This window comes from Ruegeria sp. HKCCA4633, from assembly GCF_013034605.1.
Classification (GTDB): Bacteria; Pseudomonadota; Alphaproteobacteria; order Rhodobacterales; family Rhodobacteraceae; genus Ruegeria.
Genome location: NZ_WQGJ01000002.1, coordinates 230,687 through 461,372, shown reverse-complemented (window position 1 = coordinate 461,372; position 230,686 = coordinate 230,687). Strand labels below are relative to the sequence as shown.

197 protein-coding genes, 1 tRNA gene, 9 pseudogenes and 1 riboswitch (2 of these 208 cut by a window edge) are annotated in these 230,686 nt (G+C 54.8%); of the genes and pseudogenes, 93 read left to right on the top strand and 114 right to left on the bottom strand.

Annotated features, from left to right (window positions below; genetic code table 11):
• Positions 1-525: the 5' end (the start) of an ABC transporter ATP-binding protein gene (locus GOV85_RS08680; RefSeq protein ID WP_171176998.1), read on the bottom strand. 534 nt of this gene lie to the left of the window's left edge; the window shows 525 of its 1,059 coding nt (coding positions 1-525); its start codon is at positions 523-525; its stop codon lies off the left edge, out of view.
• On the bottom strand, positions 522-1,328 hold the full coding sequence (locus tag GOV85_RS08675; protein WP_171177301.1) for an IclR family transcriptional regulator: 807 nt from the start codon (positions 1,326-1,328) through the stop codon (positions 522-524). Before GOV85_RS08675 ends, GOV85_RS08680 begins: the two co-directional genes overlap by 4 nt.
• A gap of 140 nt (positions 1,329-1,468) precedes the next feature.
• Here GOV85_RS08675 and GOV85_RS08670 point away from each other — a divergent pair, with 140 nt between their 5' ends.
• The 10 genes from GOV85_RS08670 to GOV85_RS08625 all read left to right on the top strand — a co-directional run bounded on the left by GOV85_RS08670 (position 1,469) and on the right by GOV85_RS08625 (position 12,725).
• Positions 1,469-2,728 (top strand): ABC transporter substrate-binding protein, encoded by a 1,260-nt coding sequence (locus GOV85_RS08670; protein WP_171176996.1) that lies wholly within the window; start codon positions 1,469-1,471, stop codon positions 2,726-2,728.
• Between the two features lie 93 nt (positions 2,729-2,821).
• Positions 2,822-3,748, top strand: a complete 927-nt coding sequence (locus GOV85_RS08665) for a carbohydrate ABC transporter permease (RefSeq protein ID WP_171176994.1) — start codon at positions 2,822-2,824, stop codon at positions 3,746-3,748.
• 1 nt (position 3,749) lies between these two features.
• Positions 3,750-4,598: a carbohydrate ABC transporter permease gene (locus GOV85_RS08660; protein ID WP_171176992.1), complete on the top strand. Its 849-nt coding sequence runs from the start codon at positions 3,750-3,752 to the stop codon at positions 4,596-4,598.
• Between the two features lie 22 nt (positions 4,599-4,620).
• On the top strand, positions 4,621-5,961 hold the full coding sequence (locus tag GOV85_RS08655; RefSeq protein WP_171176990.1) for an alpha-glucosidase/alpha-galactosidase: 1,341 nt from the start codon (positions 4,621-4,623) through the stop codon (positions 5,959-5,961).
• A 26-nt stretch (positions 5,962-5,987) separates the two neighbouring features.
• Entirely contained in the window at positions 5,988-7,697 is a 1,710-nt protein-coding gene (locus GOV85_RS08650) for an IlvD/Edd family dehydratase (RefSeq protein WP_171176988.1), read from the top strand.
• Positions 7,697-8,461, top strand: coding sequence for an SDR family NAD(P)-dependent oxidoreductase (locus GOV85_RS08645; protein ID WP_171176986.1), 765 nt, complete (start codon positions 7,697-7,699; stop codon positions 8,459-8,461). The genes GOV85_RS08650 and GOV85_RS08645 overlap by 1 nt, the downstream gene beginning before the upstream one ends.
• A gap of 4 nt (positions 8,462-8,465) precedes the next feature.
• Entirely contained in the window at positions 8,466-9,353 is an 888-nt protein-coding gene (locus tag GOV85_RS08640; protein WP_171176984.1) for a 2-dehydro-3-deoxygalactonokinase, read from the top strand.
• Entirely contained in the window at positions 9,350-9,955 is a 606-nt protein-coding gene (locus tag GOV85_RS08635; RefSeq protein WP_171176982.1) for a 2-dehydro-3-deoxy-6-phosphogalactonate aldolase, read from the top strand. The genes GOV85_RS08640 and GOV85_RS08635 overlap by 4 nt, the downstream gene beginning before the upstream one ends.
• Positions 9,952-10,812: an SMP-30/gluconolactonase/LRE family protein gene (locus GOV85_RS08630; RefSeq protein ID WP_171176980.1), complete on the top strand. Its 861-nt coding sequence runs from the start codon at positions 9,952-9,954 to the stop codon at positions 10,810-10,812. Before GOV85_RS08635 ends, GOV85_RS08630 begins: the two co-directional genes overlap by 4 nt.
• Positions 10,809-12,725: a beta-galactosidase gene (locus GOV85_RS08625; protein ID WP_171176978.1), complete on the top strand. Its 1,917-nt coding sequence runs from the start codon at positions 10,809-10,811 to the stop codon at positions 12,723-12,725. The genes GOV85_RS08630 and GOV85_RS08625 overlap by 4 nt, the downstream gene beginning before the upstream one ends.
• Before the next feature lie 40 nt (positions 12,726-12,765).
• Here the strand turns inward: GOV85_RS08625 and GOV85_RS08620 are convergent, their stop codons facing one another.
• The 14 genes from GOV85_RS08620 to GOV85_RS08555 form a co-directional block, all read right to left on the bottom strand.
• A complete protein-coding gene (locus GOV85_RS08620; RefSeq protein WP_171176976.1) occupies positions 12,766-14,034 on the bottom strand; it encodes an ABC transporter permease in 1,269 nt (422 codons plus the stop codon).
• Positions 14,031-14,951: an ABC transporter permease gene (locus tag GOV85_RS08615; protein ID WP_171176974.1), complete on the bottom strand. Its 921-nt coding sequence runs from the start codon at positions 14,949-14,951 to the stop codon at positions 14,031-14,033. Before GOV85_RS08615 ends, GOV85_RS08620 begins: the two co-directional genes overlap by 4 nt.
• A 12-nt stretch (positions 14,952-14,963) precedes the next feature.
• Complete coding sequence (locus GOV85_RS08610; RefSeq protein WP_171176972.1) at positions 14,964-16,076, bottom strand: ABC transporter ATP-binding protein; 1,113 nt, start codon at positions 16,074-16,076, stop codon at positions 14,964-14,966.
• Positions 16,077-16,192: 116 nt separating this feature from the next.
• Entirely contained in the window at positions 16,193-17,317 is a 1,125-nt protein-coding gene (locus GOV85_RS08605) for an extracellular solute-binding protein (RefSeq protein ID WP_171176969.1), read from the bottom strand.
• Positions 17,318-17,442: 125 nt separating this feature from the next.
• Positions 17,443-19,428 (bottom strand): beta-galactosidase, encoded by a 1,986-nt coding sequence (locus GOV85_RS08600; protein ID WP_171176967.1) that lies wholly within the window; start codon positions 19,426-19,428, stop codon positions 17,443-17,445.
• Positions 19,425-21,071 (bottom strand): amino acid ABC transporter permease, encoded by a 1,647-nt coding sequence (locus GOV85_RS08595; RefSeq protein WP_171176965.1) that lies wholly within the window; start codon positions 21,069-21,071, stop codon positions 19,425-19,427. The genes GOV85_RS08600 and GOV85_RS08595 overlap by 4 nt, the downstream gene beginning before the upstream one ends.
• A gap of 64 nt (positions 21,072-21,135) precedes the next feature.
• On the bottom strand, positions 21,136-21,885 hold the full coding sequence (locus GOV85_RS08590; protein WP_171176963.1) for a basic amino acid ABC transporter substrate-binding protein: 750 nt from the start codon (positions 21,883-21,885) through the stop codon (positions 21,136-21,138).
• Positions 21,886-21,912: 27 nt separating this feature from the next.
• Entirely contained in the window at positions 21,913-22,953 is a 1,041-nt protein-coding gene (locus GOV85_RS08585; protein ID WP_171176961.1) for a LacI family DNA-binding transcriptional regulator, read from the bottom strand.
• Complete coding sequence (locus GOV85_RS08580; RefSeq protein WP_171176959.1) at positions 22,953-23,702, bottom strand: sugar phosphate isomerase/epimerase; 750 nt, start codon at positions 23,700-23,702, stop codon at positions 22,953-22,955. The genes GOV85_RS08585 and GOV85_RS08580 overlap by 1 nt, the downstream gene beginning before the upstream one ends.
• 80 nt (positions 23,703-23,782) lie before the next feature.
• Positions 23,783-24,865, bottom strand: coding sequence for an ABC transporter ATP-binding protein (locus GOV85_RS08575; protein WP_171176957.1), 1,083 nt, complete (start codon positions 24,863-24,865; stop codon positions 23,783-23,785).
• Between the two features lie 3 nt (positions 24,866-24,868).
• Positions 24,869-26,524, bottom strand: coding sequence for an alpha-glucosidase (locus tag GOV85_RS08570; protein ID WP_171176955.1), 1,656 nt, complete (start codon positions 26,522-26,524; stop codon positions 24,869-24,871).
• Positions 26,525-26,533: 9 nt separating this feature from the next.
• A complete protein-coding gene (locus tag GOV85_RS08565) occupies positions 26,534-27,682 on the bottom strand; it encodes a carbohydrate ABC transporter permease (RefSeq protein ID WP_171176953.1) in 1,149 nt (382 codons plus the stop codon).
• A 3-nt stretch (positions 27,683-27,685) separates the two neighbouring features.
• The gene (locus GOV85_RS08560; protein ID WP_171176951.1) at positions 27,686-28,693 is read right to left on the bottom strand and encodes a carbohydrate ABC transporter permease; all 1,008 of its coding nucleotides are present in this window, start codon (positions 28,691-28,693) and stop codon (positions 27,686-27,688) included.
• Between the two features lie 55 nt (positions 28,694-28,748).
• Complete coding sequence (locus GOV85_RS08555; RefSeq protein ID WP_171176949.1) at positions 28,749-30,107, bottom strand: ABC transporter substrate-binding protein; 1,359 nt, start codon at positions 30,105-30,107, stop codon at positions 28,749-28,751.
• Between the two features lie 218 nt (positions 30,108-30,325).
• On the opposite strand from GOV85_RS08555, the gene GOV85_RS08550 reads away from it, so the two are divergent.
• The 9 genes and pseudogenes from GOV85_RS08550 (at position 30,326) to GOV85_RS08515 (ending at position 38,979) form a co-directional block, all read left to right on the top strand.
• Positions 30,326-31,357, top strand: coding sequence for a LacI family DNA-binding transcriptional regulator (locus GOV85_RS08550; RefSeq protein ID WP_171176947.1), 1,032 nt, complete (start codon positions 30,326-30,328; stop codon positions 31,355-31,357).
• 6 nt (positions 31,358-31,363) lie between these two features.
• Positions 31,364-32,665: pseudogene (locus GOV85_RS21590) on the top strand (GH1 family beta-glucosidase); the annotation flags it as partial.
• A gap of 45 nt (positions 32,666-32,710) precedes the next feature.
• Positions 32,711-33,691 (top strand): ROK family protein, encoded by a 981-nt coding sequence (locus GOV85_RS21585; protein WP_348540082.1) that lies wholly within the window; start codon positions 32,711-32,713, stop codon positions 33,689-33,691.
• 39 nt (positions 33,692-33,730) lie between these two features.
• A complete protein-coding gene (locus GOV85_RS08540; protein WP_171176943.1) occupies positions 33,731-34,657 on the top strand; it encodes a carbohydrate kinase in 927 nt (308 codons plus the stop codon).
• Positions 34,658-34,672: 15 nt separating this feature from the next.
• Positions 34,673-35,338 carry a D-lyxose/D-mannose family sugar isomerase gene (locus tag GOV85_RS08535; RefSeq protein WP_171176941.1) on the top strand — a complete coding sequence of 222 codons (666 nt, stop codon included), beginning with the start codon at positions 34,673-34,675 and terminating at the stop codon, positions 35,336-35,338.
• A gap of 99 nt (positions 35,339-35,437) precedes the next feature.
• Positions 35,438-35,636, top strand: a riboswitch (cobalamin riboswitch).
• A 238-nt stretch (positions 35,637-35,874) separates the two neighbouring features.
• Positions 35,875-36,231: a DUF1636 domain-containing protein gene (locus GOV85_RS08530; RefSeq protein ID WP_171176939.1), complete on the top strand. Its 357-nt coding sequence runs from the start codon at positions 35,875-35,877 to the stop codon at positions 36,229-36,231.
• On the top strand, positions 36,228-37,004 hold the full coding sequence (locus tag GOV85_RS08525) for an ABC transporter ATP-binding protein (protein WP_171176937.1): 777 nt from the start codon (positions 36,228-36,230) through the stop codon (positions 37,002-37,004). Before GOV85_RS08530 ends, GOV85_RS08525 begins: the two co-directional genes overlap by 4 nt.
• A 12-nt stretch (positions 37,005-37,016) precedes the next feature.
• Positions 37,017-37,967, top strand: coding sequence for an ABC transporter substrate-binding protein (locus GOV85_RS08520; RefSeq protein WP_245223154.1), 951 nt, complete (start codon positions 37,017-37,019; stop codon positions 37,965-37,967).
• Between the two features lies 1 nt (position 37,968).
• Positions 37,969-38,979 carry an iron ABC transporter permease gene (locus GOV85_RS08515; protein ID WP_171176935.1) on the top strand — a complete coding sequence of 337 codons (1,011 nt, stop codon included), beginning with the start codon at positions 37,969-37,971 and terminating at the stop codon, positions 38,977-38,979.
• A 2-nt stretch (positions 38,980-38,981) separates the two neighbouring features.
• Here GOV85_RS08515 and GOV85_RS08510 read toward each other — a convergent pair whose 3' ends face one another.
• Positions 38,982-39,872, bottom strand: a complete 891-nt coding sequence (locus tag GOV85_RS08510) for a LysR family transcriptional regulator (protein WP_171176933.1) — start codon at positions 39,870-39,872, stop codon at positions 38,982-38,984.
• A gap of 115 nt (positions 39,873-39,987) precedes the next feature.
• On the opposite strand from GOV85_RS08510, the gene GOV85_RS08505 reads away from it, so the two are divergent.
• Complete coding sequence (locus tag GOV85_RS08505; protein WP_171176931.1) at positions 39,988-41,538, top strand: proton-conducting transporter membrane subunit; 1,551 nt, start codon at positions 39,988-39,990, stop codon at positions 41,536-41,538.
• Between the two features lie 14 nt (positions 41,539-41,552).
• Positions 41,553-43,964: a YbcC family protein gene (locus GOV85_RS08500; protein WP_171176929.1), complete on the top strand. Its 2,412-nt coding sequence runs from the start codon at positions 41,553-41,555 to the stop codon at positions 43,962-43,964.
• Positions 43,965-44,221: 257 nt separating this feature from the next.
• Here GOV85_RS08500 and GOV85_RS21580 read toward each other — a convergent pair whose 3' ends face one another.
• The 13 genes from GOV85_RS21580 to hutI all read right to left on the bottom strand — a co-directional run bounded on the left by GOV85_RS21580 (position 44,222) and on the right by hutI (position 56,102).
• A complete protein-coding gene (locus GOV85_RS21580) occupies positions 44,222-44,437 on the bottom strand; it encodes a hypothetical protein (protein ID WP_371809162.1) in 216 nt (71 codons plus the stop codon).
• Positions 44,438-44,439: 2 nt separating this feature from the next.
• Positions 44,440-44,718, bottom strand: coding sequence for an inositol monophosphatase family protein (locus GOV85_RS21575; protein WP_254442976.1), 279 nt, complete (start codon positions 44,716-44,718; stop codon positions 44,440-44,442).
• 394 nt (positions 44,719-45,112) lie between these two features.
• Positions 45,113-45,868 carry a methyltransferase domain-containing protein gene (locus GOV85_RS08490; RefSeq protein WP_171176927.1) on the bottom strand — a complete coding sequence of 252 codons (756 nt, stop codon included), beginning with the start codon at positions 45,866-45,868 and terminating at the stop codon, positions 45,113-45,115.
• Positions 45,865-46,485: a pimeloyl-ACP methyl esterase BioG family protein gene (locus GOV85_RS08485; protein ID WP_171176925.1), complete on the bottom strand. Its 621-nt coding sequence runs from the start codon at positions 46,483-46,485 to the stop codon at positions 45,865-45,867. Before GOV85_RS08485 ends, GOV85_RS08490 begins: the two co-directional genes overlap by 4 nt.
• A complete protein-coding gene (gene bioA, locus GOV85_RS08480) occupies positions 46,482-47,768 on the bottom strand; it encodes an adenosylmethionine--8-amino-7-oxononanoate transaminase (RefSeq protein ID WP_171176923.1) in 1,287 nt (428 codons plus the stop codon). The genes GOV85_RS08485 and bioA overlap by 4 nt, the downstream gene beginning before the upstream one ends.
• Entirely contained in the window at positions 47,765-48,385 is a 621-nt protein-coding gene (bioD, locus tag GOV85_RS08475) for a dethiobiotin synthase (protein WP_171176921.1), read from the bottom strand. The genes bioA and bioD overlap by 4 nt, the downstream gene beginning before the upstream one ends.
• A complete protein-coding gene (locus GOV85_RS08470; RefSeq protein WP_171176919.1) occupies positions 48,382-49,515 on the bottom strand; it encodes an 8-amino-7-oxononanoate synthase in 1,134 nt (377 codons plus the stop codon). The genes bioD and GOV85_RS08470 overlap by 4 nt, the downstream gene beginning before the upstream one ends.
• A complete protein-coding gene (gene bioB / locus GOV85_RS08465; RefSeq protein ID WP_171176917.1) occupies positions 49,512-50,492 on the bottom strand; it encodes a biotin synthase BioB in 981 nt (326 codons plus the stop codon). The genes GOV85_RS08470 and bioB overlap by 4 nt, the downstream gene beginning before the upstream one ends.
• A gap of 5 nt (positions 50,493-50,497) precedes the next feature.
• Positions 50,498-50,653: a hypothetical protein gene (locus tag GOV85_RS08460; RefSeq protein ID WP_171176914.1), complete on the bottom strand. Its 156-nt coding sequence runs from the start codon at positions 50,651-50,653 to the stop codon at positions 50,498-50,500.
• Positions 50,654-50,843: 190 nt separating this feature from the next.
• Positions 50,844-52,526: a urocanate hydratase gene (gene hutU / locus GOV85_RS08455; protein WP_171176912.1), complete on the bottom strand. Its 1,683-nt coding sequence runs from the start codon at positions 52,524-52,526 to the stop codon at positions 50,844-50,846.
• Complete coding sequence (gene hutG / locus GOV85_RS08450) at positions 52,523-53,317, bottom strand: N-formylglutamate deformylase (RefSeq protein WP_171176910.1); 795 nt, start codon at positions 53,315-53,317, stop codon at positions 52,523-52,525. Before hutG ends, hutU begins: the two co-directional genes overlap by 4 nt.
• The gene (gene hutH, locus GOV85_RS08445; RefSeq protein ID WP_171176908.1) at positions 53,314-54,852 is read right to left on the bottom strand and encodes a histidine ammonia-lyase; all 1,539 of its coding nucleotides are present in this window, start codon (positions 54,850-54,852) and stop codon (positions 53,314-53,316) included. The genes hutG and hutH overlap by 4 nt, the downstream gene beginning before the upstream one ends.
• On the bottom strand, positions 54,849-56,102 hold the full coding sequence (hutI, locus tag GOV85_RS08440; RefSeq protein WP_371810794.1) for an imidazolonepropionase: 1,254 nt from the start codon (positions 56,100-56,102) through the stop codon (positions 54,849-54,851). Before hutI ends, hutH begins: the two co-directional genes overlap by 4 nt.
• Before the next feature lie 39 nt (positions 56,103-56,141).
• On the opposite strand from hutI, the gene GOV85_RS08435 reads away from it, so the two are divergent.
• Positions 56,142-57,506, top strand: a complete 1,365-nt coding sequence (locus GOV85_RS08435; RefSeq protein WP_171177295.1) for a formimidoylglutamate deiminase — start codon at positions 56,142-56,144, stop codon at positions 57,504-57,506.
• A 70-nt stretch (positions 57,507-57,576) separates the two neighbouring features.
• Positions 57,577-58,287: a GntR family transcriptional regulator gene (locus GOV85_RS08430; protein ID WP_171176906.1), complete on the top strand. Its 711-nt coding sequence runs from the start codon at positions 57,577-57,579 to the stop codon at positions 58,285-58,287.
• On the opposite strand, the gene phnY is transcribed toward GOV85_RS08430, so the two are convergent.
• Positions 58,281-59,729: a phosphonoacetaldehyde dehydrogenase gene (gene phnY, locus GOV85_RS08425; protein ID WP_171176903.1), complete on the bottom strand. Its 1,449-nt coding sequence runs from the start codon at positions 59,727-59,729 to the stop codon at positions 58,281-58,283. The two genes, GOV85_RS08430 and phnY, sit on opposite strands and share 7 nt — an antisense overlap.
• 125 nt (positions 59,730-59,854) lie before the next feature.
• Entirely contained in the window at positions 59,855-60,829 is a 975-nt protein-coding gene (locus tag GOV85_RS08420; protein ID WP_171176901.1) for a LysR family transcriptional regulator, read from the bottom strand.
• A gap of 361 nt (positions 60,830-61,190) precedes the next feature.
• Between GOV85_RS08420 and GOV85_RS08415 the strand changes: the two genes are divergently transcribed.
• The 3 genes from GOV85_RS08415 (at position 61,191) to GOV85_RS08405 (ending at position 67,582) form a co-directional block, all read left to right on the top strand.
• The gene (locus GOV85_RS08415; protein WP_171176899.1) at positions 61,191-64,391 is read left to right on the top strand and encodes an S-layer family protein; all 3,201 of its coding nucleotides are present in this window, start codon (positions 61,191-61,193) and stop codon (positions 64,389-64,391) included.
• Between the two features lie 63 nt (positions 64,392-64,454).
• The gene (locus GOV85_RS08410) at positions 64,455-66,215 is read left to right on the top strand and encodes a type I secretion system permease/ATPase (RefSeq protein ID WP_171176897.1); all 1,761 of its coding nucleotides are present in this window, start codon (positions 64,455-64,457) and stop codon (positions 66,213-66,215) included.
• A complete protein-coding gene (locus GOV85_RS08405; RefSeq protein WP_171176895.1) occupies positions 66,212-67,582 on the top strand; it encodes an HlyD family type I secretion periplasmic adaptor subunit in 1,371 nt (456 codons plus the stop codon). The genes GOV85_RS08410 and GOV85_RS08405 overlap by 4 nt, the downstream gene beginning before the upstream one ends.
• 92 nt (positions 67,583-67,674) lie before the next feature.
• Here GOV85_RS08405 and GOV85_RS08400 read toward each other — a convergent pair whose 3' ends face one another.
• Positions 67,675-68,307: a TetR/AcrR family transcriptional regulator gene (locus GOV85_RS08400; protein WP_171176892.1), complete on the bottom strand. Its 633-nt coding sequence runs from the start codon at positions 68,305-68,307 to the stop codon at positions 67,675-67,677.
• Positions 68,308-68,454: 147 nt separating this feature from the next.
• Between GOV85_RS08400 and GOV85_RS08395 the strand changes: the two genes are divergently transcribed.
• The 5 genes from GOV85_RS08395 (at position 68,455) to mtnA (ending at position 73,451) form a co-directional block, all read left to right on the top strand.
• Positions 68,455-69,384 (top strand): AEC family transporter, encoded by a 930-nt coding sequence (locus GOV85_RS08395; RefSeq protein ID WP_171176890.1) that lies wholly within the window; start codon positions 68,455-68,457, stop codon positions 69,382-69,384.
• Between the two features lie 103 nt (positions 69,385-69,487).
• The gene (fghA, locus tag GOV85_RS08390; RefSeq protein ID WP_171176888.1) at positions 69,488-70,321 is read left to right on the top strand and encodes an S-formylglutathione hydrolase; all 834 of its coding nucleotides are present in this window, start codon (positions 69,488-69,490) and stop codon (positions 70,319-70,321) included.
• Between the two features lie 3 nt (positions 70,322-70,324).
• Positions 70,325-71,782, top strand: a complete 1,458-nt coding sequence (gene sthA, locus GOV85_RS08385; protein ID WP_171176886.1) for a Si-specific NAD(P)(+) transhydrogenase — start codon at positions 70,325-70,327, stop codon at positions 71,780-71,782.
• Positions 71,779-72,234: a YaiI/YqxD family protein gene (locus GOV85_RS08380; protein ID WP_171176884.1), complete on the top strand. Its 456-nt coding sequence runs from the start codon at positions 71,779-71,781 to the stop codon at positions 72,232-72,234. Before sthA ends, GOV85_RS08380 begins: the two co-directional genes overlap by 4 nt.
• A gap of 122 nt (positions 72,235-72,356) precedes the next feature.
• On the top strand, positions 72,357-73,451 hold the full coding sequence (gene mtnA / locus GOV85_RS08375; protein ID WP_171176881.1) for an S-methyl-5-thioribose-1-phosphate isomerase: 1,095 nt from the start codon (positions 72,357-72,359) through the stop codon (positions 73,449-73,451).
• Positions 73,452-73,529: 78 nt separating this feature from the next.
• Here mtnA and GOV85_RS08370 read toward each other — a convergent pair whose 3' ends face one another.
• Positions 73,530-74,765: an MFS transporter gene (locus GOV85_RS08370; protein ID WP_171176880.1), complete on the bottom strand. Its 1,236-nt coding sequence runs from the start codon at positions 74,763-74,765 to the stop codon at positions 73,530-73,532.
• Between the two features lie 149 nt (positions 74,766-74,914).
• Between GOV85_RS08370 and zapE the strand changes: the two genes are divergently transcribed.
• Entirely contained in the window at positions 74,915-75,973 is a 1,059-nt protein-coding gene (gene zapE / locus GOV85_RS08365; protein WP_171176877.1) for a cell division protein ZapE, read from the top strand.
• Positions 75,974-76,032: 59 nt separating this feature from the next.
• Here the strand turns inward: zapE and GOV85_RS08360 are convergent, their stop codons facing one another.
• The 4 genes from GOV85_RS08360 to GOV85_RS08345 are packed head-to-tail and all read right to left on the bottom strand — an operon-like array spanning position 76,033 to position 82,278.
• Positions 76,033-77,307 carry a folylpolyglutamate synthase/dihydrofolate synthase family protein gene (locus tag GOV85_RS08360; RefSeq protein WP_171176875.1) on the bottom strand — a complete coding sequence of 425 codons (1,275 nt, stop codon included), beginning with the start codon at positions 77,305-77,307 and terminating at the stop codon, positions 76,033-76,035.
• Positions 77,304-78,233, bottom strand: coding sequence for an acetyl-CoA carboxylase, carboxyltransferase subunit beta (accD, locus tag GOV85_RS08355; RefSeq protein WP_171176873.1), 930 nt, complete (start codon positions 78,231-78,233; stop codon positions 77,304-77,306). The genes GOV85_RS08360 and accD overlap by 4 nt, the downstream gene beginning before the upstream one ends.
• A 60-nt stretch (positions 78,234-78,293) precedes the next feature.
• Positions 78,294-79,178 carry a CPBP family intramembrane glutamic endopeptidase gene (locus GOV85_RS08350; RefSeq protein ID WP_171176871.1) on the bottom strand — a complete coding sequence of 295 codons (885 nt, stop codon included), beginning with the start codon at positions 79,176-79,178 and terminating at the stop codon, positions 78,294-78,296.
• Positions 79,171-82,278 (bottom strand): ABC transporter transmembrane domain-containing protein, encoded by a 3,108-nt coding sequence (locus GOV85_RS08345; protein ID WP_171176869.1) that lies wholly within the window; start codon positions 82,276-82,278, stop codon positions 79,171-79,173. Before GOV85_RS08345 ends, GOV85_RS08350 begins: the two co-directional genes overlap by 8 nt.
• 247 nt (positions 82,279-82,525) lie before the next feature.
• Between GOV85_RS08345 and GOV85_RS08340 the strand changes: the two genes are divergently transcribed.
• The 3 genes from GOV85_RS08340 (at position 82,526) to GOV85_RS08330 (ending at position 85,262) form a co-directional block, all read left to right on the top strand.
• Positions 82,526-83,287, top strand: coding sequence for a DUF6478 family protein (locus tag GOV85_RS08340; protein ID WP_171176867.1), 762 nt, complete (start codon positions 82,526-82,528; stop codon positions 83,285-83,287).
• 11 nt (positions 83,288-83,298) lie between these two features.
• Positions 83,299-83,658, top strand: coding sequence for a hypothetical protein (locus GOV85_RS08335; protein WP_171176864.1), 360 nt, complete (start codon positions 83,299-83,301; stop codon positions 83,656-83,658).
• A gap of 77 nt (positions 83,659-83,735) precedes the next feature.
• Entirely contained in the window at positions 83,736-85,262 is a 1,527-nt protein-coding gene (locus GOV85_RS08330; protein ID WP_171176862.1) for an MFS transporter, read from the top strand.
• A 111-nt stretch (positions 85,263-85,373) separates the two neighbouring features.
• On the opposite strand, the gene GOV85_RS08325 is transcribed toward GOV85_RS08330, so the two are convergent.
• From GOV85_RS08325 to GOV85_RS08300, 6 genes are all read right to left on the bottom strand, one after another.
• Complete coding sequence (locus GOV85_RS08325; RefSeq protein WP_171176860.1) at positions 85,374-86,714, bottom strand: S41 family peptidase; 1,341 nt, start codon at positions 86,712-86,714, stop codon at positions 85,374-85,376.
• A 6-nt stretch (positions 86,715-86,720) separates the two neighbouring features.
• The gene (locus tag GOV85_RS08320; RefSeq protein WP_171176859.1) at positions 86,721-87,851 is read right to left on the bottom strand and encodes a murein hydrolase activator EnvC; all 1,131 of its coding nucleotides are present in this window, start codon (positions 87,849-87,851) and stop codon (positions 86,721-86,723) included.
• A complete protein-coding gene (gene gpmI / locus GOV85_RS08315) occupies positions 87,848-89,365 on the bottom strand; it encodes a 2,3-bisphosphoglycerate-independent phosphoglycerate mutase (protein ID WP_171176857.1) in 1,518 nt (505 codons plus the stop codon). The genes GOV85_RS08320 and gpmI overlap by 4 nt, the downstream gene beginning before the upstream one ends.
• Positions 89,366-89,467: 102 nt before the next feature.
• Positions 89,468-91,138 carry a sulfatase-like hydrolase/transferase gene (locus GOV85_RS08310; RefSeq protein WP_171176855.1) on the bottom strand — a complete coding sequence of 557 codons (1,671 nt, stop codon included), beginning with the start codon at positions 91,136-91,138 and terminating at the stop codon, positions 89,468-89,470.
• Positions 91,139-91,208: 70 nt separating this feature from the next.
• Positions 91,209-91,445, bottom strand: a complete 237-nt coding sequence (nqrM, locus tag GOV85_RS08305) for a (Na+)-NQR maturation NqrM (RefSeq protein ID WP_171094920.1) — start codon at positions 91,443-91,445, stop codon at positions 91,209-91,211.
• Between the two features lie 14 nt (positions 91,446-91,459).
• A complete protein-coding gene (locus GOV85_RS08300; protein WP_245223155.1) occupies positions 91,460-92,485 on the bottom strand; it encodes an FAD:protein FMN transferase in 1,026 nt (341 codons plus the stop codon).
• Positions 92,486-92,861: 376 nt separating this feature from the next.
• On the opposite strand from GOV85_RS08300, the gene GOV85_RS08295 reads away from it, so the two are divergent.
• The gene (locus GOV85_RS08295) at positions 92,862-93,386 is read left to right on the top strand and encodes a CBS domain-containing protein (protein ID WP_171176851.1); all 525 of its coding nucleotides are present in this window, start codon (positions 92,862-92,864) and stop codon (positions 93,384-93,386) included.
• A 2-nt stretch (positions 93,387-93,388) separates the two neighbouring features.
• On the opposite strand, the gene GOV85_RS08290 is transcribed toward GOV85_RS08295, so the two are convergent.
• Positions 93,389-94,153: a metallophosphoesterase family protein gene (locus GOV85_RS08290; RefSeq protein ID WP_171176848.1), complete on the bottom strand. Its 765-nt coding sequence runs from the start codon at positions 94,151-94,153 to the stop codon at positions 93,389-93,391.
• Between the two features lie 184 nt (positions 94,154-94,337).
• Here GOV85_RS08290 and GOV85_RS08285 point away from each other — a divergent pair, with 184 nt between their 5' ends.
• Positions 94,338-95,351, top strand: coding sequence for an NAD-dependent epimerase/dehydratase family protein (locus GOV85_RS08285; protein ID WP_171176846.1), 1,014 nt, complete (start codon positions 94,338-94,340; stop codon positions 95,349-95,351).
• Positions 95,352-95,407: 56 nt separating this feature from the next.
• On the opposite strand, the gene nqrF is transcribed toward GOV85_RS08285, so the two are convergent.
• From nqrF to GOV85_RS08255, 6 genes are read right to left on the bottom strand one after another with little or no spacing between them, the layout of a single operon-like run.
• Positions 95,408-96,631, bottom strand: coding sequence for an NADH:ubiquinone reductase (Na(+)-transporting) subunit F (gene nqrF, locus GOV85_RS08280; RefSeq protein ID WP_171176844.1), 1,224 nt, complete (start codon positions 96,629-96,631; stop codon positions 95,408-95,410).
• Between the two features lie 10 nt (positions 96,632-96,641).
• A complete protein-coding gene (gene nqrE, locus GOV85_RS08275) occupies positions 96,642-97,250 on the bottom strand; it encodes an NADH:ubiquinone reductase (Na(+)-transporting) subunit E (RefSeq protein WP_050603817.1) in 609 nt (202 codons plus the stop codon).
• Complete coding sequence (locus GOV85_RS08270) at positions 97,250-97,903, bottom strand: NADH:ubiquinone reductase (Na(+)-transporting) subunit D (protein WP_152460184.1); 654 nt, start codon at positions 97,901-97,903, stop codon at positions 97,250-97,252. The genes nqrE and GOV85_RS08270 overlap by 1 nt, the downstream gene beginning before the upstream one ends.
• On the bottom strand, positions 97,903-98,730 hold the full coding sequence (locus GOV85_RS08265) for a Na(+)-translocating NADH-quinone reductase subunit C (RefSeq protein WP_171176842.1): 828 nt from the start codon (positions 98,728-98,730) through the stop codon (positions 97,903-97,905). The genes GOV85_RS08270 and GOV85_RS08265 overlap by 1 nt, the downstream gene beginning before the upstream one ends.
• Complete coding sequence (locus tag GOV85_RS08260; RefSeq protein ID WP_171176840.1) at positions 98,723-99,931, bottom strand: NADH:ubiquinone reductase (Na(+)-transporting) subunit B; 1,209 nt, start codon at positions 99,929-99,931, stop codon at positions 98,723-98,725. The genes GOV85_RS08265 and GOV85_RS08260 overlap by 8 nt, the downstream gene beginning before the upstream one ends.
• Positions 99,932-99,936: 5 nt before the next feature.
• Positions 99,937-101,280, bottom strand: coding sequence for a Na(+)-translocating NADH-quinone reductase subunit A (locus tag GOV85_RS08255; RefSeq protein WP_171176838.1), 1,344 nt, complete (start codon positions 101,278-101,280; stop codon positions 99,937-99,939).
• A gap of 298 nt (positions 101,281-101,578) precedes the next feature.
• On the opposite strand from GOV85_RS08255, the gene GOV85_RS08250 reads away from it, so the two are divergent.
• Entirely contained in the window at positions 101,579-102,694 is a 1,116-nt protein-coding gene (locus GOV85_RS08250; RefSeq protein ID WP_171176836.1) for a class I SAM-dependent RNA methyltransferase, read from the top strand.
• Between the two features lie 108 nt (positions 102,695-102,802).
• Positions 102,803-102,879, top strand: a tRNA-Pro gene (locus GOV85_RS08245).
• Between the two features lie 746 nt (positions 102,880-103,625).
• Here the strand turns inward: GOV85_RS08245 and GOV85_RS08240 are convergent.
• From GOV85_RS08240 to GOV85_RS08225, 4 genes are all read right to left on the bottom strand, one after another.
• A complete protein-coding gene (locus GOV85_RS08240) occupies positions 103,626-104,516 on the bottom strand; it encodes an ABC transporter substrate-binding protein (RefSeq protein WP_171727791.1) in 891 nt (296 codons plus the stop codon).
• Positions 104,513-104,704, bottom strand: a complete 192-nt coding sequence (locus GOV85_RS08235) for a hypothetical protein (protein WP_171176832.1) — start codon at positions 104,702-104,704, stop codon at positions 104,513-104,515. Before GOV85_RS08235 ends, GOV85_RS08240 begins: the two co-directional genes overlap by 4 nt.
• 55 nt (positions 104,705-104,759) lie before the next feature.
• Positions 104,760-106,448 carry a sulfatase-like hydrolase/transferase gene (locus tag GOV85_RS08230; RefSeq protein ID WP_171176830.1) on the bottom strand — a complete coding sequence of 563 codons (1,689 nt, stop codon included), beginning with the start codon at positions 106,446-106,448 and terminating at the stop codon, positions 104,760-104,762.
• 98 nt (positions 106,449-106,546) lie between these two features.
• The gene (locus GOV85_RS08225; protein ID WP_171176828.1) at positions 106,547-106,798 is read right to left on the bottom strand and encodes a hypothetical protein; all 252 of its coding nucleotides are present in this window, start codon (positions 106,796-106,798) and stop codon (positions 106,547-106,549) included.
• 138 nt (positions 106,799-106,936) lie between these two features.
• On the opposite strand from GOV85_RS08225, the gene GOV85_RS08220 reads away from it, so the two are divergent.
• Positions 106,937-108,295 (top strand): tetratricopeptide repeat protein, encoded by a 1,359-nt coding sequence (locus tag GOV85_RS08220; protein WP_171238757.1) that lies wholly within the window; start codon positions 106,937-106,939, stop codon positions 108,293-108,295.
• Between the two features lie 45 nt (positions 108,296-108,340).
• Here GOV85_RS08220 and GOV85_RS08215 read toward each other — a convergent pair.
• A pseudogene (locus GOV85_RS08215) lies at positions 108,341-109,138 on the bottom strand (formylglycine-generating enzyme family protein).
• Positions 109,139-109,776: 638 nt separating this feature from the next.
• On the opposite strand from GOV85_RS08215, the gene GOV85_RS08210 reads away from it, so the two are divergent.
• On the top strand, positions 109,777-111,450 hold the full coding sequence (locus GOV85_RS08210; RefSeq protein ID WP_171176824.1) for an alkaline phosphatase family protein: 1,674 nt from the start codon (positions 109,777-109,779) through the stop codon (positions 111,448-111,450).
• Positions 111,451-111,695: 245 nt separating this feature from the next.
• Here the strand turns inward: GOV85_RS08210 and GOV85_RS08205 are convergent, their stop codons facing one another.
• Genes GOV85_RS08205 through GOV85_RS08185 form a run of 5 tightly spaced genes read right to left on the bottom strand, consistent with a single transcriptional unit; the run spans position 111,696 to position 116,501 of the window.
• Positions 111,696-112,454 carry an SDR family NAD(P)-dependent oxidoreductase gene (locus GOV85_RS08205; RefSeq protein ID WP_170463241.1) on the bottom strand — a complete coding sequence of 253 codons (759 nt, stop codon included), beginning with the start codon at positions 112,452-112,454 and terminating at the stop codon, positions 111,696-111,698.
• 18 nt (positions 112,455-112,472) lie between these two features.
• On the bottom strand, positions 112,473-113,294 hold the full coding sequence (locus GOV85_RS08200; RefSeq protein ID WP_171176822.1) for an ABC transporter permease: 822 nt from the start codon (positions 113,292-113,294) through the stop codon (positions 112,473-112,475).
• A gap of 7 nt (positions 113,295-113,301) precedes the next feature.
• Positions 113,302-114,153 carry an ABC transporter permease gene (locus GOV85_RS08195; protein WP_171176820.1) on the bottom strand — a complete coding sequence of 284 codons (852 nt, stop codon included), beginning with the start codon at positions 114,151-114,153 and terminating at the stop codon, positions 113,302-113,304.
• Between the two features lie 37 nt (positions 114,154-114,190).
• On the bottom strand, positions 114,191-115,354 hold the full coding sequence (locus tag GOV85_RS08190) for a PotD/PotF family extracellular solute-binding protein (protein ID WP_171176818.1): 1,164 nt from the start codon (positions 115,352-115,354) through the stop codon (positions 114,191-114,193).
• A 34-nt stretch (positions 115,355-115,388) separates the two neighbouring features.
• Positions 115,389-116,501 (bottom strand): ABC transporter ATP-binding protein, encoded by a 1,113-nt coding sequence (locus GOV85_RS08185; protein ID WP_171176816.1) that lies wholly within the window; start codon positions 116,499-116,501, stop codon positions 115,389-115,391.
• A gap of 141 nt (positions 116,502-116,642) precedes the next feature.
• Here GOV85_RS08185 and GOV85_RS08180 point away from each other — a divergent pair, with 141 nt between their 5' ends.
• Positions 116,643-117,410 (top strand): helix-turn-helix transcriptional regulator, encoded by a 768-nt coding sequence (locus GOV85_RS08180; protein WP_371810850.1) that lies wholly within the window; start codon positions 116,643-116,645, stop codon positions 117,408-117,410.
• A gap of 236 nt (positions 117,411-117,646) precedes the next feature.
• Complete coding sequence (locus tag GOV85_RS08175) at positions 117,647-117,850, top strand: hypothetical protein (protein WP_170666102.1); 204 nt, start codon at positions 117,647-117,649, stop codon at positions 117,848-117,850.
• A gap of 353 nt (positions 117,851-118,203) precedes the next feature.
• Here GOV85_RS08175 and GOV85_RS08170 read toward each other — a convergent pair whose 3' ends face one another.
• The gene (locus tag GOV85_RS08170; protein WP_171176814.1) at positions 118,204-119,499 is read right to left on the bottom strand and encodes a glycosyltransferase; all 1,296 of its coding nucleotides are present in this window, start codon (positions 119,497-119,499) and stop codon (positions 118,204-118,206) included.
• A gap of 7 nt (positions 119,500-119,506) precedes the next feature.
• Positions 119,507-120,610, bottom strand: coding sequence for a GntR family transcriptional regulator (locus tag GOV85_RS08165; protein ID WP_170463245.1), 1,104 nt, complete (start codon positions 120,608-120,610; stop codon positions 119,507-119,509).
• Between GOV85_RS08165 and GOV85_RS08160 the strand changes: the two genes are divergently transcribed.
• From GOV85_RS08160 to rfbA, 18 genes are all read left to right on the top strand, one after another.
• Positions 120,609-121,679, top strand: coding sequence for a spermidine/putrescine ABC transporter substrate-binding protein (locus GOV85_RS08160; RefSeq protein WP_170463246.1), 1,071 nt, complete (start codon positions 120,609-120,611; stop codon positions 121,677-121,679). The genes GOV85_RS08165 and GOV85_RS08160 overlap by 2 nt on opposite strands.
• A gap of 78 nt (positions 121,680-121,757) precedes the next feature.
• Positions 121,758-122,612 (top strand): ABC transporter permease, encoded by an 855-nt coding sequence (locus GOV85_RS08155; protein ID WP_170463247.1) that lies wholly within the window; start codon positions 121,758-121,760, stop codon positions 122,610-122,612.
• Positions 122,612-123,394 carry an ABC transporter permease gene (locus GOV85_RS08150; protein ID WP_170666106.1) on the top strand — a complete coding sequence of 261 codons (783 nt, stop codon included), beginning with the start codon at positions 122,612-122,614 and terminating at the stop codon, positions 123,392-123,394. The genes GOV85_RS08155 and GOV85_RS08150 overlap by 1 nt, the downstream gene beginning before the upstream one ends.
• Positions 123,391-124,452, top strand: coding sequence for an ABC transporter ATP-binding protein (locus GOV85_RS08145; protein ID WP_170463249.1), 1,062 nt, complete (start codon positions 123,391-123,393; stop codon positions 124,450-124,452). Before GOV85_RS08150 ends, GOV85_RS08145 begins: the two co-directional genes overlap by 4 nt.
• 24 nt (positions 124,453-124,476) lie before the next feature.
• On the top strand, positions 124,477-125,763 hold the full coding sequence (locus GOV85_RS08140; protein WP_170463250.1) for a glycosyltransferase: 1,287 nt from the start codon (positions 124,477-124,479) through the stop codon (positions 125,761-125,763).
• Positions 125,760-126,125, top strand: coding sequence for a cupin domain-containing protein (locus GOV85_RS08135; RefSeq protein ID WP_170463251.1), 366 nt, complete (start codon positions 125,760-125,762; stop codon positions 126,123-126,125). Before GOV85_RS08140 ends, GOV85_RS08135 begins: the two co-directional genes overlap by 4 nt.
• Entirely contained in the window at positions 126,122-126,466 is a 345-nt protein-coding gene (locus GOV85_RS08130) for a cupin domain-containing protein (protein WP_170463252.1), read from the top strand. The genes GOV85_RS08135 and GOV85_RS08130 overlap by 4 nt, the downstream gene beginning before the upstream one ends.
• A 34-nt stretch (positions 126,467-126,500) precedes the next feature.
• Complete coding sequence (locus tag GOV85_RS08125; protein WP_171176812.1) at positions 126,501-128,018, top strand: aldehyde dehydrogenase; 1,518 nt, start codon at positions 126,501-126,503, stop codon at positions 128,016-128,018.
• A gap of 1,297 nt (positions 128,019-129,315) precedes the next feature.
• Positions 129,316-130,968 (top strand): hypothetical protein, encoded by a 1,653-nt coding sequence (locus tag GOV85_RS08120; protein ID WP_171176810.1) that lies wholly within the window; start codon positions 129,316-129,318, stop codon positions 130,966-130,968.
• Positions 130,969-130,985: 17 nt separating this feature from the next.
• Positions 130,986-131,216: a hypothetical protein gene (locus GOV85_RS08115; RefSeq protein WP_171176808.1), complete on the top strand. Its 231-nt coding sequence runs from the start codon at positions 130,986-130,988 to the stop codon at positions 131,214-131,216.
• A gap of 13 nt (positions 131,217-131,229) precedes the next feature.
• Positions 131,230-132,312 carry a class I SAM-dependent methyltransferase gene (locus GOV85_RS08110; RefSeq protein ID WP_171176806.1) on the top strand — a complete coding sequence of 361 codons (1,083 nt, stop codon included), beginning with the start codon at positions 131,230-131,232 and terminating at the stop codon, positions 132,310-132,312.
• Positions 132,309-133,424, top strand: coding sequence for a hypothetical protein (locus tag GOV85_RS08105; protein WP_171176804.1), 1,116 nt, complete (start codon positions 132,309-132,311; stop codon positions 133,422-133,424). The genes GOV85_RS08110 and GOV85_RS08105 overlap by 4 nt, the downstream gene beginning before the upstream one ends.
• On the top strand, positions 133,425-134,279 hold the full coding sequence (locus GOV85_RS08100) for a hypothetical protein (protein WP_171176802.1): 855 nt from the start codon (positions 133,425-133,427) through the stop codon (positions 134,277-134,279).
• A gap of 406 nt (positions 134,280-134,685) precedes the next feature.
• Positions 134,686-135,144, top strand: a complete 459-nt coding sequence (locus GOV85_RS08095) for a methyltransferase domain-containing protein (protein ID WP_171176800.1) — start codon at positions 134,686-134,688, stop codon at positions 135,142-135,144.
• A 1,519-nt stretch (positions 135,145-136,663) separates the two neighbouring features.
• Positions 136,664-137,233 (top strand): dTDP-4-dehydrorhamnose 3,5-epimerase, encoded by a 570-nt coding sequence (gene rfbC / locus GOV85_RS08090; protein ID WP_171176798.1) that lies wholly within the window; start codon positions 136,664-136,666, stop codon positions 137,231-137,233.
• On the top strand, positions 137,230-138,270 hold the full coding sequence (gene rfbB, locus GOV85_RS08085; protein ID WP_171176796.1) for a dTDP-glucose 4,6-dehydratase: 1,041 nt from the start codon (positions 137,230-137,232) through the stop codon (positions 138,268-138,270). Before rfbC ends, rfbB begins: the two co-directional genes overlap by 4 nt.
• On the top strand, positions 138,267-139,130 hold the full coding sequence (gene rfbD, locus GOV85_RS08080) for a dTDP-4-dehydrorhamnose reductase (RefSeq protein WP_254442974.1): 864 nt from the start codon (positions 138,267-138,269) through the stop codon (positions 139,128-139,130). Before rfbB ends, rfbD begins: the two co-directional genes overlap by 4 nt.
• An 18-nt stretch (positions 139,131-139,148) precedes the next feature.
• Positions 139,149-140,015: a glucose-1-phosphate thymidylyltransferase RfbA gene (gene rfbA, locus GOV85_RS08075; RefSeq protein WP_171176794.1), complete on the top strand. Its 867-nt coding sequence runs from the start codon at positions 139,149-139,151 to the stop codon at positions 140,013-140,015.
• Between the two features lie 33 nt (positions 140,016-140,048).
• Here the strand turns inward: rfbA and GOV85_RS08070 are convergent, their stop codons facing one another.
• Positions 140,049-140,912: a glycosyltransferase family 2 protein gene (locus GOV85_RS08070; protein WP_171176792.1), complete on the bottom strand. Its 864-nt coding sequence runs from the start codon at positions 140,910-140,912 to the stop codon at positions 140,049-140,051.
• Between the two features lie 374 nt (positions 140,913-141,286).
• Here GOV85_RS08070 and GOV85_RS08065 point away from each other — a divergent pair.
• Positions 141,287-142,043: pseudogene (locus tag GOV85_RS08065) on the top strand (IS5 family transposase).
• A gap of 20 nt (positions 142,044-142,063) precedes the next feature.
• On the opposite strand, the gene GOV85_RS08060 reads toward GOV85_RS08065, so the two are convergent.
• From GOV85_RS08060 to GOV85_RS08015, 10 genes and pseudogenes are all read right to left on the bottom strand, one after another.
• A complete protein-coding gene (locus GOV85_RS08060; protein ID WP_171176790.1) occupies positions 142,064-143,308 on the bottom strand; it encodes a glycosyltransferase in 1,245 nt (414 codons plus the stop codon).
• Positions 143,309-143,381: 73 nt separating this feature from the next.
• Positions 143,382-144,920, bottom strand: a complete 1,539-nt coding sequence (locus GOV85_RS08055) for a glycosyltransferase (protein ID WP_171176788.1) — start codon at positions 144,918-144,920, stop codon at positions 143,382-143,384.
• 576 nt (positions 144,921-145,496) lie between these two features.
• Positions 145,497-145,823, bottom strand: coding sequence for a hypothetical protein (locus GOV85_RS08050; RefSeq protein ID WP_171176786.1), 327 nt, complete (start codon positions 145,821-145,823; stop codon positions 145,497-145,499).
• Between the two features lie 205 nt (positions 145,824-146,028).
• A pseudogene (locus GOV85_RS08045) lies at positions 146,029-146,609 on the bottom strand (IS5 family transposase); the annotation flags it as partial.
• A 218-nt stretch (positions 146,610-146,827) separates the two neighbouring features.
• Positions 146,828-147,868, bottom strand: coding sequence for an IS110 family transposase (locus GOV85_RS08040; RefSeq protein WP_171176784.1), 1,041 nt, complete (start codon positions 147,866-147,868; stop codon positions 146,828-146,830).
• An 86-nt stretch (positions 147,869-147,954) separates the two neighbouring features.
• Positions 147,955-148,131: pseudogene (locus GOV85_RS08035) on the bottom strand (transposase); the annotation flags it as partial.
• A 591-nt stretch (positions 148,132-148,722) separates the two neighbouring features.
• Positions 148,723-149,619, bottom strand: a complete 897-nt coding sequence (locus GOV85_RS08030) for an NAD-dependent epimerase/dehydratase family protein (protein WP_171176782.1) — start codon at positions 149,617-149,619, stop codon at positions 148,723-148,725.
• A complete protein-coding gene (gene gmd, locus GOV85_RS08025) occupies positions 149,619-150,656 on the bottom strand; it encodes a GDP-mannose 4,6-dehydratase (RefSeq protein ID WP_171176780.1) in 1,038 nt (345 codons plus the stop codon). The genes GOV85_RS08030 and gmd overlap by 1 nt, the downstream gene beginning before the upstream one ends.
• Positions 150,657-150,785: 129 nt before the next feature.
• Positions 150,786-152,219: a mannose-1-phosphate guanylyltransferase/mannose-6-phosphate isomerase gene (locus GOV85_RS08020; protein WP_171176778.1), complete on the bottom strand. Its 1,434-nt coding sequence runs from the start codon at positions 152,217-152,219 to the stop codon at positions 150,786-150,788.
• Between the two features lie 35 nt (positions 152,220-152,254).
• Positions 152,255-152,767: a hypothetical protein gene (locus GOV85_RS08015; protein ID WP_171176776.1), complete on the bottom strand. Its 513-nt coding sequence runs from the start codon at positions 152,765-152,767 to the stop codon at positions 152,255-152,257.
• 233 nt (positions 152,768-153,000) lie between these two features.
• Here GOV85_RS08015 and GOV85_RS08010 point away from each other — a divergent pair.
• From GOV85_RS08010 to GOV85_RS07990, 4 genes and pseudogenes are all read left to right on the top strand, one after another.
• Positions 153,001-153,728: pseudogene (locus tag GOV85_RS08010) on the top strand (IS5 family transposase).
• 139 nt (positions 153,729-153,867) lie between these two features.
• A pseudogene (locus tag GOV85_RS21570) lies at positions 153,868-154,633 on the top strand (integrase core domain-containing protein); the annotation flags it as partial.
• Between the two features lie 155 nt (positions 154,634-154,788).
• On the top strand, positions 154,789-156,069 hold the full coding sequence (locus GOV85_RS07995) for a glycoside hydrolase family 99-like domain-containing protein (protein ID WP_171176770.1): 1,281 nt from the start codon (positions 154,789-154,791) through the stop codon (positions 156,067-156,069).
• Between the two features lie 288 nt (positions 156,070-156,357).
• Positions 156,358-156,654: a hypothetical protein gene (locus tag GOV85_RS07990; RefSeq protein WP_171176768.1), complete on the top strand. Its 297-nt coding sequence runs from the start codon at positions 156,358-156,360 to the stop codon at positions 156,652-156,654.
• Positions 156,655-156,820: 166 nt separating this feature from the next.
• Here GOV85_RS07990 and GOV85_RS07985 read toward each other — a convergent pair whose 3' ends face one another.
• The 7 genes from GOV85_RS07985 to GOV85_RS07955 all read right to left on the bottom strand — a co-directional run bounded on the left by GOV85_RS07985 (position 156,821) and on the right by GOV85_RS07955 (position 168,611).
• Positions 156,821-156,997: a hypothetical protein gene (locus tag GOV85_RS07985; RefSeq protein ID WP_171176766.1), complete on the bottom strand. Its 177-nt coding sequence runs from the start codon at positions 156,995-156,997 to the stop codon at positions 156,821-156,823.
• A gap of 72 nt (positions 156,998-157,069) precedes the next feature.
• Entirely contained in the window at positions 157,070-160,072 is a 3,003-nt protein-coding gene (locus tag GOV85_RS07980) for a glycoside hydrolase family 99-like domain-containing protein (RefSeq protein WP_171176764.1), read from the bottom strand.
• A 782-nt stretch (positions 160,073-160,854) separates the two neighbouring features.
• Positions 160,855-161,556: a response regulator transcription factor gene (locus GOV85_RS07975; RefSeq protein WP_171176762.1), complete on the bottom strand. Its 702-nt coding sequence runs from the start codon at positions 161,554-161,556 to the stop codon at positions 160,855-160,857.
• A complete protein-coding gene (locus GOV85_RS07970; protein ID WP_371813583.1) occupies positions 161,556-163,421 on the bottom strand; it encodes a PAS-domain containing protein in 1,866 nt (621 codons plus the stop codon). Before GOV85_RS07970 ends, GOV85_RS07975 begins: the two co-directional genes overlap by 1 nt.
• A gap of 109 nt (positions 163,422-163,530) precedes the next feature.
• Complete coding sequence (locus GOV85_RS07965) at positions 163,531-165,153, bottom strand: bifunctional aspartate transaminase/aspartate 4-decarboxylase (protein ID WP_171176758.1); 1,623 nt, start codon at positions 165,151-165,153, stop codon at positions 163,531-163,533.
• Positions 165,154-165,171: 18 nt separating this feature from the next.
• Positions 165,172-166,857: an aspartate-alanine antiporter gene (gene aspT / locus GOV85_RS07960; RefSeq protein WP_171176756.1), complete on the bottom strand. Its 1,686-nt coding sequence runs from the start codon at positions 166,855-166,857 to the stop codon at positions 165,172-165,174.
• 221 nt (positions 166,858-167,078) lie between these two features.
• Complete coding sequence (locus GOV85_RS07955) at positions 167,079-168,611, bottom strand: alkaline phosphatase family protein (protein WP_171176754.1); 1,533 nt, start codon at positions 168,609-168,611, stop codon at positions 167,079-167,081.
• A gap of 227 nt (positions 168,612-168,838) precedes the next feature.
• Between GOV85_RS07955 and GOV85_RS07950 the strand changes: the two genes are divergently transcribed.
• The 4 genes from GOV85_RS07950 to GOV85_RS07935 are packed head-to-tail and all read left to right on the top strand — an operon-like array spanning position 168,839 to position 172,755.
• Complete coding sequence (locus GOV85_RS07950) at positions 168,839-169,963, top strand: MlaE family lipid ABC transporter permease subunit (RefSeq protein ID WP_171176752.1); 1,125 nt, start codon at positions 168,839-168,841, stop codon at positions 169,961-169,963.
• A gap of 1 nt (position 169,964) precedes the next feature.
• A complete protein-coding gene (locus tag GOV85_RS07945) occupies positions 169,965-170,780 on the top strand; it encodes an ABC transporter ATP-binding protein (RefSeq protein WP_171176750.1) in 816 nt (271 codons plus the stop codon).
• A gap of 5 nt (positions 170,781-170,785) precedes the next feature.
• Positions 170,786-172,102 carry an MlaD family protein gene (locus tag GOV85_RS07940; RefSeq protein WP_171176748.1) on the top strand — a complete coding sequence of 439 codons (1,317 nt, stop codon included), beginning with the start codon at positions 170,786-170,788 and terminating at the stop codon, positions 172,100-172,102.
• On the top strand, positions 172,099-172,755 hold the full coding sequence (locus GOV85_RS07935) for an ABC-type transport auxiliary lipoprotein family protein (protein ID WP_171176746.1): 657 nt from the start codon (positions 172,099-172,101) through the stop codon (positions 172,753-172,755). The genes GOV85_RS07940 and GOV85_RS07935 overlap by 4 nt, the downstream gene beginning before the upstream one ends.
• 92 nt (positions 172,756-172,847) lie before the next feature.
• On the opposite strand, the gene GOV85_RS07930 is transcribed toward GOV85_RS07935, so the two are convergent.
• From GOV85_RS07930 to GOV85_RS07905, 6 genes are read right to left on the bottom strand one after another with little or no spacing between them, the layout of a single operon-like run.
• Positions 172,848-174,371, bottom strand: a complete 1,524-nt coding sequence (locus tag GOV85_RS07930) for a DHA2 family efflux MFS transporter permease subunit (protein ID WP_171176744.1) — start codon at positions 174,369-174,371, stop codon at positions 172,848-172,850.
• On the bottom strand, positions 174,368-175,351 hold the full coding sequence (locus tag GOV85_RS07925; protein ID WP_171176742.1) for an HlyD family secretion protein: 984 nt from the start codon (positions 175,349-175,351) through the stop codon (positions 174,368-174,370). Before GOV85_RS07925 ends, GOV85_RS07930 begins: the two co-directional genes overlap by 4 nt.
• A 28-nt stretch (positions 175,352-175,379) precedes the next feature.
• The gene (locus GOV85_RS07920; protein WP_171176740.1) at positions 175,380-175,706 is read right to left on the bottom strand and encodes a cytochrome o ubiquinol/quinol oxidase subunit IV; all 327 of its coding nucleotides are present in this window, start codon (positions 175,704-175,706) and stop codon (positions 175,380-175,382) included.
• On the bottom strand, positions 175,699-176,331 hold the full coding sequence (locus tag GOV85_RS07915; protein ID WP_171176738.1) for a cytochrome c oxidase subunit 3: 633 nt from the start codon (positions 176,329-176,331) through the stop codon (positions 175,699-175,701). The genes GOV85_RS07920 and GOV85_RS07915 overlap by 8 nt, the downstream gene beginning before the upstream one ends.
• On the bottom strand, positions 176,328-178,418 hold the full coding sequence (locus tag GOV85_RS07910) for a cbb3-type cytochrome c oxidase subunit I (protein ID WP_171176736.1): 2,091 nt from the start codon (positions 178,416-178,418) through the stop codon (positions 176,328-176,330). Before GOV85_RS07910 ends, GOV85_RS07915 begins: the two co-directional genes overlap by 4 nt.
• Entirely contained in the window at positions 178,415-179,374 is a 960-nt protein-coding gene (locus GOV85_RS07905; protein ID WP_171176734.1) for a cytochrome ubiquinol oxidase subunit II, read from the bottom strand. Before GOV85_RS07905 ends, GOV85_RS07910 begins: the two co-directional genes overlap by 4 nt.
• A gap of 207 nt (positions 179,375-179,581) precedes the next feature.
• On the opposite strand from GOV85_RS07905, the gene GOV85_RS07900 reads away from it, so the two are divergent.
• From GOV85_RS07900 to GOV85_RS07880, 5 genes are all read left to right on the top strand, one after another.
• Entirely contained in the window at positions 179,582-180,784 is a 1,203-nt protein-coding gene (locus GOV85_RS07900) for a lytic murein transglycosylase (protein WP_254442973.1), read from the top strand.
• A 682-nt stretch (positions 180,785-181,466) separates the two neighbouring features.
• On the top strand, positions 181,467-182,360 hold the full coding sequence (gene galU, locus GOV85_RS07895) for a UTP--glucose-1-phosphate uridylyltransferase GalU (protein ID WP_171176729.1): 894 nt from the start codon (positions 181,467-181,469) through the stop codon (positions 182,358-182,360).
• A gap of 69 nt (positions 182,361-182,429) precedes the next feature.
• Positions 182,430-183,869 carry a mannose-1-phosphate guanylyltransferase/mannose-6-phosphate isomerase gene (locus GOV85_RS07890; protein ID WP_171176728.1) on the top strand — a complete coding sequence of 480 codons (1,440 nt, stop codon included), beginning with the start codon at positions 182,430-182,432 and terminating at the stop codon, positions 183,867-183,869.
• Between the two features lie 268 nt (positions 183,870-184,137).
• Positions 184,138-185,082, top strand: coding sequence for a DUF2793 domain-containing protein (locus GOV85_RS07885; protein ID WP_371813579.1), 945 nt, complete (start codon positions 184,138-184,140; stop codon positions 185,080-185,082).
• A 602-nt stretch (positions 185,083-185,684) separates the two neighbouring features.
• Positions 185,685-186,989 carry a UDP-glucose/GDP-mannose dehydrogenase family protein gene (locus GOV85_RS07880; RefSeq protein WP_171177291.1) on the top strand — a complete coding sequence of 435 codons (1,305 nt, stop codon included), beginning with the start codon at positions 185,685-185,687 and terminating at the stop codon, positions 186,987-186,989.
• 154 nt (positions 186,990-187,143) lie between these two features.
• Here the strand turns inward: GOV85_RS07880 and GOV85_RS07875 are convergent, their stop codons facing one another.
• Positions 187,144-188,145, bottom strand: a complete 1,002-nt coding sequence (locus GOV85_RS07875; protein ID WP_171176726.1) for a sterol desaturase family protein — start codon at positions 188,143-188,145, stop codon at positions 187,144-187,146.
• Positions 188,146-188,252: 107 nt separating this feature from the next.
• Here GOV85_RS07875 and GOV85_RS07870 point away from each other — a divergent pair, with 107 nt between their 5' ends.
• Positions 188,253-189,143 carry a LysR substrate-binding domain-containing protein gene (locus GOV85_RS07870; RefSeq protein ID WP_171176724.1) on the top strand — a complete coding sequence of 297 codons (891 nt, stop codon included), beginning with the start codon at positions 188,253-188,255 and terminating at the stop codon, positions 189,141-189,143.
• On the opposite strand, the gene GOV85_RS07865 is transcribed toward GOV85_RS07870, so the two are convergent.
• The 3 genes from GOV85_RS07865 to GOV85_RS07855 all read right to left on the bottom strand — a co-directional run bounded on the left by GOV85_RS07865 (position 189,116) and on the right by GOV85_RS07855 (position 191,556).
• Entirely contained in the window at positions 189,116-190,174 is a 1,059-nt protein-coding gene (locus GOV85_RS07865) for a helix-turn-helix domain-containing protein (RefSeq protein WP_254442972.1), read from the bottom strand. The two genes, GOV85_RS07870 and GOV85_RS07865, sit on opposite strands and share 28 nt — an antisense overlap.
• Positions 190,175-190,249: 75 nt before the next feature.
• A complete protein-coding gene (locus GOV85_RS07860; RefSeq protein ID WP_171176720.1) occupies positions 190,250-190,987 on the bottom strand; it encodes a hypothetical protein in 738 nt (245 codons plus the stop codon).
• Positions 190,984-191,556: an RNA polymerase sigma factor gene (locus GOV85_RS07855; RefSeq protein ID WP_371813578.1), complete on the bottom strand. Its 573-nt coding sequence runs from the start codon at positions 191,554-191,556 to the stop codon at positions 190,984-190,986. The genes GOV85_RS07860 and GOV85_RS07855 overlap by 4 nt, the downstream gene beginning before the upstream one ends.
• A 47-nt stretch (positions 191,557-191,603) precedes the next feature.
• Between GOV85_RS07855 and GOV85_RS07850 the strand changes: the two genes are divergently transcribed.
• The 3 genes from GOV85_RS07850 (at position 191,604) to GOV85_RS07840 (ending at position 194,611) form a co-directional block, all read left to right on the top strand.
• Positions 191,604-192,050: a YceI family protein gene (locus GOV85_RS07850; protein WP_171176282.1), complete on the top strand. Its 447-nt coding sequence runs from the start codon at positions 191,604-191,606 to the stop codon at positions 192,048-192,050.
• On the top strand, positions 192,007-192,540 hold the full coding sequence (locus GOV85_RS07845) for a cytochrome c family protein (RefSeq protein WP_254442971.1): 534 nt from the start codon (positions 192,007-192,009) through the stop codon (positions 192,538-192,540). The genes GOV85_RS07850 and GOV85_RS07845 overlap by 44 nt, the downstream gene beginning before the upstream one ends.
• 325 nt (positions 192,541-192,865) lie before the next feature.
• Complete coding sequence (locus GOV85_RS07840) at positions 192,866-194,611, top strand: ABC transporter ATP-binding protein (protein ID WP_254442970.1); 1,746 nt, start codon at positions 192,866-192,868, stop codon at positions 194,609-194,611.
• Positions 194,612-194,666: 55 nt separating this feature from the next.
• Here the strand turns inward: GOV85_RS07840 and GOV85_RS07835 are convergent, their stop codons facing one another.
• Both GOV85_RS07835 and katG read right to left on the bottom strand, forming a co-directional pair.
• Positions 194,667-194,909 carry a hypothetical protein gene (locus GOV85_RS07835; protein ID WP_254442969.1) on the bottom strand — a complete coding sequence of 81 codons (243 nt, stop codon included), beginning with the start codon at positions 194,907-194,909 and terminating at the stop codon, positions 194,667-194,669.
• A gap of 111 nt (positions 194,910-195,020) precedes the next feature.
• Positions 195,021-197,201, bottom strand: coding sequence for a catalase/peroxidase HPI (katG, locus tag GOV85_RS07830; protein ID WP_171176715.1), 2,181 nt, complete (start codon positions 197,199-197,201; stop codon positions 195,021-195,023).
• Between the two features lie 107 nt (positions 197,202-197,308).
• Here katG and GOV85_RS07825 point away from each other — a divergent pair, with 107 nt between their 5' ends.
• Entirely contained in the window at positions 197,309-198,241 is a 933-nt protein-coding gene (locus GOV85_RS07825; protein ID WP_171176714.1) for a hydrogen peroxide-inducible genes activator, read from the top strand.
• A gap of 51 nt (positions 198,242-198,292) precedes the next feature.
• Here the strand turns inward: GOV85_RS07825 and GOV85_RS07820 are convergent, their stop codons facing one another.
• From GOV85_RS07820 to GOV85_RS07810, 3 genes are read right to left on the bottom strand one after another with little or no spacing between them, the layout of a single operon-like run.
• Entirely contained in the window at positions 198,293-198,628 is a 336-nt protein-coding gene (locus GOV85_RS07820) for a carboxymuconolactone decarboxylase family protein (RefSeq protein WP_171176712.1), read from the bottom strand.
• Positions 198,629-198,639: 11 nt separating this feature from the next.
• Positions 198,640-199,398 carry an amino acid ABC transporter permease gene (locus tag GOV85_RS07815; protein WP_171176710.1) on the bottom strand — a complete coding sequence of 253 codons (759 nt, stop codon included), beginning with the start codon at positions 199,396-199,398 and terminating at the stop codon, positions 198,640-198,642.
• An 8-nt stretch (positions 199,399-199,406) separates the two neighbouring features.
• Positions 199,407-200,147, bottom strand: coding sequence for an amino acid ABC transporter ATP-binding protein (locus tag GOV85_RS07810; protein ID WP_171176708.1), 741 nt, complete (start codon positions 200,145-200,147; stop codon positions 199,407-199,409).
• Between the two features lie 120 nt (positions 200,148-200,267).
• Here GOV85_RS07810 and GOV85_RS07805 point away from each other — a divergent pair, with 120 nt between their 5' ends.
• A complete protein-coding gene (locus GOV85_RS07805) occupies positions 200,268-201,038 on the top strand; it encodes a transporter substrate-binding domain-containing protein (RefSeq protein ID WP_171176706.1) in 771 nt (256 codons plus the stop codon).
• 102 nt (positions 201,039-201,140) lie between these two features.
• Here GOV85_RS07805 and GOV85_RS07800 read toward each other — a convergent pair whose 3' ends face one another.
• Both GOV85_RS07800 and GOV85_RS07795 read right to left on the bottom strand, forming a co-directional pair.
• A complete protein-coding gene (locus GOV85_RS07800) occupies positions 201,141-201,851 on the bottom strand; it encodes an aspartate/glutamate racemase family protein (RefSeq protein ID WP_171176704.1) in 711 nt (236 codons plus the stop codon).
• Positions 201,848-202,552 (bottom strand): GntR family transcriptional regulator, encoded by a 705-nt coding sequence (locus tag GOV85_RS07795; RefSeq protein WP_171176702.1) that lies wholly within the window; start codon positions 202,550-202,552, stop codon positions 201,848-201,850. Before GOV85_RS07795 ends, GOV85_RS07800 begins: the two co-directional genes overlap by 4 nt.
• A gap of 111 nt (positions 202,553-202,663) precedes the next feature.
• Here GOV85_RS07795 and GOV85_RS07790 point away from each other — a divergent pair, with 111 nt between their 5' ends.
• Positions 202,664-204,358 carry a thiamine pyrophosphate-binding protein gene (locus GOV85_RS07790; protein WP_171176700.1) on the top strand — a complete coding sequence of 565 codons (1,695 nt, stop codon included), beginning with the start codon at positions 202,664-202,666 and terminating at the stop codon, positions 204,356-204,358.
• On the opposite strand, the gene GOV85_RS07785 is transcribed toward GOV85_RS07790, so the two are convergent.
• Positions 204,319-205,239 (bottom strand): LysR family transcriptional regulator, encoded by a 921-nt coding sequence (locus GOV85_RS07785; protein WP_171176697.1) that lies wholly within the window; start codon positions 205,237-205,239, stop codon positions 204,319-204,321. The genes GOV85_RS07790 and GOV85_RS07785 overlap by 40 nt on opposite strands.
• Positions 205,240-205,336: 97 nt before the next feature.
• Here GOV85_RS07785 and GOV85_RS07780 point away from each other — a divergent pair, with 97 nt between their 5' ends.
• The 6 genes from GOV85_RS07780 to GOV85_RS07755 all read left to right on the top strand — a co-directional run bounded on the left by GOV85_RS07780 (position 205,337) and on the right by GOV85_RS07755 (position 211,605).
• Positions 205,337-206,470 (top strand): enolase C-terminal domain-like protein, encoded by a 1,134-nt coding sequence (locus GOV85_RS07780; RefSeq protein ID WP_171176695.1) that lies wholly within the window; start codon positions 205,337-205,339, stop codon positions 206,468-206,470.
• On the top strand, positions 206,467-207,717 hold the full coding sequence (locus GOV85_RS07775; RefSeq protein ID WP_171176693.1) for an FAD-binding oxidoreductase: 1,251 nt from the start codon (positions 206,467-206,469) through the stop codon (positions 207,715-207,717). The genes GOV85_RS07780 and GOV85_RS07775 overlap by 4 nt, the downstream gene beginning before the upstream one ends.
• A 52-nt stretch (positions 207,718-207,769) precedes the next feature.
• The gene (locus tag GOV85_RS07770; RefSeq protein WP_171095086.1) at positions 207,770-208,747 is read left to right on the top strand and encodes a TRAP transporter substrate-binding protein; all 978 of its coding nucleotides are present in this window, start codon (positions 207,770-207,772) and stop codon (positions 208,745-208,747) included.
• A gap of 70 nt (positions 208,748-208,817) precedes the next feature.
• Complete coding sequence (locus GOV85_RS07765; RefSeq protein ID WP_171176690.1) at positions 208,818-209,351, top strand: TRAP transporter small permease; 534 nt, start codon at positions 208,818-208,820, stop codon at positions 209,349-209,351.
• A gap of 3 nt (positions 209,352-209,354) precedes the next feature.
• Entirely contained in the window at positions 209,355-210,668 is a 1,314-nt protein-coding gene (locus GOV85_RS07760) for a TRAP transporter large permease (RefSeq protein ID WP_171176688.1), read from the top strand.
• Between the two features lie 7 nt (positions 210,669-210,675).
• Complete coding sequence (locus GOV85_RS07755) at positions 210,676-211,605, top strand: hypothetical protein (protein WP_171176686.1); 930 nt, start codon at positions 210,676-210,678, stop codon at positions 211,603-211,605.
• A 261-nt stretch (positions 211,606-211,866) separates the two neighbouring features.
• Here the strand turns inward: GOV85_RS07755 and GOV85_RS21565 are convergent, their stop codons facing one another.
• The 3 genes from GOV85_RS21565 to GOV85_RS21555 all read right to left on the bottom strand — a co-directional run bounded on the left by GOV85_RS21565 (position 211,867) and on the right by GOV85_RS21555 (position 212,949).
• Positions 211,867-212,409: a thiamine pyrophosphate-dependent enzyme gene (locus GOV85_RS21565; RefSeq protein ID WP_254442968.1), complete on the bottom strand. Its 543-nt coding sequence runs from the start codon at positions 212,407-212,409 to the stop codon at positions 211,867-211,869.
• Positions 212,410-212,549: 140 nt separating this feature from the next.
• Positions 212,550-212,723, bottom strand: a complete 174-nt coding sequence (locus tag GOV85_RS21560) for a hypothetical protein (protein WP_254442967.1) — start codon at positions 212,721-212,723, stop codon at positions 212,550-212,552.
• A gap of 73 nt (positions 212,724-212,796) precedes the next feature.
• The gene (locus GOV85_RS21555) at positions 212,797-212,949 is read right to left on the bottom strand and encodes a thiamine pyrophosphate-binding protein (RefSeq protein WP_254442966.1); all 153 of its coding nucleotides are present in this window, start codon (positions 212,947-212,949) and stop codon (positions 212,797-212,799) included.
• A gap of 40 nt (positions 212,950-212,989) precedes the next feature.
• Here GOV85_RS21555 and GOV85_RS21550 point away from each other — a divergent pair.
• The 3 genes and pseudogenes from GOV85_RS21550 to GOV85_RS07740 form a co-directional block, all read left to right on the top strand.
• Positions 212,990-213,272: pseudogene (locus tag GOV85_RS21550) on the top strand (IS6 family transposase); the annotation flags it as partial.
• A 65-nt stretch (positions 213,273-213,337) separates the two neighbouring features.
• The gene (locus GOV85_RS07745; protein ID WP_171176684.1) at positions 213,338-213,559 is read left to right on the top strand and encodes a hypothetical protein; all 222 of its coding nucleotides are present in this window, start codon (positions 213,338-213,340) and stop codon (positions 213,557-213,559) included.
• The gene (locus tag GOV85_RS07740) at positions 213,535-214,098 is read left to right on the top strand and encodes a hypothetical protein (RefSeq protein ID WP_171176682.1); all 564 of its coding nucleotides are present in this window, start codon (positions 213,535-213,537) and stop codon (positions 214,096-214,098) included. The genes GOV85_RS07745 and GOV85_RS07740 overlap by 25 nt, the downstream gene beginning before the upstream one ends.
• Positions 214,099-214,615: 517 nt before the next feature.
• On the opposite strand, the pseudogene GOV85_RS07735 reads toward GOV85_RS07740, so the two are convergent.
• The 4 genes and pseudogenes from GOV85_RS07735 to GOV85_RS07720 all read right to left on the bottom strand — a co-directional run bounded on the left by GOV85_RS07735 (position 214,616) and on the right by GOV85_RS07720 (position 219,196).
• A pseudogene (locus GOV85_RS07735) lies at positions 214,616-215,402 on the bottom strand (IS5 family transposase).
• Positions 215,403-215,487: 85 nt separating this feature from the next.
• Positions 215,488-217,905, bottom strand: a complete 2,418-nt coding sequence (locus tag GOV85_RS07730; RefSeq protein ID WP_171176680.1) for an FAD-dependent oxidoreductase — start codon at positions 217,903-217,905, stop codon at positions 215,488-215,490.
• Between the two features lie 28 nt (positions 217,906-217,933).
• Positions 217,934-218,119 carry a hypothetical protein gene (locus GOV85_RS07725; protein ID WP_174835214.1) on the bottom strand — a complete coding sequence of 62 codons (186 nt, stop codon included), beginning with the start codon at positions 218,117-218,119 and terminating at the stop codon, positions 217,934-217,936.
• 180 nt (positions 218,120-218,299) lie between these two features.
• Complete coding sequence (locus tag GOV85_RS07720; RefSeq protein WP_171176678.1) at positions 218,300-219,196, bottom strand: LysR substrate-binding domain-containing protein; 897 nt, start codon at positions 219,194-219,196, stop codon at positions 218,300-218,302.
• Positions 219,197-219,418: 222 nt separating this feature from the next.
• Between GOV85_RS07720 and GOV85_RS07715 the strand changes: the two genes are divergently transcribed.
• Both GOV85_RS07715 and GOV85_RS07710 read left to right on the top strand, forming a co-directional pair.
• Positions 219,419-220,771, top strand: coding sequence for an MmgE/PrpD family protein (locus GOV85_RS07715; RefSeq protein ID WP_171176675.1), 1,353 nt, complete (start codon positions 219,419-219,421; stop codon positions 220,769-220,771).
• Between the two features lie 238 nt (positions 220,772-221,009).
• On the top strand, positions 221,010-222,557 hold the full coding sequence (locus GOV85_RS07710; protein ID WP_171176673.1) for a trimethylamine methyltransferase family protein: 1,548 nt from the start codon (positions 221,010-221,012) through the stop codon (positions 222,555-222,557).
• A gap of 32 nt (positions 222,558-222,589) precedes the next feature.
• Here the strand turns inward: GOV85_RS07710 and GOV85_RS07705 are convergent, their stop codons facing one another.
• The 8 genes from GOV85_RS07705 to GOV85_RS07670 form a co-directional block, all read right to left on the bottom strand.
• Complete coding sequence (locus GOV85_RS07705; protein WP_254442965.1) at positions 222,590-223,330, bottom strand: Asp/Glu racemase; 741 nt, start codon at positions 223,328-223,330, stop codon at positions 222,590-222,592.
• Positions 223,327-224,394: a histidinol-phosphate transaminase gene (locus GOV85_RS07700; RefSeq protein WP_171176671.1), complete on the bottom strand. Its 1,068-nt coding sequence runs from the start codon at positions 224,392-224,394 to the stop codon at positions 223,327-223,329. The genes GOV85_RS07705 and GOV85_RS07700 overlap by 4 nt, the downstream gene beginning before the upstream one ends.
• Entirely contained in the window at positions 224,391-226,055 is a 1,665-nt protein-coding gene (locus tag GOV85_RS07695; protein WP_171176668.1) for a hydantoinase B/oxoprolinase family protein, read from the bottom strand. Before GOV85_RS07695 ends, GOV85_RS07700 begins: the two co-directional genes overlap by 4 nt.
• Positions 226,052-228,148 (bottom strand): hydantoinase/oxoprolinase family protein, encoded by a 2,097-nt coding sequence (locus tag GOV85_RS07690; RefSeq protein WP_171176666.1) that lies wholly within the window; start codon positions 228,146-228,148, stop codon positions 226,052-226,054. Before GOV85_RS07690 ends, GOV85_RS07695 begins: the two co-directional genes overlap by 4 nt.
• A 218-nt stretch (positions 228,149-228,366) precedes the next feature.
• The gene (locus GOV85_RS07685) at positions 228,367-228,888 is read right to left on the bottom strand and encodes a LuxR C-terminal-related transcriptional regulator (RefSeq protein ID WP_171176664.1); all 522 of its coding nucleotides are present in this window, start codon (positions 228,886-228,888) and stop codon (positions 228,367-228,369) included.
• Positions 228,889-228,943: 55 nt separating this feature from the next.
• Positions 228,944-229,219, bottom strand: a complete 276-nt coding sequence (locus GOV85_RS07680; RefSeq protein WP_171176662.1) for a PepSY domain-containing protein — start codon at positions 229,217-229,219, stop codon at positions 228,944-228,946.
• Positions 229,220-229,467: 248 nt separating this feature from the next.
• On the bottom strand, positions 229,468-230,229 hold the full coding sequence (locus GOV85_RS07675) for a Phenylacetic acid catabolic protein (protein WP_171176660.1): 762 nt from the start codon (positions 230,227-230,229) through the stop codon (positions 229,468-229,470).
• A 13-nt stretch (positions 230,230-230,242) separates the two neighbouring features.
• Positions 230,243-230,686 carry the 3' end of a 2Fe-2S iron-sulfur cluster-binding protein gene (locus GOV85_RS07670; protein WP_171176658.1) on the bottom strand. It continues 630 nt past the right edge of the window, so only the last 444 of its 1,074 coding nucleotides appear in the window; its start codon lies beyond the right edge, outside the window; it ends in the stop codon at positions 230,243-230,245.

Below are 230,686 nucleotides of genomic sequence, written 5' to 3'. Positions count from 1 at the left end.
TTCGACCCGCATCTCGACCCGCAATTCGGCGTCGAGATTCGACAAAGGTTCATCGAACAGAAAAACCTCGGGCCCGCGAACAATGGCCCGACCGATTGCAACCCTCTGCCGTTGGCCCCCTGACAGAGCCTTGGGTTTGCGCTTGAGGTATTGATCCAGCTTCAGAATGTTCGATGCTTCCTGAACCTTCTTTTCAATCTCGGGTTTTGCAACACCGTTCATGCGCAGGCCGAACCCCATGTTTTCGGCGACCGTCATGTGCGGATAAAGCGCGTAGGTTTGAAACACCATCGCGACCCCACGTTTTGCAGGGTCCATATGCGTGACGTCCCGCGCACCTATGTGAATCTGACCTTCTGACGTTTCTTCAAGCCCGGCGATCATGCGCAGCAAGGTGGACTTGCCGCATCCAGAAGGGCCAACAAAGACGCAGAATTCACCGTCGTCGATCTGCAGGTCGATCCCGTGAATGACCTGTGTCTGACCATACCGCTTGATCGCCTGGTTCAGAGTTACTCCCGTCATGTCGCTTGCATCCTGTCATTGCTGTGGTTTGGGTCCGTTTCGGGAAAGCGCCATGCCTGCGCCTCGGCCCCGATCTGTTCGGCCACGCGGCGTAGACGCGGCACCCAGGCTTCGAGTTGTTTGAAATCCATCCGTTCCGTCGAGCCTGTCACGGAAATCGCGCCCAGCATTCGACTGTTGGACGTCAGAACCGGGCAGGCGATACAGATGATACCGGGTTCGTGTTCTTCATCATCAACAGCGAACCCGCGGTTGCGTATCCGTTCGAGGTCGTCGCGCAGCGCCTGTTCCGAGGTGAGGGTCTTGTCAGTGAAGCGGTGATAGCTTTGTTGGGAAAGGACCCTGTTCAGCGCCTCCTCCCCCAAAAACGCCATCATCGCCTTGCCAACCCCGGTGCAGTAGGCGGGCCCGACTTTGCCGGCTTGCGAATACATCTCAATGGGCTGCGCAGCGTTGCGTTTGTCGACGTACAGAACCTGGCCTGAGTCGAGCTGCGCCAAATGTACAGTTTCACCTGTTTCCCGGCTCAACGCGTCAAGGAATGGGCGTGCTATTGGGGCCAGAGAGCTTTGAGTCCACGCGGCATGGGCAAGGCGAACCAACCTCATACCAGGCGCATAGGTTTGTCTGTCCGGGTCGTAAGACAACATTCCCTGATTCGTCAGGGATTGAAGGAACCGGTAGAGCGTTGCCTTGGGAAAGGCACTGCTGTCCAGCAGTTCAGAAAACCGCACAGGGCGTTGAAATGCCGCGACGTGATCCAGCACGTCACATGCTTTGCCTATGGTTCCATCACCTGACACGGGCTTGCATTCTCCTCCGTTTTCCATCGCTTCCTCTCGATGGGTCTTGACAAGACTAACCGAGTCGATGTGTAGTTTTCAATATATAAAACTTGGTTTCAATATTTGGAACCTCACATGGGAGCAACAGGGAGGAGACCATGTATTCCACTTTCAAGCGCACAACGGCTGCGCTGGCGCTTGGCGTCGCAATGGCGGCGCCAGCAGCTGCGGAACTGACCGGAGAGCTGCGCATTTTCCTGGACACGTCAAACCCGGCGCCGCGTGCGACGATGGAAGCGATGATCGAGCGGTTTGCGGAACAGCATCCAGGTTTGGAAATCGAAACCACCGTGATCGACCGCGAAGCTTATAAAACGCAGATTCGCAATTTCCTCACGGCCGATACTCCGGACGTGGCCACTTGGTACGCAGCCAATCGCATGAAGCCGTATGTTGAGGCAGGCCTGTTTGAAGACGTATCAGACCTGTGGGCCGAGCCTGAAATTGCCGAGAACCTGGCTTCGACCAAAGGCGCGATGACCATCGATGGCAAGCAGTGGGGTGTGCCGTACACCTACTATCAGTGGGGCGTTTACTATCGCAAAGACATCTTTGATGAGCTGGGCCTGAGCGAACCGACGACTTGGGAAGAAGAACTGTCCAACTGCCAGAAGATCGTCGATTCAGGTCGCGCCTGCTATACCATCGGCACCAAGTTCCTGTGGACCGCCGGTGGCTGGTTCGACTACCTGAACATGCGCACCAACGGGTTTGACTTCCACAACCAACTCGCCAATGGCGAAATCAGCTGGGAAGATGATCGAGTCAAACAGACCTTCGCCAACTGGAAACAGCTGATCGACATGGGTGCGTTCATCGACAACCATCAGACCTATAGCTGGCAAGAGGCCCTGCCCTTTATGGTCAATGGCGAAGCCGCTGCTTACCTGATGGGCAACTTCGCCGTTGCGCCGTTGCGTGATGCCGGTCTGACGGATGATCAGCTGGACTTCTACCAGTTCGTTTCGATCAATCCCGACGTCGAATTGGCCGAAGACGCTCCGACAGACACGTTCCACATCCCGGCCAATGCGTCCAACAAAGAAGCCGCGCGTGAGTTCCTGCGCTTTGTGGTTTCGGCAGACGAGCAAACCGAGATCAACAATGGTGCAAACCTAGGTCAGCTGCCTGTGAACGCGCAGTCTTCGGTGGATGACGACAAGTTCCTGCAGCAGGGCTTCCAAATGCTGTCATCAAACAGCCCCGGCGGTGTCGCTCAATTCTGGGACCGCGATGCTCCGGCTGAAATGGCCAAAGTTTCGATGGAAGGTTTCCAGGAATTTATGGTCAAGCCGGACAATGCTGATCGTATTCTGGCGAAACTGGAACGCGCCCGTCAGCGCATCTACGACAACTAAGCGGATCGGGCCGGGCTAATTGCCCGGCCTACCTATCCCCTGAAATGTAGGACGGACTTCAGCCCGCCACCCCTTATCACCCGGAACACCGTCATGACCGTTGCCGCCGACATCCCAGAACAAGAAAGCTGGTTTCACCGCAACCAGCAGCGAATTGCGCCGTGGTTGTTCCTGGCGCCGGGTCTGCTGTTCTTCATGGTCTATGTGATCATCCCGGTATTCCAATCCTTCAACCTGTCCCTTTACGAATGGGACGGTTTGGGCGCAGCCGAATATGTCGGGTTCCGGAATTACGAAGACCTGTATTGGGAATGGGTGGATCGGGATGCTTTTTTCATCTCGTTGAAAAACAACCTGATCTGGCTGATCCTTTATCTTCTGGCGATTCCGGCGGGCCTGTTCATCGCATTATTCCTGAACCAGACGGTTTGGGGCATCCGCCTGTACAAATCCCTGTTCTTCTTCCCGTTCGTAATCTCTCAGGTGGTCGTGGGCCTTGTATTTACGTGGTTTTATGACCCGACCTTCGGGCTCTTGAACGAATTCCTTGGTTTCTTAGGCCTTGGCCCGCTGAATGTGCTGGGCGACGAACGGTTCGTCACCTATGGCATCATCTTCGCCGGTCTTTGGCCGCAAACCGCATATTGCATGATACTGTATCTGACGGGCTTGAACGCTGTGGATCCGGAACAGATTGAGGCCGGGCGATTGGACGGTGCAAAAGGGTGGAGAATGCTGTGGCACATCATCCTGCCACAACTACGCCCCGCCACCTTCATCGCATTTGTTGTTACAATCATCGGCGCTTTGCGCAGCTTCGACCTGATCTCGATCATGACCCAAGGCGGACCCTTCGGATCATCTAGGGTGCTGGCCTACTACATGTTCGAGGTTGCCCTGTCCGAATACGGCTTCCGCATGGGATATGGCGCTGCAATCGCAGTGATCCTGTTCCTCATCATGCTCTGCTTCATCGCCTACTTCCTGTGGTCGATGTACCGCGAAGAAAAGGGGCACTGAGATGTTTCCCAAACCCATCGAAAAACAACCCCGAGCGGCGCAGATCACCTATCAGGCCATGCTGCCGCTGGCCTTGTTGCTATGGCTGGGTCCACTGCTGGCGGTTGCCCTGTTTTCGGTCAAGCCCGCCGCGGATTTCACAAACGCCAATTACTGGGGATTGCCATCAAGCTTTGAAGGTGCGTTCAACTATGGGCAGGTATTCTTCAACTCGGACATGCCGCGCTATCTGTTGAACTCGTTCATGATCACCATCCCAACTGTGATCGGAGCCGTCGCGCTTAGCTGCATGACCGGGTTCGCGTTGGGGATCTACAAGTTCAAATCGAACCTCTGGATCTTTTTCATGTTTGTCGCGGGCAACTTCGTACCCTTCCAGATTCTGATGGTACCCGTACGCGACCTCACCCTTGAACTTGGTCTCTACAACACAAAAACCGGCCTTGTCCTGTTCCACATCGCGTTCCAGACCGGGTTCTGCACCCTGTTCATGCGGAACTTCATTCGCGCCCTGCCCTTCGAGTTGATCGAAGCTGCTCGGGTGGAAGGCATTAGCGAATGGCGAATATTCTGGTACGTCGTGCTGCCATTGATGAAACCGGCAATTGCAGCGCTTAGCGTGCTGATTTTTACCTTTATCTGGAACGACTATTTTTGGGCCGTCGTGCTGACCCAAGGCGCTGAAAGCCAGCCTGTCACCGCAGGAATCACCAGCTTTAACGCGCAGTTCAGGGCAGCCTATCAGTTAATGAGTGCAGGCTCGATCGTTGCAGCTTTACCGCCGGTTGCCATGTTCTTCTTGATGCAGAAACACTTTATCGCGGGCCTGACCCTCGGTGCCGTAAAATAACGTCAAACCAAGAGTTTGTAAGATGACAAAGATCACCTTTATCGGGGCTGGTTCCACGATCTTCATGCAGAACATCGTAGGTGACGCCCTGCTGACCCCTGCATTGGCCAACAGCCAATTTGCACTGATGGACATAGACCCCGAGCGGCTTGCCGAAAGCGAAGCTGTAGCTCGCGCTATGATCCAGTCGGTCGGTACAGGGGCGACGGTTACAACCCATACTGACCGCCGCGCTGCGTTGGATGGCGCAGATTTTGTCATTACCGCCTTTCAGGTCGGGGGGTATGAGCCCTGCACTGTCACCGATTTCGAAATCCCCAAGCAATATGGCCTGCGCCAGACCATTGCCGACACGCTGGGCGTCGGTGGCATCATGCGCGGTCTGCGCACGGTTCCTGTGTTATGGGACGTAGCACGGGACATGATGCAGCTCTGTCCCAACGCAACACTGCTACAATACGTAAACCCGATGGCGATCAACACCTGGGCCTTGGCCGAGCAATTCCCCAGCCTAAAACATGTTGGTTTGTGCCATTCGGTTCAGAACACGGTCGAGGAACTAGCTCATGATCTGGACCTGCGCAAAGAGGACATCCACTACAAGGTTGCGGGCGTCAATCATGTGGCCTTCTTCCTGAAACTTGAACATCAAAACAGCGATCTCTACCCCGCTTTGAGGCAGGGGTATGCCAATGGCCAAATCCCAAAACCACCCCTGCTGATGCCGCGCTGCCCCAACAAAGTGCGTTACGAAGTAATGGACCACCTGGGCTATTTCTGCACTGAAAGCTCGGAACATCTGGCGGAATACGTCCCGTGGTTCATCAAGGACGGACGCCAGGATCTGATCGAACAGTTTTCGATCCCGCTGGACGAGTACCCAACCCGTTGTGTCGAACAGGTCGCTAACTGGAAAGAACAGGCCAAGACGTTGACCGACGGCCGCGACATTGAAGTCATTCGAAGCCACGAATTCGCGGCCGACCTGATGAACGCCATCGTCACGGATACGCCCTATACAGCCTACGGCAACTTGCCCAACACCGGTCAAATTCCCCAACTTCCACTGGGTGCCGCTGTCGAAACGCCTTGCCTGGTTGACAGTAATGGTGTCCAGCCTTCGGTTGTCACGGACATCCCGCCCCAATTGATCGCGTTGATGCGCAGCCAAATCAATGTGCAGGAACTGACGGTCCGCGCATTGGTCGATCAGAACCCCGAATACATCTATCACGCCGCGATGATGGATCCACACACCGCTGCCGAATTGGACCTTCGTCAAATCCGCAGCCTGGTGAGCGATCTACTGGACGCACATGCAGACTGGTTGCCGGATTGGTGCAAACCCGCCAAAGCCGCCTGACCGCGAGACTAGAAGGCTAACAAAAAATGACAAAAAAGCGCCGCTCATCACATTGGTATGGAAAACTCGACAAGGACGGGTTCATCCATCGTTCGTGGATGAAGAACCAAGGGTTTCCTGACCACGCTTTTGATGGGCGCCCTATCATCGGCATCTGCAACACATGGTCCGAACTGACGCCTTGTAACTCGGGCCTGCGCGATCTGGCCGAAGGCGTCAAACGCGGTGTGTGGGAGGCAGGTGGCTTTCCGGTCGAATTCCCCGTCATGTCACTGGGCGAAACACAGATGAAGCCGACCGCCATGCTGTTCCGCAATCTGCTGGCGATGGATGTCGAAGAAAGCATCCGCGCATACGGAATTGATGGCGTTGTCCTGCTGGGCGGGTGTGACAAGACAACGCCCGGGCAGCTGATGGGCGCAGCCTCGGTCGATTTGCCGTCAATCGTGGTCAGCTCCGGCCCGATGCTGAACGGCAAATATCGCGGGCAGGATATCGGTTCGGGCACCGACGTTTGGAAATTCTCCGAGGCTGTCCGCGCTGGGGAAATGACGCTGCAGGATTTCATGAACGCCGAATCCGGCATGTCTCGCAGCGCGGGGGTTTGTATGACCATGGGGACTGCCAGCACCATGGCCTCGCTGGTTGAGGCGATGGGTATGTCCCTGCCTACCAATGCTGCCCTGCCCGCAGTGGATGCCCGCCGTATGGCGCTGGCACATCTGACCGGCAAACGGATCGTCGAGATGGTGGGCGAAGACCTGAAGCCATCGGACATCCTGACCAAGGAAGCGTTCGAGAACGCCATTTTGGCGAATGCTGCTGTGGGTGGGTCAACCAATGCTGTGGTCCACCTGTTGGCTCTGGCAGGCCGTGTAGGAGTTGATCTAACGCTCAAGGACTTTGAGATTGGGTCTGAGATTCCTCTACTGGTGAACTGTATGCCTTCGGGCAAATACCTGATGGAGGACTTCTGCTACGCAGGCGGGGTTCCCGTCGTGCTGAACGAGCTTAAACCCTTCCTTCGCCAGGCAAAAACCGTGTTGAACAAGGACATTTCAGCCCATTATGAAGGGGCCGAGTGCTTCAATACGGACGTCATCCGCCCTTTCAACGATCCGGTGAAACCTGCCGCCGGTCTGCGCGTCTTGCGAGGCAACTTGGCGCCCAACGGGGCGATCGTGAAACCATCGGCGGCGACGGATGAATTTCTGGAAACCGAGTCCGAGGCTTACGTTTTTGAAAACATCGAAGACCTGAAAGCCAATATCGACCGAGATGATCTGCTGGTCACACCTGATACTATTCTGGTCCTGAAAGGCTGCGGCCCCAAGGGATATCCCGGCATGCCCGAGGTTGGCAACATGCCGATCCCGGCCAAGCTGGTGAAAGAGGGCGTGCGTGACATGATCCGCATCTCAGACGCGCGCATGTCCGGTACCGCTTATGGCACTGTCATTCTGCATGTCAGCCCCGAAGCGCAAGCCGGTGGTACACTGGCACTGGTGAAAACCGGTGACCGCATTCGTATCTCGGCCAGCAAGGGTGAGATGGAATTACTGGTTGATGAAGCGGAACTGGACGCCCGTCGCGCCGCGTGGCAGCCGGATGAGCCGTATTACTCCCGTGGTTACGCGAAACTTTACATCGACCACGTGCTTCAGGCAGATCAGGGCGCTGATCTTGATTTCCTTGTGGGCAAAGACACTCGCCTTGTAACCAGAGAGAGCCACTGATGCCCCAACTAGCAACATTTCATGACCTGAAAGGGGCGTCTGTCTATATCACGGGCGGAGGCTCGGGCGTCGGCGCGGCGCTGACAGATGGTTTTATGGCTCAGGGGGCCAACGTTGCGTTCATCGGTCGCTCGGACGCCAGCGGGTTTGTTGACGAGATGCGCGACAAGCATGGCCGCGCGCCGCTTTTCATGCAGGGTGACATGACCGATACCGAATTGCTGCACGCAACCATGCGCAAGGCCGCCGACGTACATGGGCCTTTGCATGTACTGGTCAATAACGCGGCCAACGATCAGCGGCACGCCTTGGACGAAACAACGCCAGAGTTCTGGGACTGGATGATCGAGGTCAACTTGAAAGCCTATTACTTCGCCTGTCAGGAAGCCGCCCGGCAGATGAAAGACGGGGGTGCGATCATCAATTTCAGTTCAATCAGCTATATGATGGGCAACGCGGGCTATCCGATCTACACGACGTCAAACGCCGGGATCACGGGCATGACACGCTCTTTGGCGCGCGAGCTTGGGCCACAGAACATCCGGGTCAACGCCCTGGCGCCCGGCTGGGTTCTGACGCAGAAACAGCTGGACATGTGGGCCACGCCCGAAGATTTGGCTGCACATCTGGACCGGCAATGCCTGAAAGAGCATCTGACACCTGAAGACATGATTGCGCCCACCCTGTTTCTGGCGTCTAAGGCCAGCCGCGCGATGACCGGCCAATGCGTGGTCGTTGACGGTGGCGTTGTGGTTACGGGGTGACGTGATGAATACTGAATGGATCGCTGTTGATTGGGGTACATCCCATCTGCGCGCGTGGGCCATGCAGGGGCGCACCGTGCTGGATCAGGCACGGTCTGACGCAGGAATGGCCCGAGTTGGCAAGGATGGGTTTCAGGCGGCGTTGCTTGCGCTTGTTGAAACATGGCTGGCGGATACCCCGGTGGACGTAATCGCGTGCGGTATGGTTGGTGCGCGGCAGGGCTGGGTCGAGGCACCTTATGGCGCAGTTCCAAGCCAACCACTGCCCGACGCGCCAATCCGCGTTCCCGACACCGATCCACGCATCTGTGCCTTTGTCGTGCCCGGTCTGAAACAGATGGCACCGCCGGACGTTATGCGTGGCGAAGAAACGCAGATCGCAGGATTTCTTGCCGCGCGGCAGAATTGGGATGGGGTGATCTGTTTGCCCGGAACGCATACAAAGTGGGTTCAGGTCAGCGCGGGCGAAGTTGTCAGCTTTCGGACATTCATGACGGGAGAGATGTTCGATCTGTTGTCTGGGCAATCGGTGCTGCGACACTCGGTTTGCGAAGGTTGGGATGATAACGCATTTGTGGACGCCGTTGCAGATACCCTGTCCAAGCCCGAACAACTGGCTGCACGCCTATTCGGTCTGCGCGCAGCAGATCTGCTACACGGTCAGGACAAAGGCACCGCTCGGGCGCAGCTTTCGGGGTTGCTGATCGGTGCCGAGCTGGCCGCCACCCGACCCTATTGGTTGGGACAACAGTTGGCCGTGATTGGTGCCGACGGTGTTTCGCAGATTTATGCAACTGCGCTGAAGCAACAAGGTGCGTTTGTCGAAACTGAAAATGCCACTGCGGCGACACTGGCAGGGCTTGCTCTGGCAAAAGACAAGGTGAATTCATGAGCCGTCCCATCATCGCCATTCTTCGTGGGCTTAATCCGTCCGACGCCGAAGCCGTTGGGCGCGTGATACTTGACGCGGGAATCGACCGTATCGAAGTGCCGCTCAACTCACCCGACCCGTTAAATAGTATCGCTATTCTTGCCAGGGTATTCGGGCATCAGGCACTGATCGGAGCAGGCACGGTTTTAACCATCGATCAGGTCAATGCTGTTTCGGATGCCGGGGGTAAACTGATCGTATCGCCAAACTATGATGCCGAGGTCATTGGGCGCACGGTCGCTTTGGGGATGCAAAGCTGGCCGGGTGTTTATACCCCAACCGAAGCGTTCGGGGCACTAAAGGCCGGCGCCACAGGGCTAAAGCTGTTTCCCGGTGTGATGGCAGGACCTGCCGGACTGGCAGCTTTGCGCCCGGTTTTGCCTGACGGTGCGCTGGTGTTTGCCGTGGGTGGTGCGGGCCCTGAGAATTTTGATCAGTGGATCAAGGCCGGGGCAGATGGGTTCGGGATCGGATCGGCGCTATATAAACCTGGCATGGACGTGACCGAGATATCAGACCGCGCCCGCCAGATCGTTGCCGCCTATGACAAGGCGGTGGGATGAGCACTGTTTTCGATGATCGCCCCTGTGAATTGGGTGAAGGGCCTTTGTGGCATCCCGAACGGCAACAGTTGTATTGGTTCGACATCATCGGCAAACGCCTGATGACCCGTAGCGCACAAGGGCCGCAGAGCTGGGCATTTGAAGAATATGTCTCTGCTGCAGGATGGGTGGACCACGATACGCTGCTGCTGGCGTCGGAAACCGGGCTTTGGCGTTTTGACTTGACCACTGCGGACTGCAGCCTGATCACACCGTTGGAGGCAGATAACTCAGTCACCCGCTCTAACGACGGTCGGGCCGACCCTTGGGGTGGCTTCTGGATCGGAACGATGGGAAAGCATGCGGAACCAGCAGCCGGATCGATCTATCGGTTCTGGAAAGGCGCGTTGAGGCGTCTGGTTGCGGATGTGACAATCTCAAACGCGATCTGTTTTGCTCCGGATCGGTCGGTTGCCTATTTTTGCGATACCGTGACAGGGCAGGTTCGGCGTTGGAAGCTGGACGCGGAAACCGGGTGGCCTGAAGGGGATCATTCGGTCTTCCTGGATCTTCGGGCGGAAGGGTTGAACCCCGACGGCGCTGTGGTTGATGCAGCTGGAAACATCTGGATTGCCCAATGGGGTGCGAGCCGGGTTGCCTGTTATACATCTGAGGGACAATTCCTGCGTGCCGTTTCTTACGACGCGGCGCATACATCCTGCCCGGCCTTTGGCGGCAGTGATCTGAGCACCCTTTTCTGCACAACAGCGCGTCAGGGGTTAAGTGCCGACGAAATCGAAGCGCAACCAAACAACGGAAAGACCTTTGCCGCGCTAAATGTCGGGCGGGGTCAGGCAGAACACAGGGTCATTTTATGAAGCCGGAACTTGGCGTTTGCTACTATCCCGAACACTGGCCCGAGGCGATGTGGGCGGAGGACGCAGCGCGCATGATCACCACCGGTCTGACCTGGGTTCGGATCGGTGAGTTTGCCTGGAGCCGTATGGAACCTCAGCCGGGTAATCTGCAACTCGATTGGCTGGACCGTGCGATCGAAACACTTGGGTCCGCCGGGTTGAAGGTTGTGCTGGGTACGCCAACGGCGACACCGCCCCGCTGGATGATCGACAAACACCCGGATATGCTTGCAGTGGATGAACTCGGGGCCCCGCGCAAGTTTGGGTCGCGGCGACATTATTGCTTTAGTCACCAAGGCTATATCGACGAATGTTCACGCATCGCCCGCATCATGGGCGAACGGTATGGTCGTAATCCGCAGGTGGCAGCATGGCAGATCGACAACGAATACGGGTGTCATGACACAACGGTCAGCTACAGTGCCCCTGCCCTCCGCGCCTTCCAACAGTGGTTGGCAGTTCAATATGGCACCGTCGAAGCGCTGAATACAGCATGGGGCAATGTGTTCTGGTCAATGGAATATGCCAGTTTTGACGAGATTGACCTACCCAATCAAACCGTAACCGAACCGAACCCGGCTCATGTGTTGGCGTTCCGACGGTTCAGCTCAGATCAGGTTGTGGCTTTCAACAAAGCTCAGGTTGAGGTTTTGCGGCAGCTGACCGACGCGCCACTGCTGCACAATTACATGGGCCGGGTTCTGGATTTCGATCACTTCGAGGTCGGCGCAGATTTGGATATTGCCACCTGGGACAGTTATCCAATTGGATTTTTGTCGGATCGGCTGGAAGATGACGATGCGCAAAAGATCGCCTTTCTGCAACAAGGCGACCCGGATATGCAGGCGTTTCATCACGACCTGTACCGGGCCGTCGGGCGCGGACGTTGGTGGGTGATGGAACAGCAACCCGGTCCTGTGAATTGGGCACCTTATAACCCAGCGCCCCTTCCCGGAATGGTACGGCTGTGGTCTCTGGAGGCCGTTGCTCATGGCGCTGAAGTGGTGAGCTATTTTCGTTGGCGACAAGCCCCCTTCGCGCAAGAGCAGATGCACGCAGGCTTGTTGACGTCAAACAACCGTCCTGCACCTGCATTGACTGAAGCGCGTCAAACCGCGGATACACTGTCGGAACTGGGTGACGTCCGGCAGTCGCAAGCCAAAGTGGCTATTTTGTTCGAATATGCGTCGGACTGGGCATGGTCCACTCAGCCGCAGGGGGCCGGGTTTGATTACTTCCGACTGGTCTTTGCGGCGTATCGCGCGCTGCGACGCGCAGGGTTGTCGGTGGATTTTGTATCTACCCATGACCTCTCAGGACAGTACGATCTGATCCTTGCACCGGGGCTGGCGACACTTGATCAGGATTTGGAGCGCCGTCTGAAATCGGCGTGTAACCTCGCCATCCTTGGCCCCCGAAGCGGAGCCATTACCCGTGATTTCCAAATTCCCGAGAATGGCCGCCCCGGATTGAGCGCATTGGACTGTGACGTCGATCTGGTCGAAACGCTTCCTCCGACGGTTGAGCGACCTGTTAATGGCGGTGGCGCAGCCCTTCATTGGGTTGATCGACTGTCGGGTTCAGCCACCGATTTGCTGAACTTCGAAGATGGGGCAGCCGCGCTCAAGGGGGAAAACGGGCTTTGGTATCTGGCGGGATTTCCTGATGAACAGCTTTGGGATCGGGTCATTGCGATGGCGGCAAAGCAAACAGGATTGATCGTGCAAGCCATGCCACAAGGCTTGCGGATGCGCGAGACAGCTGATCATGTGTTCCTGATCAACTACAATGCAAGCCCGGTGATCTGGAAGGGTCAAACTGTTCAAGGCTGCGATGTCGCCATCCTGAAACGCAATCCGCCCGGACAGGGCTGATCCTGATCCGGGCGGATGCCTTGGCTATCAACCTGCGACGCTAGTCGTTTTGCAGGCTGTTGGGGTCAAAGACGTTTCCGAACCCGCTGTTGTTCGATGGGGCCGGGTCGGCCTCGGACGAACCATCGTTGCTTTCGCTTTCGTCTCCGCCCAGAGAGTTGGGGGCAAACACGTTTCCAAAGCCACTGTTGTTTGATGGCTTGGGCGTGGATTGCGCCTCACCCTGTTCGGCTTCTTCGGCTTCGCGTTGCTTACGGCGCTCTTCACGCTGCTTGCGCAGTTCCTGAATGCGTTGTTCGGCCTCCAGCTGTTTCTGTTCGCGCACGTTGGCAATGCACTGACCGGGGTCGTAGGCCGTTGCAGTGCCGACAACCGTGATCGTTGCAATCGCAAACACAACCACCAGAACCGCCGCTGCGTTTCCGGCAAAGAAGCTGGGCAGTTTGATTTTGCCGGCCAGTTCCTCAACCGTTGCGTTCTTGCGTGCCGCCGCGACCAGTTCCTGACGCTTGAGCTTGGCTTCGTTCAGTAAGGCAAAGAACACGGTCAAGGCCACGATGATAAATGCCAGCGCAGAAATCGCGGGTGTGATGCCATACCGGACCTTCTGGGCCAGCTCGATTGTCAGCGTCGGGTATTCACCAAACGTAAAGGTGGTGGTGTTGTAGTTCTCGAACGAAGCAAGGAATGCCAACACCGCCGCCGAGGCAATCGCCGGGCGCATGAACGGCAGCAAGATCTTGCGGAAAGCCTGTGCATGGCTGGCGCCAAGGTCCAGGGCCGCTTCGGTCAGAGCTACGTCGTAGCGCTGCAAACGTGCCACCAGCACCAGCATGCAGTAGCTGGCGATAAAGGTGGATTGGCCGATCACCGTCAGAAAAATGCCATTTGACAAGAAGCTGTCTGCCCCCAGTCCGAGCATACGGTTGATCCGATCCCAGAACACCAGTGTCGAGATACCCAGAACCACGCCCGGGATCAGGATCGGTGCGATGATGATCGTGTAATAGGTCGCACGCAACTTGGGCCAGATCTGAGTCAGCATCAGCGCGCCTGCCAGGCCCATCGCCACGGACAGAACAACCGTTCCAAGCCCGATGATCAACGAGTTTTTGATACCGTTCAGGATACGCTGATCCTGAAACAGCTCACCAAACCACTGGAAGGTCAGGCATTCCCACGGGCTCATCCGAGGAAAACCGGACGAGTTGAACGCGGTGATCGACATGATCACAAGCGGTCCCAGCAGATACAGGAAGAAGATCGCCAGATAGACCCAGATGCTTATGCGGAGGAAGGAATTGTTCATTTCCCGATATCCCCCATGTTCACCTTGAACAGGCGCATCACCGCCAACACGAACAGGATACAGGTCACCAGTAGCACGATGGCGTAAGCCGCCCCCTGTGGCCAGTCATTGTTGTCGTTAAACTGCTGGTAGATCAGCTGCGTGAACCACAGGCTCGACGGTCCTCCCAAAATCTGCGGAGCGGCCAGCGCACCAGCGCTTAACATGAACACCATAGTACAGCCCGAACTGATGCCCGGCTTGGCGTAAGGAATAACCACGCGCCAGTGAATCCGCCACCATGGCGCACCCAGGTCCCGAGCGGCTTCGATCTGGTTTTTATCCAGACTTTCAATGACGTTATACATCGGGAAGATCATCAGCAGGATATAGGCATAGCCCAAACCCGCATAGAGCGCGATATCGTTGCGGATGAAGTCAAACGGTGTATCCCAGATCCCCATGCCCATGAACAACGTATTCAGAACGCCGGTTTCACCGAAGATAATGCGCAGCGCGAAGGCGCGCAGGATCTCGTTGATCCAATAGGGAATGATAAGCATGATCGCAAAGATGCGGATATGGCTACCTTCGGATTGTCCCAGGTAGTAGGCGATTGGATAGCAGATGATCAGATTGAAGATCGTCACACAGACAGCCGCCACAAGGGTTCGGAAAAACACTCTCAGGTCGACTGTGTTGTAGTCCTGACTGCCGCCCTCGGGGCCGTAGATCAAGTACTTGTAGTTCTCCAGCGTATAGACGTCCTTGGGCCCGCCAATCTCTGGCGGCGGCAGGTTCGGACGGAATGAAAAGTCCAGCATCGACAACTGCGGCAAGATGATCAGCCCAATGGTCCAGAACAGGACCAGGCCCAAAATCGCCAACCCCATGCCGGTGCCATTGCGATTGAAGAAATCCTTTAGAAACTGGGGCATGAACTGTTCCCCTTATTCCGCGGCCAGTTCACCCGCAGGAACGACGACGGCGTTGTGCGTCTCATATTCCAACGTGATGTTCTGTCCGGTGTGATCTTCGAAGGATTGCCCGTGGTTGGGGATCGATACTTTGATCTCTTTTCCGCCCTCGCCTTCGGTGAAGATGTTAAAGACGTTGCCCTCGAACTCTTCGTGGTTGACACGCGCGGTGACGAAATGGTCGCCCGACGCGCCATCGGGGGCGATGGCAAATGCCTCGGGGCGCACGAACATCATGGCATCGTCGCCTTCTTTCATCTTGCCTTGATTGGCCGTCGAAATCCTCGCTACCAGATCGCCTGAGCGGTTAGTCGCGATCAGAGCCTCATTGCCCATGACTTGTTTAACTTTACCCCGGAACACATTGTTTTCGCCGACGAATGAAGCCGCAAACGCCGTGTTGGGATCGTTGTAGATGGTCTTGCCGTCGGCAATCTGATCAATCACACCCGCGCGCATAACGGCGATGTTGTCGGACATGGTCAGCGCCTCACCTTGATCGTGAGTGATGTAGATAAAGGTGATACCCACGCGCTGCTGGATTTCGCGCAGCTCTGTGCGCATGTGTTGGCGCAGTTTCAGATCCAGCGCTGACAGAGGCTCGTCCAGCAGTAACACATCCGGCTCTGCGCAAAGCGCGCGGGCGATGGCCACACGCTGACGTTGCCCGCCTGACAGTTCGCTGGGCAGTTTGTCGCCCTGCCCGGGCAAAGCGATCATGTCCAGAAGCTCATCTGCACGCTTGCGGCGTTCAGCGGCGCTGGCCCCTTTAATCTCCATCGAGAAGGTGATGTTTTCCCAAACTTTCATCAACGGAAACAACGCCAGGTTCTGGAAAATCAGCGCCGTGGGCCGCTTGTTTGGTCCGATGCCGCGCATGTCATTGCCGCCAATCAATACCTTGCCCTCGCTTGGCTCCAGGAAACCTGAAACGGCGCGCAGGATCGTTGTTTTTCCACAGCCAGACGGCCCGAGGAACGAAAAGAAATCGCCCCCGTTGATGTTCACATTCGCGTCCCGCACGGCAACGAAGTCACCGAAACGGATCCACAGCTTTTCAAGATCGACGCCGACCCCTGCACTCATTTTTGGTATCTCCCTGGGGTGCACATTGTCTTCACACCACATTACTGTCCGTTACGCCGGGACGGCGCACAGAGTGTAGCCCCCCGCGCAAGGCGGAGGGCATGTTTTCAATGCGTTTAAGCGCTCTTGAATTTGTTGACGAACTCGGTCCGTGTTTCTGCATACCAAGGTGCTTCGGCCGGCCACGGGTTAAGGTTGGCCAACGAGTCGCCCGGATAGGCTTCGGCGAAGTTCTTTTTGTAAGTGTCGCCCGAATATTGATCAGCTCCAAGAACCGGCGAGTTGTAACCGTGGCTGTCGATGGCAACACCGGCAGGCTTGGCCTGATAGGCGAAATCAATGAACGCATAGATCTGGTCGATATTCGCGGCACCTGTTGGAATTGACATGCCGTCAACCCAGGCCATCGCGCCTTCGACCGGCGCTTGGTAGTGCACTGGTTCACCTGCAGACTTCAACGCCAGCGGCGGGCCATCCCAAGTTTGACCGACAATCACGCCTTCGTTCAACAGACCATTTTTCTGTGTGTCAGCGTCATTCCAGATCAGCTTGATGCGATCTTTGCGCGCAACGCACCAGTCGGTGATCTGGCCCCAAACCTTGCGCATGGTTTCTTCGTCACCATACGCCGCCCAGACCGAGCCCGGCTCCATCTCGCCCGAACGCTCCATGTAAAGACCCGCGCCCAACATCATCGAATGCGCACGGCCCATAGTTTTTCCGGCGTTTTCTTCGGACCAAACGTCGCCATAAGACGGTGCGTCACCTTCCGGCAGCCACAGGTCGGTGCGGTAGGCAATGCCTTCGGTGCCCCAGATATGCGGCAGCCAATGCGCCCCTGATCCACCAAAGTTCCAAGCGTCTGTGCCGATCTTGGCCATGGCTGGGTTCACCAAGTCAATCGGAACCTTGTTCATATCAAAGGGCTGAAGAAGCTCCAGCGGCTCCCATTGCAACGACCGGTTGTTGGTGGGCGAGACAATGTCAAAGCCCTGACCTTTGGTGGCCTTCATCTTGTTGATGATTTCTTCGTTCGAACCGATGCCGGTGTAGTTCACCTTGATGCCGGTCAGAGTCTCAAACTCTTCGATGAAGCTGGGCGGAAGATAATCCGACCACATCAGAATATTAATCTCGCCCGACGACGCCAGCGCGCTTTTGCTGTAAAGCGGCGCTGCCAAAGCAGCTGCACCCGCGCCCTTTAGCACCTTGCGTCTGGAAAGAGTCAATTTGTCAGCCATGTGTTTTCTCCCATTGATGAACTGTTTGTTTTTATTTTTTGTTTATAGGACTTTCTGTGTCAATTCGGCAGTGAAAAAGTGACAGTTTTGAAAATTCATTAGCCCAGCCTCCTGATGGAACGCGTTCAGATTGATTTTTTAAGGGGTACATCTTCTTGCCAAACGGTCATGTCCCGGACATCCACCGGGTCGGTTCCTATCAACAATCTACGATGATCACCGGCTGGCAAGGGTTTGGGAGTGTCACCAAAGTTAAACGCGAAATGCAACGTACCGCGCCGGGCAATGCGAATATCGGGATCACAGTTCAGTGTGCTCAGGCCAGCCCACTCCAAAGCCTGATGTAAAATGGATTGCAAAAGCGCACCACGTGGAAGCATCGCCATATATATTGCCCGGTTTGACTGCACGACCGCAGGGCTTCCGTCGCAATAGGCGCTTTCAAAGCGCGCTAAGACACTTTCGTTGGTCTCGACGATCTCGCGCCAACCTACGAAAGCGTGCCGAGGGCCGTTGATCAGTTGCACATGTTCTTGTGCCAGGAGGGGAAGTGACTCGACGCGTGTGACATGAACGCCGGTCAACTCTGTTAATGTGCCAGGGGCAAGGTTCGCAGGTGTGTGCATCTGGGGTGTTTTGCTGCCTGACCTGGCTCCAATCACGAGTTTCGCGTCCGAATCTGAAAGCTTGGCAGCAAGGTCTGCGCTGACGATCATGCTCTGCGGCAATAGGATCAGTGCATAGCCGTCCAGATCATCTTCAGGGCCTAGGAAATCGACGTCTGCCCCTAATTGACGAAGGCTGGCATACCATTCACGGATAATGTGACTGTTTGGGAACTCGTCATCATGCGGCAGGATATCCGCAGCCCAGATTGAGCTGTAATCCAAAAGTATCGCCACATTGGCCTTTGAACGCGTCGCAGATGGTAGAGTTTCGCGATCCTTTACGATCTGTGCCAATTCAACCGCCGCTTGATCTGGGCTGTTATCCGAGCGCAGCAACGCCGTATGATATTGTTCCTGCGCGAATTTTGCTTGTCGCCAACGAAAGAACATAACTGCTTGCGCACCATGCGCATAAGCTGCCCAGGTCCAAAGCCGTACCATGCCCTCCGCTGGAGAAGGGTTTTTAGCCGCCCAGTCCACCGGACCCGGCTGTTGTTCCAAAACCCACATACGCCCACGTCCCTGACTGCGGTATAAATCGCAGTGAAAGCCTTGATAATCCGGCGCACCTGTCCGCAGATAGCGACGCTTTTCATCGTCGGAGAGGGTCGAACCCATCAGGTTGCCCAGCGGGTAACTGTCAAAGCCAACCACATCCAAATCGGCCGCAACGGCGTGATGGTCAAACTCGAAACTGCCTGCCATAAAGTTGTGGGTGATGTCTCGGCCCGGAGAATGTTCCCGCAGAATGTCGACCTGTGCTTTGTTGAACAGACGTACCCTGTCCGAAGAATAACGCATGAAATCCAATGCATGTGTTGGATTCGGGGCTGCGACCAGACCGTTGGGCAGCTCAATCTGGTCAAATCCGGAATAGAGCGATCCCCAGAACACGGTTCCCCATGTTTGGTTTAGGGCGTCGATTGTTTCGTATCGCTTCTGAAGCCAGCGTTGAAACCCGCTGCGCGCAGCCATTGAATAGCTGAGTACCGTGTCGTGGTCGTTGTATTCGTTGTCGATCTGCCAGGCGTGGACATGAGGGTTCTTTCCATATCTGCTGGCGTATTCGGTTGCGATCCGTTTTGCCTCGGCCAGATAAATCTCGGAGGAAAAGCAATAATGCCGACGCGATCCGTATCCCCTGACTCGTCCGTCCGGTCCGACGGGTAGGATTTCAGGATGCGCGTCGATCAGCCATTTTGGCGGGGCCGCCGTTGGGGTCGACATCATGACCTTCAGCCCGGCCTGACCCAGAATTCCAATGACCTCGTCCAGCCAACCCCAGCGAAATTGCCCGCGTGCAGGTTCGATCAGGCCCCAGGTGAATTCGGCAATACGCACCCAATCCAACCCCATCTCGACCATACGCTTGGCATCCTCTTGCCATTGCGACCGATCCCATTGTTCAGGGTAGTAGCAAACCCCCAGCTCAAGCTTGCTCATCTGCTATCCTTTGCGGTACGACGTTCGATCCATTTCAGGAAGCTGGCGCAACCCAATGTGATCACGACGTAAAGAATTGCTGCCGTATTGAAGGGGGCGAAAGGCAGGAAACTTGCCGCCTGAAACTCTCGCATCCTTTGGGTCATGTCACGAACAGACAGGATCGACAGCAGCGAGGTGTCCTTGATCATTGCTATGAATTCGTTGCCCAAGGGTGGGGTCACGATCCGCAATGCCTGCGGTAAGACGATGAGCCGAGCAGTCTGCCATCGAGACAAGCCCAAGGAGCTGCCTGCCTCCAACTGCCCTTTGGGTATGGCCTCGATCCCGGATCGAAAGATCTCGGCCATATAGGCTGAATAGCCGACCGAAATGGCGATGATGCCGCGGGTCATATTGGTCATGTCGATGCCGCCGCCTGTGGCATCCTTGACTGCACCCGCCAGAGGCAGGCCGATGTAAAGGATGATCACCAGCATCGGGATGCCCCGGATCGTATCCACAAAGAACTCTGCGCCAACGGCTAGCGGGTGGAGTTTGTGCTGTGCGCCACCAATGGTCAGCGTCAATAACAAAAAGCCAAAGACAGCAAAAGCCAGCGCCGGGTTGCGGTACTTGTCGGGCAAAAAGCTGGTTTGCCAAAGCACCGGATAGCCCTGCGTGTGTGCCTGAACGGGGACAAACGCGCCAGAGACACTTTCAACGGTTTCGATTTGCTCCAGGGCCGCTGCGGCGTCTGTTGCACTGCGGATGCGGTATTGCTGCTCTCCACCGCCTTCGAATTCACCAAACCGGATGATATCGGCCTGTGCCTGTGGTGTGCCGCGCACAATCGCAATGCGGGCTTCGGTGCTCCCGACAAGGACGTAATTCACTTGTGGTTGCATGAAGAAAAACGAGGAAACTCCTAGCAGAGCCAAGCTGATTGCGCCGTAAACCATCGTAGTACGCGCTTTGGGTTTGAACGATTGCAGCCCCACCCAGATCAGCCCCAGGATCGCTGCAAAAATATAGGCAAAGATCGCCGCGCGGAATGTAATGGCAACGCCAGTTGCAAACTGCCAATGCGCCATGAACATCAAATAGAACAAGGTGGCCCCGGTCAGGATTTCAAACCCAAGTTGAGAATAGCCGCGCAACGGGTTGTTCAGACGGGTTGATAACACGCACAGCGCGATGATCACCGCATAGATTGCCAGCAAGACCTGCAAACCAGTCTGCACTTGCGCCACAACCACAGGGAAAAGCACCCAGGTCTGGTTGGTTCGGTCGATAAGTGCCGATGTGTTTTCACTCAGCGCATGAAAGAAGACCGACTCGGCGAATGGCATCAGGATCTGAGGTGCGACAAAGGCAAGCATCGACAGGCCAACCGCCGCAGGAAATGCAGCCAATGCCGCCACGCGCAACCAGGCCGGGGCTTGCGAATGGAACCGGGAATGGCGGGCGCAGAGATAGCCCAGGATCGCCGCGGTCAGGATCAGCAAGAACCCAACAAAAATCGGCCCCGCGTTGTTGCCGATCCCTAGGATCGCGACCAGAGATCGCAAATATTTGGACGAGGAAGCAAACAGGTAAATGATGAATGGCGCTGCTGCGAGCAACACAAGGTTGCTCGGGCGGATCGAGCTGAGACGCGACATGGGGTTCTCCGCTAGGTCAAAACCCCGGCGAAAAATTCCGCCGGGGCCGTAAGGTATTCAGAGTTCAGTTTGTTCCCCAGTATTTGGCTTTCAGCTTGTCCAAGGTGCCGTCGTCCTGAATCGCGGCCAGTCCCGTGTTGATGGCATCAACGGTTGGGTCGCCTTCCTGAAAGACGATGCCCAGCGGGTCGGATTGCAGGCCAGTGATCCCAACGGTCAACTCGCCTGCAAACTCCTGCTCATAGGCCGACGCCGAGGTGCCGTCGATGATGACCCCCTGTACGTCGGCGTTTTGAAGCGCCAGAATGGCGGCCGAAAAATTGTCATACAGACTCACATTCTCGCGGCCCACCAACTCTTCCGCGAGTTGCGCGTTGGTCGTACCGGTCTGTGCCGCAAGCTTCTGGCCTCCTGCCTTGAAATCTTCCAGCGTCATATCCGCATTGTCGACCTGAAGAAGAATGGCCTGGCTGACAACGATGTAAGGTTCGGAGAAATCCATGGTCTCTTCCCGTTCCGGTGTGATCGAAACGCCCGAGATCACCAGATCGAACTCACCCTGCTGAAGTGCCGCGAAGATCCCGTCCCAAGCCGTGTTGACGAAATTCGGAACGCAATTCACGCGCTCGCAAATGGCATTCATGACGTCGACGTCAAAACCGACAATCTCGCCAGTTGTTTCATCCACGGTTTCCATCGGTGGATATGTCGCGTCCGTCCCGATCTTGAGCACACGGCCTTCCAGATCGGCGGCAAAGGCGGCAGGCGCTGTCATCGCAGAAAGCGCCGCCGCTGCAAGTAAATGTTTGAACATGTTTGGTTTCTCCTTTGTTGGACTAAGTCAAATCGCCGGTTCCGGCGGTGGCGTGTCAGGTTGCCGCTCGATCAATTGGGCCCTGATCTTTTTTTGAATCTCTGATGGGTTGGCTCCGGCCAAGACTTGCAGCATAAACTCGCCCAAGAGGCGGCTGGTCTCGCCAATGGGCAGATAATAGGTGCTGGGCGGGGGTACGAAATACTGGCTGAGTTTCAGATCATCGTTTGAAATGACCACAACATCCTGCCCCACCCTCACCCCTTGTTTTGCTGCCGCCGACAAGGCCCCAAGGGTCATCGCCTCGTTGGCGCAAATGATGGCGCTTGGCGGTTTGGGTAACTGCATGAGTGCCGCAAAAGCCGTTTGGCCGGTCTCTGCTGTTGTTGGACCGGTCGCAATCAGCGTAGGGTCAAAGCCAAGCGCACCCTCTGACAGAGCATCGGCATAGCCCCGGCGTCGTTGCAAGGCATAGACCAGGTCATCCGGAGGGTTAATCAACGCGATCCGGCGATGGCCAAGGCCAATCAATCTGGCCGTCGCTTCAAACGCCGCAGTCTCACTGTCGAGATCAACATATGCATGCGGCAGGTCGCTGCTACTCATGCCGTAAGTGACAAAGGGAAATGCCTCAGCCTGAAGATACGCTATCCGCGGGTCGTTCACTCGCGTGCCCGAGAAAATCACACCATCGGCCAGCCCTTCTTGCACGATCGAACGCAGAGTCTTCAGTTCAGTATCGTCGCCGCTTGTGCTGAAAACACTCAATTGATAGCGCGATCCCTGCACCGCTTTGGAAATCCCAGCCAGAATCCGTGTGAATTCAACGCCTTCCCATTCCTCAGCGGCATCTTCCGAAACGCTGACCAGAACAGCAATCCGATAGGATTTATTGGTCCGCAACTTAAGTCCATCAAGGTTTACCCGATAGCCCAGAGCGGTCGCTGCCTTGTGGATTTCATCCCGCGTTTCTTGTTTCACCGAGGGCGCATCCCGTAAGGCGTTCGAAACCGTTCCGACAGAATAGCCAGTCTTCTTTGCAATTGATTTTATTGTCGCCCGCGCCATCAGGTAATCCCGATCAGACGTTCGGTCAGGAACCCCCGTCCCGTGTTCAATGTACGTCTGTGATCTAAGGTTTCGTCATGTTCGACAAACAAATCGGAACAATTGCTGTCTGCGAGTGCCTTCAATACAGCGTCCCAATCCACGACGCCCTCCCCCAGATCGCGCCAACGCTCGTCACCTGTGCCACAGTCTGGATCCGCATCCTTTGCATGAATAGACAGGATTCGGTCCGCATGACGTTTGATCATTGCGGCGGCATCTAGGCCAGCAACTTGCAACCAACCTATATCTGGCTGCCAGTAGATATTCCCTTGCGAAAGGACTTGATCCAGGGGCGTTTCACCCTTTGCCCCCACCAGATCAAAGTCGTGATTGTGATAGGCCAGACGGATGCCGTGCTCGCTTAGTCGATCAGCCCATTCTGACAACTGACCCGACACTGCCATCCATCCCCGGGCAGTGTCGGGCCGCGTCTGGGGCGCCAGCCAAGGCATGACGGCCACCTGGCATTCCAAAAGGTCCATGACCTCGACAATGTCATCGAAACGCGTGTCGAACTCTTCCCAGTCAAAATGTGCAGACCGAACGTTAAGACCTGATTGATGAATGGTACCCGCCATCTGCTGCGGGTTCAGTTCATGCAGCCCCGTGGTTTCGATATCCTCAAAACCGCAATCTGCAACCAGACGCAGCTGATCTGTCAGATCACCGCATTGCCGCACTGTATAAAGCTGGGCTGAAACTCTCATTCCCCACCATTGAAACGTTTCAATTATGGTGGAATACGACCTGTTGAGTTGTCAAGCTTCGCATTGATCAGCCGCCGTTCTCACTTTCGCATCGATACGCTGTTGTGGAACAAGTGTACTTTTTCAGGGGCTGCGGTCACGGAAACGGTCTGTCCGCGCATGTTCCGTTGAACTCCTGGCAGTTTGGCAATCGGCGCTTCAGCGTCCGTGGTCTTTTCGAAGTACAACAGTGTGACCTCGCCCAAAGCCTCGGTGAAATCCACCTTTCCGGTCATGATCGCGGTATCGTCAGTCACGACAAAATCTTCGGGGCGTACACCGATATTGACCTGCTTGCCCAGATCGCTGTCCTCGGTTGGGATCGCGGAAACGGCGGTGCCGCCAGACGCAAGCTCCACAGTCGTTGTCGCCCCCGTTTCGGTGATCGTTCCGGGTAATAGGTTCATTGACGGCGAGCCAATGAATTGGGCCACAAACTCGTTATCGGGCGTCTCATACAGTTCAAGCGGCGTGCCCACCTGCGCAATACCCTTGTTGGCCAAAACCACAATCCGGCTGGCCAATGTCATCGCTTCGACCTGGTCATGGGTCACGTAGATCATGGTACTGTCGGGCATGGCCTCTTTCAGGCGCGCAATTTCGATCCGTGTTGCCACCCGAAGGGCTGCGTCAAGGTTCGACAAGGGTTCATCAAACAGATACACCTTTGGATCGCGCACAATGGCGCGCCCGATGGCGACCCGCTGGCGCTGACCGCCGGACAGAGCTTTGGGTAAACGGTCAAGAAAGGGTTCGAGTTGCAGAATTTGGGCGGCTCGATCTACCGCAGCATCTATTTCACCCGCAGGCATCTTGGCAATTTTCAGGGCAAACGCCATGTTTTCGCGCACTGTCATATGGGGGTACAGGGCGTAGCTTTGAAACACCATCGCGATGCCGCGTTGTGCGGGCGGAACATCGTTCATGACCTGCCCTTCGATCTCCAGCGTCCCGCCTGTGATCTTTTCCAAACCGGCTATCATCCGCAGCAAGGTGGATTTGCCACATCCGGAAGGACCAACAAAAACGACCAGTTCGCCCTGCTCAATGTCGAGATTGATGTTCTTCAGAACGTCAACAGGGCCATAAGACTTGGCGACACCTGTAAGGTTGAGTTCAGACATGCCTTACCCCTTTTCCCGAGCCATCAGGCAGAACTGCGAAGCCGTCAGAGTGATTGAATTTGCACCGTCAATGGCACCCAGTTCCTGACCAATTGTCTGCCAATTGCCGTCAGGCACTTTGATCTCGGTTTGATCTGATCCGAGATTGAACGCACAGAAAATTTGCTCGGAGCTGTCTTCACGAATGAAAGTCAAAACTGAGCCTATTTCGTTCATCTCAGAAAGACGTCCAGATGCCAGAGCCGGGTGCGCATGACGCAGCGCGATGGCGCGACGATAGTGGTTCAGCATCGATTGCGGGTCCACCTCGGCCCGATCGACCGCGTGTTCAGCCTGTTGGACGCTGACCGGTAGCCAGGGTTCTGCGGTGCTGAAGCCTGATTGTTCATGCTGCGCTTGCCAAACCATTGGCGTACGGCAACCGTCGCGGCCTTTGAATTCGGGCCAGAATTCGATGCCATAGGGGTCTCGAAGCTTCTCAAACGGCACATCTGCTTCATGCAGGCCCAATTCTTCGCCTTGATACAGGCAAGCCGAGCCGCGTAGGCACATCATGAGAACCGCATGCTGTCGGGCTGCGGCGTCATCTAAGTTCCAGCGAGAGGCATGGCGTTGCACGTCATGGTTTGAAAATGCCCAACAGGGCCATGCATCACCTGCCTTGGCCTGCAATTGGTCAAAGACATGTTTGGTGTAACTGGCAGTCAACGCGCGTTTCTCGAGGAACTCAAACGCATAGCACATGTGCATCCGCTGATCGCCCGAGGTGTATTCACCCATGATCTCGAGCCCACGCTGCGCATCGCCGACCTCGCCCAGACACGCACGGCCTTCGTATTCGTCCGTAAGCGCCCTCAGCCGTTCAAGGAATGCAATATTCTCGGGTTGGCTTTTCGAATACAGGTGGTCCTGATGGTTGTACGGGTTGACTGCTGGTGCGATCGTCGCGTTGCGCTGATCCATTGGCAGGGCTGGGTTGTCGCGCAATTCCTTGTCATGGAAGTAAAAATTGATTGTGTCCAACCGAAAGCCATCTACGCCCAGATCCAGCCAGAACCGTGCGACGTCCAGCAAAGCATCCTGAACATCCGGGCAATGGAAATTCAAATCCGGTTGCGATGTCAGGAAGTTATGCAGATAGTACTGCAGGCGACGAGAGTCCCATTGCCACGCCGAGCCGCCAAAGATCGACAGCCAGTTGTTTGGTGGTGTGCCATCCGGCTTGGGGTCAGCCCACACATACCAGTCGGATTTCGGGTTCTCACGGCTGCTGCGGCTTTCGCTGAACCAAGGGTGCTGGTCCGACGTGTGCGACAGAACCAGATCGATCATGATTTTCAGTCCTTTGGCATGCGCCTGATCCAGAAGCTCTTTGAAGTCCTCCAGCGTTCCGAACATGGGATCGACATCGCGATAATCGCTGACATCGTATCCAAAGTCTTTCATTGGTGACTTGAAAAACGGTGAGATCCAGATCGCATCAACACCCAACGACGCGATATAGTCCAGTCGCGCGGTGATGCCTTTCAAGTCACCGACCCCATCGCCGTTGCTGTCCTGAAAACTCCGCGGGTAGATCTGATAGATCACCCCTCCTCGCCACCAATCCGAAGACAGTCTTGTTGCTTTGCTGTGTTCAAGGTTGTTCTGCACGTTCATCAGACGCCTCTATTTAACAGATCCGGCCAGAAGGCCCCGGACCAGGTATTTTTGCATTGCGAAAAAAACGACCAGCGGCACAAAGATTGAGACAAAGGCGGCGGTCGCAAGAATTTCCCAGTTGCCGCCACGCGTCCCCAAAAGCTCGACGATGCGGTTGGTCATCACAGTTGTCTGGCCGGTCGCATCGATCAGGAAGACCTTCGCAACCAGCAGGTCGTTCCATGTCCAAAGGAACTGGAAGATCGCGAAAGACGCCAGCGCCGGGAAGCTGAGCGGCAGGATCAGCTTGGTAAAGATCTGGAACTCGGTGGCGCCGTCGACGCGTGCGTTTTCGATCAGGTCACGCGGTAATCCGGCCATGTAGTTGCGAAGCAGATAAATCGCCAGGGGCATCCCGAACCCGGTATGTGCCAGCCAGACGCCCAGATAACCCTTGCCGATGCCGATATTCAGGTGGAATTTCAGCAAGGGTATCAGGGCCAATTGAAGCGGAACAACCAACAGCCCAACAACCGCCGCGATCAACAGCGCCCGACCGGGAAAATCCATCCAGGCCAGCGCATAGGCCGCAAAGGCGGCAACCAGAATCGGGATGATTGTTGCCGGGATCGTCACGGTCAGCGTATTGAAGAACGCCTTGGCCATACTGTCCGTACTACTCTGATCCAGAAGAACTTTCTGGTAATTGTCCAAGGTGAACTCAGGCGGCAACTCGGCCGTCACAAAGATACGCGCGCCGCGGTTTCCGGTGAACTCTTCGGTGTTTTCCATCCGATAGTTTCCAACGGCATCGACGGTGATGGTGCCGCCTCGGCGTAGCTCGACCGTTTGACCGGGCTCAAAGGCATCCACATCACGCGAGCTGATACCCCATCTCGAAATTGTGGCTTGCTCATCCGCGCTGAACAGCGCGCCCTCAATGACATACAACCCGTTTTCCAACGCCTGTGTTTCAGGCGCGGCGCTGCGAAGGGTCAGATTCTGCTCGGATGGAAACAGCGATCGCCACCACCCGCTTGATGAGATTTGGTCGGCTGTCCGAAAGGACGAGACCAACAGACCCAAAGTTGGAATGACCCACAACACCACAAGAAAGATGACCGAAAGGTGCACAACCCATCTGAGCGCGGGTTTGGTTCCAGCAATATCGCTCATGGCTTACTCCATCTCCTTGCGGGCGTTGCGCACATTCCACACCAGGATCGGAGCAACCAGCAGCATAATCACCATGGCCGAGGCTGATCCGACGCCCCAGTCATTTGCCCGAAACAGCTTGTCGTACATGTAGTTGGCCAGCACCTGTGTCTCCCACTGGCCGTTGGTCATGGCAAAAACGATGTCAAAGACCTTGAGCACGGTGATTGTGATTGTCGTCCAAACAACAAGGATTGTTGTTTTGATTTGGGGCACCTTGATCTTGAAGAAAATCTGGAACGGATTCGCGCCGTCCAGAATGGCTGCTTCGATGGTTTCTTCGGGGATACCGCGCAGAGCAGCCGACAGGATGACCATGGCAAAACCGGTCTGAATCCAGACCAAAACGATCATCAGGAAAAAGCTGTTCCAGAACGGGACCGTCAGCCAGGTTTGCGGTTCGGCCCCACCGAAAAAGATATAGAGCGCGTTTAGGATGCCAATCTGGTCTTGTTCTGCAGGACGCGCATCATAAACCAGTTTCCAGATCACCGACGCGCCCACAAAAGAAATCGCCATCGGCATGAAGATCAGAGATTTGGCGAAGTTGCCCCAGCGGATCCGGTCAGTCAGTTGCGCAACAAGCAGACCAAAGGCTGTGGACATGGCTGGTACGACGATCAGCCAAAACATGTTGTTGCGCATGGCCTCCCAAAATTTGGGCTCAGCCGCCATCTGTGAGTAATTGTCCAGACCCACCCATTTGTACCCGCCGCCGGGCACACGCTCCGTGATTGACAGGCGCAGTGTTTCAACAACCGGATAGGCCAGATACAGCCCCAGCGCAGCAAGCGCAGGGAACAGAAACAGCCATGGCCGGATCATGTTGGCCCGGTTGATGTTGCGCCCCGCATTCGGCCCGTGCGGCGGGAACAGGACTTTGTCTAGAAACTGGTTGGAGAGGTAGAAATAGCCCACGCAACCCGACACGCCGATGGCGATCGTCAGCAGGCCTTGAAGTGCCGGTGTCATGGTGCGCTCATCCGTTTGGCAAGCAGGGCGATCCTAAGACCGCCCCAGCGGTTGATCACTTGGCTGCGTCCCAGGACGACTGGATTTCGCCGGCCACGGTGGCTGCGTCTTTTGCACCCGATGAATAATCTACCATCCCGGTCCAGAAGGTACCGGCACCAACGGCACCTGGCATCAGGTCAGACCCGTCAAAGCGGAAGGTGGTGGCATTGGTCAGGATTTCACCCTGCCCGCGCTGGGTGTCGTTGGAATAGTTTTCGGGGTTCGCACCAAGATGCGGTGTCAGGAAGCCGTCTTGCGACATCATGATCTCATGCGCAAAGGGTGTCTTTAGGAACTCCATGAACGCTTCGGCGGCAGGGTTTGGGTTGGTGACTGTAAACAGCGTTCCCGCCCCAAGTACCGGAGTACCCAGATCCTTTTCGGCATATGCCGGGAAATAGAAGAAATCAGCATCAACGCCCAATTCGGTGCCCTCAGGGAAGTACGCCGGAATAAACGACGCTTGGCGGTGCATCATGCAGGCCGGGGGGCTGTCGAACAAACCCTTGGGGCTGTCGCGGAAGTCAATCGCGGCAGTGTCGTCTGCATCCCCGACAACATAGTCGTCGTTGCGGGTAAAGCTGCCATATTCCTCAATTGCGGCGATCACCCGAGGATCGTCAAACTTCATCTCATTCGACACCCACTGGTCATAAACTTCCGGTGGCTGAGTGCGCAGCATCAGGTCTTCTACCCAGTCAGTCGCAGGCCAACCGGTTGCGCCTCCTGAAGCCAGACCAACGCATAATGGGGTTTCGCCATCTTCGACCATCTGGTCCATCAGAGCTTTGAACTCTTCCATGGTCTCCGGTACTTCGTATCCAAAATCTTCAAAGTTCTCGGGGATGTACCAAACCAGAGACTTGACGTTTACGTTGAAGAAAAAGCCATAGAACTCGGCAGCGCCTTGATCATTCTCGAACGTGCCCAGATCGACCCAGGACTGACCTGCAGCAAAGTTATCTTTGATCCAGTCAGCAGACCCATCCGCAAGTGGCGTCAGGTACCCCTGCTTCGCAAGGTTTGCCGCCAGACCAGGCTGTGGAAACACTGTCAGGTTCGGCGCCGAGCCCGCCGCTGCATCAATGAGGATTTGTTGCTCAAGCGAATCTGAACCTACGTAGCTGGAGTTTGCGCCTGTTGCTTCGTCGAAATACGCAACAAGGTTCTCAAAGGATTTGCCCTCACCCGCTAGCCAGGGGCCAAAGATGGTCAGGCTTTCCCCGGACAGATCGTTAGCATCGGCAAAGGCCTGGAACCCGTCCCAGTCAAAGCTGCCTTCACCTGCGGCGTGGATCAACTCACCCTCCGCCTGAACCGACCCAGCCATCAGGGCGAACATCGCCGCACCTGCATAAAGCGAGTGTTTCATCTAATCCTCCTCCCGAATTTTCACGCGCTTAAAGACTCACTTTCAAAGCGCTTTGGATGCGACGTGTTATCCGCTAACACTTTCATTCTGTCAATCATTTGCTGCCTTATGCTGAAAATATTAATAAATTTGGCTATAACGGTAAAACAAGTTGACGGGCGCTCAAATTGGCCACACAACAAATGTTGCAGATAATTGAAGGCGCTTTGAATAGCAAAATGAACCTGAAGCAGCTCTCGGAAATCCTGGGCCTTTCGCAAACAACGGTGAGCCGCGCGCTGAACGGATATCCGGAGGTCAGTGAAGGAACGCGTGTACGTGTGCAAGCCGCCGCGCAAAAACATGGATATCGCCCCAACAGCCGGGCGAAAGGGCTGGCGACAGGGCGATCCATGGTCATCGGTCATGTGATCCCCAGTTCGTCGCAGCATGAAATGGTGAACCCCATCTTTGGCGACTTTGTTGCCGGTGCCGCGCGGAAATATGCGGAATATGGCTACGACTTGATGTTTACCAACGCCGACGACACTTCGATCGAAGAAGCCTATCGCAGTCTTTTTCAGCGGGGTGCGGTCGATGGCGTTGTCCTGCAGGGGCCGAAAGTAAATGAGCCTCGGATCGCTGTTCTGAAACGCATGGGCGTGCCGTTCATCGTGCATGGGCGTTCGACTGGCGTAGATACGCCTTACGACTGGATCGACGTGAACAACAAAAGCTCGTTTCTACGGGCGACGCGGTTTTTGATTGATTTGGGTCATCGCCGGATCGCCTTGATCAATGGCCTGGAAGATATGGATTTCGCACAGCGCCGACGCGCCGGGTATCTGGAAGCGCTCAAGCAAGCTGGCCTTGCCGCCGATCCCGAACTGATGCGCAGCGCAGAGATGACGGAAGTGTATGGCCATCACGAATCGCGAGGTATGTTGCAGCTTGAGAATCCGCCAACCGCCATATTGGCGTCCTCGATGATTTCCGCCATAGGAGTAAGGCGTGCCTTGGATGAAGCGGGCTTGAAGATGGGGCGCGATGTTTCGGTCATAGCGCATGACGACGACTTGTCTTATCTGAAGAACGGTCAAGACGTTCCTATTTTCACTGCAACCCGATCATCCGTCCGTCACGCCGGGGAAATGGCGGCAGAGATGTTAATTGAACGGATCAAGTTCCCCGATGATGCGGCCAAATCCAAATTGCTGGAGGCTGAACTGGTTGTCGGACGCTCAACTGGCCCTGTGCCCAACAGGACGTAACAAAGAATGAAATACACTCGCTCTGACTTCCCAAAAGACTTCCTTTTCGGGGTCGCAACCTCAGCTTATCAGATCGAAGGGCATGCACAGGGTGGTGCCGGGCAAACACACTGGGATACGTTTGCGGCCTCACCTGGAAACGTGGTTCGTGGAGAAAATGGCGATCTCGCCTGTGATCATTTGAACCGGTTCGAACAGGATTTCGATCTGGTGCGCGAGGCGGGGTTTGACTGCTATCGGTTCTCAACCAGTTGGGCGCGGGTGATGCCGGAAGGTCGCGGGCAGGTAAATCAGGCCGGTTTGGATTACTATGATCGACTTGCCGACGCGTTGCTGGAACGCGGAATACGGCCCTGCGTAACCTTGTATCATTGGGAGCTGCCCTCGGCCCTGGCGGACCAGGGGGGGTGGCGCAATCGCGACATTGCAGGATGGTTTGCAGACTTCACCGAGGTCATCATGGGCCGCATCGGGGACAGGATGTACAGTGCCGCACCGATCAACGAGCCATGGTGTGTCAGCTGGCTAAGCCATTTCGAAGGTCATCACGCCCCGGGCCTGCGCGACATCCGCGCAACGGCCCGCGCGATGCATCACGTTTTGCTGGCGCATGGTCGCGCCATTCAGGCCATGCGTAGTCTTGGGATGAGCAATCTGGGCGCGGTGTTCAACCTCGAATGGGCAGACCCGGCCGATGACAGCGTCGAGGCGCGGCTTGCTGCGGACCGGTATGATGCGATTTACAATCGGTTCTTTCTTGGTGGCGTCTTCAAGAAACAGTACCCCAAACTGGTGTTGGATGGGCTTGAGCCACACTTGCCATCTGGTTGGCAGGACGATTTTGAAACGATTGGGACTCAGGTCGATTGGTGCGGGTTGAACTACTACACCCGAAAGTTGATTGCCCCGAGCGATACCGCGTGGCCCAGTTTGACCGATGTTCCCGGACCACTGCCAAAAACGCAGATGGGGTGGGAAATTGACCCTTCCGCCCTGACCCGATTTCTTATTCGAGCACAGAAGGACTATACGGGCGGGCTACCAATCTATATCACCGAAAACGGAATGGCGAGCGCAGAGCGCGTGCGGGATGAGGACCGTATCGAATATCTTGATACACACCTTGCAGCCGTGCTGGACGCTTTGGCACAAGGTGTTCCGGTTAAAGGCTATTTTGTCTGGTCTCTGCTGGACAATTACGAATGGGCCTTCGGGTACGAGAAAAGGTTTGGACTGGTGGACGTGGATTTTGAAACTCTGGAAAGAACGCCCAAAGCGTCGTTCGCGGCGCTGAAATCCGCCCTTTCAGAGGGGCAGAACGTCTCTCTTCCGTTAGCGCAACCATCTGGTTCTGTGCATGAACACTGGAATTTGGTTGCAGACATTGGCGGAACAAACACCCGTCTTGGCGTTGTGACAAATGGCGAGCTAACGGACCTGCGCAAGCACCCTACGGGCACATTGGACGATCTGCTGAACGCATTTCACTCTCTGCGAGATGAGGTTGGCACAAATCCTCAGGCGGTCGTTGCTGCTGGGGCTGGTCCTGTAAGAAACGGAGTCATCCGTCTTACAAACGCTAATCTGGACTTGTCCGAGGTTGAACTGGCGCAGGCGACCGGGGCGGAGCATACTTTTGTTATTAATGACTTCACAGCGGCAGCTTGGTCAGTTGCTGACGTCAAACAGAACGAAGTTTCGGTTTTGCAAGGTCAGGCGAAACCGCCTGTGGGCACGCGTTTGGTGGTTGGCCCCGGCACTGGGCTTGGTGTCGGAGCTTTGTTGTTTTCTGAAGGGCATTATCACACGGTTTCCGGCGAAGGCGGCCACGTGGGACTGTATCCGCGTCACCGCGACGAGGTAGAGATCTTTGAAGCAGCCCGCCGAATTGCACCTGAATGCTTTTTCGGGAACAGCCTGGCTCTGGAAGCGGAAATGTTCCTCAGCGGAACGGGCTTGCCCATCCTGTATCAAGCCGTTGGATTGGCGGCTGGAAACGCACAGCCTTCATTGCGCTCTGCCAAAGAGATTTTGGCCGAAGCCCGCGATGCCTCGGACCCCATCGCAGTCAAAACAGCGCAGATGTTCACCACGCATCTGGGCGCACTTATGGGCGACATGGCAGTTACTCTGATGCCTGCCGGTGGGGTATTTCTTGTGGGCGGCGTCGCCGAGAAAAACCGTTGGCTCTTTGATCAGGACTTTAAGGATGCGTTCAACGGCGGTGGACGTTTTAGTGAGTTGCGAAAGTCATTGAACCTGTACGTCTCAGAACAAGCCGAATTTGGCATCATTGGTGCAAACAACTTTTGCAAGAACGCCCTCAAGCGTTAAGCGACGTGCCCCACAAGAACTCCAGGAAAGGACTGTCGAATGATCTTGTGTTGCGGGGAAGCCCTGATTGATATGATCGCCGAGCCGACAGTTTTCGGTGCGCACGGCTTTGTTCCGCATACCGGCGGGGCGATCCTGAATACAGCAGTCGCCATGGGGCGTCTAGGCGTATCTGTGGGGATGCTGACGGGCATTTCAACGGACATGTTCGGCCAGCAGTTGATCACCGCATTAAACGCCAGTCACGTTGATACATCGCATGTGATCGTCTCGGATCGCCCCAGCACACTTGCCTTTGTTCAACTTCAAGATGGGCACGCAACCTACAGCTTTGTCGATGAAAACACGGCTGGGCGTATGTTGACGCCGGAAGAAATGCCAGATCAGCTTCCAGCAGTCTCTGCTTTGTATCTAGGGGGTATTAGTGTGGCGTGTGAGCCCTGCGCGGATGCCTACGCGTCATTGTTGAAGCGTCATGGTGGCGAACGTGCGGTGATGCTGGATCCGAACATCCGTCCGGGCTTCATCGAGGATCAGGCCCGGTTTCGAACACGCCTGAACCACATGATCGCGCAATCCGATATCGTCAAAGTTTCCGACGAGGATCTGGACTGGATCATTCCCGGTACCGAGCCCGAGTCGGCGAAAGCCGCGTTGTTGTTGCGGGCCGGGCCAACGGCCCTGATAGTGACCCGGGGCGGTGATGGCGCACATGGGTATCTGGCAGATGGATCAAAGGTTTCGGTGCCGGTGAAACAGGTGCAGGTCGTAGACACGATCGGTGCCGGCGATACGTTCAATGCTGGTGTGCTCACCGCACTCAGCCGTGCTGAGAAACTGACCAAACAAGGCGTGCGAAACCTGACCCCAGAAGCGTTGCGCGCGGCCATGGAACTGGGAGCCGAAGTCGCCGCTGTAACCGTATCCCGTGCCGGGGCCGAGCCGCCCTGGGCGCATGAGCTTTAATTCTTGGAAAAACCAATGAAACGATCCGAAATTAACCGCATCAAGTCCGAAGCGCAGGCTTTCATACAATCCTTTGGAGCCGTGTTACCACCTTTTGCCGATTGGTCGCCCGATCAGATGCGAAGTCCTGTAGCTGAAACGATCCGCAGTCGGGGGCTGGGCTGGGACATCACCGATTACGCTCAGGGTCGGTTTGACGAACTCGGCCTGTTCCTCTTCACTCTGCGCAATGGTGAGGTGAATGATCTGAAATCAGGTCGCGGGATGTTGTATGCGGAAAAATTGCTGATCTCGAAAGATAAACAACTGTCTCCGATGCATCGTCACATCGTAAAGGCCGAGGACATCATCAATCGCGGCGGGGGTGATCTGGTGCTGGAGATTTACGCATCTGACCCTGACGGGGGCATCGACCGGAACACGCCAGTGACGGTACCCAGCGATGCCTGCCCTGTTACGTTGCAACCAGGTGAGCATTTGCGGCTGAAACCGGGGCAAAGCGTGACCCTTATGCCGGGTGTCTGGCACGCATTCTGGGCAGAACACGGCGATTGCCTTATTGGAGAGGTTTCGACTGTGAATGATGACCGTACGGATAATGTCTTCGAAGATTCCATCCTTCGGTTTTCACAGATCGAAGAAGACGCTGCGCCGGACTTCTTGTTGGTTTCCGACTATTGATATCAACCAGGCTAGAACCGGCCAACGTGAATGTGAGCCGCGCCCAGATGTTTTGGATCGGCTCGACTGCTTCTCCTTCTTGACAAGTCCAGCACCGCCAGCCTAGCTGAGTTGGATGGTTCCGAAAGGGATGAAAATGGGAATACGGTGCGGCGCTGTATTGCGCCAAGTCCGTGACTGCCCCCGCAACTGTAAGCGGAGAGCGACGCCACTGCGCCACTGACCCCGAAAGGGTTGGGAAGGTGGGCCAAGCTTTGACCCGCAAGTCAGGAGACCTGCCATCCGATGTTTAACCAACCCGGGGCGGGGCGTCCTGGAAGGAGGCTTTGATGGCACGGTTTTCGCGTGTTTCCATTTTTGGCACCTTCTGTCCGCGCTTGGTTTCAAGCAGAGCGGACAATGCAACAGGTGACTGATAGCTTTATCCTCAACCCCAATACCTATTGTGCTGTGGCCTCGCGAAAAGATCGCGATTCTCAAAATAGTAATGTTATAACATTGTATTGTAGTTTGATCAGCGGTAACCGGTGCGCACAATGACGAAAACTGCAGATCATTTCCTACTTGTATGCACGACATGCACAGGCGCGATGTCCACCGATCAAGTGAGTGGCGCATTGGCGCGAAAACTGCCCGAAGGGTTTGCAATCCGGGAGGTCGCGTGCATGGCGGGCTGCGACCGGCCAACCACCGTCGGTTTTCAGGCACCGGGCAAGGCGCAGTATTTGTTTGGTGACATCGTTTCGGAACAGGATCTGGATGCAGTGGTGGAATTCGCCGGGCAATATCAGCTCAGTTCCGATGGTTGGACAAACGCAACTGACCGCCCGCTAACACTGTTCACCAAAACCTTGTCGCGCATGCCTGCCTTGCCATCGCAGAGGCCGTCATGAGTTTCCTGGCTGTCGAAAACCTAGAATATTATGCCTTGAACGGTGATGTGCTGCTTCAGGATGTGTCCTTTGGCTTGGAAGAAGGATCAATTCTGGCGATTGCGGGACCGAATGGGGCTGGGAAGACTACGCTGCTCAAGCTGCTTTGCGGAATCGAACGTATTGCGCTGGGTGATGTGCAGATAAAAGGTCAAAGCCTGCGCACCTTGTCGGCCCATGAACGCGCGCGGACGATCGCTGTGGTTGGCCAACAGGAAATGCCGGATAGTCGGTTGCGATTGCACGACTATGTTGCACTTGGCCAAATTCCGATCAAGGCTGACAAGTCCGCGTCTGAGCACAGGGAAGATCTTGACCGGGTTTTGGAAACAACGGGTTTAATGCACCTTTCCCGCAAACCTATGGGTCAGCTATCGGGGGGTGAGAGGCAACGGGCGCATATCGCACGTGCGCTGGCTCAAAACCCGTCTCTGTTGTTTCTGGACGAGCCGACCAATCACCTAGACCCGGATGCCAAGGGGCACATGTTGTCTTTGGTCGCTGAATTGGGCGTGACGGTTGTCATGATCGTCCACGATCTGGTCATGATCCCGGAATTTGCCACTCATGTGGCGTTAATGAAATCAACACGTCTGACAGGGTTTGGCCCTGTCAACGATGTTCTGACAACGGATCGTGTCCGCGACACGTTTGGAGTGGATTATCTGTGTTTCCAGCATGAGGGCCGCATGATCCCTGCTCTGGATATTCGAAAACGTAAACTGTCATCATAACAGGAGCTTACAATGATGCAGAAACTCTGGCCTGTGGCTGTGTTCACTGGCCTGGCAAGCGGCGCAGCCGCGGATGCCATTACAGTGGACAATTGCGGCGAGCCACTGGTTTTTGAAACAACGCCAGAACGGCTCGTTGTTCACGACATGAACATGACTGACATGGCGTTTGCTTTGGGTCTGCAAGACAAGATCGTCGGCCTGACCGGCATCACAGGCTGGTACAAGACCAGCCCGGATTTTGATGCACAGCGCGGCGACATCCCCGAGTTGGCTCCGAAATATCCTACAGTTGAAAACCTTGTCTCTGTCGAACCCGATATGTTTTTCGCTGGTTGGTATTACGGAATGCAGCCAGGTGGCGAAGTGACCCCAGACACGCTGGAACCCTTTGGCATCAAGACCATGGTCTTGACCGAAAGCTGCGTGCACCTGAACAAAGACCGCCCCGAAGCCAGCATGGATCTGCTGTTTGACGACGTCCTGCGTTTGGGCCAGGTGATGGGTGTCGAGGCTAAGGCGGAAGACCTTGTCTTGGGCTGGAAAGTCCAGTTGGATGCCCTTGAGGCAAAAACCGCCGATCTGGATAAACCTCGTGTTTTCCTGCTGGACGGGCCGGCAGATGCGCCTTTTACCGCAGGTAAATTCGCCATCCCGGACGCCATGATTGCCGCTGCGGGGGGTGTAAACGTCACACATGACATGGATACCAGCTGGGGTCGCACCTCTTGGGAAACCGTGGCAGCCGCAAACCCGGAATTCCTGGTGCTACTGGACTATCAAACAGGAAATGGTGCAGAAGATACCTTCCAGTTTCTGAAAGATCATCCTGTCATGTCACAAACCGATGCAGTCAAGAACGCGCGCTGGATCGGCCTGCGTTACGAGGAATTGACACCCGGACCGGCAAATATTGAAGCCATTGAAAAGATGGCCAATGCGATGCATCCGGAGACCAACTGACATGGTCCATTTGGGCCGATCGATCTTGCTGGGGGCGGTCATTCTGACCGCCCTTTTGCTGCTGTCTACGATCTATGGCACAACCTCGATCCCAATGGCCGAGGTCTTTACCGCCATTGGCTTGGGGACCGGCCTGACAGAAGGTGAAATGTCCCCGGTGCATCGGATCGTTTTCGACCTTCGCCTCCCCCGAGCCTTGTTCGCCGCTGTGATCGGCGCAGGGCTGGGCGTAGTTGGCGTGGTTTTGCAAACAACCACGCGCAACGATCTGGCCGATCCGTTCCTTTTTGGCCTGTCCTCGGGGGCGGCGGCTGGGGCCGTTCTTGTCATAACGGTCACTGGCGATGTGCTGGGGGTCTGGACCCTGCCTTTGGCGGCGTTTTGCGGGGGGCTAATAGCCTCTGGCATTGTTCTGGCTCTGGTTCAGGGTTTGCGCACAAGTGCGCCGGAAAAGCTGATCCTGGCCGGTTTGGCTGTGTCTTTCCTGTTTTCCGCGATTACAAATTATTTGATTTTTTCCGGCGACAGTCGTGCGGCGCATTCGGTTATCTTCTGGATGCTGGGCGGATTGGGTCTTGCCCGATGGCAGACCTTTCCACTGGTCCTGACCGGGCTTGCCCTGATCCTAAGCTACGCGCTTTATCGCAGTCGCTGGCTGGATGCCCTTTTGACCGGAGATTTCACTGCGTCGTCACTGGGAATTCCCGTCCAGGGTCTTCGATTCCGAATGTTCTTTGTGGCTGCGTTGGCTACGGCCAGTTTTGTGTCCGTGGCTGGTGTCATCGGATTTGTTGGGCTGATGGTGCCTCATATTGCGCGCGGCATTGCTGGTACGCTGCACCGAAACCTGCTGATTACCTCGGCCATCGTAGGGGCGATTCTGCTGACGCTGTCGGATATTCTGTCCCGCCTGCTCTTGGCCCCACAGGAACTGCCCGTGGGTATCGTGACAACGTCTATCGGGTCTCTTTTTGTTTTCCTGTACCTGTTCAAATCCGCGCGTGGTGACTGACCTCAGACACCGTCCTGCGTGTCCGATCCATGCGACAAGAGCTCTTGCACCAAAGGGTTCGGGAACCGGCGTTTGAACGTGATCGCGTGGAAGTTTTCCTTGATTTTCGGGTGCTCTTGCGCCTCGACCAGACGACCCGAAATCAACTCATCCTGAACAACGATCGGAGCCACCAGAGCCAGCCCGATATCCTCCCGTGCAAGCAGCCGCATCATCGCCATGTCGTCCACCTCGGCTGCCACCTGAGGGCGCACCGACATGCGGCTGGCCATGGCATCAAAAGCCGTGCGGACACTGTTGTTCGTTGTGGGCAGGATGAAGGGTTGTTCTTCCAATAGATCCCGTATTGAACGTGTCGGTTTCAGACGATCGGGGGTTCCGACGATGCTCACCGGTTGTTCGGCCAAATGATGAGTGACAAAGCTGGTCAAACTGTCGCTTGCGGGTTCGTGGTTCATCAAGACCAGGTCGAAATTCAGCGTTTCGAGCCCCTCCAGCAACTCGCTTGGGCTACCGGACCTTAAAATAACCTCGACGTCTGCGCGCGCCAAAATGGGCCGCAAAAAACGAATCTGAAAGTTGCGAGAAAGGGTGGACTGTGCCCCAACCCTAAGAGCTTGCCGCGTATTCCCCGCGTCCTGCAAGGTTGCCACAAGTTCCTGACCTGTCGCAAAAATCGCATCGGCGTGGTCCAGAGCGATATGTCCGGCTTCGGTGAGATGCAGCTTGCGGCCCCGGCGTTCAAACAGCGGATGACCAAGCCGGTCTTCCAGTTCTTTTATCTGCACCGACAAGGCCGATTGAGAAAGATTCAAACGCTGCGCCGTGCGGGTCAAGTTCCCGTCATGAGCGACGGCCCAGAAGTAGCGCAGGTGATGATAGTTGAGCGGCATATCGTTCTATTTATATGAACGAAACACATCAAACAATGTATTTTTCTTATGTTGCACTGCGAAATATGTCGAACGGAACAAGTCGAGTCAGTATCGAACGTCAAGGGACACACGCATGAGTTACCTGCTTCTACCCCTCCTAAGTCCAATGATCTTGTTGGGATCTGCATATTACTGCAGCCGACATCCGGGGATGCGTCCGGGCAATTTGCCGAAAGTCGCAGAATGGGCGGCCCTGGCGGCATTTGGCGTGTCTGCCTTGGCGGTCATGCTGCTAATTGCAAAAGGGTCCGGGACCTCGACGATGATCGGCTTTTGGGGAGTGGGCCTTTCGGTCCGGTTGGATGCTGTAAGCGCCACAATGTTGATTCTGGTCAGTTTCATTGGCTGGATCGTATTGCGGTACTCTGCAACATACATGGACGGAGAACCAAGGCAGGGTGCCTTTAGCGGTTGGATGTCTGTCGCGCTGGCCGCCGTTCTTTTGTTGGTGATGTCCGGCAACATCGTCCAACTGCTGGTCGCCTGGATTGCAACAAGCCTGGCACTGCATCAACTGCTGCTGTTCTACCCCGAACGTACCACGGCACAACGCGCAGCGCGCAAAAAGGCTGTTGTGGCGCGAATCAGCGAAGTTGCGCTTGGTCTGGCCGTTGCCTTGCTGATCATCGGCTACGGCACCACCGACATCGCTACGATCCTGTCAGAAGCACAGCCGACAGTAACCACAATTGTCGCCGCCCTGTTCATCGCACTGGCGGCCGTACTGGCTTCGGCCCAGTTCCCGGTCCATGGGTGGCTGACCGAGGTGATGGAAGCACCAACCCCGGTCTCGGCCCTGTTGCATGCGGGCGTGATCAATGCGGGCGGGTTTCTATTGATCCGCTTTGCGGATGTGATGCTGGTGGCTCCTGGAATTATGGCCTTGTTGGTCATGCTGGGCGGTTTCACCGCGCTGTTCGGAGGCTTGGTCATGCTGACGCAGCCCGCGGTCAAGACATCCCTGGCGTGGTCAACAATTGCCCAGATGGCGTTCATGATCATGCAGTGCGGTCTTGCCCTGTTCCCGCTGGCGCTGCTGCACATTGTGGCGCATTCGCTCTACAAGGCCCACGCCTTCCTGAGCGCGGGTGAAGCTGTGCGCAACGTGGCCGCCATTCGCCGTCCGGGGCCGGTGGCAGTACCAAGTGCCCGCAATGTATTGCTGGCCTTTGCAACCGGCATTCTGATCTATGGTGCGGTGGCTTCGGTGTTCGGAATCGACGGGAAATCTGTTCAGGCCATTGCCTTGGGTGTGATCCTGATCTTTGGCGTCGCCTACCTGCTGGCGCAAGGCTTTGCGGATGCAGCGCCCGGTGCGCTGACCCGGCGCACTGTCATCTATGCGGGTGCAACATCGGTCAGCTACTTCGTTCTGCAAATCGCTGCGCAGAATCTAACGGCGGGCACCCTGCCGCCTACGCCTGCTGCAGGACCGCTGGAATGGGCTTTGATCGTTCTTGCGCTCATCAGTTTTGGCGCCGTGGCGCTGGCCCAATCGACCTTCCCGCTCTGGGCCTCGCATCCGGCGGCGGCGGGAATGCGGGTGCATTTGTCCAATGGACTTTATGCCAACGCAATCTTTGATCGGCTGCTGGACGGGTGGTCCACGCGCCGGACTGTGTGAAAAGGGGATCAGATATGTATATGAAACACGAAAGCTATCCTGCTCCGCTTTTGGAACTAGTCGCGATTGCTAATGACGCTGTGCGTCAGATCCCTCCTCTGTTTCCGCTGTCTGCGAATGTCGCTGTGAACCCCTTTTTGGGTCAGACAGGGGATACCCTCGCTGTAACGGCCGCACGTCTTGGCCGTGTTGCCGGTGTGCGCATCACCCCTGACAGGCGCATTATGGCCGAGAAGTTGAACTCGGGTGAGATGACCGAAGGGGATCTGCTTGAGGCGATTTCGCATGTAGAAAGTCGCTTTGATCCTCCGGGGCTTGAAGAAGTCACAGCCGCTTTGACGGATGATGCCGCACCTCTTGCCCCGTTTCCGACGGTGGCGGAATTGGCCGCAGATGTGTCTGGCATCGACTGGCCCGGTTTAATCGAAGAACGTATCGGAGCTTGGGCTGCCAGCCATTTTGACGAAGGCCAGGCCCTTTGGCAGCCCAGCCGTGCCGGCGGTGCGTTCAGTGCATGGCGGGAGTTCGCATCGCGCGACCTGACACCTGAGATCAATGGGTTGAAAGGCTTTGGCGCATTTGTGGCGGCCACCAACCGTTCGCAATGGCGCGCCATCGGGCGGGCCTCGGAAACGCTGGGCGTGACGCCTGACGCGGCTGGAACAACATTTCATCGTTGGCTAGTCACGCTTGGCGGTTGGGCGCAATACGCGCGCTATTTGTTGTGGAAGGCCGAGCTTCAGGGTCAGACCGACACAACAACGGCGGAGTTGCTGGCCATTCGGATGGTATTTGAAGAGGCCCTGTTCCACCAATACCGTGATCAGATTTCGGCGCGTTGGCTGGAAACCGTCGCAATGCACGAGACCCCGATCACTCCGTCCCGTGACATGGTGATTGATGCCATTCTGCAGGATGCTGCGGAACGGGCTCAACAGCGCAAGCTGGGTCAGGTTTTGGCTAGTCGTCAGCCACGGGCGACCGAGGGCCGCCCACTGGTGCAGGCTGCGTTCTGTATCGATGTCCGGTCCGAAGTTTTTCGCCGGGCGTTGGAAGCACAGGACTCGGGTATCGAAACCATCGGCTTTGCCGGGTTCTTCGGGTTGGCCAGCGCACATAAATGCGCGGGATCAGACGTGACCGAACTGCGGGGTCCGGTTCTGCTGAACCCCAATGTTAAGTCCAAAGCAGCAGAAGACACACTGTCCGACCTGGATCGTCGCTATACGGCCCGTGCCAAAAGGGCGTGGGGGCGGTTCAAGCTGGCCGCTGTTTCATCCTTTGCCTTTGTCGAGGCGACTGGTCCGATATACGCTGGTAAATTGTTGCGGGATTCGCTGGCTGCGAGTGGTAGTGGGAGCAAGTTTGACCCTGCGCCTAAACTGGACCCTTTAATGGATCTGGTCACGCGCATCGATACCGCCAAAGCCATTCTGGGCGCGATGTCTCTGACAGATAATTTCGCGCGCATCGTGATGCTGGCGGGACATGGGGCGGACGTCACCAATAACCCCCATGAAAGCGCGTTGCAATGCGGTGCCTGCGGCGGTCACGCGGGGGATGTAAGCGCCCGGCTACTTGCCAGCCTGCTGAACGACAACCAAGTACGGGACGGACTGCGGGACAAAGGGATCGACATCCCCACTGACACGCTGTTTCTGCCAGCGCTGCACAATACCACGACAGATGGCGTTACTCTGTTTGATCAGGATCACCCCGCGGGATTGTGGGCGCCGCAGATCGCTCAGCTGAAAACCTGGTTGGCAGAAGCCGGACGCCTCTCACGTACCGAGCGTGCGGCCCGGCTGCCTCGGGCCCATGGGGGCGACGATATCGCCCATCGCGCCAAGGATTGGGCAGAGCTTCGACCCGAATGGGGTTTGGCAGGGTGCCGCGCCTTTATCGCAGCGCCGCGAAGCCGGACTGACGGGACCGGTTTGGCCGGGCAGTCCTTCCTTCACAGCTATGACTGGCGCTCGGATGATGGGTTTGGCGTGCTAGAGTTGATCATGACCGCCCCGGTTGTCGTGGCCAGCTGGATCAGCTTGCAATACTATGGTTCGACTGTCGCGCCGGGGTTATTCGGTGGGGGCAACAAGTTGCTCCACAACGTAGTCGGCGGGATTGGTGTTGTTGAAGGGAACGGCGGCGCTTTGCGTCCGGGGCTGCCCTGGCAATCAGTTCATGATGGCGAGGCGTTCCAACACGACCCTCTACGTCTGTCTGTGGTGATCGAAGCCCCACGTGAGGCCATGAACGCCATTCTCAAGCGCCACGCCAATGTCAAAGCGCTCTTTGACAACCGCTGGCTTCACCTGATCGCGATGGACGAAAAGGGTGATCTGGCATGGCGTTACACGGGTGATCTGGAATGGAGCCCAATTGCCAAGACGACTGGTTATGAACAGGCCATAGCAGCCGAATGACCAAGACCATGAAGCCAAGGCCCGGCGCATTCTGCCGGGCCTCTATCCGTGTATCAACGCCAGTAGGTTAGCACGTAATTCCGGCGTCGCCGCAGAAGCGACCGTGCATCAGACTTCAGTTTCAAAGCCCTACGCTGCCAATCGGTCTTCACACCACCGGCTGCCGCAACAAATGGCGTGACTGCCAGAAATGCTTAGGGTTGCAGATCAAAATCCACCACAGCATCCACATGCACCGCAGCCAACAGCGCATAAGGTTAACAGTCAGAGGTAAACCGACGGTTCTGCCAAGCCTGCATCAATCGGTCGAACAGGTTCGGATGATCGCGCTGAATCTTGTCATCTTTGTTCACAGACAGGATCGACTGATCCAAACGCGTTTGCTGCGGGGTCTGAATGGGCTGGCCATTCTTTGTGGCCCCCTCCCCCATGACACCCACAAATACCTCATCCAAGGCAGGCCTTCCAACCAACCCTAGCCTAGGCTGTCCCTCAACCGGATATGCACACAGGAAGCCAAACAACGGGTGCCGCCAACTGGATCAATGAACCACATATGCCGACCGTCTCCAGCCTCCTGCCCGTGTTCCTCACCAAAGCTTCCATGCTCGGGGAAATGTCGTTTCAAGTAGGACCGAACCTCAGCTTCAACCGGCTTGTCGGCTTGCGTCACAGGGCGTTCATCCAGCTTGAGTTCAACACTCAGAGATCCACGAAGGAACCGCATCCCGTTCGTGGATCCAATATTCGCCATCTGAATGGAGTGTTCTTTAAGCGTATGTGTGACAACCATTTCAATACTTTAGGATGGAAGCACCTGTGAGATTTCAAAGACGGGTTTCATCAATTGCTGTAAGCATGCGCTGCAGCCGCACCCGGCGATTTGAAGTTCTGTCGGGCGGTGCCGTCAATGCCGAATCCAGCTTTAGGCTTCATGAACTGCAAGAAACCAATCTGGCGCGTATTGCTGCTCGGAATGCGCAGGTCCAGATCGTGGTAACTGACGGGAAAAGCCGGGTAAGTGCGCGCTGGTCACTCTGGATTCAGACAGACATATCAATCTGCTTTTTACGGACCCTCACCCGTCAAAGGGCATTTGCCAAATGTTGTTTGCAAACGAAATGGTTTGGTGGTCGCCGAATAGCCGCTTACTGCTTTTGGGCAATGATCCAAACCGGGTGATATGTCAAAGACACCCCGTCATCCGTCGCAAAGCTTCGTACATAGTCTTTCTCAAACCGGGCCAGAGTGGACTTGGTCCACGCCCCTTGCGCGCGACCGTTCACCCCGGTTCGGCGCAAGTATTTCAAAACGTCACGCGGAGTTTCGAAATATGATGGCCGGATGCGTTCCCCGGCGGTCAAAACCCGCATTGACCCCTCAATGGCCGCGACAAGGGCGTCTGCCCCGCAAAGGCCAGGCGCCTGGGCTGTTGATCCGATGCTTGTCAGTTCTTTGTATTGCTGAGGTCCAAATCCTGAAATGGCCAGCCAGCCACCGGGGGCCAATGCATCGACCGCCTGCTGTAGCAGCCCGGTCGGGTCGTCCATCCATTGGATCATCGAGGCTGAAGCGATCAGGTCGATCTGGCCGGGCCATTGCACCATACGCACGTCGCCTGCGATAAATACGGCCGCTTCGGCGTCTGCCGTTGCCTGGGCTTGCGGCGCGATGTCGTTCAGAACAAGGTCAGGCAGATCGAAATTTTGCCGCAACGTCCGGGTGAGATGCCCGGTGCCACACCCCATTTCGAATGCGGTGCGAAATTGCCCCGGTGCGCCCACACGGCGCAGTTCAGAAACCAGTTTATCAGCAACCCACGCCTGTTGGCTGGCTGTGTCGTGATAGGTGTCAAAGCTTCTGCTAAAGCTGCGTTGGACCTTATCTGCCGGTTGCGCCGTCATGACAGCCACTCCGCCCAATTTTGGCCTGACCCGAAGGGTACATGTGACCCTGCAACACGTTTGACCGAAGCTGAGGTCTCCGCCCAGGCAGCCTCTTGCGCCTTCGTTGGAATGATACGGTCCCGATCGGGTATCCACACCAGGTCAAACCCGGGATTCAGGGCCGATCCGCGACGGATCACTGCGTGAAGCTCTTGTTGCGCTGCTGCGAGGTCAAGCTCTGGTGCCTCAACAGACAACCCCGCGCGGCGGCAAAACTTGGAAAAACTGGAGGTCGTCAGCTGATCCGCCGTCGCCCGTATCATTTCGGGCGCAATCCCACGGTCCGGACAGGTCGGATGCAGGGTGCCACTGACGGCAACAAGCCGGTCGGGGCGAAACTGAGTATTAGCCAGCCAATGCGCGGCAGATGCCACGCCAAAGGAAAACGCGAGCATGTCGACACGGTCAAACCCTGTCAAATCAGGCAAGGGGTCATCAAGCTGGGTGTAGTCATCAACCAACAGAACAGACGCGCCACCGGATAGACCCAGGAACGGTGCAGCACCAAGCGCCCAACCCCCGAACACAAGGATCAGAATGCCGTCGCCTGATTGCTCCAGCCACCTGTGTTTCATCCCTGCCCCCCGGCCAGCGCGACCATTGCACTCGTGACCTGGCTGAGCTCGTCAGGAGAGATTACGTAAGGGGGCATGCAATAGATGTTGCGCGCAAAGGGGCGTAGCCACACTCCGGTCTTTGGGGCCAGCCGGTGGGCGACAGAAGGATCAACCGTATCCTTCATTTCGATAACGCCGATGGCACCAAGGACTCTGACATCCGCTACGCCAGGCAAAACGCGAGCTGGCTCCAGTTCGGTGCGCATCTGGGCCTCAATATCAGAAACCTGCCGTTCCCAGTTCCCCTCGGCCAGCAGACGAAGGCTTGCCGATCCCGCGACACAGGCCAGAGGGTTGGCCATGTAAGTCGGGCCGTGCATGAACACGCCTGCCTCACTGTTGCCGATGCCATAAGCCACCTGCTCGCTGGTAACCGTTGCCGCGAATGAGATATGTCCACCGGTCAGCGCTTTGCCCAAGCACAAAATATCAGGTTTGACGTCAGCGTGATCGATGGCGAACAGCTTACCGGTGCGGCCAAAGCCAGTTGCAATCTCATCAAAGATGATCAGCACATTGTGGGCATCGCACAAGGCACGTGCCGCGCGCAGCCATTGTGGGTGATAGAAATACATACCACCGGTGCCCTGAACCACAGGCTCAAGGATCAGGGCCGCCAGTTGGTCGCCTTTTTCGGCAAGCAAGCGCTCCAGCGGCTCCAGCCCGTTCTGTACCGAATCTGCGGGCCATTCGTCACCCAACCGCACGTGCGGGCGCGGCAGGAAGTGCTGGATCGACAAGGCTCCGCGGAACAACCCGTGCATACCGGTGACCGGGTCGCAGACGCTCATCGCCTTCCAGGTGTCGCCGTGATAACCGCCCCGAATAGTAGCGAACTCGAACTTGCCGCTGCGGCCATGTGCCATTTGGTACTGCACAGCCATCTTCATCGACACTTCGACCGAAACCGAACCGCTGTCACAGTAGAAAATGCGATCCAGCCCTTCGGGCAGCATGTCGATCATCCTGCGCCCCAGATCAATGGCTGGATGATGCGTCAGCCCCCCGAACATCACATGGGGCATCTTCTCCAATTGGTTCTGCATCGCAGATGTGATCTCAGGGTGTTTGTGACCGTGGATCGCACACCACCACGAGGACATGGCGTCGATCATCTTCACGCCGTCTTCCCGGTACAGATAAACGCCCTCGGCCCGGTCGATCAGGTGCATCGCGCCGGGATTGGCGACGTTGGTATAGGGGTGCCACAGGTGGCGGGCGTCAAACTCAAGCGGGGTCACAAGAACCTCCGAATGGTGACAACGTCAATTTCTGAGAAGGCATCTTTCAGGGTTTGCTGTGTCAGTTCGCTTAGAACCGGAAGGCGCCCAAGGTGACGGACATTGCTCATCTCTACGATGGTTTGTTCAACATCCGGCTCAGCCTCACCGACAAAGGCAACACCCACAACCTCACATCCAGCGCCACGCAAGGCCATCAGAGACAATGTGGTGTGGTTGATCGTTCCCAGCGCCGTGCGTGCGACCAGCACAACCGGGGCCTGCCACTGGGCAATCAGGTCCAGGTAATAGGACTGGCGGTTCAGCGGCACCATCAGGCCCCCTGCCCCCTCAACGACCAGCGGCCCGTCAACCTGCGGCACAGCAAGGCGCGACAGATCAATCTCAACACCCATGTCTTCGGCAGACAGATGGGGTGAGGCCGGCAGGTTCAGGCGATACGCCTCAGGCAAAACTTCCGCACCGGACAACAATCGGACGGTTTCTGTGTCCGTCGCATCTTCCAAACCCGACTGAACGGGTTTCCAATACCCTGCATTCAACGCTGCGGTCAGACCAGCGGAAAAAACGGTTTTTCCGACGCCCGTGTCGGTTCCGACGACAATCAACGCGCTCATGCGGCCTCCGATTGATGGCTGGCGATGGTGGCAAACAGCGCCGAGATATCCTCGTGGGTCACATTTCCGGTGATCGACACACGCAGTCTGGACGTTCCCTTGGGAACGGTGGGGGGGCGAATACCCCGGATGTCAAAGCCCTGTTGCTGCAAGGCAGAGGCCGTCGCCATCGTTCTGGCCTCGTCACCCAAAATAACCGGGATGATCTGGCTGGTCAGGGCCGAATCCGGCAGTCCTGTTTGCCGGGCCACGTGATGGGCATGACGCAGACGGTCATGTGCAGCAGCGACCAATTGAGCGTTGGTCGCCAATTCCCGCAAAGTTGCCCGTACCAAGGCAGCGTTCAAAGGCGAAGGCGCGGTTGCAAAGATAAAGGGCCGCGCGCGATTGATCAGCGTATCAATCATTACACGCGGACCACATATCAGACCGCCCGAAACGCCCAGACCCTTGCCGCAGGTATGGAGTGTCAGAACCTCCGCGCTCAGACCATGCGCCAGACCTTTGCCGTTCAGGCCAAAAACGCCAGTGGCGTGTGCTTCATCCACGATCAGTACGGCATCGGCCTCGCGCGCCAAGGAGGCAAGATCCTCCAGCGGTGCAAGATCGCCTTCCATGGAATACACGCTTTCCACTGCGATCCAGATGTGGCCCGATCCACCCGTCGACTGCCACTCGGCCAGAACCTTGCGTGCATCTTCTACGTCATTGTGGCGAAAGGCACGCAGATCCGCGCGGCTCGCACGCATCCCTTCATGGGCACTGGCATGGACCAGTGCGTCATAAAGCACCAGATCTCCGGCTGCTGGCAGGGTGGAAAAGATTGCTTGATTGGCCTGAAACCCTCCGCCCATGAAAAGCGCGGCTTCAGATCCAAAGAATGCGGCAGCTTCCTGTTCAAGCGCCTCGTGTTCGGGGTGATTACCCCGTAGCAGGCGCGAGCCACCAGAGCCAACCGGCACACCGCGCGCCAAGGCAGCCTTTGCGGCATCTTGCAACAGTTTTGACCCCGCCAAACCCAGATAATCGTTCGACGCAAAATCCAAACCCTGCGCAGGGATCAAAGCCCGGCGGCGGTGCCGGGCTTCAAGCGCATCAAGCATGGATTCCAGTCGATCGACTGCTTTCATTCGGCAGCTTCCGTGCGCTTGTGGTCTTCCGCCGTTTCAGCCTGAATGCCAAGTTTCGCAAACAGGATCGAGTCGGTGTCTTCCTCGGGGTTTTCCGCAGTCAAGAGCGTTTCGCCCACAAAGATCGAGTTGGCACCGGCGAAGAAGCACATCGCCTGCATCTCGTCGCTCATATCGCTGCGTCCGGCAGACAGGCGAACATAAGATTTGGGCATCAGAATACGGGCGGTTGCGATGATCCGCACAAAGTCGATGGGATCGATCGGCTCTGCATCGGCCAACGGCGTGTCAGCCTGCGGCATCAACATGTTGATTGGAACCGAATCCGGCGGAGGGGTCATGTTGGCCAGGGTCAGCAACATGTCGATACGGTCGCCGGTATGTTCGCCCATACCCAGTATACCGCCCGAGCAGACCTTGATACCGGCTTCCTGCACCCGGTTCATCGTATCGATCCGGTCCGAGAAAGTGCGGGTGGTGATCACTTCGGAGTAATAGCGCTCAGAGGTGTCGATGTTATGGTTGTAGTAATCCAACCCGGCGTCGCGCAGCTGGACGACCTGAGTGTCATCCAGCATGCCCAGTGTCATACAGGTTTCCATACCCATCGCTTTCACGCCTTCGACCATCGCAACTAGGGCAGGCATGTCACGCGGTTTGGGTTCGCGCCACGCAGCACCCATACAGAACCGAGTTGCGCCACCATCCTTGGCTTTCTTGGCTTCGGCCAGAACGCGCTGAACCTCGATCAGCTTGGACGCCGGAAGGGTTGATCCGTTGCGGGCCGATTGCGAGCAATAGGCGCAGTCCTCGGCGCACCCACCGGTCTTGATCGACAGGAGTTTTGACGTCTGGACCTTGTTGGGATCAAAGTTCTCGCGGTGCACGGTTTGCGCCCGAAACAGAAGATCCATCAACGGAAGATCATGAACAGCTTGCGCAGACTTTCGGGTCCAGCCGGAATGAGGGATGATCATTTTATCTATAAAACTTCCTGCAGCTTGCGTTGCCGCAGATTTATTATCGATAAAACTGAATTGCGCAACCGTGTTGGCGCAAACGAACCCAAATCAAGCGGAAATGCCGCGAGGTCCATGCTGGCAGTAGTGTCTTCCATCTCTTCGGCCAGCGTGGTCATTGGGCGGACATCTAGCCTTCCGAAAGACCTGAACGCACATGTGTTACATCGCGCAACGGACAAGCTGCTTTGGTGGAATGGCGTTAACCTTACGATTTGCTGATCGGCCTGGTCCTGACCAAAAGAGTCCCTGCTCAAAACCAAAGCCATCGGCGCTGGCCACCAGCATAATCAATTTCGAAAGGGTCAGTCAGCCCAAAATGCCCGGCAAACGCAGCCCGTGCTCACGCGCACAGGCTTTGGCCTCCTCATATCCGGCATCTGCATGACGCCAAACGCCCGAGGCTGGATCATTCCAGAGAACCCGCTCAAGCCGTTTGGCCGCTTCGTCCGTGCCGTCTGCGCAAATAACGACACCTGCGTGCTGGCTAAACCCCATGCCAACACCCCCGCCGTGATGCAGAGAGACCCATGTCGCACCCGACGCCGTATTCACAAGCGCGTTCAGCAGTGGCCAATCGCTGACTGCATCCGAACCGTCTTTCATCGCCTCGGTCTCGCGGTTTGGCGAGGCTACCGAACCACTGTCCAGATGATCTCGACCAATGACAACGGGTGCCTTCAGCTCGCCATTGCGGACCATTTCGTTGAACGCCAACCCGGCCCGATGCCGGTCGCCCAACCCTATCCAGCAGATGCGTGCGGGCAGGCCCTGAAACGCGATCCGCTCCTGCGCCATGTCGAGCCAGTTGTGCAGATGGGTGTTCTCGGGGAACAGCTCCTTCATCTTGGCGTCTGTTTTGTAGATGTCATCGGGGTCGCCCGAAAGCGCGCACCAACGGAACGGGCCGATACCCCGGCAGAAGAGCGGGCGGATATAGGCGGGCACGAAGCCGGGGAAGGCAAAGGCATTTTCCAGTCCCTCATCCTGGGCCACCTGACGGATATTGTTGCCGTAATCCAGCGTCGGAACGCCCGCATTCCAAAAATCGACCATGGCGGCCACGTGCTGCTTCATCGATGCGCGCGCCGCTTTTTCGACCGCTTTGGGATCGCTTTCGCGCTTGTCCCGCCACTGTGCCATGTTCCAGCCCAGCGGCAGATACCCGTTGACCGGATCATGGGCCGAGGTTTGGTCGGTGACAATGTCGGGTCGCATGCCACCGGCCTGCATCCGTCGGTAAATCTCGGGAAAGATTTCAGCGGCATTGCCCAAAAGGCCCACTGATTTTGCTTCGCCCGCCTTGGTCCAGCGGTCGATCATCTCTAGCGCCTCGTCCAGCGTTTCGGCCTTTTCATCCAGATATTTGGTGCGCAGGCGAAAATCGATACTGTCGGGGTTGCACTCGACAGCCAAACAACAGGCCCCAGCAAAGACAGCCGCCAGAGGCTGCGCGCCGCCCATTCCACCCAATCCGCCGGTCAGGATCCACTTGCCGGTCAGGTCGCCGCCATAGTGCTGACGTCCGGCTTCGGCAAAGGTCTCATAGGTACCCTGAACGATGCCCTGCGTACCGATATAAATCCACGAGCCAGCGGTCATCTGGCCGTACATCATCAGACCCTTTTTATCGAGCTCGTTGAAGTGATCCCAATTGGCCCAATGGGGTACCAGATTCGAATTCGCGATCAGTACACGGGGCGCATCCGAATGGGTCCGCACAATGGCCACCGGCTTTCCGGACTGGACGACCAGCGTTTCATCCTCTTCCAGATCCTTGAGGCTGGCGACGATCGTGTCGAAGTCGTTCCACGTCCGCGCCGCGCGCCCTATACCGCCATAAACAACCAACTCGTGCGGGTTTTCCGCGACATCCGGGTGCAGGTTGTTCATCAACATCCGCATTGGTGCCTCGGTCATCCAGCTTTTGGCGTTTAGCTCTGGCCCGGTGGGCGGGTAAACATCACGGGTGTTCTTGCGAGGATCGGTCATGCGGCAATCTCCAATGCAGTGTCCTGGATGGCGTCCAGTATGTCTTTTAGCCAGCGGCGCAGGCGGTTGGCCTTTTCAGTGTCGTAGGTCCAAGGCGCAGTTTCAGCGCTCAGGTAGGTGGACTGCGCCAGTTCCATCTGTATGGCGTGGATGCCCTCGGCAGGGTTGCCATAATGCCGGGTCGTCCATCCGCCCTTGAATCGGCCGTTCAAAATGGTGCTGTACGGTGAGGATGACGCGAACTCATGTGAGATGGCTTCGATAGCGGGCGCGCACGTCACGCCATTGTTTGTTCCAATGTTCAGGTCAGGCAGAATGCCGTCGAAAAGAAAGGGGATGTGGCCGCGGATTGAATGGCAATCATACAAAACCGCAATTCCATGGATCGCCTTGACCCGCTCCAGCTCGGCCCGCAGCGCGGCATGATAGGGGGCGTGAAACGCCTCGCGCCTTTCAACTATATCCTTCTCTGTTGGCAGAATATCCCAGATGTCTTGCCCGTCAAAATCCGTAAGCGGGACCAGCGTCGTTGTGTTTTGACCGGGATAAAGCGACACGCCTGACGGGTCGCGATTGGCGTCAATCACATAACGATGAAAGGTTGCCCGCACAGTTGTCGCGCCAGGCAGGAGGCCCTCGTAAAGCGTGTGGATATGCCAGTCCGTATCCGCCAACGCCCTGCCCCGCGCGTTCAGCTTGGCCTCGATCGTTGCGGGCACATCGGTGCCGGTGTGCGGCAGGCCCAGAACAACAGGGCTGTCACCACGTATGACTTGAACCGAACCAGTCATGCGCCAAGCTCCGGCATCGCGATGCCTGTGCCATGTGCGATCTCGCCACTGGCGATCAAGGTCCATGCTGCTTCGATCTCGCGCGCCATGTATCGATCATCACCCAATACAGGGACCACAGCTCTTAGCTTGGCCATTACAGCTTGAAGGGTCTCACTGGTAGGCAATGGCGCGCGGAACTCGACCCCTTGCGTAGCGCAAAGCAGTTCGACCCCCAGAATACGTTCCAGATTGGTGACCATCTGTCCCAATCTCCTCGCGCCATGGGCCGCCATCGAAACGTGATCTTCTTGGTTGGCTGACGTAGGTGTTGAATCCGTCACGCAGGGGTTTGCAAGATGTTTGTTCTCGCTCATCAACGCGGCGGTTGTCACTTCGGCAATCATATAGCCCGAGTTCAGGCCGGGATTTGGCGTCAGGAAAGGCGGCAGATCAAAGCTGAGCGCTGGATCGACAATCAGCGCAATTCGACGCTGTGCAATGGCTCCGATCTCGGCAAGCGCCAGAGCGATCATGTCGGCAGCAAAGCCCACAGGTTCCGCGTGGAAATTGCCACCCGAGACGATCAGCCCGGCCTCGGGCAAAACCAGCGGGTTGTCGGTGGCGGCATTTGCCTCAATCTCCAACGTCTTGGCTGCCTGCCTCAGCACATCCATCGCGGCACCGACAACCTGCGGTTGGCAGCGGATGCAATAGGGGTCCTGTACCCGTGTATCGCCTTCGCGATGGCTTTCGCGGATTACAGAACCGGCTAGGATAGCCCGCATCGTGGACCCGGCTTCGATCTGGCCGCGATGGCCGCGCAACGTATGGATCTCGGGCTGAAACGGCGCGGTCGATCCCATGATTGCATCGGTGGTCAGTGCCGAAGTGACCAACGCGCTCTGCGCCGCTTGCCACGCGCCGAACAATCCCGCCAAAGCAAACGCAGTTGAGAACTGCGTGCCGTTGATCAGCGCCAGACCTTCTTTGGGGCCCAACTCAACGGGTGTTAAACCCGCCGCCGCCAACGCCTCACCACCGGGCATAACAGTCCCGCCGAATTCGGCCTCACCCGCGCCCATCATAACTGCGGCCATATGCGACAGCGGCGCCAAATCGCCTGACGCACCAACCGAGCCTTGCGCAGGGATCAGCGGGGTCACACCTTTGTCCAGCATGGCCTCCAACAGGTCGATCAGTTCCAGCCGCACGCCAGACGCGCCGCGCCCGAGGCTGAGCAGTTTCAGCACCATCATCAGCCGCGCAACCGTGCGCGGAATGGCCGGGCCAACACCACAGCAATGGGACAGAATTAGATTGCGTTGCAGCGTCGCTGTATCCTCGGCGGCAATCTTGACGCTGGCCAGCTTGCCAAAGCCGGTATTGACGCCGTAGACTGCAGTCTCACCCGCAGCAGCCTCGGCGATACGCGCATGAGCAGCCTCGATACCGGCGCGGCATACAGGGTCTAGCCGCACGGCGCATTCCTCGCGATAGACCTGTTCCAGTTGCGCTAAAGTGACTGCACCGGGGGTGAGTGTCAGGGTCGTCAAATTGCGCCTCCAAGTATGCGAGTATGAAGAGGGTTGAAGCCCACACGATAGGCTAGTTCTGCCGGGTGGGTGACGTTCCACACCGCAAGATCGGCGCGCTGTCCGGGGGCGATCTGGCCGCAATCGGACAGACCCAGGGCGCGGGCCGCATTGGTGGTGACCCCGGTCAGAGCCTCTTCCGGTGTCATGCGAAACAGGGTGCAGCCCATATTCATGGTCAAAAGCAGCGATGTCATCGGGGCCGACCCCGGGTTGCAGTCAGTGGCCAACGCCATCGGCACGTTGTGCTTGCGTAGCAAATCAATTGGAGGGGCTTGGGTTTCCCGCAGGGTATAGAAGGCGCCGGGCAGGATCACTCCGACTGTTCCCGCATTGGCCATCGCCCGAACGCCTTCTTCGTCCAAATATTCGATGTGGTCCGCGGACAGAGCGCCGTATGAGGCGGCCAGTTTTGTGCCCCCGAGATTGGACAGTTGCTCGGCATGGCATTTGATCGGCAGGCCAAGGTCTTTCGCCGCATCAAACAACGGCGCCAGCTGGTCCGGGAGGAAAGCAATTCCTTCGCAGAAAGCATCCACTGAATCCACCAAGCCCTCGTCATGGGCTTTTCGTAGGGTTGGGATACAGACCTCGGCGATATAAGCGTCAGGTCGGTCTTTATACTCAGCAGGCACCGCATGTGCGCCCAGAAAACTGGTTACAACGCGAATGGGGCGATGGTCCGGCAGCGCGCGGGCGGCTCGCAGCATGTTCAATTCGGTGTCACGATCCAGGCCATAACCGGACTTGACCTCAATCACTGAAACACCTTCGGCCAGCATCGCATCCAAACGCGGCAGCGCCTGCGTGATCAGTTCTTCGACAGTAGCCTCGCGCGTGGCCTTCACAGTCGAGATGATGCCCCCGCCCGCGCGCGCGACTTCCTCATAGCTGGCACCGTTCAGCCGCATCTCGAATTCGACAGCACGATGGCCGCCATGCACCACATGGGTGTGACAATCGATCAGCGCAGGCGTGACAAGACGGCCGTCCAAAGTAGTTTGCGAAAACCCTTTGAACTGCTCCGGCAAGCTGGCTTCAGGCCCGACCCATGCGATCCCGCCATCCTTGACCGCAATCGCCGCGTCGTGGATCAGCCCATAAGCTGCAGGTCCTGCAACCATCGTTGCCGCGTTCAGATCTGAAAAAACCCGATCTTGCGAGTGCATCCGACTCTGCGCCTCCTTGCAGTTCTCTCTTTTCTCGTACATTTCTATATGCAATATGTCTATCCATAAAATGAGGTGAAAATCGTGGCGATCTTTGCAAAACGTGCTCTGTTGAGCGGGGGGTGGGCAAGCAATACGCGGGTCGAGGTTGAAGACGGTAGAATCGTATCGCTTCAACCGGCGACAGCAGGCCGACCAGGGGATGTGTGCGTGGACACTTTGTTGCCTGCACTTGCCAATTTGCACAGCCATGCATTTCAGCGCGCCATGGCTGGGATGACCGAATACCGCCTTGCGGGTCGAGACAGTTTCTGGACGTGGCGCGATCTGATGTATCGATTCACTAAACATCTGACACCGGATCAGGTTCAGGCAATCGCCGCCTTGGTTTATATGGAGATGCAGGAAGCTGGATATGCCTCAGTCGGTGAATTCCACTATCTGCATCATCAACCAGACGGCAAACCTTATGATCGACTGACCGAGTTATCCGACCGGATCATGGAGGCCGCATTCGAGACCGGCATTGGCCTAACGCATCTGCCTGTGCTGTATTCTTACGCCGGGGTTGGCGAAAAGCCGTTGGAGCCGGGTCAAACCCGGTTCGGCAATGATGTGGATCGCTTTTGCAAACTGGTGGATCAGACGCGGGACGCACTTGCCGGTCTGCCCGACGACTGCCGCGTCGGCATCGCGCCTCATTCTTTGCGCGCCACCTCTCCGGCTGATCTGGTTCGCGTTTTGGCCGCGCGACGTGACGGTCCGTGCCACATTCACATCGCCGAACAGCCCAAGGAAGTGTCCGAAGTCCAGGCCGGATTGGGCGCGCGCCCGGTCGAGTGGCTTCTGGACAATGTGCAGGTCGATGACAGTTGGTGCCTGATCCATGCCACCCATATGACCGACCAGGAAACCCTTGATATGGCGGCAACCGGGGCTGTTGCGGGGCTGTGTCCTGTGACTGAAGCCAATCTGGGGGACGGACCGTTCAATGGAGCTGTTTTTCTGAGCGCGGGTGGCACGTTTGGCGTGGGATCAGACTCAAATGTGTTGATTTCCCTGACAGAAGAGTTGCGCACGTTGGAGTATTCCCAGCGTCTGCGCGATCTGTCGCGCAATGTCATGGTTGCCGGCGAAGGGTCGGTCGGGCAGACACTCTATTGTGGCGCGGCCATGGGTGGCGCGAAAGCTTTGGGCCGCGACTCGGGCGAAGTCGCCGTTGGCAAGCTGGCCGATCTGGTGGCCATCGACAGCCAAAACCCAGCGCTTTGCGCTTTGACATCAGAGCAGTTGCTTGATGGGTTGGTGTTTGCGGCAAAAGATCAGGTCGTCACTGACGTTTGGTCGGCGGGTCGCCACCGGGTGAGCGAGGGTCGCCATATCGCACGGGATCAGATCGTGTCGAACTACCGTCAGGCGATGACGGATCTTCTTGCCAAGCTATAGCCTCTGGTGTGGCTCTTTACCTGAAGGCTAAATGATTTCATAATTGAATTATGAATATACTTAATGGAAAATGCGCAGCGTGACCGAGCAAAAAAACATCGGCTTTCAGGACATTCGCGATGAGGTGATCAACCGAATTCAAACCCGTGTCTGGCCGCAGGGCAGCCTGTTGCCGACTGAGTTGGAATTGGCGGCGGAATTTGGCGTTGCGCGCGCAACCGTTAACCGGGCGCTGCGCGAATTGGCGGAACAGGGCATCGTAACCCGCAAGCGCAAGGGCGGCACGCGCGTTGTAACCACGCCCGTAAAACAAGCCAAGTTGCCGATTACGGTGGTACGGCAGACCATCGAAGAGATGAACGCCAAGTACCGATATGCCCTGGTCAGTCGAACCATGGTTGATTGTCCCGCGTGGCTTCAGGCAAAATTGAACATTCCAGAAGGCGCGCAGATCGTACATCTGCAATGTATGCACCACGCCGACAATCGGCCATTTCAGTTCGAAGAACGCTGGATCAACGTTAGTGCTGTGCCTCAGGTCGTGAACGAGGACTTTCTGAACATCGGGCCAAATGAGTGGCTGTTGTCAGAAGTGCCATTTTCGAACGCCGAGATCGCCTTTTCCGCCGTTCCCGCCACGGCACCCTTGCAGGAATTTCTTGCCGTCCCTCCTGGTACACCCTTGTTTCAGTTGGAGCGCACAACATGGTTTCGCAACGATCCTGTGACTTTCGTACGTATGACGTTTCATCAGGGGTACCAGATGCGCACAACCTACTGAGGCCAGGGCAGCGAATAGGTTTTGACGTTGGTGAAGAACTTCATCGCTTCGATAACGCCTTCTTTTACTCCGTTGCCGCTGTCCTTGATCCCTCCGAAGGGTGACATTTCGATCCGATAGCCGGGTTGCTCCCAAATGTTGCAGGTGCCCACATCCAGACCATTGATGTATGCGATGGCCCGGTTCAGATCATTGGTGCAGACACCTGACGACAAGCCAAAAGCGGTGCTGTTTGATATCCGCAAAACCGCAGCGTCATCATCGGGCACGCGGACAATCGGAATGACCGGGCCAAAGGTCTCTTCCATGACCAATTCACTGTCATGAGGGACTCTGTCGATGACAATCGGCGGCAGTAACGCGCCCTGCCGACCCGGATGGTAAAGGATTTCTGCCCCTTGCTCTGCCGCTTTCATCACACGGTTCTCAAACAGCTCTGCCGCGTCAGCATGAATGACACAACCCAACTCGGTTTCGGGGTTCTGAGGGTCACCAAACCGGATGGCCTTGGCCTTTTCCAGGACCAAAGGAACAAAACGATCCGCCACACTGTGTTGCACCAGAATGCGTTTAATGGCGGTGCATCGCTGACCTGAATTCCCCGTGGCCCCCGCAACTGCGATCGTTGCTGCGCGCTCTAGATCAGCGTCGCCCAGATCATTCAGCACAATCAGCGGGTCATTCCCGCCCAACTCAAGCGCCTGTCGCCTGTAGCCTGCCTTTGAGGCGATCAGCTTGCCCACAGGGACGCCACCGGTAAAGGTGATGATGTCGATATTTTCATTGGTGATCATTTCGTCGCCAATATCCTGTGGCCAACCAGTGACGACCTGGAACATCTCGGGCGGCAGGCCCGCCTCGTATAGAATGTCGGCCAGTGTCAGTGCTGTCAGAGGCGTCAGCTCGGTCGGCTTGCAAACCATACAATTATTGGTCGCAATTGACGGTGCGATTTTGTGACTGACCATGTTCAGCGGATGATTGAACGGAGTAATCGCGCTGATCGCCTTGACGGGCTCACGCTTCGTAAAGATTTTACGAGCCTTCCCATTATGAGTCAGATCGCAAGAAAACACCTCTCCATCATCTTTGAGAGCTTCGGCGGCGGCGAACTGAAACACGTCTTGTGCGCGTTTGGTTTCATAGATCGAGTGCTGAAGGCAAATCCCCAACTCAAGCGTCAGCCACTTGGCCAGATAATCGCGCCTTTCTCCGATCAACTCGCCGGCACGCCGCAGGATTTGACTGCGCTCGTACCTCGTCAAACTAGGGGTGTAGTTCGCTGCGATTTCAAAAGCGTGCCGCACGTGTTGGGCAGTTCCAGCCGGAACCGTGCCGATCACGGCATTCGTATAAGGGTAGTGAACCGGAACAGTGTTTTCCGTGAATACGACCTGCCCCCCGATGCGCATTCCGTCGTGGCGGATTTCAGATTTGGTCATGCTCCGATCCCTTGCCCCAAGAGCCACAACTAAAACATGTGTGGCTTTCGACACGCCAACCGATAGAACCGCACTTTGGCTTACGTCAATAGGCTGAGTGGGCAGCCCGGTACATTTTAAAAACGTCAGGCTTTCTCAGGCACCGTGACGGAGGGCTTGGTTTTACCTTCAGTTAGGCCATCCGACTGATAAGTCGGGATCACACCCACAGGTGGATTTTCCCGAATATAGGCTCCGATGCGTGCGAGCATTGGTTTTCTTGGGCAATTGGGGCGCGTGGCGGCGCCAAGATCGCGCAGGTGCCCCGGTGCTTCAAAGGGTATAAAGTGCAACGGCCAGTTGTCCCGCTTGAACTGTTCTGCCGCCAATGCCGAAACAATTGTGCAGTCGTCTGAATGGCAAATGTGACGACAGATCGTTTCAAACCGCAACGCTGTCAGATCAAAACGCTTGCTGATCCGGGTTGTCCCGTCCTGTTTTGGCAAATGATCTTCAAGATCGTAGCCAAAACTGTGCGGCAGCCGGATAAAATCATGCGGCGGTACCTCATCGGGGGCAATGGAGGTAAGCGTTGACAGCGGATGCCCTTGGCGCAAAGCCAAGAACAATGGCTCGGACCAGATTGAAGTGAAGTCTAAATTGGCGCTGTTGTTGACCTTGGCGACCAGCGCCATATCCAATGTGTGATCTTCGACCATATGAAGCATGTTCTGGGGCAGATCTTCGATCAGCGTAACGCGCATCCTTGGAAACAGCGTGCTGAAAAGCTCTGAAAAGTAACCCGTCAGATATGGTGCCAGCGTCGGCGTCATGCCTATTGTCAGCGGAACCGCCTCGGGGTCGCGAAATTCGATCGCGGTATCGCGGATTTTCTGGGCGTCTTTCAGAATACGCTGCGCAATCTCGACAATGCGTTCGCCGCACAGCGTTGGGCGCACCTCGTTGTTCAGACGTAGGAACAAGTCAGCGCCCAGCTCCTGTTCCAGCTTTTTGATCTGGTTCGACATTGCCGGCTGAGACACGTTGCACGCGGCCGCCGCCTGACTGAACTGGCCGTGTTTGGCGATGGCAAGGACATATTCCAAATCTCTGAGGTTCAAAGGGTATCCCGTCCTGAAGCAAAATTCGCGATTTAATCAGCTATCAAGATACGATTTGGCGACAGATTCCAGAAGGCTGCAGGGGCCTATCGGTTCTGATTGGCGCTCACATCCGATGACAAATCTGTCAGAATTCGAAATTGAATAGCCTTCCAGCTGGCGCTGGATTTGGCGCAATCCCTTTGTTTGCTGTGAAACTGCCTGCGCCTACCTCACGAAACCCGTGAGTATTCGCGACGGTTATACACCCGATTTGAACCATGAATTTCAGATGTCGCGCGGGGCGGCCTAGTCCTTTGTTGCGTCGGTGGCCCGGCAGATGGGTCGCCAGCACGAACGCAACTTAATGACGGAGTGATCCATGTTGTCCCAATTTGCAGATAGCCTGCGCGCCCGTCTCTTGACCACGTCGACCCTGGCACAAGAGACATCCCGCGACGGCCAAACCCTCATCAACAACTTCTTTCAATCCACAGTCGTCGACGACACACCTGCCTTTGTTCTGGCCAATGATTTTTCACGCCTGCTGAACTTTGGTGAGACCGTCACTAACAACGCTGTTGCCGCCGTTCAGGCTCAAGGGCAGGACGTGGATGTCTTTAACTTCCGCTCAGGCCGGATCGAAGCGAACAATGGTCCCGACGCATTGGCCACTGGTGTCCAAGTCACCGGAAGCGCTGCGGTTCGCAATTTCGGCGAAATCGCGGGTGAGTTTAACGGCGTGCAGTTTGCTGGTGCCGAAAGCTCGGGCAGCCTGGACAACTTCCGTGGCGGCGTCATATCTTCCGACAGCCGTGCTGTCGACATTCAAGGTCAGGGCATCGATGTGCGCAACTTTGGCGACATCGTCGGCACTGGCGACCAGCGCAATGGTACCATCTACACCAACTCGACGGCCGAGGACGTCTCGATCTCGAACTTCACCGGCGGTACGATTGATGCAGGCGAAGGCAACCAGGGCGTAGGTGTTTCCCTGCAGATCGGTGATGAAACCGGTGACCGCGTGGAAACCGACGTGTTCAACGCCTTTGGTGCGACCATTCAGGGCCGCGGTCAGGCGGCTGCCAACACCCCGCTGGCGGGCGACGGTGTCCGGATCGACGACGGCGCTGAAGGCACCATCCTGGAAACTGAGATCATAAACAGCGGCCTGATCTCGACCGAAAGCAATCAGGGCACAGCTGCCGGAATCCGCATCGCAGATGGCGCAAATGCCGAAGGTGAGATCTTGAACACCTCAACCGGTGTGATCGAAGGCCCTCGCAACGGCCTTTACATTGGCAATGGTGAACATGATCTGGACGTGCTGAACTTTGGCACCATCCAATCCGGCAGTCGCGCGGTTAACATCGACGGATCTGGCGTCGACCTGATCAACGGCGGTGATGTTCTTGGTACCGGTGACCAGCGCAACGGAACGATCTACGCCGACGACACAGCGCGTGATTATTCGATCAACAATCTGGCAACAGGCACGATTGACGCGGGGGAGCACAACAACGGCGCGGGCATCTCGCTATCGCTGGCCGAAGAAGGCAATGGTGACATTGAAATCGAGAACGCAGGCGTCATCGCCGGTCGTGGTAACGCGGGTGCGGCGCTGGGTACGGCGGGCGACGGCATTCGTCTGGAAGGTGTGCGTCAGGAGGGTGGCTTTGCGCCTGCCTCGTTCACAGGGAACATCATCAACAGTGGTAGCGTCACATCTGAAGGCGCAAATGGCACTGTTGGCGCATTCCGAGCTGTGAACAATGTTAATTTCCAGGGCCAGTTGATCAATGAAGAAACTGGTGTGTTCGCAGGCGGTCAGAACGGCGTCTACTTTGGAACCGGTGACCATTCCGGCGGATCGTTCGTTAACCGTGGCCTTGTCACGTCAGACAGTCGCGCGCTGAACATCGATGGCGTTGGGCTTGAGGTGCTCAACGAAGGCGAAATCCTTGGCACCGGAAACCAGCGCAATGGCACTGTTTATGCGGATGGCACAGCCGATAACTATGCGTTCACAAACACCGGCTTGGTGGATGCGGGCGAAGGCAACAATGGTTCTGCCGTATCTCTGCAAACCGGTGACGTGTCGGGCGACGTTGTCTCGGCGGTTGTTGTGAACGAAGGTACGCTGCAAGGTCGTGGCGACGCGGTTGAAGGCAACCAGGTCGGGGACGGTCTGCGCCTGTTCACCAGCCAGGATGACGCCTCTTTTGCGGGTGTTGTGGTCAACGAAGGTCTGATTGCCGGGTCCGAAGACTCGGATGCTGCCGCTGGTATCCGCGTCGATGGCGGTCTGAACCTGCTGGGTGCAATCCTAAACGAGGGCGAGATCCGTGGCACGGTCAATGCCATCGACGCTTCAGATGCAGGCACTGTTACAATCGTCAACGACGACGCAGGTGTGATCAACGGCAATGTTCTGCTGAGCGCTGGCGACGATATCTTTGTCGATCTGGGCACCACCAATGGCAACATCGACGGTGGCGCTGGCGATGATGTTCTGATCGCCGGCGATGCAGACAACGTTCTGACAGGTGGTCTGGGCAATGACTTCATCGACGGTGGCGACGGCAACGACACTGCGGACTTCTCGGAGCTGGATGTTGCGGTCGAAGTTCGTCTGGACGCCAACGGCAATGGCACGGCCACACGTGACACCGGGTTCAACGTGTCTATTGAGAATGCAGTCGTTGCTGCGCCGGATCAGTTCGGATCAAACATCACCGATGGTGCGGCTTTTGTCGAACAGGCGGCTCAGGGCAACCTGTACTATAACATCCATACCGCGGACTTCCCCGGTGGTGAAATCCGTGGCCAATTGCTGGTCGACAGCGACGTGACGGAACACGGTATTCGCACAGTGACCCTCAGTGGTGGTTTGGATGCAGCGCAGGAACCTGGGCCAACTTCGGACAGCGAAGCCACAGGTGACGCAACTGTTGTGATCACTCAGAACCTGGCCACCGGCGAAGTCACGTATTCAAGTGAACTGAGCGTTGTGGGGCTGAACGAAGCTGACCTGAACACTCCGATCCCTGGCGTCGTGTCGGCCATCCATCTGCACAATGCACCTGCTGGTCAGAACGGACCGGTCGTGCAGGATACGCTGGTGGATGCAGGGGCCACGCTGGACGTGAATGCTGAAGGTGGCACCGGTGTCATTGGGCAGGACGTCATCGAAAACCAGATTGAAACCGACATCCTGCGCTCCATTGAAAACGTTATTGGGTCCGATGATGGCGACGTGATCATCGGCAGCGATCAGACCAATGTGCTGAACGGTGCGGACGGTGATGACCTGCTGAATGGTGAAGGCGGTGACGACGTCCTGATCGGTGGTGAAGGCGCGGATACGTTCCAGTTTGGCACGAACTTCGGAAATGACACCATCGAGGATTTTGAAATTGGTCGGGATCAGCTGCAATTCGGTGATTTCGGATCCGATTTTGGCAACCAAGTCAACGTGGCCCAAGACGGTGACGATGCGGTGATCAGCTTCGGAAACGAAGGTTCGGTCCGTCTGGCCGGCATCAACTCAGCTGACCTGAGCGAAGACGATTTCGTCGCTTAAGCAAGCAATAGGCGGGGCGGCTTGAGGTCGCCCCGTTTTTCCAAACCGGAAAGGATCAACACGATGTTGCAGAAAACCAATCCCGTCAAAGCCGCTTGGGGGTCGCTGCGCAAAGGATTTGTTGCGGTCGCCTTCTTTAGCCTGTTTCTGAACCTGCTGATGCTGGCCGGACCAATCTATATGCTCCAAGTCTATGACCGCGTGCTGACCAGCCAGAATGCTGACACGTTGATCGCCCTGTCGTTGCTGTTGGCGGGCGTCTTCGCGGTGATCGCCTGCCTTGATCTGATCCGGATGCGTATTCTGGGCAGGCTTGCGGCCCGGTTCGAAATGAATGTTGGCGCCCCCGTTCTTGGGGCCGCCATGAAACGCCGGGTACAGGGTGAAGCCGCTGCGGGCGACAATCTCGTTGAAGACGTGAACGGGTTTCGCGAGTTCATCTCGGGTACAAGCCTGACCGCCTTTTTCGATGCCCCTTGGATACCGATTTACCTGTTGGTTTTGTATGTTCTGCATCCCCTTCTCGGGCTGCTCGGATTGGCCGGAGCCCTGACGCTGACCGCGATGGCCCTGATTAACAATGCCCGTGCACATCAACCGATGCAGCAGGCCGCAGAGGCCCGTGGGCGCTCGGACGCGTTGTTTCGAACCGGGGACAACAATGCCGAACTGGTCCATGCTCTGGGCATGAAGTCCGATCTGGTTCGGCGCTGGACGGCCCTTCAGGTTGATGCGCATCGCCAGAAGGCCCGTGTTGCTGACCGGATTGCTAGTTTTTCGGTCATGTCCAAGACACTGCGCATGGGGCTGCAATCTGCGGCGCTTGGCCTTGGCGCGGCACTGGCCATTACGGGTGAAACCACGGCTGGTGTCATGATTGCGGCCACGATCGTACTGGCCCGTGCACTGGCCCCAATCGATCAGTTGATTGGGCAATGGCGCACTTTTCTGGCGGCACGCGGCTCATATACAAAGATTACCAAACTGACCGAAGAATTCGCAGAAAAACCCGCCAATCTGCACCTGCCCCGTGCGTTCAAATCTTTGGATGTGAAAATCGCACAGGCGGCCCCGCCACGTGCAGTTAATGCCACACTTCGCGGCATTGATTTCAACCTGTCAGCGGGTGATGTGTTGGCGATTATCGGCCCCAGTGGATCCGGCAAAACAACGCTGGGTAAGATGTTGGCCGGGATTTGGCACTCGCAGCGCGGTGAGGTTTTGCTTGACAGCAGCCCAATGTCGAAATGGAACCAAGAAGATCTGGGCAAGCAGATCGGATATCTGCCGCAGGACGTAGAACTGTTTGACGGCACCATCCGCGAAAACATCGGTCGCTTTGCAATGTTCATCGACGACGCCGAGGTGCTGCGCGCTGCTCGCGAGGCCGGATTGCATGAGCTGATCAGCGGCTTGCCTGATGGGTATGAAACGCGCATTGGCAAAGGGTTTTTCTTGTCTGGCGGACAGCGACAGCGTCTTGCTCTGGCCCGGGCGCTTTATGGTGACCCGTTTGTGTTGGTGCTGGATGAGCCGAACTCGGATCTGGATGCCGATGGCGAAAAAGCGTTGCGCGACGCCATTCTTGCAGCTCAGGCCAGGGGCTCAATCAGTATCGTGATGACCCACCGCCCGGCCACCTTGCAGGCGGCCAACAAGGTCATGGTTCTTCGCAACGGATCCCAAACCCAATTCGGCGACAAGGGCGACGTATTGAAGGTCAAAACTCAAAATGTACTTAAATCGTCCGCGCAACGCGCTGCATCTGGCAAGCCCGCCCTTCGCCTTTCAGAAAACACCCGCATTAAAGGAGCCGCCCAATGACCCGGATCGTTCCCTATACTTCGAACAACACCGCGCCCGATCTTCATGATGCGCAAGTTGTTGACATGTCTGAAGCTACAACCGGTATTCGACTATATGTTCTGGTTGGTCTCTTCACTCTGATGGCCTTTGTCGGCGGAAGCATCTACTGGGCGTTCGCATCCAAACTTGACGGTGCTGTTGTGGCCCCTGCATCCTTCGTCGTTGAAGGAGACCGCAAAACCGTCGAGCATCTGGATGGTGGGATCATACGGTCCATTCTGGTCACCGATGGCGCGTTTGTTGAACAGGGACAACCGCTGATCCGCTTGGACAGCACCGAAATCGACGTTGATCTGAACGTCCTGGGCAGCCAAATCGGCGAACTTTCTGTACGCCGCGCCAGGCTGATCGCGCAGATGAAAGGGCAGACACGGTTTGACGAATCCCAAGCGTTTCAGCGCTTTGAACAAGGTATGAGCCGCGTGCAATGGGCCTCTGCTTTTCTGACGCAAAAACAACTGTTTGATGCCGAATACCGCGCCCGCGCGACCGGGGTGGAAATCAACGCACAACGTATTTCGGCGCTTCGCGATCAAATCGATGGCCTCAACGAGCAACGGATCAGCACGCAGAACCAGATGGCCATCACGCAGACAGAGCTGGAAGGCTTGCGGACCCTTTTGGACAAGGGCTTGGTTGCGGTCACACGGGTCAGTGCGCGGCAGATCGAGGTTGAACGGCTTTTGGGCGCCGATGCTTCGCTTCGGACACAGATTGCCCAGGCGGAAAACCAGGTCAGCGAGTTGAAATTGACAATGATCAGTCGGCAAAAGCTGAGGGATGAAGTCCTTGCAGGTGAGTTGGCCGTTGTCGATGCACAGCTTGACCTCTTGCGTCCGCAATTTGCCGGTGTTGTGGAGCGCCGCAAGCGGATCGAGATCCTAGCACCAACCAGCGGTCGGGTTGTAAACCTTGCTGCGTCAACCACGGGCGGGGTGATAAGGCCCGGTGAACACATCATGGAAATCGTGCCCGCCGATCAAGAGTTGATTGTCGAAGCACGTGTGAAACCAGGCGATATCGACAAGCTGAAGGTCGGACAAGCCACGCGTATTCGTATGTCTGCCTTCGCCCAGGCCGACGTTCCCGAAGCGCAGGGCGCCATTTTTGATATCTCGGCCGACGCGTTGGAAGATGAACGGACCGGCGAAGCCTACTACAAAGCGCGGGTCAAACTGGACGATCAGCAATCTGACGAGGTTGCGGCACTGGACCTGGTGCCCGGAATGCCTGCAGACCTTTTTGTAACCACTGGTGAGCGCGCAGTAATTGCCTTTTTGGCGCAGCCCATAAGTGATCGCTTGGCGCGAACATTTATCGAGTAAAGGATTTCAAAAGGCTTTTGGAATTAAGCTTATCTGTATCGAGTGTTTTGGTGAGTGAACGATGGTCGACGTCCTGTTCAGGGCGTTGGCCATCACTTTTTCGACGGTCCGCACCCGTAGTTAGCCATAAACATGTCCACAGCCTGCGTCGCAATTTCATCGATTTCGTCTTGGCGAAAGCAGTTTTGAATACCAAATGCAGCGCGCGACCAGATGCGCACCTTGCACAATTCCGAGAATTGTTCCGCTGCAATCTGCACATCCTCGATACACAGCTCTCCCTTGGACACCGCTTTTTCGAGGTACGCTGCCATTTGTCTTTGACCGTTCTGCGGTCCGGCCTCGTAAAAGGCACGGCCCAGTTCGGGGAACCGATCCCGCTCGGCAACACAAATCCGAAACACTTGCTGTGCGAATTCGGATACAAGAAAGGCCGTAAGCTGCGTGGCGGCGATCTGTAGGACTTCACGCGCAGGTTTGGTCTCATCAATCATTGAAAGAATGCGCTCAGACATCAGGCGACATTCGTTTTGCGCCACTTCCATGAACAAAAGGCGCTTGTCCGGAAAATAGCTGTACAGAGTTGCTTTCGACACACCGGCAGCGCGGGCAATGTCGTCTACACTTGCGCCTTCAAACCCGTCCGCCATGAAAACCTCTCGGGCCCCGCGCAAAACCTGATCAAACTTACGGCCTGTGCGCAGGATGGTGGCGGTCTGGGTCATGTCATCTCCGGGATTGAACGTTGTACCAGTTTATAAACCGCTCGGTTCAGATACAACGATTTTCGGACTCCGTCTTAGTCGAACCTTCCGCGCGCTCTACGAGGCCACCGACTTGCAGCGAAGACAAACCATGTTAGGAGTCGATCCATGGTCGATGTCTTTCTGCGCACCCTACCCTTTTTTGCGATAATCGGCCTGGGATACTGGGCGGGGCGCACGCGGTTTTTCACCGCCGAGGCCACCGCCTATCTGACCAAATTCGTATTCTTCTTTGCTCTGTCAGCTATGCTGTTTCGCTTTGCGGCCACTTTGCCTTTTGCCGAAATCTTCAATGCGCGCCTCGTCGTTGGGTATTTGATCGTCACAATAGCAGTTTATGCTCTGGCGACCTGTGTCGCATGGATGCGCGGGCTGGATGTTCCAACGGCAGCCGTCGAGGCACAATGCGCAGCTATCGGCAATGTTGGCTTTTTGGGGCTGCCCATGCTGGCGCTTTTGTTCAGCGAGGCTGCGATCGGACCGGTAATGGTGGTCCTGACAGTGGACCTGGTTGTTTTTTCGTCCCTCATCGTGATCCTGATTAACGGAGGCCGCGATGGCAAGTTGACCCCCGCAACCTTAAAACTGATTGGGCTTGGGTTACTCAAAAACCCGATGATTGTGTCCATCTCGGCGGGATTGCTCTGGTCATCGATGGAAATCCCGGTCCCTGTACCTTTGTATGATTTTCTAACCATTCTTGGCGGTGCTGCTACCCCGGGTGCGTTGTTTGCCATCGGAGCGTCACTAGCCGACAAATCTGCTGAACGTGTCGAAATCGCCGTTTGGTTGAGCTTTTGTAAACTGGTGATTCACCCAGCCTGTGTTGCGGTTGCACTGATCTGGCTGGTGCCGATTGATACCTTTTCGGCCACGGTTGCAATCGCGGCCGCCGCTTTGCCGGTAGCAGGTAATGTTTACATGTTGGCGGCACATTACGGGGTAGCCCCACACAGGGCTTCGGCCGCCATTCTTCTTTCGACGGTTGCCAGCATCCTGACCGTGCCGCTGGTCATCACCTGGCTGAGCGGTCTTTGACCTTCAGCATTTCGAAAAATACTCTTGCCGAAGGTGGTCGGACTTTACGCGGCGTCTTTGGATCGTTAGCCATGTCGCGACTCGAATGTAAGGACTATGCCTGATGGAAACCCTCTCGGAAAACGCCTGTTTTGGCGGAGTGCAGGGCGTATACCGCCATGCCTCTTCGGCTTGCCAATGCGACATGACCTTTGGCCTTTTTCTTCCCGCCGAGGCAAAGGACGGACCGGTTCCGATCTTGTGGTACCTTTCCGGGCTGACCTGCACGCATGAAAACGCGATGACCAAAGCCGGTGCGCAGGCTTGGGCGGCAGAACAAGGGATCGCCGTTGTATTCCCCGATACCTCGCCGCGTGGCGAGGGGGTCGCTGATCATGAAGACTATGATCTGGGACAGGGCGCAGGGTTTTATGTAAACGCGACGCAAGATCCCTGGGCCCCACATTTCCAGATGTGGGATTACATCGCCGAAGAACTGCCCGCCTTGCTGGTTGAGAACTTTGCAATCGACAGCGAACGCCAGGCCATCACCGGGCATTCCATGGGCGGTCACGGAGCCCTGACTTTGGCGATGAATCTGCCCGGACGGTTCCGCTCGGTTTCCGCCTTTGCACCGATTTCGAACCCTACGGGTGCAGATTGGGGCCGCAAACAGTTAAGCGCCTATCTGGGCAGTGATGAAACCCTGTGGGCCAAGCATGATGCATCTTTACTGATGAAGGAAAAAGGGTTCGACGGCCCGATCCTGATCGATACCGGTGCCAATGACCAGTTCATGGATCTGCTGCGCCCCGAAGCGCTGGCCCAAGCCATCGCCGAGCGCCGTCAGCAGGCAACCTATCGCTTCCAGCCCGGTTATGACCATTCGTACTTCTTCGTTTCCACATTTATGGAAGACCACATCACATTCCATGCGGAAGCGCTGTACGGAGACTGAGGCATGAGCGAATATGACTATGACCTGATTATCATCGGGTCCGGCCCTTCGGGGCGGTCAGCAGCCATTCAAGCCGGTAAACTGAAGCGTCGCGTTCTTGTGATCGACCGCAAGGATCGCTTCGGCGGTGTTTCGGTTCATACCGGCACCATCCCGTCCAAGACCCTGCGTGAAACGGTTCTGAACCTCTCGGGCTGGCGTGAACGCAGCTTTTACGGCCGTTCCTATCGGGTCAAAGACCAGATTCGCGCCGAAGATCTTAAGGCCCGCCTGCATATGACGCTCGATCATGAGGTCGATGTGTTGGAACACCAGTTCAACCGCAACCATGTCGATACGCTGGATGGCCTGGCCAAGTTCGTTGGACCTCATGAGGTCGAAGTTGCGACCGACGCTGGCGAGACTACGCGGGTGACGGCTGCCAAGTTCCTGGTCGCAACTGGCACCAAAACCTATCGCCCGGAATATGTGCCTTTCAACGGCAAGACCGTGGTCGATGGTGACGAATTTCTGGAAATGGCGGAAATTCCACGATCCTTGGTCGTCATTGGTGCGGGCGTCATTGGGGTCGAATACGCCACGATGTTTTCGGCCCTGGACGTAAGGGTGACATTGATCGAACCGCGCGACACGTTTCTGGATTTCATCGACAGCCGTTTGATCCATGATTTCACGCATCAGATCCGAGAAAATGGTGTTGACCTGCGATTGGGTTCGGCTGTTGAAAAGATCGAAGATGCCGGTGAACATGTGGAAGTGACATTGGATAACGGCCGCCATGTTCGGGCAGAAATGCTTTTGTTTGCTGCCGGACGCATGGGCGCGACATCAAAACTCAATCTCGATGCCGTTGGGCTGGAAACAGATCACCGCAACCGGATCAAGGTGGATCGTAAGACATACCAGACAGCAGTGCCGCATATCTATGCGACCGGCGACGTGATCGGGCACCCATCTCTGGCCTCGACGTCTCTGCAACAAGGGCGCGTGGCCGCCTGTCACGCACTTGAAACACCCACACTGCCGGAAAGCCCGTGGTATCCCTACGGCATCTACTCGGTTCCCGAGATTTCAACCTGCGGCATGTCCGAAGAAGAACTGCAGGAACGCGGTATACCCTATGAGGTCGGCGTCGCCCGGTTCCGCGAAACATCGCGCGGGCATATCATGGGGTTGGAGCACGGGATGCTGAAAATGCTGTTCTCGCTCAAAACCCGCCGGGTCTTGGGTGTGCAGATTGTTGGCGAAGGCGCGACCGAACTGATTCACATTGCTCAGGCCGTGTTGAACCTTAAGGGTACCGTGGATTATTTCGTTCAGAACACGTTCAACTATCCAACCCTGGCCGAAGCATACAAGATTGCAGGTCTGGATGCGTTCAATCGGATGCCTATTCCTGAAGAATTCAAAGTGCGTAAAAAACCAGCTGAACCCGCCAAGAAAGAGGCTAAGAAGGCGTGACCACGCTTTATGTTGACGGCGACGCCTGCCCTGTGAAGGCCGAAGCTGAACGGGTGGCAACACGGCACAAAGTGCCCGTGGCGCTGGTGTCCAATGGGGGGCTTCGCCCATCGGCCAATCCGCTGGTGCAGGTTGTCATCGTCTCAGAAGGCGCTGATGAGGCCGACAAGTGGATCGCCGAGCGGTGCGGTAAAGGGGATGTGGTTGTTACGTCCGACATCCCTCTGGCTGCCAAATGCGTTGAAGCAGGCGCACGGGTCTTGCGCCCCAACGGCGAGACTTTCACCGCAGCCAATATTGGTCAACAACTCGCGATGCGCGACTTGATGGCTGACCTGCGCGCCGCCAACCCACTTGGAGCGAGTGGTGGTGGACGACCCTTCAGCAAAGCAGATCGGTCGCGGTTTCTGGATGCATTGGAACGGGAAATACGCGCCGCTACGCGTGGCTGACTATAACGGAAGCCGATCCAAAATACTGATACGAAATCAGAAACGACCGTTTACAAGGCCCGCGTAAGAACGCACGCTGTGTTTGAATTCTGATCAGACCATTCGAACACGGAGACTGCATTATGCAAGTACAGGGCACTCACTACAGATCGATTTGGTGGGACAAGTCACAGGGCGAGGTTCGGATTATCGATCAACGCTGGTTGCCGCATGATTTCCGGGTCGTAACCTTGAAAACGTTGGATGAGTTTGCAGCTGCAATTCGGGATATGTGGGTCAGGGGCGCACCTTTGATTGGCGCGACAGCCGCTTTTGGCATAGCTGAACAGATGTCCCGTGATAGCTCCGAAGCGTCGTTTGATGCGGCGTATGATGTTTTGCACGCAACGCGGCCCACCGCAATCAACCTGCGTTGGGCTTTGGACAGATGCCGAGAGGCCCTGATGCCGCTGGCTGTGTCCGATCGTGCCGAACGCGCATGGGTCTTGGCGCAGGAAATCGCTGACGAAGACGTCGAAATCAACGCCGCAATTGGTCGCCACGGGCTGGAGTTGATCAAAGAGATTGCCGCGCGCAAACCCGCGGGGGAACCAGTGCGGCTGTTGACCCATTGCAACGCAGGATGGTTGGCGACAGTCGATTGGGGCACAGCCACAAGCCCCATGTATCATGCGCATAACGAGGGCATCCCCCTGCATGTTTGGGTGGATGAAACCCGGCCCCGCAATCAAGGTGCGCTGACCTCATGGGAACTGGGCGAGCACGGCATCCCCCATCGCTACATCGTGGACAATGCCGGGGGGCACCTGATGCAGCATGGGTTGGTTGACATGGTTATCACTGGCACCGACCGCACCACGGCACAGGGTGACGTCTGCAATAAGATAGGCACCTACCTCAAGGCGTTGGCAGCGCATGACAACAATATTCCATTTTATGTTGCCCTGCCTTCTCCGACAATAGATTGGACCGTGCGCGATGGCGTAGCTGAAATTCCAATCGAAGAACGCGATACACGCGAAGTGACTCATATCCTCGGTGTTGATGAGCACTCCGCGATTTCGGATGTGCGCGTGACCCCAGTTGGAACGGAGGGGGGCAATCCGGCCTTTGACGTCACCCCAAACCGGCTTGTCACCGGGCTGATTACCGAACGTGGTGTTTGCGAAGCCTCAGCCGCTGGATTGGCTGGCTTATTCCCAGACAGGGCTGGTTAGCACATAGGTCTGGCATCGCGTTGAAAAATTGGGTCGCACCAGGTGCTTGCCGTTTTTGGTTTGTTGATTAGGAAGATTTTAGGCCGGAAGGGCAGAACGATTTTCGCGGATGGGCAGATGCACGATTGCGCTGAATGCTCCGATCGCGACGCCGATCCACCAAACCATGCTGTAATCGCCGAATTGATCATACAAGCGACCACCCAACCACACACCCAGAAAGCTGCCAAGCTGGTGGCTGAAGAAGATGATGCCATAAAGCGTTCCCATGTACCGCAAGCCGTAAAGATGCGCCACAAGACCCGACGTGAGTGGCACAGTGGCCAACCAAAGCGATCCCATCACCAGCGAGAATACGATGACTGATAGAGGAGTGATCGGGAACAGGATAAACAAAGCCGCTGCCAATGTGCGCCCCGTGTAGACCCCAGCCAAAAGGTATTTCTTGGGGAAGTGGTTCCCTGCCCATCCCGCCAGCAACGTACCACCGATATTGGCCAGACCGATCAGCGAAATCGACACGGCCCCAAGCGCTGACGTCGAGGTGATACCGACGGAATGCAAAACACCACCGGGCTGAATCGGGCCACACATTTCGGTCACAAATGCCGGGAAATGGGCGGTGATGAATCCCAACTGATACCCGCAGCTAAAGAACCCCATAAAAATCAAAGCATAAGAAGGATCGCGGAACGCCTTGCCCAAAATCTCGCTCATGCTTTCTTGCAGTTCCGTCTTGCTGGCACTTTGCGGCGCGCGCATGAATGGCAGAGCAAGCACAAGCGCCAGGATCGCGACCGCAAACACGATAAAAACCTGCTGCCAAGGCAGGAAGGTCAGCAGCCACTCGGCGGTGGGGGCACCCAGCACCTGCCCGAAACTTCCTGCGGCTGTGACGATAGCAAGCGACATCGAGCGGTTTTCGTCTGAAGACGCGCGACCGACCACAGCAAGAACCACACCAAACCCAGTACCTGCGATGCCGAAGCCTACCAACCACGCATACATCTGATGCTCAAATGGAGTGACGGACCATGCAGAAAGCACCATACCGGCAGCATAGGTCAAAGCACCCAGAATGATCGCCTTGCGGTCGCCAATCTTCTCGGCAATTGCACCAAAGATGGGCTGTCCGATGCCCCACGCCAGGTTTTGAATTGCAATCGCCATTGAAAAGTCAGTGCGCAGCCAACCGAACTCATCCGCGATTGGAATCTGGAACACGCCGAACGATGCACGCACGGCAAAACTGACCGTGATGATAATACATCCGACGATCAGGATCGGATTCAGCAAGCGGGCGGATTGTGGCATTGATATCTCGGGCGTTTCGTCCAAAGGACCGTATCGCTTTTGCGGGCGACGTCAATTCAGCAGATTTGCAGTCACGGATAAGCAAATTTGATGTGCCAAAAAAAATGGTTTCTTTTCAACGGGCGGTCGGGCGGGTAAGGCTCGGAATTATGACGGATCTAATATCGCTATACGAGGCCCGCGTCGCGGATGGAACCCTGACCCGCGACGACGCACAAGAGGCCGTTCTTCCGCAATTCGAACGTATCCGTGCCGCGCTGTCAGAGCCAGTTAAACGCGGTTTTTTCCGCAAAGTGCCTCCACCCCCAAAAGGATTGTATCTTTGGGGAGGAGTCGGGCGAGGAAAATCGATGCTGATGGATATGTTTGTCGAAACGCTCGGCGACATACCGGCGCGACGTGTCCATTTTCACGCTTTCATGCAGGAAATCCACGCTGGGATGCATAAAGCTCGGAAAGAGAACGTCGAAGATGCACTGGCTCCTGTGGCGAAGGATGTGGTCAAATCCGTCCGGCTGCTGGCATTTGATGAGATGCAGATCACGGACATCACCGATGCGATGATTGTTGGACGTCTGTTCGATCTGTTGAATGAGGGTGGCGTGGTGGTTGTGACGACCTCGAACCGGCATCCAGATGATCTGTACAAGGATGGGCTGAACAGGCAGCTGTTTCTGCCGTTCATTGCGCATATCAAGGAACAGCTACGGGTTTGGGAACTGGTTTCGCCCACCGACTACCGCCAAAACCGGCTGGAAGGTGCGCCGGTCTATTTTTCGCCAATCGGCCCAGAAGCCCGGCAGAACATACGAGAGGTTTGGAAGGATCTTGCAGGCGGCCCCGCCGAACCGCTTGTTTTTCAAGTCAATAGCCGCGCGGTTGAGCTGCCTGCCTTTCGCAACGGGGTCGCGCGGGCATCATTCTACGACCTGTGTGGACGGATGTTGGGGCCTGCTGATTACCTGGCAATTGCCGATGCTGTGAAGGTGCTGGTGCTGGAAGACATCCCACGCTTGTCGCGCAACAACTTTAACGAAGCCAAGCGGTTCGTAACCCTTATCGATTCCCTATATGAGGCCAGGGTCCGCTTGATCTGTTCCGCCGCAGCTGAGCCCGAAATGCTTTATGTGGAAGGCGAAGGGACCTTTGAGTTTGAACGCACAGCCTCACGCCTAAGGGAGATGCAGGACAAAGACTGGGGTGCCTAGGGGGCGCTGCGCGCGCCTCCCCAAAGTATTTCGAGCCAGGTGAAGGGCGCGGGGCGTGCCTAGCCGTTTTCGCGCAGGATATTGCCCGCAAGGTAAAGCGAGCCGCAGATCAACACACGGGCTTGGGGGTCGTCGGCTGTGATCGCCGCCAACGCTTCCGATACATTGTTTGCCGTAGACGCAGGCAAGTCGACTTTGGTCGCTGCAGCTGCAGTTTCTTCTGCACTGAGTGTCGCGGCTTCACCCGGAATTGAAACGGCGGTTAGGCTTGTGGCCTGCCCGGCCAAAGGTGAGAGATACCCGGTTACATCTTTTGTGTTGAGCATACCGCAGATCATGTGCGTCGGTTTCTGCGGTAGTTTGGCCAGTACATCAGCCAGAGCAATTCCTGCTGCCGCGTTGTGACCGCCATCCAGCCAAAGCTCGGCCTGTGGTGCCTGTTCGATCAACGGGCCGGTTTTCAGGCGCTGCATACGGGCGGGCCATTCGGCTTTGGTCACGGCAGCCTCATAGGCGTCATCGCCCATGTCCAGATGGCGCAAAACGGCCACGGCCGCACCCGCGTTCTGAATTTGGTGCGCACCCAGCAGGTTGGGCAGTGGAAGATCCCGCAAACCGGTTTCGTCCTGATAGATCAAGCGTCCGTTTTCTTCATGCACATTCCAGTGTTGCCCATGAACCAACAACGGAGCACCCAGTCGAGCGGCTGTATATTCTATGACCTCAAGGGCTTCGTCCTGTTGGGGCCCAACGATGCAGGGCACGCCGGGTTTGATGATCCCGGCCTTTTCAGCTGCGATCTCGCCCAATGTGTTGCCCAAAAACTGCTCATGATCGATCGATACCGGCGTAATCACTGTTACTACAGGATTATCGATTACGTTAGTGGCGTCCAGTCGTCCGCCCAGACCAACCTCAAGAAGAGTATAGTCTGCTTTTGTACGGGCAAAGGCCAACAGAGCCGCGCAGGTGGTGATTTCGAAATAGGTGATGTCTTCACCTTTGTTGGCGGCATAGCACTCGTCCAAAACCGCCGTCAGATCGGATTCCGAGATCAATTCTCCAGCCAGCCGGATGCGTTCGTGAAACCGCGCCAAATGGGGCGAGGTATAGGCATGTGCCGAGTGCCCTGCCCCCTCAAGCCCCGCGCGGATCATGGCTTGGGTCGAGCCTTTGCCATTGGTTCCGGCAATATGGACAACCGGGGGCAGCTTGAGCTGTGGATGATCCAGCGCAGCCAGCAAACGCCAAACGCGGTCCAAGGTCAGATCAATGATCTTGGGATGTAGCGCCATCATCCGATCAAGAATTGCGTCAGATGTTTGTGCGGTCATTTCTGGCTGGTCTCTTCGGCCGGTGCCTCAGCTGCTTCTTCCGGTTCTGGTGCGGGCAGTTCGCCAACAATTGCCGGAGGCTGGTTCGTAAGCATCCGGGTAATGGTAATCAGCTCATCACGCATTTCGGTACGCTTGGTGACTCGGTCCAGCATACCGTGATCCAGCAGATATTCGGCGCGCTGGAACCCTTCAGGCAGCTTTTCCCGAATCGTTTGTTCAATCACACGGGGGCCGGCAAAGCAGATCAACGCGTTGGGTTCCGAGATATGCACATCGCCCAGCATCGCGTAAGAAGCAGTTACACCCCCAGTAGTGGGATGGGTCAGAACGACGATATAGGGCAGGTTCGCTTCTTTCAGCATCTCAACCGCAACAGTGGTACGCGGCATTTGCATCAGGCTTAGGATACCTTCCTGCATCCGGGCTCCACCGGCGGCCGAAAACAGGATCAGCGGGCGTTTGAGCTTTACCGCCTCTTGGGCGGCAGCGATGATCGCGTTGCCCACATACATGCCCATCGAGCCGCCCATGAAAGAGAAATCCTGCGCGGCAGCAACAATCGGAGTGCGTCCAATTTCGCCCACGACCACCAGCATAGCCTCTTTTTCACCGGTCTTTTTCTGCGCCGCTTTCATGCGGTCCGGGTATTTTTTCTGATCACGGAATTGTAGTGGGTCGTCCTTGGGGGCCGGGACCTCAACTTCTGTGAAAACGCCGCCGTCGAACAGGTGCTTGAACCGGTCACGCGGGGTAATTGCCATGTGGTGGCCGCACTGGGTGCAGACATTCTGGTTCTCGGCCAGTTCGCGGTGGAACAGCATCGTTCCGCACTCGTCGCACTTATGCCAGAGGTTTTCGGGAACCTCGCGGCGCGAAAAGATCGAGTTGATCCGGGGGCGGACGTAGTTTGTGATCCAGTTCATGTGGGAACCTTGGCTTTTGCGGTGTTGTCGTCAAATAAGGCGCAACGGAAGGAAATGCAATCAACGCCTGAGCGCAAGCCGCGCGGCCAACCAGCAAACGAACATAACCGCCAAGTCCACCAACAGCCAAGGGCGCAGCTGTTCCGGGTCAGACGTGTCAAAGGGCAGCACAAAAAGTGCCAACCCGCTGAGACTGTCGGGCAATGAAATGAACAGCAAAGCGATGAAATTGTTGAAAAAATGAAGGGCGATGGCAGGTCCCAAAGTGCCTGCTCTGGCCGTCAGATCGGACGCCAGCAGCCCAAAAACAAAGGCCCAAAGCGCGATCAAGAGCGCATTGCCCCCCGCCGCGTCTGGTGAATAATGGCCTGCTGCAAACAAAATGGATGGCAGGCCCATCCAAATGATCGGTGAACTAAACCGCGCTGCAAGAGTTTGCTGGATATACCCGCGAAACAGGATTTCTTCGGCACTGATTTGAATCAGGACGGCGCAGGCCGCAATCGGAAGCAACAGTGCCCATGTTGTCAGCGGCAGCTTTTGCGTCAGCTCTCCACCCATCCCGTAAGGCGGCAGCAGAAACCCGATCACGCCGAGGATAATCAAGGCTTTTAGAACTTTGAAAAACTGCGCTATGGCAATGCTGCGGTCTCCAATTATGGACCAAAGTGTTCTTTGTTGAATCTTACGGGCGGCGATGGCCACAGCTAAGGTTATGAACCCGAAACTCATCAGCAGCAGAATTAATGCAAGCGGCGAGCTCCCCACCAAAAGTTCCTGTGCCCATTCGTCTGGGCCCATCTCTACGAGCACGGCAAAGAACACCATGTTCAGGAGGCTGACCAATATACCGATCAACAATAGGCCCAGAAGCAGACGCCAAACCTCGGGCCGCTTGCGCGCGGTTTCCGTCAGATAGGCGTGTGGGGTGTATGCCTCAGGCATGGTTGTTTGAACTCTCTGGCTCTGTGTCTTGGGACACCGAGGGCAACACGTCCTCGGCGTTTTGGGCAGCCGAGATCCTCGTGGAAAGCGTTGTCAGATAACCGGCAACGGTTCTGAGCAACTGCGTAGCAACGGTTGCATCGCTTTCAACCACGGCACGCAGCTCCTCGGCCCCGATGCGCAGGAACAGACAGTCTTCTGTGGCGACCAGATCCAATTGGCGGTCTTCACCTGTAATGATCGACAAATCTCCGATGAGGCGCCCTGGCTCGATGATCGAAATCGGACGCTTAGTTCCATCATCGTTGAACCAATCCAACCGAGCCTGGCCCGAAATGCACAGATATGCGGCATCCGGGGCCTGCCCGCGCGAAAATATGACTTGTCCAGCTTTGACCTCGTACCATTGGGCTGAAAATGCAAGGAGCCGCTGGTTGCGCCCATCCAGACTTGAAAACAACTCCGTGGCCGAAAGGATTTCAAGCTTCCGGCTCAGATCATCCGAGGTGCTGCCCGTATGTTCAGATTTGCTTCGGGAAACGCCGTCAATTCGGCCCTCCTTGATTTCAATAAACAAATCATAGGCTTCGGGATGAGCAAAGTGATCTTCCATGAATATCATAATCGAGTCGGGCAAAAGCTCGCGCAGTTTCAAACGTGTGCGCAACCGGCTTTCTGAATCGTGACTGGCCAATGCCTTGTCCAGAATCAGGACATCTGGGCGTTTGATCCCAGCGCGCGAAAACGCGGCGCGTTCCTGAAAAACGGTTGGCAGATTGTTACCGCCCAGACCGGATGGCAGATCATAGATGATCGCAGCGGCTCTGCGACGAAGCCCCGCTTCGTTAAGGGCTTCGGCGACCACATCCTCGATTTCGTCCGCATGTGCACCCGCCATCAGAGAAACCCGACCATAGATCGCGTTCTCCATCACGGTCAGTCGGGGCACGTAGAGATCGGGCGTGACTGGCATGAACAATCCGTCCATTGCACCCCGTAACCGCTCGGCGTGGCTTTTTCGGATCGTCAGGATTTTGTCCTTATATTCCTCCGGGAAGTCCGGTCCGATCTGCTCGGCGGTCAAAAGGAAAGGCACCGTCAACAGCAAAGCACGGTCTTCCGGGCTGAGTGCCATATCACCTTTGGCTTTGCGCTGATCCTCGATGTCGAGCAACCTGTGGAACATGTCTTTCGACATTCCGAGCCGAAGGAACAAGGGGTGGTCCGCGCCGTCCCGCCCGAAGGTTTTACTGAGTGTGTCCAGAACCGCATTGGAAATGCTCAGGGCTTCTTCTGCCAGATCATGCACAGTGAGCATTTTCAGGAAACGGGCATCCTCGACCAGATAGTCGGGTGAGATTTCCCGCGACGGTGCCGCGAACAGCAGGTTGCCGCCCAAAGGAACCGCCGGATTAAACCGATCCGGATCAAAGCGATAGACATAGCGGTCCAGACCTTTGTCTTTCAGACGCTCGGCAATTGTTTCCCGCAGATTGACCACTTCGCGGGCCAAAACGGGATGAATTCCGGGGTCAAACTGCGTGCGCAGCGTGCGACGGAACATGAACTCGTCAATCCCCATGGCTTCGACCAATTGGAACCACCAATCGCGGATATCTTCGATATCGTCCAAACCCGCCAAACCAGGGTCGATCCATTCATCGTTCAAAGAGTCGACCGGATTACCGGACCGGGCAGCTTCAATCTGCTTGCGAGTCGGAGCTTTCTGCGCTTCGGCATCGTGCTGGGGATGCGTGCGTAACGGCATCATCAGGTTATCACCCAGAGTTCCATCAAACAGATAGGGGCGCGAATACGCATAGCCGATCCGGGCCGCAATCACAGCCTGGTGTAGGTCGTTCAGGTTGTGGCCGGAAACGATCACTTCCCCCTGAACAGGCAAGATTTCTCGGGTTAAAAGCTGACCTAGCGCACTGCGTTCTGAGGCGTGAGTTGACTGGATGGCAACGCGGGCGCCGTGGGGTATGGTTAGATCCAGATCTTCCAAAATGGTTTTGCCGTCGCTGTCGCGGACTGTCACATTGCGCAGCTCTATCGCGCCGTCCAGGCGCGGGATTGACTCGGGTTCTCCGGAAAACAGCTCTTTGGGGATCATGTGGTCAGGGGCGAACCGTTCGGTCACAATTTCCCACCGCAAAGACATGTCCTGAACCTGGTTGTAATAGGTCAGCAAGTCCTTCCAGGGGCCGCTCAGATCCTTGTAAGCCCCCAAAGCAGCGACCAGAGCGCCCACCGTCACCTCACCCGTAATCGCCAGATAACCACCCACGGAATAAAACAGAAAGGGCGTCATCTGAGTGATCAGATTGTTGAGGAACTTCATGAAGAATTTCTTGTTGTAGATCTTAAAGCGGATCTCGAACAATTTTCCTAATCTGTCGCTGAACTGGGCCAGACGATAGCGCCAGCCGCCATTGGTGCGCAGGTCACTGATCCCCGCAGCGCTTTCACCGATTTCCGAGCTTAGGCGCCGGACTTCCTGAATACGGTCTTTGTTCAGCAGGTTGATCTGTCGCTGCAATTTGGGGATCAGCCATGCCTGCAAGGGGATCAAAGCAATGCTGGCCAGTCCGAACCACACGCTTTGCATGAACAGGAATGTGACGATCGTCATCATCTGACCGAACTGGAACACGGGCTGAGCGATCGCGTCACCCATAAGGCCACCCATCGGTTCTGCTTCGGATGTAATCATCGAAACCAGCTCGCCCTGACTGGTGGTGGCAAAATAAGACTTTGGAAAGCGCATCGAACGTTCAATCAGCGTGAACCGCAACCGACGCAGCATGCGTTCTGCCAGGACACCCTTCATCGTGTTGATGCGCATTTTCATCAGGCCGCTGGCAATAACAGTCCCAAGAAACGCAACACACAATATCAACAGGTAATGAACTTGCGTTACGGTGATGCCCCAGATGGTGACCGTATCAGCCGGAGCGCCGATGGCATCGTTGATAATCTGCTTGGGCAGTTCCAACGAGGCGTAAAGGAAGGGAAATGACAGCACTGTCAGCAACAGCAAGACCAACTGCTGCTTCTTCGAGTACTTCCAAATGAAAGAAAATAATGTGGGCTCCATTTCACGGCCTTATAGATAGCTAAACGGATGTGTGGCTAAAACTGGGTGACCCATGTTGCAGGGCCTGACGGTACGCCGTGACTATGCCCATTGCAAGGCAAGACGGGCGCGCGCCATTCGTTGGCGCCTAACCCAAATTTGCGCCTGACCCAACTGAAAAACACGGCATGAAGATCGCGATTTCGTTATTGCGGTTTGTTGCTTGCACCATCTTGACTAAAGAGGCTGTGTATCGGACGACGAGGCCATGGGCAGAATTCTGGATCGTTATTTTCATCGCAAGGCACTGGACCGTTGGCGGCGGGCGGTGCAAAACGCGCAGGATGTCGGTCAAGCAGACTTGAAAATACAACGTGATCAGGCGCGTGTACTGCGCGGCCAACTCGATCAGTTGATTCAAGTGGCCGATTCCCGTCTGATCCGTCCCAAGATCGGATCCAGGCAGTTTCCAAAGCCTGTCGGCACCGACTGGAGCTGCAGGCCGGATTTGTGGCGTGGCCCTTTGGCGCAAACCGGCATAGCCTCAGCCCCACGCAAATCATCCCTTGATGCGCAGGTCAGCCTGTTTCATGACTGCCCTCTATCCGAGATTGCCGTACGGCAAATTCGAATTCGCGATGCACGCGATTTAGCCCCGTTTAGTCTGGCTGTTGAAGTCTTCAGTTTTGAAGGCTCGTTCCTTTCGGTGTCCGTCGATCTGCCAGAGGACGCAATACAGGACCTTTCTCGCGAGCATCTGATACGAATGGAGAGTGTGATCAATTGCGAAAAACCCTCTGGCATGTTCGCCCGCCTCAATATTCAGCACGGCCCCAATTCTGAGCAGGTGCTACGGGAATTATGCCCTTCAGAGTCCCAAAAAGCCGTAGATTTCGACCTGGCTCATCTGCCCCTGAACGAGCGTCGGATCGAAAAGATCTGGGTTGATTTGATCTTTGAGACCCCAAAAATGAACCGGATGGTTGTGCGGGACCTGACGTTCTGCCGCTTCCATCGTGCCGATTTGTGAGACGACCGGACATGACGCAATCAAAACTGACTTTCATCCGGTTCGAAAACGGGGTTTGGCAAGCCCATATAGGGATCGACCAGGAACCGGCAATTGAGGTTCAATACCTTGGTGAACCGCTGAACTCTGCCAGTCTTTCGCCGGCGGAAAATGGCTGGGATCTCAGTATCGAGGTACCCCGGTCAGCCCTGTCCGAAGGGGTTCATAGCTTTGTCATCTCGAATGCTGCAACGACTGAAAAACTAGGTGACTTTACTATTATCGCCGGTACCCCTGCTGCGGATGACCTTCGCGCCGAGGTTGCGTTGCTTCGCGCGGAACTGGACATGCTGAAAAGAGCGTTCCGTCGGATGTATCGCGACGACGACTGAGGCGTTAAGGCTCCCAAACTATCTTTTCAGCTATTTTCCGTGCATCATGGTCGCATTCAAAGTGGATCGCGCCCGACATGGACCGCAGCAGCATTGTTAAAGTCATCGCATTAATGGTGACAGGATTTGGGATCGGCATCGATTTTACCGGTGCTCTGATGCTGGTGCCTGCAATCGAAAACAGTTTTGATGCAGACATCACCAGCACTCAATGGGTTCTGAACATTTACGCCCTGTTTTTTGCCATGACTATGGTTGCGGGCGGGCGACTGGGTGACATGTATGGCCATCGTAAGATGATGATCATCGGACTGTGCATTTTTCTCTTCGCTTCAATCATGTGCTTTGTCTCGCCTAGCCTTGATTTTCTGGTTCTTGCCCGTGCCCTGCAGGGAATTGGCGCAGGATGTGTTTGGCCCTGTACACTGGCCTTTGGCGCGACCAAAGTGTCCAGACCAGAACACCGGGCCCTTGTTATGGGCCTGATCCTGGCGGGTGTGACCACCGGCAATGTGTTTGGACCTATGATCAGCGGATTGGCCGTAAATCTGGGAGAATGGAGGTATTTCTTCCTAGCCAATGTCGTTTTCTCATGTATTTCGATGGCCACCGCCCTAATCCTGATGGAACGCGAGACGCAGCACAAAAAGGACGAACATCTCGACCTCGCTGGCATGGGTCTCTTGGCGTTTGCGGTTCTGTTTTTGCTTTACGCGCTGGATGTTGGTGCGGATTGGGGATGGACATCAGTTCCGCTGTTAATGCTGTTTTTCATCAGCGCGGTGCTGTTCATTTTGTTCCCAAGGATAGAAAAACGTGTCACAGAACCGCTGCTTTTGCCCCAAATGATGCAGAATCGCCAATTCAGGATCACGCTTGGCCTGAATATGTTTAACGTCTCTGCCGCGTTCGTCGGGCTGCTCTACTTCCCTCAATACATGCAAAAGGTTCTAGGCTGGTCGGCCTTTGAGTCCGCTCTGGGACTGGCGCCACTCACGGTGCTTCTGGCTGTGGGATCGATTGTCTCGGGCACGTTGTATAATGATTTCGGACCCAAGCGACTTTTGTTCTGGGGTTATATAATCGCCACAATCGGGGCCGCGACAATTGTCGTTATGCCAAGCGATTTGGGGTATTTTCGCATTTTGCCCGGCATGGCAATGATCGGGCTGGGCGCGACCCTGACCGTTGGCCCATCTGGAACGGCAGCCGTCTGTGCAGTCAAACCCGAACGCGCTGGCCTTGTCGGTGGGCTGAGTTTCATGACGCATCTGGTGTATGGTGCCATTTCCGTCGCTTGCGCCACCGCCATCATGTATGTCGTAAGCCTATCCAAATTGCGTGAAGGTTTGACCGCGGCAGGGATCAAGTTGAACGGGTCGGACCTGAAGGCGATCAATGGCGGTACACTGGATGCACCTTCGGCCCAGGCGGTGATCGGCCATCTGAGCGAAACTGACCTGGAAAAGGTTCATTTCGCCCTGTCCGCTGCTTTCAACAGCGGTATGAGCATGGCGTTCGTCTTTTCGACCGTGTCCGTATCGGTGGGTATCGTGCTGGCGCTTCTGCTGGATGAAAAAAAGCTACACAAGATCGAAGGTTAGCCCGATTTCACATACAGTTGAAACGCGCCCCGCCAGCGGCCTCTGAATCCGAATTCTATCAGTGAGGTTTGCACAAAGAAAAAGGGCCGCGTTGGCCGCGGCCCCGTTTTGTTATTGAGACGGCCCGTCGGGGTTAAACGCCGAAAGGCCTTTGAGGATGTCGATGGCATATGCCAACTGATAATCCTCTTCCCGCAGTTCAGCCGTGGCTTCGGCTTTGGCGCGGTCTTCTTCAATCTGGCGAATTTCATCTTCGCTGAGGCTGTCATTGTCCAGGCTGCCGCGCAGCTCGGCCTCTGATCGGGTAAAGCGGCTATCCTCTTCCTCTTCAGTCTCGGGCTGCGGCCTTGGCTGTTCCACGATAATATCAGGGCTGACACCAAGGGCCTGAATAGAACGACCCGACGGTGTGTAATAGCGTGACGTGGTCAGACGCATGGCCCCGTCACCGCGCAGAGGCATAACCGTTTGCACGGAGCCCTTCCCGAAGCTTTTCGTGCCGACCACAATCGCACGGCGGTGATCCTGCAATGCACCTGCCACAATTTCGGACGCCGATGCCGAACCACCATTGATCAGAACAACGATTGGTTTGCCTTCAGCCAGATCGCCGGGCGAAGCATTAAAGCGCTCTCCCTCTTCCGGATCACGGCCGCGGGTCGAAACGATTTCGCCTTCGTTCAGGAACGCATCCGAGACTTTGATTGCCTGCGTCAGCAAGCCGCCCGGATTGTTGCGCAGGTCGAGGACAAATCCATTGACCTTATCGATGCCACCGGCTTCCTCGATCTGTTCCTGCAAACCTTCTTTAAGGTTCGGGAAGGTCTGGTCGTTGAACGTGGTCACTCGCAGAACAACGCTGGTGCCTTCGGTGCGCGCACGAACAGCCGTCAGTTTGATCGTGTCCCGGATGATCGTGACGTCGAAAGGATCCGGCTCACCTTCGCGAACGACAGTGATTACAATCTCGGAACCCACCGGGCCACGCATCAGGTCAACAGCCTTATCCAGCGTAAGGCCCAGAATGCTTTCGCCATCGACATGAGTGATGAAGTCCCCGGCCTCAATTCCGGCTGCGTCTGCAGGGGTATCGTCAATCGGCGATACGACTTTGACAAAACCGTCTTCCTGCGTGACTTCGATACCAAGCCCGCCGAACTCACCCCGGGTCTGCACGCGCATCTGTTCGGCATCGTCGGGCGAAAGATAGCTGGAATGCGGATCAAGCGAGGTCAACATGCCATCAATGGCTGCCTCGATCAGCTCTTCGGGTTCGACCTCTTCAACATATTGCGCGCGGATGCGCTCAAAAATGTCGCCAAACAGATCCAGTTGCTCATAGACGCTGGCCTTGTTTTCGGCCTCCTGCGCCAGCAGTGGTCCCGCTATCTGGGTCGTTGCAAGAATTCCTGCCACAGTTCCGGCCAGACCGGCCATCACAAATCTCTTCATACTCGTTTATCCATCCTTGTCGGTCCGGAACCATGTTTCCGGGTCCACGGGGCTATTATCTTCTCTTACCTCTATATAGAGCGTTTCTGAGCGATCAGTTCCAGTGCCATCACCGCTTGTTGACAATATTGCGCCAATTTCGGGCGTTTCACCGGGCATCAAGCCCACCGGAGTGCCCTCGGGGATCACCTGACCGGGGTGGCCATAGACCTCTTGCAACCCGGAAAACACAAAAAGCAGCCCCGGCTGCGGTTCAAGAATAACCAGATTCCCCAGATCCAATAAGGGACCCCGATAACGGATCGTGGCCGCCGTGGGCGAAGTAACCAGCGTACGCGGACGTGTTCCAAGCACCAAACCGGCGCGTGTCACCCCCGCAGCGTCCGTTTCGCCAGCTTTGTGCAACAAGACGCCCTGGACCGGCAAAGAAATCTGCCCTTTCTGACCCGAAACATCCGCATCAGTTTCAATGATCTCGCCTTCCGAGATTTCAGATAGTCCACTTGCAAACCCGTCCAGCGTTTCGGTCGAGGAAATCAGAATGGCCGTGCGCACTGGGTCCTCGACAAATCGTCTGGGCAGATCTGTGCGATCGGCGATGGCTTCGCTCAGGCGCGCGCGTGCATCCTGAACGCCTCTAAGGCCCTTAGTCAGGGTTTCCGACGCGCTTTGTTGCAGCAGGCGCAGTGTCTGTACCTCGTTCAGATCATCTGCCAGAGCCTGCGCTTTGGCGTTCAAGCCCGGAGTGACCTCGGACAGCATCATACCGGCCCGCGCCGCGCCCAATGGGCCCGATGGATGCAACATCAAAACCGGAGGCGCCGTTGTTTCAATGGTTTGCAAAACGCCGATCAACTGCCGGACGTCCTTTTCGCGCGCCTGCAACTCGGCGCTCAGCTGCGCCTCGCGGGTTGCGGCCTGGCGCAGCCCTTCCCGCATCGCGCTCAACCCTGCCTCATAGGCTTGGATCGTTTGGGTAAGCGCACGTACGCGGTCTCGGGCACCGTCAGCCTCGCTTAGCGAGATTGAGGCGTCCTCCAACATCTCTGCGGCTTTCAATGCCGCCAGCGATGAGTCCGACTGGGCCAGCACCGGAACGGCTGAAATCAGGAAAGCCGCAAGGGTCGCCAGTTTCATGACAAAAGGCTTTCTCCGGTCATCTCTGGTGGTTTTGGCAGGCCCATCAATTCAAGCAAGGTTGGGGCCAGATCCGACAAACGCCCCTGCCGTAATTGCGCCCCTTCAGGCCCACCGACCAGCGCCACCGGCACCGGGTTCAGTGTGTGGGCGGTATGCGGACCACCCGTCTCGGGATCAAGCATCATTTCGCAATTGCCATGATCTGCGGTGACAATCATCGCACCGCCGGCCTTTTCCAGTGCAGCAACAACTTGCGCCAGACCCTGATCCACAGCCTCACACGCTTTGATCGCCGCCTTCAGATCACCGGTATGGCCCACCATGTCAGGATTGGCATAGTTTGTGACAATCAGGTCATATCCGTCTTCGATAGCCTCAACAAATTTAGCCGTGACCTCGGCCGCCGACATTTCGGGTTGCAGATCATAAGTCGCAACCTTTGGCGATTTAGGCATAAAACGATCTTCACCCTGCTCAGGCGTCTCTTTGCCGCCGTTCAGGAAGAAGGTTACATGCGGGTATTTCTCGGTTTCGGCCAACCGGAACTGGCGCAACCCCTGTTTGGCCACCCATTCACCCAGAGTATTCACGATGGCCCGCTTTGGAAAAACCGTGGTCATATAGGCGTTGTGGCCGTCCGAATATTCGACCATGCCCAGCAGCGCCGAGAGATTGGGCTGCAGCCCTGTATCAAAGTCAGAAAATCCCGGCTCTCCAATGGCGCGCAGGATTTCCCGCGCCCGATCAGCTCGAAAATTGAGGCAGAAAAACCCGTCGCCGTCTTGAACGCCCGTGTAACCATCAAGAACGGTCGGGGTGATGAACTCGTCTGACTCAGACTGGTTATAGGCATGATCGACGGCACCATGGGCGCTTTGCGCCGCCCTTCCCTGCCCTTTGATCATCGCGTCAAAGGCTTCGCTGACACGCTCCCAGCGATTGTCTCGGTCCATGGCAAAATAGCGTCCGCAGACGGTCACTATGCGCGCGTTTTCAGGCAAGCGCTCTTCCAGTTCCGCGATATAGGTCAGCGCCGATTTTGGCGCTACGTCCCGCCCATCGGTGACTGCGTGCAGCGCAACAGGGACGCCAGCATCGGTGATCGCGGTCGCCGCGGCGACAATATGGTTCAGGTGCCCATGCACGCCCCCGTCCGAGACCAGCCCCATCAGATGTGCTGTCCCGTCTGCCGCTTTCACTTTGGCGATAAATTGTTGCAGGGCTTCATTTTCCAAAAATGACCCATCTTCGATAGCCAGATCGATCTGACCCAAATCCATGGCGACAACGCGGCCTGCGCCGATATTGGTGTGGCCAACCTCTGAATTGCCCATCTGCCCGCTGGGCAGTCCAACATCGGGTCCGTGGGTGATCAGCGTTGCATGAGGGCCTTTGGCCATGATCGCGTCAAAGGTCGGGGTGCACGCAAGATACGGCGCGTTGGCTTTGGTGTCTTCGGACAGCCCCCACCCATCGAGAATGCACAATACAACAGGTTTGGGCGCGGCCATAGAATTTCTCCGATTACTGCTCGTGCGCTTCTTCTATCGCCTTGCCCTCGGCGGGTGAACCACCTTTGGGCAGGTGAAAAAGATTTAATAGACGCAGAGGCGCTATTCCTTAAGGTAGCTCTTGTATGGACGTGCCTTTCGATTGCGGTACTTCACAGTCAGGTCCAAAGGCGCGTCGTTTTCGTCGTACACACCCAAGACAATGCCTCGGCCTCTGCTTTTGGTACGCATATCTATCAATTGCTGTTCCGACCTCGTGGTGCGTTGTGACGGTCGCCGCGCCCATGCGAACAGGTGATCATACATTTCAGCGATCACGTTTGCATGCTCTGCGCTGTTGCCCAGATCATTCAGTTCCTGAGGATCGTTTTCCAGATCAAACAGGATCGGTCTGTGCCCACCTTCGCAATGGATCAGCTTCCACTTTTTGTTGGCCACCATGAACATCACCGCTTCGCGAACCGACACTCCCACGATATCAGCGATCGGTGAGCCTGAGTAATCGTATTCGCAGATGACAAAGTCCCGGGGCACCTCTTCTGCTGACCCATGCAGGATGGGCAGCAACGAATGACCTTCAAGGATATGAGTGGCAACGTCACCGCCTGCCACATCAACAAAGGTTGGAGCCAGATCGATGGACTCGACCAACGCATCACTGACCGTCCCGCGTGTCGCATCAGCCTCGGGCGATGGATCATAAATGATCAGGGGCATTTTGGTCGAAGCATCGTGAAAAAACGTCTTCTCACCCATCCAATGATCACCAAGAAAATCACCGTGATCCGAAGTTAGAACGATCATCGTGTCGTCCATCCGCCCGGTTTTTTCCATCCAGTTAAACAGACGCCCCATCTGATTGTCGGCTTGATTGATCAAGCCCATATAGGCTGGGATCACCGCCTCACGCACATCCTGTCGGGAAAAGGTCTGGCCAATCTTTGTGTCCATGAAAGCCTTGAGCACCGGGTGCGCATTTTGCTGCTCAGCCTCGGATCGTACCACGGGCAAAACATGCTCTGGACCATACATTGAGGCATAAGGTTCTGGCACGATGTAAGGCCAATGCGGTTTGATAAAGCTCAGGTGGCAGCACCACGGGCCATCATGCGTTTCCATAAACTCGATACCGCGCCCTGTCAGATAAGGCGTTTCACTGTCTTCTTCGGCGATGTTTGCGGGTTCCGGCGCATTTTTCAAAAACCAGCCGGACAGAACATTGCCATCTTCATCCAGACCTGAGTTGGCAAAATCATGCCAGGGATTGTCGCTCTCATACCCCTTGGCCTTGAGGAACTTGTTGTACTCCTTCGCTCCGTCCGGATCGTAAAACCCGTCGGGACCCTCGGGCAACATACCATCATCGCGTTCGAATACGTCAAAGCCGCATTCGGCAACCCGGGCACCGATCAGGCTGTCAGGTTCCAGCCCCAACCGCGCCATGCCTTCTGCGTCCGCCCGCATATGAGTTTTGCCGACCAGCCAGCAGTCCATTCCCGCCTTGCGCAGATGGTCGCCCATCGTGATCTCGCCGACTTTGAGCGGAATACCGTTCCAAGACGCCCCATGCGAATGCACATAGCGCCCGGTATAGGTCGACATGCGCGAACTACCGCAGATTGGGGATTGTATGTAAGCGCGGTTAAACCGAACGCCTTTGGCTGCCAGGCGATCGATGTTGGGGGTGTGCAGGTGTGGATGCCCGTAACAGCTCAGGTAGTCCCAGCGCAGCTGGTCGAACATGATGAACAGGATGTTTTTTGCCTTGGCCAATACCACGCCCCCAAACCTTATGGAGACCTAGTTAGCCATTTCCGTCCGCAGTGCGAAGCAAAACTTTGCTTCAGGCCTGACGCTCCATCTGCTCCAGCATCTTCTTGGCGCGCTTGCATTGCAACTGATCGCGCAACGGGCTGTTGGGATCCACGTCCTTTTGGCAGACAACGCATTTATCAGCACCCGAGATTGCATTCAGACCACCACAGCTGCCTTTGATGGTCTTTCCCATCAACATGACGCCGAGTGACATACCCACCATGACGAGGGCGAGAAGAATAAAAGCCAGAATAAAAGTGCTCATCTCAGCTCCACCAGTCAGTTCGATTCCAGCGCGTTTTTGAACGCGGTGCTATGGGCAGTAATATAAGCTTCTTCACCGCCTGTCACATCCCGCGAGATGAAATACACGGCAAGTTTATGCTCTTCCGCCAGTTTCAGGCCCTTTTCCTGACCCAAGGCCAGCATCGCGGTGGCCCAGGCATCGGCCATCATCGCGTTTTCGGCCAAAACAGTGACAGAGGTTGTCCGGTGCGTAATCGGGCGTCCCGTCGTCGGATCGATGATATGCGAATAGCGCACGCCGTCCTGTTCGAAGAAATTCTTGTAATCGCCCGAGCTGGCCATGCCCAGGTCATTCACTGACACGATCAGCTGAATGCTCTGACTGCCCGTTTCCGGTTTTTCGATGCCGATGCGCCAGGCTTCGCCCTTTTCGTTCTGACCCATGGCGACCAGATCACCACCAATTTCAACCAGGTAATTCTCGATTCCGGCGTCCCTTAAGGTTTCGGCAACCGCATCGATGCCATATCCCTTGGCAATTGCAGACAGGTTGATACCGACCCTGGCGTCAGATTTCGCCAGAGTTCCGGCTTCGGTATCCAGCGTCAGCAGACGGCTTTGGCCAACGCTGTTTAACGCGGCCTGGATGTCAGTATCAGACGGCACCGGATCTTCGGGCTTACGAGGGCCAAACCCCCATAATTCGATCAGTGGGCCAAGGGTCACATCGAAAGTTCCACCGGTTTTTTCGTGCACGTCGTTGGCAGCAGCGATGACCAAAGCGAATTCGTTTGAGATAGTCATTGGCTCTGTACTGGCCGACGCCGAAAAGACAGAGACCTCGGAATTCGGGTCCCAGTTCGACATCTTCGCGTTTACCTCAGCCAATGTCTCATCGACCGAGGCCGCAAGTTTGGTCTCGTCCAGATCTTCGCCTATGGCAGTGATATTGAAGGTTGTCCCCATCGTTTCACCGGACAACCGGACCACTTCGGGCTCCTTGTCCAAAAAGCAGCCGGAAAGAAGGGCAACAAGGGCCACAAAAGGCAAAAGACGCATGGGGCGAGCTCCGGGATTTTCTGTGCCCGGCATATGCCAGTGACCCTTGTCAGAGTCAAATCGGCATCACAGCTTTAACGGCAGAAAACCTAATGCCAAAAGCCCAACCCCAGCCGGAACTCCGAACAGCCACGCTCGCTTCTGCCACCCCGGGGCCTGTTGTTTCCAGGCCATGCGAAAGTTGTGACCGCATACGACAACCGCAAAGAATATCAAAGCGGCCACCGGAGGGGTAAGGTAGAGTTCACTCACAAGCCTGATCGTCCTTTGCTGACCACGGAATCCACTTATTCGAGCAATTGCACCCTATACAGGTCATTTAGCTGCGCTAAGGTGAAAGGGAAAGATATTGCAAGATCGAAGAAGGAGATTGCCCATGGCCCCAACCTCGTACCAGGCACCGATGCGCGGTGACAAAGAGGAAAAGACAACGTACAGCCAAACGACCGGGTCCAATCTTGCGCAGTCAAAGACAGCAGTGTCCAAACTGCTTGAGGGCAAAGGGGGCGATGTGTTTTCCGTCCGCCCCAACGAGACGATTCATTCTGTCGTCAACATTCTCAAGGAAAAGCGGATCGGTGCCGTCTTGGTGACGGATCAGAACGGTGCGTTGCAAGGCATTCTGTCAGAGCGCGACATCGTGCGGCGTATGGCGGACACACCCGGACAGACCTTACCTCAATCCGTCGAAGATCTGATGACCAAAGAGGTTAAGACCTGTACAACCGACGATCTGCTGAACGATGTTCTGAAGACCATGACCGAAGGTCGTTTTCGTCATATGCCCGTGCTGCGTGACGGCAAATTGTGTGGCGTTATCACTATCGGAGACGTCGTTCATTTCCGCCTGAAAGAACTGGAATATGAAGCCTTGCGCATGAAGCAGATGATCGTCGGCTAAGGTCAGCCAGTCGAAAGGAACCTGATACTGCCGTCCTGAATTTCAGCTGCCGTGAGTCGGCCCGAGGCAAAAGCGCCCGTGTCAATTGACAATACCCTATTTCTGACACGGGGGTGATCTACGATTGTGTGGCCGTGCACCACCCATTGCCCGTCGCTGCGCGGCAGTCTTGGGAACATTGGATGTCCCCAAAGACAAATCTGGCGATCCTGGGCTTCGAGCGATTGGCGTGGGTCCAACGCTGCGTGAACAAATGTAGCGTTTCCACTGGTCCAGGTCAGCGGTCGGTCGGACAGCCAGTTAAGCAGAGTTTGACCCATCGCTTGACGCAGGCCATCTGCCAATTCTTTCGCTTGCTGAGTGTCTTCTTTGTCTGGGGTCAGCTTGAGGCCGAATGAGGCAAGCGTTTGTACGCCTCCATTTCGAAACCAAATCGGGGCGTATTCCTCTGGGGCATCTACAAAACGCAACAGCATCTCTTCGTGGTTGCCAAGAAGGCAATGAACTCGTCCACCTGACGCTTGGCTCAGATAAAGCAAATGGCGCAAAACATGAGCACTGTTCGGACCACGATCGATATAGTCGCCAACAAAAACCAATGGATCTTGATCGTCTAGACGAGGCAAAAGCGCGTGCAGCAGATCCAGGCGGCCATGAATATCACCCACCGCTGTCACGCGCGTGCCGGGGGAGATGTCGCAAGATACTGTTTCGGTCGCTGGACGCGCCGAACGGTTGAACCGTGATTTGATCCATTTCGTAACCATGCGCCCTGATCCCTACCCTTCCGAGCAAATGGCGGCAATGAACATCTGATTGAACCGGCAAAGTGTTGACCAACACCCTCGTGTTGTCCGATATGACCTTCAAAGTGGTCGAAAAACGTTGATCTCAGGCGCGAAACAAAGTCTTTCGGTCAACGGTGATTTCGTGGTGCGTTCTGAGGGTTTTATGAAACGGGTTTTGATTACGGGCTCTGCGGGGTTCATCGGGTTCCATCTGGCCAAGCTGCTTCTTTCAGAAGGGTTTCAGGTGCATGGCTATGACGGGATGACCGACTATTACGATGTGACGCTTAAACAGCGTAGGCATCAGATCCTGCTACAAACCCCAGGCTTTACCGCGACCGAGGATCGATTGGAAAACTATGACCGGCTGGTGCAGGTGGCGGAGGAATTCCATCCCGATGTCATCGTCCACTTGGCGGCCCAAGCCGGTGTTCGGCACAGCCTCGAATACCCCCGCAGCTATATCGAATCTAATGTCGTTGGCACGTTCAACGTGATGGAAATCGCGCGCCAGCATGAGGTCGGACATCTGTTGATGGCTTCGACCTCGTCCATCTATGGTGCCAACGAAGAGATGCCGTTTACCGAAACGGAAAAAGCGGACACGCAATTGACCATCTACTCTGCCACCAAAAAGGCGAATGAGGCGATGGGGCATTCCTATGCGCATCTGTGGAATCTGCCGACCACGATGTTTCGGTTTTTTACGGTCTATGGCACCTGGGGTCGGCCCGACCTGGCCTATTTCAAGTTTGTGGCCGCCATTCTCGAAGGCCGTCCGATTGACATTTACAATCACGGAGACATGTATCGGGACTTCACCCATGTTGAAGATTTGGTGCGCGGGATCAGATTGCTGATCGATGTACCCCCGGTCCGGCCTGCCAGCCGTGAAGACATCGAGGATGGCGATAGCCTTTCAACGGTTGCGCCCTATCGCATCGTCAATATCGGAAATGGCGACAAAGTGCGTCTGATGGACTTCATCGAAGCCATCGAAGAGGCGGTTGGACAGACGGCCATCAAGAACTTTATGCCGATGCAGATGGGCGACGTTCATGCGACATGGGCTGACAACCGCCTGTTGCAGCGGTTGACCAATTACCGTCCACAGACGGACCTGAAAGATGGCATAGCCCAGTTCGTTTCCTGGTATCGGGATTACTACGGAAAATAGCGTTGGCTAAAAGTTGAATGAAAAAACCGGCGCTGGCTGCGCCGGTTTTTCTATTATTAACCGCCGAAATCGTCCAGCATGATGTCTTCACGATCCACGCCCAGATCCAGCAGCATGTTGATGACCGACTGGTTCATGATGGGCGGACCACACATGTAGAACTCGCAGTCTTCTGGCGCGGGATGGTTCTTGAGGTATTCTTCGAACAGGACGTTATGGATGAATCCGGTATAGCCTTTCCAGTCATCCTCGGGCTGCGCATCCGAAAGCGCGACATGCCATTCGAAATTGTCGAACTCTTCGGCCAGTTGGTCGAAATCCTCGACAAAGAACATCTCTTTCTTCGACCGCGCGCCATACCAGAAGCTGATCTTGCGATCGCGGTTTTCAAGGCGCTTGAGTTGGTCGAAGATGTGGCTTCGCATGGGGGCCATGCCGGCACCACCACCGATGAACACCATCTCTTTTTGGGTCTCACGCGCGAAGAACTCGCCAAACGGACCCGAGATTGTAACCTTGTCACCCGGTTTCAGGTTGAAGATGTAGGATGACATCTGACCCGGCGGGATGCCTTCCGAGCCCGGAGGCGGCGAAGCCACACGGACGTTCAGCATGATCATGCCTTTTTCATCCGGGTAGTTGGCCATCGAATAGGCCCGTTCGATCGGTTCCGCGACAACCGACTCATACTGCCACAGATTGAAGCGATCCCAATCCTCGCGGTATTCCTCTTCCACATCGAAATCGGTGTATTTCAACTGGTGTGCGGGGGCCTCGATCTGGATGTAGCCACCGGCGCGGAAGTTCACATCCTCGCCTTCCGGCAAGTCTAGGGTCAGTGCTTTGATAAAGGTTGCAACGTTTTCGTTCGAACGAACGGTACATTCCCATTTCTTGACGCCGAAGACCTCTTCCGGGACTTCGATGTCCATATCCTGTTTCACGGCCACCTGACAGGACAGTCGGTCACCGCACGAGGCTTCGCGTTTGGTGATATGGCTTTCCTCAGTGGGCAGGATCGACCCACCACCCGAATGCACGCGCACCCGACATTGCGCGCAGGTGCCACCGCCGCCGCAAGCCGAAGGAACAAAAAGCTTCTCGGCCGCCAGCGTTTGCAGCAATTTGCCGCCTGCGGGTACGGAAATGGTTTTCTCGCCGTTGATGGTGATGTTCACGTTGCCGGTCGACACCAGCTTGGACCGGGCGGCCATGATGACGGCCACCAGTGCCAGAACGATGACGGTGAAAAGAGCTACGCCTAGGGTAAAGGTTTCCATTGACGCCTCCTTACAGTTTCACGCCCGAGAAGGACATGAAGGCCATGGCCATCAATCCTGCGGTGATGAAGGTGATGCCCAGACCCTGTAGGCCGTCGGGAATGTCCGAATATTTCAGCTTTTCGCGAACACCCGCCATCGCAGTGATCGCCAACGCCCAACCAAAGCCCGAAGACAGGCCATAGGTTGCGGCCTCGGCAAAGTTGTAGTCACGTTCCACCATGAACAGCGAGCCGCCCAGGATGGCGCAGTTCACGGTGATCAGCGGCAGGAAGATCCCCAGCGCGTTGTAAAGCGGCGGGAAGTACTTATCCAAAACCATCTCAAGGATTTGAACCATCGCCGCAATCACGCCGATATACGAGATCAGGCCAAGGAAGGTCAGGTCCACATCCGGGAAACCAGCCCACGCCAGCGCACCCGGCTTCAGCAGATAGTTCAGCAGCAGGTTGTTGGCGGGAACGGTGATGGCCTGCACGACCATGACAGAAATACCCAGACCCAGCGCAGTCGAGATTTTCTTCGAAACGGCGATGAAGGTACACATCCCCAAGAAGAAGCTGAGCGCAAGGTTTTCGACAAAGATGGCCTTTACGGCCAGTGAGATCAGACCTTCCATCAGTGGGCCTCTACCTGCTGAATTTTGTATTCACGCTCTTCCACCTGGTTCGGCTTCCATGTGCGGAACGCCCAGATGATCAGACCGATGATGAAGAACGCCGACGGTGGCAGTAGCAACATGCCGTTGGGCACGTACCAGCCACCGTTGTTGACGGTCTCCAGTATGGTAACGCCGAACAGCGACCCGGCACCGAACAACTCACGAATGAAGCCAACCAACAGCAGGATCAGGCCATAGCCCATCCCATTGCCCATCCCGTCGATGAAGGACGCGACCGGAGGGTTCTTCATCGCAAACGCCTCGGCGCGGCCCATCACAATACAGTTGGTGATGATCAGACCGACGAAGACCGACAGGGTTTTCGAGATCTCGAACGCGTAGGCCTTGAGGATCTGGTCAACCAGGATCACCAGCGAGGCGATGATTACCATCTGCACGATGATCCGGATCGAGCCGGGAATCTGGTTGCGCAGGCACGAGATGAAGAAGGACGAGAACGAGGTCACGAAAATAACCGCCAGCGCCATCACCATCGACACCTGCAGCGACGAGGTCACCGCCAGTGCCGAACAGATGCCCAGCACCTGCAAGGTGATCGGGTTGTTGTCGACAAGCGGGTCGACCAGCATCTCTTTCTTGGTCTGAGACATTAGAACTCTCCTGCTTGCAGCTTGGCCAGGAACGGAGCATAGCCCGCGTCGCCCATCCAGAATTTCACCAGGTTATCGACACCAACTGAGGTCAGTGTCGCCCCTGCCAGAGCATCGATATAAAATTCCGGTCCGGCAGCAGGCTGGGACTTGGCAACGGTGATTTGCAGATCACCGGCATCATCACGCAGCTTCTTGCCGTTCCACAGCGCTTTCCAACGTGGGTTGTCCACTTCGGCCCCAAGGCCAGGGGTTTCACCGTGCTGATAGAATTGCAGACCGTAGATATCGTTGCCGTTGTTTTCCAAAGCGATAAAGCCGTAGAGCGTAGACCACAAACCATAGCCGTGCAGCGGCAGGATCACCTTGTCCAGATCGCCTGCGTCGTCACGCAGCAGATAGATCACGCGGTATTTCGACTTGCGACCAATACCAGCGGGGTCATCGTCCAGCGCAACGCTCAGCTCAGGGTCGCTGGCGGCGGCGATGTCGTCGAAGGTGGCCGGGTCGAACTGATCATCGACGAAGTCGCCGGTGGACAGTTCCAGCACATGCGGCTCAAAGGCGGCAAAGGCTTCGGTCACATCGATGCCGGGTTCAAAAACGCCCGCAACTTGCAGAACGTTGACCTGTTTGTCCTTCAGGCGGTTGGTTTCCTGCACCGGGCGCAGGCTAACAGCGGCTGCAGAGACAACCATCGAGGCGACAAGACAAACGGCAACGGCGATGAAGATCGTCTTGCCAACCGAATCTGGCGAAGCTGCCAGAAACTTGGCCAGTGCGCCCTTTGGAGCGTCGTTGTTGTCAGGGGATTGCGTATCAGACATGGCGACGCGCCCTCCGTTTAATGTTGGCCTGAACAACGAAATAGTCGATCAGCGGTGCAAAGACGTTTCCGAACAGAATTGCCAGCATCATACCTTCGGGGAAAGCCGGATTGATCACGCGGATCATCACAACCATGACACCGATCAGCGCGCCATAGATATAGCGACCTACGTTGGTATGGCTGGCCGAAACCGGTTCGGTCACCATAAAGGCCAGACCAAAGGCATAACCGCCCAGTACGATGTGCCAGTACCAAGGCATCGCGAACATCGGGTTCGTGTCCGATCCGATGAGGTTCAGCAGCAGGGTAAAGCCGATTGTTCCGGCCAGACAGCCTACAATCAGGCGGTAATTGGCGATCTTTGTCGTCAGCAGGAAGGCCAGACCGATCATACACGCCAGCGTCGATGTCTCACCAAAGCTGCCCTGAATCTGTCCGAAGAACGCGCTTGACCAGGTGATGCCTTCAGCGGCCAGAGCCTGAACGCCGTCCGCAGCCGAGACCGCCAGTGCAGTTGCGCCCGAGAATCCGTCAACCGGGGTCCAAACCGCATCTCCTGACATCTGTGCGGGATAGGCGAAGTAAAGGAAGGCGCGTCCAACTAGTGCCGGGTTGAGGAAGTTCTTGCCTGTTCCACCAAACACTTCTTTACCGATCACGACCCCGAAGATGATACCCAATGCGACCTGCCATAGCGGCGTGGTTGCAGGCATTATCAGCGTGTAGAGCATTGATGTAACGAGGAAACCCTCGTTCACCTCATGCCCGCGCACAGTTGCGAAGATAACCTCGAAAATGCCGCCAGCCACCAGCGTGACGATGTAGATCGGCAGGAAATACATCAGCCCGTGCATGACGTTGGCAAAAATGCTTTCCGGGTTCAGCGAGATGCCAAATGTCTGCAGAATGGCAATACGCCAACCAGTGGCCGAGTCAGGCCCAAGCGTGGCAATAGCCGAATTGGCTTGGTAGCCGGTATTGTACATCCCCCACAGAATACAGGGGATCGTTGCGATCACGACATAAGTCATGATCCGCTTCATATCCACGTAAGACCGTGCATGAGGGGCAACGGTGGTCACAGTTTTCGGAGTGTAGATAAAGCTTTCGACCATCTCGTAGATGGGGAAATACTTTTCGTACTTGCCGCCCTTGGTAAAGTTCGGCTCGATCCGATCGAAGAAGCTGCGCAAACCCATTTGGATCAGCCCTCCTTTTCAATCTTGGTCAGGCAGTCGCGCAGCGCCAGCCCGTATTCATATTTTGCCGGACAGGCAAAGCCCACAAGACCCAGATCCTCTTCGTCCAGCTCCAATGCGCCCAAGGCTTGGGCGGTGTCGGTATCCATCACCAACAAGGCGCGCAGTAGCTGTGTGGGCAGGTAATCCTGCGGCATCAACTCTTCGAACACTCCGGTCGGCACCATCGCACGACGCCCACCATTCAGGTTGGACGTGAAGGCATACAGTTTTTTGGCGAATGCCGATCCCAAAACCGGCTGGACCGAATATTTCGACGGCATTGGGCGAATCCAACCCATCGGAATTTGGTCGTGATCCTCTCGGATAATGCTGATCTGACGTGCGAAACGACCCAAATAGGCCGTCGGGCCATCTGCGTGCTGACCTGACAGGATCGAGCCGGAAATGATCCGAGGTGTTCCGTCGACATTCACCTCGTCACGGGTAAGATCATCCGTGGATGCGCCCATAACGGTACGGACCAGACGTGGCTGACGTGCTCCAGGACCAGACAGAGCGACCACGATGTTCGGATCAAGATGACCAGTCAGCAAAAGTCGGCCAATGGCAATGACGTCCTGATAGCCAATGGTCCAGACCTGCTTGTCGCCCGTAAGGGGTTCAAGAAAATGAATATGGGTTCCCGCCAGACCCGAAGGGTGGGGCCCTGAGAATGCTGCGGTTTCCACGCCGTTCAAGTCTGCGCCGGGGATCGCGTCACCCTCTTTTTGGCATAGGTACGTCGCACCCTCTGTCAGCTTGCTGATGGCACTCAGACCGGCAGTGAACGCGTCGGATGCTTCTTGAATAACAGCCGCCGCATCTGCCGCCAACGGATCACTGTCCATAGCGGTGACAAAAATCGCAGCCGGTGCGCTGCCCGGTTCAGGCATTTTCGAATAAGGCCGTGTGCGAAACGCGGTCCACAAACCAGCAGCGCACAGTTTGGCAGACACGCCCTCAGCCGTATCCGCATCGCCGACGCCAGAGAAATCCACTCCTGTGTCATTTGCGTCCGACACTTCGATCACGACGCTTTGCAGAACACGACGGGCACCGCGGTTGATGGCGACAACCTTACCGCTGACAGGCGCAACCATCATCGCATCTGGCGCATCTTTATGACAGAACAACGGAGCCCCCCGCTGCACCGAGTCGCCTTCCTGTACCAACATCTTTGGCTTAAGGCCGATATAGTCATCCCCCAACACACCGACAGTCTTGTACTCCGGCCCCGGATGGATGGTCTGGTCAGGAGCGCCTTCAACCGGCAGATCCAACCCTTTTTTCAGTTTGAAAGTTTGCATGTTGCTACGTTCTTCCAAGCCTTTTTTGCTGCGCCTGCATTGTCGACGCCCTTTCGGGGTCATGCAATACCGCGGAAATTCTTACCATTCGTCGCAAAAGCGTCAAAATGTGTCCAGAATCCGCTGGCGTTATTCCGATCATGGACCCTTTACGCGGGGATGCCTCTAAACGCAAACCTGTTACCGCCAAAAGTTATCTTGGGACTACACATTCCCGCTATTTCCCCGGCAAACTGAAACATTTCAGCCGCAAAAAAAGCGTGTCGCACCCGCTGTACTTCCGGTGTAAGCAACTCGAATGGAAAAAAACGCAGACCTCGACATTTTTTTGATCGCAACACCCGGCCTGGAAGCACCACTATGCACTGAGGTGCAGGCGCACGGATTCGCCGGTGCAAAAGCGGTTCGCGGTGGTGTGACGTGTCGCGGGTCCTGGTCAGAAGTCTGGCGCGCCAATTTGACCTTAAGGGGCGCAAACAAGGTTCTTGTGCGTCTGGGTAGCTTCCCAGCGGTGCATCTGGCTCAGCTGGACAAACGCGCCCGCAAATTTCCCTGGGGCGCGTTCTTGCGTTCCGACATTCCGGTAAAGGTAGAGGCAACCAGCCGTAAATCCCGGATTTACCACGCAGGGGCCGCCCGGCAAAGGGTTGAGCGCGCGATCTCTGAGACGTTAGGCGCTCCGATTTCATCCGAGGCTGGTCTTAGGGTCTTGCTGCGCATCGAGAAAGACATTTGCACTTTGTCGGTCGATAGTTCGGGCGAGCTTTTACATAAGCGCGGACATAAGGAAGCAATCGCCAAAGCCCCAATGCGAGAAACGATGGCCGCTATGTTCTTACGAGAATGTGGGTTTACAGGGGAAGAGCCTGTACTTGACCCAATGTGCGGGTCGGGCACCTTTGTCATTGAGGCTGCCGAAATTGCACTCGGACTACTGCCCGGCCGATCGCGCCGCTTCGCGTTCGAGGACCTGGCAGGCTTTGATTGCGATCAGTGGCAGTCGATGCGCGAAAGCAATTCCAAAAGAGAAAGTGCAATGACCTTTTGCGGTTCGGACAGGAACGCGGGTGCTGTCGAAGCGGCAACCGCAAACGCCAATCGGGCGCAGGTCAGCCATGTGACGCGCTTTCAACTGCGATCCGTCAGCGACATTAACCCCCCCGAAGGCCCCGAAGGCCTGGTTATTGTTAACCCGCCCTATGGAGCACGTATCGGGGACGAAAAGCGCCTGCGTTCAGTCTATGGTGCACTGGGCAAAGCCCTGATGAGCCGGTTTCAGGGATGGAGAGTTGGAATAGTGACCAGTTCTGCTTCCTTGGCTAGGTCAACCCGTCTTCCACTATTGGCGCCAGGCCCGGTGGTCGACCATGGCGGCACAAAAATTCGCCTGTACAAAACGGATCCACTCGGCTGACTCCGATTATCAAATTGCCGTGCCCTGTTCCGCCAACGATTTCCCACGTCCAAGCCCCAAAATCCTCTTGCGCATCGGAACCGCCGGGTATAGATCACCCGCCACGGTCGGAGTGTAGCTCAGCCTGGTAGAGCACTGTCTTCGGGAGGCAGGGGTCGGAGGTTCGAATCCTCTCACTCCGACCAATAAAATCAATCAGTTAAATACGAATGAATTGCGCCGCCGCCGCAGCATACCCGGATTTTGTCCGGATTATTCTGTTTTCAGGGTCTGGTTTCCGAAGAAAAGTGAAAGAAAAACCGCTGAGGGGGCGGCCACCCACCTCAACGGTAATGCAAATTTATCTGCACGAACAGAATACCAAATTCGCAGCCGGTCCGCAATCGCGGGAGGCGCATATGTCTAGGCTCAATCGCTTTGAATGGCTCAAGGCCGTTCTGCAATGCGCTGACCTCAACTCGTCAACTAAGGTAGTTGCCTCAGCGCTTTCCTTTGGAGAAAAAAAGAAACTCGCTTGGATATCGCTAACCCCTCTGTCAGAGCCTCCAGGAGCGACATCGTCTAGACCAACGTACGGAATAATTGTGCGCGTGATAAGGTTCCATTCATTGTTCAGACTGAATGGAATGACGGGCTTTATGGTGAATGTGTCTCGCGTACCTTGACCATCTGATCCCAAGTTTTCATCATACTTGTATTCGAATGGTACGGAAATCAAAGCGGCAACAGGGTTAGCTAGTTGCTTCGCCAGTTCCTCGTCCGTTTCTGATACAGATGCCGTTGCGGAAAAGATCAACAAAATCGATCCCGTACGGATACCATGAAATCTCATTTTGCCCTTTATTATTTGATGTTTCGGGAGCCTGATGAAATGGCTGCAGTACGGTACCCTTTCGTCTGCCAGCACTGCGTCTGCTTGTGCGGCGTCGGCTCAGACATCGTTAAACCCCAGCGAAGAACCGAGAAACACCTCCTCTGACGTGAGTACCCGTGACGCCAACCCTTGTCGATGCGAATAGGCAAACATCGTCTCGAACGTTTTGCGGTTCGCCTCAAACCCATAAGGATAATAGTTGCGTCCCATCAGTGCCCGCGTGTCTTCGACCTCGGCGGCGTACCAGGGAAGCATATCCGTGACCCATGTGAGACGATCTTGCTTACGATATGCAACTTGCTTCGCTTCGACATAGGCGTCGAATACTGCCTTTGGGAGCCACGGATGCTCAATTGCCACATCCCGCCTGATCGCAAGCACATGCATGATCGGGAAAATGCCTGTGCGTTGGAAGTAGTCCTGTTCCACGGCACGTGTGTCGTCAAAGAGTCGAACGACCCGCGGGTCGCCTTCAATAAATGCCGCAGGTGCTGCCGCATGGATCAAAGCATCCACCTCGCCGGCAAGCAGTAACTCGGATTCATCTAACCCAGCGGTGCCTGACTCGATTGAAACACCTTCAGGATTGACTTGCTCCTGCGCCGAAATTGCACCGGCTTCAGCGGCAGAACTGTCCTTGTTGGCGATCACCCAAGTCATGTCTGATGGTGCTATGCCGTATTCGTCTTCTAGGATTCCACGGATCCAGGTAAGTGATGTCGAAGAGTATCCGGGCGTTCCAACGCGCCGACCTTTGAGATCTTCCGGCTTTTCAATACCTGCACTTGCACGGACGAAAATACTCTTGTGTCTGAACTGGCTCAGTAGAGGAATAGGCAAAAGCGCGTAGCCCCTGAAGTCATCATTCGCATGTGCCAGCATAAAGGGGTGCAGTCCCAACTCGGTAACTGCGCGATCACCTTGTCCGGAAAACGCTCGCGTGTTCATGTCACCAATCCATCCTGAACAAACGTCGCTTTCACGCCTTCGATTTGCACTCGTCCGTCGAAGAGTGCCGCCGTGCGATCCAGCAGATAGCTGGACACTGTGATTGGCAGATCGGCAGCTTGTGCCTTCGCAATCCAAGGTGTCGCGAGCGCAGTCGCGCCGTATTGCAAAAACTTGCGTCGATACATTTCAGGTAACTTCGTCTGGAGCCCCGACGCACCAATGCGCCGGGGCGGGTACCTTTTATTCACCCAAGTTGGGATCACCTGCCGGGTCGAAGGGCAGTTCGTCCAAGTGCTCGATGTACTCGAGCGGATCGAATGGCAGATCTCCGAGAACCAATTGCGGGTCCTGCTCGCGCTTCAACTGCTCGGACGCATTTGCGATACCGGTCCACGGAATACCGTGCGTTTCCGGACGATCAGGATAACGTTCTTTCCACAGATCGTGGCGTAGACGCATCCGGTTGAACGGTCGCTTGAGGTGGATCAGATTGGTCAGCATCGGCTGCACTTCGCGCGGATCGGACGGCAGGAAGTAGAAGGCCGCTGGAATGCCACTGGCGTCCCCAACCGGGTCGGGCGAAATGAAGTGCCGCTTGTAGTCGCCTTTCACAATCGCACCCAGCATTGGCCCGGCATAGGTGAAGGTGTAGTCGCGCCGACTGTGGCCATCCCCATTCAGCAACAGGGATGTCTGATCCAACCCATCGATCACGCGATCCGTTGGGATGTTGTCCATCGCGCCGCCAAGGCTTGCGAAGGTTGTGAAGAGATCAGTGATATGGATCATGTCGCCGGGCAAGGAACCCGGTTCGATCATGCCGGGCCAGACTGCAAAAGCCGGAACCCGAACACCACCCTCGAGGAAATCACCCTTGCCGCCACGGAAGATTGTTTCGGCGAAGCCGGTGCCCGGAGGCGGGTTGTGCGACATTGGCCCGTTGTCGGCCATCGCGACAATCAGCGTGTTTTCGGCGATCCCCAACTCTTCGAGCTTAGAACGAATATCAGCGATCATCGGATCGACTGTGCATTGCAACCCGTTTTGCAAAAGTGCGCGCGCGCGTGTGCACTTGCGGCGGATCGGCATGAAGTTCGCCATAATCGGCCAATTCGCCACATAGAACGGTTCCCCATCTTCTACACTGCTTTCCATAAAGGCAAACATACGATCGAGCCCTTCGGCATCGATCATTTCGTAGGTTTCGGTGGTATTATCCCGCCATTGAAGAGTTTCCCCACCTTTGGTGCCCTCGGCGACCATCACCCAGTCCTTGGTGACGAAGGTATCGTCAAGTTTGTAGGGGTTTTCTACCAGCATGTCCTCAAACAAGCCGATGGAGGCGTTGCCCTGCTCTGCCTCACGAGTGTTGAGCGACAGGATTTGGTTGTAGCCAGTGAAGAGCGCCTCGTCGAAGCCTTGATTGTGCGGGTAGCTTTGCTCAATGTCTCCAAGGTGCCACTTGCCGTAGAAAGCAGTTTTGTAGCCGGCGTCGCCAAGCACTTCGGCCATCGTCACTTCATCAGCATGCAAACCGTGGCTCTCCTGCAGCATCCCGATGTTGTACATACCTGACCGGATTGCCATCCGGCCTGTGGCGGCAGCAGCCCGACTGGGTGTGCAGCCCACTTCGGTGTACATGCGCGTGAACATCATGCCTTCTTCGGCAAGTGCGTTGATGTTCGGCGTGTCTAAGCCCCTCACGGCTTGAATTGCCGGGATGCCAAGATCGCCGTAAGCTGTATCGTCCCACATGATATGGATAAGGTTGGGCTTCGTGCCAAAGCGCTGTTCAAGTTCTGCAAGGCGCGCTTGCAGTTGCTCGTCTTCGGCAGCCCAACGCTCACCATTTTGTGCCTCAAGAACATAAAACTCCGCATCATGCACGATCTCGCCTGCAGCTTCTTGCGCAACGGTGGGAAAGGCCATTGCGGCACCGACGGTCAGTGCTGCACTCGATCGCAGCGCAGTGCGGCTCCATTGATTTACATTTCGCTTGAATATCAAAGATTTTCTCCCATTTTGGATCAGTTATTGGTCGTAGAGTTGAAGGTATTCACCCCACGCAGCTTTTGCTCAATTTCCAACCTCACCTCTTCAAGGCTTTGTTGAGCTTGTTTGGCTGCCCATGTGTCGCTGTCTTTCATGGCGCAGGTCTGAAGTTCAGTCAGTTCTTCAAAGTCGTGGCAGGCCGCATCCAAACCTGGATGAACATGACGTAACCGAGCCAATTCATCGGAGGCCAATGAGAATGTTTTTGCAATAACGTCGTGGCTCACTAAGTTACCTTTCAAACGACAATAGCAGTGACAGCCACACATTCACACAGAGTAATATTGAACTCTACGCATTACACGGTGAAACGGGGTGAAACGTGAGACTGTCAAACGGAAGTCAACCAGTGCTTGGTGGAAGGTATGGCGGCAAAGGCTGACCCAAGAACAGTAGATGACCGCGATATCAACAGAGCGGTTGCCACATTCTTAAAAACGGATCGAATGAGCCGATCTGAGCGGCTGAGCGCGTTTCTGTCCTATGTCACCTTGGAAACACTTTCCGGTAGGGGCCAAGACATACGCGCAAAAACGATCGCCCAGGATGTCTACGGGCGCGATCCCTCCAGCAAGGATTACAGCGAAAACGTCGTTCGTGTGGATGCCCGACGACTGCGACGATTGTTGGAGGAGTATTATTCCGGTGAAGGTTCAGGTGCCGAAATCCGCATTAAGATGCCCACCGGCAGTTACGCACCGAAATTCGAGTATTATAAGACTTCAACGGTTGCGGCCAATGAGACCCTCGGTGGCAGCATCGTGCAACGAAAAGATGTCGTAAAGTTTGGTTCGGCTGGTGCTGCCTTGGCTGTTACATTGGGCATCGGCATTTATGCGATCCAGAACGCCATCAAAGTCACATCACCGCCGCCTTCGTCAGCAGAAGCTGAACGCGTTGCGCTACTCAATCTTTCCGGCGCTAGCCTTCAGGCTGAAAACCTATGCCGTCAGGGTCGCAACTTACTGTTTCCCATCGCGGATGCGGAGCAACAAAACTTGGCCACCGGCCTGTTCTACCGGGCGGTCGATTTGGATGCGGGTTATGCGTGCGGTTACGCAGGAGCTGCGCACAGCCTTGCCACGCAGTCCATGTTGGTTGGCGATAGTGCGGCAAAGAGAAACTTGCTCTTGGAAGCTCAACAGATGGCGGATAAAGCGCAGGCCATCAGCCCGACAGACGGTTGGGTCGTGTCAGGATTAGCTTGGGTTGCAGTTGCAGACGGCGATATAAAAAAAGCGTTCGAGCTATCGCGGCTGTCGGCCGAGTTGAGCCCAAACGACGGAAATGTTCTGGATTTTCACGGGGTCATTTCAATCTTTGCAGGTGATTATCAAGAAGCGCGCCGCGCCGCCGATCCCGAGCGAGAGAGAGATACTCAAGGCCTGCAACATGCAAACCTTAATGTTTTTGGTGTCGCGAGCTATCACAATGGCAACTACTCAGAAGCAGTTGCCGCGTTTGAGAATGCCATCCGACTAGGCGAACCGGTGAGCGCACTGACACTCGTTTATCTCGCTGTGTCGCATCAAGCCAACGGTGAAGAAGCGGAAGCAAACAACTATGTGACAGAATTAGGGGATGGTTTTCCCGCTTTTCCTGTGAGAGCTGTATTGCAACGCCTTTATCCGGATAAGAACGTTTCGAATGGGGTCATCAGGCACTTGCTCGAGGCCGGATGGACGGAACAACAGGCTCAACGGCGAGAAGCGAACGACGGCTAAGTGTTTCCGGCACAGTTGGGAATAAAAACGGCGATCGGCTGCCTCTCAATTCCCGGCATCGAACACTACACGAAACCCTTGGTGGGTCGTGGCGCTATCTGGCGAGTTTCCTGAACGCGCTGCGATTCTATATCGCCAACAATAGGTCGCGTGACAAAGAAAGGATCCGCCTTTCAAAAGCCGGAAGCCTTTCTTTCGGCTCATTTTCTCGCGCACGCTTTTCTTCAAGGAAGGAATTCGGAAAGGATCTGCAGTCCATTCCCAGACATTACCAATGACGTTGTAGAGACCGTATCCGTTCGGTTCAAAGGAGGCTGCTGGGGCTGTTGTTTCATAGCCATCGGCGACTGTATTTCGGCGCGGAAATTTTCCCTGCCATATATTGCACGGGAAGAAGTTATCATCGTTTGGATCTTCGTCTCCCCATGGGTATTTTACGTCCTGTAAGCCGCCACGGGCCGCATGTTCCCATTCGACTTCTGTCGGCAGTCTGCCACCGGCCCAGCGCGCGTACGCTCTCGCATCATTCCATGAAACTTGAACCACAGGCTGATCCGGGAACCAAGCCGTTTCAAAGGTACCCGGTCCATTCACATTGCGCCATTTTGCCCCTTCAATATGTCGCCACCACTAGGTGCCTTCCACACCAAGCGGGCTGTCGATACCCTTTGGCACATTGAGCCAAAAAACAAAGGACCAACCAATGCGTTCGGCTTCGGTCACATATCCAGTGTCCTCGACGAATTCTTGAAACTGCGCGTTCGTGACGGCTGTTTCACCGATCCGAAATTCTCTCAGGGGCTTTGCTTTCCCCTTGCGCAGTTCCTCGCCGTCGTCAGGCATCAGCGGCCGCACAGTTCCAGTTATTGGAATGCCACTTGGTATCAGCGATGTCCCTTCAAATCTTGGCACCTCCGCCTTCGCCACATTAGGCGTCGCAACCTTACTGTACGTGCCCTTAGAGTTCGGAACGCAACACACCTGATTTTCCATTGGTGTTAATCTACTTTCTATGCGCCGTGTGTGCGCAAGCTATTTCGCACAATGTCTGAAACAATACTCAGGTCTGTGCAATTTCGACATTAATCGAATTGCTTGCGCGCAAACTAACTCGCAACTGCCTCTAGTATTCTCGCGCAAGGACAAAAGGTGCACGATTCCAATTATCCAACTGGGCGTCTCCAAAAACTTATGCACTTTCCCGTATCGGCGACTTTGGAGCCAGTCGGTTGCACAGCGAAAGCGCGGCTTGGACGATGAGAGAATAGCAGCTCGTTAATGGCTGCTTTTTGGTAAATCACACTGCATAGCTGCGTTCGTATCTGCGATCTGGCTGGCGCGTTGTAGCGAAGTTCGCAGTATCAGCCTCAGGCTGCTTTGTCCGAAAGTAGAAGTTTAAAAGATCATCTTTTCTGACCTTAGGTAGCCGGTGGACGTTGATGCTGGTATTCAGAGCATCAGGTCGTCCTATGAGGTAATAAATGCAGCGATCACTGGCGTTAGTCTCAACCATCATCCTATCAATTTCCACGACGGCAGCCAGTGCGACGGAAGACATCAGACTTGTTGTGCAAATCACAGTTGATGGGCTGCGCGGAGACTTGATTTCTCGTTATGAGGCCTCCTTCGGCGAAGCCGGTTTTAAAAGACTTATGGAAAGCGGAGTCTGGTATACCGACGCTCATCATCGTCACGCCAACACCGAAACCATTGTTGGTCACGCGACCCTCGCGACAGGAGCCCATCCCTCTGAACATGGAATGATAGGCAATGCCTGGTTCAACAGGGCTGAAGAGCGATTGGGTTATAATATTGAAGATCCGGACTACCCGATGTTGCCAGTTCCTGGCTTCGGCGGAAACGTTGATCAAGTCGATCCGACACAAGCCGCTGCTGCGACTTCGGGCCGTTCTCCCGTTAACTTGTTGGCGACGACGTTTGGAGACGAGTTGGTGAAAGCAAATGCGGGCCGATCTAAGGTTTTTTCCGTATCTGGTAAAGACCGTTCGGCGGTTGCAATGGCGGGACATTCTGGAAAGGCTTTTTGGCTGTCGGCGGCCACAGGAGCCTTTGAAACAAGTGAATTTTACTACGATGCGTATCCTGATTGGGTTCTCGATTGGAATTCAAAACGCCCCGCTGACGCGAAGATCGAAAGTGAGTGGTGGCCCGAGTGTTCAGACGCGCCTTACCTCATGGAAAGAAAGGAACGCTCCTTTGTAACCAACCTTGGCACGTTCGGTCGCACCTTCCCCCATTTCTATGGGACTCCGGACGACGGGCTCTATTACACGCAGGTTTTATTGTCGCCGCATGGGGACCGGATCACGGCCGACTTCGCGAAAACCGTGGTCAAAGAGGAAGGGCTCGGTGATGACGAATGGCCCGACTACCTAAGCGTCAGTTTTTCAGGTGTAGACGCAACCAACCATTTCTTCGGACCATCTAGCCTAGAAAATGAAGAAATGGTGCGTTGTTTGGATGAGACATTGGCAGATTTCTTTGAGTTTATGGATCGAGAGGTTGGGCGTGCGAATGTGCTTTACGTGCTTTCTGCCGATCATGGGATGCCGGAAGCGCCAGAAGAGATGGCCGAAGCCGGGCTTTCGACACTCCGAAACTCCACCGAAGCATTGATGATGGATGTGAACTCGGTGATCGCCGATGAGTTCGGAGTGGAATCCGCAATACAATTCTTTTTTCGTCCTTACGTTTATCTGGACAACGTCGCGATTGAAGCATCGGGCACCGACCGGCGCGTAATCGAAAAACGTATCGCCGAAAAACTGATGGCTGCATCTGGCATTGAACTTGCAATGCCAACCGAACCGCTTGCTGAACAGCGAGGGCATACCCTTGAGGAGCAGATCCGGCGAAATTATCACCCAACGCGCTCCGGCGACATTTATGTTGTGCAAACGCCTTATTCTTTTCTCTTTGAGGATGGTCCAATTGCCGTGATGCACGGATCGCCTTGGCGCTATGACACGCATGTTCCAATCATCTTTGCTGGTCCAGGCATCAAGCCGACTCGCGTAAGCCGCCCTGTCTCCACGGTGGACGTGGCCGTCACTCTAAGCACTATTTTAGGTATCAGCCAACCTAGCAGTGCTTCGGGTGAAACATTGAGCGAGACTGGTGTCACAGATCCATAAGTGGTCTTGTTTTTTTCGGATACCGGTCTGTTAAGCGTGTCGCTATGGTTGACTGTGATCTTTGGCCTAGGCTCCCGAGTTTGGCGAGATTTGGAGAACGACCTCAGCGAACGTCAGGTTTGTCCGCACATCAGACGCTCACGAGTAATTTGCAAATGACCGCATCGAGCCCAAAGCGGACTGAAATGTGCTCACCAAAAATGAAGTGCGGCGATAGACATTCTCTTGAGCGGTCTAACCCATCACTAAATGCATTCACCGCCATCGATAACCAAGGCTTGCCCCGTCATAAAAGCGGATTCATCTGAAGCTAAATAGACGATCCCATGGCCAATCTCTTCAACTGTCGCCCACCGACTCATAGGGATCGCCTGCTCGATGTAGCTTTCCAGTTTGGCACGGCCACCCATCTGCTTTTCGAAGCCTGCATTGAAGGGGGTGTCTACAAATCCTGGACAAAGGGCATTGAAACGGATTGCATGGACAGCGTAGTCGGCTGCCATCTGCCGGACCATCGCAACAGCTGCGTGCTTTGTAGTCGCATAGGCGATCATGCCCCGGTCGTATTGAACCCCAGAATTGGAGGCCGTGACGATCACGCTGCCTCCACCTTGTGATTTCATATGGGGGACGGCTGCGCGCGCGGCAATGAAGTGAGCGCGGACATTCAATGCCCAAGAAGCATCCATTCCATCTGGTTCCACTTCTTCCAGCGTTCCTTCGATCTGCAACCCAGCATGAGAGTGCAACACGTCAAGCCGACCGAAGTTTTTTACTGCTTCGTCTATGGCTTTGGTAAGGGCATCGTCATCGGTCACATCAAGCTGTATGGCAGATGCTTGATTCCCCTGCGCAACGATCGCGGCCACAGTGGCTTCAGCAAGTGTTGCATCGCGATCCGTTACCACAACATGCGCACCCTCTTGTGCCATTGCCATTGAACCCGCCCGACCAATTCCTGATCCCGCGCCCGTCACGAGCGCGACTTTACCTGCAAGCCGCATTTCACTTGGCTCCTTTATTTAACTATTCGATTTTGAGGCGCCTCGGCGCAAAAGCAGTTGCGCTGCAACGAGCAACAAGAGCGACGCGCCCATAACCATAGTGCCGATGGCATTGATCTCGGGCGTTACGCCGCGCCGGATGGATGAGAATATGTAGATAGGCAGGGTTGTTTCTGAGCCAGCTACGAAGAACGCTATGATGAAATCATCAAATGAGAAAGTGAAGCTGAGCAGGAAGCCCGCCAAAATTGCCGGTGCTATCAACGGCAGGGTCACCTGCCGAAAGGTGCCCCAGGGCGTCGCAAAGAGGTCAGCCGATGCTTCCATGAGGGCACGGTCCATACCCGATAGCCTTGCACGTACGATGATTATGACCAGCGCCATTGTGAACATGGTGTGTGCGGCGACAAGCGTGGGCATCCCCATGGAAAGTTGCGGGGGATTTGCTCCATCGGGCCATAGGCTCGCAAGAAGCGGGTTTAGCCAGCCAAATACGGTGACCAGGGCAATGAGTGTCGCGATACCGATGACGATACCTGGTATCATTATCGCAATATAAATCATCGCATCGAATAAAGTTCGGAGCCATCCCTTAACCCCTTGTAAAGCGATGGCCGCCATGGTTCCGAGTGTGGATGCGAGGCAAGCAGTTATGAATGCCGCAAGCAGACTGGTCTCGAGCGCGTCCATAACAAATGGGTTGTTGAGCGCTTTGCCATACCATCGGGTCGAGAACCCCATGAACTGGCTTGCGTGTCGTCCGGCATTAAAGCTGAAAAGCGCGATGATGCCGATTGGAATATAGAGAAAAAGGTAGACGCAAATCGCGTATAAGCGCATCGGACCCTCACATCAGCGAGACATCTTCGCGCTGGCCACCCAGGCGCGAGATGAATTTCATGTAAATTGAGACAGTGACAAGCATTACGACAACCAGCGTCATTGCGACCGCCGATCCGTACGCCCAGTTTCGAGACTGCAGGAACAGGTCCACCAGCGCATTTCCGACGAAAAACACTTTTCCGCCACCTAAGATCGCTGGGATCAGAAATTCGCCCATGAGTAGGATGAAGACCAGCATACAGCCAGTTGCGATACCTGGTATTGACAGAGGAAGTGTTACCTGACGGAACGTACGCCACGGAGTAGAGCCGAGATCCGCTGAGGCTTCCAGAAGGCGTTTATCCAGTTTGTCCAAGCTTACAAAAATTGGGAAAACCATCAACGGTAGATACCCATAGACAATCCCCACAAGCACAGAGAACGGCGTATTTATCAGGCGGACATCATCGATGCCGATCGACTCTAGTAAAGCGGGCAAGCCACGCCCCCCAAGGATGAAAATCCATGCGTATGATCGGATCAGGATCGATGTCCAGAACGGCACGATCACCAGGATCAACAGCGAAGTTCTCCACTTTGGTGAACAACGCACCGCAAGAAAGTAGGCGAGCGGGTAGGCAATTACCAACGCAGCGATAGTCCCCAGAGGTGCAAGGATCAAGGTGTTCTTAAACGCCGTCCATCGCGCAGGAAGGTTGGCATATTGTTCCAAAGTGAACGCTGGAACATAGCCTCCGGCGGCACCCCGTTCGCCAAAGGAAAAGACGAAGACGACCAGTAGTGGAAGGGCAAGCATTACCAAAAGCCATATTCCTGCCGGTGCCAGCAACAGTGCTTTTCTGCCTCGTTCGGTCATATTGTCCTCGTCTTTTCCGATATTGCGGCCTTGCCGCTTAGGCCGACTTGAAGCGGGCGAGCAACTCGGCACGGTTTGGATCGGTTAGCGTAGCCGCCGCGCCAAACTCGAGCGCATTCAGAAGGTCAGCTGCCGGATAAAGGATCGGATCTTCCAGCAATTCCTTCGGCAGCAACGCATTGGTGCGAGCATCAGCCGATGGATAGCCATGAGCGAGGACTTCTTTCGCATTAACTTCCGGGTTCAGCAGGAAGTCGATCAAGGCATAAGCGGCATCCATGTGGGGTGCGCCCTTAGGAATAGCGTAGTAGTCGGACCAGAGTTCACCGCCCTCGGCTCCCAGAACGTAGGCGATTTCAGGCATGTCGACATTCATCTGCTTGCCGTCACCTGTCCAGCACATCGTCATCCACGCGTCACCGTTACGCATCGGTGGCTGATAATCCGACGAGATTGCAAACAGATGCGGTTTAGCATCCAGCAACAATTTCTCGGCATCCGCCAGTTCCTTCTCATCGACCGAGTTGAAGGAGTAGCCGAAGTATTTCAGGGCATTACCGATGGTGGTGAGTTGGTAATCATGCACCATTGTCCGACCTGAGTAACCTTCCATAGTAAGGTCCCAGAACTCTTTCCAAGTGGTTGGAGTCGGAGCGCCGTCAAGCTTACTAGTATTCACTGCAAAGCCGGTCGTGCCCCAGTTTTTCGGCACCGCGTAAAGCTGGCCATCGACAGAGCCGGCATCTGAAAAGCGCTGTTCGAATGAACCTGCGTCGTAGTTTGGCAGTTTGGACGTATCGAGCGGGATGATCAGATCTTCGCCCACATACGTAGTGATCGTGTAATTGGTTGGAACGAACACGTCCCAGCCAGACCCTCCGGCTTGCAGTTTTGCCAACATCTCTTCGTTCGAGCCAAAAACATTGACCTGAACGTGGGCGCCAGTGGCTTCCGTGAAGGCTTCGAAGTTCATCTCGTCATGGTAGTTCGGCCACGTGGCGAGGATCACTCGGTCGCCAATGTCTCCGGCAGCAAATGCCGGGCGTGGACGCAACCCAGGCATAGCCGTGCCCAGAACGGCCGTTGCCATCCCAAGACCTGTCACGCCCAAAAAATGTCGCCGTGTGACCGAACCCTTTTGGTACCGGCGAAGCTCTTCCATGAACTTTTGCTTGGAAATAGTCCCATTATCCTTAGTCATTGTGAACCTCTCTGTTGTTGGATTGCGGGATCTGTTAATTTTCCAGGATCAGCAGTGCGCCTTCGCCCCATGAAACAAAGGCCTGTTCTCCTGCATTGAACGTCCCCTCGTTCAATTCCGCTTGCCTTGGCACAAGTACGTGGAAATCACCCAGTGCTTCGTTGCGCGCAAGGTATTCTGTGTGCTCCCCAAGGAAGATCCGATTTTGAATGGTAACTGGCAAAGCAATTTCAGCTGCGGGCAGCGCGCGGGTCAGCGTGATCTGTTCAGGACGGATACTGACGCAAACTTCCTGCCCTGCATCTATTGGAATCTCCGGAGTTCCGTGCACCTTTTGGCCACTCGCTAAACGCACAGTGATTTGGTCGGCTACTGCGTCAGTTACAGTTGCATCAAAGAAATTTGAGGTGCCTACAAATCCAGCCACGTAGCGGCTGCGGGGCATGTCATAGAGTTCGCGTGGGCTGCCAACCTGCACAATACTGCCGCCTTCCATCACACAAATTCGGTCGGACATCGAAAGCGCTTCTTCTTGGTCGTGCGTGACGAGGACAAAAGTTATTCCCAGTTGTCGTTGCAGGTTCTGCAGTTCAAACTGCATTTCTTTTCGAAGCTTTCGATCCAGAGCAGCCATTGGTTCATCAAGCAGCAAAAGCTTGGGCTCGTTTACGATCGCACGCGCCAAAGCGACGCGTTGCTGCTGACCACCAGACATCTCCCAGATGCGACGTGGGCCAAACCCACCAAGACGGACAGTTTCCAGCGCTTGCTCAACCTTTGTCGCGATTGTTTGTTTGTCTACGCGTGGTCGTCGTTGGCGCAGGCCGTACGCGATGTTGTCGAACACGCTTAGGTGAGGAAAAAGAGCGTAGTGCTGAAACACCATGTTGACTGGGCGATGGTGCGCATCCAAGTCGTTGACGACTTCGCCATCGAGCAACACCTGACCTTCGGTTGGTTTCTCGAAACCCGCCAGCATCCTAAGTGCAGTGGTTTTGCCGCAACCAGATGGGCCTAAGAACGACAGGAACTCTCCTTTCCCAATGGAAAGATTCAGGTCTTTGGCGGCGACCACATTCCCGAAGGTCTTGGTCACTCCTCTGAGTTCCGCAATCGTCTGCATGGTGACGCTCATGTCAAAGCTCATATACTGCTGTTTTCCTTTTGCTTGATTTTTTGGCATTTGCTGGCATACCACTCAAACAAGGAAAAAGTAACAATAACTCGGATTAACTGTATATACCACAATTGGGGTATAGAGGTGCTTTTCGAAAATCTGGAGCGGCGTGTGTACGATTGGATGGAAGAGGCCGGCAGGGTCGTAGAGAAGATCGGAACCCCAGAATTTCCATGTGCTTTGGCAGATGGCTTACGGCAGGTCGCACCATTTGATTTTACGGTGGTGTTTGGCCATGTCGGAACCGAAGCACCAATAGACCTTCACGACGATTTTCCCAAAAGCAAACGGCGTATTTTTGTTGAGGATTACCAAGCAGGGCCCTACGTACTTGATCCATTTTTTTTGGCCGCGACAAAACCGATAACACCGGGTCTGTACCGCATGCGCGATATCGCACCGGACAGGTTCTATCAGGGCGAATACTATCGCAGCTATTACAAAAGGACTGGGTTAGCAGAGGAGATTGGCTACTTTATCGATATCCCAAGCACTGGGATGGTTGTGGTCTCGCTCATGCGATCAGCGAAGCCTTTTTCAGCCAAGGAAATTCGTCATTTGCACGCTCTATGGCCGCTCGTTCGGGCAGCCTGTTGCAAACATTGGAGTGACTTTCCAACGATGGCCCGCGGCGCCGCAGCGAATGGCGTTAGTCGTCGCGTTGATCTAGCATTCCAGGCATTTGGCGATGGCGTTCTGACGCCACGAGAACGAGAAGTCGTTGAGTTCACATTGAAGGGCCATTCGGCAGAAGCTGTTGGCACAATTCTCGGCATCTCTCCAGGCACAGTCCGCATCCACAGACGCAACATTTACGCGAAACTTAGGATCAACTCGCAGGGTGAGCTTTTTTCAAAGTTCATTGAAAAGGCTCTTTAAAAGGTTCCTTGAACACCCACTTTATCCGTTTTGCCGACCTTGCTACCTTGTGACCCGGAAAGCACCAAACATTTGGACGGCACTGTCTGATAGCCAAGGAACCCAAAGTGAGAGGATTGGGACGCCCGGGACCCGTGTCGGGCTAAATTAATACCCGAAAACGCTTTCGGGCCATTGTCTATCTAACCGGATCAGCCGTTTTAAAAATGGCGTCAAGATTCGAAAGGCAAAATTTCATGGACGCACCAGTTATCCAGTTGATTTTTATGTTCATCTTGCTGGTTGTCGTGATCTGGCTTTATATCCTGCCGATCACGATGGCGGGACGGCGCAACCGATCTAGTTTTATCTGGTTCCTGATCGGTTTGGTTGGATCACCCCTTTTGGCTATCCTTTTGCTGCTGGCTCTGGGTGACGCACCCGAGCAACCAACAACCTAATTTTGCGGACGATACCGTCTGACACCCAAAAGGACTTAACCGGAGGGTATCTAGACGCTCGTGAGCCATAAAGGACTGCTCAGCATGCAATGAGGGTGCCAATTGAGACCCTATACTTCCGAAAGTGAAGACTACTAGTCCTTCTCACTCTCCACAACCGTGTACTGTAAACCCAAGGATGGCCGATTTGTTTGGAGAACCATAGACCGCTTTGCCCGTATTGCTGCCGCTCGCGACATTTCAGCGAGCGTCTGTCTCGAGCCCAAACCGACACTTTAGGTTCAGTGATTTAGAGGTCATTGCGATGCACCCTTCCATCCTTCATGACAAAACGGATGACCGACGGGAATAACCTAGATTCGGTTAGGATTTACACAATCCAGAATTTTCTGAGCAGCTAACTGAACCGACTTTCTCAACTGCATGATCTCTGAGTTCGCAGCCAGCCGGGCCTTCATCTCCGCGTCCCCAAGGAGTTGGTTAATCGAATTATCCAACTGCTCCGATGTCCAATCCCATCGATTTACCCTGAGTCCGACACTGGTCTCAACTGCCCGCTGGGCGTTATCGTGTCCGTCCCAGCAATAGGGAAGGATCAGCGACGGGACCCCGAAATACAGCGCTTCGCAAAAGCTGTTGTTGCCGCCGTGGTGAATAAACAGATCGCATTGTTCAACCACGGAAGGCTGCGGGAACCATTCCTGCAGATGAACATTGTCTGGGACTCTGGAATAGGCGTCGATTTGGGCCCCGACATTGACCAGAAACCTCATGTCCATTGTCTTGAATACGTCGAACAGGCTCTCAAAGAATGGGACATCCATGGCACCCAGACTGCCAAAACTCACGTACACCAGAGGCCCGTCGTTACGGGGCATTTGAGGTACACGGTAAGGACCTTCCTGGCGAACGCAGCCTTCGAGAAAGGTGAATTGTCCAGAGTCCAGTACCTGATCACGATCATGGCGAATGATAGATGGCGCTAAAAGAAGGTTTTGATGCAGTGATGTTTCTAGGAACTCACCTTCAGGCAATAGCTCAAGCCCCTTATCCAGGCGAAATTTGTTGTAGCGAGCATGAATTGGGCCAAGGGTCTCCAGGTACTGGTCTCGGAATGCCGCACACCCGGCGGCGTCAGATGCCGGCAGACCGGACAGGTACGGCGGTAGGCAGTTGTCTGGCAACTCGGTTTCCGCGCAAGAAATAACCCTGACCCATGGGCGCTCGGATCGCACGATGGCCGGGAACATGATGACGTTGTCGAGGACGACGACATCTGGGTTGGTCCGCTCTAGCGCCGTTTCCAACCCCTGTTCGACCGATTCCGCTGTCTCGACGATTGCGTTCCAAACGGGCTCTACATAGGTGGTCAGTTGGTCAGTTGGATGCATGTTAAAATGCGGCAGATGATGGCTCAGGAATTCCTGCCAGTAGGTCTGGGTTTCCTCTTCTGTCAACTCTGATTGAACAGGGACGGCGAACTCGTCAAAACCGTAATCTGCGAATACGCCACCAAAGCCACCGTGGGTCAGGAAAACGGGGTGTGCACCCATTGCGCGAAGTTCCTGAGCGATCCCCACACAATTCAGTGCAGCCCCAAAACTAGCTTCGGGGAAAAACGCGATTACGGGTGCTTCCTTGCGGTTCATCATTCACTCACCGGATTGACCCGCAGGTTGCTTGGACTAGCGCCGGAGCACCACGATTGGCGACGCTGGGCCTTTGGTGCATTGAAAGCCGCAAGTGCACCCTCATCTGATCCGCCGCAAGATCGAAATGATCTTGTTCGATGAAATCAAGTATACGCAGATGTTCATCGAGCGCCTGCCTCATCCGAAAGTCGATCATACCGAATGATCCGCCCGGCAGGTGGCGCAACCCATGATGGGCCATGAGAGCAGAAGCTAGATACTGGTTTCCGGACGATCGAGCGATGAGCTTGTGAAAGGCAAGATCCGCGTCTTGAAAATCCTGGCTATTGAAAGAGTTTTCCGACTGCGCCAGAAGCGCTTCGGTCTGGCTGCGGACCAGATCGGCGCGCTTGGTGTCCAACTTGAAACCGTCGGACAGAATGGCCTGCGGTTCCAGTATCAGACGAAATTCGTAGCTCTCTATTCGTCCGGAGCGGTCTCCCGGCATGCGCGTGAAAACCCAGGATTGACCTTCGGCTTTCTGAATCACGCCTTGGGCCAGGAGGGCTTCGAGCGCACGCTGTGCAGCGCTGCGGGAAACCGAATATCTGCGGATCAGGTCTGTGACATTGATGGCACCGTCCAGGCGTCGGGCGCCGCGATCTCGTAGGATGGCACCAGCGAGATCCACACCTGCTCCGACCGCATGCTGGTTGAGTATCGAATGCCCCTTTTCGGGTTCGCATTCTAGGACAAACCCGCCTTCTGCCGCTTTGCGTGCCATCCCCTCCTTTTCCAGCAGCCTCAATGCGGATCTAACCGGAGTGCGAGAGACGCTGCACGAATCAGCAAGGGTTTTTTCCACCAGTCTGTCGCCCTGATGCAAATCGAGATCCATCGCAACATCCAGTATTTTTTGAGCAAGTTTCAAGTATTTGCTTGGTGGCATAAGAAGACGGCTTTCGTCATACCTAGTTAATATACAATAAAAACGGTATCTTAAATGGCTTCTCCGGGCCATACAAAAATGATTCAAAAAAATGTTGAGTTTTATTTCATCAAAAAATACCGTGATTGCATCATATATCTCGCCCCAGAAGCGAGCGCGGATGTCAAGGGAGGAAGACATGACCAACAAGTTCACCAATTCGTTCCGTTTGCCATTTGCTTGGCTCACCACCGGGGCGGCCTGCGCACTCAGCTTATTCGCCGGAGCGGCCCAAGCAGAAAAAATCGTGATCTCGAACTGGGACGGCTACATGCCGCCGGACCTGCTGGAGAATTTCACCAAGGAAACAGGTATCGAGGCCGAGCTCTCGGTGCATGGCACTAACGAAGAAATCATGGGCAAGGTCGTAGCCGGTGGAGGCAAGGGCTACGACGTTCTTTTCGTCTCGTCGCCTTTTGCCGAGGCGTTAAACAACCTGGGGCTGGTGGCTGCAATCGACCACGACAAGGTTCCGAATGCCTCTAACCTGTATGACGAAGCTAAAGAACTAGCCCATGATCCGGGCAACAACTATTCAATGCCATACGCTTGGGGCACGACGGGCTTATGCTACCGGTCTGACCTGATGGCAGAGCCAACTTCGTGGAACGATCTGCTCAAACCCTCTGAAGACCTTAAAGGCAAAGTGACAATGCTCTCGACGGATCGCTGGCTGATGGGGGCTGCTGCGCTAGCCCTCGGAAAGTCGCTTAACGATACGTCGGATGAGACGTTGGCGGCTGCAAAGGACCTGCTGGTTGCGGCGAAGCAGGATCTGCTGGCCTACGATGACGCAACTTTTTATCTGAAGTTGGTATCGGGCGAGGCAACGATGGTTCACGCCTGGGATGGCTGGTGCAACTACGGCATCGGTGAAAACGCGGACATCAAGTACACGATACCATCAGAAGGATCGGATCTGTGGGTAGATGCGCTAGTCATCGCGGATGCATCTGAAAACAAAGATGCGGCGCATGCCTTTGTGAACTATGTCTTGGGCGCGGACGTCGGTGTCTGGGTTGCCAGCAATATCCTTTACAAAACGCCGAACAAGGCTGCGATGGAGGCGCTGGACCCGTCCTTGATCGAAACCTTCCCGAACATGGGAATGTCGCCTGCAGACCTTACCAAGTACGAGCAGTTGCGCGATCTCGGCAATGGCCAGAAACCCTTTGCACGGACCGTGACCGAAATCATGGCCGCACAGTAAGTGATCAAACCCTGAGCAAAACCCGACCCGAACAAAGGGTCGGGCCTGTACGACATCACTCCACAGATTGCCAAGTATATGACCAATCGACTGAAATCGGTGATCTTGCTGGGGCCGGGCCTGGGCTGGCTTGCGCTTCTTATGGTGGTGCCGTGTGGCCTTATTTTTACCTATGCGTTCTTTGAACGCGGTATCTATGGCGGCATCGACCACGTCTTTACGTTTGAAAATTTTGTGCGGGCCGCCGATCCTCTTTACCTCGGGATCTTCTTACGCTCGGCCAAGATCGCGTTTCTGGCCACGATAATCGCGATCCTGATCGCCTATCCGGCGGCCTATGCCATCACGCTGGCGCCGCGCCGTTGGCAGACCGGTTTGCTGATCTTGGTGATCTTGCCGTTCTGGTCCAACTACCTAATCCGCACTTACGCCTGGATCGTGATGCTTAACCGCGAGGGCTTGATCAATAATACTCTCCAGGGGGCAGGCTTGATCGATGAGCCGCTGTCTCTGCTTTATAACAATTTCGCGGTGATCGTTGGGCTTGTCTACAACTACACCCCCTTTGTGGTTCTGGCGATCTATTCGTCGCTGAACCGCATAAATGTCGAAACCATAGAAGCCTCGGAAGATCTTGGAGCGCCCGCTTGGACCACTTTCTACCGGGTGATACTGCCACAGACCGTTCCCGGGATTGCGGCAGGTGGTGTCTTTGTTTTTGTATTGTCGATCGGCAATTTCATTACGCCCGATTTGCTTGGCGGCGGGCGACTTCAGATGGTTGGAAACCTGATCTATGACCAGTTCCTGAGCGCCCGCGACTGGCCGTTCGGAGCAACGCTGTCGATGTTCCTGATTGCGATTATGATGGGGCTTTTGTTCGCACAGGCGGTATTGGCCAATCGCGCAGCGGGACAGAGAGGGCAGGACTGATGCGGGACCGATCCAACATGGGCCTGAAGCTGCACCTGGTTTTGTTTTACACCTTTCTCTATGTGCCGATCCTTGTGCTCATGGCGTTAAGCTTTAACCGGGCCGGACTTCCAACTGTATGGACCGGGTTTTCGTTGGAATGGTACGGCAAGTTGTTTACCGCGGATCCAATACTGTCGGCGGCGCGCAACACGCTAATCGTGGCCTTAATCTCGACCGTTCTGGCGACAATAATCGGCACGCTTTTGGCGGTCGGTGTCGAGACACGGCGTAATTCTTCAGTTCTAGACGCGGTTCTGTTCGCACCGATGATCATCCCCGACATAGTTCTGGCCATCGCGCTCTTGTCCTTTTTCACCCTACTCAACATGACGTTGGGGCTTCATTCGATCATCCTCAGCCATGTCGTATTTAACATAGCCTTTGTTGTCGCCGTGGTGCGTACGCGGATGCGCAATTTCGACCATTCGATACTTGAGGCCAGTGCCGATCTTGGGGCCAGCGAATTCACCACCTTTCGCCGCATCCTGCTGCCCGCCATCGCGCCGGGGGTTATCGCCGGGGCGCTGTTGTCTTTCACCCTGTCTGTGGACGAATTCATTATTGCCTTCTTTACCGCCGGTGCTGGGCAATCCTCGACCACGTTGCCGATGCAGATTTACGCAATGATCCGATTTGGCGTCACGCCGGAAATCAATGCGATGGCTACCATCGTCATGTTCGTTTCATTCACGCTGGTCTTCTTCGCACAGCGTACCGACAAAGAGGTTTTCAGCCGATGAACCAAGGGGTTCAACTCAGGAATATAACCAAGCGATACGGTTTGGTGACCGCGATCGACAATGTTTCACTGGATATTCGCGATAACGAGTTCTTTGCACTTTTGGGCCCATCGGGCTGCGGCAAGACCACACTATTGCGGACGCTGGCGGGATTCGAAACGCCACAGGAAGGACAGGTAATCGTTGCCGGGCAGAACGTGACAAACATACGTCCCAGCAGGCGGCCCCTGAACCTGATGTTCCAATCCTATGCCTTGTTTCCGCACATGAGCGTCGAAAAAAACATCGCCTATGGGTTAGAAATGGAGAAATTGCCTAAGGACGAAATTGCCACGAGAGTGGCCGAGGTTCTGGAAAGTGCGAAACTTTCGGGATTTGCCGGGCGCAAGCCGGATCAGCTTTCTGGTGGGCAGCGACAGCGGGTTGCTTTGGCGCGCGCGCTGGTCAAAAGGCCAAAAGTCCTGTTGCTGGATGAGCCCCTTTCAGCTCTGGACAAGAAACTACGAGAAGAGATGCAGCTGGAGCTCAAACGGTTGCAACACGAGGTGGGGATTACATTTCTAATTGTGACCCATGACCAGGAAGAGGCCTTGGTCATGGCCGACCGGATCGCGGTCTTGCATGATGGTAAGCTGGCGCAGGTCGGTACTCCTCACGAGCTCTACGAACACCCCGGATCGCGCTTTGTTGCAGATTTTATAGGCGTGATGAACTTTCTGGATGGTAACGCCGTCGACGGCGGTGTCGATGTCCACGGGGCGGGAATGCTGAGGGGCGTTTCCGAGCTGCGCGGTGCTGCCACGATTGCTGTGCGCCCGGAACGGGTCAGCCTGATGCAGACCGCCCCTCGAGATGGGCGCAACTGCCTTCCAGGCACTGTCGAAGAAGTCGCCTATCACGGATCAGACCTGGGTGTGCATGTGCGCGTTCGCGGTGGGAGGAGCACCCTTTCCGCCCGCGTTCCCGCCAGCCAAGCCGACCGTGAAAATATCCAGCCGGGTCAGGATGTCCACTGCGTATGGGACGCGAAACATTCCCGCATCCTTCCCAACTGCTAAGCCAAATCTAACCGGAGACCTACAATGTCACAGAAAACCATCGCCTTCTTCCCCGAAGCTGCCTTTGGCCCTGCGCTGAATTCGGTTGGCATCGCGCAGGCCTGCGAGAAACTGGGCCATAAGGCTGTATTTCTAAGCGATCCCGGCTTTGTCGAGGTATATGAAGGTTATGGGTTTGAGGCGCATCCTGTTGCCCTGTCCGAGCCGATGGAACCCGAGGCGATGGCAAAGTTCTGGGAGGATTTCATCAACGGTCACATCCCAAATTTTCGCAAAGCCCCGATTGACCAAATCGATAACTACGTCAAGGATTGCTGGGAGGCGATCGTCGACAGCGCAAAATGGGCGCAAAAAGATCTGCCCGAGGTATTGGCAAAAATCAAACCAGATATGATCTGCGTGGATAATGTCATTATGTTCCCAGCCATCAAGCAGTTCGGCGTACCGTGGGTGCGGATCATCTCATGTTCCGAAAACGAAATCCCGGACCCGATTGTGCCGCCGCACTTATCGGGCTGTCGGGTGGATGACCGCGAGGGCATGGAGGCCTATGAGGCAAAGTTCCACGATGTGATCAAGCCGATCCACGACGACTACAATGCGTTCCTAGCCAGATGCAACGAAGACCCCTATCCGATTGGAGAGTTTTTCGAAGCGTCGCCCACAATGAACCTTCTGCTTTATCCCGAGCCGGCAAAGTACGAACGGCAGAACCCACTGGACCCAAACCGGTTTCAGTATCTTGAAGGTTGCGTGCGCGAAGAAGAACCCTTTGAGGTGCCAACGTTTAAGTCCAACAATGACAAACCACTTCTCTATGTATCTTTCGGGTCGCTTGGCGCAGGCGACACCGACCTGCTAAAGAGGATCATTTCGACCATTTCCAGGTTGCCCTACCGGGCGCTCGTAAATGTCGGGGATTACATTGACGAATACACAGACATTCCCGACAACGTGCACATACAGAGCTGGTATCCCCAGCCTTCGGTAATTCCGCAGGTTGACGCGGTGATACATCATGGCGGTAACAACTCGTTCACAGAGTGCCTATATTTCGGCAAAACAGCAATCATTATGCCCTATGTCTGGGACGGCCACGATAACGCCACCCGTGTTCAGGAAACCGGCCACGGGTTCGGGTTTCACCGATACGACTGGACCGATGATGAATTGGCTATTGCCCTCGACAAATGTATCAACGATCCAGGAATGCAGGCGAAGATGGCGGCAACCTCTGCTCACATGCAGTCACGGCATGGCCCGACCAAGGCAGCTGGCATTCTCGACGAAATCCTGAAAGCCGCGGAATGAGCAGCGCCCCGCATCTTTCGGAAATCTCGACCCGCACCGACCTCACGGACTGGGGGCTACAGCCGGACATGATTGAAGGCCAGTCGCATTCATCGGGTATGCTGGTTCACAAGGGTCCTGACAACCGGCCGGAGATCGGCGCATGGGTCTGCACTCCAGGCCGCTGGCGCCTAACGATACCGCGTGACGAGTTCTGCTATTTTGTGCAGGGCCGCGCGGTCTATCGGTCGGATGCAGGCGAAAGCATCGAAGTTACGCCCGGAACGGCCGTACTATTCCTCGCCGGTTGGGTAGGGGAATGCACGGTCGAGGAAACATTGCGCAACACCTACTACCTAACGGATCGCGAACCTGAAACATGACCACGCCACGTATGCAAAACCCGCTCCAGCAGACTGATCTTGTCGATTGGGGGGTAATCCCGACGATGATTGAAGGGCAATCCCGCACCTCGGGAAAGCTGATCCACAAGGGGCCTGACGGCCAGTCCGAATGCGGCCTTTGGGTCTGCACTCCCGGTAAGTGGGAATGTCACGTCACCAAGGACGAGTTCTGCCACTTTCTGGAAGGCCGCTGTACCTATATCCATGAAAGCGGCGAGGTAATTGAGATTACGCCCGATACGGCGGCCTTTTTTCCGCAGGACTGGAAAGGCGTTTGCACTGTCCACGAGACGGTCAAGAAAGTGTACATGATCCGCTAACGGCGCAATGCCTGTCAAACAAGGGGGCTGCCCAATGCGTGACCCGTTCAAATCTACCTACTACCTCAACCCCAAGCATGTGCCATTGGAGGGTGGTGGGACCACTCTGGTCAACCCGTCTACCTTGCAGCCCGTCGGGGTTTTTGGTGAGCCGTCGCCGCCGATCGTGAACCAGGTCCTGGACCGGGTCAATGCGGCGCAAAGGAGGTGGTCCGCGATGGACTGCAAATCTCGCGCGCGGGTATTGCACCAGATCGCCAACGACATCGAAAGCGGCGACATGACTGAGATCGCCCGCTTGATGACATTGGAAACGGGCAAACCTTACCCTGAATCGATCGGCGAGATTGCGAACATCCCGCCGGTTTTCCGCTACTATGCCGAGATGGCGCGCAATGACGCGGGCAAGATTGCCGGCACGATGCAAACTGGATCTTTTCAGTATCAGACATACGAGCCCTACGGCGTGTCCGTGCATGTGGTTCCGTACAATTTCCCCCTCATTCTTGGCTGCTGGTCGATGGCCGCATCACTTGCGGCAGGTAACGGTGTAGTGTTGAAAGCCTCACCTGCAGGAACTTTGTGCACGATGGCGTTCATGGAGTTTTTTCGGGCGTTGCCCCAAGACCTGATTGCTTGCCTGCCGGGTGGTGCAAACGTGGGCAAACAGCTGATTGCCAGCCCCAAAACCCATGTGGTCGCTTTTACAGGGTCCGTGCCGACAGGTCGTGCAGTCGCAGTGGCCGCAGCGGAGAACCTGAAACCCGCAGTGATCGAGGCTGGGGGAAGCGATCCACTGATCGTCAGTAAACACGCCGACATCGCGGTCGCTGCTGCCGGGGCGGTTACCGCTGCGTTTTTGCAGTCGGGCCAGGTTTGCACATCGTCTGAACGGATTTTTGTAGTGGATGACGTGTACGACGATTTTGTCGATGAATTCGTGACCCGAACCCGGAAACTGCGCATCGGCGACGGAATGGGGGTGGCGGAAATCGGACCTTTGGCCTCCAAGGAGGCACGCGACAAGGTCGAGCGTCTGGTGCGCGATGCAACTGAGAAAGGCGCGGTGGTTGAGGTAGGAGGCGGTACCCCGGATCACGTCGGGCCGGGTTGGTTTTTCGAACCAACGATCCTGACCGGCGTGACGACGGACATGGCGCTAACTCAGGAAGAGGTTTTTGGGCCAGTCGCCTCGGTCATTCGGGTGAGCGACTTTGACCAAGCGCTTGAACTGGCAAACGCGTCACAATTCGGTCTTGGCGGATGCCTGTTTACCGGCGACTTGGACGAGGCATTTCAAGGGGTGAACAAGCTACAGGTGGGGATGGTCTGGGTCAACAACCCGCTCGTGGACAACGATGCCTTGCCTTTTGGCGGCGTCAAGAATTCTGGGCTTGGGCGTACGCTAGGCCTTCAAGGCCTCGAGGCTTTCAGACGACCCAAGATGGTCGTGATTGATCCGAAGGCGAAGGAGGCGGACTGGTGGTATCCATATCCCGACGACTGGTTCTATTCAGATGACGTACAGGGCGGGAGAAAGCACACCGGCTAGGGTGATGATCGGTGCGACCTGATCGACTCTACAACTGAAGATGAGCTAACGGCAGGATTGTCCGCAGCCTTGCCATCCGACACTGGAATTTGAACGTCCGGAATGTGCGGTTTTTGACCTACCGCATATGCGAAAGACCGACTCTCGCTAAACGGCAGGAACGGGCTCAACGAGCCTGTCGAGGCGCTGAATATTAGCCTGAAAAAATCTCTTATTTTCAATGATCCTATCAGGGCAAACACGCGCTGCAACCAAATGTTGAAGTACAAGTTCCAGGGAATGCAAATCCTAAGCCCGAGCGAAAGGCCGCAGCAGTCTGCAAATAAATCGATAGAACTAAAACTCATGCTTCCATCATACTTTTGAGGGAACCAGTCTATCCAGAAGCATCCGGACTTGAGTTCAAGATTAGATTTCTGTGTTCCAGATAGACTTGGAGAGAGGAGTTTTGCAGAAATTCAGAAGCATCATTGGTTGGGCGCGCAAGTCTTGCTTCTATAAACGCAAGAACACACACAACAACAAGCCCGGCTAGTATCCAAAGGTACGCGAAAAGCCCTAGTAGATCTGGGCTGGTAACTTGAACGGCTATCGGAGGGGTGAGAAGAAGAATTGTAAGCATCAAACCTTTTTTCAACTTCTTCTGCTTCTGCAAATAATCCGTAGATATTTCCTCAACCTCATGCTCCAGCCTAAGAGTGACACAGACTGAGGCACGACCTGACGCGACAGAGCCGCCGCGACAAAAGCCCCTAAGCAACGCTATCGACGGAACATCAACGGACAAACCACGCGTGTGCGGCGAGCAAGTCGAGGACGCTTATGTTCTTGCCTATCTGCAGATGGCATGCCGCAACCACTTCAGTATGACCGCGCACGAGTTCTACACCGTCGTCGGCTTGTTGCCACAGACGGTGAGAGCCGCGCGATTGCGCGCTCGGAAGCGAGGAGATCCCGACCCTGTGCTGATGCTGACCAAAGGCACCTACAACGTCGATCTGCTCGCCGCGCTAAATTGGCTACAGTGCACGGGTCGGCACGTTTGCCCACTGAGGTTGAAGGCGTAATTCGACGATGTCGCACTCGATAGCATCAGTGTCATGCGGGGCGTGCGTTTCGGATCCAGCATTACCGGCGTGCCGCCTATACTTAACGAGCACTCCACCTAAACTTTCCCATTGGCGTCGACGTGAGACACACATAATATAGCGGCAGCAGCTTGACGGGTGTAGGGTATTTTGTAGTGTCTAGGCAATAGTCACTCCTTTTGGCTAAATCAGAAAACGAGAACTGAAGATTGAACAAAAAGAAAAAAACAACACTCCAAAAAAGACTTGTTCGCGGGAGACAATATCTCCGTTTCGGAAGAGGCCATGTAAGGAAAACCAAAGCGATTTTTGATGCCCACTGGTACGCGAATAGCTGTCCAGACCTTGAGCAAAGTAGACTTCCTCCTCACGTTCACTATATGGAATATGGATGGAAAAACGGAACGAGCCCGAGCCCACTATTTGATGTTTCATGGTATCTTGGGCAGTTTCCTGGTTTGAAGTCGAAAAATGTCGAGCCCTTAGGGCATTACCTTGTGAAGGGTTGGAAAAGTGGAGCCACACCGCATCCACTTTTTGACCCGAACTGGTATTTATCAGTGAACAAGGATGTGGCAACGAGCGGGGTCGAGCCTCTGACACACTACCTAAGACACGGGTGGCTTGAAGGCAGGGCTCCTATGCCGCTGTTTGATCCTGTATGGTATCTGAAGAATAATCCTGATGTGGAAAATTCCGGATTAGAACCATTTAGTCATTACCTTGGCTATGGATGGAACGAGCAAAACCGTAAATCAAATGGTCCACATCCGTTAATCCCATTGGATTGGTATGAACGGCAAAACCCTGACATGGTTGGAACAGAGCCCTTACGTCATTACTTGACCGCCAAAGATTCTGGGTCGCGAGAACTATCGCCGGAATTCACGGCAAGTTACTATTCGTCGCTCTATCCTGAACTCGAGCTTACATCTCCCTTAGATTTGTTTTGGCATTATTCTACGAAGGGTAGAGATCAAGGACTTCTTGCGGCGCCACCAATTGTCAAACGCGGAGCGCAATCTGTCTGCCCTACGATTCAGGAGAAGACACGCTCAGCTCCGAGAGAGGGCAAATCGCAACATCATGCTCCATTGATAATAGCTGGGTTTCATCGAAGCGGGACCTCAATGACAGCGAATTATTTGCACGAAGCAGGGCTATTTCTTGGGGATGAACTTCTTGGGGCTAATTACTCGAACAAATATGGTCACTTCGAAGACGTAGAAGTTGTAAATTTTCATGACCGATTACTTGGAAGAATTGGCACTAGCTGGCAGCTTGATCATGCACTTGCCCCGATCTTAGAGCCTGAGGATAGGCGTTGGATGGTTGATTTTGGAAGCAGGCGCGGAATTCATCATACCTGGGGTCTGAAAGATCCCCGTATTTGTCTTTTTTTGCCCCAATGGGCCGAGGTATTTCCTCAAATGTCGGTTGTTTACGTTTTTCGGCCCTGCGTTGAATGTGTAAGTTCGCTTAAACGGCGGGCAGCCAGTGACATGAGAAATGGTTTTGCATATCGCACAAATATCCGATTTTGGACAGAAAAAGACTTGGCCGTGCGTATGTATCTAACGTACGGGTGGGCTGCCTTGCGCTTTCTCCGTTCTTTCCGAGGGCGAAAACGGGTCGTTACACTTGACGGTTTGTTGATGGACCGGAATTTAGCGTCGGAGCTAAGGCAAGACTGGAGTTACCGTTTGCACGATACCGATACTCTAGATGTCTTTGACGGAGCTGAGATGACCCGATCCGGAGACAACGAAGTAATTCACGATCAGGGCCTTCTGAGAGAAATCAATACTCTTGAGAATGAGTTCCTGAAACTTGCGGCGCAGTATGACGAAACAACTCAATAAAATTCTGGAGAAGGTGCATGAAACAGATCTTTGAACACTGTCCAAGCGCTGAAACACTTGAAAATATTGTCGATCTGCTTCGATACGAAAATAGTTCTCAGAAGAGGGTTATCTCCAAGCACGAGCAAACAATACAGAAACTGACAGAATCTCTCGAGAACGCTGAGAACAAATTGGAGAAACTGCAACACGTCGTTGACATGCAAGCAGCTGAACTTTTGTCAGCGCGGCGAAACGACAGGACCTGATATGGAAGCCACAATGAACCGAATTAAGGTACTGGTTTTCTCAGGCGATGGTGCCAGATTGGTGTCCAATTCTGGGTTGGAAAAAGCACTAAACCCAAAGGAGGTTCTGGAAGCAATACCATCTACCGACGCGTTTTTGTTCCTCGACAAACCCAAATGGGGTAACGTGCCGTCGCATTTGGAGGCTCAGATATGCGAATCTAGTGCCGCCATACCGTTCTTTATTACTGAAACTCTGGCATCAGATCCTGATTTCTTGAGCCGCCTGAATGGCGTTACGACAATCTTCGATAGAATTCTAATTGAGGGCGGTAGTGTTCAGTCTGGTGTAGACGTTGCCGCGCTAGATTTGGCGGTTTCTGCCAGCGCTGATCCAATTCAATTGACGCTCGCAAACTTACAGGCTGAGGAGAAGCTAAAAAGCCCAGAAATAAGCGAATATCAAGCCAAAGATCATTGGGAACAGCGTGCAAAATACTTAGGCAATTCTTCTCGTGCCATCTGTTATTCGCAATCATCCCGAAGAATCAACAAACTGATGCATTGGGGGCAAATAAAAGCGTTAGCACCGGTAATCCAGAAGGCAGCGAGCTACGCGAGAAGCTCGCCCCGGAAACCGGAGTTGCTCGAATATGGATGTGGAATTGGGCGGCTCGTACCTTACTGTGCGCAATACACCAGGTATCATGGAGTTGACATTTCTTCTTCAATGATCAAAACGGCTAAGACCCTTAATCCAGAAGCATCATTTTACATGAGTGAGGATTTGGCTCATCTGCAAGATTTATGTGTTGACCTAGTACTTATTGTAACTGTCCTACACCACAATGACAAAATTGGACGCTTGGCGATTTGGAAGAACTTAGCTGAGATTACCAAAGATCGCTTTCAGCTGATTATCTTGGAAGACTTTTTAATCCAAAAGCGCAACAAATCAGCCCAAAATATGTACAGATTTGGCCTTAACGACCTACTTGATGAGATAGCGGAAGTCTTTGGCGGAAGTTGTACTTTGAATGACTTCCAGATGATTGGTTACAAGCCCTCTGATCTGGTGCCGCGTGCCGGCCTACTTAGTTTACAGGTTGTCAGATGATCCGAGTGGCCATAGTTTGTAACGGCGCTATTCCAGGGTCCAATGTCCCCAATATCGCTCAGGGTGCACGTGCAGTTGGTTTGCAAATTGGATTTCTGTCAAATGGGTTCCATTGCGATATTGTCAGCTCCAAAGAATCAGTTATTTCGCAACTCGAGCTATGGGAAACTGGATCTTTGCGCTTTACAGAGAACTGGCGAGTACTGGAAAGAAGCGCAATAACAAGAGTATTGCAGCAAGAATACGATATTGTCGTTTTTATGAATTGGAGCTCTGTCGATTTCTATGAAAAGTCCTCAAAAAACAAACTGGTGTACGATTTTCTGAGCGCCTCATTGATTGAACACAGATTTGTTAGCGCACCCAAAAAAATCGATGAGTTCAAAGAAAGAAAAGAGAAACTCTTAAGACAAGCTGATTTTGTGATCGGCAACGGCCCAGAAATAACTACTTACGCAATGAACTACGTGAGGGGTTTGGGATTAGCAGATGTTCCTGATCCAATTTCGGTCGGCATGAGTTTTCCTTGGACGAAAGCGGACGCGCCAAAGAGTTCTAAGCTGCGGGTTTTTTGCGGTGGCTTCGATCAAGCCTGGACTAAAGGATTGAGGTTCGAAGATCTTTCGTACTTAGCTGAGGTTAGCAACGTCGAAATCGTTGGAATTGGCGTCGGTACCTCCTCGTATTTGCGAGGCGAAGAACGTTGGGTCAGCAAACAGCAAGTAATTCCAGGAAGTATTTTGCACGATGTTGCCCCTTACGAGACCTACCGTGATCTGAATTCCCAATGCCACGTTGCCTTGGATGTTTTTGAAGAAAACGAAGAGCGTCAATTAAGTCATTCAACCCGAGCCATAACCTCGCTTTGTTGTGGTTGTCCTGTTGTAACTATGAGTTTCACTGGGATTGGAAAAAGAATTGCCGAGACAAACGCCGGCTGGACGATGGATACTTTCTCACTTTTCGAACTTAGTAAGCTGCTACGGCAACTCTCAGAGTCGCCTGAAGATGTGCTCCTGAAAGCGCAAAACACGCGGGTTTTCTGGGAACACTACAGTGATCCGGTCAAAGAAATTGAACCTTTTGTTGCGTTGTTGCGGGAGAACATTTAAATGGACGAGAAGCGAGACGATATCTTTCCTACTCTCGTATTCGTGGCCCATGGCGGCCCATTGGAGGCCAAGAGTGCTCTCCTTGCTGCAAGCCTGGCAGAGTACTACCTGCCCGGGAGAATCCAGGCGAGGGTCATGAAGCCTGGCCCATCCGAGCCCCTTAGCTCTGAAGCAATCTCTCTCTTTAGATCGCTAGAGATCGACTGCATTGAATGCGAGAATCAGGTCGCCGAAGATTACCCACACGGAAACAAGATTGCTGCGATGCGTGGGATTAACGGGCCCGCAATTTTCCTCGACAGCGACATGTTGCTAATGTCGCCCTTTAGTTGGCATCATTTGCTGAGCGGCGACTTTGCAGCAAAGCCAGCGGACATTGACACTTTTGGCCGTGATGGCGGCAGCTGGGCGAAAGTCTGGGAGATGTTTGGTTTGGGCATTCCACCCAAAAGTCACCGGGCGACGTTGACAGATACGCCAATGCGCCCATACTTTAACGCAGGATTCATATACGTACGACGTGGCAGCGACTTTGCCGAAGTTTGGGTCGATACCGCGCGTCAAATCGATAGAAGTCCAGATATTATTAACAAGCGGCCTTGGTTAGATCAGATCGCATTACCTGTAGCCGTGGCGCGCCTAGGTTGGAAGTCCCAAGATCTCCCTGACGCGTTTAACTTTCCATATCACCTTTCCGATGACATGAGTATTTCACCCTATTTTGCCCACTACCACTGGCCGCGTGTAGTTGCAAGATCGCCACGGCTTTATAACAGAGTGCAGAGCCTTGTTTTGCGTAATCCTAAGTTGAATGATGTTCTAAAGCTTCATTCTGAGTGGTCAGACATCCAATGAGAGTTTCCTAAAATACGTGGAATAGAGCATGCTCAATGAATTGCCCCTAACTTGGTTCCAAATATTTGGTTTTGATTGAATGAGGCACCGGCGGGCTATTCTAGGCGTTCTTGGTTTACAAGGGCAGCTAACAGGAGTATCAGTTAAAAACTCAAGCGATGTAGACAACAAGAAGGTGTTTCATATGCAAGAAAAACCTTCGCCTCAGAGAGTACTTGAGGTGCCACCGAGATTTGTCAGGAACCACCCCTCGCAGACGAAGTTGATGGAGCCAGACCAAGCAGCGCAGTATCTTCTTGGAGAGGCTTGCACCAAAGCCGGAAAGACAATTACTGAAGTCAAATTGCTTGATATTGGCTGTGGCACTCGGTTTGCTGTAGGAATTTATAATTGAAATATTCCAATTTTGCAGTATACCGGCGTGGATATAGACGAGCAGTTGATAAACTGGCTCAGCGACAACGCGGTCGGCGAAAACCTTGAATTGATTCATTGGCCAGTCGCCAACCCAGTTTACAATCCAAGTGGGAATCCATTGAGCGCCATGGATGGGTTTCCTGTTGACAGTAAATATGACCTAATAACCTTCTTTTCGGTTTTTACGCACCTAAATCCGACGGACGCAGCGAAGATGCTAGAGTTTTCAAAGAAAGCTCTAAATAGAAATGGAAGAGTTTTTTTGACTGTCTTCGTTTCCGAACAAACCGAAGAATACGAAGAAGGAAACCCTGATCGGCCGTCCCTAGTTTCCAAGTTCAGAACCGATTTTTTTGAAGAACTGGTCGCGGAAGCCGGTCTGGCAGTTGTGAGCAAATACCCAGCTATGAAACTTGCGGGACCGCACTACATTCTTGCCCACGCTTGATGATGCCCAAAATCGAATGGTTTGTAGCGCACCCGGAAACCTTTTCATCCCCGTATTGGGCTTCTCACAATCACTTGCCCACCTTCGTCTACGGTCACATGCTCAACGACAACCTTTGACTGTCTACAATTGCGATGCTTTCTCAGTTTGTCCTTCCCCCATAAGACTGGGCCACTGCTTTGGCCTAGACAGGCGGACGTGGAATGGCTCGGAAACGGTATTCGGACGAAGACATCCTGAAGTTGCTGCGTGAGATCGAACTGAAGCTGGCGGAAGGCGTCGATGTTCAATCGGCATGCCGCGCCGTCGGTGAGGCGAGCTGCCACAACCAAAGTCGAGAAGTTTCGATCCGGGTGAAATCGCAGGTTCCTCGAAAAGGTTCAGTGGGCCTTTTCTGGAGTTTTATACGTCAAGGAATTCTTTTACGAAGTTGAACAGCGAGGGATCGACTGAAGTGCTCTCAACACCGTTTAGTTTAAGAAAAAACTCGAAAAGCCCATTTTTTGCAAGAATCAATAATCGCTCCCATCATGCTTGGTTATTTCCCCAGTGGAACAAGCTCACGTTGGGCTGCTTAAGTCAATTGCTGTGATGGCGTCTTCGTGTCCAGTTTTTGATCCGGGAACTGATAATTGCAGAACTGCATTCGATCGCCGATTGCGCGACTCGCCTACCCATCAAACTTAGACAACCCAATCGGACGTCAGCTATGGCTGTGGGTCTCGGGGCTTCACCTGTCGTTCTCACTTCCAAGCTCACTCATCTGTAATGTTGGATAAGTTGGATCAGCCAAGGGCCATACAGGGGGACGTGCGACATCACCGCAGCATGGCCACCTCAAAGGGTGCGCGGTTTTCCTTTTGGGCGGGGGGACTCTTACTGAAGTCCAGAGGGGATCGGTAACACGTACTCTGGTTCTTTCGCTGCACCTCCGCTGCAGCGCGTTGCATTACTCCTCCGTCAAGTTCAGCGGAGCACCAAGCGATTTGTGCGGCGCATGTTGCAACCACCGCGGATGCATGCGACTGTCAACTCACTGACAACACAGACATTCTTGCGCTTGCAGATGACGTGCAGCGCGTGTCAGCGACAGACAAGAAGCCGACCGAGTGCTGTCTTCGGGATGCAGGGGTCGAAGCTTCGAATCCTCTCGCTCCGAACAAAAAAAGGCGCCCGACAGCGCCTTTATTGTTTGCAAGAAAACGTCCAAAGTTCATTGAACCTAAGCACTACATGGTTTTCGCCTAGAAACGGTAAAAGTTCGCAAGATAAGAGTTAAACCTCTATTTGATGTGACGGCCCCGATCCGTAACATCATCACAGAGGCAAAAGTGCAATTGACCTAAACTAAAACCAAACAAGTGGTGGTTCTTATGAGGTGATCATGAAAAGTCATACCGGGCAATGAACCCATAGCGAAAAACAGCCTGTTTTTGAACATAAGATGTGGCGAAGCAAGGCCACATATGACATAGCTCTTGAAACCTAAAGACTACTTATAGAGAAGAAATTAGAAACGATGGAAATAGTCGCGCTTTCCATTCCGGACGTGAAGGTGATTACCCCGAGACGTTTCGGCGATCATCGCGGGTTCTTCGAAGAAACTTATAATGCAGACAGCTTTGCCGCTGCGGGAATAGACACACAGTTTGTTCAGGACAATCACTCGCTCTCAAGCGCAGTGAACACTGTGCGTGGACTGCATTTTCAAGCCCCTCCCCGTGCACAGGCCAAACTGGTGCGCTGCGGGCGAGGCAGGCTGTTCGATGTGGCGGTGGACATTCGAAAAGGGTCTCCAACCTTTGGTAAATGGGTTGGTGAGGAGTTGAGCTTTGAAAACGGGCGGATGCTGTTGGTCCCCGCAGGTTTTGCACATGGCTTCGTGACCTTGGAGCCGGATACCGAGATCGTCTACAAATGTTCCGACACCTATGCACCAGAGACAGAAGGTGCGGTCCTTTGGGATGACCCTGAAATCGGAATTGACTGGCCAAGCAGTAACTCAGCCCCCCAGCTGTCCGAGAAAGACAAGATTGCGCCTTGTCTTCGTGATCTGGAATCCCCTTTTGTTTTTGAGGCTGCTCGATGAAAATTCTTGTCACTGGTGGGGCTGGGTTTATTGGCTCTGCCGTTATTCGACGCGCTATTGCAGACGGACATTCCGTCGTGAACGTTGATGCGCTGACCTATGCTGCCTGCCTGGATAATGTTGCTTCGGTTGCCAAATCACCGGCTTATGCTTTTGAACATGCAGATATCCGCGATGCCGCGGCAATGTCCGCTATCCTGGACACGCACCAGCCCGATACAATCATGCATCTGGCTGCAGAAAGCCATGTGGACCGCTCAATCGATGGGCCAGCTGCCTTTATCGACACAAATATTACAGGTACTTATGTCTTGCTGGAAGCCGCGCGCGCCTATTGGCAAAACGCAGGCCGGCCGGAAGGTTTCAGGTTTCACCATATTTCAACGGATGAGGTCTTTGGGTCTCTGGGGGCGACTGGCTTTTTCACCGAAGACAGCCCATATCAACCAAATTCGCCCTATTCCGCGTCAAAAGCGGGGTCGGATCACCTTGTACGCGCCTGGCGGGAAACCTATGGCCTGCCTGTTGTTTTGACGAATTGCTCTAACAATTACGGGCCCTACCAATTCCCGGAAAAGCTGATCCCCGTGGTGATCCTGAACGCCCTGTCCGGGCAGCCGATCCCAATTTATGGAAAAGGTGACAACATTCGCGACTGGCTGCATGTCGAAGATCATGCCGAAGCACTGCTGTTGGTGCTGGGAAAAGGCAAACTTGGTCGCAGTTATAATATTGGCGGCGAGAATGAGATGACCAATCTCGACCTCGTCAGGATGCTGTGCGCAGTCTTGGACCGGCTAAAACCTGGCTCTGCGCCGTATGGAGATTTGATAACCTTTGTCACGGATCGCCCGGGTCACGATCGCCGTTATGCCATCGACCCTACCCGTATCCGCGAGGAACTGAACTGGCGCCCGTCATACACTCCTGAAACCGGGCTTGAACAAACTATTCAGTGGTATTTGGATAACACAGACTGGTTGCAGGCCTTACAGGCACGCAGTGGTGTAGGCGAGCGATTGGGGACCGGTCGATGAAAGCACTGGTTTTTGGCCACAGTGGTCAGGTGGCGACCGAACTGCGCCGCCGTGCACAAAACCATGATGTCACGGTTGAGGCGTTAGGTCGTGCAGGGGCAGATTTGTCCAATCCTTCGCAATGTGCGGACGCAATTCAGCGCACCGACGCCAATGTAATCATTAATGCCGCAGCCTATACAGCGGTCGACCAGGCAGAAGAAGAACGCGATATAGCCCAACGGGTTAACGCAGATTCACCCGGAGCAATGGCGCGCGCGGCCGCAGAACGGGGCCTGCCCTTTCTACATATCTCGACGGATTACGTATTCGACGGATCCGGGATGACCGCCTGGACGACCGAAGATTTGACAGCGCCCTTGGGGACTTACGGCGAAACCAAGCTGGACGGCGAACGCCAAATTGCACAGGCCGGCGGTTGGCACGCGATCTTGCGCACAAGCTGGGTGTTTTCAGCCCATGGCAAAAACTTTGTCAAAACCATTCTTAGGCTCGCCGAGTCTCGTGACAGATTGACAATTGTTGCTGACCAGATCGGCGGACCAACACCCGCGGCTGACATTGCCGATGCTCTTCTTGTTATGGCGAAAAGCAAAGCAGGCACTGAAGGCGGGCTACTTCATTTTTCGGGCGCTCCTGATGCAAGCTGGGCAGATTTTGCGCGCGAGATCATTTCGCAGTCGGGCATGACCACACAGGTCGAAGATATCCCGACGGCAGACTACCCTACCCCAGCCCCTAGACCACTGAATTCGCGTCTGAACTGCGATCGACTGAACGCCGTGTTTGGGATTGGCAGGCCGGATTGGAAAGCCGGTCTGAGCGACGTATTGCGCGAGCTGAATTCAGCGACCGGCTGAACCGTGAAAGGACAGAGCATGCAAAGAAAAGGCATTATTCTAGCCGGTGGTTCCGGCACCCGGCTTTATCCGATTACCATGGCGGTTTCCAAGCAATTGCTGCCGATCTACGACAAGCCGATGATATTCTACCCGCTTAGCGTTCTGATGCTAGCGCAGATCCGCGAGATTGCCATCATCACAACACCTCAGGATCAGGAACAGTTCCAACGTATGTTGGGCGATGGCAGTCAGTACGGACTGTCGATCACGTGGATAGTCCAGCCATCCCCAGACGGTCTGGCGCAGGCCTTTACCTTGGCCGAGGATTTTCTGGCTGGTGCCCCATCGGCACTGATTTTGGGGGACAATATATTCTTTGGTCACGGACTACCTGGGCTGCTTTTGGAAGCGGGCGCACAGAAACAAGGCGGGACTGTTTTCGCCTATCACGTTGCCGATCCCGAACGCTATGGGGTGGTGGATTTTGAAGGCACCAAAGCACGCGCAATCATCGAGAAACCCGAAGTTCCCCCATCGAGCTATGCGGTGACAGGGCTTTATTTTCTTGATGGAGATGCTCCGGCACGCGCTCATGAAGTTCAGCCGTCAGAGCGTGGCGAGCTGGAAATCACATCGCTTCTGGAGATGTACCTGCAGGAAGGTCTGCTGGATGTGCAGACCATGGGGCGCGGATTTGCATGGTTGGATACCGGCACGCATGGCTCGCTTTTGGATGCAGGCAACTTTGTTCGGACCATTGAAGCACGTCAGGGTATGCAGACCGGGAGCCTCGACGAAATCGCATGGGCGAATGGCTGGATCGACAATGCAGCCCTTGAAAAGCGCGCGCGTCTCTTCGCCAAATCCAACTATGGGGCCTATCTGAAGAAGTTGCTCGACTAGAATGAGAATCTCGACGCGTTGTTGGGGCTACGTTCAGGTCTCCGTAGGCTTAAAGGGAACCGGATGAACGTCACGGCTCTGCCAGACGCCGCGCAAAAAAGAACATTGCTTTGAACGTTTTCTTGCTGAAAACAAAACGACCGGAGACAGCATTTGCAAAAGAGCAGACGCAAGCGCTCGACTGAAGGCAAAGGGAACCTTGTGTTTTCGAGCCACGTACACTCTGGACTGTCCCATAAACAAACCCTTTAACCCGGCGACCTCGGCGCTGCTGGGTGAAGACGTGCCTTGAACGTGCGTCACTTGCGCATCGTGAATATAATATAAGGGCCCGCAATCCGCTTTGAGCCGAAGGCTTAGGTCGTCGTCTTCGTGGTATAAGAAGATTTCAGGATCAAACCCGCCGACAGCTTCAAAAGCAGAACGACGAACCAACAACGCTGCGCCAAGAAGAACAGGAAGTTCCAGATCACCTTCAGCTGTTTTGGAGCGCAGCGATTCAGTGCGCGGTGTGATGACGCTGGAACGACGGAAACTTGGTTTTCCGGATTTACTCAAGATCCTCGGGTTAAAAGCCGATGCGGATGGATAACGATCTGCTCCTGCCTGCATGGCCTCCAACGCGCCCGGCAACAATCTCGAATCCGGGTTCAAAAACAAAAGCAAATCGGTCTGTGCGTGTTCGGCACCCAGATTACAAGCCGTGCCAAAGCCTTTGTTTTCTTTGTTTTCGAGCAAAACTGCCCCATACGCTTCGGCCATTTCATGTACGTATTCGACATCCTCGGACGCGTTGTCTACCAATATAGTAGGTACGCCATCAGGAATTGAGCTAAGCATTTCAGGCAATACGCGGCTGCTGTTAAAGCAAACGCTAACAATCGTAATCTCTAGCAAATACACCTACCACTTTTACAAAGGGACGGTACTTGGTTAATCGTCTCGATTAATACCGGGGTCAACCCACATATTGATAAATGAGGGCGTGATTGTTGCAATAGGCTCGGGACTTCGGTTTTGGGGCGGTCCTAGTCGAGCTGTTTTGCGCAGAACAATTGATCCACCAAGGCAGTGTAGCTTGTCATTGTTCGTTTCCGACCTGCTTTCTGTCACGGCCTACGGGTGAGATCCTTCGGTACATGCTTCGGTTTGTGGTCAATGCAATGGCTGCCAACATAGTTCGGGTTCGATGTTTGTTTGATATGCTAGGGTCAGGACCCATTGATTTCTGCTTTTCGGCATGATTCACTGTCCGAAAAATGGGTGGTGACATGTCTGACCTTTTCTGGCTGAGCGATGCGCAGATGTCGCGTCTGGAGCCTATTTCCCCAAGTCCCACGGCAAGCCTCGTGTTGATGACCGGCGTGTGTTGAGTGGGATTATCTTCATCAACTGCAATGGTTTACGGTGGCGGGATGCGCGCAAGGAGTGCGGGCCGCACGAGACCCTGTACAACCGTCGGAAACGATGGAGTGACAAAGGCATCTTTGCCCAGATGATGGTCGGTCTGGCCACTGAGCACGGCTAAGAGAAGACGATCATGATCGATGCCACCTATCTGAAAGCCCACCGCACAGCGTCCAGTTTGGGCGTCCAAAAGGGGGACGCGGCCGCCTGATTGGCAGAACCTAAGGCGGTATGAATACCAAGTTGCACGCTATCTGTTACAGCAAAGGGCGAACTTTGAACCTCTGTGTTACGGCCGGGCAGGTGAGTGATTACATCAGGGCAAAGGCTCTTTTAAGCAGCCTGCCCAATGTCGACTGCCTGCTCGGAGATCGAGGTTACGACTTAGATTGGCTCAGAGAAGCCCCGAAAAACAAAGGGATACGCGCATGTATCCCTGGTCAGAAGCAATGCAAGGCCACCGTCAGATATGACAAACGCCGCTACAAACGGCGCAATCGGATCGAGATTATGTTCGGCAGGCTCAAGGATTGGCGGCGTGTCGCAACCCGCTATTACAGGTGCCCAAAGGTATTCCTCTCCGCCATCGCGCTCGCCGCCACTGTCACATTCTGGCTATGAAACAACAACGAGTCCTGACCCTAAGGTTTGTTTGCAAGTCCAGCAGTTTTCATGAGAAACTTCATTTTCTCTCCAACCGCCGTCGTCGAAAACTCTTTATTCAAAAGGTTGAACCCATTTACAGCCTTTTTGCGAGCGCTGTCAGGGCTGTCGTAAGCCGCCCTCAGTGCAATTGACGCCGCCTCAATCGAAGGGTCTGCCCAGGATTGCCCCATCGAGTGAATGTAATCGCGGGTCTTTAGGGGAATAAGATCATAGGGAACAGGATACCCAGTGTTCTCATTGATAAAGTCCGTCGTCCCGCCGTAGTCGGTAGCAATCACGGCCTTCCCCGCTGCCAACGCCTCGGCGGCGCCAAAGCCAAAGCCCTCTGAGCGGTGCATGGAAATGAAAGTGTCGCAATTGATAATCAGGTTATCAACTTCTTTTCTGCTAAATGTCTGATCGATAATTTTGATGCGATTATCGTTCGCGGCGACTTCGTTCAGCCACTTTCGCAGGCCTTTATCGTTTTCCCCGCGCGTTTTTATGGTCAATTCAACATCATCTTTGTCGCGGGAGAAAGCTGCCTGAAAGGCAGCAACGGATGCCTGGGGGTTTTTTCTTGCACCAAAAGAATCAAAATCAAAAAACGTAAAAATCCTGAATTTGGTTCTGTTCAGCCGAGTTGGCGGTATCATTGAGGGAACGCGAACAGGAACAGGCAAGAATCGCACTCTGATGCCGGGACGGTCGTCAAATGCCGATGCAATAAACCTGCTGGGTGCCCAGACTTCATCATAGGCTTCAAGATATTGAAAAAGATCCTTGGGGATGCTGGGAAGTTCCCAGAATGGGTAAAGGATATTGGACTGCCCAGTCTGTAGTTCAGTATGATTAGTCGAAATTGCCGGCAGGCCCAGGACAAACAGGTTCCCTCGGCGTCGCGCGGTATCATTGCACTTGGTTGCAAACTCGGGCTCGTTTTCTCGACCCGGGATAGGCAGGTGGCGCATTGATATTGGCAACTGTGCCCTGTCCGCAGCGTAGCTCAGATTCCTCGCAGCCTGACCGAGTCCGATTTCTGACCGAAGATAGCCGGTAATCGTAATACCTTCACGGAGATGCCGTCCAATTGGTGCGTCTGCTCGCCTTGAAGTGTCATTCGCCGTTTTCTGAATCGTCTGTCCAGCTGCTTGGTGCTTGGCTACGAAAGCATGGCGATCATAAAACACCGTTATTGCTGCCTTTCGCGGATGGCGAATGGCCCATTTAATATTTTCCATTCGGAACAGGCTTTGAATCGCTTTTCGTGGATGTCGGCTTGCCCATTTCAGATTGTTGTGGTGCATAATGGTTTCAACTTTTTGGATTAGACATTACGACTGGTTTCGGGCAGTCTCCGACCTCTATTGCAGGATGCCCATAGGGTTTGTTTTCAACAAACTCGCTCCAACGCGAGAGCATCACTTTAATTGCCTTTTCTCTCATTCTGCGTGTCTCAGGTGAATCTTCTTTTCCTCGACTCTCGGATTCTCTGTGAAAAACGCCTTCAAGGGCAACGCACAAAACGCGATATTCCTCAATTTTCGCGCGGAGGCAGAAATCAATGTCGTTATACTCAATGGGAAGATAGACTTCATCGTATCCCCCTAAAGAGTTAAAGACGTCGCGCTTCATAACTTGGACGGCTCCGGTTACGGCCATAAAGCTGCGATCCGCATTTTGTGGGAACCGTGGGTCGCTTTCACTTTTCTCACAGCCTCGAAGTACATGGCGACAGCGAAACTCCGATCCCATGTTCCCCATAACGCCAGTATCAATAACGATTCCCGCGTGCTGGATGCGGCCGCTTGGGTAAAAGAGTCTTGCGCCAACGATACCGACTTCCGGCCTCATTGCATGGTAAACAAGGTTCTCGAACTCTCCGGGGATGGTGAATTCGACATCATTGTTGATTAGCGCGATAAAATCGGATTGGCTTTCCTGGACACCGATATTCACCATTCTAGAATAATTGAACATCGCCCCCGCGTCGATGATCTTTGCGCCAATCCTGCTCTTTAGACCTTTGTAAAGGTCCAGCGTCTCGGCATCCTCACTGTTGTTGTCGACGATGATCAGGTCGAGATCTAGGCCTTGGATGTGATCCAGCATCGCGAGGCAGGATTTCAACAAGTCGGGTCGGTTACGGTTCGGTATTATCAGCGAGACGGTGGGATTTGAACCTGCCGGTCTTTCTACCCGATGCAATCGGGGCAAGGACTGATCTAATTGCTCGTCCTTTGTAAAGTGAATCGCCGGCTCAGAAATATGCGCGTGTTCTGGCTGCGGGTGCAATTTGGCTACCGAACTGATCCAAGAATCCAGATTCGGGAGAACGTATTTAGACCGAACGCGTTCCACAAGTTTCCGGGAACTAAGAAAAGCAGTCCGGTAACTGTCGGTACTGAGGGCAAATTCAGGATCCCATCCCGGAAGAAAAACGCGTTCGGATGTCGTTTGGCTAGAAGCAATGCAATCGTAATCGAATATAGCCAAGTCCGGAAATTGTTCAGTGTAGTTATTGATCGCATCAACGGCCAGTTCAAAACAATTGGAATAGAAAATGGTTCCGGCCGGAGCGAAGAGCAAGTAATCGCCGCGATAAAAACTGTCGTAGTGCTTCGATTTCAGAAAGCTGTTGGCATTTAGGTCCGGGCGTGTGATCAAACCGCGCAACGTCATGAAATCATCCTGGCGGCAATCCCGAGGCAAGTCATTTCCGAAGACAATGACTTCGATATTTCGATAGGTTTGATGCAGCAGGGAATTCAGCGTTTTCTTTAGCGCGGCCTGATTGTTTTCCGCGTGATAGACTACCACAGAGATAAAGTGGTTCCAGTGCGTTGGGGCCATCGCGCAAAATCCTCATCTTTCGTGCCGGGAGACTTTTCTGGTAAAGGCACCTTTAGCTCGTGTAAGGATTTCTTACAAGGCATTGATTTAATGATTCTATTGGTTCGAGATTTCCTTGTTCGGTCTCCTCTTTCCGCGGTCAAAGCCCTTTCCAGATCTTGTGAGAATTTCAATACATTTTGCAGTTGTTTGATCGATTCAGAGTATTTTCACAAAACGAAATCATCAAAGAAATTTTTTTTGGGGGGGGGATGATGAAGGAGAATTGCGTATCCTCCTGGTCTTCGGAAACATAGTATCGGTTCAGCCCTTCCCGATAGGAGACTAATTAACCGGACTACCGCAGAATGTTTTCCCAGTCGGCCTACACTTCCTTTTGCAACATCCGATACGTCGCATCTACAACGACATTCCAGAGCCGGAAACGGGAACAGTCAAGGCTGAGAAGAACCTCCTTATCATGCCCTTCGACATGTTCTTTAAAAAACGCGCCGCTTGTGTTGGGTTGACATGTTCCTGCTAAAACTCGCTGAGAGTCTGGGCACGCAGGTTAATGACTTCTGGGGCAACCCCGACTTAGCGGTGAGTTTTCGCCACATCCGTATTAAGAGGAGCCAGTCCCGGATTTTCGACGAAATTGTGGAACTGAATGTTACCCTCCAGAGCGATGATGGCGACCCCGAGATTTTTGTCCCCTAGTCGGCGATCGCTCAGTTCTGTGATGAACCTTGGATTGGCCTCGATATTGATCCCATGCCAAACCTTGTCATAAAATGCGCGGGTGAGGGCGCCTTCGTCTGGAGAGTTCGCGCCGGTATCGATATAGAAACCGTTTTCAATTTGGCCAAGCGCACCCCACAACAAGACATTTTCGAAATTCTTCGCATAAGAAACAAATTGCATCTGGCTTAACTGCTAGTTGATTTATGGATTGGGGAAAAGTCCAGGTTGCTGATGCGTGCCTTTTTAACGGTAATGAGCTTTAACCGCCAGACAGCTTTGCAGAATAAATGAAACAATGGCTCGAGCCAGTATAATGGCTTTCGCAAATTTCCTTGAATGGGACCGCCCTGATCAAACCTTCAGAGTTTAGGTTCAGGACTCATAGCTAATAGATGACGGTAGCCGCCAGTGCGATGGCTGAGAGGAAGACCTTTGGGCACCTGTCGTATCGGGTTGCCACTCGCCGCCAATCCTTGAGCCTGCCGAACATAATCTCGATCCGATTGCGCCGTTTGTAGCGGCGTTTGTCATATTTGACGGTGGCCTTGCGTTGCTTCCGACCAGAGATACATGCGCGTATCCCTTTGTCTTTCAACGCTTCCCGGAACCAATCGGCGCCGTAACCTCGATCTCCGAGCAGCCAGTCGACATTGGGCAGGCTGCTCAAAAGGGCCTTTGCCCCGATGTAATCACTCACCTGCCCGGCGGTAACAAAGAGGTTCAAGGGTCGCCCTTTGCTGTCACAGATGGCGTGCAACTTGGTATTCATACCGCCTTTGGTTCTGCCAATCAGGCGACCGCGCCCCCCTTTTTGACGCCCAAACTCGACGCTGTGCGATGGGCTTTCAGATAGGTGGCGTCGATCATGATCGTCTTCTCTTCGCCATGCTCAGCGGCCAGACCGACCATCATCTGGGCAAAGATGCCTTTTTCACTCCATCGTTTCCAACGGTTGTAAAGGGTTCTCTGATTGCGGCCTTGTCAAGCGTTGGAAGGTGATGTCCGTTCAGGGTCGTGGTTCTCTCCGAGGTCGCATTGAGCGCCTCATGATGGTATTCGGTGGCGGATCGTCTCCAATGTCTTGTGCGGGGTTTGGCACTTGGCCATCCCATGCTCTACAGCGAGATCGATCAACCTCCGTCCCGTCGGGACTGCGCTTCCCGCTTCAGACGCGGGAACTCAGATCAGGCGGTGGCCTCCTTTGTCCATTGATAGTCAGTTCCATTTTTCCAAAGCGTCAGCATAAGCACTGCGATTTTGCGGGCCGTCGCGACGGCTGCCTTGCAGAAGCCGCGCCGTCCGGCCAGCCGCATCGCCCAGCTTTTTAGCCGCGAGAAACGCTTTACTTGGTGGATCACGGATGACGCCGCTTCGAACAGTAGCCCGCGCATCGCGCCATCGCCGCATTTCGAAACGCGCCCCGACCAATCCATCTCGCCGGACTGATGCCGCTTTGGCGTCAACCCAAGAAAAGCGCCCACATCTGACGTCCGGCTGAACCGATCGGGGTCATCAACCAGGGCTATGAAGCTTAGCGCGTTGACCGGGCCAACACCGGGGATTGTCATTAGGCGGCGTGCGACAGGATGGACCTTGGCCGTTTTTCTCACCGCCTTGTCCAAGTCGTCCACCACTTGGCACAACTTGGAATGGGTCGCGATGAAAGCATCGGCTATGATCCGCAGAGCCGGGTCGGTTTTACCCGCTGCTGCCAATTGATCGCGGAACGCTTGCCTCTGTCGTCCCTGGCCAATGCCGATCATACGGATGCCGAAGGTTTTGAGGACGCCACGAATGTGACCTTCGAGGTCCTTGCGCAACCGGATCAAGCGTTCCCGCGCGCCAACCAAGCTGCGAAGCCGGTCCGCCTCTGCGCTTCGAATGTGAACCGGTGTGAACCAACCGGTGCGCGCAAGCTGTGACAGACCTTCGGCGTCGGCGGCATCTGACTTGTTGAGCCGCGCTGACAAGCTCTTGTGCGCCTTGCGGGCATCAATGCAGGTCGCGGGCAGGCCAAGACTGGCGAGGCCGCGCCGCAACCAGATCGCTAACATTCCGCTTTCGTGCACGATCCGTCGGGGCGTAAGATCACGGTTGCGAAACCAGCCCGCGACGCCATCTGGATCAGCGGGGCAGACGCCACGCGCTACAGTCTTACCGTCCTTGTCTACAACGCAGATCGAAATCTCTTTCGGCGACACATCCAAACCGGCATAGTATTCCATAGGTCGTTCTCCTCACGGTTCATATCCATGAGGCCAACATACCGGATCTCGTTCGCCGCTGGAGAACGACCGCCGCAATCACACCATGTCTTGTGCGGGCCGTATTCCTTCGGCGCATCGCGCCAGCGCAAACCATTGCGGTTAATGAAGACTATCCCGCTCAACACTCGCCGGTCATCGACGCGCGGCTTGCCATGAGACTTTGGGAAGAAGGGCTCAAGACGCGCCATCTGGGCGTCGGTCAGCCAAAATAGATCAGACATGTTCACCGCTCGTTTTTCGAACCGTGAAACACGCAACCCCCCAGAAATCAATGGGTCCTGACCCTAGGCCGCCGGGACGCAATGCAAGGCGCGCGCCAGCCAAAATCTCAAGAACGACATCAAAATACAGAAGCTCAAAAAGGTGAAAACCCGAAGCGATTGCAAGCGTACTATCTGGTATCGCGCGCAGAGCGGTAAGTGCGTCCATTTTCTCGACTTCCAGCGCTTTGTGACGCGCAAAAGCGGGCAGTCTCTCATCTAGATCCGCACCACGTGCCGAAAGACCAGCAACCAGAGTTGACTTTAAGCCATTCCCCGTGCTCGCAACCCTAATCAAGTCCGACAACTTGCTCAGGTTGCAAAACAAGCGGGGTCAGAGAAGGTTAACAAACGCGCAAACGATCAATAATTATGGAACGATCAACTCAAAAATGGGCTTGAAAATCACGGTAGAAGGTATCTGTCGTAGTCCTAATCGTCCATTGCGGTGGTTGCTTCTTCCCAAAACCCGAGTTAAAGCGCTGCTTTTCGTTTTTACGCACCTATATCAATCGTTCTTTCAGTTTGCTTCAATGTGAATCGGCATTATCATCACGATTCAAGCATCCACGTCAGCGTTTTTTCAAACTGATGGCGCGTGAGCCCGCCCACCAGTTTTTCAAGGTGCGACGGGTCGCCGTTCAGTGTCTTGATTTCATCGGCGCGCACAAAAGCGGGATTGACCGCGATCTCGATGGTATGACCTGTAATCGAACTACACATGTCAACGACTTCGCCCAAGGCGATGGCCCGACCCGAACAGATGTTCACGGTTTCACCACTGACCTTTCGGCCATCCAGTAGCGCCGCATAGACTGTCGCAACATCGCGCACATCGGAGAAATCCCGCGCTACATCAAGATTTCCCAGTTCGATCAACGGCGCGCGTTCGCGAAAATGAGATACGACTTTGGGAACCAGAAACTTAGGATCCTGACCAACGCCGGTATAATTGAACGGGCGCGCGATCACGATGGGAAGCTGGTTAAAAAAAAGCCGAGCCATCTGCTCCATCGCCAACTTTGAGACAGCATAATCGTTAGCGGGCGCAGATGCAGTATTTTCAGAGATCGGGCTGACCCGCGCATTGCCGTATACATTCGCGCTTGAGGCAAGTACGACCCCATCCTTACCACATCCGTTGCGCACCAATGCATCCAGCAAGTTACGCGTTCCCAGCAAATTAACGCGATAGAAATCATTTGGGCTGCCATGGCCTACAAATGCAATACCGGCAAGGTGCACAACGGCATCCGGTCTGACTTCATCAACCAACCGCGCTACGGAGGTGGCATCGGTCAGATCCGCCACCCTATCGAAACTGTCCATTTGCTCGGTCGGATTCGAACACCCGCCCCAGATCTGCCACCCCGCCGATGCTAGTGCTGTCGCGACATATCGACCAGTAAAGCCATGGCGACCAGTGATAAGAACCCTGCCATTCGACATCAGAAAGACATTCCCTTGGCATTCCTCGCAAGATCGGCATCCACCATCATCGCGCAAAGCTCCTCGAGCGTGGCCTTCGGTTCCCAGCCCAATTGTGTCTTTGCCTTGGTCGGATCGCCGATCAGCAGGTCGACTTCCGAAGGCCGGTAGAATTTCTTGCTGACACGAACCAGTGTCCGATTGCTCTCGGCATCTATTGCCACTTCGTTCTCATCTTTGCCCTCAAAGCGCAGCTGAATGCCAGCACCTTTGAAAGCCATGCTTACGAAGTCGCGTACTGTCTCGGTGCGGTTGGTGGCCAGAACATAGGTATCCGGAGCATCCGCCTGCAGGATACGCCACATGCCTTCTACGTAATCTTTTGCATAACCCCAGTCGCGTTTGGCGTCGAGGTTGCCCAATTCGAGACAGTCCAACTTGCCATGTTTGATTTTAGCGACGCTGTCCGTGATCTTGCGCGTTACGAACTCAAGGCCACGCAAAGGGCTTTCGTGATTAAACAAGATCCCGGAAGAGCCAAAAATATCATAGCTTTCGCGATAGTTAATGGTCATCCAATGCCCGTAAAGTTTGGCGACACCATAGGGCGAACGCGGCCAGAACGGTGTGGTTTCGCGTTGCGGAATTTCCTGCACTTTTCCGAACATCTCTGAGGTGGACGCTTGATAGAAGCGGATCTTGGGGTTCACGATGCGGATCGCTTCAAGCAGATTCAGTACACCTATTCCCGTGATCTGGGATGTGGTCTGGGGCTGATCGAAAGACACGCCCACGAAACTTTGCGCTGCAAGATTGTAGATCTCGTCAGGCTCCGTGCGCTGGATAAGCCGAATTGCTGATCCCATATCTGTAAGGTCGAACTCTTCCAGGTGAAGGTTTGGATGGTTCTTGATGCCCAGTTCCTCAATACGCCAGAAGTTCGTGGTTACCACACGGCGGAAGGTGCCAACGACTTTGTATCCCTTTTGCAGCAACAATTCGGCGAGATAAGCGCCATCTTGTCCGGTGACGCCTGTAACTAGGGCTGTCTTTGTCATGTTCAATGTTCCTAATGTTTATGCAATTCAGCGATCTGTTCATTGCGAGGATATATTGATGTGCCCTTTCTTGTCCAAAGGCACGTCAAAGCGTGGATTGTATGTTTAAACAGCCAAAATTCAGGCGGATCACTGCCGAGAATACACATCCTCATATCGAATGATATCGTCTTCTCCCAGATAACTCCCGGTTTGGACCTCTATCAAAACCATCGGGACCTTACCTGGATTTTCAAGCCTATGAACCGATCCGAGAGGGATATAAGTTGATTGGTTTTCCGTAAGCAGTTGAACTCTCTCGTCCACAGTCACACGCGCTGTCCCGTGCACGACGATCCAATGCTCTGATCTGTGAAAGTGGCTTTGCAAGCTCAGGGCTGCACCCGGATGTACAACGATGCGTTTGACCTGAAAGCGGTTTCCGGAAGCGATACTTTCGAAGTGCCCCCATGGCCTGTGGTCGCTTGCAAACATCGTGGCTTGTTTTGCGCCACGCTCCTGCAACCTTCCCACCACTTCTTTGACGCGCTGGCTGTCGGACTTCCTGGCGACAAGAACAGCATCAGGCATCGCAATGGCGATCATCTGTTCAAGACCAATCCCGACCAGTTCGAGACCCGGAACCTCACTTCTAAGCAGTGTATCCTTGCAGTCGATCGCTGTCGCATGTTCTGACAGAGCATTGCCCGACGGGTCTTTGCCAACTTCATTGTAAACGGATTCCCAACTACCCAGGTCAGACCAGGATGCAAGGTAGGGCATCACCGCAAGATTTTTCGCCTTCTCCATGATGGCGTAGTCGATTGACGTGTTTTCAATACTGGCCCATGGCTCTGATCCCAAACGCGTAAAGCTCAAATCCGAAGCGGCTGTCTGGACAGCCTCATGAACGCTTGCCAGCGTTTTCGGAGCATGCGCTTGAAAGGCCTCTACCAACACGTCGGGTTTGAACAAGAAGATGCCTGCGTTCCAAAGGAAACGCCCACTTTCCAACATCTTTCCGGCCGCTGCCAGACTTGGCTTCTCGACGAAACGTGCCAAGGCCTGCGGCGTTTCGGCCTCAGCTTTGGCACCCTCAGCCAGTTCAAGATAGCCGTAGCCAGTCTCGGGTCTCGAGGGGCGAATGCCGAATGTCACAAGCATGCCTTCCATGGCGGTCGGGGCCGCGGCAATGACTGCATTCTGGAACTTTTCCTTCTCGGCGATGACATGATCCGAGGGCATAACCAGCATCAGGCAATCCGGGTCGCTGTCCTGCAAGGACAAAGCCGCGGCTAAAACAGATGCGGCAGTGTTGCGAGATTCCGGCTCCACCAGGATCCTGGTCGGCTGGGTTTCAATCGCGGCAAGTTGCTCAACCACCAAAAACCGAAAAGGATCGCCTGTCACTACCATAGGAGGCGCAAACTCTGGCCCTAAACAGATGGTGGCTGCTGATTGAAAGAGGCTCTTTTCATCGATCAGCTTTGAAAACTGCTTTGGATAACCTTTCCGAGACACAGGCCAAAGACGGGTTCCAGCACCGCCACACAAGATCACTGGTACGAATTTTTGGTCAACCATGCTGATTTTCTCATTTTTCAACGATTCTATTTCATTCACGCCGCTATCAAACAGTTTTTGCGTAAAAGATTTACCATGTCGCGAACCATCGCGTAAAACGAATGGTTTTCTGCCAGTTGGCGAAAACCACTTTTTACTATTTCTCGTGCGTCGCGCGGATTCTCATAAATTGATCTGAGAAGTTTCGAGGCGTGATCTATCGCTGGTTTTGCCCATGTTGCATTTTCTGTCAAAACATAATCTTTCGAGCCAACTTCAATGCGCGTCAATTCGACAGGGAAGCCGGTTTTGGCATCATTGAGTCCGGTCGATCCGCCATAACCCGTAGTAACAACCGCCTTGTCGGCGGCAAGCTCTACTTCCTGAGAAGAAAGGGCGCGAAAAATAAGCCGTGAACTCTCGCCCAGTCCAGTTTCGGATAGAAATATACTGTCTAGACTGACGCCCTTTTCAATACACGCAACCCCTCGCAACCAACAGGGTTGCGGGTCTTGTGGGGCGAATTGAATGCGAAAGCACCGCAGGAGTTCGGTCGGATTTTTATTCAAAACATACCCAAGTCGTGTTCATACTTTCAGAGGAAGATCGAGCTGAGGATCTCTTATGAGTTTATAGCGCTTACTCGAACTTGTTTAGAAGCGAAACCCCCATCTCGCTTGCGCAAACGCAAAAATTAGATCTTTAGGCTCAGGATGCATTGATTTTTGCCGCGCCGCGTGATTCACGGCTCCGAAAACGGAGCGGTGACGTGAACGACCTTTATTAGCAAACCGACGAGCAGATGGCAAAGCTCGCGTCCCTCTTTTCCAAGTCGCACGGCGAGCCTCGGGTTGATGACAAACGGGTGCTGATTGGAATTATCTTCATCAACCGCAACGGATTAAGGTGGCGTGATGCACCTGCCGCCTATGGCCCGCAAAAAAAAACGCTCTACAGTCGCTGGGTGCACTCGAGCGAGAAAGGCATTTAAGCACGTATGATGGCTGGTCTGGCCGCTGAGCACGGCGAACAGAAGACCCTGATGATCGACGCGACTTACTTGAAGGCAGATCAAACAGCTACCAGCATGGCCGCCAAAAAAAGGGGCGTGGTCGCCTGATCGGCTGAACCAATGGGCGCATGTACACCAAGCTGCACGCCATCTGCGACGGCCAAGGGCGCCCGCTCGACTTTTTCATTACCGCCGGTCAGGTCAGCCACTACATCGGCGTTCGGGCATTGATCAGCGGCCTGCCAAAAGTTGACTGGCTGATTGGGGATCGCGGCTATAACGCCGACTGGTTCCGAGAACCTTTATAAAACAAAGAGATACGCGCCTGCATCCCCAGCCTTAAACAACAAAATACCCCGGTCAAATACTAAAAGCGCAGGTACAAACGCCGTGACCGGATCGAGATCATATTCAGCAGGCTCAAGGAGTGGAGGCGCGTCGCAACCCGCTATGACCGCTGCCCTAAAGATTTCATCTCCGCAATCGCCCTCGCAGCAACCGTCATATACTGTTTATGAATCCTTATCCCGTAGTGGTTTCGTAATCAAAATGAGTGCGGATTGATTTCAGAAGTATGGTCAGCACGCGCGCGACCTCTCCCGGATTTGCTGCTTCGACATAAGCACGGAACTCTAGCGCATTACTCGATGGCCGCAGGGGCAGCATCGATCAACACAAAGGTATCACCCGCGCGGCCGGGAAGATGAAGATCGGCTGGCGGCGGACATGATTGAACTGTCCAGAGAATTCGATGGTTATGGATACCGCCCCATCGCGGCCCCGCTGAAAGACACAGGCTGGCCGGTAGGTGCCTACCATGCCGAACGGCTGTGGAAGCGGGAGGGGCTGAAAAACCACAAAAACAACCGGAGAAGGGGCGGCTGCGGCTCAATGACGGATCATGCGCCCGCCTCAGACCAGAGCAGCGTGACCACGTGTGGTTTTATGACTTCGTCCACTGCGAAACCGATGACGTGAGAGCATTCCGCACGTTGAACATCCTCGATGAGTTCAGTCGGGAGTGTCTGATGATCCGGGTAAAGCGTAGTAGAACTCGACTGATCTGATCGAAGCTCTGAGCAACCTGTTCATCCTTCGTGGACCACCGGCATATGTGCGAAGCGATTATGGCCCTGAGTTCGTCGCTCAGGCGATTCGGGATTGGATTACAGCCGTTCGCGCCCAAACCGGCTATATCGAGCCACGCAGAGCTTGTGCGAACAGCTATTTCGAGAGCCTAAACGCCAGATTCCGAGACGAATTACTGAACCGGGAAATCTTCTACCCGCTCAGAGAAGCCCAGATCATCATCAAAGAATGGAGGAAACACTACATCAAAAAACGGCCCCACAGTGCTCTGGGCTACCGCCCGCCAGCATTGAAAACCATCGTCCACATGGACCAGAGGCCAGTCATGCATTAACAAGCAAACCGAACCAATCAGATCAGACTAGCCAGTCTTTGTTGTAGACAACGACTTTTCTCATGTATCAAAGAAGGTCTAAATTAGTTCGGTCCAAGGCGTAAACTCTTGCCTCTTTGGCAGTCGGCCTTTGGAGCATTAATACGAGAATAAACATGCCTCTAAAAGATACCCTGCTCTTTTGTTTTCTTTCCGCAGCTTCGAAACTCAGCCCACCGCTTTCACCACGCGTGGCTCGGCGGTTTCGGAACTCAGCGAAAAAAAGAGACCCACGAAAAAAAACCAAACCATATCATAAATTGGACCGACGAGGATTTGAGCCTGCAGGTCGGGCAGAAGCGTTCGTCCCTTTCGATCCACAGGCTAAACCCGGACCTTCGGTCCGGGCAATCGCACATTATTTGCCCCAATTCCATCCATTTAAAGAGAACGACGAATGGTGGGGTAAAGGTTTCACAGAATGGACAAACGTTGGCAAGGCCACTCCGAACTTCCCCGGCCACTACCAACCGCATTGTCCTATACACTTGGGTTACTACGACTTGCGTTTGCCTGAGATCATGGTCGAACAGACCCGGATCGCGAAAGCTTACGGGATTGGCGGTTTTTCATACTATTATTATTGGTTTGGTGGAAAGACGCTGATGGAGGGTCCGTTAGAGCAAATGTTGCGCAACCCTGACGTTGACATGCCCTTCTGCCTGAACTGGGCCAATGAGAACTGGACACGGCGTTGGGACGGGCGCGAGCATGATGTTCTGATTGCACAGAAACACTCTATCGAAGATTCCGTGAATCTTCTGCGTCATATCCGAAAGTACATAGAAGATCCGCGGTATATCCGTATAGACGGAAGGCCCGTGTTCATCGTCTATCGAGCGAACATTATTCCTGACATACAGGAAACGACAAAGGCATGGAGGCAAGAGGCGCAACACTGGGGAGAGTCGGACCTCTATCTCATTGCCGCCCAGACTTTTGACATCAGAAATCCCGAGGAACTTGGTTTTGATGCGGCTATGGAGTTCCCGCCACAACAGGTGAAGCGCACAGATATCACTGATGAGATGGGCGTATTCAACCCTGAGTTTACTGGGGCCGTTCTAGACTATGAGTCGGTGGTAGACGCAGAACTTAAAAAGAGCGAACCAGGCTACAAGGTTTTCAGGTCTTCTACCCTTTCATGGGACAATACAGCTCGCAACCAGGATGCGTCGCGCATAATGGGCAGGTTCTCGATTGAAGCTTACAAACGCTGGACTGCCCATTTGGGAACTCAAGTGCTTTCGCAAGATAAGTACAACGCTGATGAAAAAATCATCTTCATCAACGCATGGAACGAATGGGCCGAAGGAACCCATCTGGAACCGGACCAACGCTATGGATTCGCATATCTCCAAGCTACCTATGATGCGCTGCCAAAAAGCCATGAGTAAGAAGTGTTAAAATTCTATTCTTCGTGAACACCATTCGCTTTGCATAGATAAGGACATAGCTTGGAAATTCAGTTTCAATAGGCTTCAAGCAACACTTTAGTTTATCGCTCAAACACTGGTCACCTAAATTGAATTGTTTTCGGCGTGATCTGAAAGTTGGCCGTTTTTATGGCCGCTGATTTCGCGGCAAGTTCGGTTCTGGACCTTTTCTTTCCAGATCTTTTTGCTCGAAACAACGTAATAGAATAGGGTTCTACCGCAACATTTTTTGCCCTGATTGGTGCGTTCATGTTTGTAGAGATGCAGCAATTCATTCAGATCGGACTGCAACAGTTTGGCGATGTGATGAAGCTCCTCGCGGAACACAACTTGGTGGAGCTCCCGCAACACTGTCTTGTGGAGCATCTAGCAACTGCCGTTCGCCTGAGGTGGTTTCACTTAGATCTTGGTGTGTTCCATGTCCTTGATCGCAAGGTGGAGCTGGAAGTCGTATTTGTCGACCGGGTCATTGAAATCGTTACCCCAGTTGGTGATGATCTTCAGCAACAACAGGTAGTGCTTGATGTGGGACGCAGTAGTCGGTGAACAGATCCGTGGCCTTGATCGATGTCTAGGTGCGGAAGAAATCAACATGCGCCGACTTACCATTGGAGTCCAGCTAAGTCTTTTGATAAACCCGCCCGACGCATATGAGCGTTGCGGCATAGAACTTGCCCTGAAATCCTAGGCAGTCAGGGAGGCTCATTTTCGACTAGCGGCAGGCATTATCATCCAGCTTGTTCTTTTCAAGTGCCTGTACCTGCGCCTCGGTCAAGATCATGCCATCCTCGACAGATTTTGCCTTCAGACGAGCCTTGAAATCGGCCCAATTGAGCCGCAAACGGATTGACCGGACACGCAAAACCCGGAACGGTTCAAAGCGAGACATTGCCCTGGTCCTCAGAGATAATAGGATCAACGCCATAAACAGTTTGCACCGCCCAATATTGGGAAAACCAATTCACCGACCTCTAAAAGGTTCCAATCGAAATCCCGAAGCCTCGACCAGGCTGACGAATATTCGCTCCACAGCGTGGGCCAGGGTACCGTCAGCCAATCCTCGCTCGACGTCAAAATCGTTAATATCCAGCTTCAACAAAGGTTCGATAGCGGCAGGCGCGATCCAAAACATGGTTCCAGCAATGAATTGCCCATCTTTGTATTCAACTCCTATCTGACGAGATATTTTTTTTACGTTTTCTCGATTGTGGTGCATATTAGCTTTGTCGTGCCTATGAATTGAACGGTGCGACGCTAGCATTCCAAGAGTAGGGTCCGCTTCAAACTTTTTTAAGGCAGACTTGTTGATCAGGGCGCTCAAAGTGCTCTTGCGGATATTATCCCCATCGACACGATATACTGATTTCTTGCCGTGCACCTTGCACAGTGCCCGGTAATTTAAATGCGCGATGCGCTGCATCGTTAAAAGGAATGGGCGAACGTCCCGGCCCCGGTTGTCTACGAGTTCTACATGCGCCTCTGGCATGGTTTTACTAACTGTCAGCGCCGTTTCCAGACTTGTGACAGTTACATAAACATCAACCACGCCCGTAGGAAGTTCATCGATGAGTTCCTTCAGTTCCCGCCACGTATCTGCGTAATGCACATGAGCGGAAATGGCATACTTCGCCTCCGTAGTTTCAGGAATCTCAGGGCGCAGGAAAGGTGCCGCGATAGATTCATAGTTGGCCAATACTTTCCGCGTGGCATCCAGATATCCATACCCGTAGCGGTGGTCAGGTTCCAGGTGAGTTCCTTCTGACCATTCATTCCATGCGTTGATGAAAACGATACGTTCATCGTCAGTCAGGTCAGGGTTTTTGGCAGTGTTTTCTAAATTCGCAGATAGCCACTGACTGTATCGCGTCAGACTGAAATCAGTGAATATCGATGCCTTCAAACCCAACCGTGCAGTGTTGTCCCAGGACAACATGGCGGTTCGAAAGGTCTTCTTCGCCGAGGGTTTCTTGCGGACCTCCTTGGACACAGTATCATCGTAGTCATATATATCGCCTTCAAATCCCTCTTCTAGATTGTCGACGAGTTTGGTGACACTCTTTGCGTCAACAGCGTGGGGTGGGAATTGTATGACCGCATCCAGTCCAAGCTCTTCTGGCGCTCCATTACCGACCGTTGGCGCAGAAACGACGTACAAGCCGCCAAGGCCCATCTCTTTTGCCTGTTTCCGCCACATCTGAACGGTTTTCTTGAAGTCGGGGATTGGGTGTGCCCGGCAAACGATGAAGAGGGGTTTCCCGTTAACACGGATGTATCGTGGGTCTTTCATAAAGGGTTCAAGATACTGAAACATCTCATGTGAATTTTCCAGTGAATGGTCCTTATCGATTTGAATTTCCTGATCCAACCCGTCCAAGCGGTTGGTCCAGTTTTTGTTGGCCCAGATCATGCAATACGGCATGTCCACGTTAGGGTTGTTACGCATTGCTTCGAGCGGCTTTGCCATAAGCGGCTTGCCCGCAGACCAGTAGAAATAATATGCGAACCCGGATAAGCCGTAATTGCGCGCCAACCTCGCCTGCTCTTCAATTACCTCAGGAAAGCGTAGATCATAGTATCCCAAATGGATAGGGTAATGTGGCTGATGGTGTCCTGCAAAAAGAGGGTGTGCTTTACCTACATTGGCCCACTCGGTGAAACGTTTGCCCCACGATTTTTCATACTCGGGAAAAGGATGAAATTGTGGGAGATAAAAGGCAATGGCCTTTACAACGGTTTCGAGCGTATCGTGAGGCACGTAGTCGATAAAACCTTCCTGCACCTGTGAGTATTGAACAACGGGCAAGTCTGGTCCTTTTCCGTAGCGACCGAAAGGTGGGATAACCCCTTGCGCCGCACTGGCGCGCCGGTCTTGCAAGACTAGGCTTACATTGGTGTCACCAGCCAGAATACGCTCGACAAACTCGGGTGTTTCAAATTTTTCCGGCCAGATTTTCTTGGGTCGTCCCCGGCGTTCGCGCAAGCTATTTGACAAACGACGATTTAAGCTGGTTTTGCGCCAAAATTTGCTTTGCAACACCTCATTGGCACTACTCGTTGTGCTCAGAAGATGTTCGATGAGTTGGGAAATGATCTTATCACGCTCTGCCAAGGTTCCCTTGAGCTTGCTCAGAGTATCTTCCGGAGCTGAACTCCGTTCTTGCTTGCCTGTTGCATTGAGCAGCTTTTCATTGGGGTCTGTCACGCGGACTTGTGCCTCCTCGACGGAATAGTGTTTCAGCGGAACATCAGGAATCTCAAAGAATGAGTTCGATAGCTCTGGCAGTTCACCGTCAGAGGCAAGAATAAGATGATGACGAGATTTCGAGACACTGTTGTAGATATCGCTGTGGGCTAATACACGAAATGATGCACTTTTTTCGTTCGCAATAAGCGACGAAGTGCTCAAACGTTGGCTATAGTGGCATGTGTTTGGAAAGTAGTGGTCTACTAGTTCTACTAAATCGTCTGCAGGAAGCACTTTATCACGCAGCAGGCTATCATTCAAGAACTTGTCCGAGCGCTCGAGCTGATCAGGACTTGATATAAGCAACAACCCACCGGGCCGAAGAACACGACGAAATTCCTGCATCATAAGGTCGTGCTCTCCCATATATTCAATGGTCGCGAAAGAAGTGACCATATCTACAGAAGAATCTGGCATTGGAATATCCGTGGCGCTGCCAACGTGAAAGATCAGACGAGGATCGCGGTACAGCAACTTCGCATAGTCAACGGCCGACGCACTTATGTCCAGCCCGATAACCGACTTAGCATTTTCGGCAATAGTATAAGTTCCGGAGCCCTCGCCACAGGCAATGTCCAGAACGTCAAATCCGGTTGCTAGACTGCGGGCTATTTGATACCTATGGAGATGTTCTAGATCTTTAGTACTCCGGAATTCTGGAAGATGCTGCCCGCCATCAGTTGGGAGCTTCCTAGGTTGATCCTTACCGTCCTTAGTCATTGGAATTCTGTCCTAGCAATTCTTCGTCGTGAAAGTCGCAAGATTTCAGTAGAATGCGACATACACGGCAGTGCCTGTTGGGTTAACTGCCTGTTGCTACCAGCACTGCGACCCTCAATTAAGGCCTTTGTAGTCTCAATCTCTTCGTCTGACACAAGTGTTATAAGTAGAGTTTCAAGTAGCAAAAAGGTGCGATTCATTTATTGCGCGCATACACCGCGCCCCTTTGGAAGAAAGTGTAGTCGTCGGAAGAATCGTTTGAAGCTTATATTTATTGAGTAGCGAAGACGCGGGAATAACACCGTGTTAGCTTCTGAAGTTATGGTCGTATGCGCATAACCTAGGAACTGTAGGAACTGGAACTGCACATAGACCACCGCCGAGTCCGAAGAAGGTACGTGAAAACAAGACTCTAGGCGAAAGATCAGCAAATCAAATGACGTTTCAACAGAACCGCCAGACCGTGGTGACCTTTTCGGCAGTCGACCGGATCACTGGCCACAAAGAACCCGAATCTTATGCAACTGAGAAGTAACCGCGAAAGAGCCCGCACTATCTAAACGATCTCGGCGGCAGCGTCATCAGTTTCCAGGCTCATCATAACATCACCAAGCATAGTTTCATTTGTTGCGTCCGATGGAAACTGCTCCACTCGCTGGGTCAAAGGTTAAAAAATTGTCAACGCAAAAAAAATTCCGAGTGCCGGATCAGTATCAATCAGCTGTGTAGGCAAAACCAACCTCATACCCCGCTTCAAACGTTTTTTTAGACAAAGATTGCATTTATTTCCAACTCACATCGCCCAGAAAGATGTAACCAGCGCCGTAAATCGTTTTTATAACGCGAGGATTCTTTGGGTCTTCGCCAAGTTTGGTACGAAGCCTGGAAATTCGCACATCCATGGCCCTGTCAAAACTGTCGCCTGCTGCACCGCCCAACGATTCTTGCATTTGCGCTCTGCTGATGAGACGCTTGGGGCTTTCGAGGAATAGCCTCAGAACCTCTCCTTCTGCATGGCTGAAAGGCGTTTCGACACCGGCGCCATCCTCAAGAACGTAGCGGTCAAAATGTGCAATCCAACCGTTGAAAATAGCGGTGTCCGAATGCGACGTCTGACTGCGTGGGTTACGCAATCTGGCCCGGATCCTGGCCACCACTTCTGCCGGATCAAACGGTTTGGTTATGTAATCATCAGCCCCAAGCTCCAACCCAGTCACACGATCCTGAACCTGTGCCCGACCAGATATGATGATCACCGCAGCACCCTGTTCCAAAGCAAGACGATGAACCAGTGCCAACCCATCGGTATCCGGCAGGGAAAGATCCACAAGACAGACATCCGGCGTCACGCGGTTCAGTGCCGCCTCGAACTCTCTCGCGCGAGAGAAACTCTGTGTTCGGAAACCTGCATCCTCCAAGACGTCAGTCAGGATACGTCGTATCTCGGGTTCGTCATCGAGAATAGTCACCAACGGTTGGGTCATCAGGCGGCCTTAGCTTGGATCAGTGCGGACAATTGAGCCTGTGAAAACGGTTTACGCAACACCGGCGCCAGCGCAAGCGCCTGTTGGTACAGCGGATCAGAATTCGGTAGAGAGGTCATAAGGATGCACGGCACTCCAGAGCCTATTTGCCGCAGAAGATCCAGGCCCGAGCCCCCTCCTTCGAGGCGGATGTCGGACAACACCATCGCGATATCCTCTACATTCGAAAGCAGCGTTAGGGCTTCATCCACCGAATTGGCTTCTATGACTGAAAACCCAAGCTCAACCAGCATGTCCCGGAACTGACCTCGCAACTCGTCGCTGTCTTCCACCAACAAAACAAGGCCATCCTGAGAGGGTGGAGCAGAGCGATACGGCAATCGCAACACGACCGATGCGCCGGATGGAGTATTCCTTATGTTCAGATCACCACCAGCAAGTTTCACCGTGTCATAAACCATGGGCAAGCCCAGGCCGGACCCATCATTGCCTTTGGTTGTAAAAAAAGGGTTCAACGCCTTCTCCAGCGCCTCGGGTGAAAACCCTGGACCGGTGTCCGACACCGTGATTTCGACCCATATCTTGCCAATCGCATGTGCGCTGATAGTTATCTGACCTGTGCTTCCGCATGCATCTCGCGCATTCAGGACAAGGTTCAGCAACGCATCCTGCACCATCCCCGGATCCAACATTAATGTCTGATCGGGAAGAGTGTTCACAACAGAAAGCCCCATGCCACGCGGCAGGGATGGGGTGGCCAGAATACGCAGATCTTCCAACAAACCGCGCATGTCTGTGGCCTGCGGCTGGGGCGTACGGTTGCCTGTCATATCTGCGATGCGATTCAGCAACTGCCCACCCCGCCGTGCAGTTTGTTGAGTGGCTGCAACCAGTTCTTGCGCTTCATCCGGCAGGTCCATTTTGTCCAATCTGGACTGCATCCCAAGGATAATCGTTAGCAAGTTGGAAAAGTCATGCGCCAGGCCGCTGGTCATCTGGGCCGCCATCGCCCGGCGACGAGTCTGCTGCAAGGCGACCCGTGCCTGCGTTTCTTCGGTAATGTCCACGGACATCACGTAGACACCCCCTGCCCCATCCGGCGTGAATGAAACACGGATGCGACGAGCATCCTGATCTTCGGTGAACTCAAAAACCGAAGCCTCGCCATCATAAGCCTTTTGCAAATGGCTCTCCACGCGCCCAAAAGCGACTGCACCCAGCGCCTCAGAGATATGCAGACCCAGAATATCGGACGGACGCCCCGGCATGACCGCACTCAGACGTCGGTTGGAGTAGTCATAAAGCCCGTCACTGTCCAAATGCGCGATATGCGCAGGCATCATTTCGGTCACAAGGCGCGTGCGGGCTTCAATTTCGGTCAGTTCCCTTTTCGCTTCTTCCAAGGCCGCGATCGTGGCTGCAAGCTTGCGGTTAGTCGCTGATAGTTCCTCGGCGTGTCCGAGCAACTGTTCCGACAGTTCCTCTGATCGCGCCCGCAACAGGTTCTCGGCCCGCCTCGTGCCTGTTATGTCAGTATAGACCGCGACCCATCCTCCTTGAGGCAACGGAGCGCCCTCGATTGAGACAACCTGACCGTTGGGCCGCACCCGCTCCATGTAATGCGGTTCAAACGCCAGGGCCTGCTTGACCCGCAGATTGACCATGTCCTCGACACTCTCTTCATGGCCATATTCTCCACGGCTGGCGAGGAAATGGATTGTATCCCGAAATAGTGCCCCCCGCTGAACCAACTCATCCGGCAAATCGAACATTTCCTGAAATGGGCGGTTGCTGAGGACCAGTTGCAGCTTGCTGTCATAAATTGAAAGCGCCTGACCGATTAGGTTCAACCCCGCCGTGGTCATCGCTTTGATGCGCTTTTCCGATATGTCCAACTTTGTTTTTTCCACAACCCCTGCGTAGCACCTGATTACAGGTACGGATAGTGAGTTTCATTCTTGGGGTAATCCAAAGTTAAGATTCACCATGCAGTGGCATATTGTTAGCGGCACGATATGCCTCGACATAACCTCTGGCGACGGACCGTACCGCGCGACCGATCTGAGCGTAGGCTTCGTCCGGCAGGTTGGCAAAGGACACGCGCGCAGACCAACCCGGCGCATCGAATCCGCTGCCGTTCAACAAAACAATTCCGTGGTCCTCGGCCAGTTTGAACGCAATGTCCAGCGGGTGCACGTTTTTCTTGATCCATGCAACAACGTCATCGCCGACATATTTGCGCAACCAATATTCGAAATCGATAATCCCGTAGTAGGCATCGTAGTTTTCGCCCGCGTCAACCTGGATCCCCATTGCTTCAGTCAACAGCTTGAACCGTCGATGTACAAGCTCCATGCAAGCGGTTTGATAGTCTTTCTTGGTGTCTACCAGTTCAACAAGCGAAAACAGGGTCATCATGACCTGTTGCGGCAAGGAAAGACCAGCGGTGTGGTTCAGGGCGACGTCCCGGCTGTCTGCAACCAGACGATCAATGAACCGAATATCACGCGGTGTCAGGCTGAGCGTACCATAGCGTTTGTCCAGCGCCTGTTTGATCTGTTCACTGTGCTCAGTCAGTTTAAGGTCAAAGATGTTGTCCTGCGCCACTGCAATGACACCCAAGCGCCAGCCGGTGCAGCCGAAATATTTCGAATACGAATACACGCCGATCGTGTTGCGCGGCATGTACCCCATGACCGATGTGAAATCATGCACGAAGGTTCCATAGACATCATCCGTCAAGACGATAAGGTCTGGACGGTGATTCTCGACCACGTCTGCCAGCTTCTCCAAAGATGCCTTGTTCAAGGCAACGGATGATGGATTGCCTGGATTGACCAGAAAGAACGCTTTGACCTTGGGGTCTTTTAGTGTCTCGACCGCTGCATCGGTCAGCTGGAACGCGTCTTCTTCGTCCGTTTCCACATGAACGGATTCGAGGCTGTAATCCTCAAGTTCAGGCATCTCGAGATACGGCGTGAAGATCGGAGTACACAACGCAATCGTGTCACCCGGGCTCAGCACTCGATTGGCCTTGAGCGACTTGAAGATGTAACACATCGCCGCCGTGCCGCCCTCGACTGCAAACAGATCAAATCGCGCACCCGGCTGTCGACCAGAACACATGGCCCACATCAAGTATTCGTGCGCTATGATCTGATTGTGATGCAGAATACGGTCCGGCACCGGGTAATTGTCGCCAATAATCGAGTCCGTCAGTTCGTGAACAAACGCATCTGCATTGAAATCAAACGCAAAAATGGCGTGTTTGACAACGGTAAGCAAAGTGTCCGTGCCGGGCATGTCCGCATTGACCTCAGCCCATTTCAGAAGCCTGTGATGGCATCCTTTAATGGCTGGCATGCCACCCAGACCCGCCGGATGATCCATGACGCGTTTGGCTTCGGTGACGGCAAACTGACCGAGTGCAAAGAACGCTTCACGCGGACGGGTTGCGATCCAGTTGGGATTCCCTCGTCCCGCATTCAGAAACGCGCTGTTGGATTTTCTGGCCTCATCCGAGGCTAGTTTGATCAGCTCATCTTTGATCTGAAAAGGGCTGAGCGCTTCGTAATCGTGCAGTTTCAAACGGTCCATAACACATACCTTTCCAAATCAACTAAGGATCAAAACAACGACCATGCCAAAGATCGTCAACAATGTGTTCCCGATCGCATAGGGCATCCCGTATCCCAGCGCGGGTATTCGACTTTGTGCGGCCTCCTGGATCATCCCAAGCGCAGCGGTTGTTGTTCGCGCGCCAGCGCAGGCTCCAAACAGGATGGCCGGGTGGAACTTGAACACATAGTGGCCAACGTAAACCGAGAAGATCATCGGCAGAGAGGTGGCGACTATTCCCCAAAGCAGCAGCGCAACACCGGCCTGTTGCAGGCCAGCCACAAAACCGGGACCGGCGCTTATGCCAATCACAGCTATGAAAACGTTTAGGCCAAGGGTGTTCATCAACCACAAAGACGGGCCGGGAATACGCCCGAATGTCGGATGCACAGTCCGCAACCAGCCCAGTAATAAGCCGGCCAAAAGGGCCCCGCCTGTTGTGGATAAGCTAATCGGGAAACCACCCATGGTAATTGCCAGTGTTCCGACCAGACCACCAATGAATATTCCCCAGCCGACAAAAGCCAAGTCTGTTGTCTCGACCGGGCGGTCGGCATACCCAACCCGGGCAATGGCGGCCTCTACATGACGCTTTGATCCAAGAACCGTCAAGATATCGCCGCGATGCACAACAGTTCCCGGCAGAAGTGGCAGTTCGACCATGTTTCGTATTAGTTTCGAGACATAGACACCGCGCGCCAGCGAAAGCTTGCTTAGTTCTTCCAGAGTTTTCCCGTGAACCTCTTTGCTGGTGATCAGCACATCCAGCTTCTCGGTCGGCGTGTTCAGCAATGCAGGGGCATCAGCCTCTTTCAGGTGCCCTTCCAAAAGGCCAACCAATTCCGCGCGTCGCCCAGAGAACATGACGAGGTCGCCCGCCTGAAGTACCGTGCTGTCTTCAACCTCGATTACAGCGTCACCGCGCTTGATCCGTTCGGCATAAATACGCACGCCGGGCATCAAATCCTTCACCGGCTGGCCCAGCAAATCGCTGTCATCGGGGATTTCGAACGCCCGAGCTTCGATCATGCGATAGGCCGAAACGATACCTTCGCCAGTCTCAACAGAAGCGCTACCACCAAGCTTGGCCTCATATTCTTTGCAAGCGGCAACCAGATTCACACCGATCAGACGTGGCCCGATTTTGGCCAGAATGATGGCCGACCCGATCGTGCCGTAAATATATGTGACTGCGTAGGCAATCGGTATCTGATTGGCGTATTTCTGCGCCTGTTCTGGCGATAGACCCAGTTGACTGATCTGGTCGGTCGCCAGACCAATTGCGGCAGAAATGGTCTGTGATCCTGCATACAAGCCAGCCGCGAAGCCCAGTTCCAGTCCTGCGACTTTGGCAGATAAGACTGGCACAATCAGGCACAAAGCCAAAACACTGAGTGCGAACAACACCTCACGTGCGCCGTCTGCCTTGAGACCGCGGATAAACTGCGGGCCGACACCGTATCCAACTGCAAAGATGAACATGATGAAAAAGGTCGATTTGACCGCCGAGTCGATTTGAATGTGCGTTTGCCCGATGATCACAGCCGCAAGCAAAGTTGCCGTGACGGTCCCGAGGCTGAAACCAAAAAATTTCTTGGGACCGATCCAGAACCCTATCCCTATCGACAGAAAAACCGCCAGTTCGGGATAGCTGCGCAGCGCATTCACAAACCAATCTCCCATCCCTGTCCTCCCCGGAACCCCTTGTGTGCACAAAGGTGTGTTTGGAACTTTGAAATCGCTGACAAGCCGATCTGGACAAATAATTCAGAACCGAAAAACCAAAGCACAATTACCGCTGGCCGTCAGAGCGTAAAACGATGCGTATTTCACAAGGACTATATCATAAGATATTAATTTGTATACAATTTTTCAGGGAAAGTTCTAAGCCACACACGGGGCGATCAGTATCGAGAACGGTTTTTTGCACCTTCAGATGTAATCGAATGCAGCGAAAGTGTATGGTCCATGTTCTTCATCCGGTGCCGCAGCATCTGACGGCTTAATCGGGCCAAATCCGGCGCCAGTTCAGGCTTGTCCGCCACATTCTCAAATTCGCCTTTGCCGTGATGGTCAAACAGGATCGGCGGCAGGTCGGCGGCAAACTCGATCAGAGTAAATCGCTCGTCTCGCAGAATTCCCAGGCACGAGTCGCTGTTGCCCGTTCCCAGTTGCTGTTGCCACAGTGTCGGGTTTTCAGGTTCCGAGAAATCCAGCTCGCTGAACGAATAGCTGCGCCAGTCCTCTGGAACTTCACCCCGCAACAGCGGCATCAAGGATCGACCATCCATCGCGTTCGGAGCCGGATGCCCAATCCAGTCCAGGATCGTTGGCGCGACATCGACCGATTCAGTTGGAACACTGACTCGCGCACCCGCCTGATCATTGTTCCCGGGCAAACGGATCATCAAAGGGGTATGATAGGCTGCGTCATAGACGGTCATCTTACCCCAGCTGTGGCGATCCCCCAGCATTTCGCCATGATCAGCTGTGATCACAAGCATCGTGTCGTCATATTGCCCGCTGTCCTTGAGGAATTTCACCACACGACCGATATGGTGATCGACCTCTGTTGCCAGACCAAGATAGACAGCGCGCAGAGTGCGAATGTTTTCGTCCGTCGGCTCGACTTCATCAAAGCCGTGCACAAAGTCTTTGGCTGTATAGGAATTCTGCGTTGGCCCAAAAAACGGGTGCAGGTCCTTCTCGGCTTCCGTACTGTGCAACCGTTGTGGCAGAGGGATTTCTGCCGGATTGTACATGTCGTTGTACGGCGCGGGTGCGACCAGAGGTGGATGTGGGCGGATATAGGTCAAATGAGCAAACCAACCCTCGCCACAATGAGGCGCGATGCCTTCAAGAAACGCATCCGTCAGAAACGCCGTATCACTGTCTTCGGCCCGATAAGGCGCCGGGTCGTTCAATTTGGGGGGCTGGCCGTCTTTCGAGGTCGGCTTGTAAACATCCCAGTACTGATCGAACTTATATCCATTTTTCATCAGATGTGCTTGCCAGGGATATGACTCTTCAAGGCGCATTTCGACCACCTCAAAAAACCCGGTCATGGACTGCTCATATGATTTGAGAACCGGATCATTGGCGTCATGGACACGCGGATCGGCAGATGTGTCCGTATAGCCAAACAGCATCGGCAAATATCCCGCTTTGCGCATTTCCGTGGCGATATTGGGGGTATCGTGACGCAGCGGCGTTCCATTTCGCACCGACCGGTGGTTCATCGCGTATTGCCCGGTCAAAAGCGAAGCGCGCGATGGGCCACAAGGGTTGGTGACAGAGTAATGCCGCGTAAAGGTCACCGCCTCTTGCATGAACGCCCGCAAATTCGGAAGGTCCACATAATCCGCCAAAGCACCGCTCAGGCAATCAGCCCGAAGTTGATCAATGATGATGAACAAGACGTTTTTAGCCTGAGACATCCGAACACTCCGACTCCAACCTAGATTCCCACGCGGACTGTGTCTCGCTTCCTGGGCTCAAGCAACTGATTAAATCGGCAGCCAACGCTTTCTTGCACGTTCGAGCCCGGAAATCCGGCCGTAACAAACAGTGCCAGGCGTGACACAAGGGCCATCCTGTCCCGCAAAAACCCAACCTTTCAGAACAAAGGCTTGCAGGCTCAGAGCGTATTATTTCACATGGCTTTATGACGAAGCCAATGATCTCATCCGAGCGCGACACCGACGGCACTCACGTCCGTATTTCGGGTGAATTGCTCACGCAATCCTTGGCATCAGTGGAAAATGATTTTGCAACCATACAACCCTCGGCTGACAAAGTCGTTTTTGATTTGTCCCAGGTTCAGGCCCTCGACACCGGTGGTGCCTGGCTGATCGCGGACCTTGGTCGGCGTTTCACCTCGAACGGCGCGGCGGTGGAAATTCTGGGCGCAAAGCCTGCACATGCGAAGCTTATCGATACAGTAAGCCAATCTATCCCAGACAAACCTGGCAAACTCGAAGACCCCCGTAGTTTTATGGATTGGGTAGCGGATGTGGGTCGCGGCATGTTCGGGGCTTGGAAGGACACACTTTCAATCCTCGAATTTCTGGGACTTACACTGCACCGGCTGTTCCGCACCATGGTCATGCCATGGCGACTGCGGAAGGCGGCCCTCGTCACGCATATGGAGGAAACCGGCGTAAAAGCCCTTCCCATCGTGGCACTGATGGGGTTTCTGATCGGTGTTGTTTTAGCGTTTCAAGGCGCAACGCAGCTCAAGCAGTTTGGTGCAGAGATATTTGTGGTGGAGTTGATCTCAATCTCGATCTTACGAGAGCTTGGGATTTTGTTGACCGCGATTATTGTTGCAGGTCGCTCCGGCTCGGCGTTCACTGCATCGATCGGTTCGATGAAAGTGCAAGAAGAGATTGATGCCATGCGAACCTTGGGGCTGGACCCGATTGAAGTGCTGGTAATTCCCCGTGTCCTCGCCCTTTTGATCATGTTGCCCATTCTGGGCTTTATCGCGGACATAGCGGGTTTGTTCGGTGGCGCCTTGATGAGCTGGATTGATCTGGGTGTAAGCCCCGGCATGTTTCTGACGCGATTGAAGGAGAATACGGATGTTTGGCAACTGGCCGTTGGTCTGATCAAAGCGCCCTTTTTTGCGTTGGTTATCGGTGTAATCTCCTGCTGGCAGGCCATGCAGGTCAGAGGATCTGCACAAAGTGTGGGTCAGCGTACAACCGCTTCGGTTGTGCAATCCATCTTCATGGTCATTGTAATTGACGCCCTGTTTTCGATTTTCTTCTCAGAGGTCGGAATCTGACATGAACAGCAGCATACAACAGGCAACGAATTCAACGGCGTCACAACGTGACGCTGTGATCCGTGTGCGCGGCCTCAGAAACCAGTTCGGATCGCAGGTGGTGCATGATAATCTGGACCTCGATGTCTGGCGCGGCGAAGTTCTGGGAATTGTCGGCGGGTCCGGCACTGGTAAATCGGTATTGCTCAGAACAATTGTAGGGCTGAACAAGCCGGCGGCGGGCAGTATCGAAGTTCTTGGTGTCGATGTCTTGAACGGCCCCGAGGAAGATCGACGCAGCATCGAACGCCATTGGGGCGTGGCATTCCAGGACGGTGCTCTGTTTTCGTCTTTGACCGTCCTGCAAAACGTAATGGCCCCGCTGCGCGAGCACACGGGTCTGAGCGAAAAGCTGATGGAGTCGCTGGGCGCGCTGAAGATCAGCCTGGTTGGGTTGCCTCAGCTAAGCTGCGGCAAGTTTCCGTCCGAGCTTTCCGGCGGTATGCGCAAGCGTGCTGCGCTGGCCCGGGCATTGGCCTTGGACCCCGAAATCGTGTTTCTGGATGAACCGACCGCCGGATTGGACCCCATCGGAGCGGCGGCTTATGATGAGTTGATTGGCGAATTGCAGCGGGCCCTTGGGTTGACGGTGTTCATGGTCACTCATGATCTGGACAGCCTTTATGCCATCTGCGACCGGATTGCCGTACTTGCAGAACAGCGCGTACTGGTCGAAGGTCCGATAGAAGACATGACCAAGGTCGATCATCCTTGGGTGCAGGAATACTTCACAGGCCCCCGCGCCCGCGCAGCACAACAAAAGGGCCAGGACAGGTAGAGGCAATGGAAACCCGAGCGAATTATATCCTGATCGGCGCGTTTACCCTTGCAGGGCTTCTGGGCGCATTCGGTTTTTTCCTGTGGCTTGCGAAATTTGAGATCTCGCGCCAATACGCTTATTACGACGTCTTATTCGACAATGTCTCAGGGCTTTCCGCTGCGGGAGGTGTGAGCTTCAACGGCCTTCCCGTTGGCCAGGTTATTTCGTTGAATTTGGATGAAGACGACCCCTCGAAAGTCAGAGTTCGCATCGAAGTGGACGCAGATATTCCAATCACCGAGGAAACGATTGCCCAGTTGCAGTCCCTTGGTGTGACTGGGGTTGGCTATGTCGAGTTGACCGGTGGGTCGGCGAGCGCACAACGACTGGCACAAAACAGCGTGATCAAAAGCAAACGCAGCACAATCCAGTCCCTGTTCGAAGGCGCGCCCAAAGTCTTGGATGAGGCTGTCACGCTTTTGGAAAGCCTCAACAAGGTCGTTGACGACAAGAACAGGGAAGCCGTGAGCGGTATACTGGACAATCTTGCGTCGGCTACAGGACGGTTGGACAACACTTTGACAAGCTTTGAGTCTGTCGCCAGCGATATTGGTAATGCCGCCAAGGACATTGGCGAATTCTCTAAGCGTCTGGATCCATTGATCGAAACAGCTAAGACAACGCTTGAGACAGGAACGGGTACGCTGGACTCGGTCAAAACCGCATCAGAATCCGCCAAGGCCGCGTTGGACGAAGCAAAAACAACGATCCAAACGGCGGACCAGATCCTGCAAGAGGACATTCGACCTTTCATTGAACGCGGCGCGCAACTGGCTGAACGTTTGACGTTGTTATCGGACGAAGGCAGCGTCACCCTGGAGATTGTCAACGAAACCGTTCTGAACGCCAATACGACATTGGGGTCGATTACGTCGGCGATGGACACGGCGAAGGGGGCGCTGTCTTCGGCAGAGACGGCGTTCAACTCAGCCAATCGGGTGATGGAAGAAGAAGTCGCGCCTGTGGCTGCTGACATCCGCAAAGCGGCTAATCAAGTGACCGAGACGGTCTCGAACGTGACCGAAAAGATCGATCAAATCTCGGACGACGTTCTAAGCGCATCGAATTCTGCGTCTGAACTGCTGGGCACCATCGACGGCATCGTTCAGAACAATCGTCGCCAAGTTTCGGATTTCCTGCGCGTCGGCCTTCCGCAATTTATCCGCTTCATCGAAGAATCCCAACGACTTGTTATCAGTCTCGACCGACTGGTGGATAAGATTGAACGGGATCCCGCGCGATTCCTGTTGGGCACTCAAGCATCGGAGTTCCGCCAATGATCAAGCCTGTTCTCGCATTGCTGGCATTTGCCCTGATCGGCGGCTGCGCTGGCCTGGGTACGTTGCAACAGGCGGCCAAGCCCAACGACCTTTATTTATTGACGCCCAAAAGCACGTTTTCGTCCGCACTGCCCCGAATTCAAAAGCAGATCGTTGTCGAGGAACCAACAGCAACTGCGGCAGTGAACACAGATCAGATCGCTATTCAGCCGACGCCCTTGCAGGTGCAGTACCTCCCGCGCGCGCGTTGGGTAGATCGTGCTCCTTTGATCGTTCAAACGCTGTTGGTGGAAAGCTACGAGAATTCGGGAAAAGTTGCGGCGGTTGGTCGATCTACCGTTGGCCTGCGCGCAGACTATGTGATTGCACCTGACCTGCGCGAATTTCAGGGCATTGTGGTCCAAGAAACAGAGACCAGTAAATCGGTCCGCATTGAAGTGCGTATGAATATTAAGGTCATTGACGAGTACGAAGACAAGATTATTGCATCCAGCTCGTTCCAGGAAAATGTCGTGGCCGCTAGTGAACAAACACCTGATCTGATCGAAGCCTTTGACAAGGCCTTGGGCCGCGCGATGCGAGATGCGGTCGAATGGAGCATTCGCAGGATCAACACACATGTGGTGAATAACCCGAGGTCAATCCCTAACTGATCTGTGACTGTCACTTCACTTGAAATCGTGGGGAAACCTTGTTCCCGATCTGGTACAGTCGGGGAAAAGGTATTTATTGAAGCTTCCGTGGATCAATGCACGTGGACAGCCGTCTGGGTTCCCGGCTTTGGCGCACGACAGAAAAACAATAGCGGAATTGTCGCCAGGGCCAGCAGGCCAAGATTGTTGAAAACGGTCAGGTAAGAGATCAGTTCTGCCTGCTTCGCGATTTCCTGACCCAGGATCGCAGCGCCCTGTGGACTGTCAGGTGTCAAGCCAAGCGGGTTCAGGTAAGCTTGCGCCGCAGGGTTATAGGGCGTCACATTCTGGCTTAGGACAGCTGTGTTGGTCTGAAGTCCACGTACGATCCATGTGCCGACCAGAGAGATGCCAACCGATGAGCCCAACTGGCGAGTGACGTTGAACAGGCCAGAGGCTTCGTCTTGCCGGTTTTGGCTGATGCTTTCGAACGCGAGAATAGACATAGGCACAAAGACCAAACCCATCCCTAACCCACTGATGGCTCCGGGCCACGCCAGCTCCCAAAACCCGGCATTGAGGTTGATGGCACCCATCATGAAGTTCCCAATCGCAGTCAGCAACAATCCGGCGCCCGCCAATAAGCGTGGATCGAAACGATGAACCAGTACGGCGCCGGTCAGAACCATCGACAATCCTGCTGTCAAACCGCGCGGAATAAAAAGGTGGCCTGAAGCGATAACGGGGAAATCCAGAAGGTTTTGTACGAGCGTTGGCAGGACTGCAATACCACCAAACAATGAGACCGCAAATCCGGCGATGATCAGATTGCACAGGGCAAAATTGCGGTCCGCAAACAAACGCAGATCCACGACCGCGTTACGCGCGGTCAATGCGTGAACAATAAATCCGATCGCGCCCAGTACCGACGCGACCACAGCCGCTTGAATGACACGAGACGACATCCAATCCATGGTTTCGCCCTGATCCAGGACAAATTGCAGACACCCGATTCCAAGTGCCAACAAGGCCAGACCCTTCCAGTCGATCTGTACATCCTCGGTCTTGTCTTCGGGCAATTCCCCGGCCAGCAACAGAAGGGCAAGGGCGGCCACAGGCAAGTTGACGAAAAACACCATCCGCCACGAGAAATACTCGGTCAGGATCGCACCAACCGTCGGCCCAAGAACGGGTGCCACTACGACCCCCAAGCCGAAAACCGCCATCGCCTTCCCACGCTCTTCTCTGGGGAAGGCGTCGAACAGGATCGATTGCGATAATGGGATCAGGAAAGCTCCAAACATGCCTTGGGCCAGCCGAAAGGCAACAATGACTTCGAGGCTCCAGGACAGGCCACACATCATCGACATAACTGCAAAGCCAGTCACTGCTGTCAGGATCAACCGTCGCCGCCCAACACGGCGGGCCACAAAGCCGGTCAGTGGCATTATGACCACCGCCGATACGATATAGCTGGTCAGAATCCATGTCGCTTGGTCGGTTGTCGCCCCAAACGCGGCCTGAATATGCGGCAAGGCAACGTTGACAATCGTGCTGTCCAGCACTTCCAATATGGCGCTGAGAACAACAGCAACCACGATCACCCGGTTGACAGGGCCGGACGCCGCCGAAGTCATTTTCCGTCCGCCGGGCCCGTTGTGTCCACGACAACTTTGCTGCTGCCGCCGACCCGCAAGGGGGCATCGGTTGGGTCAAGTGCGATCCGAACCGGAAAACGCCGTGTGACCTTGACCCAGTTTCCACTGGCATTCTCGGACGGCAGCAACGAGAATGTGTCCCCTGAACCGCGTCCGATTGAGGCCACCTTGCCGGTAAGCTTCACCCCCGGCAGCATGTCGACCTGAACTGTCACAGGCTGCCCGGGCCGGATACGAGGCAACGACGTTTCCTTGAAATTGGCGTCTACCCACCAATCCGAGGACTCAACAATCGAGAATTGAGGCGCGTTGGCAGAGACCGAAGATCCGGGGCGCAACGTCAGATTGGCGATCCAGCCATCTGCGACCGCATAGACCTTGGTCCAAGCCAGGTTTGTTTCGGCGATCTCAAGCTGCGCCTGAGATGACAAGATGTCGTCCTGTTTTGCTTCCAACCCGCTTTGCAGCGCCAACAAGCTGGATTGGCTGGTCGTCAGCCGTGCCGAGGCCTGCGCGAATTCTGATGTCGTCTGGTCCAATGAGGCCTGCGCGACATCACCTGCAGCAAACAGGGCTTTCGCGCGCTCTAGGCTCTTATTTGCAGTGTCATAAGCAGATTGGGCGCTTTGAACGGACGCTTCAGCGGCCGTAATTTGTGTCGAGTACGACTTGGCCTGTTGAATGGCACTGTCCAGATCAGCTTTGGCCGCGTCGACGGAGGCTTTGAACTGAGTGTCGTCAATAGTGAACAGGAGATCGCCATTCTTAACCGATTGGTTATCGGAAATCTGGACTTCCGCCACTTGCCCGGTCACCTGGGCTGCCACATAAATGATGTTGGCGCCGATATAAGCATCCTGGGTGGATGGGTACCGTTCCTCGTGCCGCCAAAACAACAGCAAACCCACACCGATTACGGTCAACATAACAGCAATGGCTATGGTTTTGAGAGGTCTCATGCCGTTTACCTTTGTTGTGCGCTGCCTATTACATCACATGCATATGCATTCGGATCGCCAGGTTGCCCAACACCCAAACCGTACCCAGAATCATAATCAACAAAACCATCGTGGAAAACAGCACAAGGTGCAGATCTTCCCGGCTGCTGCGACGACGGTCGATATGCAGGAAATAAACTAGCTGCAAAACAAGCTGTGCCAGACCAAGCAATCCAATTGTCAGATACACGCCAGTGGTTTCGATACCGAATAGATGCGCCACGCCAAACATGGCCAGTGTAAGCAACAGCGACCCGCCATATCCGATCACATAACGTCGCCGCTCACGACGGTGTATTTCAGAGCGCTTATCCATAGGTCAGACCTCCGAAATAAACGATGGTGATTATTCCGATCCAGATCAGGTCAAGGAAGTGCCAGAACAACGCCAGACGCACCACGCGTGAGATAATCAGGTCTGTCATTCCTTTCGCGCGCAATTGAATGCCCAGAACGATCAGCCACAGACATCCCGCCGCAACGTGCAAACCATGCAGCGGGACCAGACCGAAGAATGCCGATAGGAAGCCGCTGCGTTGTGGAACACCGCCTTTTTCCGCCATCGCCATGAAGTCACGCAGTTCAAGAAACAGAAAGCTGAGTCCCAACAAAAGCGTAACCCCGAACCAAAGAATGATGCGCTCGCGCGGCAAGTTGTACTTTAAGGCCAGCATGGCAAGACCGACAGTCAGGCTGCTGGTCAACAGGATCAGGGTTTGAGCAAAGACACTTTTCAGATCGAACAGTTCGTGCGGACCGGGTCCACCCGCCTGCGCATCAATCATTGTGATGTAGATTGCAAACATCAGGCCGAAATAGACCAGATCGCTCATCAGGAAGACCCAGAAACCAAAGGTGACAACTTCTGTCGCCTTGTCGGCACTCGCGTGGCGTTCCCCAAGGTTGATGCCCGGATAACTATGCGTTGGTGTGCGTTTCATGTGACTGCCACCAGATCTGGGCGGGCGAGGCCGCGGTTTTCTGGGGAGGTTTCGTAGTCACGATCCACAGCCTTTTCACTGTGAACTAGGGACAACCAGGCTTCATGATCTCTGCGCACTTCTTCAGCAGCGATGGTGAATTCGGTACTGTCGTCAAAGGTCCAGATGATCACGGCCAGGATCATCAGCACAGTCATCAGGGCCGCCAACCACCAGATCCACCACACCAAAGCAAACATCCAGACTCCGCTGAAAACACAGAGGATAAAGCCGATACCGGTATTGCGCGGCAATTCGATATCTTCATATGCGTCCGGCGTTGGATACGCGATGCCTCGTTCTTTGGCGGCAGCGAAGTCATCACGATCCTTTACCTGTGGGATGATTGCAAAATTGTACGGCGGCGGTGGCGATGGAATCGACCACTCCAATGTACGGCCATCCCATGGATCCCCCACCGGGACACGGGTCTTTTCGCGATCCCGGACACTGACCCACAATTGGATGAGAACCGAAAACAAGGCGCACGTAATCACCAGCGCCCCAACGATGGCGACGATCATGAAAGGGTGGAAGGACGGATCGTCATAGCTGAATGAGCGGCGCGGCATTCCCATCAGCCCGACGAAATAGAGCGGCATGAAGGTCAACAAAAACCCTATGGTCCAAAGAGCGACTGTAGCGCGGCCCCAGAACTCGTTCAGGCGGAAACCGAACGCCTTGGGGAACCAATAGTTATAAGCTGCCAACAGACCAAACAGCACACCCGGCAACAGCACGTTGTGGAAATGCGCCACCAGAAACAGCGTGTTGTGCACCTGATAGTCGATCGTTGGATTGGCCAGGATCACTCCGCTAAGGCCACCAATCACAAACAGCATCAGAAATGCCAGCCCATACAGCATCGGCACCGAAAACCGGATCCGCCCTCGCCACAAGGTTGCCATCCAGTCATAGACTTTCACACCGGTCGGAATAGCGATCAGCATGGTTGCAATACCAAAAACGGCGTTGATCAATGCGCTCTGACCCATGGTGAAAAAGTGATGCAGCCAGACCGTGAAGGACAGCACCGCAATCGACATTGTCGCAATAACAAGCGAGTTGTAGCCATAGAGCCGCTTGGCCGAGAAAGTCGCGAACACTTCGGAATAGATACCATAGGCAGGCAGAACCAGCAGATAGACCTCGGGGTGACCGAACAGCCAGAACAGGTTGGCGTAGTTCATCATGTTGCCGCCGAGGTCGTTGGTGAAAAAGTGGAAATCCAGATAACGGTCTGCGGCCAGCATCAACGCGGCAACCCCCAAGGGCGGCATCGCAAAAACGATCAGGATCGAACTGCAGATAATCGTCCAGCAATACATCGGCAACCGCATGAAGGTCATTCCCGGCGCCCGCATTTTGTAGATCGTTACGGCAAAGTTGATGCCTGTGAGCGTGGTCCCAATACCCGATACAACGATGGCCCATATCCAATAATCCGGTCCCACTCCCGGATTAAACGCGGCGCCCGTATATGGCGGGTAAGCTGTCCAGCCGCCTGTTGAGAACCTCCCCACCACCAGTGAGACCATCAACATCATGCCAGCGGACACAGTCAAACCCAAACTGATCTGGTTCAATCGGGGAAACGCGACATCGCGCGCCCCGATCATCAGCGGCACAACATAATTGGCAATACCAAAGACGAAGGGCACGGCAACAAAGAAAATCATGATCGTGCCGTGGGTGCTGAAAAGCTCGGCAAAGTGCTCGGCCTCAAGAAATCCATCACCCGGCCCTGCGGCTTGCTGAGCGCGCATGACAACGCCCTCCAACACGCCGCGCGCAAGCATTACGATGGCAAAGACGACATACATGATGCCTATCTTCTTGTGATCGACGCTAGTCAGCCAATCGCGCCACAGCGGTGTCCACAGCCGAAACCAGCTGAGCAGGCCCACCACGGCAATAACGCCAACGATCACGACTCCCGCAGCCGCATTTGCCACGATCTCATTGGCGCTGGGGTCTTGAAGCAACCCGGCAATCGGAAGCGCATCCCAACTGAGGCGGCCCAAAAAGCCAGTTTCGGTTGACGTCATTTTTGCGCCTCCTGCCCGAAGGATGCCGTGCCCGGTTGTTGATCGGCAGGCAAGCCCTCGCCGGTGTGATACCGATGCAGAATGCTTTGGAACACATCCTCTTCTAGCGTGAAATACAGTGCATCATCAGGCATCTGTGCTGTCCCCAAAGCTGCTTGAACCTCATCCCTGTCAGTTCGCATCGCAAGCGTCTGATAGGTGGCCGCATTCAGCGGGATGCCGCCGGTGCGCACTTTGTCGACCCACGTAACAAAGGCATCTTGCTCCATCGCAACAGTGCGGAACTTCTGTTTTGTGAACCCACGTCCGTTATACTGCGTGTTTTCGCCCTGCATGACCTCTGGAGTATCCGCGACCAGATGCAATTGCGTTGTCATGCCCGGCATCGCGTAAATCTGACCGGCCAGAGAGGGGATCATGAAAGACTGCATCACAGTATCGGTGGTTAATGTCATGGCCACCTGTCGTTTGGTTGGGATTCCAAACTCGCCGACGCTGGCAATGCCCAGATCGGGATAGAGAAACAACCACTTCCAATCCAGACCAACCACCTGAACCTGCACGGCCGGTTCCTCACCAAAACTTGCTGAATACGGGTCGAGCCGGTGCGTCGCCTTCCAAAGATAGAAAGACAGGAGCGCTACGATCAAAACAGGCACGCCCCACATGATAATTTCCAGTTTGGCTGAAAAATCCCAGTCCGGCCTATAGGCAGCGGTTCCACCCCTTCGACGCCGGTATCGAAATGCGATCCAGGGGACCAGAACGAGGACGGGTATGACCGCCACCATGATCAGGGCGGTCGCCCGTAACAGATGAGTTTTCTGAATGGCTGCAATCGGGCCTTGCGGATCCAAAAAACTGTCGCTGGCAACAGCCATTTGCGCAGTTACAGCCAAAATGAACACGGCAGCCACCACGAGCGAGGATAGGGTGGACAATCTGCCTGCGGCCATAACACACAACCCTCTCGTGATCCAAATTCCACCCAACTATCAGCAAATGCGAAAGTTTTCTCAAGACCTTTCCATACTGCAGATTGCCAGGTAAGACTTTCATTCAACCTTGGGCATCAATGGAAAACCGCATCAGTCGAGCCCCGGCCAAAACAGGGACGCAACTTGGTTTTGATACACAAAATACTTGCAATCATAGGTCTTATTTTGACTTCGCAAGCTGCGCTGGCTCAGGATCGCGCTGAAGTTGAACGTCAATTCCAAACCTGGTTGCAAGAGGTGGTCTGGCCAAAAGCGCGTTCCAAAGGGGTTTCACGGGATACGATGCAACAGGCGTTTTCTGGCGTGACCCTGAACTGGAAACTGCCAGATCTGGTCCCGCCCGGACGAAAGGCCAAGACACAAAAAAATCAGAAACAGGCCGAATTCGGCTCGCCTGGGCGGTACTTCAACTCAGGATCCGTTCAGGGTGCCACCTCGGTTGGGCGCAAGATGGCAAAACAGCATTCCGCAATACTTGCCTCGGTCGAGCGCGAAACCGGTGTGCCCGGCCGCATAATCCTGGCAATCTGGGGCAGAGAGAGCGGGTACGGACAGGTGCCCATCCGCCACGACGCGTTTCGCGTTCTATCGACCAAAGCATTCATGAGCACGCGTGCCGAGTATTTTACAAACGAGTTGATTGCGGCCCTTCAAATAGCCGAGGCTGGTTATTTACCTGCCCAAGACATGAAAAGTAGCTGGGCGGGTGCATTGGGTCAGCCACAATTCATGCCATCCAATTATTTGACCTATGCAAGAGACGGCGACGGGGACGGCCGGGCTGACATCTGGGGATCGCCCGCTGACACAATTGCGTCCATCGGCCATTATTTGGACCAACATGGATGGCTAAGCAGTCGAGACTGGGGTTTCGAAGTTTCCGTTCCCGCGAATGTGTCCTGCGCTTTGGAAGGGCCCGATCAGGGCCGACCCATTCACGAATGGGAAAAAATGGGGATACGCCGGATTTCAGGCAGGCCCTTTCCGGACCATGAGCGTGACGGCCTCGGCTATCTGATGATGCCAGCTGGACGCCATGGACCGGCCTTTCTGGTTACACCAAATTTCTATGTGCTCAAAGAATACAACAAAAGCGATCTTTACGCTCTGTTCGTTGGCCATGTTGGAGACCGCATTCAATTCGGTGTCGACGATTTTGTGGGGCAATGGGGTCCAGTCGGTGGGCTGTACCGTTCTGACATCGCCGCAATGCAGCGGACCCTCGAGAAAATGGGCCATGACGTTGGCGGTGCCGATGGTTTGCCGGGGTTCAAAACACGCCGCTCGATTGGCCGGTGGCAAATGACTTCAGGCTTTGCGCCAACTTGCTTTCCGGAACCTGCGATGAAGGCACAACTGACCCCCTGAGGGTGTTCTCAAATCTTGAGTTGTCGCTTGGGCCAACACCAAACCTGCCACGCCGGTCAGCCTGCGAAACCCCAGCGCGCACAGGTTTCATACCCGGGTCACGTCCATTGGAGGTCTTTTGAGTGAATTGTTGCTGATTTCAGAACAGAAGTGTGGGAACAGGCGTCCGCTCCTTATAAAAACACTTTTCCTCAAGAACAGTCTCAAAACCCTGCCCTTGATTTGTCTTGACCCCTTTTCATCATCCCCGGATGCGTCGGAAAGATGTGGCTCACACAATTTTTATCACCGCATGAACAAACCGGAAAACGTGCACAAAAAAGCATATATTTTTGAATAAGATACACCCCAGTGAGCCTAGCTTTTTCGGATGGCTGAAGCGATACCCAACTGTTGCCAGATAGCCCAAACTCGGGCTTGGACCGGCTGAACTTCAACCGTAACCACTTCACAGCATGCGAATCCGGATCACTGTTATAATTCTTTAAAAGGCGTCAACTATCATGCGGGTACACAGCCAAGATTGCAGAGCGTGCTTTTGACAGCAGCCGGACAAGGTGGCACGATTTGACCAATTGCCACCCAGGCCATCGGGTATCATTGATTGATCGGGTTACGCAGCCTATGAGAAGATGTCAGATTAAATCCGTTTTCCGGCTGAATATTGAAATTGAGAGGCACCATGACACGCAAGGTCACCAAAGCGATTTTTCCAGTTGCAGGTATGGGAACGCGGTTTTTGCCCGCAACCAAGTCGGTCCCAAAAGAGATCATGACTTTGGTGGATCGCCCATTGGTGCAGTACGCAATCGATGAAGCACGTGCGGCAGGCATTAAGGAGTTTATTTTTGTCACCTCGCGCGGCAAATCTGCGCTCGAAGACTATTTCGACCACAACCTGGTGTTGGAGCAGGAACTTAGGGCCAAGAAAAAAGACAAGTTGCTTGAAATCCTGGACAAGACGAACATGGAAAGCGGCGCGATTGCCTATATACGTCAGCACAAGGCCTTGGGTCTTGGGCACGCCGTTTGGTGCGCCCGCCGCCTGATTGGGGATGAACCCTTTGCCGTCATGCTGCCTGACGATGTAATCGCTGCAGACAAGCCGTGCCTTCAACAAATGATTGAAGCCTACGAGGAAACCGGTGGCAACATGGTCGCGGCTATGGAAGTTTCGCCGGAAAAAACCAGCTCTTACGGGGTTTTGGATGTTGGCGACAGCATCGGTCCTGTCATCCCGGCCAGAGGTATGGTCGAAAAACCCGAGCCGAACGAAGCCCCCTCTAACCTGGCAGTTATAGGCCGCTACGTTCTGCGCCCATCTGTGCTGAACAACCTGAATGCGATGAAGACCGGAAGTGGCGGTGAAATTCAGTTGACTGACGCCATAGCCGAGGACATTGCAGATGGGGTCCCTGTATTTGGTTACAAATTTGACGGTCAGCGCTTTGATTGCGGTTCAAAATCGGGCTTTTTGCAAGCCACGGTAGCTTTTGCGCTTGCCCGTGCCGATTTGCGCGATGACCTGAGTCAATACCTGAATGATATTGTCGCCACCGGAAAAGCAGCCCAATAGTTAAAATCCATTTCACCGAGTACGATTAATGAAGTACAGTCAGTGGTTACCAGTTCAAAGGCAAACGCAGTGACGATTACAGTTCATCCTGTCATTCTTTGCGGAGGATCGGGGACACGTTTATGGCCTCTGTCGCGCAAGAGTTATCCCAAGCAGTTTGTTCCGTTGGTGGGAGAAACCACACTTCTACAAGATTGCGCAGAACGCATGCTTGGGCCATCAGAAGCGCCATATGCAAAGCCGCTCGTTCTGACGAATGAAGCTTTTCGCTTTATCGTTCCGGAACAACTGGCCGAAGTTGGCATTGACCCCGGACCAATTCTGATTGAACCAGAAGGGCGCAACACAGCCCCTGCTATTCTGGCTGCTGCCCTCTATCTTGCATCCCGCAACCCGGACGCGATCATGCTTGTGGCTCCGTCAGATCATGTGATTCCAGACAAGACCGCGTTCCACAAGGCGGTCGCCGAAGGCGCGCGCGCCGTCAGCGAACGTGGTGATCTGGTGACGTTCGGCATTACGCCCACACGTCCGGAAACGGGGTACGGGTACCTCAAACTCAGTCACGCACCGGATTCGAGTGAACGCGCGGTTCCGCTGGATTGTTTTGTCGAAAAACCGGACGCTGACACCGCACAGTCGATGTTGGAAGACGGCAGCTATTTGTGGAATTCGGGTATCTTCCTGTTTGCGGTACGCGACATCGTGGCAGCATTCCAACAACATGCAGGAAGCTTGATCGCACCTGTGCAAAAGGCCGTTGCCGAGGCAAAAACCGACTTGGGTTTCCTGAGGTTAGACCCTGCCGCTTGGGCCGAAAGCGCAGACATCTCAATCGACTATGCAGTCATGGAGAAAGCGGAAAATCTGAGTGTGGTCCCATTCTCCGCCGGATGGTCTGATGTCGGAAGCTGGACCGCTGTACAAGAACTGTCGGATGTGAATGAAGATGGCGTGGCGACAAATGGTGACGTCACCGCGATCGAATGCCGAAACGTTCTGATACGATCAGAATCGCCCACACAAGAAGTGGTGGCGATGGGGCTTGAGAACGTCATAGCGGTTGCGATGCCCGATGCGGTTCTTGTTGCCAGTATGGACAAGGCACAGGATGTAAAACAAGCCGTAACTACGTTGAAGGAAAAAGGGGCGAAACAGGCAGAGACGCTGCCAGTAGATCACCGCCCGTGGGGATGGTTCGAAAGCCTGGTGGTCGGTGACAGGTTTCAGGTCAAGCGGATCCATGTCCATCCGGGTGCCGCGTTGAGCCTTCAGTCCCATCACCATCGATCCGAGCATTGGATTGTGGTCAAGGGCACCGCCAAAGTCAGCATCGACGACAAAGAGCAACTGGTGAGTGAAAACCAATCCGTTTACATCCCATTGGGTGCCACACATCGGATGGAAAACCCAGGTAAAGTTCCTATGGTCCTGATCGAAGTGCAGACGGGCGCTTATTTGGGAGAAGACGACATCATTCGCTACGAAGACATTTATTCCCGCGAGTAATTGGCGAAAGCTCCTGATCTAATCTGGCTGGGCTCTCCTGGCTTGACGATCAAAAGTAAACAACAGGTTTTCCGGACGGTCGGCCCGGTCACAAAGGATTGACGCGCTTCGCGGCAGTGTAGCGCGCAACCGATTTTTCGGGCCGACAGCTTCAGGAGGACCCTCGTGTCACAAACCTCACCCCGACTGAACCTTCCCTTTCTGCAACCCTCACAGGCGCAAAAAACACGTCACTCACAACGAGGCTCTGCGAAAGCTTGATCTGATCGTGCAATTAACGGTCCGCTCAACGAACGCAAATACACCGCCAGTGGTTCCCGAACAGGGCGAGGTTCATGCGGTTGGGGCCTCACCAACAGGTGACTGGGTGGGGCACGCCGGGGACCTTGCCGCCTGGTTGGACAATGCGTGGCATTTCGTGACCCCGTCTTCAGGTTGGCGCGCCTGGGACGAAAGCACTGGCGAATTTCAACTTTGGGATGGCACAGCCTGGGCCCCTGTGCCCGTTAACATGCAAAATCTGGATGGCGTCGGCGTATCGGCACCTTCGGACACAACAAACCGCCTCACAGTGCGAAGCCCCGCCACCTTGCTGACCCACGAGGGCAGTGGGCATCAGCTAAAAATTAACAAGGCCAGCTCTGGTGATACTGCATCACTTCTGTTTCAGTCGAACTGGACAGGTCATGCCGAAATGGGTCTGTCCGGCAGCACTGGGTTTTCCATCAAGGTGTCCCCCGACGGTGCGAGCTGGACAGATGCGTTGAGCTTTGATCCCAACACCGGAGCAGCCACAGGTGCAGCCGTCCAAAGTGACGCGTCCGACACCACCGCTGGCCGCCTTATGCGAGCAGATTTCGGTTACGGCCCCGGTAACCTTTTGGGCTCGGTTTCTGAGAACACTGGCACACCTACCGGAGCCGTCATCGAACGTGGCCATAACGCAAACGGAGAGTACGTTCGGTTCGCCGATGGGACCCAGATCTGCACGTTCACACTGCCCGCGGTTGATTGCACCAATACTGAAGGTGCTCTGTTCGCCAGTTCAGCGCTGACCTGGGATTTTCCCATGGCCTTTGCTGCGACACCCTGTGTGAGTGGAAGTGGAGGCGCAGTTGATCGGTTTATCGGTTTGGATACACCCGACACAACGCAGGTTAACTGCAAAGTGCTGTCGGTCCTTTCAGATTCCTCGGCACTGTCTGCGAAGTAATCGCGGTCGGGCGTTGGTACTGACAGAATCGGCCGCCCGCCCCTTGTATCGGGCGGCTGTTTTTCGAATTGGTCTAAGTTGGTCTGTTCCGGAAATCACGTGTGAGTTCACGAAGGCCATCTTTGCGACCCTGGTATTTAACTGAACCGTCCTCTTTCAACAAAACGTCACTTTTGGCCTTATTGGTTCGAAAGCGGCCGATTTTCGGAACCATGTCCCGATTGCCAAAGGACCGTCGCAAAACCAAAGGCTTCATAGCTTTTGATAGCTCCGGCAGTGTCATGCTAACCTTGGTTCGGCTCGGCGACTTTGTGGCCAAGATCTTGAGCAATGGATACCTTAGCGCACGTCTAATCCCATGTAATTAATATTCCTTATTCGATGAGATCTCGGTGAAATCAGTGCTGTCTGACCCGAATATCCGCGACCACAGGCATCTTTGTCTTCGACGCGCACTCAAATAATTCAATACCCTTATTGCCTCAAAAACAACGAGACTCTATGGGATGCAGCCTGAGGCCTCTTTGAACCATTGAATTTGGCGCCCATTTCTTCGATTGTTTGCACATTGTCGGCAGGTATTGGTAAAAAGGGATTAAATGATGCGTATTGCGATGATCGGAACCGGTTACGTTGGCCTTGTGTCCGGCGTGTGCTTTTCGGATTTCGGTCACGATGTGATTTGCGTCGACAAGGCAAACCAAAAGATCGACATGCTCAAAGCCGGACGGGTTCCGATTTACGAGCCGGGTCTGGATGTTTTGATGGCCAAAAACGTGGCCGCTGGCCGATTGAGTTTTACCACTGATCTGGCAGATGCGGTGGATGGAGCAGATGCCGTCTTCATTGCGGTGGGCACACCAACCCGGCGCGGTGATGGCCATGCAGACCTGACCTATGTCATGGCCGCCGCAGAAGAAATCGCAAATGCCGTCACTGGCTATACGGTGATCGTCACAAAATCGACTGTACCCGTTGGCACCAACAGACAGGTACAAGAGGTGGTTGCCGCAGCCAATCCAAAGGCGGATTTTGATGTCGCGTCCAATCCAGAGTTTCTGCGCGAAGGTGCCGCAATTGACGATTTTATGCGCCCCGACCGCGTTGTCGTGGGCGTTGAAAACGACCGCGCCGCCGAAGTGATGGCCGAAATCTACCGCCCTCTCTATCTACGAGATTTTCCGATCCTGACAACCGATCTGGAAAGTGCCGAGATGATCAAATATGCCGCAAACGCGTTCTTGGCGACCAAGATCACCTTTATCAACGAAATCGCGGGCCTGTGCGAAAAAGTTGGCGCAGATGTCAAAGAGGTATCCCGAGGCATGGGTCTGGACGGGCGGATTGGCAACAAGTTCCTGCACGCCGGACCCGGCTATGGCGGGTCGTGCTTCCCCAAAGACACTGCGGCACTGGCGCGGATTGGCCAGGATCACGCGCATCCGATGCAGATTACGGAAACCGTCATTCGCGTGAATGACGAAGTCAAAAAGCGCATGATCGAGAAGATCCGCGAAGCTTGTGATGATCGCTTCAACGGCAAAATCATTGCAGTTCTGGGTGTTACGTTCAAACCCAACACGGATGACATGCGCGACGCGCCGTCATTGTCCATTGTCCCCGCCCTGATCGGCGGAGGAGCAAAAGTACGCGTTGTAGATCCACAAGGTAAATCTGAGGGTGAAGCCTTGTTGCCTGGTGTTGACTGGTGCGATGACCCTTATGCGGCAGCAAAAGGAGCTGATTTGCTGGTTCTGCTGACCGAATGGAACGAATTCAGGGCTTTGAACCTTAGCGATTTGGCGGCGGCCATGAGCACCCCCAGAATGGTGGATCTGCGCAATATCTACTCAGAAAGCAAAACCCTGAAGGCAGGTTTCGAAACCTACGTCGGGGTCGGGCGCTGAGCTTATCCGATCTTGTCGTAGAACTTTTTGCGACGCCCCTACCAGCTTGGCCAACTTACCCTGATGCTTCGCAGTAGAATGAGGGGTTACGTCTGGATGTAAATCCCAGTCCTTTGCCGGGTCGTTTCGGGCTCGGCAAAGGACTGGTGCGGCTTTACTCGCCCGCCCAGATCTTGCGCCTGCGTTCTTTAACCATTTCGTTGCCCTCGTCCGTGCCGTCGTGGAACGTGTTGAACCACTCATCCCAAGGCGTTTCCCAGGTGCCGTAGTTGCAATCGAAGAACCTGTGGTGCAGCTGGTGAAAGAAATCCCCGACTTGAAACTTGGCTTTGTTACCAAGTTTCACGTGCTCGAATCCGGCATGAGAGGTCGGCGCGCCAATGCCGTGATGAAACAGCAGGAAGATGGCGTGGACCGGATGCGACGGCAGAAGGAAAAAGATCGTCGTGTCGAACATCAAAAAGAAGCTTTCGACGGGGTGCATAGCAAGGCCGGACCACGGGCCAGTATTGATGTTGCGGTGATGCCAAGCGTGCACTTTGGTGTAAAGCTGGCCGACATGCAGCAGACGGTGTAGCCAATAAAAATGAAAACCTGCCCAGATCGGTACAAAGATAATAACCGCGATGAACCATGTCGGATTGCTGTCGAATGTGATCATGGTGATCCAGCCGTTGGCGTAGGAATACAGGATCAGGCATTCCCAGAACGTCCAGAAGGTCAGCGCCGGGCCTAAGGTCCAAAACATATTGTCCCAGACCTGGTTCTTGAAGGTAAAGACCTTTGCGCCCTTCATCATCGGACGCATGTCATAGCGGTATTCGTCCTGTTGCGTACGGAATTTCCACAGTGCCAGGTGCAAGCCACCGGCAACCACCATCAAGATACAAAAATTGCGAAACCAGATTTCGGCCACCCAATCCCAGCTGAAGGTTTCAATCCGGCCCAGCGATGGGGTCAGGTAAGTCCAGGTGATGATGGCAAAGACCAGCAGAAGCGCGCGCAGCGCCAATGGGTTCCAGCTTTGCAGGAGGTAGCGCAGCGCAGCCAAGGGTTTCATCGGCCAATCCCAGTACGGAGACGTCTGAATTGGCAATTGTGGTGTAAAGTTCCAGATTTTGCGCTTGGGACGCGGAGGCAAGGCTGGTTTTGTCATGGTGTGGCTCGTTCATGCTGTTCGCTGCCAGCACGCTAGAGCAACTTGGGCAAGGCTCAGCACGGTTTGTCTTGCAGGTCAGGGCAAGTTTTGCTTAGCCTTTCAAAATGTCGTCACGTATCCCCTCTCTCAACTGGTTACGCGTCTTTGAGGCGGCCGCGCGTACCGAAAGCTTTGCCCGGGCGGCGGTGCAGCTGAACATGTCCGCCGCGGCCGTCAGTCAACAGATCAAAGCGCTGGAAACCCGGCTGGGCACCCCTATGTTCCATCGCCATGCCCATGCCGTTACCCTGACCGAGTCCGGGCGGGCCTACTTGCCGTCGGTACAACAGTCACTGTTGATGCTGGAAACCGCCACCACAGGCCTGTTTGGCGAAACACGAGAGCAGCGACTTTATGTGCAGTCTGTGTTGCTTTTCGCCCATGGAATCCTGGCCAAGGGCCTTTCAGCATTTCAAGCCGGGCATCCTAATATCAACTTGTCACTGGCCACCGGAAACATCGTTTCGGATTTTGCCAATCGATTTACTGATTTGCAGATTGTTTTTGGCAACCCTGCTCTGTTTGGCACCGAAGGTGATGAGCTGGTTCGAGAAGTTCTTTACCCTGTTGCACCACCAGCAATCGCTGCACAGATCAAAACCCCACAAGACTTGCAGGAGCACACATTGATCGAAGTCTCAACGCACCGGGCAAGTTGGCCGTATTGGTTCGAAACCCTACGCTTGCCCGCAGGACAGGCTCGGTACTTTTTCGCTGATAACTCGATCATGGCTGCAGAATTGTCAGCCAGCGGGCTGGGTATTGCGCTTGCCCGCGCGCCTGCTTCAGATCGGATCATAGAATTGTCAGGGCTCGTGCCGTGCTTGCCCGACACCGCAGTTGCCGGACAAGAGGCGTACCACCTGATCTACCCATCGCTTGCAACCATGCGCAAACCCGCCCGCACCTTTCGTGACTGGCTGCTGGACTACAGCGCCGCAGTCCAGACTCGATAACGCCCTTGCCCCGTGACCTCTCGCACCAAACCTCGGCGGCAAAACAGATCGAAATTGCGCTGAACCGCCGCGCGGGACGCTTCGGTCAAGTCTTCGGCCAACGGAGCGGAGACCATCGGCCACGATGCCAGAACCTCGATCAGACGCGGTGGCGTGCGCCCGCTCAGATCTTGCGTGACGTCCCGGGCTTTGTCCTCCCACGCACTGATCCGGTCGAGATGCAAGAGACCCGCAAGGGCCGCCTGCCCTGCCCCTCGTATCCAGGATCCCAACTTTTCCGTCGGTTCGCCTGCCCCACGCAAGGCACCAGGGCCAGACAAGGCAAGCGGCATAAACAGGGCACCACCACGTCCCATGGACGCAGCGTGCCGCGCCGCAATCACGGCGGCCTCTGTGTCTTGTCCAATACCCTGCGCGATCGCGCGCCATGCATGAAACGCAATTGCCGATTGCGTCACCGGATGCAAACCTTCAGCGCTTTGCATAACTTCCGCCAAATCCACAACAGCCTCGGGCGCGGCGTCAGAACCCTGTGCCAGACGGTCCAGAAACGCGGTCAGCCCGCTTTCCCATCCCCCTTCTGCAGGAGCAGCGCCCGAGCCTAATCGGCGCACAGCCCAACCCGCACGGAACAAAGCTTGCACGTCGTCGTGGGTCGCGCCAATGCGCAGACCAGTCCACAAGGCCAAACGGTCCACGCTGACCCGATCGCCGGTCCACCAGCCCAGATCAGACGTCTCCATCAAAGCCAGACGATGGGTCCATCCTTTGGGTCCAGCACGTAACCGTTCGTCCAGCGCCCCAAAAGTCAGCGCCAGATCCGCTAGTTCTGCCGACAGGTCTGACTGCGCTGCCCGCCATTCACGCGGGTCAAACAACAAACGCCGATCAGATCGGGGGCCGGGCGGGAAATAATCCTCCTCCGCCACCTCATCGGGTGGCAAAAACCACAAATCCTCTTCTTCGGTCGGATCACCGTCAAAAATACTGGCCGGGCCGAGATCTTCGGCCTCATCCTCCGGACGCGGCATGGGTTTCTTCGAATTCATACCGGCATTCTTCGGGCATTTGCACCGGTTCACAAGAGGCTTTCCAAGAGTTTCTGATCAGCCAGCAAAGGTCCGGGTCAGAACGTCCAACTCATTCTGCAAATCAGTCTGCGGCGAATTGCCCAACAGCATGTACCCGTAGCCATCCTGCGCCCATGTGGCTGTCGCCAACCCACTCAGCACCGCTTGCTTGATCTCAGCCGGTGGGGCATCTGGCCCTTGACGGAAAACGCAGAATGCAAAGGGCTGACCTTGTTCATCTGCAAAAACAACCTGGATCAGAGGCTTGCCTTTGAAGGACAGAACCTGCGCCCGTTTTAGCTCCAACCCCGGCAAGGATTCCAGCGTTTCACGGTTCAAAGACCGCCCAAGCTCTGCCTCAGCCATTTCAAATTGCTTGTCTAGCGATTTGGTTGAACTGTCTAGCGAGGCTATGGTCTCGGGCACGTAAAGCGACTGATAGATCGCAGCTTGCTGTGCCCAGCCCAGGTCTGCCGGTCGAGTGGCCCAAAAGGTCACGGCAATGGTAGCAATCGCCGCACTCGCTGCGACTGCAACAATGCGCAGACCACTGCCGCGCGCAGCTGGCATCACCGGATCGGGCATCTCGATAGCTGGCGCCTCAGCCGGAAGTTTCTCAAAAACATCACGAACAATTGGCGCAAATGGATCCAGCGCCATCAGTCGTTGTTCCAGCGTGGTGTCGGTCTCGACCGCAGCCTCAATAGCGCGGCTCTGAGCCTCATCCAAGGTGCCTTCCAGATACGCAATCAGCGTTTCGTCGGAAAACGTCATTTGCCACTCCGTCGCGCGGTGTCCGCCGCATCGGGCTGCAGCACCGCTTTCAGTTTCTGCCGAGCATTCGAGAGCCGGCTCATGATCGTACCGATGGGAACCTCCAGCAAGGCGGCAGCTTCGCGGTAGCTGTACCCTTCGACGAACACAAGCATAACCGTTTCCCGCTGCGCTTCTGGAAGCTGCATCACTTGTGTAAACACTTCAGTAGCGAAAATATTCGTTTCTGTGTCCGGCTCGCTCGCCACAAGGTCTGCTTCTGGCGTTACCGATAATGCCTGCGCCCGACGAACCGAGCGCGATCGCACTTCGTTCAGCCAGATAGACCGACAGATTGTCATCAACCAGCTGTCCAGACGATTATGCGACGTGACCTGATGATGACGTTCCAGCGCACGAAGACAAGTCGCCTGCAAAAGGTCATCCGCCACGTCAGACGCCCCAGACAATGCCAACGCAAACCGCCAGACGCGTTTCGAGTGCGTCTGAACCGCATCCCGGACGGCCTGTTCTGAAGTCATTTCGGCATTCATCGAATAATTCGCGACCTGTGTGTGTTTGTCTCTCACGGACCGGGCCCGCTGGGCAAAATTGTCATAAACCTCGGAGGAATGAAATGAAACTTCTGTTGAAAACAGTCACGATTGCGTCGGCGATTGTTGCAACACCTGTTCTTGCCGGCACTTGGAATTTGGACAGCGACAACTCGCACTTGGCTTATGGCACCATAAAGAAAAACGCTGTGGGTGAGGTTAACAGATTTAGCAAAGTCAGCGGGCATGTGACCCAAGATGGTCGCGCTGAAATCACCATCGACCTGTCATCTGTCGAGACCAATATCGATATCCGAAACGATCGGATGATTGAATTTGTTTTTCGAAAAGCCGGTTCGGCAACGCTGACGGCTGACTTCAACATGGCCGAAGTATCCGGGCTGTCAATTGGCCAAACCACCACAATAGACGCAGAATCCGTTCTTTCACTGGCCGGCTCCGATGTGACTTTCGACACAGAACTATTTGTCGCGACTGTCCGAATCCTCGGTCCTGGTTTCCACCAATGATATGGTGTTCCTCAGCGCAGAAGATGCTGGTGTGAACGCGGGTGTCGATAAGCTGATGGAACTGGCAAACCTACCGAGCATCACCCGGACAGTTCCTGTCACGGCCCGGCTGATCTTTCACTCTGACAGCAAACAGACCGCCGCAACACCAGCAGCAGAAACTGCGGCCGTTGCAGCCGCCGCGTCAGGAGACATCAAGGCAGGGAAGAAGGTTTTTCGCAAATGCAGCGCCTGCCATAAACTGAAAGAAGGCAGTAACGCTGTCGGCCCTTCCTTGCATGCCGTTATTGGCAAGCCAGCGGGCCAGGTTGAAGGCTTCAAGTATTCCGCTCCTATGCAGAACTCTGGCATAGTTTGGACACAGGAAAACTTGACTGCATTTCTGGCCGATCCCAAAGGCTTCCTCCCTGGAAATCGGATGCAGTTTCGCGGTCTGAAAAAAGACGAAGATATCGTAAACCTGTTGGCATATCTGCAGAGCGAAAGCTGAGTTTTACCGAGCTTCGACCTTGATTCAGTCGCGCGGACGCCCGCGCACTGATGATCAGGCGATCTTGTTTTTCTTTTGAAGCGCAAAAAACGCGCGCTCCGGATTACTTGCTTTTGGTTCGTGGCCCGCATTGTACTTGTTTCATCCCATTGCAGCCCCTATCTACTTCTTCGCACGAACAACAGCTGGCATGAGCCTCACTGACGCAGCCCGGTATATGCCCTTTTGGCCCGGCAAAATTTAGGGTATCTGAACGTGCGCACCGTTTCACGATTTGGAGAACGCAATGATAACGCGCGCCTGGAAAAAATGGCGATCAGGCTATATGGGCCGCCTTGTAGGCGAAAGCTTTTATGCTCAAGGCCCCCTATACGGCGTTGCGATTTTGGCAATGATCGTGGTCGCCGTCACAACGGCCGGGTCGGCTTATATGATGGAATACATCGTTGACGCAATGACCAGCCCGGAGCTGCGGGGATGGGCGCAGATGATTGCGTTGGCAGTTGTGCTGCTGTTTCTAACCAAGGCGGTTGCCTCGTATGTTCAGGCCACTTTTCTGGCACGCGCGGGCAACCGGATCGTAGCGCAGCAACAGGAAAAGGTGTACCGCAAACTGCTTCGGCATGGCGTATCCTTTTTTAGTGCAAATGAGTCGTCAGATCTGCTGATGCGCACCACCAATGGTGCGCAAGCGGCGCGAAGTTTGATCGATGTATTGGTGACCGGCTTTGTCCGCGACGCCCTGACTTTGGTCGGGTTGGTGGCTGTGATGGTATATCAGCAACCAGTATTGTCGGTGATGTTCTTTGTTGTGGGTCCTGTTGCCCTGTTGGGGGTGCGCTATTTGCTGAAAAGCGTTCGCTCGATCATGCAGGCCGAATTCAAATCGCTGGCCGAAATTATCCGCGTGCTGCAGGAAACTTCGGCGGGTATCAAAGTCATCAAGGTCTTTTCGCTGGAAGACAGAATGATTGACCGGATGGAAACCGCCATCCGTAAAGTCGAGCAACGCTCGAACGACATTGCCAGGCTTCAGGCAATCGCCAGCCCATTGATGGAGTTTCTGGCAGGTCTTGCCGTTGCGGGCGTGCTGATTATCAGCACGATGGGCATCGCAGGGTCTGAGCAACCTTCAGCCGGGCAGCTTATGTCCTTTATTACGGCCTTGCTGATGGCTTACGAGCCGGCAAAACGCCTGTCACGCATGCGCGTCCAGATCGAAACCAACATGATGGGTGTCGGGTTGTTGTTCAGCTTGCTCGATTCGCAGGACACAATGGTTGAAAACCCCGAAGCCCGCGACTTAAACACCGGTCCGGGTTACATTGCCCTGCGCAATGTAACCTTTGGGTATCAAGGCGCGGTGCCCGTGATAGAAAACATGAACGTTTCGTTCGAAGCCGGCAAAACCACCGCCCTTGTTGGCCAATCCGGTGGTGGTAAATCTACATTGTTCGGGCTTATCATGCGGTTTTATGACCCCGATGAGGGTGTTGTTGAGATTGATGGTCAGGATCTGCGAGACGTAAGCTTTGCTTCGCTGCGGCGAAAGATATCTTACGTTGGCCAGGACACGTTCTTGTTTTCGGCGTCAATCATGGACAATTTGCGCTGTTCGGCTCCGGAAGCGTCAGATGAAGAAGTTTTTGAAGCCGCCAAAGCCGCGCACGCCCACGATTTCATCATGGAATTGAAGGACGGATACGACACTCAGGTCGGTGAAAACGGAGCCTTCCTGTCAGGAGGTCAAAAACAGAGGATAGCCATTGCGCGTGCCATTCTGCGCAACGCAGAGATCCTGCTGTTGGACGAGGCCACCAGCGCCCTAGATGCTGAATCGGAAACGCTTGTCAAAAAGGCTTTGGATGCCTTGACCCAAAACGTGACCGTCATCGTCATCGCACACCGCCTGTCGACTGTGCTTGAGGCAGACAAGATTATCGTCGTTCAGGATGGTGCAATTGTTGAGCAAGGCAATCTGGATGAGTTGATGAAGAAAAGCGGTAGTTTCCGCACTTTGTTTGATCAACAATTCAAACAGCACACGCCCGCGAAAGAAGTCGCGGAGTAACCGCGACTTTAGCTTTCCTTGGGGAACCTATTTGCCGGGCGACCAATGACTGGGATTACGGCAGATCATCCAACAACATTAGATAAAGTAGATTGCCGGCCTGTGGACCCGCGCCAAGGTAGTCAACCCATTGATCGGTGGATTCGTTATACCGGCGGTACCGCTCGATCTTGTCATAAAGCCCGTTGACGATGGTCTGTTGTTCCGAAATCGGAAGGCGGACCCAATCGTCTTCGGTAACTGTCGCAGTCTTGCGCTGATCAACGCCACGTACGTACGCTACGCCCAAAGGGCCCATTGGCCCTGACGCAGACCATCGGTATTTCAATACATATGAGAAATAAGGCCTACTGCGTGGCCTCGAAAAAGTAATCCAGGCGAGGCTACCCTCGCCTGGACTCTTCATAACTTACGTAACCAGATCAAAGCGGTCGTTATTCATGATCTTGGTCCATGCTGCCACGAAGTCGCGCGCGAACTTTTCGGCGTTGTCGTCCTGAGCATAAACCTCGGCATAACCGCGCAGGATCGAGTTCGAGCCAAAGACCAAATCCGCGCTGGTGGCCGTGAACTTGACCTCACCAGACGCGCGGTCGCGCAGCTCATAAGTACCGCCTTCAACCGGATGCCAGCTGAGCGACATATCCGTCAGGTTGACGAAGAAGTCAGTGGTCAACTGGCCCACACGGTCCGTAAAGACACCATGCGCCGATCCGCCATGGTTAGCACCCAGAACTCGCAGGCCGCCGACCAGAACGGTCATCTCAGATGCCGTCAGACCCAGCAATTGCGCGCGGTCCAGCATCATCGCCTCTGGCGACACGGCGTATTCCTTCAACTGCCAGTTGCGGAACCCGTCAGCCAGTGGTTCAAGCACCGAGAAGCTGTCTGCGTCGGTCTGTTCGTCCGTCGCGTCACCGCGACCAGCCGAGAAGGGAACCGCCACATCAAAGCCTGCTGCCTTGATCGACTGTTCCAGACCGACATTACCTGCCAGAACGATCACGTCAGCGACCGACGCTCCGATTTCAGCGGCAATCGGCTCCAGCACACCCAGGACTTTTGCCAGACGCTCAGGCTCGTTGCCCGCCCAGTCTTTCTGTGGTGCCAGACGGATGCGCGCACCATTTGCGCCACCGCGTTTGTCCGAGCCTCGGAAGGTACGTGCACTGTCCCAGGCGGTGTTGATCATCTCGATCGCTGTCAGGCCACTGTCTGCGATCTTTGCCTTGACGGCTTCTACGTCATAATCAGCCGAACCGACCGGGATTGGATCCTGCCAGATCAGATCTTCTGCAGGGACGTCCGGACCGTAATAGTTGACGCGTGGACCCATGTCGCGGTGGGTCAGTTTGAACCAGGCACGGGCGAAGGTGTCCGCGAAATAGTCCGGATCGGCCATGAATTTCTGACAGATGGCGTTGTATGCCGGATCAACCTTCATCGCCATATCCGCATCTGTCATCATCGGCATCCGGCGGACAGACGGGTCGGTCGGATCGATCGGTTTTTCATCTTCCGGCATGTCGACGGGCTGCCACTGATGGGCACCGGCAGGGGATTTGCCCAGCTCCCATTCGTAGCCGAACAGATAATCGAAATAACCCATGTCGAACTTCAGCGGCTCTTTCGTCCACGCGCCCTCAATGCCTGAAGTGAACGCGTTGGTCGCCTTACCGTTCTGATCCGGGTTGTCCCAACCAAGGCCCTGGCCAGACACAGGGCAGGCTTCGGGCTCGGAACCGATATTGTCGCCCGCCATAGCGCCGTGTGCCTTACCAACCGTGTGACCGCCGCAGGTCAGCGCTGCGGTCTCTTCGTCATCCATAGCCATACGGGCAAAGGTTTCACGGATATGCAAAGCGGTCCGCGCAGGGTCCGGATTGCCGTTTACACCTTCGGGGTTCACATAGATCAGACCCATGTGCACCGCGCCCAGCGGGTTTTCCAACGTGCCGGGTGTTTCCAGATCGCCATAGCGGCTCTCGGACGGGGCGAGCCACTGGTTTTCCGAACCCCAGTACACGTCTTTTTCCGGGCCCCAGATATCTTCGCGACCAAATCCAAATCCAAAGGTCTTCAGGCCCATCGATTCATACGCAACAGTGCCCGACAGGACGATCAGGTCAGCCCAGGACAGCGCGTTGCCGTATTTCTTTTTCACCGGCCACAGCAGACGGCGGGCTTTGTCCAGGCTGGCATTGTCCGGCCACGAGTTGAGCGGAGCAAACCGGATGTTGCCCGACCCTGCGCCGCCGCGACCGTCACCCAGCCGATAGGAGCCGGCCGAGTGCCACGCCAGACGGATCATCAGGCCGCCATAGTGGCCCCAGTCCGCCGGCCACCAGTCTTGACTGTCTGTCAGCAGCGCCTCGACATCGGCACGGACGGCTTTGAAATCCAGACCTTTGACCGCTTCACGGTGGTTGTAATCCGCATCCATCGGGTTGGTGCGCGTGTTGTGCTGGCTCAGAATGTCTAGGTTCAGCGCATCCGGCCACCATTTGGTGACTGAATTGCCTGTACCTGTGTTCCCGCCATGCATGACAGGGCAGCCGCCGGTTTGATGATTGTGAGGGTTACCGTCCATTGTAAATCTCCTGAGTATTTACCTAGGGGTTCAGATGCCTTGACTCGTACCCGACCCAAGCGATAAATGGAAATTTGTATTTTCTATCATTGTGATTAGTTTTTCCTATGAAAGCACTAACACTCAAGCACCTGCGTTATTTCGAGGCCCTTGCCACCCATGGTCACTTCGGCAAAGCCGCAGCGGCCAGTGCAATTTCGCAGCCAGCGCTTTCCATTCAAATCAAAGAGCTAGAGGCCATCATGGGCGGCCCATTGGTCGAACGTGCGGCGCGTGAAACCCGCTTGACTGCCTTGGGTGAAGACGTGTTGAAGCACAGCCGTGAAATTCTGACCCGAGTCGAGGACTTGGGTAAGCTGGTGCAATCCCCGTCCGGCCCGCTGTCAGGCCGATTAAGGATCGGTGTAATTCCCACAGTTGCGCCTTATCTTCTGCCCTCGATTATCAAGGCCATGTCGCAGCGATTTCCGCAGCTGACGATTGAGCCCAAAGAGACCATCACCGAATCCGTGATCCGCGAAATACTGGACTCGCGACTGGATGTCGGGGTCGTTGCCCTGCCGGTGTCGGAACCCAGTCTTCGAGAGTTCTCGCTATTCAACGAAGATTTTTTGCTGGTCCGCCCGGCGCGAGATGCCAGCCTGCCCATGCCAAGTTCATCGCAGCTCAGAACAATGCGGCTATTGCTGCTTGAAGAAGGCCACTGTTTCCGTGACCAGGCTCTGTCTTTTTGTTCAATCCGCAATATCGAACCGCAACAGGTTATGGAGGGCAGCTCGCTTTCGACCCTTGTACAGATGGTTGGGGCAGGAATTGGTGTCACTCTGATCCCCGAGATGGCCGTTGGGTTGGAAACCCGTTCCGCTGATGTCTCTATTGCCCGGTTCCAGGACACCCCGCCGGCGCGAACAATTGGGCTAGTTTGGCGAAAGACCAACCCGCTGAGTGAAAACCTGCTCAAGATCGGCGCGATCATCCGCAAAACTGCGGAAGAGAACATTTTGAACCCTGGGCACAGCGATCAGACTGCAGCCGAGTGACCCACCTTTAAGCGCGATACGGCAGGTATTGCCGGACATTGCATTTAGATGTCATTCGGAAAACACATCATAAGCTTTGAGCGCCTTGGCACTATACGCATACGACGGCCCGCCCCCCATATAGGTCGCCATGGCCAAAGCCTCGCACATTTCTGCGCGCGTGGCCCCCAGACGAACCAGAGAGCGCACATGAAACCCGATGCAACTGTCGCACCGGGTGGCGATGGCAATGCCCAGGGCCATGAACTCTTTGGTCTTTTCGCTCAGTGCGCCATCGGTCTTGGCTGCCTTACCCATGATACCAAAACCCCGAACAGTTTCGGGAACTTCCTTTGAGAAAGTCCCTATATTGGCCTCGGTCTCGGCCATGAAGTCTTTCCAGTTCATGTCTTTACTCCTTATCCGCGCTCGTCTGCGCCCATGCGGCGTTCCAACCAGCGCACACCTGCACTGATGATCAGCACGAGGATCAAGTATTCAAAGATCAACAGCGTATAGATTTCGAGCGGGCGGTATTCCGTCACCACCAATTCATTCGCGCGGCGAGTCAATTCCTGCATCCCGATGACGCTGGCGAAGGCGCTCATCTTGACGATGTAGATGAACTGGTTGGCCAGCGGCGGTAGAATACGCCGGATCGCCTGAGGAAGGATCACGTAACGCATGGTCTGCACGTAGTTCAAACCGATGGTTTGCGCCGCTTCACGCTGACCGCGCGCGATGGATTGAATACCCGCGCGATAGATCTCGGCCGTGAATGCGCTGTCTGAAATCGCAAGGGTAATGATTGCACCCCAGAATGGATCGATAGGGACGTTCATTCCCATCGACTGGAACACGATAGGCAATCCATAAAAAACCCAAAACAGCATCGGCAGCAGTGGAATGGCGCGGATGAATTCCACATAGACCCGGTTGACCAAACGCCAACCGCGTTTCTCGGACAGCCCCGGCAATGCCACCATCAGGCCCACGACAATCGACAGAACCGCCGCGATCAGCGATATCTGGATCGTCGCCCACATGCCCGAGACAAGGAATTTTACGTTGGTCCAGCCCGATGCCGTGGTGGGGTCAATCACATACCAGCCCCAAGTCTGGGACGAGGAACAACCCGCAAGCAACAGCAAGGGCACTATCAGAAGAAGTTTTTTCATAGCCCCTCTCAGTGCTGCAGAATTTGCGACAGGAATTTACGACACCGCTCGGATTGCGGGTTGGTGAAGAAATGTTCGGGCTTGCCTTCTTCGACGATTTCACCCGCGTCCATGAAGATCATCTTGTCGGCCACCTTGCGCGCAAACCCCATCTCATGGGTCACAACCACCATAGTCATGCCCTCGTTCGCCAACTCGACCATGACATCCAGCACTTCCGAGATCATCTCGGGATCCAACGCCGAGGTCGGCTCATCAAACAACAGAACACGCGGCTCCATGCACAGGGACCGCGCAATGGCAACGCGTTGTTGTTGGCCACCGGACAACTGAATGGGTTTTTTGTCCGCCTGATCAGGAATGTGTACGCGCTCCAGATAGAGACGTGCCTTTTCCTCGGCCTCTTTACGGCTCAGACCCCGCGCTTTGATCGGGCCCAGAGTCAGGTTTTCCAACACGGTCAGATGCGGAAACAGGTTAAACTGTTGAAACACCATTCCAACCTCGGACCGGATAGTCGCCGCAGATTTTGCGTCATCCGTCAGTTCGATCCCATCCACGCGGATGGTTCCTTTCTGGTGTTTTTCCAACTGGTTGATACACCGAACGACGGTTGACTTACCTGACCCCGAGGGCCCGCATATCACCACCTTCTCGCCGCTGTTGACCGTCAGGTTTATATCCTTGAGTACGTGAAACGTGTCGAACCACTTGTTCACGCCCACAAGTTCAATTGCGGCGTCTGGCATAGCTGGTCTGCCCCTGTTTTGGTCAAGTTGTAATATTTTCTTGAGGTTATCTTTCTCTTTCGGGTTAAATCAATGATGAACACGGCGGCAAGACATAAACATCACCAACGGGAGAAAGCGATGAACACTTTTTTGAAAGCAGCGGCAGCAGCCGCGCTGGGTCTGGTATTGTCAGGTGCCGCACAGGCGCAATCCGCACTGAACGAGATTCTGGATTCCGGCGTGCTTAAAGTGGGCACCACCGGTGACTGGAACCCCATGTCGCTGCGCGATCCGGCCACCAACAGCTACAAAGGCTATGACATCGACATCATGAACGAACTGGCCGCCGATCTGGGGGTTGAGGTCGAATATGTGCCGACCGATTGGAAAACGCTGGTCAACGGTGTGGTGGCGGGCAAGTACCACCTGACCGGTTCGGCCTCGATCTCTCCGCCGCGCATGAAGGTCGCCGGTTTCTCGGATAGCTATATTGCTGTGGAGTTGTTCCCGTACACGATCAAGGATAAGGCGGACAAATTCGACGGCTATGATTCAATCAACCAACCGGGCGTGACGGTCGCCACAACTCTGGGCACCACGTTTGAAAAGCGCGTGCGTGAATGGTTCCCGAACGCTGAGATCAAAGTCGTGGAGGCCCCGGCCCGCGGTTTTCAGGAAGTGATCGCCGGACGCGCGGATGTGTTCATCACATCGAACATCGAAGGCTCAACACTTGAGGCGAAGTTCCCTGTGGTCCGTGTCAAGAATGCGGGTCCCCGGTCGCCATCGCCTATCGCGATGATCCTGCCGCAAGGCGATCAGGTCTGGATCAACTACGTGAACAACTGGATCGAAGTGAAAAAAGCGCAAGGCTTCTTCGAAGCTAACCGCGAAAAATGGGGTCTCTGATCCATTTTCAGACATAACCAGCACTTTAGCGCCCGGCCTTCAGGATCGGGCGTTTTCTATTTTGACATGACTGAGCAAAGTGCTTCGCGCACCAATTTTCGATCAATATGTCCGCGGAACCAGACCGGCCTGAAACCATTGAATAAAAGAGACGATGGAAAACACGGGCAACCCAGTAGCCTGTTGGATATCGCGTGCATAGGGGCACATATTTGTGCATTCCAGCACGATTGCACCCAAGTCAGGGTTGTCCGCAACCAAGGTATGCGCCGCCTGAACATTATCTTCACGCGCTTTCTGAACATCCAGCCTTAGCTCATTTCCAAGGATCGCACGGGTGAACTCCTGCCCGCCTTCGGTTGTGCCAATCGGGGTATCCAACGGCACGTTGGCCGCCCGCAGATGATCTTTCGTTAGGGTGGAGGCTGAAATGGTCAAAACCCCTGCGCGCTTACCCGCAGGCAGAATGCGATTCACCATCTCGACCTGCATCAAGGACGATGTGGCCACCGGAACCGGGACGGCTTGGGCCAGTTCTTTCTGGAACAGGGACAGGAAACCGCAATTGGTGGTTATGCCATCCACACCATCCCTTACCAGATCCTGCGCCGCGTCGATGAACAGATCCAGCATCCCCTCGGCCCGGTGCCGAACCACCCGATCCGGCGAGGCATCACGGACTATGCGATAGAGCACCGGAAACGGCCAGGTCAGCGCGTTGCCCATGTCACCTGGGATTCTGGGGAATTGGGCATCCAGCATCAGAATACCAACCGATGCGCCGTAGATGGATTTTCCGCCCTGCGCGATCATCCCTCGACCTCCTCAATAATTCGAGCCGAGATTTCTTCTGACCCTTCCATGTAAATGCTGCTAATCCCGTGACGCACAGCGTCCTGCACCTGATCCATGCGCTTGGTGATATGAGCACCCAGAACATGCGCGGCCTCTTCCGCATCCCGTTCCATCAACGCCTGCATAACTTGCTTATGCTCGTCTTTTGAACGTTGCACCCGGTCCATACTCATGGAAATCCAACGGATATAGCGAATGCGCTCATTGATCCGCATCAGAGTTTGCAAAAGTTCCATATTGCCCGACAGTTTGGCTATCCCAAGATGAAACGCCTCATCCCGGCTGACTGCTTCTTCGACGGTCAGGCCGGTGATATCGATGCCCGTTGAGTAAAGCTCATCCCGCAGATTCTGCAGGTCTTTGTCAGAGGCCTTGGAACACGCCGCACGCGCGGCGGCAGTTTCGATAATCTGGCGCAGTTCAAACAGGTCAAACACGCTTTGCGCATCCAACGGACGACAAAAAAACCCTTGCCCCGGGCGAAAATCAAACAACCGTTCTGCAACCAACCGGTTCAATGCCTCTCGTAAAGGGGTCCGGCTGACGCCCAGGTCCTTGGACAAGGCAACTTCGTTCAGGCGATCTCCCGGGCGCAGACGGAACGAGACCGCCATCGCCTTAACCTGATCATAGATGTCGTCGACCCTTGGACCCGCCATTAACCTGCCCTTCCTCTTGTTTGCCACAGGTGCCATAGGCAGCGCTTGAAATCAATATACAAACTTGTATACAGATCTGCGTACAGCGTGGAATCGAGAGGCTCGTAGATCATGACAGGGACGAATTATCTGACCGGGGCAGAGGCTATGGTGCTTATGCTCGAGGCGCACGGCGTGAAGCACATGTTCGGCCTGTGCGGCGATACCACCTTGCCGTTCTATGACGCTCTGGCGCGCATGGATCACGGTATTCAGCACATTCTGACACGGGATGAACGGCACGCAGCCTATATGGCGGATGGTTACGCGCGTGTGACAGGAAAGCCCGGTGTCTGCGAAGGTCCCTCGGGCGGAGGTGCAACTTACATCCTGCCCGGCGTTGTCGAAGCCAATGAAAGTTCCGTTCCGATACTGGCAATCACCTCGGACGTCGCGACAAGCAGCCGGGGCAAATACCCATTGACCGAACTGGATCAGCCTGCACTGTTCAAGCCCCTAGCCAAGTGGAATACCTCGCTGGACGACGCCGCGCGGCTTCCGGCCATGGTGCGGGCGGCATTTCGAGCAATGACGACTGGCACGCCAGGTGCCACGCATCTGGCTTTGCCCTTCGACACGCAAAAAGCACAAGTGGACGAGGCCGAAATCTGGGCGGATGATAGGCATCGCAGCTATCCTGCCGAACGCGCTTCTCCGGACATGGAGGCGATAGAGGCGGCGGCGGATATTCTCGCACGGGCCAAATCCGCTGTTGCGGTCTGCGGCGGCGGGCCAGTTCTGTCAGGCGCAACCGAAGCATTGCGACAGGTCGCAAATTTGTTGGACATGCCCGTTGCCACAACCGTTTCCGGCCAGGGTTCCATCGCCGAAACCGACCTGCTGGCTTTGGGCGTTGTCGGGTCTAACGGAGGTGTGCCCGCGACACGTGCTGTCGTGGATCAGGCGGATGTTGTCCTGTTCATTGGCTGCCGCGCCGGCTCGGTCACAACCGAAAGGTGGAGAAGCCCAGGGCGTGATGCCACGATCATTCACATCGACAGCGATCCCATGGTGATTGGTGCAAACTACCAGACAGAAGTGGCTATTTGCGCTGATGCCCGACTGGCGCTCGAGGCTCTGGCCCGCGCATTAGAAGATCGGCAAGACCTAAATGCACAAGGCGGGGCGGATAAAGCCCGCGCCGCGTGGGATGCCAAGCTGGCTGCTTTCGCGCCACTGGCCGCAAGTCGTGAAATGCCGATCCGTCCCGAAGCTGTCATGGCTGCGTTGATGGATATTCTGGATGACGACGCAATTGTTGTGGCTGACCCCGGCACCCCATGCCCCTATTTCAGCGCGCATTACCGGTGGCGGACATCGGGACGGCAGTTCATCACCAACCGAGCCCATGGCGCTTTGGGCTATTCATTAGGTGCAGCAATGGGGGCACATGTCGGGCGTCCGTCGGTAAAGACCCTGGCCGTTATGGGCGATGGCTCGTTCGGCTTCACATGTGGGGAGTTCGAAACGATGGTACGGCACAAAATGCCCATCACATCGATTGTCTTCTCAAACGCGGTCTTCGGCTGGATCAAAGCGGGTCAGGATGCGGGCTTTGGTCAAAGATTCTACAACGTTGACTTCAACCGCACAGATCATGCCGCAGTCGCGTCAGCCTTTGGCGTGAAATCATGGACGGTCAAAGACCCCGAAGACCTGCCTAAAATCCTGAAACAGGCTATTGCACATGACGGCCCCACGCTGGTCGACATCCATTCCCAACAGCTTCACGATGCGGCCGCCCCGGTCTCGGAATGGGTCGCGTAAGTGGCGATTGACGGGATCAGTTGGTCCAGAAACTCCTGAGCGATACTAGATAAAGGGCGACCTTTTGCTGTGATGATTGCAAGCTCCAGCATGACCGCTGGCTTGAAAGGGCGGGTCTGATATCCGCTCTCTTCATCAAAGGTAACGGTAAAGGGGTCGATCATCGCGACCCCCATGCCTTGCTTCACGAAGCTCAGCAGGTTTTCAGACAAGTGCGTGTGAATCTGTGTGCGCCATATGCGTCCAGCACGCTGAAAGATGTCTCGAGTTTTTCGGTGCGTCTGGTGTTCCGGCCCCATCACAATAAAAGGCTCATTCTCCAGTGTTTCCGGTGTCAGAACGTCATACGCCGCCAACGGGCTGTCTTGGGGAAAGGTCGCAAGCGTTTCAAATTCAAACACCTGATAATTCAACGTGTCGTGCAGGATCGGCATCTCGACAATGCCGATCTCAAACAAGCCAGACGTTACCCATTCCTGAATCTTCGACGAATATTGCGACTGAAAGCTAACGGACAGGTTCGGGCGGCTTTCGGCAAACCGCGCGATCTCACGCGGCATGAAACCGAAGGACAACAGATGCGGCGCGGCGACCTGTAACTGACCCGGATGCTTGTTCTGCAAATCTGTCACCGCCTGTGCAACGTGATCCAACCCGCGCACAACCGTGTCGACCTCGCGGTACAACAGCTCGGCTTCGGGCGTGGGCAACAGACGCCCCTTGTTGCGTTCGAACAGAGGTAATCGCGCCTCGCGCTCCAATTGCGCCAAAAGGTTGCTGATGCCGGGTTGCGAGATGCCCAGAACCGATGCCGCTCCCGTTACGGTTCCGGTTTCCATGATGGCGTGAAAGGCTTGAAGCTGACGAAAGCGCAATGACATAGGTATAGTATCATTTTTCCTGATGAACTGTCGAAGATATAGTATTTGAAATGATATGCCGGTCAAGGCAGGCTTCCGCACATCTATAGAGGGCCGAATGAGCGATCTGTCACAAAAAATCACAGGCTATGACCTATGGCACCTCAAGCTGCCAGTGACCTCGCGGCGGGATCACGGCATTGGATCCGTCGAAGGCGTTTGTGAAATTGTTATCCTACGGCTGACATCCGAGGACAGCTCGCAAGGGTTTGGCGAAGCATCGCCCTGGTCAGTTTTTACCGGCACGCCAGAGGCAACCTTTGCTGCGCTCGATCGGTATCTGCGCCCACTTGTTTTGGGCGCAAAAGTCAGCGACAGATCCGCGATCATGGCGCGTGCCGCTTATGCAGTGGCACATTGCACCGAGGCCAAAGCCGCACTGGAAACCGCGCTGCTGGATCTTTCAGGCCGGATCAGCAACGTGCCCGTTTGGTCTTTGTTGGGCGGCAAATGTCGGGGCGCAATCCCCCTGAGTTGTTCCATCGCCAACCCTGATTTCTCGCAAGACATCGACCTGTTGGCACGGTTGCAGGACGATGATGTCCGTATCGTGAAACTCAAGACCGGGTTCAAGGATCACGCCTTTGACATCATGCGGCTGGAATACCTGGCCCAGAACTGCCCCGAGTTTTCGGTGCGCGTGGATTATAACCAAGGGCTTAATATCGAGGATGCACCGGCACAGGTCCGCGACGTCGCCCGGTTCGAACCCGATTTCATCGAACAGCCCGTGCGCGCTCATCACTTCGGCATGATGGCCAAGCTGCGCCAAATGACAGATGTGCCATTGCTGGCAGACGAGAGTGTGTTTGGCCCCGAAGACATGGAGCGTGCAGCCCGCGAAGGGATTTGCGACGGTGTTTCCGTCAAAATCATGAAATCCGGCGGCCTGACACGCGGTCAGACTGTTGCGCGTATTGCGGCTGCCCACGGCCTGACAGCCTATGGCGGCGACATGTTCGAGGCTGGCCTGGCCCATTTGGCCGGCACGCACATGATTGCCGCGACACCAGAAATCACTTTGGGCTGTGAGTTCTATCAGGCGTCATATTTCCTGAAAGAGGACATATTGGAAGAACCGTTCCAGATCAGGAACGGGCAAGTCTGCGTGCCGGATGGCCCTGGGCTTGGCGGCAAACCCGACTTGGAAAAACTGAACCACTACGCAGTGTCAAAGGCGGTGGCGGCGTGAACGAGAAGAAAACCATAGCCATCATCGGGGCTGGAATTGTGGGCGTATCCGCGGCTGTCTGGCTACAGCGCGACGGTCACGACGTGATTTTGATCGACAAGGCCGGACCGGGCGAAGGAACCTCACACGGCAATGGCGGCGTGCTTGCGTCATGCTCTATCGTACCTGTGACGGTTCCGGGACTACTCGGCAAAGCACCAAAGATGCTTTTAAGCCCCTCTCAGCCGCTGTTCCTGAAATGGGGGTACCTACCAAAGCTGTTGCCATGGCTCAGACAATACTTAAGCCACGCAAACGCCGTAGATGTGGAACGGATTGCTGCGGCCTTGACGCCCATCGTGGGCGACAGCCTGAACGACCACAAGGCGCTGGCCGCCGGAACTGGCGCTGAGAAATGGATCGTCCCAAGCGACTATCTGTTCCTCTATGAAAACCGCGCCCATTTCGAAGGTGATGCCTTTGGTTGGGGCATTCGGCGCAAGCATGGCTTTGCTTGGAAAGAGTTGGAAGGCAAGGCATTCCACGATTACGATCCAGTATTCAGTCAGGATATCGGGTTTGCGGCCAAGCTGTCAGACCATGGTCACATCACCGATCCGGGGCGATATGTCAAAGACCTAGCTGCACATGTTGAGGCGCAAGGAGGTCGGATCATCCAAGCCACTGTCGAAGACGTCACGCGCGAAGGCGGAAGCGTCACAGGCGTTCGTGCAGGTGGCGAAACCATTGCATGCGACACAGCCATCGTGACGGCAGGTGTCTGGTCGGGACCTCTAGCGAAGCGATTGGGTGTATCTGTCCCACTTGAAAGCGAACGCGGGTATCATCTTGAATTGGTGGAACCTTCTGACATGCCACGCAGCCCGGTCATGGTCGCATCAGGTAAGTTTGTTGCAACACCCATGGATGGGCGCTTACGCTTGGCAGGCATTGTAGAGTTCGGAGGGCTGGATGCACCGCCCTCTCGCGCGCCGTTTGAATTGATGCGCAAGAATGCCCGGGCGGCTTTTCCGGGCATAACATGGAAGGAGGAAGTGGAATGGATGGGGCACAGGCCCGCCCCGGCTGACTCGATCCCGATCATTGGCGACGTACCCGGCATCAAGGGGGCCTATATGGGCTTTGGGCACCATCACATCGGCCTGACAGGCGGGCCAAAAACCGGACGCCTTCTGGCCCAAATGATCGCGGGCAGAACCCCAAACGCGGATGTCAGCGTCTACGCGCCGTCACGCTACACAACATAAGAACAAGCTGATGAGAAACATCGGCGTTTCAAAATCCAATAGGGAGAAAACGATGAAAAAACTGACAAACCTTCTGGCAGCGACAGCTCTGACTGCAGCTGCAGCCGCACCGGCCATGGCAGAAAAATGGGACATGCCGATGGCTTATTCGGCGTCGAACTTCCACTCGGCCACAGGCGCGGAATTCGCCAAATGCGTGACCACCGGTACAGGTGGTGAGATCGAGATTGTGACGCACCCGTCCGGCTCGCTTTTCAAAGGTGCCGACATCAAACGCGCGATCCAGACCGGGCAGGCCCCGATAGGTGAGCGTCTATTGTCTGGCCACCAAAATGAAAATGCCCTGTTCGGGTTTGACTCAATCCCATTCCTCGCGACCTCTTTCGACGACAGCGCCAAGCTTTGGGAGGCCGCCAAGCCATCTATAGAAAAAGTATTAGCTGAACAGAACCTAACACTGCTTTACGCTGTGCCGTGGCCGCCTCAGGGCTTGTATTTCAAGAACGAGGTAAACTCGGTCGCTGACATGAAAGGCATCAAGTTCCGCTCATACAACAATGCGACCTCGCGACTGGCCGAGCTGACGGGGATGCTGCCGGTGACAATTGAAGCCGCGGAAATCAGTCAGGCCTTTGCGACGGGTGTGGCGGATTCGATGGTGTCATCGGGATCGACCGGATATGACCGCAAGGTTTGGGAAAGCCTGAACTATTTCTACGAAGTCGATGCCTGGTTGCCGCGCAACTATGTGATGGTCAATTCTGATGTCTGGTCTGGTGTATCTGATGCCAACAAGAACGTCATCAAGGGCTGTGCTGAACTGGCAGAATACGCGGGCAATTGGCGCGCCAAGGAATACACCGGATTCACCCTGCAGGGTTTGCGGGATGGCGGGATGACCGTTGGCCCGGCTTCTGAACAGATGACGAATGAGCTGAAAGAGATCGGCGTGACCATGACCAATGAATGGCTGGAAGCTGCCGGTGACGAAGGCAAAGCAATCGTCGACGCGTTCAACGCGTCACAGTAACCTTTTCGATTTGGGCGGCGGGTCATCCAGCCGCCCTTTTCGCATCCAATCAAAACACAGCGGGGACAGCATGGCGGTTTTGCGAGGGCTTCGGTCCGTACTGGACTTTATATATCTTGCGGCTGGGGTGCTTGCGGCTCTCAGCCTCATTGCGATCCTGCTTTTGATCGTCGTGCAGATGCTGGCCCGCTGGACCGGTGAGGTCTTTCCCGGAGCGCCCGACTATGCTGGCTATGCCATGGCCGCCGCTTCCTTTCTGGCCTTTGCCAATGCGCTGAACAGGGGCAGCCACATTCGCGTGTCAATCCTGTTGAACGCTGTGCCGGATGGTGTCCGCCGCATATTGGAAGTCTGGTGTTTTGCAATCGCCACTGCCGTCATGTGGTATTTCTGCTGGTACGCTTATCGCTTTGTCTACTGGAGCTGGAAATTCAACGATGTCAGTCAGGGGCAGGACCGAACTGCCCTTTGGATCCCACAATCCGCGATGCTGCTAGGCGCGGTCATTCTGGCCATTGCTCTGACTGATCATTTGATCCACGTGCTTTTCAAGGGCGAACACCGCATCGTCCGCGATCTGGCCGATCAGAGTCACGGAGAGTAAATCATGGAAAACCTCTCTGTCATCATTCTCTTTCTTTTTGTTCTCTTCACCTTGCTGGGCACCGGTGTTTGGGTCGGCTTGGCTTTGATGGGCGTTGCCTGGGTCGGAATGGAGCTCTTCACCACCCGTCCCGTCGGGGATGTAATGATCACCACAATCTGGTCGGCGTCGTCTTCTTGGACCCTAACCGCACTGCCCATGTTCATCTGGATGGGCGAGATTCTGTACCGAACGCGATTATCGGAAGACATGTTCAAGGGCCTGTCCCCGTGGATGGCCCCTTTGCCCGGCGGATTGGTGCACACCAATATCGTGGGTTGTACGGTTTTTGCAGCTGTCTCGGGCTCTTCAGCAGCCACGCTGACAACTGTTGGAAAGATGTCGATCCCCGAACTGCGCAAGCGCAACTATCCCGAGCGGATGATCATCGGGACATTGACCGGGGCCGCCACACTTGGGCTGATGATCCCGCCCTCGCTGACCCTGATCGTCTACGGTGTGACGATCAATGAATCCATCACCAAGCTGTTCTTTGCAGGGATTCTTCCCGGTCTGGTACTGGCTGGGATGTTCATGGGCTACGTGGCGATCTATTCCAAACTCGGCAAAGACTGGAGCCCCAATTCCGAAGCCAAACTGAGTTTCTCAGAAAAGATCAAGAACTCTCGTTTCCTGCTGCCTGTAATCCTTTTGATCATGGTCGTGATTGGGTCGATGTATCTTGGATATGCCACCGCAACCGAGGCCGCGGCCTTTGGGGTCATCGGCGGGCTGCTGTTGGCAGCGGGACAAGGGTCGCTGACCTGGAAGACCTTTACCGATAGCCTGATGGGCGCCACGCGTACCAGTGCGATGATTGCCCTCATTCTTGCGGGCGCTGCGTTCCTTTCGCTGTCCATGGGCTTTACCGGCCTGCCGCGTGGTCTGGCCGATCTGATCGCCGGTTGGGAACTGACCCGGTTCGAATTGCTCATGGTGCTGCTGGTCTTCTACATCATTCTGGGCTGTTTTCTAGATGGTATCTCTTCGGTCGTGCTGACCATGGCCGTGGTCGAACCCATGATCCGCGATGCGGGTATCGACCTGATCTGGTTCGGCATCTTCATCGTCGTTGTCGTCGAGATGGCACAGATCACGCCCCCGATCGGTTTCAACCTGTTCGTCATGCAAGGCATGACCAATCACGAGATGAGCTATATCGCGCGGGCCGCCATTCCGATGTTCCTGATCATGGTTCTGATGGTCTTCATCCTGATCTGGTTCCCCGACCTTGCAACTTGGTTGCCCGAAAACTTACGGCAGAGCCCGGGCGGATAGAGCTATTTTGAACACGCTCCACCTGGCGGCGCGTCGTGGCCCTTATGTTCTGATCTGTGGGTTGGCGGCAGGTCTACTGTTGCCAGCTCTGGCGGAACCGATGCGGGATTTGCTTCCGCCTTTGGTGGTGCTTTTGCTGTTCGTGACTGTGCTGAGGATGGATCCCAGCACCATTCTGGGATCACTGAGTGACTTGCACAAAGTTGCGCTTGCGGTTGTTGGGTTTCAGCTGGTGACGCCGATGATCATCGTTGCACTCGGATACGTGTGCGGATGGATCGGGACTCCCGTGCTTTTGTCGCTTCTGATCATGGCGGCAGCGCCGTCCATCTCGGGCAGTCCGAATATGTGCCTGATGATGGGCCACGCGCCAGAACATGCGATGCGACTGATGGTTGTCGGTACGGCCCTGTTACCTTTGACCGCCTTACCCATCTTTCTCGTAATGCCGCAGTTGGGCGACGTACAATCTGTCTTATGGGCTGGTGTGCGACTGTTGCTCACGATCTTATGCGCAACTGGCGCAGCTATATTTGTAAGGCGCACGGTTTTGCGCAACCCTTCACAATCCATGCTGATGAACCTTGAGGGGATGGGAACACTCACACTGGCCGTATTTGTCATCGGCCTGATGCCGTCGGTCAGCGCGACGGCGCTGGAGGACCCAGCTTTGGCTGCATTCTGGATCGCCTTTGCCTGTCTGGCCAACTTTGGCGCACAGATTGTCATGTTTCGCTTTACACAGGGCAAGCTACCTACTGCGCAGGCAACTGCGGTGTCATTGATTGCTGGCAACCGCAACATCGCGATCTTTTTTGTGGCTCTTCCAACAGAGGTCACTGCCCCGATAATGGCCTTCATCGGAGCCTATCAAATTCCGATGTACTTGACCCCAATGATTATGCGCCGCCTATACCAAAAGGACGCGCCATCGTGATCATTGATTGTGCGAGCCTCGTTTTCGGGCTGCGTTCCGCGAAACCCGTTTTTGGAAACCAGAACTTTCAGGTGAGGATCCCGACTGTTGGTTATTGTCACAAAAAGCACTTCGATCCGGCGGCAAAACGCAGTGGCGCGAACTGCCAGAGTTGTAAGTCGGGCACAGGATACTCCGCTTTCCCGAGCAGCTACCGCGCCTGATCCTCATCGCCAGCATGTGCAAGGATCAGCTATTTCGCGGTGATTTGAACAAATCTTTTCACAGTGTCATCAACGCACCGGGGTCGATTTTGGCTTGAATAACCGTTGTTTCATTTGATGCGATTGCTTGTTCCAGCGCAGGACCAACCCCGCCTGGCCCATCGACCCATATACCTTTCCCACCACACAACTCGGCAAACTTGTCGAAACGGGGCGAGCGAATTTCGGCTCCAAGCAGACGGCCTCCGTAAAATTCCTGCTGATAAGCTTTTTCAGCCCCCCAAGCTTCGTTATCCAGAACGATGATTGCGATCGGCAGATAGTGTTGAATGGCGGTCTGTATCTCGATCATCGTATAGCCGACAGCCCCATCGCCCATAATCGCCACGACAGGGCGATCCGGTGCGGCTGCCTTGGCTCCAATTGCAGCGGCAAGGCCAAAGCCGACAAGACCGAAATCCAAAGGTGTGATCAGTAGCATCGGTGCATAATGGGCCAGCCGGTCAGCGGCTTGCAGGCAAGTATTGCCCGTGTCCAGCGTTACGATTGCATCTTCGGGCAAGGTTGCGCGGATTTCGGCAAGGGCACGGCGCGGGTGCATGGCAGGCTGTCCAGCTCTGCCTCCGCTGCGCGCTCGGCAGCGAGGGTGGCCATATCAGACCGAAACGCTTCGCGCCACGGATCGCAATCGGGCCGCGTTGTGGCTTCGATCAGGTCTTCGGAGGTCAGGCAGGCATCCCCTTACGCTGCGATCTTGGCTGGGAAGTACCGCCCAACCACCGCGCTTTCGAGGTCCACATGGGCGATACGGGTATCAGCACCCACATACTCATTGAAATGAAAGGTTGAGTTGAATCCGAGCCCGGCACCCAACACCACCATAACATCCGCCTCGCGGGTTAATCGCACCGGCAATCACAACAATCGGTGAATCGGCCAAATGCGCCCCAGCCACCGCAGTCACGATGTTGATCACGCCGTGCCCGGCTTACTCCCCAAGAACCACACCGGGTTTACCCGTCATCCGCGCCCAGGCATCGGCCATATGCCCCGCAGCCCGTTCGTCGCGCGCTCCGACATAGGCGATTTCACCATCCTTATACATGGCGTCGTAAAGTTCGAGCGGCGATGTCAGAGGCATTCTGTTTGAGGCCGGTAGGGCGATTTCATAACCACCCGCCATGCCAAAACGCGATCTATTCAAGTACTTTAATAGCAGCAGGAAGTCATCCGTCTTTCGGTAATGATATGCGTTCGTTTCCCGCTTTCTTTGCGAAACGTCTAGGACCTGCTGCGGAAGCGCAGAATCGATGTAAGCCACGAAACGATCCGGTTCTGGTGGAATAGATTGGCCCGATGTTTGTCTCCGGAATACGGCATCCCTTAGCCGTAAGGCTGCGATGCGGGCGGCAATGTTGGTGGCACGTCGACGAAGTTTTCGTGAAGATCAATGGCGAACATCATACCTGCAACACGTTCTTTTAATCAGAGTAGTCCAACCTACACATGTGATTTTAGGAACATATCTCATGCAAGACATTTTTATTGACCGGAACGCCGAAAATGCAGGCCTCAAAGCAAACGAGAAAGCCAATATTGGCAATGACAAGGACGGCCTCAGGTCATCCGGTTATGGAACCAACCATCTAATCAAGGACAAGCTGAGCTTTTATAGCGAAGTTCTGAAATCGGACCGACCCAACTTGTCCGAAAAACCTGGCCGAGATTGGATTTTTTCGACTTTCAAATGAACCTCGCTGACAGGGTGTTGTCGGCAGACTGGCATATAGTATTGGGGCATGACGCAATAAAACCGGCAGATCGCTCGAAGATTCCAAACCCTGTAGAATTGCGGCGCGCCATTGCGTCAGCATTTAAGGGAAAAGCTCAAAGTCTCTGGATTGAATCTGAAATCTTACTAAAGTTTGCGGTTCTTAGCAGAGTGAATAAGCAATTTGGCCTGCTGCCGAATTGCTATGGGTCCGAGCCATCCCGCGTCGGTGTATTGGCCGAAAAGGAAAGTGACCAGACGATCTTGCTGCGAACCGTTTGGTCCGAAGTAGATACAGAAGACCCATCAACTGTGAGCCACGAAAGGTCAAACAAAGATATGGCCTATGACGAGTTCATAAACGTTTTTTCGCACCCGGCGGCCATCAGAATCGACATTTCCGAGAGCGTGACGTTTCCGACGTTTTGTGAGTTCAAGTCGAGATTTAGAAATGCTGATCCATCAGTCCCGAAGTATTTTTCACCGGATAGGCCTCGGAGCATTTCTTTGGCCATTTAGCTTCTTAAGCCGTGTAGTGACATAACCGAATATGCCTGGTGGACCTATTGTCTGGAGCAGATGGCTGAGGGGGAGCTTAGCCATGACGAGTTTGACGAGCTCTACGTCAAAGATATTATGAGAGTTGTCTTTCAAGACGCGCTATCGAAGACGACTCGGTTTTGTCCCTGACGTCGGAGGTGGCTGGGTTTGGTGGTCTAAGCCTTGTTTTGTCCACCCTTGGATGCTTCAAACCATAAGTCTTGATCCCCGTATCGGCACATACTCTGTGTTGGCAAGTGCAACCCAAATTCAGAGTGCGTCGCCGGCAGGCACATAATTCTGATGGGTTGCTATTAATAACTTTTTGCTCAGATTGGGATACAGCCAAGAGCACTCATTCCCGATCTTCGCGACGAATAACCGGTTCGAGCTAAGACCGGCCGATTCGAAGAATTAGATAGAATGCCTTTTGCAAAGTACTTTGCCGCAATCAGTGCCCGCTTTGATGGAGACGGTCACTTACTGGGCTCAGGATTCATAACCAGTAGATGACGGTTGCTGCGAGAGCGATTGCTGAGAGGGAGATCCTTGGGCGACGGTCATGGCTTGTCGCCGCGAGCCTCCAATCTTTGAGCCCACCGAAGGTGATCTCGATGCAGCTTCGCCGCCTGTATCTAGGCTTGTCGTAATTAACCGGTGTCACGCGCTGTTTTTGCCCGGTGATACACGCGCGTATCCCTTAGTCTTTCTAGGCGTCTCGGAACTAGTCGGCGTCATAGCCGCAATCCGCGAGCAGACAGTCAACTTTTTGAAAGCTGCAGAGCAACGCACGTACGCCGAGATAATCGCTTACCTGTCCAGTGGTGACAAAGAGGTTCAAAGGTCGTCCATTGCCGCCGCAAATAGCATGGAAATTGCTGCTCTTCGCTCTTCCGATTAGGTGTCCACCCCCTTTTTTACGTCCACACTGGACGCCGTGCGATGCGCCTTTAGATACTGGCTTCGATCATGACTGTCTTCTTTTCGCAGTACTCAGCTGCCAAGCCTGCCAAAATCCGCGCGAAGATACCTTTCTCTCTTCAACGCTTAAACCGGCTGCACAGCTTTTCCGGGGCTTTCGCGACCCTACTAGGGCCACAGTCCCCTTCAACTGTGTGGTGCGTATTCCTTGGGCGCATCTCGCCGGCGCAACCCATTGTGATTGAGTAAGATAGTCCCATCTAACACCCGCAAGTCATCAACCCGAGACTTGCGGTGCGTCTTCAGGAAAAAACGGAAGTGCTAGGCCATCTGCTCGTTAGTCAGCTAAAAAGGTCGCTCATGTCACGCTCCGTTTTGCGAGCCGTGAATAACGCCGCGCTGCGAAAATCAATGCATCCTGACCCTAGCACTGCGCGTGCTTCAGGACTAGTTGCGAAGCCTGCCACCATTGGGATCGAACGGGGCTTCGGCCAGTACCCGCCCGGTATGCGGTTTACCAATGACCTGAATGATCACCTCATCCCCGGGTTTCGTCACCTCGGGGTTGCGGAACCCAATAGCCAATGATTTCCCGACTGAATAGCCAAACGCCCCAGACGTGACCCGGCCCACTGGCCTACCGTCAGGTGTAAAGATCGGCTCACTACCGGTCGCGTCCGCGTCCTCGGCCACGTCCAGTTCGAAGACGGACAAAACCTCGCGCGGGGCATTGTCCTTGATCGCCAAATAGGCATCCTTGTGCAGGAAGTCCTTGTCCAGTTTGATCAACCCCGCCAATCCAACTTCTTGCGGCCAATATTCCTGAGAATACTCCCGCCCCCAGGACCCATAGCCCTTTTCGATACGCAATGATCCCAGAGCACGCCCACCGACCGGGCCACCACCGCAGTCATTGGCAGCTTCCAGCAACGCGGTGTAAAGTGCGACCTGATCAGCCTCGGCGCAGTGCAGTTCCCAGCCCAGATCGCCGGTAAAACTAACACGGATGGCCAGGCAATCTATTCCTGCAACCGTGATTTTCTGGGATCGCATGAAACGGAATGCTTCATTGGACAAGTCCGCATTGGTCAGACGCGCCAGTGTCTCGCGTGATTTCGGGCCTGCTATGTTGAACCCGGCGATACGATCAGTCGCGACCTCCAGTGTAGTTCCCTCGGGCATTTCGACCATTTGAAAGAAGCGTTGATGGTAACGTTCGGCCATTCCTGACCCGATCATCATGTATTCGTCTTCAGCTAGCTTGGTGATGGTAAAATCACCTGCCACGCCACCGCGAACCGAGATCAGAGGCGTCAGGCAACTGCGCCCAACTTCGGTTGGCACACGGTTGGCCACCAGACGGTCCAGCCAGTCATAAGCACCTGGCCCCTTGATCACGTAATTTGCAAAGTTCGAGATATCGATGATACCCACGCTGTTGCGCAGCATCTTTACCTCGCGCCCAACCGGATCGAACCAGTTTTGGCGGGTAAAGCCGATAGTCTCTTCAGTGTCGGGTTCGTCGGCAAACCATAGCGGGTGTTCCCAGCCGCAGTTCAGACCAAAGACGCAACCCATCTGCTTCTGCATCTCGTATGCGGGGCGCACGCGGGCCGGACGGCCGGCGCTGCGCTCTTCGTTGGGAAAGTGAATCTTGAAGCGATGGATGTAGGAATCCTGCACGCGCGCTTTGGTGAACTTCTTATCGGCCCAGTCGCCAAAACGGGCTAAATCCCAAGCAAACATGTCATATTGCGGCTCGCCCTCGATCATCCATTGCGCCGCCAAAAGGCCCAAACCGCCGGACTGCGAAAAACCGGGGATCAGACCGCCAATCAGGAAATAGTTCTTCAGCTCGGGCACCGGCCCCCACAACATGTTCGAGTCAGGCGACCAGATCATCGGCCCGTTGATGACTCGTTTTACACCGGCGGTTGCTGCGACCGGCACACGCTCTGTCGCGCGGATGACGTTTTCCATGATCCGGTCCAGATCGTCGGGAAACAGGTCATGCGCAAAGTCCAGAGGCGTGCCGTCTTCGGCCCAGAACTTCATGTCTCTTTCATAAGCACCAATCAGCAGCCCGTTGCCCTCCTGTCGGAAGTAATATTCGCCATCCCGGTCCGCGATCGAAGGCAAACGGCGGCCCAGATTGGCAACCTCATCAATGGCTTCGGTCACGAAATACTGGTGCTCGGTGGGTTGTAGCGGCAGGGTTAACCCCGCCAGTGCTGCCACTTCACGACCCCAAAGGCCCGCCGCGTTGACCACCCATTGCGTGTGAATGTCGCCTTTGGGCGTGTGCACGATCCAGCTGCCGTCCGCTTGTTGTTCGGTCCCCGTCACAGGGCAAAACCGTTCAATGGTAGCCCCCATGGCACGCGCTCCGGCGGCATAGGCATGGGGTACACCAGAAGGATCCACGTTGCCGCCATCGGGTTCATACATGATGCAGCGGATGTCATCGAACTGCGCCAGCGGATGCAGCTCTTTTGCTTTTTCACGGCTGACTTCGTGGAAGTTCAAACCGTAAAACCGCGCTTTCGCCTCTTGAAGGCGCAACTGCTGCTCGCGTTCTTCAGTTTGGGCCAGATATAGTGACCCGGGCTGGAACACACCGCAACTTTGACCGGTTTCCTTTTCCAGCTCTTTGTACAGGTTCATCGTGTAATGCTGGATACGGGTGATGTTGTTGTTGTCGTGCAGACCGTGAATGTTGGCCGCCGCATGCCAGGTTGAACCACTGGTCAATTCGTCCCGTTCCAGCAGGATGACATCGGTCCAACCAAGCTTGGCGAGGTGGTACAGAATCGAGGTGCCGGCAAGACCACCACCAATGATTACAGCTTGTGCGTGGGTTTTCATGAAAGGGTTTCCCTGGATGCGGCGCGGCTCAGGCGGCGAATTCTTTCCTGGCGGCCAGGAATTTGGCAACCTCGACTGTTGAGTTGTGTCGGCACATCGAAACCCGCACGCAGGAGACGTAGCCCGACGGAGTAAGAATATTTCCTGAAAAATGATCTTTCCTGCGCAAACGGATGCGGATTTGATCTGGCCGGTCTTCGGATATCTGGCTCATGACAGATGGTGCTTTGTGTTGACTGCGCAGGGTATCGCACAGACCCTAAGACGGTTGTCCCCTCAAGACATGCAAAAAAAACGGGCCCATTGTGGTCGAATTTTCTGCGCCAACCATAAGCCCCGGCTGGCATGGAAACGTGCAGGCGGCAAAGACAACACAGGCCCAAGAGTGAGCCAATCAATCCATCGGGCTCTCTGTTTCGGTTGCCACTTTCAATAACCAGTTCTGGAACAGTCGAACCGCAGGCGTGGCATTGACCTCTCGGAGATTGACATAATAAGCCCAAGGGCTTTCCAGATTCAGATCAAAGGGCTCAATCAGAAGCCCCCGCTCTACATAAGGTTGCGCCAACGACTTCGGGATCGCTACACACCCCAAGGATTTTGATGCAAGCTCAAGCGCTAGGTTCGAGACGTTGGTTCTTGGACCTTCATTCTGGCCAAGATTTTCAAGCCCGAACTCAGCGGCCACCTTGTCCCAATATGCCGAGCGACCCAGAATGTGGATCAGTTGCGCATCGTGTAATTGTTGGGGATCGTTCAATGGTTGATTGCCCACGGTATAGCCCGGAGAGCAGACCACCGTCAGCTTTTCCACCCATAATCGTTCCAGACCTTCAGACGCGTCATCTATGTGATTGATCGTAATCGAGATATCCGAAACATTTGGGTCCACATCCGTCCAGATGGTACCGTGTACAGTCACGGAAATATCCGGATGGCTTTCTGAAAATCCCTGAATGACGTTGGGCAGCCAATTTCCCGCCAGGCTAACAGGGCACGAGACGACCACGGTTTTGGTATGGGGCCGCAGCACAAGCGACTGGGTGGCAACGTCAATTTCCTGCAACGCGTGGCGCACTGAGGGCAAGTACGCTTTGCCAACATCCGTAAGGGACAGAGACCGGGGGTGGCGCACAAAGAGCGGGCGCTTCAGAAATTCTTCAAGCGACCGGACATGATTGCTGACGGCTGATTGCGTGCAGTTCAACTCTTCCGCAGCACTTGTAAAACTAAGATGGCGGGCAGCGGCCTCGAAAGAACGCAGAAACGACAGGTGCGGTAGATTCATCATATGCAAATGTCCCGGGCGATCCACCTGTCGAGTATGGCGTAACTGACCCGGCCTCTTGTTCTTTTGCGACACAAAGACTGTTACGTAAGCGACATGTTTGACTTTGGACCCACAAAAATTCCTGTACCATTGCCCAAAGATTGTTTTCGTGCCGCACAAGTGAATTGCGCCTACCATTCCCACTAAGACCGGTAACAGACTTCAATTGCAAGCAGGCGAACCGTGGCGGACCGATTTCAGAAAATTGCTCACTTTACCCTTGAAACACGCGCCGAGGATATACCGGATAGCACACTAAGGGCCGCGGCCCGGATGACGCTGGACACATTGGGTATCACAATCGGTTCCGGGCCCATGTCAGCCGGAGTAATTGCGCGCGAAACTGCGATGGCATTGTACGATGCGGGTGACACGGCGTACAGCGCGCGCATGATGTTTGATGGTCGTCGGGTCAGCGCTGCAGGTGCGGCTTATGCCGCTGCAACTCAGACAGACAATTTGGACGGCCATGACGGGTACAACCCAACAAAGGGCCATATTGGTGTCGTGGTCATTCCCGCACTGGCCGCAGTGGCGGAAACGATAGGAGATTTTACGGGACCCGAGGCGCTGGCAGCTATTACCGTCGGCTATGAGATCGCCGGACGGGCCGGGGTTTCGCTGCACAACACCGTCAGCGACTACCATACCTCGGGCGCGTGGAACGCCTTGGGCGTTGTGGCCGTCGCTGCACGTTTGCGTGGGCTGAGTGAGGACCAGATGCGGCAAGCCATGGGGATCGCAGAATATCACGGCCCCCGCAGCCAGATGATGCGCGAAATCGCCAATCCTACTATGTTGCATGACGGTTCTGGCTGGGGGGCATTGGTCGGGATCTCTTCGGCGGTATTAGCCGAAAAAGGCTTTACCGGCGCACCCGCCATCACCATCGAAGCGGACGATGTCGAGCCATATTGGACGGATCTGGGCCAGTTCTGGCAGATGGAGCATCAATATGTGAAGCCCTATCCGATCTGCCGATGGGCGCACGCCCCCATCGACGCCACCCGCGCCTTGATGCGGGATCATAGTCTGTCGCACAATGATATTGCGTCGATCCGGGTCAATACCTTCCATGAAAGCGCCTGCTTGTTTCAGGGGATGCCAGACGACACATCAAAAGCGCAGTATTCTCTGCCTTTTGCCGTCGCCACCATTGCCGCCTATGGGCGGATAGGCGTCGAACACATCACCGGGGCCGGGTTGTCGGACCCTCTCGTCGCGTCGATTGTGGATCGTGTTTCCGTTTGTGAAACCGAACGACACTCCAACCGTTTCCCGAAAAACCGAATGGCAGATGTATCCATCACACTAAAAGACGGGCGGATTCTTGAATCGGGCGATGTTCACGCCCGAGGGGGGCCTGAGTCGCCCATGGAGGATGCTGAAGTGGACGAAAAGTTCATGGACTTTGCTGCCCCCTCGCTGGGCAGCGCCCGCGCATCGACCATCCGCGATGCCGTGTGGGGGCTGTGCCAGCCGGGGTCCAAGTTCTCGCACCTTGCCGAGCTGCTCTATGATGCACCGAAAACATAGTCGAGGCTTTTGTATGCTGTTGATGGTGGAATGCGCACGACGTTTGGATGTTGATTTGTTGAACTTCGCCTTTGCGGTTTCGAGATTTAGCATCGCCGAACCGAAAGCCCGTCAAGTGGTCTAGGAATTGAAGAAAGAGACTGCACTGTGAAATCTCCCATTTCCGTTTTGCATGCCGACAATCCCGTTGCTTCGAAGGCCCTGCTGGCTGCCCGTCACCCCGAACGAGGATCCTGACATGGCACGAGAAAGACGCAGCGCGCGGGGAGGCGGTCGACGCGGCAAAAGTGATCGCAGCAGCGCGGCAATTCAGCAGCTGCCCTGGCAGGCTGTAGTCAACACCTCGCCCAAGATGGAATTGCTGAGCGAAGATCAACTGGATCAGCTGCACGCCACTTCGATGCGTATCCTCTCTGAAGCAGGCATTCGTGTCATGGGTGAAAACGTCTTGGCCCTTTTTGAACAGGCCGGAGCGTTGGTAGACCGAGACACCAAAACCATTCGGATTGACGAAAGCATCGTTAACGAGGCGCTGAAAACCGTCCCGAAGACTTTTACCCTAACCGGACGCAACCCGGACAAGCGGATCACTTTGGGTGGGAACAACGTCAATTTTGGCCTCGTCGCCGGTCCGCCGAACGTACACGATTGCATCAACGGGCGACGTCCGGGCAACTATGAAGACTATTGCAACTTCATCAAGTTGGCCCATCACTTCAACGCAATACACCTGATCGGCAATCAAGTTACGGCTCCGCAGGAAATGCCGGCCAATAATCGACATCTGGACACCTACAACGCAAACCTCAGCTATTGCGACCTCAGTTTTCACGCCACAGCGATTGGCCGAGGGCGGGCGATAGATGGCATCAACATGATGGCCATCGCTCGGGGTATCTCTTTGGATCAGATGCGCGCCGACCCGGGACTGATCACCATCATTTCCGTGAACTCGCCCCGCCTGTTTGACGACGCGATGGGCGACGGCCTGATCGCAATGGCCGAGCACGGCCAGCCGGTGACGATCACACCCTTCACTTTGATGGGCGCGATGACCCCCGTCACCCTTCCCGCCGCTTTGGCCCAGCAGAATGCCGAGGCCCTGTTCGGGGTGACGCTAACCCAACTGGTCAATCCGGGAACCCCGGTGATGTATGGTGCGTTCACGTCGAACGTCGACATGCGCTCGGGTGCGCCTGCCTTTGGAACACCAGAAAACACCAAGGCCAATATGATCAGCGGTCAGCTGACCCGCCGTTATGGCATTCCCTATCGAACTTCGAACGCCAACGCCTCGAACGTGGTCGATTTGCAGGCGGTCTATGAGACGATGATGGCCACCTGGGGCGCGGTGTTAGGTGGGGCCAATCTGGTCTATCACGCAGCCGGTTGGCTCGAAGGTGGGCTGACGGCATCTTATGAGAAGCTCGTCATGGATGTGGAAATCCTGCAAAACATGATGGAGTATCTGAAGCCTCTGAAATTTGACGAAGGCGAACTCGCGCTGGACGCGATCAAAGATGTGCCCACTGGTGGCCATTTCTTTGGCACTGAGCACACGATGGAACGCTATGAAACAGCGTTTTATTCCCCCATGCTGTCAGACTGGCAAAATCATGGCGCGTGGGAAGCAGCGGGGTCCAAGACCGCGCTGACCCGGGCGACCGAAATCTGGCAGCAGGCTTTGCGCGAATACGAAGAACCGGTAATGGACCCGGCGATCCGCGAGGAGTTGGACGCTTATATTGCCAAGCGCAAAGAAGAAATCGGTTCCGACGAGCCTTAAAGAAAAGGCGGGGTTATCAGCCCGACCTTTGTTTACAACAGATCGAACAAGCGTCCCGGCACACTGCCTTGTCGGGGCAAGCACAAAGCCCGCATTAGCGCAAACATCATGGCCTGATTGGACGTCACCACAGGTTTGCCCAGCGTGGCTTCGATCCGGTCAACGGCCTCGACCGCGCGCATGTCGGTACAGCTGAGCACGATGGCTTCGGCTTCTGGATGATCGGCCTGACAGGCCAGATCGAACACTTCATCCGGGGTTAGTTCACCCTGCCCGTAATTCCCAAGTTCACGACCAATATCTGCGTATTTGACTGTTGTAATCTGGTTTTGCGCCAGAAAATCAACTGCCTGCGAGTTAATCTCGCCCAGATAGGGTGACGAGAACCCCACTTTGGTTACGCCCAAAGCCTTGATTGCATGGATCAATGATCCGGCAGCGGTAAAAGACAGTGCGCCGGACCCTGCCTTAATGTCCTGTGCCAATTGCTCATCAAATGACGGGCCGTGTGTCAGAGTGGCAGACGTGCAGCCATAGAGCACCACATCGGGTCGCACACCTGCTATCATCTTCAGATCATGGCTGATGTCCGAGGCTCCAAGACCCGCCATCTGATCCGAACCTGGGATCTCATCCACATCATATCCGCCCATGCGCTGAAAATGCACGGTCGTATCCGGGCAGCGCATCAGCATCATGTCTGCCTCAAGATTGGTGTTGGTGAACGGCACCAGTACACCGATCTTGGCCCGTGTTCGGGTCTCATGGATCATGACGTCACCTCTTTCAAAACGGTCAGGCACCGATCCATTACTGGTTCTTCACAGATGGTGGCGCGCAGACAATCGCCCAAACCATAGCCCCCCATCCCACGCATCAGTAACCCTTGGGCACGCAGTGCAGCATCTGCCTTTTGCGCCATCTTCACGTCCCCAAAACGGATCAGTACGAAATTCGTATGGCTCGGCGCAACCGCCAGCCCCAGAGCGCGACACCCATTGGCAAACTGATCCCGAATGGCAGCGGTTTTGGAAACCGTATTCAGCATATACGCCTGATCCCGCATCGCTGCGGTCGCCATAGCCTGCGAAGGGATCGAGACATTGTTCGGGTTCAACAGCTTCCGCACCTCACCGGCAATAGCGCCGGGGAACAGGCCCCAACCCACGCGCGCGCCCGCCAATCCGTAGGCCTTGGAAAAGGTTCGCATGACCACTGTGTCGCCGCGATCTACTAGCGCCAAGACTTCGTCCGGGTTTTGATCCTGATCGGCGAACTCGGCATAGGCCTGGTCGACCACCAACAACACGTCCGCCGGTAACGCGTTGCGCAGGCGCAGAATTTCGGCATTCGGGATCAGAGTCCCGGTGGGGTTGCCCGGGTTACAGACAAAAGCAATCCGCGTTTGAGGCGTGACAGCGGCCCATATGTCATCAACCGAAACGGTCAAATCCACCTCGCGCGCTTTCACGTAATCGGCCTGCACTTGCGCCGTTGCAGAAGCAACGTAAGCATAGCCATAATCCGTGCCCAGCACCCGATCGCCCGGCCCGGCGAATGCCCGGATCAGGCATCCGATCAACTCCATCGATCCCGCGCCGCACAGGATGTTCCCGGCCTCAACACCATGGGTTTCAGAAATTGCACTGCGCAGCTCGGGCCAGTCTGGGTCGGGGTAAAGTGGCATCTGCTCCAGAGCCGCTTGCCCCGCTGCGATTGCCGCAGGACTCGCCGGAAAGGCGCTTTCATTCTGAGCTAGCGATACCGTCTCGGGACCGCCCAGATCAGCAAGGGTGTAGGCCTCCATCTGATGAACATGGTCAACAGCACGGATCATGATGCGCCCCCATAGGCCTTTGCGCCTTGTTCTGTAACCAAACCGCGTTTGACATCCAATGCCAAGGCATCCGGGTCGCGTTCGGTCGGGTCGCCGAAACCCCCGCCACCCGGTGTGTCAAATATCAGATAATCATGGCCTTCAACCCGCAGTTCCCCCTTGCCCGGTATATCGCTTTTCCCATCTCGGAATCGGATGCGCCCCGGAGCACCAGGCTGTCCGCCCATTCGGCCCAATGCCGGGAATTTCAAACGCTCGACCGACAAGAACACGATGAACGGCGCGCTGTTGGACGAAGTCATCTCGATCCTCTGTCCAAGTCCGCCGCGATACTTGCCCGCTCCGCCTGAATCCGGCAGAAGCTCGCGCCGCCACATCACCACCGGCGCAACGCTTTCGGTGATCTCGACTTGCGAGCCGAACACCCCTGAAGGGTAGGCCGTCGCCGAAAGCCCGTCAGCGTGGGGTCGCGCGCCGGTACCACCATTGTGGACTGGTTCGATCGCAAATTCCCGCCCTCCATTGGCCGCCACTTCGGGCGCGTGGCGCATCGGCAGGTCGAACATACAAGAAGCACCTTCAGCCGGGACCTGATCCGGCAAGGCTTGATGCAAGCACCCCAGGACCAAATCCGGTGTCACCTGTCCCAGCGTATGGCGCATCGCAACCGGCACCGGGCGTTGCGCATTCAGGATGCAGCCCTTTGGTCCATCGACTGTGAAGGGCTCCAGCGAGCCAGCATTGTTCGGAGTGTCCGGGCCAACGATGCAGCGCAAGGCAAACACCGTGTAAGCCGTTGCATAGTTCAAAGGAACGTTGATACCTTTTTTCGAACAGCCCGATGTGCCGGTGAAATCCACGTGCATCCCGTCCTTGGTAACGGTCAGCGTGGCGTGCAACTCCAACTCATTCTCGTAGCCATCCATCCGCAGAACGTTCTTATAGACGCCTTCGGGCACCTCGGCGATGGCCTCCAGCGCGCCTTTACGCGAAGTGTCGATGATATAGCAGCCCAAAGTGTCCAGATCGTCGATCACGAACTCGTCCATCATTGCAACCAACCGGTTCACCCCGGCCTCACAACAAGCGATCAGGGCATAAATGTCGCCCTCGTTGGCAATGGGTTCGCGCGAGTTGGCACGGATGATGTCCATCAACAGCGCGTTGGGCGTGCCTTCTTCAACCAGTTTGCAGGGCGGGATCAACAGGCCCTCGTCATAGATGTCCGACCCCTCGGGGCCCATACCCAAACCGCCCAGATCCACCAGATGCGAGGTGCAGGAGGTAAAACCAACAACCTTGCCATCCTTGAACGCTGGCATCATCAGCAGGAAGTCGTTCAGGTGCCCCGAAGCCAGCCAGGGGTCATTGGTCATATAGATGTCGCCGGGTTTCATGTCCTGCACCGCAAATCGCTCGCGCAGGTGAAGAACGGCTTCGGCCATAGTGTTGATATGGCCAGGCGTACCGGTCACGGCCTGCGCCAGCATACGGCCATTGACGTCAAAGATACCGGCGGAAATGTCGCCACATTCGCGTACAATGGGCGAGAAGGCGGCACGGATCAGAGTCTGACCCTGTTCCTCGACCACCGCAAGCAGGCGGTTCCACATCACTTGCAAGCGGGCAGGAGAGAGTTTTGGGGAAAGCTCAGCGCTCATTTTGCGCCTCCTTTCTGATCCTGAATCAAGACAAGATTACCAATGGCGTCCAAATGGGCCGAGAAATCGGCAGAGACCAGCGTCGTCGTTTGCGGTTCATGAATCAGCGCTGGTCCCCGAACGCGGTCACCGGGTTTCAAATCAGCGCGGGCGACAAAAGCTGCGTCCTTCGCAGTTCCATCTACGTCGCACGTGACGGGTCGCGTTTCAGAGACTTTAAACACAGAAGGTTCAGGCGTTTCCGGAACTGGTGGAACGGAACGTTCCGGGGTGGCGACACGAACAGCCCAATTGAGAATCTCGATCTGCATACCCGGGACGGGGCGCGAGAATTGCTTGCGGTATTCTTCCTCAAACGCGGCGGTCAAAGGCGCGATATCCTCGGGCGACAGCGCGCGATCCGGTAATGAGATTTCGATCTCGTGCCCTTGTCCGTTGTAACGCATAAAGGCAGTGCGTAGGACTTCGGTCGGCGCATCACCTGCGCCTTGGGCGACAACCTCTTTTGCCTCGGCAATCATTGTGTCGAACAGAGCATTCACATCGTCCATATCCAAGCTGTCCAGCAAAGAATAGCGAGAGCGGACGATCTCAAACGACACAGACGCAAACAGGAAACCAACTGCGGATCCGACCCCCGGATTGGGTGGGATCACGATACGCGACACACCGGCAGATCGCGCAACCCGGCTGGCGTGCAGCGGCCCATTGCCACCAAAGGCAATCATCGTGCGCGGACCCAGATCTTTGCCACTTTCTACGGCATGCATTCGCCCCGCGCTGGCCATGCTCTCATCCACGATCCGACTGACCCCATCTGCGGACCCAATCGCATCCAGGTTCAACCTCTCACCAATCACGCTTTTCAGAGCCGCCTTTGAGCCCTTGGGGTCGAGCTTGATATGTCCCTCGGCAAATGTGTCCGGGACAATGTAGCCGAGTGTGATGTCGCTGTCGGTGACTGTCGGTTCTGTGCCACCGCGCATGAAGGCAACCGGCCCGGGTTCCGATCCGGCCGACTTCGGGCCAACGGTCAGGCGCCCCAGCCGATCGACGCCTGCAATCGAACCGCCGCCCGCACCGATTTCAATCATCTCGATCACCGGAATACGCACAGGCATACCCGAACCTTTGATGAACCGCGCGGCGCGCGCGATTTCAAAGGATCTGGAGGTCTGAGGGCGCGCCTTGTCGATCAGACAAAGCTTGGCTGTGGTACCGCCTACGTCAAACGACAACACCTGGTCCAGCCCGGAGCGCGCCGCAATCCTAGCAGCCAGAATGGCTCCACCCGCCGGCCCGGATTCAACCAGCCGGATGGGGAAGCGTGCCGCAGTTTCCACTGTGCACATCCCTCCGCCCGCAGTCATCATCAGGATCGGGCAATTCACACCCTGAGCTGCAAACTGCTTAATAAACCGGCTCAGGTATGACTCCATCAGCGGCTGAATATACGCGTTCGCGACTGTGGTGCAGAGCCTGTCGAATTCTCGCGCTTCGGGGCTGACGTCGGACGAAATCGAGATTGTAAGATCAGGACGATGCTCGGCCAGAATATCGCGCAAGCGTTGTTCATGCGTGGGGTTGGCGTAAGAGTGTATAAGGCAGATCGCCACCGCCTCTGCCCCGCTGGCGTCAAGTTCAGCCAGCAAGCGTTTTACTTGTGTCTCATCCAAAGCGACCAGGACCTCTCCTTCAGCCGACATACGTTCGCGGATTACAAAAGACCGTTCCCGCGGGACCAGAAGATCAGGTTTCTCCAAATTGATGTCGTACTGGGAATAGCGTCGCTCGTACCCGATATCGAGGATATCTCGGAACCCTTCGGTGCAAATCGTGGCCACAACCGCCCCACGCCGTTCAATCAGCGCGTTGGTCGCAAGTGTGGTTCCGTGGATAAACCCGGTGACCTCCATCAGTGACCGACCCGCCTGCGCCATGACGCGTTCAGCGCCTTCCATGGCACCTTCGGCGGGATTTTGATGCGTGGTCAGGGTTTTCGTTGACGCAAGTACCGTCTCATCCCCAGAGACCAGAACTGTGTCAGTAAAAGTGCCACCAATATCGATGGCCAGGCGTAACGCGGTTGTCATTTAGTATTCCGTTGTCGTCTGAAATCATGCCGTCAGTACGCCCCACAGGGCGATTACTGGCGCGGCGTTACCAGATCACACCCGGTCGCACGGCGATCCAGTCGATTAGGAATACAAAACCGAGTCATAGTGTTTTTTCTCGCATCATCGAGGAACATGCTAGCAAGTTTGCGACATGCGCGACCGCCAGCGACACAAACGATTTTGAGCCAAAGGCGTCAGCTTACATCCATCTCGCGCGCTTGGTGAGTTGGAGTCGCAACCAGGTTGTCGGCAAGCAAGTCATCAACAAAAAGGCTCAAAAGTTGAAGGCGGCCTGATACTCCGGCCTTTCGATAAATTGATGCACATTGTGCCTTGATCGTACCTTGTTTCGTGTCCCGGATTTCGGCGATTTCCGCAATCGCAAATCCCTTGATTGCCAGAATAGCGACATCCCGCTCTGCCTGCGTCAATGACCATGACTGAAACCGCGCCTCAAGCACCTCACCGAACGCGCCCGAGGCGACTTTCATTTGATCCTCGAGCTTGGACTGACGGTTCAGCATGCTGCGCAGCTCGATAGTAGTGAAGGCCAAACCACCAATCAGTGCAACCGTGACCAAAAGTTCAACAAGATCACTTTCCGCCAGAAAGAACGAGGAATTGGGCCAGAAATCCAACACGATATCCAAAAGAAAATAAACGCTGCAAAGAGCTTGCACCGCGAATAAGGACCATAAGAGTGTGGCACGTGTCATAGTTTGGCTTTCGGATTATGCGGGGCGCGTCCAAAGCCGGACACGCCCGTTCATGTCAGCTGTCGTCTTCGTCGTCGGCTAGTTCGATTTCAATAACCGCACCGGTTTCGGGAGAAACTTCGATCTCGTATTTCTTGCCGTTAAGGAAGGCATAGATCTCGATCTCGTCCTGTTCGGTTTCCACCTCGGAAATGGTATATCCTTGGGCCTCCAACGCCGAACGAATGTCAGCTTCTGAGGACCCAAGCACATGGCCTATATTGATCTGCGCCATCGCCAAGCCAGGAGTTACACAAGCCGCCAACACTGCCAGTTTACCAAATTTATTCATTTGCATTCCTTTCATGGATATCAGCCACCGCGAGACTGCGGTTGCCCTGATCTGTGAGGCTTGCAGGAACAACAAAATTGGACTTTTGGCAGAATTCAACCGGCTTAGGCCAAAGGTTTATGCGAAAAATGCCCGGCCTAAGGTTACAAAAACCGTTGAGAAACTTCGAAAAAAAAATAAAAAAGCTATGAATATCAAGAAAAAAAGCCCCCGTTTGAAACAGGGGCCGAATTCAGGTTCGTCAAGTCTTACGCTGGGGTGGACAGACCCAGTTGTTCAACGACCGCGCTTGCGGATTTGATCCAGCGCTCGCGTAGGGCACTGTTTTGGGTGTGGCGCAAACCGATCGATGTCAGAAACGCGAACCGTTTCGGATCATCGCCACCGAAAGACAGTGCAACACGCGGCCACCAATAATCCACAGCGCTTTGCATCTGCCTGGCCTCTCCGCCTTCTGCCAGCTTCATGGCACCTTCTAGCGCCAGGGTGCCGTGATGCGCTTCGACAGGGGCGATTTGACGAAAGACTTCTGCGAGAGGCTGATAAGAAACAGTCGAAAATTCGTCCAGCTGCTCGGCCACAGCGCGGCTCATCAAAAGGTTCATGATCACAGCGTCGGTCCAACCCGAGATCGGATAGTTGAACACAGCAAGCCGCATGTCATGCGCGCTGCGCGTTGCGCCGATATCGTCATCGCGATCCAGTCGCGCGGTCCATGGATGGTGCGTGGCGTATCGTTCGGTATCTGCGCCAAACTCGCCCATTATTTTAAGAACGCGATCTGCATGATCGGTTTTCTCAAGCACTATTTTTGCTGCCGCGATCCGTTCCTTGATGCCCGGCCCATGATTGATGATATCCGCAAAACCCGCGGCGCCTGCCAATTCGCTGTCCACAAAGGTAGCCATCAGCTTCATCAGTTCGGCGCGGTAGCGTGGCGGCACATTGGTCGGGTTGGTTAGTACCCCGCCTGCGGCCAGGTAGCTGTCGAGTGTCATGGCTTCGGTCATTGATCCTCTCCCTTTACTGGTCGTAGTCCACGGCCACACGGTCGGTCACCGGATAAGCCTGACAGCTCAGCACATAGCCCTTTTCGACCTCGTAGTCTTCGAGCGCATGATTGGCGAGCATCTCGACCTCCCCCTCGATCACGCGGCAACGGCAGGTAGAACAAACCCCGGCCTTACACGCGTATGGCGCGTCCATGGCGTTTTCCAAGGCTGCGTCCAAAATGGATTGATCCTTGGGCAGGGTCACGGTTTGGGTAGAGCCGTCAAGCGTGATCGAAGCGCTGGTCTGGTTCGCCTGCGTGCCCGTCTCTGCCATGTTTGCCGTGCGCTTTGCCCGGCCAGGTTGGGCGCTGGCAAAAAGCTCGAACTTGATCTGGCTGTCCTCAATCCCATGCTCGCGCAGCGCGGCGGCTATCCCCAGCATCATCGGCTCTGGTCCACAGATAAAAGCCGTATC

Bases quoted from the DNA above. Each gene is read 5' to 3' on its own strand.
- GOV85_RS08670 (WP_171176996.1), top strand. From the start codon at position 1,469: ATGTATTCCACTTTCAAGCGCACAACGGCTGCGCTGGCGCTTGGCGTC.
- GOV85_RS08665 (WP_171176994.1), top strand. From the start codon at position 2,822: ATGACCGTTGCCGCCGACATCCCAGAACAAGAAAGCTGGTTTCACCGC.
- GOV85_RS08660 (WP_171176992.1), top strand. From the start codon at position 3,750: ATGTTTCCCAAACCCATCGAAAAACAACCCCGAGCGGCGCAGATCACC.
- GOV85_RS08655 (WP_171176990.1), top strand. From the start codon at position 4,621: ATGACAAAGATCACCTTTATCGGGGCTGGTTCCACGATCTTCATGCAG.
- GOV85_RS08650 (WP_171176988.1), top strand. From the start codon at position 5,988: ATGACAAAAAAGCGCCGCTCATCACATTGGTATGGAAAACTCGACAAG.
- GOV85_RS08645 (WP_171176986.1), top strand. From the start codon at position 7,697: ATGCCCCAACTAGCAACATTTCATGACCTGAAAGGGGCGTCTGTCTAT.
- GOV85_RS08640 (WP_171176984.1), top strand. From the start codon at position 8,466: ATGAATACTGAATGGATCGCTGTTGATTGGGGTACATCCCATCTGCGC.
- GOV85_RS08635 (WP_171176982.1), top strand. From the start codon at position 9,350: ATGAGCCGTCCCATCATCGCCATTCTTCGTGGGCTTAATCCGTCCGAC.
- GOV85_RS08630 (WP_171176980.1), top strand. From the start codon at position 9,952: ATGAGCACTGTTTTCGATGATCGCCCCTGTGAATTGGGTGAAGGGCCT.
- GOV85_RS08625 (WP_171176978.1), top strand. From the start codon at position 10,809: ATGAAGCCGGAACTTGGCGTTTGCTACTATCCCGAACACTGGCCCGAG.
- GOV85_RS08620 (WP_171176976.1), bottom strand. From the start codon at position 14,034: ATGAACAATTCCTTCCTCCGCATAAGCATCTGGGTCTATCTGGCGATC.
- GOV85_RS08615 (WP_171176974.1), bottom strand. From the start codon at position 14,951: ATGCCCCAGTTTCTAAAGGATTTCTTCAATCGCAATGGCACCGGCATG.
- GOV85_RS08610 (WP_171176972.1), bottom strand. From the start codon at position 16,076: ATGAGTGCAGGGGTCGGCGTCGATCTTGAAAAGCTGTGGATCCGTTTC.
- GOV85_RS08605 (WP_171176969.1), bottom strand. From the start codon at position 17,317: ATGGCTGACAAATTGACTCTTTCCAGACGCAAGGTGCTAAAGGGCGCG.
- GOV85_RS08600 (WP_171176967.1), bottom strand. From the start codon at position 19,428: ATGAGCAAGCTTGAGCTGGGGGTTTGCTACTACCCTGAACAATGGGAT.
- GOV85_RS08595 (WP_171176965.1), bottom strand. From the start codon at position 21,071: ATGTCGCGTCTCAGCTCGATCCGCCCGAGCAACCTTGTGTTGCTCGCA.
- GOV85_RS08590 (WP_171176963.1), bottom strand. From the start codon at position 21,885: ATGTTCAAACATTTACTTGCAGCGGCGGCGCTTTCTGCGATGACAGCG.
- GOV85_RS08585 (WP_171176961.1), bottom strand. From the start codon at position 22,953: ATGGCGCGGGCGACAATAAAATCAATTGCAAAGAAGACTGGCTATTCT.
- GOV85_RS08580 (WP_171176959.1), bottom strand. From the start codon at position 23,702: ATGAGAGTTTCAGCCCAGCTTTATACAGTGCGGCAATGCGGTGATCTG.
- GOV85_RS08575 (WP_171176957.1), bottom strand. From the start codon at position 24,865: ATGTCTGAACTCAACCTTACAGGTGTCGCCAAGTCTTATGGCCCTGTT.
- GOV85_RS08570 (WP_171176955.1), bottom strand. From the start codon at position 26,524: ATGAACGTGCAGAACAACCTTGAACACAGCAAAGCAACAAGACTGTCT.
- GOV85_RS08565 (WP_171176953.1), bottom strand. From the start codon at position 27,682: ATGAGCGATATTGCTGGAACCAAACCCGCGCTCAGATGGGTTGTGCAC.
- GOV85_RS08560 (WP_171176951.1), bottom strand. From the start codon at position 28,693: ATGACACCGGCACTTCAAGGCCTGCTGACGATCGCCATCGGCGTGTCG.
- GOV85_RS08555 (WP_171176949.1), bottom strand. From the start codon at position 30,107: ATGAAACACTCGCTTTATGCAGGTGCGGCGATGTTCGCCCTGATGGCT.
- GOV85_RS08550 (WP_171176947.1), top strand. From the start codon at position 30,326: ATGAACCTGAAGCAGCTCTCGGAAATCCTGGGCCTTTCGCAAACAACG.
- GOV85_RS08540 (WP_171176943.1), top strand. From the start codon at position 33,731: ATGATCTTGTGTTGCGGGGAAGCCCTGATTGATATGATCGCCGAGCCG.
- GOV85_RS08535 (WP_171176941.1), top strand. From the start codon at position 34,673: ATGAAACGATCCGAAATTAACCGCATCAAGTCCGAAGCGCAGGCTTTC.
- GOV85_RS08530 (WP_171176939.1), top strand. From the start codon at position 35,875: ATGACGAAAACTGCAGATCATTTCCTACTTGTATGCACGACATGCACA.
- GOV85_RS08525 (WP_171176937.1), top strand. From the start codon at position 36,228: ATGAGTTTCCTGGCTGTCGAAAACCTAGAATATTATGCCTTGAACGGT.
- GOV85_RS08520 (WP_245223154.1), top strand. From the start codon at position 37,017: ATGATGCAGAAACTCTGGCCTGTGGCTGTGTTCACTGGCCTGGCAAGC.
- GOV85_RS08515 (WP_171176935.1), top strand. From the start codon at position 37,969: ATGGTCCATTTGGGCCGATCGATCTTGCTGGGGGCGGTCATTCTGACC.
- GOV85_RS08510 (WP_171176933.1), bottom strand. From the start codon at position 39,872: ATGCCGCTCAACTATCATCACCTGCGCTACTTCTGGGCCGTCGCTCAT.
- GOV85_RS08505 (WP_171176931.1), top strand. From the start codon at position 39,988: ATGAGTTACCTGCTTCTACCCCTCCTAAGTCCAATGATCTTGTTGGGA.
- GOV85_RS08500 (WP_171176929.1), top strand. From the start codon at position 41,553: ATGTATATGAAACACGAAAGCTATCCTGCTCCGCTTTTGGAACTAGTC.
- GOV85_RS21575 (WP_254442976.1), bottom strand. From the start codon at position 44,718: ATGGCGAATATTGGATCCACGAACGGGATGCGGTTCCTTCGTGGATCT.
- GOV85_RS08490 (WP_171176927.1), bottom strand. From the start codon at position 45,868: ATGACGGCGCAACCGGCAGATAAGGTCCAACGCAGCTTTAGCAGAAGC.
- GOV85_RS08485 (WP_171176925.1), bottom strand. From the start codon at position 46,485: ATGAAACACAGGTGGCTGGAGCAATCAGGCGACGGCATTCTGATCCTT.
- bioD (WP_171176921.1), bottom strand. From the start codon at position 48,385: ATGAGCGCGTTGATTGTCGTCGGAACCGACACGGGCGTCGGAAAAACC.
- GOV85_RS08470 (WP_171176919.1), bottom strand. From the start codon at position 49,515: ATGAAAGCAGTCGATCGACTGGAATCCATGCTTGATGCGCTTGAAGCC.
- bioB (WP_171176917.1), bottom strand. From the start codon at position 50,492: ATGATCATCCCTCATTCCGGCTGGACCCGAAAGTCTGCGCAAGCTGTT.
- GOV85_RS08460 (WP_171176914.1), bottom strand. From the start codon at position 50,653: ATGACCACGCTGGCCGAAGAGATGGAAGACACTACTGCCAGCATGGAC.
- hutU (WP_171176912.1), bottom strand. From the start codon at position 52,526: ATGACCGATCCTCGCAAGAACACCCGTGATGTTTACCCGCCCACCGGG.
- hutG (WP_171176910.1), bottom strand. From the start codon at position 53,317: ATGACTGGTTCGGTTCAAGTCATACGTGGTGACAGCCCTGTTGTTCTG.
- hutI (WP_371810794.1), bottom strand. From the start codon at position 56,102: ATGTACGAGAAAAGAGAGAACTGCAAGGAGGCGCAGAGTCGGATGCAC.
- GOV85_RS08430 (WP_171176906.1), top strand. From the start codon at position 57,577: ATGCGCAGCGTGACCGAGCAAAAAAACATCGGCTTTCAGGACATTCGC.
- phnY (WP_171176903.1), bottom strand. From the start codon at position 59,729: ATGACCAAATCTGAAATCCGCCACGACGGAATGCGCATCGGGGGGCAG.
- GOV85_RS08415 (WP_171176899.1), top strand. From the start codon at position 61,191: ATGTTGTCCCAATTTGCAGATAGCCTGCGCGCCCGTCTCTTGACCACG.
- GOV85_RS08410 (WP_171176897.1), top strand. From the start codon at position 64,455: ATGTTGCAGAAAACCAATCCCGTCAAAGCCGCTTGGGGGTCGCTGCGC.
- GOV85_RS08405 (WP_171176895.1), top strand. From the start codon at position 66,212: ATGACCCGGATCGTTCCCTATACTTCGAACAACACCGCGCCCGATCTT.
- GOV85_RS08400 (WP_171176892.1), bottom strand. From the start codon at position 68,307: ATGACCCAGACCGCCACCATCCTGCGCACAGGCCGTAAGTTTGATCAG.
- GOV85_RS08395 (WP_171176890.1), top strand. From the start codon at position 68,455: ATGGTCGATGTCTTTCTGCGCACCCTACCCTTTTTTGCGATAATCGGC.
- fghA (WP_171176888.1), top strand. From the start codon at position 69,488: ATGGAAACCCTCTCGGAAAACGCCTGTTTTGGCGGAGTGCAGGGCGTA.
- sthA (WP_171176886.1), top strand. From the start codon at position 70,325: ATGAGCGAATATGACTATGACCTGATTATCATCGGGTCCGGCCCTTCG.
- mtnA (WP_171176881.1), top strand. From the start codon at position 72,357: ATGCAAGTACAGGGCACTCACTACAGATCGATTTGGTGGGACAAGTCA.
- GOV85_RS08370 (WP_171176880.1), bottom strand. From the start codon at position 74,765: ATGCCACAATCCGCCCGCTTGCTGAATCCGATCCTGATCGTCGGATGT.
- zapE (WP_171176877.1), top strand. From the start codon at position 74,915: ATGACGGATCTAATATCGCTATACGAGGCCCGCGTCGCGGATGGAACC.
- GOV85_RS08360 (WP_171176875.1), bottom strand. From the start codon at position 77,307: ATGACCGCACAAACATCTGACGCAATTCTTGATCGGATGATGGCGCTA.
- accD (WP_171176873.1), bottom strand. From the start codon at position 78,233: ATGAACTGGATCACAAACTACGTCCGCCCCCGGATCAACTCGATCTTT.
- GOV85_RS08350 (WP_171176871.1), bottom strand. From the start codon at position 79,178: ATGCCTGAGGCATACACCCCACACGCCTATCTGACGGAAACCGCGCGC.
- GOV85_RS08345 (WP_171176869.1), bottom strand. From the start codon at position 82,278: ATGGAGCCCACATTATTTTCTTTCATTTGGAAGTACTCGAAGAAGCAG.
- GOV85_RS08340 (WP_171176867.1), top strand. From the start codon at position 82,526: ATGGGCAGAATTCTGGATCGTTATTTTCATCGCAAGGCACTGGACCGT.
- GOV85_RS08335 (WP_171176864.1), top strand. From the start codon at position 83,299: ATGACGCAATCAAAACTGACTTTCATCCGGTTCGAAAACGGGGTTTGG.
- GOV85_RS08330 (WP_171176862.1), top strand. From the start codon at position 83,736: ATGGACCGCAGCAGCATTGTTAAAGTCATCGCATTAATGGTGACAGGA.
- GOV85_RS08325 (WP_171176860.1), bottom strand. From the start codon at position 86,714: ATGAAGAGATTTGTGATGGCCGGTCTGGCCGGAACTGTGGCAGGAATT.
- GOV85_RS08320 (WP_171176859.1), bottom strand. From the start codon at position 87,851: ATGAAACTGGCGACCCTTGCGGCTTTCCTGATTTCAGCCGTTCCGGTG.
- gpmI (WP_171176857.1), bottom strand. From the start codon at position 89,365: ATGGCCGCGCCCAAACCTGTTGTATTGTGCATTCTCGATGGGTGGGGG.
- nqrM (WP_171094920.1), bottom strand. From the start codon at position 91,445: ATGAGCACTTTTATTCTGGCTTTTATTCTTCTCGCCCTCGTCATGGTG.
- GOV85_RS08300 (WP_245223155.1), bottom strand. From the start codon at position 92,485: ATGCGTCTTTTGCCTTTTGTGGCCCTTGTTGCCCTTCTTTCCGGCTGC.
- GOV85_RS08295 (WP_171176851.1), top strand. From the start codon at position 92,862: ATGGCCCCAACCTCGTACCAGGCACCGATGCGCGGTGACAAAGAGGAA.
- GOV85_RS08290 (WP_171176848.1), bottom strand. From the start codon at position 94,153: ATGGTTACGAAATGGATCAAATCACGGTTCAACCGTTCGGCGCGTCCA.
- GOV85_RS08285 (WP_171176846.1), top strand. From the start codon at position 94,338: ATGAAACGGGTTTTGATTACGGGCTCTGCGGGGTTCATCGGGTTCCAT.
- nqrF (WP_171176844.1), bottom strand. From the start codon at position 96,631: ATGGAAACCTTTACCCTAGGCGTAGCTCTTTTCACCGTCATCGTTCTG.
- nqrE (WP_050603817.1), bottom strand. From the start codon at position 97,250: ATGGAAGGTCTGATCTCACTGGCCGTAAAGGCCATCTTTGTCGAAAAC.
- GOV85_RS08270 (WP_152460184.1), bottom strand. From the start codon at position 97,903: ATGTCTCAGACCAAGAAAGAGATGCTGGTCGACCCGCTTGTCGACAAC.
- GOV85_RS08265 (WP_171176842.1), bottom strand. From the start codon at position 98,730: ATGTCTGATACGCAATCCCCTGACAACAACGACGCTCCAAAGGGCGCA.
- GOV85_RS08260 (WP_171176840.1), bottom strand. From the start codon at position 99,931: ATGGGTTTGCGCAGCTTCTTCGATCGGATCGAGCCGAACTTTACCAAG.
- GOV85_RS08255 (WP_171176838.1), bottom strand. From the start codon at position 101,280: ATGCAAACTTTCAAACTGAAAAAAGGGTTGGATCTGCCGGTTGAAGGC.
- GOV85_RS08250 (WP_171176836.1), top strand. From the start codon at position 101,579: ATGGAAAAAAACGCAGACCTCGACATTTTTTTGATCGCAACACCCGGC.
- GOV85_RS08240 (WP_171727791.1), bottom strand. From the start codon at position 104,516: ATGAACACGCGAGCGTTTTCCGGACAAGGTGATCGCGCAGTTACCGAG.
- GOV85_RS08235 (WP_171176832.1), bottom strand. From the start codon at position 104,704: ATGTATCGACGCAAGTTTTTGCAATACGGCGCGACTGCGCTCGCGACA.
- GOV85_RS08230 (WP_171176830.1), bottom strand. From the start codon at position 106,448: ATGGCCTTTCCCACCGTTGCGCAAGAAGCTGCAGGCGAGATCGTGCAT.
- GOV85_RS08220 (WP_171238757.1), top strand. From the start codon at position 106,937: ATGGCGGCAAAGGCTGACCCAAGAACAGTAGATGACCGCGATATCAAC.
- GOV85_RS08210 (WP_171176824.1), top strand. From the start codon at position 109,777: ATGCAGCGATCACTGGCGTTAGTCTCAACCATCATCCTATCAATTTCC.
- GOV85_RS08205 (WP_170463241.1), bottom strand. From the start codon at position 112,454: ATGCGGCTTGCAGGTAAAGTCGCGCTCGTGACGGGCGCGGGATCAGGA.
- GOV85_RS08200 (WP_171176822.1), bottom strand. From the start codon at position 113,294: ATGCGCTTATACGCGATTTGCGTCTACCTTTTTCTCTATATTCCAATC.
- GOV85_RS08195 (WP_171176820.1), bottom strand. From the start codon at position 114,153: ATGACCGAACGAGGCAGAAAAGCACTGTTGCTGGCACCGGCAGGAATA.
- GOV85_RS08190 (WP_171176818.1), bottom strand. From the start codon at position 115,354: ATGACTAAGGATAATGGGACTATTTCCAAGCAAAAGTTCATGGAAGAG.
- GOV85_RS08185 (WP_171176816.1), bottom strand. From the start codon at position 116,501: ATGAGCTTTGACATGAGCGTCACCATGCAGACGATTGCGGAACTCAGA.
- GOV85_RS08175 (WP_170666102.1), top strand. From the start codon at position 117,647: ATGGACGCACCAGTTATCCAGTTGATTTTTATGTTCATCTTGCTGGTT.
- GOV85_RS08170 (WP_171176814.1), bottom strand. From the start codon at position 119,499: ATGAACCGCAAGGAAGCACCCGTAATCGCGTTTTTCCCCGAAGCTAGT.
- GOV85_RS08160 (WP_170463246.1), top strand. From the start codon at position 120,609: ATGACCAACAAGTTCACCAATTCGTTCCGTTTGCCATTTGCTTGGCTC.
- GOV85_RS08165 (WP_170463245.1), bottom strand. From the start codon at position 120,610: ATGTCTTCCTCCCTTGACATCCGCGCTCGCTTCTGGGGCGAGATATAT.
- GOV85_RS08155 (WP_170463247.1), top strand. From the start codon at position 121,758: ATGACCAATCGACTGAAATCGGTGATCTTGCTGGGGCCGGGCCTGGGC.
- GOV85_RS08150 (WP_170666106.1), top strand. From the start codon at position 122,612: ATGCGGGACCGATCCAACATGGGCCTGAAGCTGCACCTGGTTTTGTTT.
- GOV85_RS08145 (WP_170463249.1), top strand. From the start codon at position 123,391: ATGAACCAAGGGGTTCAACTCAGGAATATAACCAAGCGATACGGTTTG.
- GOV85_RS08140 (WP_170463250.1), top strand. From the start codon at position 124,477: ATGTCACAGAAAACCATCGCCTTCTTCCCCGAAGCTGCCTTTGGCCCT.
- GOV85_RS08135 (WP_170463251.1), top strand. From the start codon at position 125,760: ATGAGCAGCGCCCCGCATCTTTCGGAAATCTCGACCCGCACCGACCTC.
- GOV85_RS08130 (WP_170463252.1), top strand. From the start codon at position 126,122: ATGACCACGCCACGTATGCAAAACCCGCTCCAGCAGACTGATCTTGTC.
- GOV85_RS08125 (WP_171176812.1), top strand. From the start codon at position 126,501: ATGCGTGACCCGTTCAAATCTACCTACTACCTCAACCCCAAGCATGTG.
- GOV85_RS08115 (WP_171176808.1), top strand. From the start codon at position 130,986: ATGAAACAGATCTTTGAACACTGTCCAAGCGCTGAAACACTTGAAAAT.
- GOV85_RS08110 (WP_171176806.1), top strand. From the start codon at position 131,230: ATGAACCGAATTAAGGTACTGGTTTTCTCAGGCGATGGTGCCAGATTG.
- GOV85_RS08105 (WP_171176804.1), top strand. From the start codon at position 132,309: ATGATCCGAGTGGCCATAGTTTGTAACGGCGCTATTCCAGGGTCCAAT.
- GOV85_RS08100 (WP_171176802.1), top strand. From the start codon at position 133,425: ATGGACGAGAAGCGAGACGATATCTTTCCTACTCTCGTATTCGTGGCC.
- rfbC (WP_171176798.1), top strand. From the start codon at position 136,664: ATGGAAATAGTCGCGCTTTCCATTCCGGACGTGAAGGTGATTACCCCG.
- rfbB (WP_171176796.1), top strand. From the start codon at position 137,230: ATGAAAATTCTTGTCACTGGTGGGGCTGGGTTTATTGGCTCTGCCGTT.
- rfbD (WP_254442974.1), top strand. From the start codon at position 138,267: ATGAAAGCACTGGTTTTTGGCCACAGTGGTCAGGTGGCGACCGAACTG.
- rfbA (WP_171176794.1), top strand. From the start codon at position 139,149: ATGCAAAGAAAAGGCATTATTCTAGCCGGTGGTTCCGGCACCCGGCTT.
- GOV85_RS08060 (WP_171176790.1), bottom strand. From the start codon at position 143,308: ATGGAAAATATTAAATGGGCCATTCGCCATCCGCGAAAGGCAGCAATA.
- GOV85_RS08055 (WP_171176788.1), bottom strand. From the start codon at position 144,920: ATGGCCCCAACGCACTGGAACCACTTTATCTCTGTGGTAGTCTATCAC.
- GOV85_RS08050 (WP_171176786.1), bottom strand. From the start codon at position 145,823: ATGCAATTTGTTTCTTATGCGAAGAATTTCGAAAATGTCTTGTTGTGG.
- GOV85_RS08040 (WP_171176784.1), bottom strand. From the start codon at position 147,868: ATGGAATACTATGCCGGTTTGGATGTGTCGCCGAAAGAGATTTCGATC.
- GOV85_RS08030 (WP_171176782.1), bottom strand. From the start codon at position 149,619: ATGTCGAATGGCAGGGTTCTTATCACTGGTCGCCATGGCTTTACTGGT.
- gmd (WP_171176780.1), bottom strand. From the start codon at position 150,656: ATGACAAAGACAGCCCTAGTTACAGGCGTCACCGGACAAGATGGCGCT.
- GOV85_RS08020 (WP_171176778.1), bottom strand. From the start codon at position 152,219: ATGGTTGACCAAAAATTCGTACCAGTGATCTTGTGTGGCGGTGCTGGA.
- GOV85_RS07995 (WP_171176770.1), top strand. From the start codon at position 154,789: ATGCCTCTAAAAGATACCCTGCTCTTTTGTTTTCTTTCCGCAGCTTCG.
- GOV85_RS07990 (WP_171176768.1), top strand. From the start codon at position 156,358: ATGTTTGTAGAGATGCAGCAATTCATTCAGATCGGACTGCAACAGTTT.
- GOV85_RS07985 (WP_171176766.1), bottom strand. From the start codon at position 156,997: ATGTCTCGCTTTGAACCGTTCCGGGTTTTGCGTGTCCGGTCAATCCGT.
- GOV85_RS07980 (WP_171176764.1), bottom strand. From the start codon at position 160,072: ATGACTAAGGACGGTAAGGATCAACCTAGGAAGCTCCCAACTGATGGC.
- GOV85_RS07975 (WP_171176762.1), bottom strand. From the start codon at position 161,556: ATGACCCAACCGTTGGTGACTATTCTCGATGACGAACCCGAGATACGA.
- GOV85_RS07970 (WP_371813583.1), bottom strand. From the start codon at position 163,421: ATGACCACGGCGGGGTTGAACCTAATCGGTCAGGCGCTTTCAATTTAT.
- GOV85_RS07965 (WP_171176758.1), bottom strand. From the start codon at position 165,153: ATGGACCGTTTGAAACTGCACGATTACGAAGCGCTCAGCCCTTTTCAG.
- aspT (WP_171176756.1), bottom strand. From the start codon at position 166,857: ATGGGAGATTGGTTTGTGAATGCGCTGCGCAGCTATCCCGAACTGGCG.
- GOV85_RS07955 (WP_171176754.1), bottom strand. From the start codon at position 168,611: ATGTCTCAGGCTAAAAACGTCTTGTTCATCATCATTGATCAACTTCGG.
- GOV85_RS07950 (WP_171176752.1), top strand. From the start codon at position 168,839: ATGACGAAGCCAATGATCTCATCCGAGCGCGACACCGACGGCACTCAC.
- GOV85_RS07945 (WP_171176750.1), top strand. From the start codon at position 169,965: ATGAACAGCAGCATACAACAGGCAACGAATTCAACGGCGTCACAACGT.
- GOV85_RS07940 (WP_171176748.1), top strand. From the start codon at position 170,786: ATGGAAACCCGAGCGAATTATATCCTGATCGGCGCGTTTACCCTTGCA.
- GOV85_RS07935 (WP_171176746.1), top strand. From the start codon at position 172,099: ATGATCAAGCCTGTTCTCGCATTGCTGGCATTTGCCCTGATCGGCGGC.
- GOV85_RS07930 (WP_171176744.1), bottom strand. From the start codon at position 174,371: ATGACTTCGGCGGCGTCCGGCCCTGTCAACCGGGTGATCGTGGTTGCT.
- GOV85_RS07925 (WP_171176742.1), bottom strand. From the start codon at position 175,351: ATGAGACCTCTCAAAACCATAGCCATTGCTGTTATGTTGACCGTAATC.
- GOV85_RS07920 (WP_171176740.1), bottom strand. From the start codon at position 175,706: ATGGATAAGCGCTCTGAAATACACCGTCGTGAGCGGCGACGTTATGTG.
- GOV85_RS07915 (WP_171176738.1), bottom strand. From the start codon at position 176,331: ATGAAACGCACACCAACGCATAGTTATCCGGGCATCAACCTTGGGGAA.
- GOV85_RS07910 (WP_171176736.1), bottom strand. From the start codon at position 178,418: ATGACGTCAACCGAAACTGGCTTTTTGGGCCGCCTCAGTTGGGATGCG.
- GOV85_RS07905 (WP_171176734.1), bottom strand. From the start codon at position 179,374: ATGGCCGCAGGCAGATTGTCCACCCTATCCTCGCTCGTGGTGGCTGCC.
- galU (WP_171176729.1), top strand. From the start codon at position 181,467: ATGACACGCAAGGTCACCAAAGCGATTTTTCCAGTTGCAGGTATGGGA.
- GOV85_RS07880 (WP_171177291.1), top strand. From the start codon at position 185,685: ATGCGTATTGCGATGATCGGAACCGGTTACGTTGGCCTTGTGTCCGGC.
- GOV85_RS07875 (WP_171176726.1), bottom strand. From the start codon at position 188,145: ATGACAAAACCAGCCTTGCCTCCGCGTCCCAAGCGCAAAATCTGGAAC.
- GOV85_RS07870 (WP_171176724.1), top strand. From the start codon at position 188,253: ATGTCGTCACGTATCCCCTCTCTCAACTGGTTACGCGTCTTTGAGGCG.
- GOV85_RS07865 (WP_254442972.1), bottom strand. From the start codon at position 190,174: ATGCCGCGTCCGGAGGATGAGGCCGAAGATCTCGGCCCGGCCAGTATT.
- GOV85_RS07860 (WP_171176720.1), bottom strand. From the start codon at position 190,987: ATGACGTTTTCCGACGAAACGCTGATTGCGTATCTGGAAGGCACCTTG.
- GOV85_RS07850 (WP_171176282.1), top strand. From the start codon at position 191,604: ATGAAACTTCTGTTGAAAACAGTCACGATTGCGTCGGCGATTGTTGCA.
- GOV85_RS07840 (WP_254442970.1), top strand. From the start codon at position 192,866: ATGGGCCGCCTTGTAGGCGAAAGCTTTTATGCTCAAGGCCCCCTATAC.
- GOV85_RS07835 (WP_254442969.1), bottom strand. From the start codon at position 194,909: ATGGGCCCTTTGGGCGTAGCGTACGTACGTGGCGTTGATCAGCGCAAG.
- katG (WP_171176715.1), bottom strand. From the start codon at position 197,201: ATGGACGGTAACCCTCACAATCATCAAACCGGCGGCTGCCCTGTCATG.
- GOV85_RS07825 (WP_171176714.1), top strand. From the start codon at position 197,309: ATGAAAGCACTAACACTCAAGCACCTGCGTTATTTCGAGGCCCTTGCC.
- GOV85_RS07820 (WP_171176712.1), bottom strand. From the start codon at position 198,628: ATGAACTGGAAAGACTTCATGGCCGAGACCGAGGCCAATATAGGGACT.
- GOV85_RS07815 (WP_171176710.1), bottom strand. From the start codon at position 199,398: ATGAAAAAACTTCTTCTGATAGTGCCCTTGCTGTTGCTTGCGGGTTGT.
- GOV85_RS07810 (WP_171176708.1), bottom strand. From the start codon at position 200,147: ATGCCAGACGCCGCAATTGAACTTGTGGGCGTGAACAAGTGGTTCGAC.
- GOV85_RS07805 (WP_171176706.1), top strand. From the start codon at position 200,268: ATGAACACTTTTTTGAAAGCAGCGGCAGCAGCCGCGCTGGGTCTGGTA.
- GOV85_RS07800 (WP_171176704.1), bottom strand. From the start codon at position 201,851: ATGATCGCGCAGGGCGGAAAATCCATCTACGGCGCATCGGTTGGTATT.
- GOV85_RS07795 (WP_171176702.1), bottom strand. From the start codon at position 202,552: ATGGCGGGTCCAAGGGTCGACGACATCTATGATCAGGTTAAGGCGATG.
- GOV85_RS07790 (WP_171176700.1), top strand. From the start codon at position 202,664: ATGACAGGGACGAATTATCTGACCGGGGCAGAGGCTATGGTGCTTATG.
- GOV85_RS07785 (WP_171176697.1), bottom strand. From the start codon at position 205,239: ATGTCATTGCGCTTTCGTCAGCTTCAAGCCTTTCACGCCATCATGGAA.
- GOV85_RS07780 (WP_171176695.1), top strand. From the start codon at position 205,337: ATGAGCGATCTGTCACAAAAAATCACAGGCTATGACCTATGGCACCTC.
- GOV85_RS07770 (WP_171095086.1), top strand. From the start codon at position 207,770: ATGAAAAAACTGACAAACCTTCTGGCAGCGACAGCTCTGACTGCAGCT.
- GOV85_RS07765 (WP_171176690.1), top strand. From the start codon at position 208,818: ATGGCGGTTTTGCGAGGGCTTCGGTCCGTACTGGACTTTATATATCTT.
- GOV85_RS07760 (WP_171176688.1), top strand. From the start codon at position 209,355: ATGGAAAACCTCTCTGTCATCATTCTCTTTCTTTTTGTTCTCTTCACC.
- GOV85_RS21565 (WP_254442968.1), bottom strand. From the start codon at position 212,409: ATGCACCCGCGCCGTGCCCTTGCCGAAATCCGCGCAACCTTGCCCGAA.
- GOV85_RS21555 (WP_254442966.1), bottom strand. From the start codon at position 212,949: ATGCCTCTGACATCGCCGCTCGAACTTTACGACGCCATGTATAAGGAT.
- GOV85_RS07745 (WP_171176684.1), top strand. From the start codon at position 213,338: ATGCAAGACATTTTTATTGACCGGAACGCCGAAAATGCAGGCCTCAAA.
- GOV85_RS07730 (WP_171176680.1), bottom strand. From the start codon at position 217,905: ATGAAAACCCACGCACAAGCTGTAATCATTGGTGGTGGTCTTGCCGGC.
- GOV85_RS07725 (WP_174835214.1), bottom strand. From the start codon at position 218,119: ATGAGCCAGATATCCGAAGACCGGCCAGATCAAATCCGCATCCGTTTG.
- GOV85_RS07720 (WP_171176678.1), bottom strand. From the start codon at position 219,196: ATGATGAATCTACCGCACCTGTCGTTTCTGCGTTCTTTCGAGGCCGCT.
- GOV85_RS07710 (WP_171176673.1), top strand. From the start codon at position 221,010: ATGGCACGAGAAAGACGCAGCGCGCGGGGAGGCGGTCGACGCGGCAAA.
- GOV85_RS07705 (WP_254442965.1), bottom strand. From the start codon at position 223,330: ATGATCCATGAGACCCGAACACGGGCCAAGATCGGTGTACTGGTGCCG.
- GOV85_RS07700 (WP_171176671.1), bottom strand. From the start codon at position 224,394: ATGATCCGTGCTGTTGACCATGTTCATCAGATGGAGGCCTACACCCTT.
- GOV85_RS07695 (WP_171176668.1), bottom strand. From the start codon at position 226,055: ATGAGCGCTGAGCTTTCCCCAAAACTCTCTCCTGCCCGCTTGCAAGTG.
- GOV85_RS07690 (WP_171176666.1), bottom strand. From the start codon at position 228,148: ATGACAACCGCGTTACGCCTGGCCATCGATATTGGTGGCACTTTTACT.
- GOV85_RS07685 (WP_171176664.1), bottom strand. From the start codon at position 228,888: ATGACACGTGCCACACTCTTATGGTCCTTATTCGCGGTGCAAGCTCTT.
- GOV85_RS07680 (WP_171176662.1), bottom strand. From the start codon at position 229,219: ATGAATAAATTTGGTAAACTGGCAGTGTTGGCGGCTTGTGTAACTCCT.
- GOV85_RS07675 (WP_171176660.1), bottom strand. From the start codon at position 230,229: ATGACCGAAGCCATGACACTCGACAGCTACCTGGCCGCAGGCGGGGTA.